General features: G+C 61.6%; 188 protein-coding genes, 1 tRNA gene, 15 pseudogenes and 2 riboswitches. Of the genes and pseudogenes, 98 read left to right on the top strand and 106 right to left on the bottom strand.

Going from position 1 to position 230,686, the window contains the following annotated elements; all coding sequences use genetic code 11:
• Positions 1 to 164: 164 nt before the first annotated feature.
• Complete coding sequence (locus X750_RS148550) at positions 165 to 1,541, top strand: pitrilysin family protein (protein ID WP_023671546.1); 1,377 nt, start codon at positions 165 to 167, stop codon at positions 1,539 to 1,541.
• Positions 1,538 to 2,398: a patatin-like phospholipase family protein gene (locus X750_RS148555; RefSeq protein WP_023671547.1), complete on the top strand. Its 861-nt coding sequence runs from the start codon at positions 1,538 to 1,540 to the stop codon at positions 2,396 to 2,398. The genes X750_RS148550 and X750_RS148555 overlap by 4 nt, the downstream gene beginning before the upstream one ends.
• Here the strand turns inward: X750_RS148555 and X750_RS148560 are convergent.
• The 4 genes and pseudogenes from X750_RS148560 to X750_RS01000000163065 all read right to left on the bottom strand — a co-directional run.
• Positions 2,319 to 3,122: a dihydrofolate reductase family protein gene (locus X750_RS148560; RefSeq protein WP_023747743.1), complete on the bottom strand. Its 804-nt coding sequence runs from the start codon at positions 3,120 to 3,122 to the stop codon at positions 2,319 to 2,321. The two genes, X750_RS148555 and X750_RS148560, sit on opposite strands and share 80 nt — an antisense overlap.
• Before the next feature lie 90 nt (positions 3,123 to 3,212).
• Entirely contained in the window at positions 3,213 to 3,881 is a 669-nt protein-coding gene (locus X750_RS148565) for a 4'-phosphopantetheinyl transferase superfamily protein (RefSeq protein ID WP_023747742.1), read from the bottom strand.
• Complete coding sequence (locus X750_RS148570; RefSeq protein ID WP_023682965.1) at positions 3,878 to 4,336, bottom strand: GNAT family N-acetyltransferase; 459 nt, start codon at positions 4,334 to 4,336, stop codon at positions 3,878 to 3,880. The genes X750_RS148565 and X750_RS148570 overlap by 4 nt, the downstream gene beginning before the upstream one ends.
• A pseudogene (locus X750_RS01000000163065) lies at positions 4,336 to 7,062 on the bottom strand (Pls/PosA family non-ribosomal peptide synthetase); the annotation flags it as partial. The gene X750_RS148570 and the pseudogene X750_RS01000000163065, both read right to left, overlap by 1 nt.
• A gap of 155 nt (positions 7,063 to 7,217) precedes the next feature.
• Here X750_RS01000000163065 and X750_RS148575 point away from each other — a divergent pair.
• The 5 genes from X750_RS148575 (at position 7,218) to X750_RS148595 (ending at position 13,484) form a co-directional block, all read left to right on the top strand.
• Positions 7,218 to 8,276 carry a LacI family DNA-binding transcriptional regulator gene (locus tag X750_RS148575; RefSeq protein ID WP_023747741.1) on the top strand — a complete coding sequence of 353 codons (1,059 nt, stop codon included), beginning with the start codon at positions 7,218 to 7,220 and terminating at the stop codon, positions 8,274 to 8,276.
• Between the two features lie 63 nt (positions 8,277 to 8,339).
• Positions 8,340 to 9,578, top strand: coding sequence for a sugar ABC transporter substrate-binding protein (locus tag X750_RS148580; RefSeq protein WP_023715223.1), 1,239 nt, complete (start codon positions 8,340 to 8,342; stop codon positions 9,576 to 9,578).
• A gap of 122 nt (positions 9,579 to 9,700) precedes the next feature.
• Complete coding sequence (locus tag X750_RS148585) at positions 9,701 to 10,621, top strand: sugar ABC transporter permease (protein WP_023747740.1); 921 nt, start codon at positions 9,701 to 9,703, stop codon at positions 10,619 to 10,621.
• Positions 10,621 to 11,478, top strand: coding sequence for a carbohydrate ABC transporter permease (locus tag X750_RS148590; protein WP_023734238.1), 858 nt, complete (start codon positions 10,621 to 10,623; stop codon positions 11,476 to 11,478). Before X750_RS148585 ends, X750_RS148590 begins: the two co-directional genes overlap by 1 nt.
• A gap of 38 nt (positions 11,479 to 11,516) precedes the next feature.
• Complete coding sequence (locus X750_RS148595; protein WP_023747739.1) at positions 11,517 to 13,484, top strand: glycoside hydrolase family 127 protein; 1,968 nt, start codon at positions 11,517 to 11,519, stop codon at positions 13,482 to 13,484.
• A gap of 1 nt (position 13,485) precedes the next feature.
• On the opposite strand, the gene X750_RS148600 is transcribed toward X750_RS148595, so the two are convergent.
• The 3 genes from X750_RS148600 to efp form a co-directional block, all read right to left on the bottom strand.
• On the bottom strand, positions 13,486 to 14,286 hold the full coding sequence (locus tag X750_RS148600) for an endonuclease/exonuclease/phosphatase family protein (RefSeq protein WP_023671569.1): 801 nt from the start codon (positions 14,284 to 14,286) through the stop codon (positions 13,486 to 13,488).
• An 81-nt stretch (positions 14,287 to 14,367) separates the two neighbouring features.
• Positions 14,368 to 15,828, bottom strand: a complete 1,461-nt coding sequence (locus tag X750_RS148605; RefSeq protein ID WP_023747738.1) for a phospholipase D-like domain-containing protein — start codon at positions 15,826 to 15,828, stop codon at positions 14,368 to 14,370.
• Positions 15,829 to 15,899: 71 nt separating this feature from the next.
• Positions 15,900 to 16,469, bottom strand: coding sequence for an elongation factor P (efp, locus tag X750_RS148610; RefSeq protein ID WP_023682947.1), 570 nt, complete (start codon positions 16,467 to 16,469; stop codon positions 15,900 to 15,902).
• 129 nt (positions 16,470 to 16,598) lie between these two features.
• Between efp and epmA the strand changes: the two genes are divergently transcribed.
• The 7 genes from epmA (at position 16,599) to lpxK (ending at position 23,431) form a co-directional block, all read left to right on the top strand.
• Positions 16,599 to 17,645, top strand: a complete 1,047-nt coding sequence (gene epmA, locus X750_RS148615) for an EF-P lysine aminoacylase EpmA (protein WP_023747737.1) — start codon at positions 16,599 to 16,601, stop codon at positions 17,643 to 17,645.
• Between the two features lie 199 nt (positions 17,646 to 17,844).
• A complete protein-coding gene (locus tag X750_RS148620; RefSeq protein WP_023747736.1) occupies positions 17,845 to 19,188 on the top strand; it encodes a TldD/PmbA family protein in 1,344 nt (447 codons plus the stop codon).
• Positions 19,175 to 19,981: a 3'(2'),5'-bisphosphate nucleotidase CysQ gene (locus X750_RS148625; RefSeq protein WP_023747735.1), complete on the top strand. Its 807-nt coding sequence runs from the start codon at positions 19,175 to 19,177 to the stop codon at positions 19,979 to 19,981. Before X750_RS148620 ends, X750_RS148625 begins: the two co-directional genes overlap by 14 nt.
• A 68-nt stretch (positions 19,982 to 20,049) precedes the next feature.
• The gene (locus X750_RS148630; protein ID WP_023682943.1) at positions 20,050 to 20,295 is read left to right on the top strand and encodes a DUF4170 domain-containing protein; all 246 of its coding nucleotides are present in this window, start codon (positions 20,050 to 20,052) and stop codon (positions 20,293 to 20,295) included.
• A gap of 5 nt (positions 20,296 to 20,300) precedes the next feature.
• The gene (locus tag X750_RS148635; protein WP_023682942.1) at positions 20,301 to 21,089 is read left to right on the top strand and encodes a lysophospholipid acyltransferase family protein; all 789 of its coding nucleotides are present in this window, start codon (positions 20,301 to 20,303) and stop codon (positions 21,087 to 21,089) included.
• Positions 21,086 to 22,402 carry a lipid IV(A) 3-deoxy-D-manno-octulosonic acid transferase gene (gene waaA / locus X750_RS148640; protein ID WP_023671577.1) on the top strand — a complete coding sequence of 439 codons (1,317 nt, stop codon included), beginning with the start codon at positions 21,086 to 21,088 and terminating at the stop codon, positions 22,400 to 22,402. Before X750_RS148635 ends, waaA begins: the two co-directional genes overlap by 4 nt.
• Entirely contained in the window at positions 22,403 to 23,431 is a 1,029-nt protein-coding gene (lpxK, locus tag X750_RS148645; RefSeq protein ID WP_023747734.1) for a tetraacyldisaccharide 4'-kinase, read from the top strand.
• Between the two features lie 229 nt (positions 23,432 to 23,660).
• Here the strand turns inward: lpxK and X750_RS148650 are convergent, their stop codons facing one another.
• Entirely contained in the window at positions 23,661 to 23,894 is a 234-nt protein-coding gene (locus X750_RS148650) for a DUF2093 domain-containing protein (protein ID WP_023694434.1), read from the bottom strand.
• 112 nt (positions 23,895 to 24,006) lie between these two features.
• Here X750_RS148650 and X750_RS148655 point away from each other — a divergent pair, with 112 nt between their 5' ends.
• The gene (locus X750_RS148655) at positions 24,007 to 24,606 is read left to right on the top strand and encodes a hypothetical protein (RefSeq protein ID WP_023747733.1); all 600 of its coding nucleotides are present in this window, start codon (positions 24,007 to 24,009) and stop codon (positions 24,604 to 24,606) included.
• Positions 24,607 to 24,623: 17 nt separating this feature from the next.
• Here X750_RS148655 and X750_RS148660 read toward each other — a convergent pair whose 3' ends face one another.
• Positions 24,624 to 25,550, bottom strand: a complete 927-nt coding sequence (locus X750_RS148660) for a LysR family transcriptional regulator (protein ID WP_023715224.1) — start codon at positions 25,548 to 25,550, stop codon at positions 24,624 to 24,626.
• A gap of 92 nt (positions 25,551 to 25,642) precedes the next feature.
• Between X750_RS148660 and X750_RS148665 the strand changes: the two genes are divergently transcribed.
• Both X750_RS148665 and X750_RS0132935 read left to right on the top strand, forming a co-directional pair.
• Positions 25,643 to 26,536, top strand: coding sequence for a DMT family transporter (locus X750_RS148665; RefSeq protein WP_023671583.1), 894 nt, complete (start codon positions 25,643 to 25,645; stop codon positions 26,534 to 26,536).
• 109 nt (positions 26,537 to 26,645) lie between these two features.
• A complete protein-coding gene (locus X750_RS0132935) occupies positions 26,646 to 27,395 on the top strand; it encodes a hypothetical protein (protein WP_156932408.1) in 750 nt (249 codons plus the stop codon).
• Positions 27,396 to 27,420: 25 nt separating this feature from the next.
• Here the strand turns inward: X750_RS0132935 and mutL are convergent, their stop codons facing one another.
• Both mutL and X750_RS148675 read right to left on the bottom strand, forming a co-directional pair.
• The gene (gene mutL, locus X750_RS148670; protein WP_023747732.1) at positions 27,421 to 29,274 is read right to left on the bottom strand and encodes a DNA mismatch repair endonuclease MutL; all 1,854 of its coding nucleotides are present in this window, start codon (positions 29,272 to 29,274) and stop codon (positions 27,421 to 27,423) included.
• A gap of 271 nt (positions 29,275 to 29,545) precedes the next feature.
• The gene (locus X750_RS148675; RefSeq protein WP_023682936.1) at positions 29,546 to 30,448 is read right to left on the bottom strand and encodes a LysR substrate-binding domain-containing protein; all 903 of its coding nucleotides are present in this window, start codon (positions 30,446 to 30,448) and stop codon (positions 29,546 to 29,548) included.
• An 89-nt stretch (positions 30,449 to 30,537) separates the two neighbouring features.
• On the opposite strand from X750_RS148675, the gene X750_RS148680 reads away from it, so the two are divergent.
• From X750_RS148680 to X750_RS148695, 4 genes are all read left to right on the top strand, one after another.
• Positions 30,538 to 32,088 carry a trimethylamine methyltransferase family protein gene (locus tag X750_RS148680; protein WP_023747731.1) on the top strand — a complete coding sequence of 517 codons (1,551 nt, stop codon included), beginning with the start codon at positions 30,538 to 30,540 and terminating at the stop codon, positions 32,086 to 32,088.
• A gap of 61 nt (positions 32,089 to 32,149) precedes the next feature.
• The gene (locus tag X750_RS148685) at positions 32,150 to 33,799 is read left to right on the top strand and encodes an ABC transporter substrate-binding protein (protein ID WP_023705762.1); all 1,650 of its coding nucleotides are present in this window, start codon (positions 32,150 to 32,152) and stop codon (positions 33,797 to 33,799) included.
• Between the two features lie 95 nt (positions 33,800 to 33,894).
• Positions 33,895 to 34,374, top strand: coding sequence for a DUF3828 domain-containing protein (locus X750_RS148690; protein ID WP_023705763.1), 480 nt, complete (start codon positions 33,895 to 33,897; stop codon positions 34,372 to 34,374).
• Positions 34,375 to 34,378: 4 nt separating this feature from the next.
• Positions 34,379 to 34,990 carry a hypothetical protein gene (locus X750_RS148695; protein WP_023682932.1) on the top strand — a complete coding sequence of 204 codons (612 nt, stop codon included), beginning with the start codon at positions 34,379 to 34,381 and terminating at the stop codon, positions 34,988 to 34,990.
• Positions 34,991 to 35,208: 218 nt separating this feature from the next.
• Here the strand turns inward: X750_RS148695 and queF are convergent, their stop codons facing one another.
• The gene (gene queF / locus X750_RS148700; RefSeq protein ID WP_023682931.1) at positions 35,209 to 35,670 is read right to left on the bottom strand and encodes a preQ(1) synthase; all 462 of its coding nucleotides are present in this window, start codon (positions 35,668 to 35,670) and stop codon (positions 35,209 to 35,211) included.
• A 140-nt stretch (positions 35,671 to 35,810) separates the two neighbouring features.
• On the opposite strand from queF, the gene X750_RS148705 reads away from it, so the two are divergent.
• A complete protein-coding gene (locus X750_RS148705) occupies positions 35,811 to 37,856 on the top strand; it encodes an NADH:flavin oxidoreductase (RefSeq protein ID WP_023747730.1) in 2,046 nt (681 codons plus the stop codon).
• 220 nt (positions 37,857 to 38,076) lie between these two features.
• On the opposite strand, the gene X750_RS148710 is transcribed toward X750_RS148705, so the two are convergent.
• Positions 38,077 to 38,484, bottom strand: a complete 408-nt coding sequence (locus X750_RS148710; RefSeq protein ID WP_023682929.1) for a hypothetical protein — start codon at positions 38,482 to 38,484, stop codon at positions 38,077 to 38,079.
• 162 nt (positions 38,485 to 38,646) lie between these two features.
• On the opposite strand from X750_RS148710, the gene X750_RS148715 reads away from it, so the two are divergent.
• Positions 38,647 to 39,081, top strand: coding sequence for a MarR family winged helix-turn-helix transcriptional regulator (locus X750_RS148715; RefSeq protein WP_023682928.1), 435 nt, complete (start codon positions 38,647 to 38,649; stop codon positions 39,079 to 39,081).
• 21 nt (positions 39,082 to 39,102) lie between these two features.
• Here the strand turns inward: X750_RS148715 and X750_RS148720 are convergent, their stop codons facing one another.
• On the bottom strand, positions 39,103 to 41,169 hold the full coding sequence (locus X750_RS148720) for an EAL domain-containing protein (protein WP_023672920.1): 2,067 nt from the start codon (positions 41,167 to 41,169) through the stop codon (positions 39,103 to 39,105).
• Between the two features lie 309 nt (positions 41,170 to 41,478).
• Here X750_RS148720 and X750_RS148725 point away from each other — a divergent pair, with 309 nt between their 5' ends.
• Both X750_RS148725 and tdh read left to right on the top strand, forming a co-directional pair.
• On the top strand, positions 41,479 to 42,666 hold the full coding sequence (locus X750_RS148725; RefSeq protein ID WP_023747729.1) for a glycine C-acetyltransferase: 1,188 nt from the start codon (positions 41,479 to 41,481) through the stop codon (positions 42,664 to 42,666).
• 107 nt (positions 42,667 to 42,773) lie between these two features.
• Positions 42,774 to 43,808 carry an L-threonine 3-dehydrogenase gene (tdh, locus tag X750_RS148730; RefSeq protein ID WP_023747728.1) on the top strand — a complete coding sequence of 345 codons (1,035 nt, stop codon included), beginning with the start codon at positions 42,774 to 42,776 and terminating at the stop codon, positions 43,806 to 43,808.
• A gap of 224 nt (positions 43,809 to 44,032) precedes the next feature.
• Here tdh and X750_RS148735 read toward each other — a convergent pair whose 3' ends face one another.
• The gene (locus X750_RS148735) at positions 44,033 to 44,467 is read right to left on the bottom strand and encodes a MarR family transcriptional regulator (RefSeq protein WP_031203942.1); all 435 of its coding nucleotides are present in this window, start codon (positions 44,465 to 44,467) and stop codon (positions 44,033 to 44,035) included.
• 118 nt (positions 44,468 to 44,585) lie between these two features.
• Here X750_RS148735 and hmgA point away from each other — a divergent pair, with 118 nt between their 5' ends.
• The 5 genes from hmgA to X750_RS148760 are packed head-to-tail and all read left to right on the top strand — an operon-like array spanning position 44,586 to position 48,651.
• Positions 44,586 to 45,899 carry a homogentisate 1,2-dioxygenase gene (gene hmgA, locus X750_RS148740; protein ID WP_023689622.1) on the top strand — a complete coding sequence of 438 codons (1,314 nt, stop codon included), beginning with the start codon at positions 44,586 to 44,588 and terminating at the stop codon, positions 45,897 to 45,899.
• Between the two features lie 10 nt (positions 45,900 to 45,909).
• Positions 45,910 to 46,797 (top strand): MBL fold metallo-hydrolase, encoded by an 888-nt coding sequence (locus X750_RS148745; RefSeq protein WP_023747726.1) that lies wholly within the window; start codon positions 45,910 to 45,912, stop codon positions 46,795 to 46,797.
• Complete coding sequence (locus X750_RS148750; RefSeq protein WP_023747725.1) at positions 46,794 to 47,807, top strand: fumarylacetoacetate hydrolase family protein; 1,014 nt, start codon at positions 46,794 to 46,796, stop codon at positions 47,805 to 47,807. The genes X750_RS148745 and X750_RS148750 overlap by 4 nt, the downstream gene beginning before the upstream one ends.
• 14 nt (positions 47,808 to 47,821) lie before the next feature.
• The gene (locus X750_RS148755; protein WP_023694415.1) at positions 47,822 to 48,118 is read left to right on the top strand and encodes a hypothetical protein; all 297 of its coding nucleotides are present in this window, start codon (positions 47,822 to 47,824) and stop codon (positions 48,116 to 48,118) included.
• The gene (locus X750_RS148760; protein WP_023747724.1) at positions 48,115 to 48,651 is read left to right on the top strand and encodes a DinB family protein; all 537 of its coding nucleotides are present in this window, start codon (positions 48,115 to 48,117) and stop codon (positions 48,649 to 48,651) included. The genes X750_RS148755 and X750_RS148760 overlap by 4 nt, the downstream gene beginning before the upstream one ends.
• A 3-nt stretch (positions 48,652 to 48,654) precedes the next feature.
• Here X750_RS148760 and X750_RS1000000164605 read toward each other — a convergent pair.
• Together X750_RS1000000164605 and hppD are read right to left on the bottom strand one after the other, a co-directional pair.
• A pseudogene (locus X750_RS1000000164605) lies at positions 48,655 to 48,811 on the bottom strand (type II toxin-antitoxin system prevent-host-death family antitoxin); the annotation flags it as partial.
• Positions 48,812 to 48,935: 124 nt separating this feature from the next.
• Positions 48,936 to 50,051: a 4-hydroxyphenylpyruvate dioxygenase gene (hppD, locus tag X750_RS148765; protein ID WP_023747723.1), complete on the bottom strand. Its 1,116-nt coding sequence runs from the start codon at positions 50,049 to 50,051 to the stop codon at positions 48,936 to 48,938.
• A 135-nt stretch (positions 50,052 to 50,186) separates the two neighbouring features.
• Here hppD and X750_RS148770 point away from each other — a divergent pair, with 135 nt between their 5' ends.
• Positions 50,187 to 50,654, top strand: a complete 468-nt coding sequence (locus X750_RS148770) for an Lrp/AsnC family transcriptional regulator (protein ID WP_023747722.1) — start codon at positions 50,187 to 50,189, stop codon at positions 50,652 to 50,654.
• 215 nt (positions 50,655 to 50,869) lie between these two features.
• Here X750_RS148770 and X750_RS148775 read toward each other — a convergent pair whose 3' ends face one another.
• Positions 50,870 to 51,208, bottom strand: coding sequence for a TIGR01244 family sulfur transferase (locus X750_RS148775; protein ID WP_023672907.1), 339 nt, complete (start codon positions 51,206 to 51,208; stop codon positions 50,870 to 50,872).
• Between the two features lie 207 nt (positions 51,209 to 51,415).
• Between X750_RS148775 and X750_RS148780 the strand changes: the two genes are divergently transcribed.
• Both X750_RS148780 and X750_RS148785 read left to right on the top strand, forming a co-directional pair.
• A complete protein-coding gene (locus X750_RS148780; RefSeq protein WP_023672906.1) occupies positions 51,416 to 51,760 on the top strand; it encodes a RidA family protein in 345 nt (114 codons plus the stop codon).
• 213 nt (positions 51,761 to 51,973) lie between these two features.
• Positions 51,974 to 53,056, top strand: coding sequence for a transposase (locus tag X750_RS148785; protein WP_023747721.1), 1,083 nt, complete (start codon positions 51,974 to 51,976; stop codon positions 53,054 to 53,056).
• Positions 53,057 to 53,259: 203 nt separating this feature from the next.
• Here X750_RS148785 and hutC read toward each other — a convergent pair whose 3' ends face one another.
• On the bottom strand, positions 53,260 to 54,000 hold the full coding sequence (gene hutC, locus X750_RS148790; protein ID WP_023747720.1) for a histidine utilization repressor: 741 nt from the start codon (positions 53,998 to 54,000) through the stop codon (positions 53,260 to 53,262).
• On the bottom strand, positions 53,997 to 55,349 hold the full coding sequence (locus X750_RS148795; RefSeq protein ID WP_023747719.1) for a formimidoylglutamate deiminase: 1,353 nt from the start codon (positions 55,347 to 55,349) through the stop codon (positions 53,997 to 53,999). Before X750_RS148795 ends, hutC begins: the two co-directional genes overlap by 4 nt.
• A 90-nt stretch (positions 55,350 to 55,439) precedes the next feature.
• Between X750_RS148795 and hutI the strand changes: the two genes are divergently transcribed.
• The 10 genes from hutI to X750_RS148845 all read left to right on the top strand — a co-directional run bounded on the left by hutI (position 55,440) and on the right by X750_RS148845 (position 75,779).
• Complete coding sequence (gene hutI, locus X750_RS148800; protein WP_023747718.1) at positions 55,440 to 56,675, top strand: imidazolonepropionase; 1,236 nt, start codon at positions 55,440 to 55,442, stop codon at positions 56,673 to 56,675.
• Complete coding sequence (gene hutH / locus X750_RS148805) at positions 56,672 to 58,210, top strand: histidine ammonia-lyase (RefSeq protein ID WP_023747717.1); 1,539 nt, start codon at positions 56,672 to 56,674, stop codon at positions 58,208 to 58,210. The genes hutI and hutH overlap by 4 nt, the downstream gene beginning before the upstream one ends.
• A 1-nt stretch (position 58,211) precedes the next feature.
• Complete coding sequence (hutG, locus tag X750_RS148810; protein ID WP_023747716.1) at positions 58,212 to 59,024, top strand: N-formylglutamate deformylase; 813 nt, start codon at positions 58,212 to 58,214, stop codon at positions 59,022 to 59,024.
• Positions 59,025 to 59,049: 25 nt separating this feature from the next.
• On the top strand, positions 59,050 to 60,723 hold the full coding sequence (gene hutU, locus X750_RS148815; protein ID WP_198020983.1) for a urocanate hydratase: 1,674 nt from the start codon (positions 59,050 to 59,052) through the stop codon (positions 60,721 to 60,723).
• A 12-nt stretch (positions 60,724 to 60,735) separates the two neighbouring features.
• The gene (locus X750_RS148820) at positions 60,736 to 61,335 is read left to right on the top strand and encodes a HutD family protein (protein WP_023747714.1); all 600 of its coding nucleotides are present in this window, start codon (positions 60,736 to 60,738) and stop codon (positions 61,333 to 61,335) included.
• Positions 61,336 to 61,624: 289 nt separating this feature from the next.
• A complete protein-coding gene (locus X750_RS148825) occupies positions 61,625 to 70,204 on the top strand; it encodes a glucoamylase family protein (RefSeq protein WP_023747713.1) in 8,580 nt (2,859 codons plus the stop codon).
• A 343-nt stretch (positions 70,205 to 70,547) separates the two neighbouring features.
• Positions 70,548 to 72,320, top strand: coding sequence for a glucan ABC transporter ATP-binding protein/ permease (locus tag X750_RS148830; RefSeq protein ID WP_023672897.1), 1,773 nt, complete (start codon positions 70,548 to 70,550; stop codon positions 72,318 to 72,320).
• Between the two features lie 173 nt (positions 72,321 to 72,493).
• A complete protein-coding gene (locus X750_RS148835; protein WP_023682911.1) occupies positions 72,494 to 73,246 on the top strand; it encodes a heme ABC transporter permease in 753 nt (250 codons plus the stop codon).
• Between the two features lie 194 nt (positions 73,247 to 73,440).
• A complete protein-coding gene (locus tag X750_RS148840; protein WP_023747712.1) occupies positions 73,441 to 74,112 on the top strand; it encodes an outer membrane beta-barrel protein in 672 nt (223 codons plus the stop codon).
• Between the two features lie 35 nt (positions 74,113 to 74,147).
• Positions 74,148 to 75,779, top strand: coding sequence for a sulfotransferase (locus X750_RS148845; RefSeq protein ID WP_031242960.1), 1,632 nt, complete (start codon positions 74,148 to 74,150; stop codon positions 75,777 to 75,779).
• Between the two features lie 47 nt (positions 75,780 to 75,826).
• On the opposite strand, the gene X750_RS148850 is transcribed toward X750_RS148845, so the two are convergent.
• From X750_RS148850 to X750_RS148855, 3 genes and pseudogenes are all read right to left on the bottom strand, one after another.
• Positions 75,827 to 76,123: an addiction module antidote protein gene (locus X750_RS148850; protein ID WP_023747710.1), complete on the bottom strand. Its 297-nt coding sequence runs from the start codon at positions 76,121 to 76,123 to the stop codon at positions 75,827 to 75,829.
• Positions 76,116 to 76,420 (bottom strand): annotated as a pseudogene (locus tag X750_RS1000000164595) (type II toxin-antitoxin system RelE/ParE family toxin). Before X750_RS1000000164595 ends, X750_RS148850 begins: the two are co-directional and overlap by 8 nt.
• 69 nt (positions 76,421 to 76,489) lie before the next feature.
• A complete protein-coding gene (locus X750_RS148855; protein ID WP_023747709.1) occupies positions 76,490 to 77,548 on the bottom strand; it encodes a D-TA family PLP-dependent enzyme in 1,059 nt (352 codons plus the stop codon).
• Positions 77,549 to 77,698: 150 nt separating this feature from the next.
• Between X750_RS148855 and X750_RS148860 the strand changes: the two genes are divergently transcribed.
• On the top strand, positions 77,699 to 78,385 hold the full coding sequence (locus X750_RS148860; RefSeq protein ID WP_023694398.1) for a D-lyxose/D-mannose family sugar isomerase: 687 nt from the start codon (positions 77,699 to 77,701) through the stop codon (positions 78,383 to 78,385).
• A gap of 7 nt (positions 78,386 to 78,392) precedes the next feature.
• On the opposite strand, the gene X750_RS1000000165835 is transcribed toward X750_RS148860, so the two are convergent.
• Genes X750_RS1000000165835 through X750_RS148890 form a run of 7 tightly spaced genes read right to left on the bottom strand, consistent with a single transcriptional unit; the run spans position 78,393 to position 84,716 of the window.
• Positions 78,393 to 78,746 carry a hypothetical protein gene (locus X750_RS1000000165835; RefSeq protein WP_156932407.1) on the bottom strand — a complete coding sequence of 118 codons (354 nt, stop codon included), beginning with the start codon at positions 78,744 to 78,746 and terminating at the stop codon, positions 78,393 to 78,395.
• A gap of 13 nt (positions 78,747 to 78,759) precedes the next feature.
• Positions 78,760 to 79,626, bottom strand: a complete 867-nt coding sequence (locus tag X750_RS148865; RefSeq protein ID WP_023747708.1) for an RDD family protein — start codon at positions 79,624 to 79,626, stop codon at positions 78,760 to 78,762.
• Entirely contained in the window at positions 79,613 to 80,632 is a 1,020-nt protein-coding gene (locus X750_RS148870; RefSeq protein WP_023747707.1) for a stage II sporulation protein M, read from the bottom strand. The genes X750_RS148865 and X750_RS148870 overlap by 14 nt, the downstream gene beginning before the upstream one ends.
• Entirely contained in the window at positions 80,629 to 81,939 is a 1,311-nt protein-coding gene (locus X750_RS148875; protein WP_023747706.1) for a DUF58 domain-containing protein, read from the bottom strand. Before X750_RS148875 ends, X750_RS148870 begins: the two co-directional genes overlap by 4 nt.
• Positions 81,936 to 82,892, bottom strand: a complete 957-nt coding sequence (locus X750_RS148880; protein ID WP_023747705.1) for a MoxR family ATPase — start codon at positions 82,890 to 82,892, stop codon at positions 81,936 to 81,938. The genes X750_RS148875 and X750_RS148880 overlap by 4 nt, the downstream gene beginning before the upstream one ends.
• A complete protein-coding gene (locus tag X750_RS148885) occupies positions 82,879 to 84,087 on the bottom strand; it encodes a hypothetical protein (RefSeq protein ID WP_023747704.1) in 1,209 nt (402 codons plus the stop codon). Before X750_RS148885 ends, X750_RS148880 begins: the two co-directional genes overlap by 14 nt.
• Entirely contained in the window at positions 84,084 to 84,716 is a 633-nt protein-coding gene (locus tag X750_RS148890) for a DUF4129 domain-containing protein (RefSeq protein WP_023747703.1), read from the bottom strand. The genes X750_RS148885 and X750_RS148890 overlap by 4 nt, the downstream gene beginning before the upstream one ends.
• 150 nt (positions 84,717 to 84,866) lie before the next feature.
• On the opposite strand from X750_RS148890, the gene X750_RS148895 reads away from it, so the two are divergent.
• From X750_RS148895 to X750_RS148905, 3 genes are all read left to right on the top strand, one after another.
• Positions 84,867 to 85,649, top strand: coding sequence for a hypothetical protein (locus X750_RS148895; RefSeq protein ID WP_023715254.1), 783 nt, complete (start codon positions 84,867 to 84,869; stop codon positions 85,647 to 85,649).
• A 63-nt stretch (positions 85,650 to 85,712) separates the two neighbouring features.
• Positions 85,713 to 86,591 carry a hypothetical protein gene (locus X750_RS148900; protein ID WP_023715255.1) on the top strand — a complete coding sequence of 293 codons (879 nt, stop codon included), beginning with the start codon at positions 85,713 to 85,715 and terminating at the stop codon, positions 86,589 to 86,591.
• 27 nt (positions 86,592 to 86,618) lie between these two features.
• Positions 86,619 to 87,374: a hypothetical protein gene (locus X750_RS148905; protein ID WP_023715256.1), complete on the top strand. Its 756-nt coding sequence runs from the start codon at positions 86,619 to 86,621 to the stop codon at positions 87,372 to 87,374.
• A 36-nt stretch (positions 87,375 to 87,410) separates the two neighbouring features.
• Here X750_RS148905 and X750_RS01000000163060 read toward each other — a convergent pair.
• Positions 87,411 to 89,097 (bottom strand): annotated as a pseudogene (locus X750_RS01000000163060) (hypothetical protein).
• A 209-nt stretch (positions 89,098 to 89,306) separates the two neighbouring features.
• Here X750_RS01000000163060 and X750_RS1000000163735 point away from each other — a divergent pair.
• Both X750_RS1000000163735 and X750_RS1000000164590 read left to right on the top strand, forming a co-directional pair.
• Positions 89,307 to 90,191 carry a macro domain-containing protein gene (locus X750_RS1000000163735; protein WP_023702282.1) on the top strand — a complete coding sequence of 295 codons (885 nt, stop codon included), beginning with the start codon at positions 89,307 to 89,309 and terminating at the stop codon, positions 90,189 to 90,191.
• A complete protein-coding gene (locus tag X750_RS1000000164590; protein ID WP_084567151.1) occupies positions 90,176 to 91,120 on the top strand; it encodes a DarT ssDNA thymidine ADP-ribosyltransferase family protein in 945 nt (314 codons plus the stop codon). The genes X750_RS1000000163735 and X750_RS1000000164590 overlap by 16 nt, the downstream gene beginning before the upstream one ends.
• A gap of 45 nt (positions 91,121 to 91,165) precedes the next feature.
• On the opposite strand, the gene X750_RS148910 is transcribed toward X750_RS1000000164590, so the two are convergent.
• The 5 genes from X750_RS148910 to X750_RS148930 all read right to left on the bottom strand — a co-directional run bounded on the left by X750_RS148910 (position 91,166) and on the right by X750_RS148930 (position 97,448).
• The gene (locus tag X750_RS148910; RefSeq protein ID WP_023715258.1) at positions 91,166 to 92,806 is read right to left on the bottom strand and encodes an ABC transporter substrate-binding protein; all 1,641 of its coding nucleotides are present in this window, start codon (positions 92,804 to 92,806) and stop codon (positions 91,166 to 91,168) included.
• Between the two features lie 58 nt (positions 92,807 to 92,864).
• Positions 92,865 to 93,977, bottom strand: coding sequence for an alpha/beta hydrolase (locus X750_RS148915; protein ID WP_084567150.1), 1,113 nt, complete (start codon positions 93,975 to 93,977; stop codon positions 92,865 to 92,867).
• A gap of 3 nt (positions 93,978 to 93,980) precedes the next feature.
• A complete protein-coding gene (locus tag X750_RS148920) occupies positions 93,981 to 94,658 on the bottom strand; it encodes an isochorismatase family protein (protein ID WP_023698043.1) in 678 nt (225 codons plus the stop codon).
• Between the two features lie 382 nt (positions 94,659 to 95,040).
• Positions 95,041 to 96,345 (bottom strand): Xaa-Pro peptidase family protein, encoded by a 1,305-nt coding sequence (locus X750_RS148925; RefSeq protein WP_023698044.1) that lies wholly within the window; start codon positions 96,343 to 96,345, stop codon positions 95,041 to 95,043.
• Positions 96,346 to 96,668: 323 nt separating this feature from the next.
• The gene (locus X750_RS148930; protein WP_084567164.1) at positions 96,669 to 97,448 is read right to left on the bottom strand and encodes a helix-turn-helix domain-containing protein; all 780 of its coding nucleotides are present in this window, start codon (positions 97,446 to 97,448) and stop codon (positions 96,669 to 96,671) included.
• 183 nt (positions 97,449 to 97,631) lie between these two features.
• On the opposite strand from X750_RS148930, the gene X750_RS148935 reads away from it, so the two are divergent.
• Positions 97,632 to 98,129, top strand: coding sequence for a GAF domain-containing protein (locus X750_RS148935; RefSeq protein ID WP_023698045.1), 498 nt, complete (start codon positions 97,632 to 97,634; stop codon positions 98,127 to 98,129).
• Here X750_RS148935 and X750_RS148940 read toward each other — a convergent pair.
• Positions 98,126 to 99,202, bottom strand: coding sequence for a YeiH family protein (locus X750_RS148940; protein WP_023747701.1), 1,077 nt, complete (start codon positions 99,200 to 99,202; stop codon positions 98,126 to 98,128). The genes X750_RS148935 and X750_RS148940 overlap by 4 nt on opposite strands.
• Before the next feature lie 352 nt (positions 99,203 to 99,554).
• Here X750_RS148940 and X750_RS148945 point away from each other — a divergent pair, with 352 nt between their 5' ends.
• The 3 genes from X750_RS148945 (at position 99,555) to X750_RS148955 (ending at position 101,972) form a co-directional block, all read left to right on the top strand.
• Positions 99,555 to 100,025, top strand: coding sequence for a GNAT family N-acetyltransferase (locus X750_RS148945; protein ID WP_023705797.1), 471 nt, complete (start codon positions 99,555 to 99,557; stop codon positions 100,023 to 100,025).
• A gap of 13 nt (positions 100,026 to 100,038) precedes the next feature.
• A complete protein-coding gene (locus X750_RS148950; RefSeq protein ID WP_023705798.1) occupies positions 100,039 to 100,422 on the top strand; it encodes an ACT domain-containing protein in 384 nt (127 codons plus the stop codon).
• Between the two features lie 116 nt (positions 100,423 to 100,538).
• Complete coding sequence (locus X750_RS148955; RefSeq protein ID WP_023747700.1) at positions 100,539 to 101,972, top strand: aldehyde dehydrogenase family protein; 1,434 nt, start codon at positions 100,539 to 100,541, stop codon at positions 101,970 to 101,972.
• Positions 101,973 to 102,035: 63 nt separating this feature from the next.
• On the opposite strand, the gene X750_RS148960 is transcribed toward X750_RS148955, so the two are convergent.
• From X750_RS148960 to X750_RS148990, 8 genes are all read right to left on the bottom strand, one after another.
• Positions 102,036 to 103,346, bottom strand: coding sequence for an HlyD family type I secretion periplasmic adaptor subunit (locus X750_RS148960; protein WP_023705800.1), 1,311 nt, complete (start codon positions 103,344 to 103,346; stop codon positions 102,036 to 102,038).
• Positions 103,343 to 105,079 carry a type I secretion system permease/ATPase gene (locus X750_RS148965; protein WP_023705801.1) on the bottom strand — a complete coding sequence of 579 codons (1,737 nt, stop codon included), beginning with the start codon at positions 105,077 to 105,079 and terminating at the stop codon, positions 103,343 to 103,345. Before X750_RS148965 ends, X750_RS148960 begins: the two co-directional genes overlap by 4 nt.
• Positions 105,080 to 105,113: 34 nt before the next feature.
• A complete protein-coding gene (locus tag X750_RS148970; protein ID WP_023705802.1) occupies positions 105,114 to 105,521 on the bottom strand; it encodes a hypothetical protein in 408 nt (135 codons plus the stop codon).
• Between the two features lie 72 nt (positions 105,522 to 105,593).
• Positions 105,594 to 108,935: a M10 family metallopeptidase C-terminal domain-containing protein gene (locus X750_RS148975; protein WP_023747699.1), complete on the bottom strand. Its 3,342-nt coding sequence runs from the start codon at positions 108,933 to 108,935 to the stop codon at positions 105,594 to 105,596.
• A gap of 288 nt (positions 108,936 to 109,223) precedes the next feature.
• Positions 109,224 to 109,727, bottom strand: a complete 504-nt coding sequence (locus X750_RS148980) for a hypothetical protein (protein WP_023705804.1) — start codon at positions 109,725 to 109,727, stop codon at positions 109,224 to 109,226.
• Positions 109,728 to 110,131: 404 nt separating this feature from the next.
• Positions 110,132 to 110,758: a hypothetical protein gene (locus X750_RS0132920; RefSeq protein ID WP_031196890.1), complete on the bottom strand. Its 627-nt coding sequence runs from the start codon at positions 110,756 to 110,758 to the stop codon at positions 110,132 to 110,134.
• Between the two features lie 9 nt (positions 110,759 to 110,767).
• Positions 110,768 to 110,841: transfer RNA gene (locus tag X750_RS148985), tRNA-Gln, on the bottom strand.
• A 147-nt stretch (positions 110,842 to 110,988) separates the two neighbouring features.
• Positions 110,989 to 111,936, bottom strand: a complete 948-nt coding sequence (locus X750_RS148990; RefSeq protein WP_023747698.1) for a lysylphosphatidylglycerol synthase domain-containing protein — start codon at positions 111,934 to 111,936, stop codon at positions 110,989 to 110,991.
• Between the two features lie 349 nt (positions 111,937 to 112,285).
• Here X750_RS148990 and X750_RS148995 point away from each other — a divergent pair, with 349 nt between their 5' ends.
• Together X750_RS148995 and X750_RS149000 are read left to right on the top strand one after the other, a co-directional pair.
• Positions 112,286 to 113,629, top strand: coding sequence for a Ppx/GppA phosphatase family protein (locus X750_RS148995; RefSeq protein ID WP_023747697.1), 1,344 nt, complete (start codon positions 112,286 to 112,288; stop codon positions 113,627 to 113,629).
• Entirely contained in the window at positions 113,626 to 114,348 is a 723-nt protein-coding gene (locus X750_RS149000; protein ID WP_023705807.1) for an RlmE family RNA methyltransferase, read from the top strand. Before X750_RS148995 ends, X750_RS149000 begins: the two co-directional genes overlap by 4 nt.
• A gap of 129 nt (positions 114,349 to 114,477) precedes the next feature.
• Here the strand turns inward: X750_RS149000 and X750_RS1000000167385 are convergent, their stop codons facing one another.
• From X750_RS1000000167385 to X750_RS01000000163045, 3 genes are all read right to left on the bottom strand, one after another.
• Entirely contained in the window at positions 114,478 to 115,008 is a 531-nt protein-coding gene (locus X750_RS1000000167385; protein ID WP_280805549.1) for a transposase, read from the bottom strand.
• On the bottom strand, positions 114,926 to 115,588 hold the full coding sequence (locus X750_RS1000000163730; protein WP_198020981.1) for a transposase: 663 nt from the start codon (positions 115,586 to 115,588) through the stop codon (positions 114,926 to 114,928). Before X750_RS1000000163730 ends, X750_RS1000000167385 begins: the two co-directional genes overlap by 83 nt.
• 535 nt (positions 115,589 to 116,123) lie before the next feature.
• Positions 116,124 to 116,888 carry a hypothetical protein gene (locus X750_RS01000000163045; RefSeq protein ID WP_050588776.1) on the bottom strand — a complete coding sequence of 255 codons (765 nt, stop codon included), beginning with the start codon at positions 116,886 to 116,888 and terminating at the stop codon, positions 116,124 to 116,126.
• Positions 116,889 to 117,198: 310 nt separating this feature from the next.
• Here X750_RS01000000163045 and X750_RS1000000167000 point away from each other — a divergent pair, with 310 nt between their 5' ends.
• The gene (locus X750_RS1000000167000) at positions 117,199 to 117,375 is read left to right on the top strand and encodes a hypothetical protein (protein ID WP_245271857.1); all 177 of its coding nucleotides are present in this window, start codon (positions 117,199 to 117,201) and stop codon (positions 117,373 to 117,375) included.
• A gap of 212 nt (positions 117,376 to 117,587) precedes the next feature.
• On the top strand, positions 117,588 to 117,776 hold the full coding sequence (locus X750_RS1000000166995; protein WP_031242953.1) for a hypothetical protein: 189 nt from the start codon (positions 117,588 to 117,590) through the stop codon (positions 117,774 to 117,776).
• 173 nt (positions 117,777 to 117,949) lie between these two features.
• Here the strand turns inward: X750_RS1000000166995 and X750_RS1000000166990 are convergent, their stop codons facing one another.
• The 5 genes and pseudogenes from X750_RS1000000166990 to X750_RS1000000164570 form a co-directional block, all read right to left on the bottom strand.
• Complete coding sequence (locus tag X750_RS1000000166990; protein ID WP_032904554.1) at positions 117,950 to 118,330, bottom strand: hypothetical protein; 381 nt, start codon at positions 118,328 to 118,330, stop codon at positions 117,950 to 117,952.
• Between the two features lie 135 nt (positions 118,331 to 118,465).
• Positions 118,466 to 119,191 (bottom strand): hypothetical protein, encoded by a 726-nt coding sequence (locus X750_RS1000000166985; protein ID WP_245271856.1) that lies wholly within the window; start codon positions 119,189 to 119,191, stop codon positions 118,466 to 118,468.
• A gap of 20 nt (positions 119,192 to 119,211) precedes the next feature.
• Positions 119,212 to 119,385 carry a transposase gene (locus X750_RS1000000166980; protein ID WP_245271855.1) on the bottom strand — a complete coding sequence of 58 codons (174 nt, stop codon included), beginning with the start codon at positions 119,383 to 119,385 and terminating at the stop codon, positions 119,212 to 119,214.
• A gap of 815 nt (positions 119,386 to 120,200) precedes the next feature.
• The gene (locus tag X750_RS1000000165830; RefSeq protein ID WP_156932406.1) at positions 120,201 to 120,386 is read right to left on the bottom strand and encodes a hypothetical protein; all 186 of its coding nucleotides are present in this window, start codon (positions 120,384 to 120,386) and stop codon (positions 120,201 to 120,203) included.
• Positions 120,387 to 121,126: 740 nt separating this feature from the next.
• Positions 121,127 to 122,000, bottom strand: a pseudogene (locus tag X750_RS1000000164570) (IS110 family transposase).
• Between the two features lie 158 nt (positions 122,001 to 122,158).
• Here X750_RS1000000164570 and X750_RS1000000164565 point away from each other — a divergent pair.
• Positions 122,159 to 122,427: pseudogene (locus X750_RS1000000164565) on the top strand (ISL3 family transposase); the annotation flags it as partial.
• A 459-nt stretch (positions 122,428 to 122,886) separates the two neighbouring features.
• Here the strand turns inward: X750_RS1000000164565 and X750_RS1000000165825 are convergent.
• Positions 122,887 to 123,207, bottom strand: a complete 321-nt coding sequence (locus X750_RS1000000165825; RefSeq protein ID WP_156932405.1) for a hypothetical protein — start codon at positions 123,205 to 123,207, stop codon at positions 122,887 to 122,889.
• A 46-nt stretch (positions 123,208 to 123,253) separates the two neighbouring features.
• Between X750_RS1000000165825 and X750_RS149005 the strand changes: the two genes are divergently transcribed.
• The 6 genes and pseudogenes from X750_RS149005 (at position 123,254) to X750_RS1000000166965 (ending at position 127,267) form a co-directional block, all read left to right on the top strand.
• The gene (locus X750_RS149005) at positions 123,254 to 124,381 is read left to right on the top strand and encodes a serine hydrolase (protein ID WP_023747689.1); all 1,128 of its coding nucleotides are present in this window, start codon (positions 123,254 to 123,256) and stop codon (positions 124,379 to 124,381) included.
• 595 nt (positions 124,382 to 124,976) lie between these two features.
• Positions 124,977 to 125,399: pseudogene (locus X750_RS1000000167580) on the top strand (autoinducer binding domain-containing protein); the annotation flags it as partial.
• Between the two features lie 22 nt (positions 125,400 to 125,421).
• Entirely contained in the window at positions 125,422 to 125,706 is a 285-nt protein-coding gene (locus X750_RS1000000167575) for a helix-turn-helix transcriptional regulator (RefSeq protein ID WP_198020980.1), read from the top strand.
• Positions 125,707 to 125,796: 90 nt separating this feature from the next.
• Positions 125,797 to 126,423, top strand: a complete 627-nt coding sequence (locus X750_RS149010) for an acyl-homoserine-lactone synthase (protein WP_023747688.1) — start codon at positions 125,797 to 125,799, stop codon at positions 126,421 to 126,423.
• Between the two features lie 33 nt (positions 126,424 to 126,456).
• Entirely contained in the window at positions 126,457 to 126,714 is a 258-nt protein-coding gene (locus tag X750_RS1000000166970) for a DUF6499 domain-containing protein (RefSeq protein WP_023747687.1), read from the top strand.
• Positions 126,715 to 126,835: 121 nt separating this feature from the next.
• Positions 126,836 to 127,267, top strand: coding sequence for a DUF2285 domain-containing protein (locus X750_RS1000000166965; protein WP_245271868.1), 432 nt, complete (start codon positions 126,836 to 126,838; stop codon positions 127,265 to 127,267).
• An 8-nt stretch (positions 127,268 to 127,275) separates the two neighbouring features.
• Here X750_RS1000000166965 and X750_RS149020 read toward each other — a convergent pair whose 3' ends face one another.
• Positions 127,276 to 127,569 carry a DUF2285 domain-containing protein gene (locus X750_RS149020; RefSeq protein ID WP_245271854.1) on the bottom strand — a complete coding sequence of 98 codons (294 nt, stop codon included), beginning with the start codon at positions 127,567 to 127,569 and terminating at the stop codon, positions 127,276 to 127,278.
• A 77-nt stretch (positions 127,570 to 127,646) separates the two neighbouring features.
• On the opposite strand from X750_RS149020, the gene X750_RS149025 reads away from it, so the two are divergent.
• The 3 genes from X750_RS149025 to X750_RS1000000165820 all read left to right on the top strand — a co-directional run bounded on the left by X750_RS149025 (position 127,647) and on the right by X750_RS1000000165820 (position 129,071).
• The gene (locus X750_RS149025) at positions 127,647 to 127,925 is read left to right on the top strand and encodes a helix-turn-helix transcriptional regulator (protein ID WP_348524474.1); all 279 of its coding nucleotides are present in this window, start codon (positions 127,647 to 127,649) and stop codon (positions 127,923 to 127,925) included.
• Positions 127,926 to 128,099: 174 nt separating this feature from the next.
• Positions 128,100 to 128,315 (top strand): helix-turn-helix transcriptional regulator, encoded by a 216-nt coding sequence (locus tag X750_RS149030; protein WP_023682784.1) that lies wholly within the window; start codon positions 128,100 to 128,102, stop codon positions 128,313 to 128,315.
• Between the two features lie 504 nt (positions 128,316 to 128,819).
• On the top strand, positions 128,820 to 129,071 hold the full coding sequence (locus X750_RS1000000165820) for an ArdC-like ssDNA-binding domain-containing protein (RefSeq protein WP_023747683.1): 252 nt from the start codon (positions 128,820 to 128,822) through the stop codon (positions 129,069 to 129,071).
• A 347-nt stretch (positions 129,072 to 129,418) separates the two neighbouring features.
• Here the strand turns inward: X750_RS1000000165820 and X750_RS149040 are convergent, their stop codons facing one another.
• A complete protein-coding gene (locus tag X750_RS149040) occupies positions 129,419 to 130,099 on the bottom strand; it encodes an OmpW family protein (protein WP_031242949.1) in 681 nt (226 codons plus the stop codon).
• A 98-nt stretch (positions 130,100 to 130,197) separates the two neighbouring features.
• Here X750_RS149040 and X750_RS149045 point away from each other — a divergent pair, with 98 nt between their 5' ends.
• The 4 genes from X750_RS149045 to X750_RS149070 all read left to right on the top strand — a co-directional run bounded on the left by X750_RS149045 (position 130,198) and on the right by X750_RS149070 (position 136,603).
• Positions 130,198 to 130,416, top strand: a complete 219-nt coding sequence (locus X750_RS149045; RefSeq protein ID WP_031242947.1) for a hypothetical protein — start codon at positions 130,198 to 130,200, stop codon at positions 130,414 to 130,416.
• A 1,276-nt stretch (positions 130,417 to 131,692) separates the two neighbouring features.
• A complete protein-coding gene (locus X750_RS149060) occupies positions 131,693 to 132,997 on the top strand; it encodes a SidA/IucD/PvdA family monooxygenase (RefSeq protein WP_023747678.1) in 1,305 nt (434 codons plus the stop codon).
• A 500-nt stretch (positions 132,998 to 133,497) separates the two neighbouring features.
• Complete coding sequence (locus X750_RS1000000167570; RefSeq protein ID WP_023707204.1) at positions 133,498 to 134,277, top strand: phytanoyl-CoA dioxygenase family protein; 780 nt, start codon at positions 133,498 to 133,500, stop codon at positions 134,275 to 134,277.
• Positions 134,278 to 134,599: 322 nt separating this feature from the next.
• Complete coding sequence (locus X750_RS149070) at positions 134,600 to 136,603, top strand: class I tRNA ligase family protein (protein ID WP_023747677.1); 2,004 nt, start codon at positions 134,600 to 134,602, stop codon at positions 136,601 to 136,603.
• A 774-nt stretch (positions 136,604 to 137,377) separates the two neighbouring features.
• On the opposite strand, the gene X750_RS149080 is transcribed toward X750_RS149070, so the two are convergent.
• The 4 genes from X750_RS149080 to X750_RS149085 all read right to left on the bottom strand — a co-directional run bounded on the left by X750_RS149080 (position 137,378) and on the right by X750_RS149085 (position 140,877).
• Positions 137,378 to 138,835 carry an NAD-dependent succinate-semialdehyde dehydrogenase gene (locus tag X750_RS149080; protein WP_198020979.1) on the bottom strand — a complete coding sequence of 486 codons (1,458 nt, stop codon included), beginning with the start codon at positions 138,833 to 138,835 and terminating at the stop codon, positions 137,378 to 137,380.
• 168 nt (positions 138,836 to 139,003) lie between these two features.
• Positions 139,004 to 139,297 (bottom strand): insulinase family protein, encoded by a 294-nt coding sequence (locus tag X750_RS1000000167565; protein WP_348524473.1) that lies wholly within the window; start codon positions 139,295 to 139,297, stop codon positions 139,004 to 139,006.
• A 293-nt stretch (positions 139,298 to 139,590) separates the two neighbouring features.
• On the bottom strand, positions 139,591 to 139,800 hold the full coding sequence (locus X750_RS1000000167560) for a hypothetical protein (protein ID WP_023747672.1): 210 nt from the start codon (positions 139,798 to 139,800) through the stop codon (positions 139,591 to 139,593).
• A gap of 843 nt (positions 139,801 to 140,643) precedes the next feature.
• Positions 140,644 to 140,877, bottom strand: coding sequence for a hypothetical protein (locus X750_RS149085; protein WP_245271852.1), 234 nt, complete (start codon positions 140,875 to 140,877; stop codon positions 140,644 to 140,646).
• 371 nt (positions 140,878 to 141,248) lie between these two features.
• On the opposite strand from X750_RS149085, the gene X750_RS149090 reads away from it, so the two are divergent.
• Positions 141,249 to 141,461 (top strand): cold-shock protein, encoded by a 213-nt coding sequence (locus X750_RS149090; protein ID WP_023671852.1) that lies wholly within the window; start codon positions 141,249 to 141,251, stop codon positions 141,459 to 141,461.
• A 229-nt stretch (positions 141,462 to 141,690) separates the two neighbouring features.
• On the opposite strand, the gene X750_RS149095 is transcribed toward X750_RS149090, so the two are convergent.
• Positions 141,691 to 142,164: a MucR family transcriptional regulator gene (locus tag X750_RS149095; protein ID WP_023747670.1), complete on the bottom strand. Its 474-nt coding sequence runs from the start codon at positions 142,162 to 142,164 to the stop codon at positions 141,691 to 141,693.
• Positions 142,165 to 143,325: 1,161 nt separating this feature from the next.
• Between X750_RS149095 and X750_RS1000000165810 the strand changes: the two genes are divergently transcribed.
• Positions 143,326 to 144,330, top strand: a complete 1,005-nt coding sequence (locus tag X750_RS1000000165810) for a glycosyltransferase family 10 (protein WP_156932404.1) — start codon at positions 143,326 to 143,328, stop codon at positions 144,328 to 144,330.
• A gap of 137 nt (positions 144,331 to 144,467) precedes the next feature.
• On the opposite strand, the gene X750_RS149100 is transcribed toward X750_RS1000000165810, so the two are convergent.
• Positions 144,468 to 144,821, bottom strand: coding sequence for a hypothetical protein (locus tag X750_RS149100; protein ID WP_023737108.1), 354 nt, complete (start codon positions 144,819 to 144,821; stop codon positions 144,468 to 144,470).
• A gap of 940 nt (positions 144,822 to 145,761) precedes the next feature.
• On the opposite strand from X750_RS149100, the gene X750_RS149105 reads away from it, so the two are divergent.
• Positions 145,762 to 146,817, top strand: a complete 1,056-nt coding sequence (locus tag X750_RS149105) for a cytochrome-c peroxidase (RefSeq protein ID WP_023747667.1) — start codon at positions 145,762 to 145,764, stop codon at positions 146,815 to 146,817.
• A 445-nt stretch (positions 146,818 to 147,262) separates the two neighbouring features.
• Here the strand turns inward: X750_RS149105 and metE are convergent, their stop codons facing one another.
• The 10 genes and pseudogenes from metE to X750_RS149150 all read right to left on the bottom strand — a co-directional run bounded on the left by metE (position 147,263) and on the right by X750_RS149150 (position 159,567).
• Positions 147,263 to 149,614, bottom strand: a complete 2,352-nt coding sequence (metE, locus tag X750_RS149110; RefSeq protein WP_023747666.1) for a 5-methyltetrahydropteroyltriglutamate--homocysteine S-methyltransferase — start codon at positions 149,612 to 149,614, stop codon at positions 147,263 to 147,265.
• A gap of 92 nt (positions 149,615 to 149,706) precedes the next feature.
• Positions 149,707 to 149,909: riboswitch (cobalamin riboswitch) on the bottom strand.
• Between the two features lie 280 nt (positions 149,910 to 150,189).
• Positions 150,190 to 151,208, bottom strand: a pseudogene (locus X750_RS01000000163010) (transposase).
• Positions 151,209 to 151,392: 184 nt separating this feature from the next.
• Positions 151,393 to 152,271, bottom strand: coding sequence for a DUF4231 domain-containing protein (locus X750_RS149115; protein ID WP_023747663.1), 879 nt, complete (start codon positions 152,269 to 152,271; stop codon positions 151,393 to 151,395).
• The gene (locus X750_RS149120; protein WP_023747662.1) at positions 152,268 to 152,678 is read right to left on the bottom strand and encodes a TIR domain-containing protein; all 411 of its coding nucleotides are present in this window, start codon (positions 152,676 to 152,678) and stop codon (positions 152,268 to 152,270) included. Before X750_RS149120 ends, X750_RS149115 begins: the two co-directional genes overlap by 4 nt.
• A gap of 450 nt (positions 152,679 to 153,128) precedes the next feature.
• Positions 153,129 to 153,983, bottom strand: a complete 855-nt coding sequence (locus tag X750_RS149125) for a pentapeptide repeat-containing protein (RefSeq protein ID WP_023747661.1) — start codon at positions 153,981 to 153,983, stop codon at positions 153,129 to 153,131.
• A gap of 953 nt (positions 153,984 to 154,936) precedes the next feature.
• Positions 154,937 to 155,929 carry an adenosine kinase gene (locus X750_RS149130; protein ID WP_023747659.1) on the bottom strand — a complete coding sequence of 331 codons (993 nt, stop codon included), beginning with the start codon at positions 155,927 to 155,929 and terminating at the stop codon, positions 154,937 to 154,939.
• Positions 155,930 to 156,035: 106 nt separating this feature from the next.
• Positions 156,036 to 157,211: a methionine adenosyltransferase gene (gene metK, locus X750_RS149135; RefSeq protein WP_023747658.1), complete on the bottom strand. Its 1,176-nt coding sequence runs from the start codon at positions 157,209 to 157,211 to the stop codon at positions 156,036 to 156,038.
• Between the two features lie 53 nt (positions 157,212 to 157,264).
• Positions 157,265 to 158,602 (bottom strand): serine hydroxymethyltransferase, encoded by a 1,338-nt coding sequence (gene glyA / locus X750_RS149140; RefSeq protein ID WP_023747657.1) that lies wholly within the window; start codon positions 158,600 to 158,602, stop codon positions 157,265 to 157,267.
• Positions 158,603 to 158,629: 27 nt separating this feature from the next.
• The gene (locus X750_RS149145; protein ID WP_245271867.1) at positions 158,630 to 158,959 is read right to left on the bottom strand and encodes a winged helix-turn-helix domain-containing protein; all 330 of its coding nucleotides are present in this window, start codon (positions 158,957 to 158,959) and stop codon (positions 158,630 to 158,632) included.
• Between the two features lie 263 nt (positions 158,960 to 159,222).
• Positions 159,223 to 159,567: a recombinase family protein gene (locus X750_RS149150; RefSeq protein WP_023747655.1), complete on the bottom strand. Its 345-nt coding sequence runs from the start codon at positions 159,565 to 159,567 to the stop codon at positions 159,223 to 159,225.
• Positions 159,568 to 159,964: 397 nt separating this feature from the next.
• On the opposite strand from X750_RS149150, the gene X750_RS149155 reads away from it, so the two are divergent.
• Both X750_RS149155 and X750_RS149160 read left to right on the top strand, forming a co-directional pair.
• The gene (locus X750_RS149155) at positions 159,965 to 160,267 is read left to right on the top strand and encodes a hypothetical protein (RefSeq protein ID WP_023747653.1); all 303 of its coding nucleotides are present in this window, start codon (positions 159,965 to 159,967) and stop codon (positions 160,265 to 160,267) included.
• Positions 160,264 to 160,740: a type II toxin-antitoxin system VapC family toxin gene (locus tag X750_RS149160; protein ID WP_023747652.1), complete on the top strand. Its 477-nt coding sequence runs from the start codon at positions 160,264 to 160,266 to the stop codon at positions 160,738 to 160,740. Before X750_RS149155 ends, X750_RS149160 begins: the two co-directional genes overlap by 4 nt.
• A gap of 795 nt (positions 160,741 to 161,535) precedes the next feature.
• Here the strand turns inward: X750_RS149160 and X750_RS149170 are convergent.
• The 5 genes and pseudogenes from X750_RS149170 to X750_RS149180 all read right to left on the bottom strand — a co-directional run bounded on the left by X750_RS149170 (position 161,536) and on the right by X750_RS149180 (position 164,928).
• Positions 161,536 to 162,030 (bottom strand): MaoC family dehydratase, encoded by a 495-nt coding sequence (locus X750_RS149170; RefSeq protein ID WP_031194149.1) that lies wholly within the window; start codon positions 162,028 to 162,030, stop codon positions 161,536 to 161,538.
• Positions 162,031 to 162,538: 508 nt separating this feature from the next.
• On the bottom strand, positions 162,539 to 162,922 hold the full coding sequence (locus tag X750_RS1000000165805; protein WP_156932403.1) for a bifunctional hydroxymethylpyrimidine kinase/phosphomethylpyrimidine kinase: 384 nt from the start codon (positions 162,920 to 162,922) through the stop codon (positions 162,539 to 162,541).
• Positions 162,913 to 163,492, bottom strand: a pseudogene (locus X750_RS01000000163005) (thiamine phosphate synthase); the annotation flags it as partial. The pseudogene X750_RS01000000163005 and the gene X750_RS1000000165805, both read right to left, overlap by 10 nt.
• Positions 163,489 to 163,752, bottom strand: a pseudogene (locus X750_RS149175) (thiazole synthase); the annotation flags it as partial. The pseudogenes X750_RS01000000163005 and X750_RS149175, both read right to left, overlap by 4 nt.
• Before the next feature lie 18 nt (positions 163,753 to 163,770).
• A complete protein-coding gene (locus X750_RS149180; RefSeq protein ID WP_023747649.1) occupies positions 163,771 to 164,928 on the bottom strand; it encodes a porin in 1,158 nt (385 codons plus the stop codon).
• A gap of 1,007 nt (positions 164,929 to 165,935) precedes the next feature.
• On the opposite strand from X750_RS149180, the pseudogene X750_RS01000000163000 reads away from it, so the two are divergent.
• Positions 165,936 to 166,935 (top strand): annotated as a pseudogene (locus X750_RS01000000163000) (radical SAM protein).
• Positions 166,936 to 167,110: 175 nt separating this feature from the next.
• On the opposite strand, the gene X750_RS1000000166955 reads toward X750_RS01000000163000, so the two are convergent.
• The 4 genes from X750_RS1000000166955 to X750_RS1000000164545 form a co-directional block, all read right to left on the bottom strand.
• Entirely contained in the window at positions 167,111 to 167,302 is a 192-nt protein-coding gene (locus X750_RS1000000166955; RefSeq protein ID WP_023727257.1) for a hypothetical protein, read from the bottom strand.
• Between the two features lie 499 nt (positions 167,303 to 167,801).
• On the bottom strand, positions 167,802 to 168,584 hold the full coding sequence (locus X750_RS149190) for a hypothetical protein (RefSeq protein WP_031242936.1): 783 nt from the start codon (positions 168,582 to 168,584) through the stop codon (positions 167,802 to 167,804).
• A 258-nt stretch (positions 168,585 to 168,842) separates the two neighbouring features.
• Positions 168,843 to 170,498: an MFS transporter gene (locus X750_RS149195; protein ID WP_031242934.1), complete on the bottom strand. Its 1,656-nt coding sequence runs from the start codon at positions 170,496 to 170,498 to the stop codon at positions 168,843 to 168,845.
• 193 nt (positions 170,499 to 170,691) lie between these two features.
• The gene (locus X750_RS1000000164545) at positions 170,692 to 171,111 is read right to left on the bottom strand and encodes a hypothetical protein (RefSeq protein ID WP_084567147.1); all 420 of its coding nucleotides are present in this window, start codon (positions 171,109 to 171,111) and stop codon (positions 170,692 to 170,694) included.
• A 997-nt stretch (positions 171,112 to 172,108) separates the two neighbouring features.
• On the opposite strand from X750_RS1000000164545, the gene X750_RS149205 reads away from it, so the two are divergent.
• Both X750_RS149205 and X750_RS149210 read left to right on the top strand, forming a co-directional pair.
• Complete coding sequence (locus X750_RS149205) at positions 172,109 to 172,801, top strand: hypothetical protein (RefSeq protein ID WP_023747646.1); 693 nt, start codon at positions 172,109 to 172,111, stop codon at positions 172,799 to 172,801.
• 486 nt (positions 172,802 to 173,287) lie between these two features.
• Entirely contained in the window at positions 173,288 to 173,578 is a 291-nt protein-coding gene (locus tag X750_RS149210; RefSeq protein WP_023747645.1) for a ParB N-terminal domain-containing protein, read from the top strand.
• 467 nt (positions 173,579 to 174,045) lie between these two features.
• Here the strand turns inward: X750_RS149210 and X750_RS01000000162990 are convergent, their stop codons facing one another.
• Complete coding sequence (locus X750_RS01000000162990) at positions 174,046 to 174,681, bottom strand: LysR family transcriptional regulator (RefSeq protein ID WP_156932402.1); 636 nt, start codon at positions 174,679 to 174,681, stop codon at positions 174,046 to 174,048.
• Positions 174,682 to 175,133: 452 nt separating this feature from the next.
• On the opposite strand from X750_RS01000000162990, the gene X750_RS149215 reads away from it, so the two are divergent.
• The gene (locus tag X750_RS149215; RefSeq protein ID WP_245271851.1) at positions 175,134 to 175,982 is read left to right on the top strand and encodes a hypothetical protein; all 849 of its coding nucleotides are present in this window, start codon (positions 175,134 to 175,136) and stop codon (positions 175,980 to 175,982) included.
• 95 nt (positions 175,983 to 176,077) lie between these two features.
• Here X750_RS149215 and X750_RS149220 read toward each other — a convergent pair whose 3' ends face one another.
• The 4 genes from X750_RS149220 to X750_RS149230 form a co-directional block, all read right to left on the bottom strand.
• On the bottom strand, positions 176,078 to 176,800 hold the full coding sequence (locus X750_RS149220) for a toll/interleukin-1 receptor domain-containing protein (protein WP_023747641.1): 723 nt from the start codon (positions 176,798 to 176,800) through the stop codon (positions 176,078 to 176,080).
• Between the two features lie 64 nt (positions 176,801 to 176,864).
• Entirely contained in the window at positions 176,865 to 177,083 is a 219-nt protein-coding gene (locus tag X750_RS1000000165800; RefSeq protein WP_156932401.1) for a hypothetical protein, read from the bottom strand.
• 22 nt (positions 177,084 to 177,105) lie between these two features.
• Positions 177,106 to 179,607 (bottom strand): S8 family peptidase, encoded by a 2,502-nt coding sequence (locus X750_RS149225; RefSeq protein WP_023747640.1) that lies wholly within the window; start codon positions 179,605 to 179,607, stop codon positions 177,106 to 177,108.
• Positions 179,600 to 180,805, bottom strand: a complete 1,206-nt coding sequence (locus X750_RS149230; protein ID WP_023747639.1) for an ATP-binding protein — start codon at positions 180,803 to 180,805, stop codon at positions 179,600 to 179,602. Before X750_RS149230 ends, X750_RS149225 begins: the two co-directional genes overlap by 8 nt.
• A gap of 671 nt (positions 180,806 to 181,476) precedes the next feature.
• Here X750_RS149230 and X750_RS149235 point away from each other — a divergent pair.
• The 5 genes from X750_RS149235 to X750_RS149255 all read left to right on the top strand — a co-directional run bounded on the left by X750_RS149235 (position 181,477) and on the right by X750_RS149255 (position 187,618).
• Positions 181,477 to 182,310: a hypothetical protein gene (locus tag X750_RS149235; RefSeq protein ID WP_023747638.1), complete on the top strand. Its 834-nt coding sequence runs from the start codon at positions 181,477 to 181,479 to the stop codon at positions 182,308 to 182,310.
• A complete protein-coding gene (locus tag X750_RS149240; RefSeq protein WP_023747637.1) occupies positions 182,307 to 183,479 on the top strand; it encodes a HEPN domain-containing protein in 1,173 nt (390 codons plus the stop codon). The genes X750_RS149235 and X750_RS149240 overlap by 4 nt, the downstream gene beginning before the upstream one ends.
• 76 nt (positions 183,480 to 183,555) lie before the next feature.
• On the top strand, positions 183,556 to 184,158 hold the full coding sequence (locus tag X750_RS149245; protein WP_023835299.1) for a hypothetical protein: 603 nt from the start codon (positions 183,556 to 183,558) through the stop codon (positions 184,156 to 184,158).
• A gap of 318 nt (positions 184,159 to 184,476) precedes the next feature.
• A complete protein-coding gene (locus tag X750_RS149250) occupies positions 184,477 to 186,201 on the top strand; it encodes an ATP-binding protein (protein WP_023747635.1) in 1,725 nt (574 codons plus the stop codon).
• A complete protein-coding gene (locus X750_RS149255; protein WP_023747634.1) occupies positions 186,191 to 187,618 on the top strand; it encodes a UvrD-helicase domain-containing protein in 1,428 nt (475 codons plus the stop codon). Before X750_RS149250 ends, X750_RS149255 begins: the two co-directional genes overlap by 11 nt.
• Positions 187,619 to 187,953: 335 nt before the next feature.
• Here X750_RS149255 and X750_RS1000000167555 read toward each other — a convergent pair whose 3' ends face one another.
• The 9 genes from X750_RS1000000167555 to hemA all read right to left on the bottom strand — a co-directional run bounded on the left by X750_RS1000000167555 (position 187,954) and on the right by hemA (position 196,689).
• Positions 187,954 to 188,322, bottom strand: a complete 369-nt coding sequence (locus X750_RS1000000167555) for a bifunctional hydroxymethylpyrimidine kinase/phosphomethylpyrimidine kinase (protein ID WP_348524477.1) — start codon at positions 188,320 to 188,322, stop codon at positions 187,954 to 187,956.
• The gene (locus tag X750_RS01000000162985) at positions 188,246 to 188,791 is read right to left on the bottom strand and encodes a bifunctional hydroxymethylpyrimidine kinase/phosphomethylpyrimidine kinase (protein ID WP_348524472.1); all 546 of its coding nucleotides are present in this window, start codon (positions 188,789 to 188,791) and stop codon (positions 188,246 to 188,248) included. The genes X750_RS1000000167555 and X750_RS01000000162985 overlap by 77 nt, the downstream gene beginning before the upstream one ends.
• Positions 188,782 to 189,387 (bottom strand): thiamine phosphate synthase, encoded by a 606-nt coding sequence (locus tag X750_RS149260; protein ID WP_023747633.1) that lies wholly within the window; start codon positions 189,385 to 189,387, stop codon positions 188,782 to 188,784. The genes X750_RS01000000162985 and X750_RS149260 overlap by 10 nt, the downstream gene beginning before the upstream one ends.
• The gene (locus X750_RS149265) at positions 189,384 to 190,157 is read right to left on the bottom strand and encodes a thiazole synthase (RefSeq protein ID WP_023740397.1); all 774 of its coding nucleotides are present in this window, start codon (positions 190,155 to 190,157) and stop codon (positions 189,384 to 189,386) included. The genes X750_RS149260 and X750_RS149265 overlap by 4 nt, the downstream gene beginning before the upstream one ends.
• A gap of 3 nt (positions 190,158 to 190,160) precedes the next feature.
• Positions 190,161 to 190,358: a sulfur carrier protein ThiS gene (gene thiS / locus X750_RS149270; protein ID WP_023685606.1), complete on the bottom strand. Its 198-nt coding sequence runs from the start codon at positions 190,356 to 190,358 to the stop codon at positions 190,161 to 190,163.
• A complete protein-coding gene (thiO, locus tag X750_RS149275; protein ID WP_023747632.1) occupies positions 190,327 to 191,328 on the bottom strand; it encodes a glycine oxidase ThiO in 1,002 nt (333 codons plus the stop codon). The genes thiS and thiO overlap by 32 nt, the downstream gene beginning before the upstream one ends.
• A complete protein-coding gene (thiC, locus tag X750_RS149280; RefSeq protein ID WP_023747631.1) occupies positions 191,325 to 193,160 on the bottom strand; it encodes a phosphomethylpyrimidine synthase ThiC in 1,836 nt (611 codons plus the stop codon). The genes thiO and thiC overlap by 4 nt, the downstream gene beginning before the upstream one ends.
• Before the next feature lie 103 nt (positions 193,161 to 193,263).
• A riboswitch (TPP riboswitch) is annotated at positions 193,264 to 193,380 on the bottom strand.
• Positions 193,381 to 193,603: 223 nt separating this feature from the next.
• Positions 193,604 to 194,908, bottom strand: a complete 1,305-nt coding sequence (locus X750_RS149285) for an acetyl-CoA carboxylase biotin carboxylase subunit family protein (protein WP_023747630.1) — start codon at positions 194,906 to 194,908, stop codon at positions 193,604 to 193,606.
• A gap of 569 nt (positions 194,909 to 195,477) precedes the next feature.
• A complete protein-coding gene (hemA, locus tag X750_RS149290) occupies positions 195,478 to 196,689 on the bottom strand; it encodes a 5-aminolevulinate synthase (RefSeq protein WP_023747629.1) in 1,212 nt (403 codons plus the stop codon).
• A gap of 849 nt (positions 196,690 to 197,538) precedes the next feature.
• On the opposite strand from hemA, the gene X750_RS149295 reads away from it, so the two are divergent.
• Positions 197,539 to 198,207 (top strand): FCD domain-containing protein, encoded by a 669-nt coding sequence (locus tag X750_RS149295; protein WP_032904552.1) that lies wholly within the window; start codon positions 197,539 to 197,541, stop codon positions 198,205 to 198,207.
• Positions 198,208 to 198,218: 11 nt separating this feature from the next.
• Here X750_RS149295 and X750_RS149300 read toward each other — a convergent pair whose 3' ends face one another.
• Entirely contained in the window at positions 198,219 to 198,971 is a 753-nt protein-coding gene (locus X750_RS149300) for an SDR family oxidoreductase (protein WP_023747627.1), read from the bottom strand.
• A 1,346-nt stretch (positions 198,972 to 200,317) separates the two neighbouring features.
• Here X750_RS149300 and torT point away from each other — a divergent pair.
• The 6 genes from torT to X750_RS149335 all read left to right on the top strand — a co-directional run bounded on the left by torT (position 200,318) and on the right by X750_RS149335 (position 208,819).
• Positions 200,318 to 201,388, top strand: a complete 1,071-nt coding sequence (gene torT, locus X750_RS149310; protein WP_245271850.1) for a TMAO reductase system periplasmic protein TorT — start codon at positions 200,318 to 200,320, stop codon at positions 201,386 to 201,388.
• 74 nt (positions 201,389 to 201,462) lie between these two features.
• The gene (locus X750_RS149315; RefSeq protein WP_031242925.1) at positions 201,463 to 202,965 is read left to right on the top strand and encodes a sugar ABC transporter ATP-binding protein; all 1,503 of its coding nucleotides are present in this window, start codon (positions 201,463 to 201,465) and stop codon (positions 202,963 to 202,965) included.
• Positions 202,962 to 203,936: an ABC transporter permease gene (locus X750_RS149320; protein ID WP_023685593.1), complete on the top strand. Its 975-nt coding sequence runs from the start codon at positions 202,962 to 202,964 to the stop codon at positions 203,934 to 203,936. Before X750_RS149315 ends, X750_RS149320 begins: the two co-directional genes overlap by 4 nt.
• On the top strand, positions 203,929 to 204,918 hold the full coding sequence (locus X750_RS149325; RefSeq protein ID WP_031204409.1) for an ABC transporter permease: 990 nt from the start codon (positions 203,929 to 203,931) through the stop codon (positions 204,916 to 204,918). The genes X750_RS149320 and X750_RS149325 overlap by 8 nt, the downstream gene beginning before the upstream one ends.
• Positions 204,919 to 204,934: 16 nt before the next feature.
• Positions 204,935 to 206,995 carry a hydantoinase/oxoprolinase family protein gene (locus X750_RS149330; RefSeq protein WP_023747623.1) on the top strand — a complete coding sequence of 687 codons (2,061 nt, stop codon included), beginning with the start codon at positions 204,935 to 204,937 and terminating at the stop codon, positions 206,993 to 206,995.
• 63 nt (positions 206,996 to 207,058) lie between these two features.
• Positions 207,059 to 208,819, top strand: a complete 1,761-nt coding sequence (locus X750_RS149335) for a hydantoinase B/oxoprolinase family protein (protein WP_023747622.1) — start codon at positions 207,059 to 207,061, stop codon at positions 208,817 to 208,819.
• Between the two features lie 44 nt (positions 208,820 to 208,863).
• On the opposite strand, the gene X750_RS149340 is transcribed toward X750_RS149335, so the two are convergent.
• From X750_RS149340 to X750_RS149355, 4 genes are all read right to left on the bottom strand, one after another.
• A complete protein-coding gene (locus tag X750_RS149340) occupies positions 208,864 to 209,538 on the bottom strand; it encodes a GntR family transcriptional regulator (protein WP_023707096.1) in 675 nt (224 codons plus the stop codon).
• A gap of 97 nt (positions 209,539 to 209,635) precedes the next feature.
• Positions 209,636 to 210,949, bottom strand: a complete 1,314-nt coding sequence (locus X750_RS149345; protein WP_023747621.1) for an aspartate aminotransferase family protein — start codon at positions 210,947 to 210,949, stop codon at positions 209,636 to 209,638.
• A gap of 33 nt (positions 210,950 to 210,982) precedes the next feature.
• Positions 210,983 to 211,963, bottom strand: coding sequence for a transketolase C-terminal domain-containing protein (locus tag X750_RS149350; RefSeq protein WP_023747620.1), 981 nt, complete (start codon positions 211,961 to 211,963; stop codon positions 210,983 to 210,985).
• On the bottom strand, positions 211,960 to 212,778 hold the full coding sequence (locus X750_RS149355; protein WP_245271849.1) for a transketolase: 819 nt from the start codon (positions 212,776 to 212,778) through the stop codon (positions 211,960 to 211,962). The genes X750_RS149350 and X750_RS149355 overlap by 4 nt, the downstream gene beginning before the upstream one ends.
• A 62-nt stretch (positions 212,779 to 212,840) precedes the next feature.
• Here X750_RS149355 and X750_RS149360 point away from each other — a divergent pair, with 62 nt between their 5' ends.
• A complete protein-coding gene (locus X750_RS149360) occupies positions 212,841 to 214,319 on the top strand; it encodes an aminotransferase (RefSeq protein WP_245271848.1) in 1,479 nt (492 codons plus the stop codon).
• A gap of 123 nt (positions 214,320 to 214,442) precedes the next feature.
• A complete protein-coding gene (locus tag X750_RS149365) occupies positions 214,443 to 215,936 on the top strand; it encodes an NAD-dependent succinate-semialdehyde dehydrogenase (protein WP_023747617.1) in 1,494 nt (497 codons plus the stop codon).
• Positions 215,937 to 216,013: 77 nt separating this feature from the next.
• Here X750_RS149365 and X750_RS1000000166945 read toward each other — a convergent pair whose 3' ends face one another.
• The 3 genes from X750_RS1000000166945 to X750_RS1000000166935 are packed head-to-tail and all read right to left on the bottom strand — an operon-like array spanning position 216,014 to position 217,154.
• Positions 216,014 to 216,433 carry a hypothetical protein gene (locus X750_RS1000000166945; RefSeq protein ID WP_023737287.1) on the bottom strand — a complete coding sequence of 140 codons (420 nt, stop codon included), beginning with the start codon at positions 216,431 to 216,433 and terminating at the stop codon, positions 216,014 to 216,016.
• Between the two features lie 23 nt (positions 216,434 to 216,456).
• Positions 216,457 to 216,909, bottom strand: a complete 453-nt coding sequence (locus tag X750_RS1000000166940; protein WP_245271847.1) for a Fic family protein — start codon at positions 216,907 to 216,909, stop codon at positions 216,457 to 216,459.
• Complete coding sequence (locus X750_RS1000000166935; protein ID WP_245271846.1) at positions 216,849 to 217,154, bottom strand: hypothetical protein; 306 nt, start codon at positions 217,152 to 217,154, stop codon at positions 216,849 to 216,851. The genes X750_RS1000000166940 and X750_RS1000000166935 overlap by 61 nt, the downstream gene beginning before the upstream one ends.
• A 1,041-nt stretch (positions 217,155 to 218,195) precedes the next feature.
• Between X750_RS1000000166935 and X750_RS01000000162975 the strand changes: the two are divergent.
• A pseudogene (locus X750_RS01000000162975) lies at positions 218,196 to 219,018 on the top strand (hypothetical protein); the annotation flags it as partial.
• An 814-nt stretch (positions 219,019 to 219,832) separates the two neighbouring features.
• Here the strand turns inward: X750_RS01000000162975 and X750_RS149370 are convergent.
• From X750_RS149370 to X750_RS1000000164530, 3 genes and pseudogenes are all read right to left on the bottom strand, one after another.
• Positions 219,833 to 222,367 (bottom strand): two-component system VirA-like sensor kinase, encoded by a 2,535-nt coding sequence (locus X750_RS149370; protein WP_031242918.1) that lies wholly within the window; start codon positions 222,365 to 222,367, stop codon positions 219,833 to 219,835.
• A gap of 634 nt (positions 222,368 to 223,001) precedes the next feature.
• Positions 223,002 to 223,449 (bottom strand): annotated as a pseudogene (locus tag X750_RS1000000164535) (type IV secretory system conjugative DNA transfer family protein); the annotation flags it as partial.
• 272 nt (positions 223,450 to 223,721) lie between these two features.
• Positions 223,722 to 224,110, bottom strand: a pseudogene (locus tag X750_RS1000000164530) (DDE-type integrase/transposase/recombinase); the annotation flags it as partial.
• 879 nt (positions 224,111 to 224,989) lie between these two features.
• Here X750_RS1000000164530 and X750_RS1000000166930 point away from each other — a divergent pair.
• The 3 genes and pseudogenes from X750_RS1000000166930 to X750_RS01000000162970 all read left to right on the top strand — a co-directional run.
• Positions 224,990 to 225,124 (top strand): aldehyde dehydrogenase family protein, encoded by a 135-nt coding sequence (locus X750_RS1000000166930; RefSeq protein WP_023671820.1) that lies wholly within the window; start codon positions 224,990 to 224,992, stop codon positions 225,122 to 225,124.
• 2,019 nt (positions 225,125 to 227,143) lie between these two features.
• Complete coding sequence (locus X750_RS1000000167550; protein ID WP_348524471.1) at positions 227,144 to 228,628, top strand: Ulp1 family isopeptidase; 1,485 nt, start codon at positions 227,144 to 227,146, stop codon at positions 228,626 to 228,628.
• A 1,286-nt stretch (positions 228,629 to 229,914) separates the two neighbouring features.
• Positions 229,915 to 230,686 (top strand): annotated as a pseudogene (locus X750_RS01000000162970) (hypothetical protein); the annotation flags it as partial.

Genomic DNA, 230,686 nt, shown 5'->3' with positions numbered 1-230,686 from the left:
CTGTCCCTCACCTGCCTGCCGGCATCCTCTCCCCCTATAGTGACGGGGAGAGGGGCGCTGTCATCGTCGATTTCGCCAACCATCAGCGTCGTAAGAAGAGCGCCAGCGTCGCGGCGAGACCCCTTCTCCCCGTCACTATACGGGGAGAAGTGCCCGGCAGCGGGATGAGGGGCGGAGCTGACCTTGGCGATCAATGGCCTGATGCGATTACTCATAGGCGCATCGCGGTTCTCCACGCCCTCGCCACACTGTTCCTCGGCATCTTCTTCCTCATCCTGCCGGCGCTTGCCGCGCACGCGATGGACATCCAACCGGTGACCTCGTCAAAGGGCGTCAATGCCTGGCTGGTCGAGGACCACTCCATTCCGATCATCGCCATCCGCTTCGTCTTCGATGGCGGCTCGACGCAGGATCCGGCGGGGCGGGAAGGGTTGGTCAATCTGATGACCGGCCTGTTCGACGAGGGCGCCGGCGACCTCGACAGCGAGGCCTTCCAGATCAAGCTTGACGATGCCGGCGCAGAGATGGGCTTCGAAGCGGCGCGCGACGGCACCTATGGCGCGATGCGGATGCTGGCCGAGCAGAAGGATGCGGCCTTCGACCTGCTCAGGCTGGCGGTCACCAGCCCGCGCTTCGACCAGGCGCCGATCGACCGCATCCGCGCCCAGATCCTGTCCGGCATCATCGCCAATGAGCGTGACCCCAACACCGTCGCGCAAACCAAATGGCTGCGCGCGATCTATGGCGAACATCCGTATTCCAGGCCCGACCAGGGCACCAAGGACAGCATCGCCACCATCACGGCAGCGGATCTGGCTGCCTTCCACAAGGCCAATTTCGCCCGCAGCGGCCTGCATGTTGCGGTGGTCGGCGACATAGATGCCGCGACGCTGAAACGGAAGCTCGATGAGGTCTTCGGCGATCTGCCGGAAAAGCAGGTGCTGCAACCGGTTGCCGATACGGAGCTGAAGCTCGGCCAGCAGCTCGAGGTCGACTACGACCTGCCGCAGACCTCGCTGCAGTTTGCCTACCCCGGTGTGAAGCGCGATGCGCCGGATTTCTTCCCCGCGGTGCTGATGAACCAGATTCTCGGCGGCGGCACCTTCACCTCGCGCCTCTATGACGAGGTGCGGGAAAAGCGCGGCTTGGCCTACTCCGTCGATTCCAACCTGGTCGACCACCAGCATTCCAATGCGCTGATCATCACCACGGCGACGCGTTCCGACCGCGCCGCCGAGACGCTCGCCATCGTCAAGGAGGTGGTCAAGAAGATGGCGCAGGAGGGGCCGACCGAGGCCGAGCTGGACGCGACCAAGAAATACATGGTCGGCTCCTATGCTATCAGCAATCTGGATTCTTCCAGCGCCATTGCCGCGACCCTGGTGGAATTGCAGCTCGACAATCTCGGCATCGACTACGTGCAGCGCCGCGCGGCGCTCATCAACGGCGTGACGCTCGATCAGGTCAAGGCAGCGGCGAAGAAGCTGCTGACGCCGGCGCCCGCGATCATGAGCATCGGGCCGAAGCTGGAGGCCAAATGACAGGTCCGACTTTCGGTATCGCCTTTGGCGGCGGCGGCGCGCGCGGCCTCGCCCATATCCACATCGTCGAGGCGCTGGACGAGCTCGGCATCAAGCCGGTGGCCATCGCCGGCTCCTCGATCGGCGCCATCATGGGCGCCGGCATGGCCTCGGGCATGAGCGGCAAGGACATCGAGGACTACGCCCGCTCGATCCTCGGCCGCCGCGCCGAGGTGGCGGCGCGCATGTGGCGCTCGCGTCCCGGCACCATCGCCGAGGCGATGCAGGGCGGCATCCGCGTGAGCCAGTTCAACATAGAGCGCATCTTGAAGGCGTTCCTGCCGGAAGCCATCCCGGAAACCTTCGCCGAGCTGATGATTCCGCTCAAGGTGACGGCGACGGACTATTTCGGTCACAAGCTGGCCGTCTTCGACGAGGGCGACCTGCATTCGGCGCTCGCCGCCTCGGCTGCCATTCCCGCGGTGTTCCGCCCGGTGACGCGCGACGACCGCGTGCTGATCGACGGCGGCATCTACAATCCGGTGCCGTTCGACCTCATCGAAAACGCCGCCGACATCATCATCGCCATCGACGTCGTCGGCGCGCCTAGCGAGGCCGAGCGCAAGCACCCGACCACGGTCGACCTGATGTATGGCGCCACGCAATTGATGATGCAGTCGATCATCGCCCACAAGCTGAACCAGCGCCCCCCCGACATACTGATCCGCCCGCCGGTGTCGAAATACCGCGTGCTCGATTTCATGAAGATCGACACGCTGCTGGCCGAGACGCAGGAGGTCAAGGACGAACTGAAGCGGGAGGTGGAAAGAGTGGTCGAGGCGCGTGCCAAGGGCAAGCGGGGGAAGAAAGCAGGGTGAGCTGCCGATCTCCCCCCTCGAGGGGGAGATGGCCGGCAGGCCAGACGGGGTCGTCTCGCGTGAAGCTAGACCTCCTACTGTCGATAGGAGGTTGCGTCAGGACGGACCGACCGCCTCTGTCGCCTTCGGCGACATCTCCCCTCAAGGGGAGATTACCCCACCAGCGTCTCACACCCTCCCAGCCGCATATTCCAGCGCCACCCACGCCATTGCTGAACTGTACGGTCGAGATCGGCTCCAACGCCACCGGCATATCGGGCGGGAACAGCTTCTTGCCCTCCCCGACGGAGCCAGGGTAGCTCAGCAGCCTGACGCGATCGACCAGACCATGGCGCAGCAATTCCCGCGCGACGCTCAGGCTGCCATGCACATAGATGTTGCCGCCGCTGCCTTGCTTCAGCGCCCGAACCGCTTCCGGCAACGCACCCTTCAGCAACTCGGCCGGTTTCCAGTCGAGTGCCTTCGGGCTTGTCGACGCGACATATTTCGGCAGCGCATTGAACCGGTCGGCGAAGTCTCCGGTTTCCTTGGGCCAAGAGCCGGCAAAAATCTCGTAGGTCGTGCGCCCCAGAAGCATGGCCCCGCTGTCGGCAAGCTCGTCCTCCTTGAACCTTTGCATCTCATCGTTCCAGGTCACGCTGGGCAGCTTCTCGACCTCGGCGATGCCATCGATGCTGACTCGGTGATAATAAGGTTTCTCATGGCGCTCTCCTTCTTCTGTCAAAGGACGAACCGTGTGAGCCTTTTGCGACCGCTCTGCGAAAAAAAGCGCTTTGTTGAGCAGGCGTTGCTGTCGGGCGCTGGCCCATCGCGCTTAAAGGGGGGCGCTTCGGACACCATCGACAAACGCCAGAACGACCACACACGGAGCAACGCAGTAAACCAGTCTCGCTCTGCGGCCCGTCTTCGTCACAGCGTCGCTTGCGTCGAGATCGACGGTGATGTCCTCATAGCCCAGCACTTCGCGATCAAGCGGGTAGGCGGCCTTGTAGACAGCTTCCTTGGCGGCAAAAAGGATGCGACCGGCAAGACACGAGTCGGTTGCGTCGATCCGGTCAGCGGGGACTGCAACCAGCGCGAAGATGTCGTCGGGCAGGGGCAAAGCGGGCTCGATATCGATGCCGAGCGAGGCGACGTGGGAGAGCGGCGCGACGGCCGCCACGGCTATCTCGTCGTCGTGAGCCAGCGACCCCGTTACTCCATGAGGCCATACCGGTGCGCCGGAGGAGCCGCGGAGGATAGCGACGTCGTTCAAGCCCATATCCGCCAGCAACTCGTGCGCGATCCACCGCGCCGCGCCACTCGCCCGCCGCATCAGCGGCAGGCGTGACGGGATGGAGCGTGCTTCCTGCGGCAGCAAATGGTTCTCATCGCCTTCGCGGATCGTGCGGCATCCGATCCGAACGCCGGCCGGCGTCATGGCGGCCATCGCCGCCAGCAGATGCGCCGACAGGCTGGCATCGGCATCGGGCGGGCGCGTCATGGCTGTTCGCCCCGCAGAGCGAGGTCGGCGATCATTTCCCCGTCCTCGTCGGGCCCTTCTTCGACGAAACCGGCAGCGCGATAGAGGCGGCGTGCCGCTTCATTCCCAGGTTCGTAGCAGATCGAAACGTGGCTGATGTGGCCGAGCCGCATGATTTCATCCAGCACTTCGCGCAAAGCGGCCTTGCCGTAGCCTTGGCCCTGATGGACGCGACCGATCATGAAGCGGTAGATCCGCGCCTCGTCGTCGTCCTGCGGCGCCTCGTACATCAGGAAACCGACGACGCGATCCCCTGTCATGACGACGCGCGGCCGAGCGTCCCCGTCGGTTTCGGCTTCGTCCAGCGACTCCGCATTGCTGGCGACGAAATCCATCTGATCCGGGGCCAGCTCCAGGGCCGCGACCACAGCCCGGTTGGCCGCAGTCACCGAAACGAGGCGGATGTCTGCGCTCATCAAGCCGTTGCCTTGACGCCATCCTCCGGCACCGGCTCGACGAAGCGATGCAGCTTGGCCGGGTTGCCCCGCCAGATCGAGTTGGGCTCCAGCTCTTCGCCCTTCATCACGAAGGAGTCCGCGTCGACCATCGAGCCTTTGCCCATCACCACGCCGTAGTGGACAAAGGCGGAAGGTCCGAGCGTGCAACCATCGCCGATGCGGATGAAATCGGACTTGAACGCGCCTTCTTCCAGCGAGTGGGCCTGAATGACGCAGCCCTCGTTGAGCGTGACGTCGTCGCCGATCTCGACCAGCGAGCGCTCGGTCAGGTTGCTGCCGCCATCATAGACCCGGCTGCCGACCTTGACGCCGAGCAGGCGCAGGATCATCGGCCGGAACGGCGTGCCGGCGAACAGGCGCACGATCGGCGAATCCGCCAGCTTCCAGTGGCGTTCGTGGCGCCAGAAGGCGACGTCGTAGATCGTCGTCATCTGCGGCTTTAACCGGCCAAAGCCAAGGCTTGCCCGCTCGACCAGAATGTAGAACGGAATGGTGATCGCCGAGGTCAAAAGCACGGCGGCGAACAGGGCGACCTCCGCCCATTCCGTATAGTAGTTTAGCGCCCGGTCCCAGATCGCCAGCGTGACGAACAGCATGACCCATTGCGTTGCCAGGAACAGAAGAATGGTCACCAGGTTGTGGCGGTTCTTGTGCGGGATGCGCCGGCGCCGGTCGGCCTCGTCGACGCCGGCGATAAGCTCCTTGTCGCGGTTCACCATGCGCGGGATTTCAAACGCAGGCGAACCGAGAAGGCCGACATTCTCGCGCACCGGCCCATCGATGGGGATCATCACCTTGGTGCCGAGCAGCACGTTGTCGCCGGTGCGGCCGTCCGGCGGATAATAGATGTTGTTGCCGAGATAGTTGCGTTCGCCGATGCGCGTCGGCTCGAGCCTGAAGGCCGAGGCGGATTTGTGCATGTTGATCATGAACAGCCCGTCCGAGACCATGGTCTCGGTGCCGATCTCGCACAGAAGCGGGTTTTCGTGCTGCTGGTTGGAGCCGAAATTGGAGCCGGTCTGCACCACTCTGTTGAGGTTCCAGCCGATGGCGCGCATGTAGTGCACGATTGCCGAGCTGTCGCCGGCCAGGAGCCCGAGCACGCGGGAATTGCTGGCGAATTCGGCGACGGTCTGCAGCCAGTAGCGGAAACCGTAAAGCGTGTAGGTGCGGCCCGGCTTCAATATCAGGCTCGTCAGGCGCGGCACCAGCGTCGCTGCCAGGAAAGCCGCCGCGATATAGCCGAAAAGCGTGACCGTGGTGCCGATCGCGACAAGGCCGATCGTCTCCTGATAGTCGTCGCCGACATATTCCCAGTAGCTGTGGAACAGGAGCGGCAGCGGGGTGACGAGGCCAAACAGGCCGACCAGCTGCAGCGCTTCATAGAGGAAGCGCCGGACCTGGTAAGGATTGACATTGCGCACCTTGCAATAGTCCGCCGTGGTCGGCACCGCCGGCGATCCATGCCAGTGCTCGCCGTCGGGAATGCTTTGCCCGCGATGCAGCGAGGACGAATGGCCGAGCTGGGCGCCGTTGCCGATCCTGGTGTCGATGTCGAGCGTGGAGCCGACGCCGACGAAAGCATCGCGGCCGATGGTCAGCGGCCCGGTGTGGATATAACCGGACTGGGCCCTGAAGCCGAGGATCATCGATTCCTTGCGCAGGATGGTGTTGGCGCCGATGGAAATAAGATCCGTGCAGACGGGCACGGACTTCGATTCGATGACGGCGTTTTTCCCGAGCTTGGTGCCGAGCAGCTGCAGATAGAGGCTGTAGAGCGGGCTGCCGCGGAACAGCACGACGGGCGCGGTTCGGATCAATGTCTTGACCACCCAGAAGCGGAAGTAGCGCACGCCCCAGACCGGAAACGCCTCGGCCTTCCACCGGCCGATGAGCACCCATTTCGCCAGGACGGCAAAGCCCGACATGCCGAAGAACACGGCGGCCGAGAGCGCCACGCACCGGATATAGAGCTGCAGCGGATCGTCGAGCGCGTCATACATCCAGTTGAGGCCGTCATTGATCGCCCAGAGCGCCACGTAGCTGTAGAGGCCGTAGAACGAAAGCTGCGCCGCGCCGCAGGTCCAGTAGGCGAAGTTCGAGGCCCGGCGGGTGAGGACCGGCTCGTTGGTTGCCGTCGTCATCTCCTCCGCTACCCCCAGATGCAGCGCCAGGCGCGCCACCGTGGGATAGAGGTAGATGTCGCGCATCGACGTCGTCGCCCATTCCTTCCTGGTGCGCACGCGCGCGCAGAAATGCGCCATCAGCAAGGAGTTGGCGCCGAGATCGTCGAAGAAGTGATCCTCGACCGACACCGCGTCGAATTTCAGCACCGTGGCCAGCGCTTCCGCCAGGAATCGCTCGTCCTCATTGCCGGGCGGCACCATCGTGCGATCGGCCGAAAGCCGGACGCTCGTCGGCTTCGGCAGTTGGCGCAGGTCTACCTTGTTGGAGACGGTCATCGGGATGGCAGGCAGTTCCTCCAGATAGCCGGGCACCATGTAGTCGGGCAGCCGCCGCTTCATCGTCTGGGCGAGATCCCCTCGGGAAATCGCCGCTACGCCGGTTTTAAGCGCGTAATAGGCAACCAGTTCGACGCGACCGGGTTCGATCTCCCAGGTGGTGACGGCGGCCTGGGCGATCTCGGGCTGGTCGAGCAGCACCGCCTCGATCTCGCCGAGCTCCCAGTTGTCCCCCTTGCCATCCCCCTATCCTTCCCCTAATCTAATTTGAGAAAACCTTTTCCCAGATCGCTCCGTACGCGCCGAGATCACCAGCTGGCGTCTGATAGGGCTATAAGAGAAAACCTTTTCTCAACCCGAGGACTTACACCCGACCAATGCCCTCCGACACCTCGCCGCCACCCGCCAAGACCCCCGTCACCCTGCGTGAAGTCGCGGCGATGGCTGGCGTCAGCGTGGCCACGGCCTCCAAGGCGCTGAACGGGCAGGGGCGGATGACTGCCGAGACGCGGCAGCGCATTCGCGAGACGGCGCAGCGGCTCGGCTTTCGCCCCAACAGCCTGGCGCAGAGCCTGCTTCGGCGGCGCTCCTTTACCGTCGGCTTGCTGACCAACGATACCTATGGCCGCTTTTCGCTGCCGGTCATGTCGGGCATTTCCGATGCGCTGGTCGATGCCGGCGTGTCGGTGTTCATGTGCAATGTCGAGGACGATCCGCGGCTGGCGCAGCTGCATGTCGAGGCGATGCTGGACAAGCGCATCGACGGCATCATCGCCAGCGGCAAGCGCATCGACCGCCACTTGCCGGTCGACCTCGCCAATCTCGGCGTGCCCGTCATCTACGCCTTCAGCCAGCCCGATCCCGATGCCGTCGCCTTCGTCTCCGACGATGCCGGCGGGGCGCGGCTGGCGGTCGAGCATTTTTGCCGCCTCGGGCGGCGGCGCATCGCCCATGTCAGCGGTCCCGCCAGTTTTGCCGTGGTGAATGAGCGGGCACAGGCTTTTCGCGATGTGCTGGCCGCGCACGGCCTGCCGGTGACCGAGCCCTTGCTCGGCTCGTGGTCGGAAGCCTGGGGGCATGAAGCCGTCGGAAAGCTGTTCGACGGCCCAACGCTCTTCAACAACAACGGGGAGAAACCCGACGCCGTGTTCTGCGGCAACGACCAGATCGCGCGCGGCGTGATCGATGCGCTGCGCGAGCGCGGCTTAGGCGTGCCTGGCGATGTCGGCGTCATCGGCTTCGACAATTGGGAGATCGTGGCCGAGGCGACCCGCCCGCCGCTGACCTCGGTCGACATGAACCTGGCAGCGCTCGGCCGCGAGGCCGGCCTCACACTGCTTTCGCTCGTCGGCGGCCAACCCGCCGCGCCGGGCATTCGAAAACTGCCGTGCCGGCTGGTGGTGCGTCAGTCATGCGGCCGTCCGCCGGACGGCTAGGAGAACGCGCGGCGCGATCTGCGCCGCAACAGGGAGGAGGAGAAAACCATGAGGAGGAAAACCATGAAGACCATGATTACCGGTTTCGCGCTCGCCGCGAGCATCATTGCCTTGCCTGCAATGGCCGCCGACACCGCCAACATCTGGGTTCGCGCCGACGGCTCGAACTTCATGCCGCGCATCGTCGATGCCTTCAACAAGGGCCATGAGAACCAGGTCAAGCTGGACATCATTCCCAATGCCGAGATCATCCCGAAATATGGCGCCGCCGCCGCCGGCGGCACGGCGCCCGACGCGCTGTCGCTCGACCTGATCTACACGCCGTCCTTTGCCGCCGCCGGCCAGCTCGAGGACATTACCGACTGGGCGAAATCGCTGCCCTATTTCGCCAGCCTGTCGCCGGCGCATGTCAAGACCGGCACCTACAAGGACCACATTTACGGGCTGCCGTTCTCGGCCGACGCCTCGGTGCTGATCTGGAACAAGAAGCTGTTCAAGCAGGCGGGGCTCGATCCCGACAAGGGGCCGGCCAACTGGGCCGAGATCGAGGCCGATGCCGAAAAGGTCAACGCGCTCGGCGGCGACATCAAGGGCTTTTATTTCTCCGGCAATTGCGGCGGCTGCAACATCTTCACCTTCACGCCGCTGATCTGGGCCTCTGGCGGCGACATTTTGAGCGAGGACGGCTCCAAGGCGACGCTGGACAGCCCGCAGCTGCGTGGCGCCATCGACCTCTACCGCTCGATGGTCAAGAAGGATCTGGTGCCGGCCGGCGCGCAGACCGACACCGGCGCCAATTTCTTTGCCGCCTTCGCCACCGGCAATATCGGCATTTCGCCGTCCGGCGCCTTCGCCATCGGCGCGCTCAACACGCAGTATCCGGACATCGACTATGGCGTCACCTTCCTGCCGGGCAAGGACAGCGGCTGGTCTTCGTTTGCCGGCGGCGACAATTTCGTCGTCACCAAGGGCACCAAGAAGCTCGCCGTGGTGAAGGAGTTTCTCGACTTCGCCTATTCGCTCGAAGGCCAGACCATCCTGGCCAAATACGGCAGCCTGCCGGTGCGCGGCGACATCGCCAAGGAAGCGCTGAAAGATCTCGATCCGCGCTACCAGATCGCCGCCGAAGCCATGGCCAAGGGCCGCACGCCCTATTCCGTGGTGTTCAACGACCTGATCAACTCGGCCAACGGTCCGTGGACGCAGATGATCAACGAGGTCGTCTTCGGCGACGACGTCGATGGCGCCATCGCCAATGCACAAGAGACCATGCAGTCGATCATCGACCAGGCGCAGAAATAAGGACTGGCCGGCGGCGAGGGCGCATGACGCCCCTGCCGTCGCAGGTCCTGATCCGGCCGCCCGATCCGTCTCCCTGGACGGGCGGCCGGCGCTCCTTACCCTCCCACTTGTGGGGAGGGTAAATGACCGCCACCACCACCACCCCGCCACGCGCCAGAAAACTGGTCGGCGCCGGCCGCCGGCAGTGGATCGGCCTGCTCTATGTCGCGCCGGCCGTGGCGCTGGTCGTCGTATTCTTCATCATCCCGCTCGGCATGACGGCCTGGATGTCGCTGCACAACTGGCCGCTGATGGGCGAGCATTTTTACATCGGTTTCGACAATTACCGGGCGATCCTGCGCGACAACCGTTTTTGGAACGCGCTGAGCTTCACCGCCTACTACACCGTGATCGTCACCATCGTGATCTTCGCCGTCGCCTTTCCGCTGGCGCTGTTCATCGAAAAGCCCAGGCGGCTGACCGGCTTTTACCGGACATCCTTCTTCATGCCGGCGGTCGTCGGCTTCGCCTCGGCCAGCCTGCTGTGGTCGTGGCTGCTCAATGTCGATTCCGGCCTGTTCAGCCCTGCCGCCTACGACCTCGGCCTGACGGCGAAAAAGTTCAACCTGCTGGCGACCTTCCAGCCGGCCTTCTGGTCGATCATCGCCATGGTCGTCTGGAAGGTGGCGGGCTTCACCATGATCATCCTGATGACCGGCCTGCAGTCGATCCCGACCGACCTGCAGGAAGCCGCGATGATCGACGGGGCAGGGCCGTTCGCGCGCTTTCGCGCCATCACCCTGCCGCTGATGCGCCGCACGCTGGCGCTGGCGCTGATCCTGTCGATCGCCGGTTCGATCCTCGCCTTCGACCAGTTCTACATCATCCTGCGCGGCGGCCCGCGCAACCAGACGCTGACCGCCGTCTACTGGATCTTCAACCAGTCTTTCGTCTCGTTCAAGCTCGGCTATGGCGCAGCTTTGTCGATGATCCTGCTGGCCATACTGGTGGCGCTCAGCCTGGTTCAGCTGTGGCTACTGCGCAAGCCGGAGGGCATCGACTGATGGCGCAGGCAAGAAGCCGCAGCAGCCGCCTCTGGCTCAGGATCGCCGAGCATTCGACCGGCATGATCGCGTCCGCGCTGTTCATCGCGCCGATCGTCTGGGCCGTGCTGTCGACCTTCAAGCCGGCGCAGGAGGCGCGCCAGCCGCCGCTGCCGCCATGGCCGACGACAGGGTTTTCGGTCGAGAACTACCGCACGCTCAACACCTTTGGCGACGGCCTCTGGCTGCCGGCGCAAAACAGCCTCTATGTCGCGTCGATGACGGTGATCCTGTCGGTCATCGTCAGCGTGCTCGCCGGCTACGGCTTTTCGCGCTTCCGCTTTCCCATGAAGGACACGCTGTTCATCGTCATCCTGTCGACGATCATGATCCCGTTCCAGTCGATCCTGACGCCGATCTTCCTGGTGCTGACCAAGGTCGGCCTGCACAACACGCTGACCGGGCTGGTCCTGGTCTACACCACGCTGCAGCTGCCGTTCTCGATCTTCATGATGCGCAACGCCTTCGACGCGGTGCCGCGCGAGATCGAGGAAGCCGCGCGCATGGACGGCGCCAACAACGTCACCATGCTGTTGAAGGTGATGTTGCCGCTGGTCTGGCCGGGCATCGTCACCATCGCGCTGTTCGCCTTCCTCGGCGCCTGGAACGAGTTCCTGGCAGCACTCGTGCTGATGACCGACCAGTCCAAATTCACGCTGCCGATCATGATGACCGCACTTCAGTCCGGTCGCTTCGGCGCCATCGACTGGGGCGCGGTGCAGGCCGGCGTCACCGTGATGATGGTGCCGTGCCTGGTGCTCTTCCTGTTGCTGCAGCGCTTCTACATCCGCGGCCTGATGGCCGGCGCGGTGAAATGACCCGCCGTGAAATGACCAATATCCAACGGAGTGACACGATGACCGTTCAACCATCCGCCAAGCCCGGCAAACTCGCCTTCCGCCCACTGCCGGTGCCGCAGGTCGATGTCCGCGGCTTCTGGGGCGACCGTGTCGATGCCGTGGCGTCGCGCACCGCCGACATCCTCTACGAGCGCTGCGTCGAGGCGCGCATGCTGGAGCAGATCGACCCGGACCGGCCCTCGCCGGGCGTCGTCATTCCGTTCCATTCGCCGTCGCCCGACGAGGCTGCCAGCCCCGGCTTCACCGGCTCGACGGTGACGACGCAGATGTTCTGGGACTCCGATTGGGGCAAGACCATCGAAACCGCGGCCTATTCGCTCTACCGGCGCAAGAACGCGGCACTCGAGACGAAGATCGATGCCGTCATCGACCTCTACGGCAGACTGCAGCAGGAAGACGGTTATCTCTCCAGCTGGTACCAGCGCATCCAGCCCGGCAAGCGCTGGACCAATCTGCGCGATTGCCACGAGCTCTATTGCGCCGGCCATCTGATCGAAGGCGCGGTCGCCTACTACCAGGCCACCGGCAAGCGCAAGCTGCTGGATATCATGTGCCGCTATGTCGACCATATCGCCGACACCTTCGGCCCGGAGCCGGGCAAGAAGAAGGGCTATTGCGGCCATGAGGAGATCGAGCTGGCGCTGGTCAAGCTGGCGCGGGCGACCGGCGAGCAGAAATACATGGACCTGGCCAGGTATTTCATCGACCAGCGCGGGCAACAGCCGCATTATTTCGACGAGGAGGCGCGTGCGCGCGGCGCCGACCCGAAGGCCTATCATTTCAAGACTTATGAGTACAACCAGTCGCACAAGCCGGTGCGCGAGCAGGACAAGGTCGTCGGCCATGCGGTCAGGGCGATGTACCTCTATTCCGGCATGGCCGACATCGCCACCGAATATGGCGACGACACGCTCAGGGTAGCGCTCGACCGTCTGTGGAACGATCTCACCACCAAAAACCTCTATATCACCGGCGGCCTCGGGCCATCGGCGCACAATGAGGGCTTTACCAGCGACTACGACCTGCCCAACGAAACCGCCTATGCCGAGACCTGTGCCTCGGTCGGCCTCGTGTTCTGGGCCAGCCGCATGCTCGGCATGGGTCCCAACGCCCGCTACGCCGACATGATGGAGCGGGCACTCTACAACGGCTCGATCTCCGGCCTGTCGCTCGACGGCTCGCTGTTCTTCTACGAGAACCCGTTGGAGAGCCGGGGCAGGCACAATCGCTGGAAATGGCATCGCTGCCCCTGTTGCCCGCCCAATATCGGCCGCATGGTCGCCTCCATCGGCAGCTATTTCTACTCCCTGTCGGATGATGCGCTGGCCGTTCATCTCTACGGCGACAGCACCGCGCGCTTCGACATATCGAACCGGGCGGTCAGTCTGATTCAGACCAGCAATTATCCTTGGGATGGCGCGGTCTCTATCCGGATCGAAGCCGACGCGCCGGTCGAGTTCACCTTGCACCTGCGCGTCCCCTCCTGGTGCGGCAAGGCGGCGCTCAAGGTCAACGGCGCCGCGGTCGATCTGGACGGCATCACCAGCGACGGCTATGCCGCGATCCGGCGCGAGTGGCGCCAGGGCGACCGGGTCGAACTCGATCTCGAAATGTCGATCGCCCGTCTGTTCGCCAATCCGGAGGTGCGTCAGGACATCGGCCGCGTCGCACTTGCGCGCGGTCCGCTGATCTATTGCGTCGAGGAGACCGACAATGCCGGCCAGTTGCATCGGATCGCTCTGCCGCGAACGGCAAAAATCGAGGCGCATGCCGAGCCGAACCTGCTCGGCGGCATCGTCACGCTTTCGGCACTTGCCAGCAAGGAAGTCCAGGAAAACTGGGAAACCGGGCTCTATCGCACCGATCCGCCGGCGGTGAGCGAAACGAAAATCACCGCTGTCCCGTACTTTGCCTGGGACAACCGCGAACCCGGAGAGATGCTGGTCTGGCTGCGGGACGGATGAGTTAGAGGCTGACAAACGCCGTCAGCGGCAAATGATCCGACGCAACCCGCGACAGCGGCGTATCATGGGCTTCCACCGACGAGACCATGCCGTGCCGGTTGGCCATGATCCGGTCGAGCGCCAGCACCGGCAGGCCTGAGGGAAAAGTCGGCACCGCCGCCGGCGTGAAACCAAAGGTGGCGTGCAGCGTCTTGAGCGCCGAGCGGTTGCCCAGCCGCCATTCGTTGAGGTCGCCGAGCAGCAGGGTCGGCCTTTCATCCTGGTTGCTCATGATGTCGAGCACGACGCGGGCCTGCTCCGAACGCGAGCGGCGCAACAGGCCGAGATGCGCGGCGATGACGCGCAGAGTGCGCGTTTCGTCGAGGTCGATCTCGGCAACCAGCGCGCCGCGGGGCTCCAGTCCCGGAAGCTTGATCTGATGGACGTCGCGCACGGTGCCGCGCTTGAACAAAAGCACATTGCCGCGCCAGCCATGGCCCTTGCCGCTTCCGGAAACCGGCACCGGCACAAGCCCGGTTTCGTGTTCGATCCGGGCAAGATCGAGCAGCCCGGCGCGATCGCCGAAGCGGTTGTCGGCCTCCTGCAGCGCGATGACGTCGGGGCCGATCTCGCGGATGACGCGGGCGGTGCGTTCGGGGTCGAACCTGCGGTCGGTGCCGATGCATTTGTGGACGTTGTAGGAGGCGACCACCATCTGGGCGCCTTCAATGTGCTTGCGCGGCGTCGCGTTCGCCTTGCGCGCTTTCCTGCCGCGGATCGACAGGAGCACGGTTTCAGGAAGGCTGCGTCCGTTTATGTCCATAGGCCTGCTATTCGATGTCCTGATTCTTTGTTCTATGCATATCGTTCTCTCACAACCGGGACCACTTCGAGGCGGTATGCATTAGAGATAGGGCGATCCCAGCCATAACAACCGGTCAAAAACCCGGATGAGAAATGGCCGCGCTTTCAAGGTTGCGAGTGTGACGGGTTTGGCGGAAGCGATTGCCGCTCCGATGCGCCCTTCGATCTCGGCGGCAAAGCCGGTATCCAGCACCTCCAGGTCGATTTCGAAATTCAGCCGCAGCGACCGGGCGTCGAGGTTGGAAGAGCCGACATAGGCCCAGACGCCATCGACCGACAACAGCTTCGAATGGTCGAATGACCCTTCATGACGCCAGACGCGGCAATAGTGCTTCAGCACCTGGTCGTACTGCGCCGTCATGGCGCGGCCGACCAGGAAGAGATTGTTGACCGCGGGCACGACGATGTCGATCTCGACGCCGCGCCGGGCAGCCGTGACCAGCGCGCTGACAAATTCCCGGTCCGGCAGGAAATAGGGCGACATGATGCGGATCGATTTGCGGGCGACGGAAAATGCCCCCGTCAGCAATTTGTGGTTGGTTTCGATGCTGGCGTCCGGCCCCGACGCCACCGCCCGCACCAGGATCGGCTGACCGGGAGGCGGCGAGGGCTTTTCCACGTGCCAGACCTCGTCCTTGAGGGCCTCGTTGCCGGCAAAACGCCAGTCTTCGGCGGCAACCGCGAACAGGTCGGCCACGACGGGCCCCGTGACCTGGAAATGCGTATCCGCCGAACTGGCGCTGCCGGCGAATTCGGCCGAGAATCCCTTGCGGATGTTCATGCCTCCCGTGAACGCCACCACACCGTCGACGATCAGGATTTTCCTGTGCGTCCTCAAATTCGCATAGGGAAGTCTCAGGCCCATGACGATGTTGCCGTTGAACAGATCGACGGTGACGCCGGCTTCCCGGAGTGTCCCAAGAATGCTGGGCACGGAATAGCGCACGCCCACCGCATCGATCAGCACGCGAACCGTCACACCGCGCCGGACCGCTCCGGCCAGCGATCCGACAAAACGTCGTCCGATCTCGTCATTGTCGAAGATGTAGGTCTCGAGCAGAATGCTGCGCTGTGCACTGTCTATCGCCCGGCACATTGCTGCGTAAGCTTCGTCGCCGGTCCTGAGGATCGTGATCGCGTTTGCCGACGTCAGTGCGCGCCGCGCCACCCTGTCGCCTAGCGTCTTCAGGCCGGCAAAGCGCTGGCCGAATTCGGCTGAAATGAGTGCTTCGAGCGCAATGTCGTGGTCGTGTTTGGCTGTCTCGGCTTCACCGGCGACGGGCCGCATGGCGCTGATGGTGGCGCGGCGGATGCGGTTGATGCCGGCAATGGCATAGATGATCGCGCCAAGGAACGGCGACAAGATCATCACGCCGACCCAGCCGGTGGCGGCGCGCACGTCTTCCTTGGTCATGATTGCGTGGACGATGCCGATGGCGGCCATCAGCATCGGAATGATCACAAGGATCAGAGGCCAGTAGGTCACAAAGGTCTGCCACATCGGCAGGACTATCGAGCCAGCGGCCGCAGAAGGCAATGCAACGGATCAACCAGGACGGAGGCGCTCGCGCCTCAGTCCTTCGCCCGCTCCACATAAGCGCCATCGGCCGTCATCACCACCACGCGGGTACCCGGCGCGATGTGCGGCGGCACCAGCGTGCGCACGCCGTTGGAAAGCACGGCCGGCTTGTATGACGACGACGCCGTCTGGCCTTTGGTCGTCGGCTCCGTCTCGACCACTTCGAAAGTAGCGCGCTGCGGCAGCACCAGGGCTATGGCGATGCCGTTGAACTGCGAAATCTGCACCGCCATGCCTTCGAGCAGGTAGGGCGCCATGTCGCCGACCACGCTTTCCGGCACCGCGACCTGGTCGTAGCTTTCCGGGTTCATGAAGTGATACCCCTCGGCGTCGGCGTAGAGGAAGGTGTGCTCGCGCTCCTCGACATAGGCGCGCTCGACCTGCTCGGTGGTGCGGTAGCGCTCCGAAACCTTCACCCCGTCGGAGATGCGGCGCATGTCGAGCTGGGTGACCGGCGTACCCTTGCCAGGGTGGATGTTTTCGGCAAAGAGGATCACGTAAAGCTTGCCGTCCTTGTCGACGACATTGCCTTTACGGAGCGAACTGGCGATGACCTTCACCACGGTTTTCAATCCTAGACTTCGTTGGCCTGAAACGATCGTTCGGCGCAAATCGGCTGCGAGAGCCGTCGCCGTAGCGCATCTTGGCCCGAACCGCCAGCCCTGTCAGCAATTCCGTTGCCCGGCAAACCCATGACTGGCGCTTCGCCCTGGTGGACGCCGGATGTTCACGCCGACCGCCGGCCGCGGCTGATGGCGCGTAACGCCATAGCTGCCGCAATGCGCAGCTGGTTTGGCGAGCGCGACTTCATCGAGGTCGAGACGGCGGCGCTGCAGATATCACCGGGCAATGAGGCGCATCTCTCCGCCTTTGCCACCGAGGCTATCGGCGCCGACGGTGCGCGCCGGCCGCTTTACCTCCACACCTCACCGGAATTCGCCTGCAAGAAGCTGCTTGCCGCCGGCGAACGGCGCATCTTCAGCCTGGGCGCCGTCTGGCGCAACCGCGAGCGCGGTCCTTTGCATCACCCGGAGTTCACCATGCTCGAATGGTACCGAGTCGGCGAAACCTATGAGAGCCTGATGGCTGATTGCGCCGAACTGCTGAAGCTCGCGGCTGAGCGGGCCGGCGCCAAAACCTTCCGCTTTCGCGGCCGCGAGGCCGATCCGTTCGCCGAACCGGAACGCGTGAGCGTGGCGGAAGCTTTTGCGCGTTACGCCGGCATCGATCTTCTTGCCACCGTTTCTGCCGATGGCGGCACAGACCGCGCCGCACTTCATGATGCTCTGGTCAAGGCCGGCCTGCGCACGGCCGACGATGACAACTGGGCCGATTTGTTCAGCCGGGTAATGGTCGAGAAGGTCGAACCGGTGCTGGGGCAGGGGCGGGTCACCATCTTGTACGGCTATCCGATCTCGGAAGCGGCGCTCGCCCGGCCGAGCGCGGAGGACCAGCGCGTGGCCGAGCGCTTCGAGCTCTATTGCTGCGGCGTCGAGCTCGCCAATGCTTTTGGCGAACTGACCGATCCGGCCGAGCAGCGCCGGCGCTTTGCCGCCGAGATGGACGAGAAGGAGCGCGTCTATGGCGAGCGCTATCCGCTGGATGAGGATTTTCTCGCCGCCCTCGCCATCATGCCGCAAGCCAGCGGCTCGGCGCTTGGCTTCGACCGGCTGGTGATGCTGGCAACGGGCGCGACGAGGATCGATGACGTGATCTGGACGCCAGTCGCCACTCCTTGACGGAAATCGGCATTGGTTAAACTCACAAACCGGTCAAGCCGCGCGTCTGTGGCGGCCGCCGCGGATGGGCTTTGCGGGCCGCTTGGGCGCTATGCCGCAGCGGGACAATTGCCCGTGCGCCATTGCACAAGCCGCATTGGGACAATAGATGGTGCAACAGCCGCTACCGCCCGGCGCGGCTTCAGCCAGGACCACGCGCATGACCGATACATCAGAGGCAGCGAAATTGACCGACCGCGTCGCGGCACTGGTCGAGGCTGCCAAGCGGGCCGGCGCCGACGCCGCCGATGCGGTTGCCGTGCGCGGCCGCTCGATCGGCGTGTCGGTGCGGCTGGGCAAGGTCGAGAACACTGAGGCGTCCGAGGGCGACGATGTCTCGCTGCGCGTCTTCGTCGGCGACCGGGTGGCGAGCGTCTCGGCGACGGCGGCATCGGACCCCAGGGCATTGGCCGAGCGCGCCGTGGCCATGGCCAAAGTCTCGCCCGAGGACCCCTATCAGGGTCTCGCCGATCCGGCTTTGCTGGTCGGCAAGGTGCGCGACCTCGATCTGTTCGACGCCACCGAGGTTTCGGCCGATCAGTTGAAGGAAGCGGCCCTGGCCGCCGAGGAAGCAGCCCTAGCCGTCAAGGGTGTCACCAATTCCGCCGGCAGCGGCGCCAGCGCCGGTCTCGGCGGGCTGGTGCTTGCCACGTCGAACGGCTTCGTCGGCCACTATGTCGCATCGCGCTTTTCGCGTTCGGCCAGCGTGATTGCGGGTGAAGGCACCGGCATGGAGCGCGACTACGAATACTCCTCGAACCAGCATTTTTCCGATCTCGATGCGCCGGAACTGATCGGCCGCAAGGCCGGCGAGCGCGCCGTGCGCCGCCTCGGCGCCCGCAAGGCGGCGACCGGTCCGGTCAACGTGGTGTTCGATCCGCGCGTCGCGCGCGGCATTGCCGGTCATCTCGCCGGCGCCATCAACGGCGCTTCGGTGGCGCGCAAGACCAGTTTTTTGCGCGAGATGATGGGCAAGCAGGTTGCGTCGGCTGCCATCACCGTCACCGACGAGCCGCTGCGGCGTCGCGGCCAGGCCTCGCGCCCGTTCGACGGCGAAGGCGTCGAGGGCGAAAAGCTGTTGATGGTCGAGAACGGCGTGCTGAAGCACTGGTTCCTGTCGACGTCCGCCGCGCGGGAATTGGGGCTGACCACCAACGGACGCGGCGCGCGCAGCGGCTCGTCGGTATCGCCGTCTTCGACCAATCTCGCCATCGAGCCGGGCGACAGGACGCCGGAAGACCTGATCAGGTCGCTAAAATCCGGCTTTTATGTCACCGAAGTGTTCGGCCAGGGCGTCGACATGGTGACCGGCGAATACAGCCGTGGCGCATCCGGCTTCTGGATCGACAATGGTGAGCTTGCTTATCCGGTGGCCGAGGTGACCATCGCCTCGAATTTGAAGACGATGTTCCTCAATATGTTTCCGGCGAGCGATCTTGACCGCGATTTCGGCACTGCCGCACCGACGCTGCTGATCGAAGGAATGACCCTTGCCGGAGCGTGACCCGGTCATATCGGCCGGGGCCTCGGAAGACCTCGATCTGCTGCGCGACGCCGCCCGCGAGGCGGGCGCGATCGCCATGCGCTATTTCGGCAAAAACCCGCAAGTGTGGATGAAGGGCGGCACCTCGCCGGTCAGCGAAGCCGACCACGCGGCGGACGCCTATCTGCGCGATACCCTGCTGGCGGCGCGGCCGGACTATGGCTGGCTGTCGGAGGAAACGACTGACGATCCGGCGCGGCTTCTGGCGCGGCGCACCTTTGTCGTCGACCCCATAGACGGCACCCGCGGCTTCCTCGAAGGTCTGCGCTCGTGGTGCGTCAGCGTCGCGGTGGTCGAGAATGGCCGCACGCTCACCGGTGTGCTCGAATGTCCGGCCAAGGGCGAAACCTATTGGGCGCTGCCTGGCCATGGAGCTTTCCGCAACGGCAAGCCGATTGCCGTGCGCGGCCTGGGTAAGACGGTCGAGATCGGCGGGCTGAAGCAGTTGATCGACCTGATGCCGGCGCAATGGCAAAGCCGGGTGCGGCGGGCGGCGCACATTCCCTCTCTCGCCTACCGGCTGGCGATGGTCGCCAACGGCACGCTCGACGCAACCTTCGTCAAGCCCAACGCGCATGACTGGGATATCGCCGCCGCCGATCTCATCTTGCGCGAGGCTGGCGGCGCCGTGCTCGACGGCCATGGCCGCGCGCCGCTCTATGCCGGGGAGATCATCCGTCACGGCGCGCTGGTCGCCGGCAGCGGGCAGTTGCTGACCGTGCTTGCCGGCGTCATTGCCGATACGGAAGCGTGATCGAAGGTTCCAAAGTCGGCAGCTTTGGGCTAGACCTGTCGCAAACTCACAATATGTGAAGGACCGAAATGGCCGCGGAAGACGGAAAGAAACAGCTTTTGCACCTGGTGTTCGGCGGCGAGCTGAAGAAGCTGGGAGGCACCGAGTTCCGCGATCTCGACGCGCTCGACATCGTTGGCGTTTATCCGGACTATCAAACCGCGCACACCGCGTGGAAGGCAAAGGCGCAAGCCAGCGTGGACAATGCCCATATGCGCTATTTCGTCGTCCATCTGCACCGGCTGCTCGACCCTGAAAGCAAGGCCGCCGGTTGACAGCGATGGAGCATGAAGCGGTGAAAGGGCAGCCCACCGGCGCCGCGGTCCGAAGAAGACGCGGCGGCAGTTCGAAGACATTCTGGCGCAAGATCCGCGAGCCGTTGGCGCAGTCGAGAATCGTCAAGAGCATGATCGTCAGCCTGCTCGCCCAGTTCGTCCGCCTGGTGCGCCTGACCAACCGCGTGGTCGAAGGCTCGGCTAAATTTTCAGGCGGCGACTACGCCGAATTCGAACCCGGCATCATCGCGCTCTGGCATGGCCAGCATCTGCTGACCCCAGCCTATTATCCCAAGGGACGGCCGCTGGTCGCCATGGTCTCGCGCAGCGCCGACGCCGAACTCAACGCGCTGATGATCGAAAAATTCGGCATCGAGGCGGTGCGCGGCTCCGGCGGGCGTGAAAGCACGAAGCATCTCGACAAGGGCGGCGCCAAGGCGCTCATCGCCCTGAAAAAGTCACTCGTGGCCGGCAAGAACGTCGCCATGATCGCCGACATTCCCCACGGCACGCCGCGCGACGCGGGGCTTGGTATCGTTCTGCTGGCACGCCTTTCCGGCCGGCCGATCATGCCTGCCGCCATCGCCACCAGCCGCCGCAAGGTGCTGGAAAGGAGCTGGGACAAGACCACCATCAACCTGCCGTTCGGCCGCTCCTCGATCGTCATCGGAACGCCGGTTTTCGTGCCGGCCAATGCCGACGAGGCCGAAATGGAGCGCAAGCGCCAGGAAGTCACGGCCGCGCTCAATGCCGCAACCGCCGAGGCCTATCGGCTCGTGGACGGCAGGCCATGAGCGTCGGCTGGGCGCGCGCCTTCCTGGCGGCCTACCGCCTTGCCGGTGCAGCCGCCTATCCGCTGATGGGTCCCTATGTCGCCTGGCGCACATCGCAGGGCAAGGAAGACCGCAGCCGCAGCCGTGAGCGCTACGGCGTTGCCGGGCGGCCGCGCCCCGAAGGGCCGGTGATCTGGATCCATGCGGCAAGCGTCGGCGAGACCCTTGCGGTCGTGCCGCTGGTGCAAAGCATCCTCGACTACGGTGTCAACATCGTGCTGACGACGGGAACAGTGACCTCGGCGCAGGTTGCCGACGAACGGCTGGGCGACCGCATCATCCACCAATATGTTCCGCTCGACCTCAAGCCGGCCGTCAGCCGCTTTCTCGATCACTGGCGGCCGGACCTGGCTATCATCGCCGAATCCGAGATATGGCCGATGACGATCCTCGAGCTCGGCGCCCGCCACGTGCCGCAGGTGCTGGTCAACGGCCGGCTCTCCGACCGTTCGTTCAAATCCTGGAAGAAGCGCGCCAACATCGCCGAGGCGCTGTTCGAGAACCTTGCACATGTCGTTGCCCAGTCGGATGTCGACGGCGAACGGTTTCGCGCGCTTGGCGCCCGGCCGGTCACCGTGTCCGGCAACCTCAAGGTCGACACCTTGCCGCCGCCCGTCGACGAACGGGCGCTGGCGACGCTGAAGCGCCAGATCGCCGGCCGCCCGACCTGGGCGGCAATTTCGACCCATGACGGCGAGGAGGTGGTCGCGGCGGAAGTCCACGCCACGCTCTACAAGCGCCACCATGGCCTGCTGACGATTATCGTCCCGCGCCATCCCGACCGCGCCGAAGCGCTGGCCGCACAGATTTCCGGCATGGGCCTGAAGCTGGCGCGGCGCAGCAAGGGCGACCGGATCACCGCCGACACCGATATACTCCTTGGCGATACGATCGGCGAGATGGGGCTTTATCTCCGGCTGACGGAAATCGCCTTTGTCGGCCGCTCGCTGACCTCGGAAGGCGGCCAGAATCCGCTGGAGCCGGCCATGCTCGACACCGCTGTGCTGGCCGGCCGCAACGTCCAGAATTTTCGCGAGGCCTATCAGCGCCTGCTCGACAGCGGCGGCGCCAAGCTGGTGCGCGACCGCGACATGCTGGCCGGCGCCGTCAATTTCCTGCTGAGCAATGAAGTTGCGCGCCATGAGATGATGGCGGCCGGTGCCGCCACAGTCGACCAGATGCGCGGTGCGCTGGCGCACACGCTGAAGTCGCTCGAGCCTTATATCCAGCCATTGATCGTCAAGTCGCGCCTGAAGGGCGCCGACGGGCGATAGGTGGCGTCGGAAGCACCACCTTTCTGGTGGGAAGCGCCGGACTGGCGGGTCTTTGCGCTGTCGCCGCTATCAGCCGTCTATGGCATCGTCGCCGGCCGCCGCATGCATCGGGCGGTACGTGAAAAGATCGACGCGCCAGTGCTTTGCGTCGGCAACTTCACCGTCGGCGGCAGCGGCAAGACGCCGGTCGCCATCGCGCTGGCAAAGCAGGCCAGGCGCATGCAACTCAATCCCGGATTCCTGTCGCGCGGCCATGGCGGCTCGTTCGCGCAGCCGCATGTCGTCGATGCCGGTCACGACGCTGCCAAGCATGTCGGCGACGAGCCGCTGCTTTTGGCCGAGCACGCGCCGGTTGCGGTGAGCCCCAACCGCGCTGCCGGCGCCAAGCTGCTCCTGGAAGCCCATGGTTGCGATTTCCTGATCATGGATGACGGTTTTCAGAGCGCGCGCATCCATATCGATTATGCGCTGGTCGTCGTCGACGCCCGTTACGGCATCGGCAACGGCCGGGTCATTCCGGGCGGTCCGCTGAGAGCCAACATCGTCGACCAACTGGTGTTCACCGACGGGCTGTTGAAGATGGGCGAGGGCGCTGCCGCCGACCAGGTCGTGCGCCAAGCGGCGCGCGCCGGCCGGCCGATCTTCGAGGCGCATGCCGAGCCCGCGGCCAAGGAGCGGTTCGCCGGCCGGCGGTTCCTCGCCTTTGCCGGCATCGGCCACCCCGAAAAATTCTTCGACACGCTGCGCGGCACTGGTGCGGAAGTGGCGCTGAGCCGATCGTTTCCGGACCATCACTTCTATGCCCCTGATGAACTCGCGGAACTGGCGGCAACCGCGCGCCGCGATGGACTGGGCCTCGTCACCACCGCCAAGGACGCCGCCCGGCTGCGCCACGGCGCTGCCCCGGCCGATTTCCTCGCTGAACTCGCCGTGCTGGAGATCGACGCCACGTTCGAACTCGACACTGTGCCGGAGCGCATCATCAACGAGACGCTTGATGCCTGGAGGCAGCGCAGGCTGCGGGGGTAGGGCGTGCAGCGTCACGCGGAGATGCTGGCGGGACAGCACCCCCCTCTGGCCTGCCGGCCATCTCCCCCGCAAGGAGGGAGATCAGCAGCTTTGCCAATGGCGCTCATTCTGCAACGCTGGTGATTTGGCGAAAGCAAAGATGACATCCAATCTCCCCCCTTGCGGGGGAGATGTCCGGCAGGACAGAGGGGGGTGTGAAGGAACGCGACCAACGGCTCTGTGCGCGCCTTTAACCCCGGCTGCGCAGGTCCGGATGCATCTCGATCTCGCGGCGCAGCGAGGCGGCTGCGCTGACATAAGGCTCCTGCCTGGCGACGCTCCAATATTTGAGCTCGTCCAGCGGAATGCTCTCGCCGGTCACCGCGCAGCGCACGAAGGCGCCGGGGCTGGTGACCTGGAAGTCGCCGTCGAGATAGCGGATACGGGCTTCCTTGCCGCCGGGGCCTTCGAAGCGGTTCATCATGGGGTGGTGCCAAGGTTCATGCTGATTTCATCGCCATAAATTGCCGGCAAGGTCAAGCTTGACGCAATGCTGAGGCGCTATTGTCGCTCCAAACCATTCTTATGGGACCGGCATGGACATTTCATCCGCCCGCCTGACCGCGCTGCTGCGTGAGGCCATGATGTTGGCAGCGTTGCCGTCGGCGAAGGCCGATCCGGCGAAAGCAGCACTTATGAAGGCGCTGGTGCAGCCGCCGGCGCCGTCCGGCGCGCCTTTGAAGTCGGCAGCGGCGCCGGCGCTGCAGGCGCTGTTGTCCGCAGCCACCGCAAAGGGGCAGCAGACGGGTTCTGCCGAGATCCTCCAGGCCTATCTGGCCCTTGCCGAACCTGGCGTCGAGGCGCCAGACGAGGTCGCGCCGACCAGGGTCGTTGCGGGCTCGCCGGCAAATGACGACACACAGCGCGGTCTGCTTGTGCCGCCGGCCAAGGCCGAAGATGGCGCTGCCGCAAAGCCCGCAGGACTGCCCTGGTTTGCGCTTCTCGCACCCGTGGTTTCGCCGCAGCGCCGCGCTGCCACCGCCGATATGCCAATGAAGCGGGAGCAGGCGACGTCTGGGCCGAATGATGCGGCCCAGCCGGAAGGCCGACAGCAGACGCGTGTCGGTCTGATGGCGCTGGCAACCGGGTTTCTGGCCGTCGCCATTGTCGGGCTAGCCTTGCTGGTGCTTCGCTGAGCACCGAATGATCGCCGCTATCGCTCGGCTTCGAGGAACGCTTCCATCTTTTCCATCGCCAGCCCCGCCTCGACGGCGATTCGGCGAGAAAGTTCGGCGGCAGCCGTGCGCGGCCTCCCCAGCGGCCGGTCGAGCCAGTACGACACCGGGTTCAGCGCCGTGCGCTCGTCGACGGCGACGATGCGGCCTGCCTCCAACTGGTGTCCGGTCAGCGGCGGCCGTGCCAGCGCGATGCCGAGCCCGTAAGCTGCAGCGTCGAGCACCAGATTGTAGTCCTCGAAGCGGCGATCCTGCGGGCGCGGGCGGTAGTCCATCCCTTGCGCGGCAAACCAGGCACGCCACCCCGAAGCGTCGGAATCGTTGATCAGCGGAAATTTGAGCAGCCGGGCCGGGTCGCCGCGACCGATCTCGTGGGCAAGGCCGGGCGCGGCGACGGGAAAGACATGTTCCTCGAACAGCTTCACCGAGATGCGGCCCGGAATGCCGCCGCGGCCGCAGCGGACCGACAGGTCGATGCCTTCATCGGCAAGGTCGGCCTGGCGGATGTCGACGTCGAGCACGATGCGCAGCTTGGTGGGATTGTTCTCCAGCGCCGCCATGCGTGGCATCAGCCACAGCCCGCTGACGGAGGGTATCGAGGTCAGCCGCACCACGGCGGTGCCGCGCGGCTCGACCCAGCGGTCGGAATGGCTGGAGATCAGCGCAAAGGCTTCCGCCGTGCGCAGATGCAGGCGGTTGCCCTCGATGGTCAGCGAGACGCCGCGCGCGCCGCGGTCGAACACTTTCAAGCCCAGCCAGTCCTCCAGCTTGGCGATCTGCCGGCTGACGGCGCCGTGGGTGATGTTGAGCTTCTCGGCCGCGGCCGAAAAGCTCCCCGTTCGCGCCGCCGCATCGAAGGCGCGCAGGGTCTCGAGCGGCACCATTGTGTCTGAGCTGTGATCCATAGTCACAGGTGATCCTCGATTTGATCGTTTGTCAACGGCGCCGAAAAGGCGCTTTCTGCCTTTCAACACTCTGAGAACCCGAGGACAGGCAGATGAGCGCAACGACCAGCACGTCGAATCCGACACAGCGGATGGACACCACGGCGGCCATCGCCGTGGCCTTGACGGTGGTTGGCTGGGCCTCGGCCTTTCCCGCGATCCGTGCCGGCCTCGCCGCTTTCGGGCCGCTGGAACTCGGTGCGCTGCGCTTTGCCATTGCCGCGGTGCCGGCGGCGATCTTTCTTGCCGTCAAGCGCCCGGCGCTGCCGAGGCTCGACGAAGTGTGGCGCCTGGTGTTTGGCGGCGCCATCTTCGTCGCGCTCTACACTGTCATGCTCAATTTCGGCGAATTGACGGTTTCGGCGGGTGCCGCCGGTTTCATCATCAATGTCAGCCCGATCTTCACCGCCATTATGGCAATGGCATTGCTCGGCGAGCGCTTCTCAAGCTGGGCCTGGTTCGGCACGGCGATTTCTTTCGCCGGCATCGGTATCATCGCTGTGGCTGACGGCAATGGCTTGAGTTTCGACACCGGCGCGCTGCTGGTTCTTGGCTCCGCGCTGTGCTCGGCCGTCAACACGATCGTCCAGAAGCCGCTCTTTGCCCGCCATCACCCGCTGACCATTTCGGCCTCGAACATGATCCTTGGCGCGCTTTGCCTGGCACCCTTTCTGCCGAGCGGCTTTGCGCAGGCCGCGGTCGCCAACACGGCCGGTATCGGCGCCGTGATCTTTCTTGGCATCGTGCCCAGCCTGATCGCCTATGCCGCCTGGGCAACCGCACTGTCGCGTCTTCCGGCAGCGCGCGCCTCGAACTTCCTCTATCTGGTCTCGCCCATGTCAGCCCTGATCGGCTTCTTCTGGCTGGGCGAAGTGCCGACGCTACTTGGTATCCTCGGCGGCGCACTGGCGCTGGGCGGCGTGATCGTGGTGAATTTAAAGCGTTAAAACAAATGATTTGAGCTGTTTTCGGACTCAAACCGAGAACCGCTTCCATCAGAATGCAGACACCCAGAGGAAGGACAGCTATGGTACGCTGCGTTCACTGGGGGACGGAATGGGAAGACTGTTCATATCGGCAATTTTTTGCGTTTTGCTGCTGACCGGGAAAGCCGCCGCGGGCTGGTATCAGGTCGAAAACTACGAAGGCTCCATCGGACCTAACCCCGTCCACCTATCGCTGCAGAGATATGACAGTTTCGGCAGGGGGATTACGGTCGAGGGGAGCTATTTCCATGACGCGAAGCAAAGCCCGATAGCGGTGTACGGCAAGATCAGTGGCACCAGCGTCTTCCTTTGCGAGATTGCGGACGACCGGGTGCTGGTCATGGGATCGAAAACGCCCGTTGGCACCACCGGATGTCCGTTTTCTCTCGACCTTGGCGAAAGCGGCGCAACAGAGACTTGGAGCAAGGGCTCGGACAAGTTCCCGATCACGCTGAAGAAGGTCGCAAGCCTCGACGATACCGGTGAGGCGAAGGTTGACGGCACCGTCGAGATTCCCTTCTGGGCGCAGACAGCAACCCACAGATTTGCCGGGGTCTACGAGAAAGCGGGCTTTCTCGTCTGCATGAATAAGCTGCGGGTCATCGATAAGAAGAAAAAGAAGGTCGTTCAGGAGATCGCTTTCGATGACGACGATTGCGATGCCGGCATGCTGATGACTCCCATCTACATGAATGTTCAAAAACAGGTTGGGAGAAGCTTCGAGACAATCTCCGTGAATTTTCGCGGCGGTAGCGCCGGTTACTCACGGGATTACGTTTTCTCTCATAGGTTCAAGGATTATCGCCTGTTGGTGAATTGAGCGTGTGGCCTGACCTGGCTTGTGCTCACCGCCGTCCGAACAGCCGCTCGATATCGGCAAGCTTCAGCTCGATATAGGTCGGGCGGCCGTGGTTGCAGGTGCCGGATCCCGGCGTCGCCTCCATCTGGCGCAGCAGCGCGTTCATCTCCTCGGCCTTGAGCAGACGGCCGGAACGCACCGAGCCGTGGCAGGCCATGGTGGCGGCAATCTTGTCCAGGCGCTCTTTCAGCGTCTCGACTGTATCATTGTCGGCGATCTCATCGGCAAGGTCGCGCACCAATTGCTGGACATTGGTTTCGCCCAGCATAGACGGCGTCTCGCGCACCGCCACCGCACCGGGGCCGAAGCGCTCGATGCCGAGACCGAACCGGGCAAGTGTCTCCGAATGCATGGCCAGCCGCTCGGCGTCTTCTTCCGGCAGGTCGACGATCTCCGGCAAAAGCAGCATCTGCGAGGGCACCGCGCGTAAGTGCAGCGCATTCTTCAGCGCCTCATAGACCAGCCGCTCATGCGCGGCATGCTGGTCGACGATGATCAGAGAATCCCGGGTTTGCGCGACGATATAGTTTTCGTGCACCTGCGCGCGGGCGGCCCCCAGTGTCGTGCCGAGCAGCGTCTCGGCCGGCTCGGCTGTGCCGGCGCGCGCATCGGCGCTGGCCAGCGGCCCGGAATCGAACGCCGCCTGATCGTTTTCGCGGAAGCCGCCGCTATCAAAGCCCATTTCCAGCGGCCGCTGCGGCGAGCGGTCGAAACCGGCAAAGCCCGACGCGCGGTGGGCCGCGTCGTAGCTGCGGTGGCCGTTGGCGGGGCCGGCATGGGCGTAGGAAGCAGCCCCCGGCCGGAACGCCGCCATCATACCGGCGGCCCCGCTGGTGGCGGCGCGGATGCCGGCATTGGCCAGCGCCTCGCGAATGGCGCCGACGATCAGCCCGCGCACCAGGCCGGGGTCGCGAAAGCGCACATCGGCCTTGGCTGGGTGGACGTTGACGTCGACGGTCGCCGGATCGAGCGTCAGGAACAGCACGGTCACCGCGTGCCGGTCGCGCGGCAGCACATCGGCGAAAGCGCCGCGAATGGCGCCGGCAATCAGCTTGTCGCGCACTGGCCGGCCGTTGACATAGGCATATTGCTGCAGCGCGTTGGCGCGGGTGAAGGACGGGATCGAGACGTGGCCGGTCAGGTGCACGCCGTCCCGGCTGGCGTCGATAGCGATGGAATTGTCGGGAAACTCGGCGCCCATCACCTGAGCGACGCGGCGCAGGCTGCCCTCGGTACTGTCATCGGTCGCCGGCAATTCCAGCGTCGAGCGGTCCGAGCCGGCCAGCGTGAAGCGCACGGCGGGGAAGGCGATGGCGATGCGCTTGAGCACGTCGCTGGTGGCGGAGCTTTCGGCGCGCTCGCCCTTCATGAACTTGAGCCGGGCCGGCGTGGCGAAGAAAAGGTCGCGCACCTCGACCGTGGTGCCGCGGTTGGCCGCCGCCGGTTTGACCGCCGAAACGCGGCCGCCTTCGATGGCGATCTCGGCTGCAGCGTCGCCTGCGGCCGTGCGCGAGCGAACCGACAGTCGCGACACCGAACCAATTGACGGCAATGCCTCGCCACGGAACCCGAGCGAGCGGATATCGTGAATGTTGTCGGCAAGTTTCGAGGTGCAGTGGCGCGCAATGGCCAGCGCCAGTTCCTGTTCGGGGATACCGGAGCCGTCATCGGTGACGCGGATCAGGTTCAGCCCGCCGCCGGCAGTGACGACCTCGACGCGGGAGGCGCCGGCGTCGAGCGCGTTTTCGACCAGTTCCTTCACCACGCTCGCCGGACGCTCGATGACTTCGCCGGCGGCGATCTGGTTGATCATCGTTTCGGAAAGCTGGCGAATGGGCATGGGGGTATTATAGGCGGATTCGAAGGGTGTGCGGAAGGCTTCAATGAATGCCGGACATTGGACGCCAGCGGGACAGCACCCCCCTCTGGCCTGCCGGCCATCTCCCCCGCAAGGAGGGAGATCAGATGTCACGACGGCTTTCGCCAATCTTCAATGCTTGAAGGGTGACGCGAATATGAACTGCCAATCTCCCCCCTTGCGGGGGAGATGTCCGGCAGGACAGAGGGGGGTGTGAAGGAACTCCGCGATAGTGACTACGCTGCAACCGATTTCAAGCCTGCGCCGCCAGCCAGTCCCTGACTTTCCGCGCATTCTCGCTCAGCTCACGGTTCTTAGGCCAAACCACGTAGAACGCCTTGCCGGTTCTCAGCACATGGTCGGTCACCGGCACCAGCAGCCCCGAAGCCAGGAGCCGTTCGGCCAGATGCCGCCAGCCGAGCGCGATGCCCTGGCCCTCCATGACGCCCTGGATCACGAGGCCGTAATCGTTGATGCGCAGGCCGCGCGCGGTGTTGTCGAGGCTGCCGCCCGCCGACTGGAACCATTCGTCCCAGCTAGCCGCCTCGCGGTAGGGCTCCTCGAGGTGGATCAGGCGATGCGTCGCCAGCTCCGCGACGCTCCTTGGCATGCCGAATTTCGCGAGATAGCTGGCGCCTACGACTGGAAAAATCTCCTCGTCGGCCAGCGGCAGCGAATGATAGTCGGCCCAGTCGCGCGGCTCGCCGCCGCGCACGGCGAGCGGGATGCCCTCGGCGATGATGTCGAGATCGCGGTCGGCGGTCTGGATGCGCAAGTCGATGCCCGGCAGTTCGTCGCGGAACTGCTGCAGCCGCGGCATCATCCAGAACGAGCCGAAGGCGGTCGACGCCGCCAGCGTGACATGACCGCCGGTCGCCTGCAGGCGCAGATCCTCCGCCGATTTGCGGATATGCGACAGGCCGAGTGAGACGTCGGCATGGAAGCGTTCGCCCGCTTCTGTCAGGACGACCTGGCGGTGGCGGCGCTGGAACAGCTGCGCGCCAAGCTGTTCCTCCAACCCGCGCACCGCATAAGAGACGGCGGCCTGCGTCATGCCGAGCTCGCGCCCGGCAGCGGTGAAGCTCGACAGCCGGCCCGCCGCCTCGAAGACGATCAGGCTGCCGGCCGAGGGCAGGAGGTGGCGCAGGCTTCGCATAAGCTGAGCTTATACAAGAGATCAGGATTTTCCAGCATCACATCCATATTTCCTCTCGCTAACTTGGTTGGACGGAATGAGGAGGCTCCATGAACGCACCGGCCGCTGAACTGACCGAGCAAACCCACCGCCGCGGCGGCGGTCGCCTCGGACGCAAGGCGCTGAGGAGCGCCCCCGTCACCTCGTTCCCGACGCTGGTCCGCGAGATCCCCACCTACCAGATGGTCCCGGACGAGGCGGTGGAACTGATCCACCAGGAGTCACTCGCCATCCTCGAAGAGGTCGGTTGCGAGTTCCGCGACGACGAGGCGATCGCCATGTGGAAGGCGGCGGGCGCCGACGTGTCCGAGACACGCGTCCGCATCGACCGCGGCCTGCTGATGGAACTGGTCGCGAAGGTTCCGTCCGAATTCACCCTCAATGCGCGCAATCCCGAGCGCACCGTGCGCGTCGGCGGCAAGAACTCCATCTTCGCGCCGATGTATGGCGCGCCTTACGTGCGCGACCTCGACAACAACCGGCGTTATGGCACGCTTGAAGACCTCAACAATTTCCACAAGCTCGCCTACATGGCCCCGGCGCTGCATTCGTCGAGTTCGATCATCTGCGAGCCGATGGAGATCGCGGTGCCGAAACGGCATCTCCACATCATCCATTCGGCGCTGAAGCATTCCGACAAGCCGTTCATGGGCATCGTTACTTCCAAAGACCGCGCCGAAGACACGATGGCGATGGCGGGCATCGTCTTCGGCGAAGATGTCGTTCGCGACAACCCGGTGCTGGTGTCGATTACCAACTGCAACTCGCCGCTGGTGTGGGACGCCACCATGCTGGACGCGATGAAGGTCTATGCGCGCAGCAATCAGCCGCTGATCCTGGCTCCCTTTGCGCTGTGCGGCGCATCGACTTCGGCCTCGGCCGTCGGCGCGGTGGCGCAGGTCAATGCCGAAGCACTGGCCGGCGTCGCTTTCACCCAGCTGCTGCGCCCGGGTTCGCCGCAAATCTACGGCCAGTTCATGGTGACGGTCGACATGAAGACCGGCGCGCCGATGGGCGGCACGCCGGAAGCCGCCCAGATGATGTATCTGATGGGCGCGCTGGCGCGGAAATACAAACTGCCCTGGCGAACCTCCGGCTTCCATGTCGGCTCCAAGCTCAACGACGCCCAGGCCGGCTATGAATCCAACATGCTGATGCATGCCGCCATCCTCGCCGGCGCCAATTACATCTGGCACTCCGCCGGCTGGTTGGAGGCCGGGCTGACATGCGGCTATTCGAAATTCGCCACCGACTGCGAGCAGCTTGTCGGCTGGTACAAATATGCCGGCGGCCTGCCGTTCGACGATTTCAAGGAGGCCATGGCGGCGATCCGCGAAGTCGGGCCGCAGGGCCATTTCCTCGGCACCCAGCACACGCTCGATCATTACGAGTCGGCATTCTTCATGCCCACCATCATGGATTTCAACTCCTACGAACAATGGAAGGCTGGAGGGGCGAAGGACCACGACACGCGCGGCCGCGAGAAAGCCCGCAACATGCTGGCCGACTATGAAGAGCCGAAACTCGATGAGGGCATTGCCGAGGGCCTCAGGGACTTTATCGCGCAGCGCGAAGAGAGGCTGCCCGACAGCGTTAGCTAAGAGAACGACGAATGAGTTGATAACGGGCGAAGACCCGATGGGAACCGCAAGGGAGAAAGACATGACAGTTTTCAAAAGCAATGGCGATCGCGTGCCAACGGCCATCGACGCGATGGCGCAAGAGACGCGTGCTGGCCGTATGGACCGGCGCGAGTTTCTTGCATTGGCAAGTGCGTTCGGCGCATCGACGGCGCTGGCCTACGGCATGATCGGCCTTGCCGCGCCGGGACAGGCTTTTGCCGAGGAGCCGAAGAAGGGCGGCACGCTGCACATATCGATGTCGGTCAAGGCCCAAAAAGATCCGCGCACCTATGATTGGGTGGAACTCGCCAACATCTCGCGCTGCTGGCTGGAGCCGCTGGTCCGCTACACCAGGGAATTCACCTTCGAGCCAGTGCTGCTCGAAAGCTGGGACATCAATGACGACGCCACGGAATACACGTTGCATGTGCGCAAGGGCATCACCTGGAACAATGGCGATGCTTTCAACGCCGATGACGTGGTCTTCAATGTTACCCGCTGGTGCGAGAAGAAGGTCGCCGGCAACTCCATGGCCGCTCGCGTCGGCGGGCTGATCGACGAAAAGTCGGGCAAGGCCAGGGAAGGCGCGATCGCCAAGGTCGACGACAATACGGTCAAGCTGACGCTCAGCGCGCCCGACATTTCGCTGATCCCGAACCTCACCGATTATCCCGCGCTCGTCGTCCACCGCAATTTCGACGCCGACGGCGCCGACCCGGTCAAGAAGCCGATCGGCACGGGCCCGTTCGAACTGGTCTCCTACGATGTCGGCCAGAAGGCGGTGGTCAAGCGTCGTGAAAACGGCAAGTGGTGGGGTGGTGAAGCGCCGCTCGACAGCGTCGAGTTCATCGACTACGGCACCGACTTCAACGCTTCGATCAACGCCTTCGAATCCGGCGAGATAGACCTCAATTTCGAGACGCCGGCCGACTTCATCGACATCCTGGATAAGATGGGGCTGGAGAAGTCCGAGGTTGCGACGGCAACCACGCTGGTTGCCCGCACGAACGTTACCCACCAGCCCTATGACGACCAGCGGGTGCGCAACGCGCTGCAGATGGCGGTCGACAACAATGCGGTGCTGGAACTCGGCTATGCCGGGCGAGGGGCGGTCGGTGAAAACCACCATGTCAGCCCTATCCATCCTGAATATTTCGCGCTGCCCAAGAAGACGCGCGACGCGGCCGGCGCCAAGAAACTGATGGCCGACGCTGGGCAGGCCGATTTCGAGCACGAGCTGATCACCGTCGAGGACGATTGGCAGAAGAACACCGGCGACGCGATTGCCGGCCAACTGCGCGACGCCGGCATCAAGGTCAAGCGCACGGTGCTGCCGGGCTCGACCTTCTGGAACGACTGGACGAAATATCCCTATTCGATGACCATCTGGTACATGCGCCCGCTTGGCGTCCAGGTGCTGGCGCTTGGTTATCGCACCGGCGAAGCCTGGAATGAATCGGCCTATTCCAACCCGGACTTCGACGCCAAGCTGAAGCAGGCGCTGTCGCTGATCGATGTGGAGAAGCGGCGTGAGGTGATGAAGGATGTCGAGCAGATCCTGCAGGATTCCGGCGTCATCATTCAACCCTTCTGGCAGAAGCTCTACAGCCACATGAACAAGAAGGTGAAGAACTACGGCGTCCACCAGACCTTCGAGATGGACCTGCAGAACGTCTGGCTGGATGGCTGAGAGGGTGCAAGCCGGGGCTTCATGAGCCGCAAAAAAGCCGATATGCAGGATGTCTGGTATTGCCGCCTTGCCGCCGAACCGTCCGGAGATCCTGCATGAAACCGATAGTGCTTGCCGCTGTCTTTTCGATTGCCTTGCCAGCGACAGTGCTGGCCGGGCCGGCTTCCAACGCGGTGAAGTTCTTTTATCTGCCCGAGGTGAAATTCGAGGGAGATGCAAAGTACCGCGACCGCTTCACCGAGCCGGTGACCAAGCTGTTCGATCTCAACGACCAGGCCACGAAGAACAAGCCCGACGAAGTCGCCTGCCTCGACTTCGATCCCGGCCTCGACGCGCAGGATTTCGACCAGACGTCGATTACCAAGACATTGAAGCTGGCCGAGACCGTCAATGGCGATACGGCCGAAGTCACCGCCACCTTCAGCCTTTTTGCGGAAGGCGATGATTCCAAACGCGAAATGCTGTGGTCGCTGAAGAAAATCGACGGCAAATGGAAGGTCGCCGACATCACCTCCAAGACCAGCAACTGGACGCTAAGCGCGCTGGAATGCATGCCCGACAAAGCGCCGGAGTGATCCCGTGCTCCGCCGTCTTGCCTTGGCGCTGTCGCCCATGTGCGTGCTGTCGGTGGGTATGAGCGCAGCCGCAGCACAAGGCCTGTTGGGCCCGCCGCCAGCCAATGCGCCGGCCGTGACGGCACCGGCCGGCGCAGCACCGCCCGCAAATCCACCCGGGACAGCGGTGGAACCGGCGACACCGCCGGTTGGGTGGCCGCCGGCCGACGCCCCACCGGCCGCACCCATTCTGCCGGGATCCCCGACGGCGGTGGTGCGGCCATTTTACGATCAGGTGGGACTGGAGATCGATCCGGCGCAGCGCAGCCACTTCATCGACCCGGCAAAAACCGTTCTCGACAAGAGCGACGCGTTGCGCACATCCGGGCAGGGAGAATGTCTCGACCCCAACATGGCGCTCGACAATGCCGACTATGACAAGACCGAGATCGATAAGAGCCTGAAGACACTCGAAGCGATCAATGGCGACCAGGCCAAGGTCATTGTCGCCTTCGTCGTCGCCGGCAACCCGCATCGCCTTGAATGGAAATTCAGGAAAGTCGACGGCGACTGGAAGATATCCGATCTGCTTTCGGTGACCGGTGAATGGGCGCTCAGCCAGTACCAGTGCGAATAATGTTGATTGAGGATCAGCGCCTGCGATCCTTCGCGCCCCCCTCTGTCCTGCCGGACATCTCCCCCACACGGGGGGAGATCAGCAGTTCCAGCGTCTCGCCCGCTCCGCATCATTTGAGATTAGCTAAAGCCTATGTGGCGGCCAATCTCCCCCCGTGTTGGGGAGATGTCCGGCAGGACAGAGGGGGCGCTGTCCCGCTAAAGTTCCGCAAAATAGCTTCAGCCCCTTCCGCGATAGGGGGCAACGCCGGTGTCGGGCAACCAGGCGCCTTCGGGCGGAGCGCCGGTCTGCCAGAAGACATCGATCGGAATGCCGCCGCGCGGATACCAATAGCCGCCTATGCGCAACCACAGCGGCTTCGTTGCCGCCACAATGCGGCGGCCGATCATCACCGTGCAGTCTTCATGGAAAGCGCCATGGTTGCGAAACGAGGTCATGAACAGTTTGAGCGACTTCGATTCCACGAGCGTGGCATCGGGTGCGTAGTCGATGACGATATGAGCGAAATCCGGCTGTCCGGTTACCGGGCAGAGCGAGGTGAATTCCGGGCAGGTGAAGCGCACGATCGCCGGCGGTCCGTCGCCGCGCTGGAACGGCACGGTCTCCAGGACCGCGGTCTCCGGGCTCTGTGGCGTCTCGACGTGGGCGCCGAGCTGGGTGAGGGTTTTGGTATCGATCATCGCGGTTTTCCTGGGGATTTTCCGCGCTCATTAGCACCGGACCGAAAAGTGTGCAGCGATTTTCGAATAAATTCGATGCTTAAGACAAGAACTGGAGCAGCACGCGCTGCTCCGACACAAATTGGAATGGCAGGAAGATGATGACCAGCAACGACCCGCTTCTCCAGCCTTACCAGCTCAAACACCTGACGCTGAAGAACAGGGTGATGTCGACCAGCCACGAGCCGGCCTATTCCGAGGACGGCATGCCGAAACAGCGCTACCGGCTCTACCACGCCGAAAAGGCCAAGGGCGGCATGGCGCTGACCATGACGGCGGGCTCGGCGATCGTCTCGCGCGACAGCCCGGCCGCCTTTGGCAATCTGCATGTCTATGACGACCGCATCGTGCCGTGGCTGGCCGAACTGGCGGACGCCTGCCACGAGCATGACTGCAAGGTGATGATCCAGATCACCCATCTTGGTCGCCGCACCGGCTGGAACAAGGCCGACTGGCTGCCGGTGCTGTCGGCTTCGCCGGTGCGTGAGCCGGCGCACCGCGCGTTCCCCAAAACCATCGAGGACTGGGACATCGAGCGCATCGTCGCCGACTATGCGTCGGCTGCGCAGCGCTGCCAGGCCGCCGGCCTCGACGGCATCGAGTTCGAATCCTACGGCCATCTGATGGACGGCTTCTGGTCGCCCGCCACAAACCATCGCGACGACGAGTTCGGCGGTTCGCTCGACAACCGGCTGCGCTTCACCGACATGGTGCTGGATGCCGTGCGGGCGGCGGTCGGCGAAAAATTCGTCGTCGGCATCCGCATGGTCGCCGATGAGGATTTTGACAAAGGCCTGTCGAAGGAGGAGGGCGTCGAGATCGCCAGACGGCTCGCCAATTCCGGCAAGGTCGATTTCCTGAACATCATCCGCGGCTCGATCGAAAGCGACGCGGCGCTCACCAAGGTTATCCCGGTGACCGGCATGCGCTCTTCGCCGCATCTCGATTTCGCCGGCGAGGTGAGGGCGGCAACGAAATTCCCGACCTTCCATGCGGCGCGGATTTCCGATGTCGCCACGGCGCGCCACGCCATCGCGACCGGCAAGCTCGATATGGTCGGCATGACCCGCGCCCATATCGCCGACCCGCACATCATCAAGAAGGTCATGGAAGGTCGCGAGCACGAGATCCGGCCTTGCGTCGGCGCCACCTATTGCCTCGATCGTATCTATGAAGGCGGCGAAGCGCTCTGTGTCCACAATGCCGCGACCGGCCGCGAGGCCGAGATTCCGCATATCATCGTCATGACCGAAGGGCCCAGGCGGAACGTCGTCGTCGTTGGCGCTGGCGCTGGCGGGCTCGAGGCAGCTCGCGTCATGGCCGAACGTGGCCATCATGTCACGGTGCTTGAAGCCTCCGGTCAGGCCGGCGGCCAGGTCCGGCTCGCGACGCAGAACCCGCGCCGCAAGGAACTGATCGGCATCATCGACTGGCGGCTGGCCGAACTCGACCGGCTCGGCGTCGGGATCCGCTACGATACATGGGCCGAGCAGGACGATGTGCTGGCGCTGTCGCCCGATGTGGTGGTGATCGCCACCGGCGGCCTGCCGCAGAACCCGCCGCTGACATCGGGCGACAATCTCGTCACGTCGAGCTGGGACATCATGGCCGGCAGCGTCAAGCCGGCGGAGAACGTGCTGCTCTTCGACGACAATGGCGGCCATCAGGGCATGGGCGCGGCGGAGCTGATCGCCAATGCCGGTTCGAAGCTGGACCTGGTTTCGCCGGAGCGCTTCTTCGCCCCCGAAATGGGCGGCATGAACCACGTGCCCTATATGCGCGCCTTCCAGGAGAAGGGCGTCACCATCACCATCAACACCAGGCTGCGCTCGGTACGGCGCGAGGGCAACCAGCTGGTCGCCGAACTCGCCTCCGACTTTGCCGACGGCTGGCGCGGCGAGAGGCGGGTCGACCAGGTGGTGGTCGAGCACGGCACGGCGCCGCTCGACGATCTCTATCTCCAGCTGAAACCGCTGTCGAAGAATGGTGGCGCGGTCGACTATGAGCGGCTGGTCGGCGGCGGCGATATTTTTCCTTCACGCAATCCCGAAGGCGGCTTCGTGCTGTTGCGCATCGGCGATGCAGTCGCCTCGCGCAACATCCATGCCGCCATCTATGACGGCATCAGGTTCGGCTTGCGGGTTTGAGCCTACAAGCCGGCCTACGGCTTGTTCCAAAGCTCGATCTCACCCTTCCGGCGGGCGCATCTCGATCGATCAAAGTGATGGGTGGCGCGCAGCCAAACCTCTGTGCGGAGAGCCACCTTGCACATCCGTCCGAACTGCGCGCCGCGTACGCCACCAGCCGAGAGCCAGGCGACGCACGATGCGGAATGGTCTTCAACCGGGAGGCGACGCGCGGCAGGGCTCAAATCATCCTGGCGGTCGCCATGCAAAGCACGGTGAGCACCAGCAGCCAGGCGGCGATGCGCTCGCCGCGGGCCATTTTGGTGCGCAGCGCCGCTTCCGTTGCGACGTCCGCGCCGGCAAGCTGCCGGCTGGTCTTGCGGACGACGACGCTGAGAACGCCGGCAGCGGCGAAGGCGGCCAGGATGCCTAGCGCCAGCACCATTTCCATCGAGCCGAAATAGGCGCCGTGGAAGAAATACCAGAGCAGGGCGCCGGTCACGAACACCATGCCGGCCGAGCCCATTTGCGGTCCGATAAAGCGCTCCGCCCTGATCTCGGGGTCGCGGGCAAGCGTGATGGTGGTGCCGGCCCAGAACACACCGGCCATGACGTGAAGGCCGATAACGACGATGTAGACATATTGCATGACCGCTTCCTCCTTGCCCGCCGCCCGTCCTCGGATCCCTGTCGAATGCAGGATGATACGAACTCGGTAGATCGACACCCATGATAGTTAGGTATCAAATGGTTCGATGTCAATGTATAATGCCGCGTTCCATCGCTCGGCGCCTTGTTCTACTGTCGGCGCATGACTCCCTTTGACCGTCCGCCAATCGGCATGAATCTCGCGCGCACCTCCAAGCTGGTGGCGCAGGCATTTGACGCCGCTTTGGTCGAGGCCGGGGGCACGCTGCCGGTGTGGCTGACCTTGCTTTCGGTCAAGTCGAGCGAGCTTGCCAACCAACGCGAACTTGCCGGCATGATCGGCATCCAGGGCGCCACGCTCACCCACCATCTCAACGCCATGGAGGCGCAAGGCTTGCTGACGCGCCGCCGCGATCCGGACAACCGCCGGGTTCATCTGGTCGAGCTGACGCAGGCGGGCGAAACGATGTTCCTGAAGCTGCGGGCGGCGGCTCTCATCTTCGACAAGCGGCTGCGCGCGGGATTGCCGGACGACAGGCTGGCGGAGTTCGCCGAGGTGCTGGCGGCATTGCGGGCGAATGTCGCGCCGGCCAAATGACCGGCACCGGTGGGCAATAGTCTAGGCTAAATTGCCCTGAAGCACCTTCAGCTTGGCTTTCTTCGGGCTGCGCGCCAGCAGCCATTCGCGCGCTTTGTCCTGCGGCATCGGGAAGGCGATGGAATAGCCCTGCACCTGATCGCAGCCGATTGCCATCAGCGAATCGAGCTCGGCTTCGGTTTCCGCGCCCTCGGCGACGATCGAAATGCCGAGACCGCGCGCCAGCTCGGTGATGGCGCGCACGATCTTGGTGTTGTCGCCATTCTCGTTGATGTTCTGGACGAAGCGGCGGTCGATCTTCAGCCGGTCGATCTCGTTGGGATTGACGTGGCTGAGCGAGGCATAGCCGGTGCCGAAATCGTCGAGCTCAAGATGGACGCCGGCAGCGCGGATGTGGCGCAGCTTCGCCGCGATGCCCGTCTTCTCGTCGTCGAGAATGACGGATTCGACGATTTCCAGCGACAGTTTCTGCGGAGCAAGGCCGGCCTTTTCCAGCGTCGCGAACAGGAAGCGGTCGAAGTCGGGTTCGCGCAGCTCGGTGCCGGACACGTTGACGGCAAGCCGGCCGAAAGCGATGCCGGCGCGATCCCATTCGGCTGCTTGCTCGATCGCCTTGGTAAAGACGATGCGGCCGATCTCGGGCATGAAGCCGCATTTTTCGGCGACCGGAATGAACTCGCCCGGCGCAATCATGCCGCGCTCGGCATGCTTCCAGCGCACCAGCGCCTCGATGCCGCTGATGGCGCCGTTGCTCAGCGACACCTGCGGCTGGAAATAGACTTGGAAGGCGTTCTCCGAAATCGCGACCTTGATGTCGTGCTCGAGCTGCTTGCGGTAGTCTAGCTCGCGCCTGAGTTCCTCGGAGAAGAACGAGAAGCTGCCGCCGCCGAGCTTTTTGGCGGAATAGAGCGCGAGGTCGGCGTGGACGAGCAGATCCTCGGCATTGTCGGCGTCGATGGGATAGACGGCAATGCCGGCGCTGGCCCCTGGAAGGATGGTCGTGCCCTGGAAGGTAATCGGCTCGTTGATCTCCTCCAGGATGCGCCGGGCCAGCATGTTGATGTCCTCGGGGCCGCCGGCGCCATTGAGGATCATCACGAATTCGTCGCCGCCAAGGCGCGCGCAGAGATCCGACGCACGGCAGGAATCGCGCATGCGCTGCGCGGTGACGACCAGCACATAGTCGCCGGCGGCGTGGCCGAGTGTGTCGTTGATCTGCTTGAACCGGTCGAGGTCGAGCTGGATGACCGCCAGCCTCTCGCGCCGGCGATGCGCGCCCTTGATCAGCGTTTCGAAGTGGTCGGTCAGGAAGGTGCGGTTGTGCAGGCCGGTCAGCCCGTCATGTACGGCGATGAAGGCCATCGAGTTGCGGGCATCGACAAGCTCGTGCGTCTTGCGCAGGATCGCCTTCGACATCGGCCGGAAGATGAAAAGCGCCACCAGGACGATGACGCCGATGGTGGCGTAGAACAAGGTGCGATGGAGATCGAGGAGCTTTTCCGACCGCTCGTCTGCGAATGCGGCGATGCGTTGGCCGAGCGCGGCATAACCCGACAGCGTCGCATTGGCGACGGAAGCATCGAGATTGACGCGCTCGCCGCCGCCCTTGTAGGCGGCATTGCCGGAGAGCTGGGATTCGAAGGACGAGATCAGCCTTTCGCCATTGGCGACCAGCCCGACCGAGAAATAGTCGAGGTGGAACGGCTTGCCGTAAAGGACGCTCTCGATCGACTTTGGATCGGACAATGCTGGCGACAGTGGGTCGGCTCCCGTCTGTTTGAGCAGCAGGTCGTAGTTCGTCTCGAACTCGGCGGTCGCCTGTTTCAGCGCGGCAACCAGGGCCGGCTGCTTGTCACGCGCGGCGGAGCCGGTTGCGCTGGTCAAAAAGACAATGCGCTGCGACAGCGCCTTCTGGGTGCTGACGATGTCGAGCAGAGTATGGTTGTGCTGTTGCGCCGCCATCATCTGCTGCAGCAGGATGAAGGAGGCCATCACCATGGCGGCGATGATCAGCAGCGCCAGCCAGTAGCCGCTCTTGATCAGCAGGATGAGTTTGCCCGAGACGGTTTGCGCCGGCTGCTGCGACATATTCTAGGTGACCCCTCGGTCGACGGATTTCTGCCACCGATTCGTGGCAAGAACACCATTGCCTTGAAAGGGTTAACAGGTTTGGAAGCCGGCGGAACTGCTGCTTCCGCAGTAAACGAAAGCTGCCGAGATGGTTATCATGTTCTTTCGCGGCATGGCCGTATTCGCGTGCCTGCTACTCTAGCATGCTGGCCATGCGATCGGATCGCGCCAGGGTTGAGGCAGCCGCGCCACCGAAGCGGTCGCTTTTGCGGTGGATTTTTAGTGCGCGTAGCGCGACAGTCGCGCCAATCTCAACAGGACCTGATCATGAGCGCGGCATTCCTCTCCCATATCGACAACGAACTGCAAGGGCTGAAATCCGCCGGGCTCTACAAATCCGAGCGGGTGATCACCTCGACCCAGTCGGCTGAGATCGAAGTCGGCGGCGACAAGGTGCTGAACTTCTGCGCCAACAACTATCTCGGCCTCGCCGACAGCTCAGAATTGCGCGATGCAGCCAAAGGCGCGCTGGACCGCTACGGCTACGGCATGGCTTCGGTGCGTTTCATCTGCGGCACGCAGGAAGAGCACAAGCAGCTTGAAGCAACGATTTCATCATTCCTCGGCATGGACGACACCATCCTTTACGGCTCCTGCTTCGACGCCAATGGCGGCCTGTTCGAGACACTGCTCGGCGAGGAGGATGCGATCATTTCCGATGCGCTGAACCATGCCTCGATCATCGACGGCGTGCGACTGTCGAAGGCCAAGCGTTTCCGCTACGCCAACAACGAGATGGCCGATCTCGAAGCCCGGCTGAAGGAGGCGAAAGACTGCCGCTTCCGGCTGATCGCCACCGACGGCGTGTTTTCTATGGACGGCATCATCGCCAATCTGAAAGGCGTCTGCGACCTCGCCGACAAATACGACGCCATGGTGATGGTCGACGACAGCCATGCCGTCGGCTTCGTCGGCAAAAACGGCCGCGGCTCGGCCGAGCATTGCGGCGTCGAGGGCAGGGTGGACATCATCACCGGCACGCTCGGCAAGGCGCTCGGCGGCGCCTCGGGCGGCTACACCTCGGGCAAAAGCCAGGTGGTCGACTGGCTGCGCCAGCGCTCGCGGCCCTATCTCTTCTCCAACACGCTGATGCCGGCGATCGCCGGCGCCTCGATCAAGGTGTTCGAGCTGATCCGAAATGGCGACGCCCTGCGCCAGCGCCTCTATGCCAATGCGGCGCGCTTCCGGTCCGAGATGGGCAAGCTCGGCTTCACGTTGGCCGGCGCCGATCACCCGATCATCCCGGTGATGCTGGGCGATGCCAGCCTGGCGCAGGAAATGGCGGCGCGTATGCTGAAGCGCGGCATCTATGTCATCGGTTTTTCGTTCCCGGTGGTGCCGAAAGGCCAGGCGCGCATCCGCACGCAGATGTCGGCGGCGCATTCCGCCGCCGACATCGACCGCGCCGTGGCGGCATTCGCCGCGGTCGGCAAGGAACTGGGCGTGATTGGCTGAGAGTTTTACCCTCCCCCTTTGTGGGGAGGGTCGACTTCCGACCGCTTGCGAAGCAAGCGGGCGGNCGGGCCACCCTCCCCACAAGGGGGAGGGTAAGGAGTTGTAGCATGTCGAACATGATGAAGGCGCTGGTGAAGGCCAAGGCCGAACCGGGCATCTGGATGGAAGAGGCACCGGTGCCGGAGATCGGCCCCAACGACGTGCTGATCAAGGTCAAGAAGACGGCGATCTGCGGCACCGACGTCCACATCTACAATTGGGACCAGTGGGCGCAGAAGACCGTGCCGGTGCCGATGGTGACCGGCCATGAATTCGTCGGCACGGTGGCCGATTTCGGCGCTGCGGTCACCGAATACAAGGTCGGCCAGCGTGTCTCCGGCGAAGGTCACATCGTCTGCGGCCATTGCCGCAATTGCCGCGCCGGCAGGGGGCATCTCTGCCGTAACACGCTCGGCGTCGGCGTCAACCGCCCCGGCGCCTTCGGCGAATATCTGGCGATCCCGCAGCACAATGTCGTGCCGATCCCCGACGATGTGCCCGACGAGATCGCCGCGATCTTCGATCCCCTGGGCAATGCCGTCCACACCGCTCTGTCCTTCGACCTGGTCGGTGAAGACGTTCTGGTCACCGGCGCCGGGCCGATCGGCATCATGGGCGCGCTCGTTGCCCAATGTGTGGGGGCGCGAAAAGTCGTCATCACCGACATCAACCCGGTGCGGCTGGCGCTGGCCAAAAAGCTCGGCGTCCAGCATGTCGTCGACGCCTCGAAGGAAAAGCTTAGGGATGTCATGCCGGCGCTCGGCATGACCGAAGGTTTTGACGTCGGCCTGGAAATGTCGGGCGCCGCGCCCGCCTTTCGCGACATGATCGACACCATGAACAATGGCGGCAAGATCGCCATTCTCGGCATCGCGCCGACCGGCTTCGAGATCGACTGGAACAAGGTCATCTTCAAGATGCTGCACTTGAAGGGCATCTACGGCCGCGAGATGTTCGAGACTTGGTACAAGATGATCGCCTTGGTGCAGGGGCCGCTGGATGTATCGGGTCTGATCACGCACCGCATCGGGATTGATGATTTTCAGGTGGGGTTCGATGCGATGAGGAGCGGCAGTTCGGGTAAGGTGGTGATGGATTGGTAGGCGCAGAGGCACGTTCTAGCTGGAGAAGCCGGCGGGACAGCACCCCCCTCTGTCCTGCCGGCCATCTCCCCCGCAAGGAGGGAGATTGGCAGCTTTGACGGCTCGCCAACCTCTGCAACATTGGAGATTGGCGAAAGCCTTCGCGACATCTGATCTCCCCCCTTGCGGGGGAGATGTCCGGCAGGACAGAGGGGGGTGTGAAGGATCACGGCGGAGCAGATTCTTTATTCACCCAACGCTCCCTCCAGCGCCGCCACGCCGCTCACAATCGCTGTCCGCTCCTCTGTGCTCAGCCTCTCCAGCAACTCCCGTTCAAACGCCTTCGCCAGCGGCACCATTTCGCCATAGGCCGCCAGCCCCGCCTTCGTCAGCGCCAGATGCTCTACACGTCGATCATTCTCGTCGGTTGTGCGTACCAGCCAGCGCCGCCGCTCAAGCTCGGCCACCGCGCGCGACACCTTGGTCTTGTGCATGGCCGACTGCTCGCCAAGCGCTGTCGCCGTCATCGTGCCGCGCTGGCCCAACCCCGAAAGAGTGCGCCATTCCGGCCGCGTCAGGCCGTGGCGGTCGCGGTAGATTTTTGAAAATTCGCGGCTGACGGCGTCGGCCAGCCGGTAGAGCCGATAGGGCAGGAAGCTTTCGAGTTCGAGGATTTCCATCTGCACCGTGGATGCGTTCGCGGTTGATAGTTACATTTTCGATGGTTACAAATGAAACCAGTTTGGTCAACATCGCCGGCAAGCAGCGCATCGCGGGGCCGGGGTCAGGGAGGATCGGATGACCTTTTCCTACATGCCGGGCTTCGGCAACGACTTCGAAACCGAGACGCTACCCGGCTCGCTGCCGCAGGGGCGGAACTCGCCGCAACGGCCGGCTTACGGGCTCTATGCCGAACAGCTATCGGGCTCGCCCTTCACCGCGCCGCGCGGCACCAATGAGCGTTCCTGGCTCTACCGCATCCGGCCGAGCGTAAAACACACCGGCCGCTTCAAGGCAGCGAGCTATCCCTTGTGGAAGACAGCACCCAATGTCGGCGACCACGAACTGGCGCTCGGGCAGTATCGCTGGAACCCGGTGCCGATGCCGAAGGAGCCGACCGATTTCATTCAAGGGATGCGCACCATCACCACCGCCGGCGACGTGCTGGGCCAAAGCGGCATGGCGGCGCATGTCTATGTCGCCAACCGCTCGATGGTCGACGACCATTTCTTCAACGCCGACGGCGAGTTGCTGATTGTCCCCCAGGTCGGCGCCTTGCGCTTTGTCACCGAGATGGGCGTCATCGAGCTTCGGCCCGGCGAGATCGCCGTGCTGCCGCGCGGTCTGGTGTTCAAGGTCGAGCTCGCCGACAAGGAAGTGCGCGGCTATGTCTGCGAGAATTACGGCGCCAAGCTGACGCTGCCCGACCGCGGCCCGATCGGCGCCAACTGCCTGGCCAACCCACGCGACTTCAAGACGCCCAGCGCCTGGTTCGAGGAGAAGGAGACGCCGTGCCGGCTGACGGTGAAATGGTGCGGCAATTTCAACGTCACCGAGATCGGCCATTCGCCGCTCGACGTCGTCGCCTGGCACGGCAACTATGCGCCCTACAAATATGATCTGGCGACGTTTTCGCCGGTCGGCGCCATCCTGTTCGACCATCCCGATCCGTCGATCTTCACCGTGCTGACGGCGCCGAGCGGCGAGGAGGGCACCGCCAATATCGACTTCGTCATCTTCCCGCCGCGCTGGCTGGTGGCGGAAGACACGTTCCGGCCGCCCTGGTACCACCGCAACATCATGAGCGAGTTCATGGGCCTGATCCATGGCCAGTACGACGCCAAGGAAGAAGGCTTCGTGCCCGGCGGCATCAGCCTGCACAATCTGATGCTGGCCCACGGCCCCGACGCACCTGGCTTCGAAAAGGCCTCGCGCTCCGAGCTGAAACCGGTCAAGCTCGACAACACGATGGCCTTCATGTTCGAGACCCGATTCCCGCAAATGCTGACCCGCTACGGCGCCGAGCTTGAAACAAGGCAGGACAATTACATTGACTGCTGGACCGACCTGAAGAAGCGCTTCAACGGCACGCCGGAGGGCGACTGGTCTTGAGATCAGCTCGATGAGCGACCGGCTGGTGCTTCTCGGCTCGAAAGGCGGCCCGGCATTGCGGTCGGGCGGGCCGTGGCCGAGTTCGTCGCTGCTGGAGCTTGGCGGGCGGACCATCGTCGTCGATTGCGGGCTGGGTGTCACGCGTGGCCTGGTCGATGCCGGCGTCAGCCTGAAGGCGCTCGACCTGATCTTCGTCACCCATCTGCATTCCGATCATGTGCTGGAACTGGGGGCGCTGCTCCACACCGCCTGGACCGCCGGTCTGGCCAGTCCGGTGACGTTGTTCGGACCGCCCGGCACCGGCCATTACTGGCGGCGCTTCTGCCAGGCGATGGAGTTCGACATCGAGATCCGAATCGTCGACGAAGGCAGGCCGGACATCCGCGAACTGGTTTCGATCGTTGAATTCGGCGAAGGCCAGGTTTTCGCACAACGCGGCCTGAAGGTCTCGGCACTGCGCGTCGACCATCCACCGGTAACCGACTGTTTCGCGCTGCGGTTCGAGCAAGGCGGTAAAAGCGTCGTCTTCTCATCCGACACCGCCTTCTTCCCGCCGCTCGCCGGCTTCGCCAAAAATGCCGACATCCTCGTCCATGAAGCCATGCTGGACGAGGGCATCGAGCGGCTGGTCGCCAGGACCGGCAATGGCGCGCGGCTGAAAGAACATCTGCTCGCCAGCCACTCCTTTGCCGAGGAAGCCGGGCGCATCGCCAGCGATGCCGGGGTGAAGAGGCTGGTGCTCAACCACCTCATTCCGGCCGACGATGCCGCGATCGGCGATGCCGACTGGGAGGCCGCCGTCAGGAAATCGTGGGCGGGTGACTTGACGATTGCCCGCGACGGCCTTGTTGTGAACTTAGACGGCGCCAAAGCCGCATCAGGAGAGGAAACCGCATGAAGCTTGCCACATTGAGGGACGGGACGCGCGACGGAAAGCTTGTCGTCGTCTCGCGCGACCTGACGCGCTTCACCGACGCCTCGTTCCTGGCGCGCACGCTGCAGGCCGCGCTCGACGACTGGCAGCGGATTTCGCCGCACCTGGCGACGATCGCCGAATCGCTGGAGAACAATGCGGTGCCGTCGGCACGCTTCCATGAGCATGACGCCCATTCGCCGCTGCCGCGCGCCTATCAATGGGCCGATGGTTCTGTCTATGTGAACCACGTCGAGCTGGTGCGCAAAGCCCGCGGCGCAGAGATGCCGGCAAGCTTCTGGACCGATCCGCTGATCTACCAGGGTGGCTCGGATTCCTTTATCGCGCCGCGCGAGCCGATCCGCGCGGCGGACGAAGCCTTCGGCATCGACATGGAGGCGGAGGTCGCCGTCATAGTCGACGACGTGCCGATGGGCGCCAGCCTCGACCAGGCGCGCGCCGCCATCCGGCTGGTCATGCTGGTCAATGATGTGACGCTGCGCGCGCTCACCGGACCCGAGCTCGCCAAGGGGTTTGGCTTCTTCCAGTCGAAGCCGTCCTCGGCTTTTTCGCCGGTGGCGGTGACGCCGGACGAACTCGGCGACGCCTGGGATGGCGGCAAGGTCAACCTGCCTCTGCTCGCCGACGTCAACGGCAAGCCGTTCGGCCGTGCCAATGCCGGCGTCGACATGACCTTCGACTTCCCGGCGCTGATTGCCCATGCCGCAAAGACACGGCCGCTGGTTGCCGGCACCATCATCGGCTCCGGCACCGTCTCCAACAAGCTGGATGGCGGGCCGGGCAAACCGGTGGCGGCCGGCGGCGCCGGCTATTCCTGCATCGCTGAACTGCGCATGATCGAGACCATTGAGTCTGGCGAGCCCAAGACGCCGTTCCTGCGCTTTGGCGATACGGTGCGTATCGAGATGAAGAATAAAAGCGGAAACTCGATCTTCGGCGCCATCGAGCAGAAGGTCGAGAAGTCCCAGGCATAAGAGGGGGCAATGCAATGACGGGCGAGGCGTTCTACCTGCTGGCCGGCGTCTGGGCGTTGGCCATTCTGGTGGTCTTCATCCAGGCGATCCGGCTGAGCTACCGCATCGAGGCGCGCTCGCCCGATCTGACCAACCGCAGCGGCTACCCGCGCAAGGCGATGATGTTCCACACCATCACCAACACCAATGTGGCACGGGACGAGGAGACGCAGGCGATGCGGCGGCGCATGAACCGGCTGCTGCTGATCGTTGTCGCCGGCTTCGCGGTGATGGCGGCTGGCATTGGCCTGATCAGACGAATGAACGCGTGACCCTGCTCGAGCATTTCAGCCGCATGGCCGGCAACAATCTCTGGTCGAACGACCGGCTCTACCGCGCTGTGCTTGCGCTGAAGCCCGGCGAATTCGAAGCCGAACGCACCGGCTTCTTCCCGTCGATCAAGGCAACGCTCAACCACATCCTTGCGGTCGATCATCTCTATCTCGATTTCCTTGAGGAGGGCGGCGTCGGCGCGGCCGCCCATGACGATTACGTGCCGTTCGATGACCCGCAGGCGCTGTTTGCCGCTCAGGTCGCGGCCGACCGGCGCCTGATCGCCTTTTGCGAGAAGCTGTCGGAGGCGGATCTCGACCGTCAGGTCATCACGGACCGGCGCGAGGACGGCATGATCCCCGAAAAGATCGGCGACATTCTCGCCCATGTCTTCCTGCACGACATCCACCATCGCGGCCAGGTTCACGCGATGCTCTCGGGCAGCTCGGTCGCACCGCCGCAGCTGGACGAGTTTTTGCTCGATTATGATTTGAAGGTGAGGAAAGAAGAGGTCGAGCGGTTGGGCCTCTGACCTTTATCTGGTGTACTCGTTCCATTCAGGGCCGAGTTTGTCGAAATCGTCTGAAATCCGAATCTTGCCCTTCAGGGCACCTATGCGCGACAACAAGTCTTCTCGAACTGGTGGCACGAGCCGCGCCGCGATCTTGCCGTGACGAGTGATGACTATCTCCTCGCCGGCTTCCGCGCGGCCGACGAGTTCCGATAGTTGGCCTTTGCTTCGGTTATGGAGACGTTCACGGCTTGACCCTTTTGATCGAAACTCAGATCAAGGCCGATCGAGCCGCAAACGGGGGTTCACGCCGCCTTGCCATCGACCTTGATTACGCCGCGCTTGATCTGGTCCTGCTCGATCGACTCGAACAGCGCGCGGAAATTGCCTTCGCCAAAACCTTCGTCGCCCTTCCTCTGGATAAATTCGAAGAAGATCGGGCCGATCACGGTTTTGGAGAATATCTGCAGCAGGATCTTGGTCATGCCGCCGTCGACCACGCCTTCGCCGTCGATCAGGATGCCGTGCTTCTTCATCCGCTCGATCGGCTCGTCATGCCCGTTCACCCTGTTGTACGACATGTCGTAGTAGGTCTCCGGCGGACCGGGCATGAACTTCAGCCCGTTGTCGGCAAGCTTGTCGGTGGCGGCGTAGATGTCGTCGGTCCCGACGGCGATATGCTGGATGCCTTCGCCATTGTACTTCTTCAGGTATTCGGCGATCTGGCTGGTGTCGTCCTTGGATTCATTTAGCGGAATGCGGATCTTGCCGCAGGGCGAGGTGATGGCGCGGCTGACGAGGCCGGTGATCTTGCCGTCGATGTCGAAGAAATGGATCTGCTTGAAGCCGAACAGTTCGCGATAAAAGTACCACCATTTGTCCATCTGGCCGCGATAGACATTGTGGGTGAGGTGGTCGAGGAAATAGAAGCCGACGCCTTGCGGCCGCGGATCGCGTTCGCCCAGCCAGTCGAATTCGGCATCATAGGCCGAGCCCTTCTTGCCATAGGCTTCGATGAAATAGAGCAGCGAACCGCCAATGCCGACAATGGCCGGCACGTCGAGCGCCTTGTCGTCGCCTTCATAGGGCGTGGCGCCTTTCGACACCGCATGGTCGAAAGCGTGCTTGGCATCGACAACCCGCCAGGCCATCGAGGCGGCGCACGGGCCGTGCATGTCGACGAACTTCATCGCATGCGAACCCGGCTCGGCATTGACGACATAATTGATGTCGCCCTGGCGCCAGACGGTGATGTCCTTCGTGCGGTGCTTGGCCACCGCGACATAGCCCATGCGGGTGAACAGTTCGGCGAGCTTCTGCGGCTCCGCATGCGCGAACTCGACGAACTCGAAACCGTCGGTGCCGGCGGGGTTTTCCTTGCTGATCTTTGCGGGCGGTGCGTCGTGCGGGAAGGGACCCATGGCATTGCTCCAAAACTGGCGGTGGCCGCAGCGGACCACGCGCAATCATAACGCGGAGCGGCTGCACGGTGCTTGCATTCAAACGCTTGAAATGATCAGATCGTGCGTGAATTGTGCACAAACGGGCCAAAGATCATGAATGAGACGCGCATCGATCAGTTCGACCGCAAGATAATGGCACTTCTGCAGGGCGATGCGCGGCTGACCAACAACGACCTGTCGGAGCGGGTGAACCTCTCCGCCTCCCAATGCTCGCGCCGCCGCCAGCGGTTGGAAGAGGACGGCTATATCAAGGGCTACCGGGCGGTGCTCGACCGCGACAAGCTCGGCTTCTCGCTGGTCAATGTCATCTCGGTGACATTGGCCACCCACAACCGCGACAATGCGCGGCGCTTCGGCGAATTGCTGGCGCGGCTGCCGGAAGTGCAGGACGCGCACGCGCTGACCGGTGAGATGGACTACATCTTGAAAGTGGTGACCCCCGATCTGAAATCGCTGTCGGAATTCGTCAACGGCGTGCTGTTGCCGCACGACTCCGTGCAGCATGTAAAGACCGCGATCGTGCTGGAGACGCTGAAGGAGACCGGGGCGCTGCCGATCTAGTTTGAGAGAGTTTCAGTTGATACGTCGGCGGGACAGCACCCCTCTCTGGCCTGCCGGCCATCTCCCCCGCAAGGAGGAGATCAGCAGCTTTGTCCAGCGCTCATCCTGCAACGTCGGCGATTGGCGAAGAGCGAAGGCGACATCCGATCTCCCCCCGGGGGAGATGTCCGGCAGGACAGAGGGGGGTGTGAGGGATCGCCAGCGCCTCAGGATGCTCACCCCTTGGACTGCTGAATCAGCCCGTAGAGATTGGTGCAGCGCGCGCCGGAGCGGCAATAAGCAAATACCGGGCCTTCGAGCGCGTCGAGCGCTTCGGCCTGATCTTCGACATTCTCGGCTGTGATCTGGCCGCTGATTACCGGGATGTAGCGGAAGGCCAGCCCCGCGGCTTCGACCGCCGCCTTGACGCTGTCGGCCGAAGGCTGGTCGGGCTGCTCGTCATCCGGCCGGTTGCAGATCACGCTCTTGAAACCGGCTTCCTTGATGGCGGCGGCATCTTCGGGCTGGATCTGGCCCGAGACCGAATAGTCCTCGCTGATTTCTCGATATTCCATGGCTCTCATCCTCTCAACCTGGTTTGGCGCGAAGTCTTGCCACTCTCACACGAGGTCGGCAATCCGCGCCGGAAAGAAATACCTCGGCGCAGATAGACATTTGCGGTCTAAGATCCAACCCAGGCTCAAGAGGTTTCGCGCTGTTGGCCTTGCCCGGAGGCGGCAGCGACTCTAAACAGGCGCACCGACAAACGAAGGAACCATCCCATGAGCATTCGTCGCATCGATGTTGGCCCGCGCATGAGCCAGATCGTCATCCACGGCAACACCGTCTATCTCGCCGGCCAGGTCGGAACGCCCGGCGCCAGCGTTGGCGAACAGACGAGGTCGATCCTCGCATCTATCGACGAACTGCTGGCCAAGGCCGGCACCGACAAGACCAAGATCCTGCAGGCGATCATCTGGCTGGCCGATATGGGCACCTTCGCCGAGATGAACAAGGAATGGGACAAGTGGGTCCCGCAAGGCAACACGCCCGCCCGCGCCACGGGTGAGGCCAAGCTTGCAGGGCCGGAATACACCGTCGAGATTATCGTTACGGCGGCGATTTAGAGCGCGGCGCCTTACCCTCCCCCTCGGGGAGGGTCGGCGAGTAGTCGAAGCGAAGCGGAGACTGCGAGACGGGGTGGGGTCGGCGAGGCTGCACCGACCCCACCCCGCGTCACCAGTGCCGCCTTGCGGCACTTGCTCCGCGACCCTCCCCTCGAGGGCATAGGCGCTAAGATAGGTATTGCCTTGCGGAATCGGGTGTGATTCTACGCTGCGATGACACACGAATCGCTTGTTGATGACGGCTGGGCCGAGACGATTGAGCTTCTGGGCGGCGAAGAGTTGATCGCAGCAAGTGCCCGCGAGACGAAGGCGTTCCTGCGCCCGCGGGGCGTCAGGTCGGCGAGCGACCTGTTGCGCCTGACACTGGCTTACTGCCTTGGCAAGGTTGGCATGCGGGGCGTCGTGGCCTGGGCGGCGGCGAGCGGGATTGCCGACATTTCGGACGTGGCGTTGCTTGGCCGGCTGCGCAATGCAGGACCATGGCTGCAGCAGTTGATTGGGCACCTTTTGAAGCGCGAGGATGCAGGTTTGGCCAAAGGCCGACTGGTTCGCATCCTCGATGCGACAGCGGTTGCCAAGGCCGGTGCGTATGAGAAGAAGAACAATGGTCTTTGGCGCATGCACTGCGCCTTCGAGCTTGAGCGCGAGCAGTTCGACTTCCTCGAGATCACCGACCAGAGCGAGGCCGAGTTGATCGACCGCGTGCCGGTGGTGCCAGGCGAGATCCGCATCGGTGACCGCGCCTATCTGCAGGCCGAGCGGATCGCCAAGGTGATGGCGCAAGGCGGCGATGTTGTTGTGCGCGCGTCGTGGAAAAACGCGCGATGGCTCGACGCCAACGGCAGGGCGTTCGATCTCATCGGCTTCCTGGAGAGCTGCCGGGAGGAAGTCTGCGAAACGCCTGCCCGGCTGGCACTCAAGAAGGGCGAGCCTGTGAAGATGCGCCTGATCGCCTTGCGCAAATCCGAGGCCGCGGCACAAGAAGCGCGGCGCAAAATCAACAAGGAAGCCAGGGCCAAGGGCAACAAGGTTCAACCGCAGACGCTGATTGCCGCCGGCTTCGTCCTGCTTGTGACCTCGCTTGACCGGGAGGAGTTTCCCGCCGATACGGTCCTCAAGCTCTACCGCATGCGCTGGCGCATCGAACTCGCCTTCAAGCGCCTGAAGAGCCTGATCGGGCTGCGCTCTCCTCCCGCCAAAGACCCAAGGATCGCAAGGTCTTGGATCCTTGCACACTTCCTCATCGCGCTTGTGACCGAACCCCTCTCGCAGGAGTTGGGTGTCTCTCCCCCTTGAGCGACGGGCGCCCGCTACTGTGGCGCGCCACCCGCCAGATCGTCGCCTCTCTGATCGCGACCATCTTTACTCAACCTTCCTTGGCGGCCCTGCGCCAAAATCTCCATGCCTTGCGATATCGCTGGCGCGAACCACCACGAAAGCGCAAATTTCAGTCCATGCCAAAGCTATCTTAGCGCCTATGCCCTCGAGGGGGAGGGTAATCACCCCTGCGAAGGCCTGAACCGCGCCACCAGCGTGTGGCTCTCCGCGGCGTAGGTGAACCTCACCTGCGTCACCGGGTGCTCGGCGCCCCAGGTCCGGCGCTCGACCACCAGGCAGGGCGCGCCGGCGGCGATGTCGAGCGCTTCGGCAATGTGCCTGTCGGCCGCGACCGCGCGGATACGGTGCTCTGCCTCGCTCCACGGCACGCGCCCGATCAGCCAAGGGCCGGGGGCAATGTCGAGAAACTCCTCCTCGGCGGCTTCCGCGACGGCGGCCAGATTGATCAGCCGCTGTTCGTGCGCGAATGGCCGCTTGCCGGCGAAATGCCGGCATTCAAGCGCCAGCACCTGTCCGGCTGCGTCCAGTTCCAGCAAGGCGCGATCCTCGGCGCTGCTGCGCCTTTTCTGCCGCGCCAAGCGCTCGTAACGATAAGCCAGGCCAAGCGACTCAACCTCGATCCTGATGTCGTGGATTTCCAGCACCGCGGCCTGCGACTGCGGCTGGCGGACAAAGCTGCCCGAACGGCGGCGGCGCTCTATCAGCCCAGCCTTGGCCAGCTGCGACAGCGCCTTGTTCACCGTCATGCGCGAGCAATTGTATTCGGCCGTCAACTCGTGCTCGAACGGGATGCGGTGACCCGGCGCCCAGGTGCCGGACATTATTTTCTCGCTGATGTCGGACAGGATGCGCTGGTGCAGCGAACCGCCGCCTTCCACCGCCGCTGTCTCTGATATGCTCATGCCGAAAGCGCCGTCATCACATGGCGAAAGCGCTCGGCGATCGTCTCACGCGCTGCATGCCGGCCGCCGCTGACTTGTTTTTTTCCGTGCACCCAGACGCAATCGACCTTGCCGCCATTGGCAAAGATCCAGGCGTCGAGGATCGCATCGCCACTTTTTCCGGCCAGCGAAGGATGGTTTTCGTCGAGGGAGACGAAATCAGCCGCGGCGCCGGCGGCGATCCGCGACGGGCCGGCGCCGAGTGCGGTGCTGCCGCCATCGAGGGCGGCGTCGAACAGAGCCCGCCCGGTCGAGCCGCCGGCCACCGCCAGCACATTGCGGGCGCGGTGTGCGAGGCGCTGCGAATATTCGAGCTGGCGCAATTCATCCGGCAGGCCGATCAGCACGTTGGAATCCGAGCCGACGCCGAAGCGGCCGCCATGTTCGATGAACAGAGGTGCTGAAAAGGTGCCGTCGCCGAGATTGGCCTCGGTGATCGGGCAAAGCCCGGCAATGGCGCCGCTTCTGGCCATGCCGGTTGTCTCAGCCTCGGTCATGTGGGTGGCGTGGATCAGGCACCAACGCTTGTCGATCCCGGCATTGGCGAGCAGCCATTCGACCGGTCGCGCACCCGACCACGCCAGGCAATCCTCGACCTCCTTCACCTGCTCGGCGACGTGGATGTGGATCGGTCCGTCCGGCGCAATGGCGGCAACAGCGCTGAGTTCCTCCGGCGTCGCGGCGCGCAGGCTGTGCGGGGCGACGCCGACGACAGCCTGATTCAACGCACGAACCGATTCGCGGCTTTTCTCAAGCAAGCGTTCGAACCGATTCACATCGTTGATGAATCGCCGCTGGCCTTCGTTGGGCGCAGCGCCGCCGAAGGAGGAATGGGCATAAAATACCGGCAGCAGCGTCAGGCTGATCCCTGTTTCGTTGGCAGCGGCGGCGATCCGCTCCGCCATCTCGGCCAGGTTGGAATAGGGTGTTCCGTCGCGATCGTGGTGGAGATAATGAAACTCGCCGACGCGCGAGAAGCCGGCCTCCAGCATCTCGACGTAAAGCTGTGCGGCGACCGCCTCGACCTGGTCCGGCGTCATCGACAGCGCGAAGCGGTACATCACCTCGCGCCAGCTCCAGAAGCTGTCGGCGGAGGGACCGCGCAGTTCGGCAAGCCCGGCCATGCCGCGCTGGAAGGCGTGGCTGTGCAGGTTCGGCATGCCCGGCACCAGAATGGCGTGGCGTTCGTCACCGCTCCGCGGCGACGTGTCGACTTCGACGGTTGCGATGCGACCGTCCGTGACGACGATCCGCACCTTGTCATGCCAGCCCTCGGCCAGCAGCGCCTGTTCCGCAAAGATCGCCGTCACGTTTTTTTCTCCGAATTCCATCAACAATGCACTTGCAGCGCGTTTCAATATGTATATACATAATCGCCATCCAAGCAACGGAAAAAGATGATGGCGGCACAAGACAAAAGCCGGGCAGGGGGCCTTCAGCTTTGGCGTGATGCCCGCCTGGCAACCATGGCCGAAGGCGTTGCCGGACTTGGCGTCGTCGAAAAGGGCGCGATCGTCTCCCGTGACGGCATCATCGTCTATGCCGGCCCGGAAGCCGACATGCCGTCAGCGTTGGCTCAGGGCGGCGAGACTACCGATTGCGAAGGCCGTTGGATCACGCCCGGTCTCATCGACTGCCACACCCATCTCATCCATGCCGGCAACCGTGCCAACGAGTTCGAGATGCGGCTGGCCGGCGCCAGCTATGAGGAAGTCGCCCGTGCCGGCGGCGGCATCGTCTCCTCGGTCAAATCCCTGCGTGCCGCGAGCGAAGACGAACTGGTTGAGCAGACTCTCCCGCGCCTTGACGCGCTGATGGCCGAGGGCGTCACCACGGTAGAGGTAAAGTCGGGTTACGGGCTCGATCTCGAAAATGAACAGAAGTCGCTTCGCGCCGCGCGGCAGCTGGACAAGCAACGCCCGGTCACGGTCCGCACCACCTTCCTCGGCGCGCATGCGCTGCCGCCGGAAGCAAAAGGCGACAAGGACGCTTTTGTCGATCTCGTCGCCAACACGATCCTGCCCGCAATCGCCGCCGGGGGCCTGGCTGACGCCGTAGACGGCTTTTGCGAAGGCATTGCCTTCTCGCCGGAGCAAATCGCCCGCGTGTTCGACAAGGCCAAGGCGCTTGGCCTGCCGGTAAAGCTCCATGCCGACCAGCTGTCGAACCTGCATGGCGCCGAACTCGCCGCCCGCTATGGCGCGCTGTCGGCCGACCATCTCGAATACACCGATGAAGCAGGTGCCGCAGCCATGGCCAAGGCCGGCACCGTGGCGACGATCCTACCCGGCGCCTACTATTTCATCCGCGAAACCAGGAAGCCGCCGATCGGCCTGTTTCGCCAGCACGGCGTCAAGATGGCGGTCGCCACCGACAACAATCCCGGGACGTCGCCGCTGACCTCGCTGCTTCTGACCATGAACATGGCCGCGACGCTTTTCGGCCTGACCGTCGAGGAGTGCCTGGCCGGCACCACTCGCGAGGCTGCCCGTGCGCTGGGATTGCTCGGCCAGACCGGCACGCTTGAAGCAGGGAAATCCGCCGACCTGGCGATCTGGGACATCGAGCGTCCGGCCGAACTCGTCTACCGCATGGGCTTCAACCCGCTCCATGCCCGCATCTGGAGAGGACAATGACCGAACTTAACCTGAAGCCCGGCAATGCATCGCTGGCCGACTGGCGCACCATCTATCGTGGCGCCGTGCCGAAGCTCGACGCTGCCTGCCGTCCGAAGATCAAGGCCGGCGCCGAGGCTGTCGCCCGTATTGTCGCCAAGGGTGAGCCGGTCTATGGCATCAACACCGGCTTCGGCAAACTGGCCAGCGTCCGCATTCCGGCCGCCGATTTGGAAACCCTGCAACGCAACATCGTTTTGTCGCATGCCGCCGGCGTCGGCGAGCCGATGCCGGTCGCTGTGGTTCGGTTGATGATGGCGCTGAAGCTGGCCAGCCTGGCGCAGGGCGCGTCGGGCGTGCGGCCGCAAACCATCGAATTGCTGGAAGCGATGCTGGCCAACGACGTCATCCCCGTCGTGCCGGCGCAAGGCTCGGTTGGCGCCTCCGGCGATCTCGCGCCGCTGTCGCACATGACGGCAGTGATGATCGGCGTTGGCGAATGCTTTACCCCGCATGGCCGCTTCCCGGCCAAGGTCGCTTTCGTCTCGCACGGCCTGGAGCCGGTGACGCTTGGCGCCAAGGAAGGCCTGGCGCTGCTCAACGGCACGCAGTTCTCCACCGCCTATGCGTTGGCCGCTCTCTTCGAGGCCGAAGTGCTTTACCAGTCGGCGCTGGTCGCCGGCGCGCTGTCGACCGACGCCGCCAAGGGTTCGGACGCGCCCTTCGATCCGCGCATCCATCTCCTCAGAAAACACCCGGGCCAGATCGAGACGGCGGAAGCGCTGCGCAACCTGATGGCCGGCAGCGCCATTCGTGAATCGCACCGCGTCGGCGACGAGCGCGTGCAGGATCCGTACTGCCTGCGCTGCCAGCCGCAGGTGATGGGCGCCGCGCTCAGTGTGCTGCGTCAGGCCGCCGACACGCTTGGCACCGAGGCCAATGGCGTCACTGACAATCCGCTGATTTTCGCCGAGGACGACACAGCGCTCTCCGGCGGCAATTTCCACGCCGAGCCGGTGGCTTTCGCTGCCGACATGATCGCGCTTGCCGTCTGCGAGATCGGCTCGCTGTCGGAGCGCCGCATCGCCATGCTGGTAGACCCCGCGCTGTCCGGCATGCCGGCCTTCCTGACGCCGAAGCCCGGCCTGAACTCCGGCTTCATGATCCCGCAGGTGACGGCGGCGGCGCTCGTCTCTGAGAACAAGCAGAAGGCCTATCCGGCAAGTGTCGATTCCATCCCGACCTCGGCCAACCAGGAAGACCATGTATCGATGGCCGCACACGGCGCTCGCCGGCTAATCGGCATGATCGAAAACGCCACGGCCGTCATCGGCATCGAACTCTTGGCCGCCGCGCAGGGCTGCGATTTCCATGCGCCGCTGGCGTCGAGTGCAGCTCTGGAAACTGTTCGCAAGCTGGTCCGCGCCGAGGTGCCGCATCTCGACAATGACCGGCATTTCCACCCTGACATGGAAAAAGCCATCGCCATGGTGCGCAGCGGCGCTGCCATCAAGGCTGCGAGCGCGGTGACATTGCCTTCGATCTCGGGAGTCTGACATGACCGACTGGCTGACAGTGACCGAAGGCACGGCACCCCTGTTGGTGTCGATCCCGCACACGGGTATCGATCTCGCCGGCATCGACAATCGGCTGGTCTCGCCCTGGCTCGGCCGCCGCGATTGCGACTGGTGGATCGACAATCTCTACGATTTCGCCGCCGGCCTTGGCGCAACGATTGTGCATACGTCGATCTCGCGCACCGTCATCGACGTCAACCGCGATCCTTCCGGCGCCTCGCTCTATCCCGGGCAGACGACAACGACGCTATGCCCGACCGAGACCTTCGACGGCGATCCGCTGTATCTGCCCGGCGCGGAACCGACGCCGTCGGAGATAGACCAGCGCCGCAAAGCGTATTTCGTGCCTTACCATGAAATGCTGGCGGCCCAGGCCGTCAGGCTGCGCGGCCTGCATGAGAAGGTCGTCATTTACGATTGCCACTCGATCCGGTCGGTGCTGCCGCGCCTGTTCTACGGCACGCTGCCGGTATTCAATCTCGGCACCAATGACGGCCAGACCGCGGATCCTACGCTGCAGGCGCTGGTTGGTCAGATCATGGCCGAGAGCGGTGAAAGCAATGTCATCAACGGTCGTTTCAAGGGCGGCTGGATCACCCGCTATTTCGGCAATCCGCAAGGCGGCTACCATGCGCTGCAGATGGAACTTGCCGATCGCGGCTATTTGCGCGAGCCCGAGGGCAAGGGCGAACCGGACAATTGGCCGGTGCCTTATGATGCCGAGTTCGCCGCGCCGATGCGCGCCACACTGACGAAAATCCTCCAATCCGCCATTGATTGGGCCGGGCGCTGAGACGCCGCCTTACTCCAAAGGGACAATGATGAACAATCCTCGCCACAACATCCGCGAAGTGCGCGCGCCCCGCGGCGACAAGCTCAACGCCAAATACTGGACGACCGAAGCGCCGCTGCGCATGCTGATGAACAACCTCGATCCCGATGTCGCCGAAAACCCCAATGAGCTCGTTGTCTATGGCGGCATCGGTCGGGCCGCGCGCACCTGGAACGATTTCGACAGCATCGTCGCCTCGTTGAAGACCCTCAATGAAGACGAGACGCTGCTGGTCCAGTCCGGCAAGCCGGTCGGCGTCTTCCGGACGCACACCGATGCGCCGCGCGTGCTGATCGCCAACTCCAACATCGTGCCGCATTGGGCGACCTGGGATAAATTCAACGAGCTCGATAAAAAAGGCCTGATGATGTACGGCCAGATGACGGCCGGCTCCTGGATCTATATCGGCACGCAAGGCATCGTGCAGGGCACCTACGAGACCTTCGTCGAGGCCGGCCGCCAGCACTACAATGGCAACCTTACGGGCAAATGGATCCTGACCGGCGGCCTCGGCGGCATGGGCGGCGCCCAGCCGCTTGCCGCCGTCATGGCCGGCGCCTGCTGCCTCGCCATCGAATGCAATCCGGACTCGATCGATTTCCGGCTGCGCACCCGCTATGTCGACGAGAAGGCCGAGACGCTCGACGAAGCGATGGAAATGATCGAGCGCTGGACCAAGGCCGGCGAGGCGAAGTCGGTCGGCCTGCTCGGCAATGCGGCCGACATCGTGCCGGAAATGTTCAAGCGGGGCATCCGCCCCGACATGGTCACCGACCAGACCTCGGCGCATGACCCGATTAACGGCTATCTGCCCAAGGGCTGGACGATGGCTGAGTGGCGCGAGAAGCGCGTCTCCGATCCCAAGGCTGTCGAGAAGGCCGCCCGCGCCTCAATGCGCGAGCATGTCGAGGCGATGGTCGCGTTCTGGAATGCCGGCGTGCCGACGCTCGACTATGGCAACAACATCCGCCAGGTCGCCAAGGACGAAGGCTTCGAGAACGCCTTTGCTTTCCCGGGTTTCGTGCCGGCCTATATAAGGCCGCTGTTCTGCCGCGGCATCGGCCCGTTCCGCTGGGCTGCTCTTTCGGGCGATCCCGAGGATATCTACAAGACGGACGCCAAGGTGCGCGAACTCACCCCCGGCAACACCCATCTGCACAACTGGCTGGACATGGCACGTGAGCGCATCGCCTTTCAGGGCCTGCCGGCGCGCATCTGCTGGGTCGGCCTCGGCGACCGCCACAGGCTGGGGCTCGCCTTCAACGAGATGGTGGCCAGGGGCGAACTCAAGGCGCCCGTCGTCATCGGCCGCGACCACCTCGATTCCGGCTCGGTGGCTTCGCCCAACCGCGAGACGGAAGCGATGAAGGACGCCTCCGACGCCGTCTCCGACTGGCCGCTGCTCAATGCGTTGCTCAACACCGCGTCGGGCGCAACCTGGGTGTCGCTGCATCATGGCGGTGGCGTCGGCATGGGCTTCTCGCAGCATGCCGGCATGGTCATCGTCGCCGACGGCACGCCGGACGCCGCAAGGCGCCTGCAGCGCGTGTTGTGGAACGATCCGGCGACAGGCGTCATGCGCCACGCCGATGCCGGCTACGACATCGCCATCGAGTGCGCGAAGGAGCACCAGCTCAATCTGCCCGGTATTCTAGGCTGATTGGCTTAAATGATGCGCATCCTATGGGCCGCCGACTACCGCGTCATGCCGTGGAAGAATGGCGGCGGCACGACCACCGAGATCGCCGTCTCGCCGGACGGCGTCGGGCTGGACGATTTCGACTGGCGCGTTTCGATGGCGCGAGTCGAGGGCAGCGGCCCGTTCTCGGGCTTTGCCGGCGTCGACCGCACGCTTGCCGTGCTGGAAGGCGAGGGTATCGTGCTTGATGTTGCCGGCCGTCCGCCGGCCGAAGTGACGGCGGCTTCCGCCCCGCTGTCCTTCCCGGCCGATGTGCCGACCACGGCCGCGCTGATCTCCGGTCCGATCACCGACCTCAACGTCATGACCCGCCGCGCGCGGGCCACGCACACGGTCCAGCGCCTGGTGTTCTCGGTTCCGACCGATATCCGGCCGACCAGCGCTATGACCCTGATCCTGCCGTTCGACGGCGAGGTCGGCCTCAGCGGCCCGACATCGTCTCGTCTTGGACCCCTCGACACGCTGTTGCTCGGTCCGCAGGCGAAACTACGGGTTGAACCGGTACGGCCGACGACCGTGTTCGTCATCCGGATAGCCAGGCTGGGCCAGCCGCACCGCCAGCACAACGATTAACGCCTGTTGCCAAACATGATCGCACGCCGGAGAAATCTGGCGTAAGCTGTTGTCTGGATCACGAAAAAGCCCGAATCCTTCCGTCGTTCCAAGGCGGACGGGAGGGCAGGGGTGCTCGTCCTTAAGTTGTCGAAAGCCCCACTTAAAATGTCGAAGGGATAACGCCTCTGGCGTGGTGCGAAGCAAAACTTTCGGCCAGTGTAATCATGCAACCAATTGCATTTGAATCGGTTTTAGGGACATTGCCGTGGCGGTGGCGCCGCATCGCGTCCCCCATGCGGAATTTTCAATGAATATCCAGACAAATCCTGCCCATATCGAAAAGTCCAGCGCCGGCTTCCCGGTCATCACCGAAGAGCCGATACGCTCCAATTTCCTGCCCGAAGAGCGGCTGCGCGCGCTGGGCGAAAGCCTTGCCAAGGGCAACATCAAGGACCTGTTCGGCCTGACGCCGTTCGATTTCCAGGCCCGCATCCGCGACAGCGCCAAGAAAATCCTCGAAGTCTACCGCTCGACCAATGCCGCCCAGGCCAAGGGCGAAACCATCACGCCTGCCGCGCAATGGCTGCTCGACAACAATTATCTCGTCGAGGAGACCATTTTTCAGGTCAAGCGCGACCTGCCGCGCCGTTTCTACCGGCAGTTGCCGACCCTGGAAGTGGCCGATCGCGCCGCGGTGCCGCGCGCGCTGGCCCTGGCCTGGAGCTATGTCGCCCATTCCGACAGTTCGGTTTCGGCGACCATGTTCAAATCCATCGTCGAGGGTTTTCAGTCGGTCGAGCCGCTCAAGATCGGCGAATTGTGGGCGCTGCCGTCGCTGCTGCGCTTCGTTTTGATCGAGAATCTGCGCCGCATCGCCGTGCGCGTCGACCGCACCAGGCAGATGCGCCATATCGCCAACGAGGTCGCCGACCGCGTGCTGGCGACCGACGACAATGCAGACCGCCGGAAGATACTGTCGGGCTACGGCGCGCATGCGCAGGACACCACCTTCGCCACCCAGTTGCTCTACCGCCTGCGCGATGGCTCGCAGAATGCCGGCAGGGCGCTGGAATGGCTGGAGGTCGAGCTCGAGAAAACCGGCTCCGACGCCGAGGAAATCATCATTTCCGAGCATCGCACGCTGTCCAGCGGCAATGTCACCACCGGCAACATCATCCGCGGCCTGCGCCTCATCAACGACGTCGACTGGACGGTGTGGTTCGAGGGCGTCAGCCGCATCGACACGCTGTTGCGCGAGCGCACCGATTTCGCCGCGCTCGATTTCTTTTCGCGCGACCAGTACCGCACGTCGATCGAGCAACTGGCGCGCCGCTCCGACCTGTCCGAATTCCGTGTCGCCGAAAAGGCCATCGAGCTGGCTAGCCATGTCCCCGGCGTCACCGATGCCTCCGGCGTGCCGGATGCATCAGCCGATCCGGCCATGCATACCGATGTCGGCTTCTTCCTGGTCGGCCCGCGCCGGCCGGATCTGGAAGAGGCGATCGGCTACCGGCCGCCCTTCCATGTGACCTTCAAGCGCGCCTTCACCGCCACGGGCTGGCTCGGCATCGTTGTGCCGGTCTTCCTGCTGACGGTGCTACTGCTGGTTGTCTCCGGCAATGCGCTTGCCCATCTCGGCCTGTCGGTGGAATCCATCACGCTGATGCTGGCGCTGTTTGCGGTGCCTGCCAGCGAAGGCGCGCTCGCCTTCTTCAACACCGTTGTTTCACTGTTCCTGAAGCCGACGCGGCTCGTCGGCTATGATTACAAGCACGGCATTCCAGCGGCATCACGCACCTTGGTCGTGGTGCCGTCGCTGATCGGCTCGCGCGATGATGTCGAGGAAAACATCCGCAACATCGAGGTGCATCACCTCGCCAACACGGCCGAAGAAATCCATTTCGCGCTGCTGTCCGACTGGCCGGATTCCAAGACCGAGATCGACGCCGCCGACATCGAGATCCTGCAATATGCGCGCGACGAGATCGCCAGGCTCAATGCCCGTTATCCCTCGGAAGGCGCGCCGCGTTTCTATATCCTGCATCGCCGCCGGCTCTACAACCAGGCGCAGGGCGCCTGGATGGGCTGGGAGCGCAAGCGCGGCAAGCTGCATGAGCTGAACCTTCTCTTGCGCGGCGACAGCGACACCACCTTCCTGCCGCTCGACGTGCCGCTGCCGGAAAAGGTCGTCTATGTCATGACGCTCGACGCCGACACGCGCACCACGCGCGACGCCGTGTCGTCACTGGTCGGCAAGCTCGCCCATCCGCTCAACCGCCCGCATTTCGACGCGACAAAGCGCGTCGTTACCGCCGGCTACACCATTCTGCAGCCGCGCATCACAGCCTCGCTCACCAGCGGCGACGACGCTTCTTTCTTCCAGCGCGTCTTCTCGTCCAACAGCGGTCTCGATCCTTACGTCTTTGCCGTCTCGGATCTCTACCAGGACGTCTTCAGCGACGGCTCCTTCACCGGCAAGGGCCTTTATCACGTCGACGCTTTCGAGGCGGCGCTGCAGGGCCGCATCGAGGAAAACACCGTCCTCAGCCACGATCTGCTCGAAGGTGCGTTGGCGCGCGCAGCACTTGTCACCGATGTCGAACTGGTCGAGGACTATCCTACCCGCTACTCGGTCGACGCCTCGCGCCACCACCGCTGGGCGCGCGGCGACTGGCAGCTGCTGCGCTTCATCGTCTCGCCGCGTTCCGGCGTGCCGGCGCTGTCGCGCTGGAAGATGGTCGACAATCTGCGCCGCTCGCTGACCCCGATCTTCTGGGTGATGGCGGCGATTGCCGGCTGGACGCTGCTGCCCTTCACGCAGGCCGCGCAGTGGCAGGCGCTGCTGATCCTGTCGCTGTTCATGGCGCCGACCTTCGATGTCGTCAACGCCATCCTGCCCAAGAGCGGCGACCAGACGCCGCGCGGCCATTTCTCCGCGCTGGCCCACGACACCGTCTTCGGCACGGCCCTTGTGGCGCTGAAAGTGCTGTTGATGGCGCACAATGCCTGGATGATGGGCGACGCCATCGTGCGCACGCTCTACCGCCTGTTCGTCAGCCGCCAGAACCTGCTGGAATGGCGCACCGCATCGCAGGCGCACAAGGGCGGCGACAACGATCTCGGCTCCTATTACAGCATGATGTATGGCGCCGTGATCATCGGCGTCGTCGGTCTCGCTATTCCCGTACTGGCCGATTCCACCGGTGCCTTCGTCGCCTTCTTCTTCGCTCTGTTCTGGATCGGTTCGCCGGCGGTTGCCTGCTGGATCAGCCGCTCGGCCGAGACCGAGGACCGCCTGCGCATATCGCAGGCCGACATCCACGCGCTACGCACCGTGGCGCGCCGCACCTGGCATTATTTCGAAACCTTCGTCACGGCCGAGCACCACAATCTGCCGCCCGACAATTTCCAGGAAAGCCCGGCGCCGGTTGTGGCGCCGCGGACGTCGCCGACCAATATCGGCGTCTACCTGCTGTCGGTGGTGTCGGCACGCGATTTCGGCTGGATTGCGCTCTCCGATGCCATCACCCGCATCGACGCCACGATGACGACCATCGAGAGCATGCCGCGCAACCGCGGCCACCTCTTCAACTGGTACGACACCACGACGCTCAAGCCGCTCTATCCGCTTTACATCTCGGCCGTCGACAGCGGCAATCTCGCCGGACATCTGGTCGCGGTGGCGGCGGCCTGTGCGGAGTGGGCGGAAGCCCCGTCCGTTCACCTGCAGGGCGATTTCGAAGGCGTCCTCGACACGGTGAGCATCCTCGACGAGAGCCTCGAGGAATTGCCTGACGACCGCCGGCAACTGCGGCCGTTGCGCCAGCGTCTGGCCGACCGCCTCGACGGCATGCGGCGCGCCGTCATGACCATCAAGGCGCAGCCGGAGATGGCCTCAATCCGCACGATTAACCTGGCCGTGCTTGCCGGCGAGATCCGCAAGCTCGCCACCGCCATCCACACCGAGGCCGGATCGCAGCGGAGCGACATTATCGCCGACTGGGCGGCACGGCTGGAAGCGACCTGCGAGGCGCATGTGCATGACTCGCACAGCGACGAAAACGCCGTCGAAGCCTTGCGCGCCAAGCTGCTGGCGCTGCGCGAACGCTGCCGCCGCTATGCCTTCGAGATGGATTTCTCTTTCCTGATGCGTCAGGAGCGCAAACTGCTGTCAATCGGCTACCGGGTCGAGGAGCATCAGCTCGATGAGAGCTGCTACGATCTGCTCGCCTCCGAGGCGCGGCTGACCAGCCTGTTCGCCATCGCCAAGGGTGACCTGCCCACGGAGCATTGGTTCCGGCTTGGAAGGCCGATCGTCGAGATCGGCTTCCAGGGTGCGCTGATGTCCTGGTCGGGCTCGATGTTCGAGTATCTGATGCCGCCTTTGGTGATGAAGGAGCCGCAGGGCTCGATCCTCAACCAGACCAGCAAGCTGATCATCAAGCGTCAGATCCAGTACGCGCGTTCGAAGAACGTGCCCTGGGGCATTTCGGAAGCGGCCTACAATGCCCGCGACCGCGAACTGACCTACCAGTATACCAATTTCGGCGTGCCCGGACTTGGTCTCAAGCGCGGCCTTGGCCAGAACACGGTGATCGCGCCTTACGCCACGATCCTCGCGGCGCAGTTCACACCGCGCGAATCCGTCCAGAATCTGGCCAGGCTGCGCTCCATCGGCGCTCTCGGCCGGCATGGCTTTTACGACGCCGTCGACTTCACGCCGCAGCGCGTGCCGGAAGGCACCGACCATGCCGTTGTCCTGAACTACATGGCGCATCACTCCGGCATGTCGATCGCCGCCGTTGCCGACGCCATCTTCGAGGGCCGGCTGCGCGACCGCTTCCACAGCGATCCGGTGATCGAGTCTGCCGAACTCCTGCTGCAGGAGAGGGCGCCGCGCGACATCCCGACCGCCACGGTCAGGACCGAAGCCGACGAGCGTTCGAAGGACGAGACCGAGGTCGAGAGCCCGGACTCGCGCATTATCCTCGACCCGCTGAGGGCGTTGCGCGCCACCAGCGTCATGTCCAATGGCCGCTACTCCGTCATGGTCTCGGCCACCGGTTCCGGTTACAGCCGCTGGGGCGAACTCGCCGTCACCCGTTGGCAGCCCGACCCGACCGAAGACCGGCTCGGCTCCTACATCTTCCTGCGCGACGCCGGCAGCGGCGACTGGTGGTCGGCCACCGCAGAGCCGAAGCAGGCGACCGGCGAGAGAGTGCAAACGCTGTTTTCCGACGACAAGGCGAGCTTCGTCAAAACAGTGGGCTCGCTGCGTTCGGAGGTCGAATGCATCGTCATCTCGGAAGGCAATGGCGAGGGACGGCGCGTCACGCTCTATAATGACGGCGCCACTGACCGGCATATCGAGGTGACCTCCTTTGCCGAGCTGGTGCTGGGCAACGAAGCCTCCGACAATGCCCATCCTGCGTTCTCGAAAATGTTTATAGAGACCGAGATCGCTGCCAACAACGGTGCCATCTTTGCCACCAGGCGCAAGCGCGACAAGAACGAGCCTGACGTCACCATGGTGCATTTCGTCACCGATCCGTCCGGGTCGGCGCGCGATGCCGAGGCCGAAACCGACCGCCGTGCCTTCATCGGCCGTGGCCGTACCATCGCGGAAGCGGCGGCCTTCGATCCCGGCGCCAAGCTTGGCGGTCACCACGGCTTCACCCTCGATCCGGTAGCGGCCCTGCGCCGCCAGGTGCGGGTGCCGGCCAACAAGAAGATATCGCTGACCTTCTGGACCGCCGTCGGCGCCAACCGCGCCGAACTGGACGAGGCCATCGCCAGGCTCGACCATCCCGAAAGTTTTGCTCGCCAGGCGATGCTTGCCTGGACGCGTTCGCAGGTGCAGACCCGCCATCTTGGTCTGAGCCTGACCGACGCCGCCAACGTGCAGAAGCTGGCGCGCTTCCTGATCTATCCCGATCCGTTCCTGCGCCTGCCCGGCGAATCCATCGCTTCGGGGCTGGGCAAGCAGTCCAGCCTGTGGCCGACCAGCATTTCGGGCGATTTCCCGATCTTCCTGGTCCGCATCGGCGACGTGGCCGACCTCGAAATTGTCGCCCAGGCGCTGCGCTTCCAGGAGTATATGCGCGCCCGCGGCATGATGATCGACTTCGTGGTCGTCAACGAGCAGGCATCGTCCTATGTCCAGGACCTGCAGCGCGCGGTCGAAACGCTGTGCGAAAACAGCCGCCTGCGCGGCAAGGAACTCGGGCCGCGCCAGCACATCTTCGCCGTGCGCCGCGACCTGATGGACGAGGCGACGTACAAGACGCTGCTGGCGGTTGCCCGCGTGGTTCTGCACACACGCAACGGCACCATCTTCGACCAGATCGAACGCGCCGAGGCGGCAGCCTTGCAAGCACGCGATGCCCTGCAGCCGGCGGCCCCCGCGTCACTGCGCGAGCCGTCTCTGCCGGTGCCGGCGGCGCCTGCATACCATGCCGCGTCCGACAGCAGCGCCGACGGCAGCGGCCTCAGCCAGTGGAACGGCTTCGGCGGTTTCGAAGGCGATGGCCGTCACTATGTCACGCGTCTCACCGGCCGGCGCACGACTCCGCAGCCCTGGATCAACGTCGTCTCGAACGCCTCGTTCGGCTTCCATGTCTCGGCCGAAGGCGCTGCCTTCACCTGGAGCCGCAACAGCCGCGATTACCAGCTGACGCCATGGTCGAACGATCCGGTCACCAACCGGCCGGGCGAGGGCATCTACATCTACGATCAGGCCAGCGGCAAGGCATTCTCGCCGCTGGCTGCCGTGGTCCGCGATCCCTCGATGACCTATGAGACATGGCACGGCCAGGGCTTCTCGACCTTCCGGTCCAAACGCGGCCCGCTGTCGATGGATCTGACGCACGTCGTCGATCCCGTCGATCCAGTGAAGATCACGCGGCTGCGCATCCAGAACTCGGGCTCGGCGCCGGCGCGGCTGCGCGTCTATGCCTATGCCGAATGGGTTCTCGGCAGCCATCGCTCGAGCACGGCTGCGACCATCATCCCGTCCAGGGATCCAGCCACCGGCGCGCTTCTGGCGCAAAACCCCTACGGTCTCGATTTCGGCGACCGGGTGGCCTTCCTGGCCGCCACTGGTCCGGTGCATTCGGTGACAGCCGATCGCGGCGAGTTCATCGGCAGGCATGGCACCAGCGCCTTCCCGCACGCCGTCGTCAGCGGAGCCGGCCTGTCGGGCCGCGTCGAGGCCGGCGACGATCCGTGCGCAGCTGTCGCCAGCGATGTCGACATCCCCGCCGGCGGCGACGTCACGCTGGTCTGGCTGCTTGGCGACGCCGCCACATCAGCCGAGGCGAGCGCGTTGGTGCAGACCCATTCGGGCAAGGATTTCGACCAGCGGCTGGCCGACAATGAACGCGTCTGGCGCGGCTTCCTCGACACCATCCAGGTCGAGACGCCCGACAAGGCGCTCGACGCCATGGTCAATCACTGGCTGCCCTATCAGAGCCTGGCCTGCCGCATCCGCGCCCGCTCGGCCTTTTATCAGGCAAGCGGCGCCTTCGGCTTCCGCGACCAGCTGCAGGACACGCTGGCCCTGCTTGCGCATGATCCGAAACTGGCGCGCGACCAGATCCTCAATGCGGCGCGCCGGCAGTTCCCCGAAGGCGATGTCCAGCATTGGTGGTTGCCGCGCACCGACGCAGGCGTGCGCACCATGATCTCCGACGATGTGGTCTGGCTGGCGCATGCCACCAATCGCTACATCGAGGTGACCGGCGATACAGGGATCCTGAAGGAGCAGCTGCCTTTCATCGACGGGCAGGTGCTGGGCGAGGGCGAGCACGACGCCTTCTTCACGCCGGAAATCTCCAAGACGAACGCGTCGCTCTACGACCATTGCGCGCGTGCGCTCGACCTTGCGGTCAAGCGCAGCAGCCCGGCCGGGCTGCCGCTGATCCTCGGCGGCGACTGGAACGACGGCATGAACCGCGTCGGCGAAGCCGGCAAGGGGGAGAGTGTCTGGCTCGGCTGGTTCCTTTTGAAGACGCTGGGCGACTTTACCACCGTGGCCAAGGGGCAGGGCGACACCAAGCGGGCGCAGGCCTGGACAAAACACGCCGATGTGCTGAAGCGGGCGCTGGAAAGCACCGCCTGGGACGGCCAGTGGTATCGCCGCGGCAGCTACGACGACGGCACGCCGCTTGGCTCGCATAATTCGGACGAGTGCAAGATCGACTCCATCGCGCAGTCGTGGAGCGTGCTCTCCGGCGAGGGCGACCCCGCGCGCTCGACCACGGCGATGCAGCAGGCGACGAACCTGCTGGTCGACGACAAGCTCAAGATCGTCAAACTGTTTACCCCGGCCTTCCAGAACACGAGAAAGGACCCTGGTTACATCAAGAGTTATCCGCCGGGCGTGCGCGAGAACGGCGGCCAGTACACCCATGCGGCGACCTGGTTTGTCATCGCGCTCGCTGAAATGGGCCGCACCGACGATGCCTATCGCTGCTTCTCGATGCTGAACCCGGTCAACCATGCGCTCGACGATGCATCGGCCGAGCATTACCGCGTCGAGCCGTACGTCGTCGCCGCCGACATCTATTCCGGTGAGGGCAAGGGCGGTCGCGGCGGCTGGACCTGGTATACGGGCTCAGCGGGATGGCTCTACCGTGCTGCGGTCGAAGGAATTCTGGGCATTGAGCGGCGGGGCAAGCAGATCACGTTCCGGCCGAAACTGCCCAGCCATTGGGACGGCTATTCTGCCACGCTGAAGATGCTGGGGTCGGAGATCAAGGTTCGCGTCATCCGCGACAAAAAGGCCAAATCCATCTCGCTCGAAGTCAATGGAACCAAGACAAAGTCTTCCGGTTTTCAGCCGAAAGCCGGCGACAAGACCGAGGTGGTCGTCAAGATACCCGCGTAAAATCAAAGGCTTCAGGTTATTGACGCGCGCCTTTCGAGGCGCGCGTTTTCTACTTCGGCATGCTCCTGGCGCAGAACGGCGTGCCTTCCCGATAACGGCGGTCCAAGCGTGCAGTGACTAAAAATGTGGCAGAGCCAGCTGCTGCCATGATTTTGCCGCAAGACTGACATTTCACCTTTTATCTCAAACCGTTAGGTGATCACGGCAGATTTCGCAACGTCGTCATCTTTTGTTCGCAGAATGGGAACGGAAGAGGTAGACGGGCATTGTTTTGCGACCCGTTAACCGGTACGTGTCAAGAAATGGTGCGGTGCACAATAATGTTTTGGGCGGAGTAGCTGAAGTGTCACTTCTGCAAATCTACTGGAGAGCGCTGGGTTATCTCGCAGCCGACAGGAAGCGCGTTGCGTTTATCTGCGGTGCGAATGTCGCGCTCGCCATTATCGCCATCCTCGAGCCGATCATGTTCGGCCGGGTGATCGACGCCATCTCCGATAAGGGTTCGGTGTTTTCGACGCTCGCGCTGTGGGCCGGTCTCGGCGCCTTTAACATCGTCGCCTTCGTGCTGGTGGCGCGCGGCGCCGACCGTTTTGCCCACAAGCGTCGCAGCGAGGTGCTGTGCCAGTCGTTCGAGCGCGTGATCACCATGCCGCTCGCCTGGCACCACCAGCGCGGCACCTCCAACGCGCTGCACACGCTGCTGCGCGCCGTCGAGACGCTGTTCAGCCTGTGGCTTGAATTCATGCGCCAGCATCTGTCGACGGCGGTTGCGCTGGCTCTGCTGATCCCGACCGCGATAAGCATGGATCTGCGCATGTCGCTGGTACTGATGGCGCTGGGCGTTCTCTATGTCGGCATCGGCCGGCTTGTGATGAAGCGCACCAAGGCGGGCCAGGCCGCCGTGGAGCGCCACTACCATCAGGTGTTCGCGCATGTGACCGACTCGGTCAGCAATGTGGCCGTGCTGCAGAGCTACAACCGTCTCGGCCACGAGGCCGATACGCTGCGCCGCTATGTCAAGAACCTGCTCGACGCGCAGAACCCGGTGCTCGACTGGTGGGCGATGGCCAATGCGTTGCACCGCCTGTCGTCGACCATTTCGATGATGGTTGTGCTTTTGATCGGCGCCTATCTGGTCACCCATGGCCAGCTCAAGATCGGCGACGTCATCGCCTTCACCGGCTTTGCCACGCTGCTGATTGCCCGCCTCGACCAGATGTCGGCTTTCGCCAACCAGATTTCCGAAGCCCGCGCCAAGCTCGAGGACTTCTATCACCTCGAGGATTCGGCCGCCGACTCCGCCGAGCCGGACGGCTTGCGCGACCTCACCAACGTCACCGGCCACGTCCGCTTCGAGAATGTCGGCTTCGAGTTTGCCAATTCGAGGCAGGGCGTCGACGACGTCTCCTTCGAGGTCCAGGCCGGGCAGACGGTTGCCATCGTCGGCCCGACCGGCGCCGGCAAGACGACGCTGATCAACCTCTTGCAGCGCGTCTTCTCGCCGTCTCATGGCCGTATCCTGATCGACGGCATCGACACCCGCACGGTGACCCGCAAGTCGCTGCGTCATTCGATCGCCACCGTCTTCCAGGATGCCGGCCTGCTCAACCGCTCGATCGAGGACAACATCCGCGTCGGTCGTGCCGAGGCGACTTATGACGAGGTTCACGCCGCCGCCAATGCGGCTGCCGCGCAGGATTTTATCCTTGCCAAGAGCGCCGGCTATGACACCGTCGTTGGCGAGCGCGGCGGCCAGCTTTCGGGCGGCGAGCGTCAGCGCATCGCCATTGCCCGCGCCGTGCTCAAGGACGCACCGATTCTGGTGCTCGACGAGGCGACCAGCGCGCTCGATGTCGAGACCGAGGACCGCGTCAAGGAAGCCATCGACGAACTGAGGCGCAACCGCACCACCTTCATCATCGCCCACCGCCTGACCACCGTCCGCGACGCCGACCTGGTCGTGTTCATGGACAAGGGCAAGGTGGTCGAGATGGGCGGCTTCGCCGAACTGTCGCTGCGCAATGGCCGTTTCGCCAGCCTGCTGCGCGCCGGCGGCCTGCTCAACGACGAGGAAGTCCGCCGTCTCAGCCGCACGGTGAATATCGAAGCGGCGTAGCTTTTTTACCTCCCCCTTGTGGGGAGGTCGGACCCGTAGGGTCCGGGTGGGGGTAGTGCCCCACCACCCCCACCCCGCTGCTTCGCAGCGACCCTCCCCACGAGGGGGAGGGTAAATAAGACTGCGACACTCCCTCGATTGCCCCGAACGCGCCGCCGGTCTATCTAGACCTTATGAGCGATACCTCCTCACGCCTCGCCGGCTGGACCGACCTCGCCAACCCCACGCGCTTTGTCGGGCTGGCCGATAGGCTGGTGCCGTGGCTGGCGTCGATCGCCGCGATCCTGCTCGCCATCGGTCTCTATATGAGCTTTGCCGCGCCTGAGGATTTCCAGCAGGGCATCACGGTGCGCATCATGTATATCCACGTGCCTTTCGCCTGGCTCGCCATGATGTGCTACACGGTGATGGCCGTCGCCGCGCTCGGCACGCTGGTCTGGCGCCATCCCTTGGCCGATGTCGCGCTGAAGTCGGCAGCCCCGATCGGCGCCACCTTCACCGCGCTTGCGCTGGTCACCGGCTCGATCTGGGGCAAGCCGATGTGGGGCACCTGGTGGGTCTGGGACGCCCGCCTGACCTCGGTCTTCATCCTGTTCCTGATGTATCTCGGCATCATCGCGCTGACGCGTGCGCTCGATGACGCCAGCCGCGCCGCCTGGGCCGCCGCCATCATCACGCTCGTCGGCTTCATCAACATCCCGATCATCAAATTCTCGGTCGACTGGTGGAACACGCTGCACCAGCCGGCCTCGGTGTTCCGGCTCGGCGGACCGACGATCGATCCCAGCCTGCTATGGCCACTGCTGGTGATGGCGCTCGGCTTCACCGTGCTGTTCTTCGCGCTGCATTTGACGGCGATGCGCACCGAAATCCGCCGCCGGCGGGTGATCGCCATGCGCAGGGTGGCGGCACGGCAGGCCGACTAGCGCGATTTTCAAAATCGAAGCCATACGCCTGCCGCCAAACATTAGCATGTGCTGCTATGTTGCGGTGCAGCAACAAGAATTCTCAAAAGATTGTTCCCGACTTCGCTTGGCTCCTTGATCTCGTTTGCTTTCTTGACAGCTCGGCCGCGAAGCAAGAGTGATACCAGTCACTAGTTGTAGCGAGGGAATCGGCGATGAAACTGCGCTTGTTGGCTGGCGTCTCGACATTTGCATTGACGCTTGGTTGGAGTTCGGCCTACGCCGCCGACGCGATTGTCGACGTTCCGAGGGCGGAGGATCTCTGGTACGTCACGCTCTTCGGCGGCGCCAGTTTCCCGAACCATGTGAAAACGGACTACAATGGTACTGGCTATTCAGTCGATCTTGATACCGGGTTCGTAATCGGCGGCGCTGTCGGTCGGCGCATCAACGATGTGTTTCGTGTCGAAGGCGAACTGTCCTACGCGCGCTACAAGGCAAGCGAATACAGCTACACGGGCGTCGGCAACTATCCGGCTTCCGGCAATCTGTCGGCCACCTATCTTCTCGCCAACGTCTGGGCCGATGTTGCGCATTTTGGTGATGCCAAACTCTATGTCGGCGGCGGTCTCGGCGCGGCCTATGTTACCGCCGATACTCACTTTGATGGCCACGCCTTTGGATACGGGCCTGGCGGCTGGGGTTTCGCCGGCCAAGTGGGCGCCGGTGTTACCTACGCGGTAACGCAGAATGTCGACCTCGATTTCGGTTACCGCTTTAAGGCCGTGACAAGCGTGGATCTAGACGACAATGATGGCGGCGGCACATACGAGAACGCCAAATTGTACTCCCACAATCTCCAGCTTGGCGTAACCCTGAAGTTCTGATTGGTTCGTCGCAGGCCGCGACCGGGATTTGACGGATGCCGCTCTTGCCACGCCGGCAACCCCTGGGCCTGCCGGCAATGATCCCAGCCTCGCTGCCGACCGCCGGTGAGCCGGCGGAAAAGACATTGCAGCGCGGCATCGACCTGCAACGGCGCAAGCGTTTTCGCGAGGCCGAGTTCTGCTACCAGACGGTGCTTCGCACGCAGCCCAAAAATGCCATGGCGCTGAACCTGATGGGCACGCTCGCCATCGAGGCCGAGCATCATGACGCCGCCATTGCCTATATGGAAAGGGCGGTCAAGCTCGAACCGGACAACGCCATCTTCCGCAACAATCTCGGCAATGCCTACAATGTCACCGGCAACGTCGACAAGGCGCGCAGACATCTGAGAAAGGCGATCGAGCTCGACGGAGGGCTCATCGAAGCGCTGTGCAATCTCGGCCGCTCCTACCGCAGCCAGCTCGAGGGCGACATTGCCGAAGGGTTCTATCGCCAGGCGCTGGCTATCGACGGCCAGTCGGTGATGGCACTTGCCGGTATGGGCGATTTGCTCACCGACATTGGCCGGCCGGCCGAGGCGGTCGAATGCTTCAGCAAGGCCCTTGCCATCGACCCGGGCCATGTCGAGGCGCTGGCTGGAATGGCGCTTGCGCGCCGGGCGGTCAAGGATGATCCGACGCTGCCTCTAATACGGGCTCGTCTGGAATTGCCGACGACCACCGATCGCGAGCGGGTGGTGCTGCACCATGCCGCCGGCAAGATGCTCAACGATCAGCGCGAGTATCGCTCGGCAATCCGCCATTTCGCGAGGGCCAAGGCGATTTCCGGCAATGATTTCGACATCGACCGGCACACCCAGCTTTACGACAGCTTCATCGACACTTTCGACGCTGGCTTCTTCGAGGCGCGAGCCAATTTGGGAAATCCATCCAGACGCCCGGTCTTCATCGTCGGCATGCCACGGTCGGGAACGACGCTGACCGAGCAGATATGCGCCAGTCATCGCGATATCCATGGCGCCGGGGAGTTGTCGACCATTCGTTCACTTGCCGGCGAACTTGGGTTCGACAAGCTCGACCCAGCCATTTTCACCAAGGCCATGGCGGCGCTCACTGCGGCCAAGGCCAAGGAGCTTGGATCGAAATATCTCGACGATCTCAAAAAGCGCAACAACACGGTGCGGCTTGTCGTCGACAAGATGCCGCATAATTTCGAGCTGCTGGCCTTCATCAGCCTGATCTTGCCGAATGCCCGCATCATCCATTGCCGGCGTGACCCGATGGACAATTGCGCGTCCTGTTTCATGCATAATTTTTCCGAGGCGCACGGCTATAATGCCGATCTGACCAAGCTTGGGCAGTATTACCGGCAGTATGACCGCCTGATGCGCCATTGGGCCAAGGTCATCCCGCTGGATATCCACGACATGCCCTACGAAGAAACGGTCGCCGATTTCGAAAATCGCGCCCGCGGATTGATCGGATTCCTCGGCATCGAGTGGGACGATGCCTGCTTGCGTTTCAACGAAACCGAGCGCACGGTCCGGACGCCGAGCCGCTGGCAGGTGCGCCAGCCGATCTATTCATCCTCGGTCGAGCGCTGGAAGCTGTATGGCGACGCGCTGGATCCGCTGAAGGCGGCGCTGGGTCCGGTTTATCCGTCCTGATTTCAGTTGGCCCGAACAACCTCGCGCTCGACGCGCGCTGGCGTAGATTAGACCTGAGTTGCACCGTGCTTTGGGGCCAAATGAAAGCCGAATGCTTTCATGACCGCCAGTGTGGTTTCCAGCGTAGGATTACCGTTTTCGCTGAGCGAGGTATAAAGATGCTCGCGAGCCAAGCCGGTCTTTCTGGCAATGTGGCTCATCCCCTTGGCGCGGGCAACGACACCGAGGGCGGACGCGACGAATTTGGCGTCTCCGGTTTCCATTGCCTCTGCCAGAAACGCCTCGATTGCCGTATCGGAATCGAGCATTTCGGCGGGATCGAAATCATAGATTTTTTCAACCATTGTCGTCACTCCATTCTACGGCCAGGCGCTTTGCTGTCCGTATGTCGGTTTCTTGTGAACTTTTATCCCCGCCGCACAGGAGCAGGATGACCGTTTCACCGCGCTTGTGAAATAAACGCGATAGCCGGGCCCATAGTGAATGCGCAATTCACTGATGCCTTCACCCACTGGGGCCACGTCGCCGGGATTTCCTACAATCAAACGTTGCAGCCGAACGGCAATTGCCGCCTTGGCTCTTCCGTCTTTCAGCTTTTGGTGCCACCTCCGAAAGGTGGCTGTCTGCTTCAGGATTGCCATGGGGACTAGTAAGTTATAAATTACAATTCGTCAATGTCGAAATAGGGCGAGCCTCCAAAACGAAAAGCCTCACCCCATCCGCCCACGCGCTTCCACCTTCAGCGTTTCCAGCACCTTGTCACCGTCGATCAGATGCACCTGGTCGAACAGGTTGGTCACGACGCAGCAATGATCAGGCACCACGCGAACGCGTTCGCCGATGCGCAGGCTCGCGCCATTCGCAAGCGTGACCGTGCCATGTTCCTCGCTCAAGCTGGTGACGCGGGCGCCGGGCATGCCGAGCAGCTCGCCAAAATCGGCGAGCCCCAGCGTGTCGCTGGACAGCGCCTTGCTGCCGCTGTCGAGGATGGCGCGGGCCGGCGTCGGATGGCTGACCACGGTGGCGAGCACCGTCAGCGCACAATCGTCGAGCGTGCCGACGCCTTTGGCGACCTGGTAGCGGTCGAGGTAGATGTAGGTGCCGGGGCGGTATTCGGTCACCACGCTGTCCTCGCCCGAGCGCCACATGTCAGGCGTGCCGCCGCTGGAGATGCGTTCACAGGCGAGGCCCGAGGCCGCGAGCGTTTGTTTGGCGCCGGCCAGCCACGATTCAGCCTCGGCGGCGCGGCCGGCCGCGGGGTAGGTCATCAGCCCGCCGAAGGTGAGCCCCTTGGCTTGGTCGATCAACTTCGCCAGTGCCAGCGCCTCGGCGGCGCTTTGCACACCACAACGGCCCATGCCGGTGTCGCATTCGACCAGGACGGGCAGGGGGTGCCCTGCATCGGTGAAGGTGGCGGCGAGCCCCTCCAGCGTTTCGAGGCTGTCGGCCGTCACTGACAGTGTCACACGGCCATGCAGGGCCTTGAGCCGCTCCAGCTTGGCGCGCCCAAGGATGTTGTAGGGCAGGAAAATATCGGTCAGCCCGGCATCGGCCATCACCTCGGCTTCGCCGATCTTCTGGCAGGTGATGCCGACCGCGCCGGCCGCCACCTGCTTCTTCGCCCAATAAGGCAGCTTGTGCGTCTTGATGTGCGGCCTGAGTTTCAGCCCGTGGCGGTCGGCATGCGCCTGCGCTCGTGTGATGTTGGCTTCGGCGCGGGCCGCGTCGATGAGGATCGCCGGCGTGTCGAGGTCGTCTATGCCTTGCATGAATATCACCCTGGGAAATCTGGCTGGACTTATGACCCCGATCCGCATGGATGTCATGGGGCCAGCATGCAGTTTGCGTCGACACCGCAGCGCTGTTCGGCTATGCGCTTCAGATAACTCCAGGGAACGCGACGCGAAGGGATCACGATCATGAAACGCTCCACCGTCAACGACATCATCCGCGATGCAGACGCCTTCATCCGCTCGTTCGGCTACATCATGCCGCCCTTCGCCTACTGGAGCCCGGAAGAGATGAAGGCGCGCAAGGCCGACTCCGCCGCCATTTTCACCTCGCGGCTCGGTTGGGACATCACCGATTACGGCCAGGAAAAATTCGACGAACTCGGCCTGTTCCTGTTCACCGTTCGCAACGGCGTCTACGCCGACATGAAGAAGGGCATGGGCATGCTCTATGCCGAGAAGATCATGATCTCGCGCAAGGATCAGCTGTCGCCGATGCACCGCCACAACATCAAGGCCGAGGACATCATCAACCGCGGCGGCGGCAAGCTGGTGCTGGAACTGTTCATGCATGATCGCGACGGCGGCATCGATCCGAAGGCCGAAGTGACGGTGCCGGTCGACGGCACCATCCACAGGCTGCCGGCAGGCGGGCTCCTGAAGCTCGACCCGGGCCAGAGCGTCACGCTGCTGCCCGGCGTCTGGCACGCCTTCTGGGCCGAGGGCAAGGATGTGCTGATCGGCGAAGTATCGACCGTCAATGACGATCTCACCGACAACGTCTTCCGCGAACCGATCGGCCGCTTCTCCAACATCGACGAGGATGTCGCGCCGGTGCACCTGCTGGTGTCCGACTATGAGAAGTGGGTGGGGTAGGCGAGGCCTAATCGCCCCAATTCACCTGCTGAAAGAACGTCCAGATGCTGATCGTGCTGTCATCCCGATCGCTCGTGCTGTGCAGCGTCAGGACAATATCCACGGTGGGCGGCGCCTTGATCAAGACTGTGATCAGGCGCGCGCTGCCGTCAGGCACGATACCTATGCCTGAGGTCATTTCCCAATTTCCGTCGGCTTGCTGAAGTCGGGAAGAAGTATCTCCGAATTGCTCCCTCACCGATGCATCGTTTGGAAACGGTTCGTCGGTGAGTTCTGCAAATTCCTTCCAGGATCCGGAGACTGCCGCCTGAATGGCGCGTTCTATTCTGGCTTTTTCCGCTTCGCTAACTTGAGCCGGCATCCCGAACTCCGATCTACCGCTGGTACTTATCCGCCTTGCGTGTTCCCAGCAGAAGCTTGCGCTCAAGCTGTGCCCGCAGCTCGCCATAATAGGCGGTGAGGAAGGCCCTGGAATCGACCGGCTCGATCGTCATGCCGATCTTGCGCCCGATCGTCTCGGCCACGGCTTTCAGGGCGAAATAGTCGTCGCGGCGCAGCACTTCCTCCAGCTTGTGCAGTTCGGCGATGCCATAGGCATCGAGCTGCGCCTGGGTGAAGCGGAAGGCGCGGGTGGTGGTGTCCTGGCGTTGCGACAGGTCTTCGACCAGCGCCAGTTTCGGCGCCTCGACAACCCACGTTCCGGCCAAAAGGTCGCCGATGCGCATGCGGTCGCGGTTGAACAGCGGGAAGAGCGCAAACAGCAGCGTCCACACCAGTCCGAAGATCGTCGTCAGCGTGTCGGCGAGCCCCATCTCGCCGCGGCCGAGGATGATCGACAGCGGCAGGAATATCTCGATCTCGCGCATCAGATTGCGGGCAATGACCTGATCGATCGACAGGCCGGCGCCGCTGCGCGACGCCACCCGGATGCCGAGCATCCGTTTGCCGGGCGTGGCGGCGCGGCGGCCGGCTTCGAAGACGATGAAATAGGCGTTGCGCAGGAAAAAGATCAGGATAATCCAGACGATGAACAGCGGCTGCGCGCCTTCGCCTTTGAGGCCGGCCAGCCCGAACAGTGCAACGATCGAGATCACGATCGCCGTGACGATGATGATGACAAAGTCGAGCAGGAAGGCGGCGGCGCGGGTGCCGGCATCGGCGAGCTTGATCCGGAGATCGACGCCTTCCGGCGTGATCAGCGGCCGTATCGTCGAGACGGCAGCACGCCTAGCGGTCGCCATGCCGCACCACCCTGAACACATAGAAATAGCAAAGCCACAGCGTCAGCATGCCGCCGCCAATGGCGTAGCGTGTAGCGTCGCTGGTGATCACCTGCCGACCGATGCCTTCGAGCAGGCCGGCAAACAAAAGCATGATCGTCACGCCGACCATGGTGGTGGCGGCCACGCGCCCGGCATAGGCAGCAGCCGTCATCCGCGTCAGTTCGCCGGGGAAGGCGATGCGCGTACCGATGCGCATGCCGGCGGCGCCCGCCAAGGCGATCGCGAACATCTCGGTGGTGCCATGGATGGACAGCCATCCGCCCAACTCCAGGCCGAGCTCCTTGGCGACGTAGATCTGGAACATCGCGCCAAGCAGGCAGCCATTCATCAGGATCAAGAGCACGCTCGGCACCGCGAAGGCAAAGCCCAGCGCGAAGGCCAGGATCGCCACCTGGACATTGTGCGTGAAAAGATAGGCAGCGAAGCCCGACAGGAAATTGCTGTCGGCACCATCATAAAGCACCTGCCGCAGCACGTCGGCCGAGGCATCCGGGTTGCGCCCGCCGGCCAGGCTCGGCGGAATGATGGCGTCGAACCAGCCCTTGTCTTTCGCCACCAGCCAGTAGCCGGCGCCGGCGCCGACAAAGGTCAGGACGACCGACAGCAAGGTCTCGCGCCACAAATCGCGAATGGCGTATGGCCAGTCATGCAGGAAGAAATCGCCGATGCGCTGCCGCAAGCTGCGGCGCGCGCCATAGAGGTAGAAATAGCCACGCAAGCACAGTGCTTCGAGATAGCCGACCAGCGCATTGTCGAGCGACGTCGCCCGCGCCACCGAGAGCGAGGACAGCGCCGAGCGGTAGAGCAGCGGCAGCGACAGCAGTTCGTCTTCCGACAGCGTACGCGGAGCGCGTTTCTCGACCCGGGCGAGCAGCGCCTCGAACGCCTTCCAGTCGGCCTCGCGCTCCGAACGGAAGCTCGCCAGCGACTGGCGCACGGCATCCTTGCCGACCAGCGCGTTCACAACAGATCCTCCCGCTTGAGCTCGAGATAGCGCTCGACCAGTGCTGGTCCGAGCCTTTGATGATCGGCTTCGATGACGTGCGCGCCGAGCAGCCTGAGCCTGCCGATGACGACCTGCCTTTCGCGCAGCAGCCCGCCGGCGACGACCGAGCGCGCCACATTCTCTGGAGCGTCCGGCGGCATGTCGGCCAGTGTCTCCAGCTCGACATCCTTCATCATGATGAACAGCACCAGATGCCGTTCGGTGAGCCGGCCGACGGTGCGCAGCATCAGTTCGGCGCTGATCGGATCGACGAAGTCGGTGAAGATGATCACCAGTGAGCGCCGGTCGAGCCGCGCGGCCAGCGTCGTCAGCGCCAGGGTGAAATTGGTCTCTTCTGTGGAATAGTCGATTTCCGCCGCCCGCTTCTGGATCATGGCGAAGCTGGCGGAGCCGCGCACGGCGCCGCTGGAAACGCGCGGCCGCGCGTCGAAGCCGAACAGGCTTACCATGTCGCCGCCCTTCAGCGCAATGAACGCCGACAGCAAGGCGGCGGTGACGGCGCGGTCGACCTTCGGCACGCCGTCGACGGGCTCGCACATCAGCCGGCCGCTATCGATGGCCAGCACGATGTTGTTGTTCTCCTCGATGCGGAATTCGCGCGCCAGAAGCCTGCCGTGGCGGGCGCTGCGCTTCCAGTCGATCATGCGCCGGCCCATGCCGGGCTGGTAGTCCTTGAGCGCCTCGAATTCGCGGCCCTGGCCGGCGCGGCGCTGTGCATGGCCGTCGGGCAGCGCCTGGCGCTGCAGAAGCGTGATCGCCTCGTCGCGGGCGCTGCTGACGTTGGGCAGCACCGCCACCTTGCCGTCCATCGGCAGCACCACCTGGTTCCAGACCAGCCCGAACGGCCCGCGCCAGCGCACCCACAGGCGATCGAACCTGGCAATGCCGCGCCGCAGCGCCTGAAATCTGAGATCGAGCGATGCGCTGCCGGCCTCGGCGGTCGATGCGCCGCCGGTGCCGCCCAGCGGTTGCAGCCGCTCGTCATGGCCAAGACGCGCCTGCACGGCGCGCGGCCGTCCGCCGAGCCTGGCGGTGACATTGACGGTGAGCTGGCCGCCGACGCTGACCTGCGGCGGGGCGTGGATGCTGGCGTTCAGAGAAGCCCGTCCGCGCCCGGCGGCCGCGTCCACGGCCAGGAAAGCAAGCAGCGCGCAGATCCACAACAGGCCGAGATACCACATCGACGGCAGCGCGAGCGCGATCAGGAAGGCCGGTATTGCACCGGCCGCACCTGCCCAGACTGCCCGGCCGCTCGGATAAATCAACGTGGCGCTTCCGTCTGGTCTACAAGGTCGGTCACGATCTGTTCGACCAGGCGGCCGTCGATCTGCGCCGCCGGCGACAGGATAACGCGATGGCGCAGCGCCGGCACGGCAAGCGCCTTGACGTCGTCGGGGATGACATAGGCACGCCCGTCGAGCGCTGCCCGAGCCCGTGCAGCTCTCGCCAACATGGCGCCCGCACGCGGGCTGGCACCGACTTCCAGATCGGGGCTGGCGCGCGTGGCCCGCACCAGCCTTGCGATATAGTCCACGACGTCGTCGACCAGCGTAACCTCGCCGACGGTCGCCAACGCCTTCTCCAGCGTCTTGCGGTCGGCCTGGGCCTTGATGCCGTACTGCTTGATGTCGTGCGAGGCGGTGCCGCCGCCATGGTGGATGATGATCGCCTTTTCCTCTTCCGGGCCGGGGTAGCTCACCCGGTGCTTGAACAGGAAACGGTCGAGCTGGGCTTCGGGCAGGGGATAGACGCCCTGGTGCTCGATTGGGTTCTGCGTCGCGACCACCATGAAGTTCGGGCCGAGCGCATGGGTGGTGCCGTCGAAGGTGACGGCATGCTCCTGCATCGCCTCCAGCAGGGCTGCCTGGGTCTTCGGCGGCGTTCGGTTGATTTCGTCGGCGAGCAGCAGATCGCAGAAGATCGGGCCGCGCGTCAGCGTGAACTGCCCGGTCTGGAAATTGTAGATGTTGGAACCGACGATATCGCCGGGCATCAGGTCGGGCGTGAACTGGATCCGGCCATAGGCGACGCCCAGCGCGTGGGCAAAGCAGCGCGCCGTCATCGTCTTGGCCGTGCCCGGCGGTCCTTCGAGCAATATATGCCCGCCGGCGAACAATGCCGTGAGCATCAGATCGACCGTATCGTGTTGCCCGGTGATGGCCTTGGCCACCTCTTCCCTGATCTGTGTCGCCAGGGCCTTCACATCATCGACGTTCACCGAGCCTCCTTGCCGTCCAGTCGTGCAGCTTTTCGGCTGCATCATGCATTTGTGTCAGGGTCTTTGCCGCGTTCGCAGCTTGCAGGCGGGTCGTGAACCCGCCGGCTTCGTCCTTATCGCGGGAATCGAGCCAGCGGTCGAGCGCTTCGCCCTGCAAACCGTGCGGCGCGCCGAGCAGCGCGCCGGCGCGCACCCGCGCCAGGGTTCCATAGCGGTCGCCCAGTTCCTCCAGCCGGCCGGCGCGGCGCAACAGCATCGCCGTGGTGTCGACCAGCGCGCGTTTGCCGAAGGCGATGGCGCGCTGATCGGCCCGCGGCGGCCCGAACCGGCCAAGGCCATGCAGGAAGGCAAGTGCCGCCGCCGCCAGGATGGTCAGCGTCAGCGCCAGGAAGGGCGGCTCGACCAGAAGCTTGGCGAGATCGTATTTTCGCCCGACGCCATGCAGCGTCAGGTCGAACATGACAGCACCCTCTTCGGGCTGCAGGAGCTCGATCAGCTTGAGCGCCGCCGCCGCCTTGTCGGGATCTTTCAAGCCGGCGTTATTGATGAGATCGGGGTCCGTCAGAATGTAGAACCGCTCGTCTTCGACCTCGGTCAGCACGGCCTTACCGTTGCCGGCGGCAATCAGCGGGTGTTCGTCGGCCACCCATTGCAGCTGGTCGGGAACGCTGACCATTTGCCCTGAGACGTCGAGTTGCTTGACCGTGGTCTCACCTTCGCCGAGCTTGGCCTTGGCGATCCGGGCGAGCCAGTCGTTGACCACGACGTCCGGCAGCCGCTGGATCTTCATCTCCCACCCCTCGTGCTCGAACAGCGGCAAGGTCGCCCATTTGGGCAGCACGAACAGCGTATCCAGGCCCTTGCGAAGCTTGACGATGTTGGCAAGCGCATCCGGGTCGCTGTCGGGCGAAATCGTGACGATCAGGAGGTTTGTGTCGATCTGGAGATCGCTGTCGGACCGCGCCATATCGGGCGCTTCGCCGGTCAGCTCCAGCCATTCCGCCAAGCCGGCATAGCCGATGCCGCTCTTCGACAGCGGCGTTGCGCCACCGACGCTCGGCTGGCGAAAATCGGGGGCATAGGTCGACAAAAGGAAGAAGCCCGCCGCCGCGAGCAGGCTGGCGAAAATGCCCCAGAACACCGTCCTGCGGCTGAACGGTTCCTGCTGGGCGATGTCGGCTGTCGTGTCACTCACATCCAGGCATCCCTGAAGACGAATCGCTCATAGGCGCTGCGCGCCTCCTGCCAGCCCTCGGGCCCGACCGGCCGGCGCGCGAACAGAGCGGCCTCGACGATGCGCGCGATCTGGGTAAAGGCGCCACGCGCCCGCGTTGGCAGCGACGCCGCTCCCGCGATATCGCGCGCGGTCAGCGACGGGCGCAGGAAGTCGGGCAGGCGGCCGGCAATGTCGGCAACGCTGCGGCGCAGCAGGAGATGCACCGCCTCGTCATACTCGCCCCGGGCGGCGAGCGCATCGGCTTCCGACAACAGGATCTGCGCGGCGCCAACGTCGGGGTGCCATATCGCTTCCGCCTCGGTCACGCTCTTTTTGCGCCACCAGGGCAGGCGCCAGGCGACGCCTTTCACCTCAAGCAAAATCAGCAGCAGAATGATTGCGGCACCTGTGATCACCGCGCCCCAGAACAGGTAGATCATGTACGGGCCGAGCCATTTCAGGAACTCGCCCAGCGGTTTCAGCCATTCGGGTGTCTCGGGTGGTCTGTAGGCCGGCAGGTCGAACTGGATCGAATCGTCCGACAGCAACTGCTTGTGCAGTTTGGCCAGCCATTCGGCTTGCGCAGCGTCCGGCTGTGCAGCAGTCACCTTCTCGCCCCCCTGCAACCTGCGGTTCGCGAGCCGACACTGGCAATGCAGCGTAACTTTTGCAAGTGGGCTAGACGCCAGTCGTTAATCTTGGCAAATTTACTACTGCGGCTGCCGGACAATATTCGGCGGTGGAACAGGGGGCGCATCATGACTTCGGCAACATTTGCACGGCCTGAGAAATTTCAGATCGGCAGGGTCTTCAACAACAGCTTCTCCGTCATCGGCCGCAACGTCATACTTTTCGTGGGGCTTTCGGTGCTGTTTGCGGGGGTGCCGGCAGTTATTCTTCGGCTATGGACCGAATCGCGCATGCAGGCGCTCCTGACGGCCAATCCCGGCGCTGCGGCCGACCCCGCCCTGGTGTTTAGCAACATTTGGGTGACGCTCCCGGCCAGTTTCATTGCCTCCCTTTTCGTACTGGTGCTGCAGTCGGCGCTCGTGCGAGCCACAATCGAGGATTTGAACGGCAAGCGGCCGACCTTGGGCGATTGCCTGCAGATAGCCATCCGATATTTTCTGCCGACATTGGCGATCGGCCTGCTCGTCGGCCTGGGCGCAGGCCTAGCCGCGCTTGCGTTGCTGGTGCCCGGCATCATCTTGTGGCTGGGCTGGTCGGTTGCGATACCGGTTCAGATCCAGGAGCGGCTCGGCGTGTTCGGCTCGATGTCGCGCAGCCGCGCCCTGACCAAGGGCAGCCGCTGGTCGCTCTTCGGCTTGTTCCTTGTCCTGATCATCATCGGCATGGTCATCCAGGGCGCGGTGGGCGTGTTTGTCTACCTGTTTCACGACATTGTCGCTACTGTCGTGGCGGCACTGGTGCAGAGCGTGATGTCGATGTTGCTGTCGGTCGCCGCCGCGGTCAGCTATGTCGAGCTGCGCCAGGTCAAGGAAGGCACCAGCGTCGACGAACTGGCCGAGATCTTCTCGTAAGCCGACGGGTTTGCACCGCCTTGACCCGGTCAGGTCAAGGCGGGTGCCAGGGCAGGAGGCATCGTGACGTCACTTGCGCAGGACCGACCGGAAAAATTCCGCATCGGCAGGGTTTTCAGCAACAGCTTCGCGGTCATCGGCCGCAATCTGGGTTTCCTTGCTGTGGTCGTCGGACTTTTCTCAACCCTGCCCGCACTGCTGTACAACCTCTGGAACCTGTCCCGGGTCGCTACATTGGTGAACGTCGACAGCGCCGGGAACGCCGCCGCTTTCGAAACGTCGGCCATGGGAGACTACTCGGGCTTATCGATAGTCGCTTCCTTGATCATTTTCGTTCTGGCCTTGCTGGTGCAAGCGGCGCTTGTCAGGGCGGCAATCGAGGATTTGAACGGCAAGCGGCCGGTCATCGGCGACTGCATCCAGATAGCATTGCGCAGCTTCTTGCCCACGCTGGGCATAGGCATTCTGATCATTGTCACTCTGGTGGTGGCTGTTTTTGTGATGGTTTTCATCGCCTGGGTCATTCCCCCTATCGGGTGGCTGATCGGGCTTGCCCTGGCGTTTATTCCCGCTTTCATGTGGCTGATTTCCGTATCGGTTTCCGTGCCCATTGCGGTTCAGGAGCGGCTTGGCGTGTTCGGCTCGATATCGCGCAGCCGTGCCCTGACCAAAGGCAGCCGCTGGTCGATATTCTGGCTGCTGCTGATCATTGGCGTGGCGGCGATGCTCATCCAGGCGGTGTTCTCGTTGTTTTTCGGACTGGCGCTCGCCACCGCCGGCGGCGTCACCGGTGTCGGTGTCCTGGTCGGAGCGATTGGCAGCACTCTGGTGTCGACGATCTTTTCGACGATGCTGTCGGTGACCATTGCCGTCACCTATGTCGAACTGCGCCAGGTCAAGGAAGGCACCAGCGTCGACGAACTGGCGCAGATTTTTTCGTAACGGCACATCGACCGGGGTAGGGCAATCGTGACGTCGATGACGCCGGAGCAGCCAGGCAAATTTCGCATCGGCAGGGTTCTCCGCGATACGTTCGCGATTATCCGGCGCAATCCGGTGCTGTGCTTGGGAGTGGCGTTGTTCGTATACGCCTTGCCGGAGTTTGGATTTTCCTACTGGTTCTGGGTATCCGTCGGGTCGGTAGAGCCCGAATACTCGATGCGACGGTTGACGATCACGGCAATCTTCATGTTGGGCTTTTTTGTGCTGGGGGCTTTCATGCAGGCGGCATTGACGCGAGCGGCCCTGATGGATCTGCGCGGCGAACGGCCGTCGGCACGCGATTGCATCAGAACAGCCTGTGCGCTTCTGCTACCGGCAAGCGCCGCCTCGATCCTGATCACATTCGCCTTCTGGCTGGGCCTGGTACTCATCATCGTTCCCGGACTGTTGCTGCTGGCGCGCTGGTCGGTCACGACGCCGGTAATTGTCGGTGAAGGGCGTGGCGTGTTCGCCAGCATGCAACGCAGCCGCGACCTGACCAAAGGCAGCCGCTGGCCGTTGCTGTGCATCTGGCTTGTCGTGCTCGTGCCTTCAATCACCGTGGATATTTGGGCGAACGCCTTCTTTTTCTCATTTGGTCTGACACTGGGCTTTTTGCTCAACGCCCTGGTCGATACAGCCCAAGGCTTGGTGGTATCGATCGCCATCGTCGTCATGTATGTGGAGTTGCGACAGCTCAAGGAAGGCACCAGCATCGACGATCTGGCTGAGATTTTCTCGTGAGCGAACGTCGCCGATTTCGGTCGGTTGGCTGCCCTCTCAACGACAGCAGCTACGGTCCGCCTGCGGTCTCGTCCGGCACAGGCATGACGACGTGATCGCCACATCAGCCTTGGCCAGTGCTACGTCGAGCTTCTCCTGCACCCCCGGCAGTTCCACGCTCTCGCCGCGCCGCTTCAGACATTCCACCAACCCGTGCAGCGACCAGACATTGTCGGGGTGCTGGGCGCAGCGCTGGACCTTGCCGCTCAGGCCGAGGTCGTCGCGATAGACCTGCTCGGCCTCGTCAGTGTGGCCCTGGTCGAGGACCAGTGCCGCCAGCGCATGGCGCGGCGGTGCATCCAGGCCCAGGGCTCGGTGTAGGACAGATTGTCGTCGAGTTCGACGGATTGGCGCAGATGGGCGTAAGAGTCGTCATGCTGCCCCTGGTGGTAGGCCAACTCGCCATCGAGCAAGGCGGCGCCGACGGCTAGCGAGGCCCGTGCCGGGTTGCTGAGGAAGCGCCGCTCGGGCGCAATGCTCTCGACATGCCTGCGGAAATTTTCGCGCTCACGCTCGGCTGCCGCGAATTGCTTGAGCGTCGCATGGGCGACGCCCTTGGCGTAGTGCTGCATGGCGGCGGCCAGCACATAAAGTGCCGGCTCGTCCACCATCGGCTCATCGATGATCTCCTGCCAGCGGCCGAAGCGCACCTGCACATGCGATTTTATCGCATGATAGCCCTCCACTGTTTGCGTCAGCTTTGGCCGGTCCTGGATGGCGACCACGTCGCGCGTGACCAGGCTGCGCACCTTGTCAGCCGCCCACAGTGCCGGCTGGTACTGGCCAAGGAACATGCAGGTGAACATCATCAGATGCAAATCGTGGCAGCAGCCGAGCAGATAGTAGGTCGTCTCACCGGCATAGGCGAGGTAGAGGTCGTTGGCGCGCACCGCCTTTTCGCTGGCCAGCTTTGCCTTCTCGTACTCGCCGCACAGCACATGGATATGGCCCGGCATATGGTTCATGTGGCCGGCATCGGGGCACATGGTGCCGAGCCGGTCCGCCGAGCGCATGCCGCGTTCCGGCTGCGTCGACATCTCGAGCAGATGGATATGCAGGTGCAGGATCGCCGGATGCGGCGCAGTGCCGGCTTCGTCCGACAGCCGGATCGATCGCTCGCAGACCTCCAGCGCCTCCAGCACATCTAGTTCGGCGCCGGCTTGCCGGTTTTCAAATCCCACAGCCGCCGCACGGTGCGCATCATCAGCGCCTCGACGGTGAGAGCCATCACGTCATGGTCGTCGGGAAAGTCACAATAGACCTACCGCATCGCGGCGGCAGCGTAAGCATTGTCCCATTGTTCGAATTCCGCCGGCGTCACGCCATGCGGCTGCTGGAAGCGTGCGGCCAGCGCCTCGATCAGCCGCTGCTCGACGGGGCTTGCGCCCGCAGAACCAGCCCGCGCAAGCTGGACATGATCAAAGCAGCGTCGCGCGGCGCGGTTAGCCTCGTCCTTGCCGTGCTCCTTCCAGGTGAGGTTGTAAAAAGGCTCGGCGGCATAGGCGATGCCCCAATACACGAAGGCGCAATCAGGATCGGTCTCCAGCGCCTTTTCGAAGCACTTTATGCCTTCCTCATGGTTGAAGCCGTAGCACCAGTTCAGCCCGATATCGAACCAGCGCTGTGTTTCAGCCGAAGAGGTGGAGATGGGGCGGCGGTAGGTGCCGAGGTCGAAATGATCCATGCGTACATTTCTCACACATTGAAGTGCCATGGGACTAGCTGATGCTGGATATCACCGACGAGTCGCCGATAGGTGCAACACGTCGAAGTGTGTATAACCTCAGGCGGAATGCCGAGCCGCCAACGACAGCGCTGCAGAATCGTGCTAGAAACCTTGCTTAATGTTCTCTATATGTTCTCATTCGTTCTGACCTTGGGGCATCTAAGCGAATGATCACTTTTCTTGAAAGCAGCGTATTTGAATCTCCCGCGCAGACGCTGGTGAACACCGTCAACACGGTGGGTGTCATGGGTAAGGGAATCGCCAGGGAGTTCAAAAGCAGGTACCCGCGAATGTTTCGGGAGTATCGCGATCTTTGCGAGGCGCGCGCCCTTCGGATTGGCAATCTCCATCTGTGGCGATCCGACACGCGGTGGGTGTTGAATTTTCCAACTAAAACCACTTGGAAACTGCCATCGAAGATAGAGTACATCGAGCACGGTCTGCAGAAGTTCGTCGCGGCTTATAAGGACTTAGGGATCACCTCGGTTTCTTTTCCGCCTCTGGGATGCGGCAACGGCAACTTGAATTGGGAAGACGTTCGTCCTTTGATGGAACGCTATCTGGCTCGAGTAAGTATCCCCGTTTACATCCACGACATACAGGTTCCTTCGGATTTTGTAGCAGAGCACAAAGAGCGAGTAAGAATCCCGGAAGATTTTGCGGAGTTCTCTGAGGATCTAAGGAAGCTTGCCAAAGGTCACGTGTTCGCAACTTCCAAAGAGTCTCAATTCACGGTGCAGATGCAAACAGACAACTCTCTTGTTGTGGAGCATCAGTCGGGGAAGAAAGAGCGAATTGATGGGGAGTTGCTCCAAGCCTCATGGGTCAGGCTGCGAGAGAGGATACTCTCAATAGATAGTTTCTCAGACGCAAAATCACAGCGCCTAAAGAGTTACCTTTTTCCGATCCTGTCCGAGCTTCCTTATATCTGTTCGGTGAAGTCTCGAACAGGTGCTTCAACCGCATCTCGGGCAGAAGCGCTTTTCTTAGATCGCGATCAATACACTCCCTACACTGTGGCGAAACCGACGCAAGGATGGCTATTTCAATAGCGAGGGCCGATCAGCATATCGCGACCTTGGGACCTCGCCTTGATCGTTTTGCATCAAGGACGGGTTGGGGTCGGTCTCTCTATCACGCATGCCAAATCGAAGTTGCCGCAGAAATCTTGCGGGGTGGCGAGATTATATGCCGCAATGGAGTGCCCGCTTTGCTATGTGACGTCGCCAATCAGGGTGCTTTGAACAACAATCCAGCCGCTCATAACTATGTACGGTTATATTTCAGGCCCAAGAACAGATTCCATTTAAAGACCGAAGGTATAAAGGCTCGGAGTGACCCCAATAGGGCGGATCCTCATATGTGCATTCCTGTGATGTTAGTGTTTGACCTAAAATCGGTGCTCACCCTAGCGTCTAGCCGTTTTGTTGCCGGAAACTTTGCTAATTCTAATCAGATACCGAGAGACGGAGACAATCAATTTGACCAACTCAAATTTGAACATATATATCATGACTCAGCAGTCTCTCAGGACGAAATGCAACACATTCACAATATGAGAATGTCTGAGGTTGTCGTCCCCCAAAGACTGAGTCTCGCAACCCTGAATTACGTTGTGTGCAGGACGATCCATGAAGAGCGCTATCTGAAGCGGCTGCTTGGACCGGGAGCATGGAATTACAATTTCGCGGTAGAGAAAGGCGGATCAGTCTTTTTTCGTCGTGGTATGTTTATCAGTGAATTGTATACCGAAAACGGGGAATTGCATTTCGAGTTCAGATCACCTGTTTCTGCATCGAAACCCCAGTATGAGGTCAAGGTGACCTGCGGCGATCAGCATTTCCGATATGAGATAGCTCCAAGCAGATGGCGCATTCCGGCCATCGTAAATCCGAACCCCAATGCCATCTGGAAGATCGAGATAGAAGGGTGCACAGCATACGAAGGAGTAGTTCCAGCTGCTGGGCCAGTCGTCGCCTAGCTCTAATTCTGTCTTATCTACCCCGACCGGGCGACACCAATTGAATCAGCCCTCCAGCCACACCTTCTCGAAGTGCTGCTCCAGCGACTGGTGCTGTTCGCAGCCTTGCACGCCCTTGCGATAGGTGCGGTAGACCGAGCGCCAGTAGGGCTGGATGATGATGCCGGCATCGCGCAGATTCTGTTCGATCTTGGCCATGATCTCCTTGCGCTGGGCGGCGTCCGGCGTTGCCAGCGCCTTGTCGAGAAGCGTGTCGAATTCCTTGTCGGCATAGGCGCTTTCGTTCCAGGCGGCGCCCGATTTGTACGCGAGCGCCAGCACCTGGACGCCGAGCGGGCGGCCCAGCCATTCGGTTGTGGAGAAGGGGTATTTGCTCCAGTCGTTCCAGAAGGTCGCCGCCGGCAACACGGTGCGTTTGATCTTCAGGCCAGCCTCGCGCATCTGCGCGGCGATCGCGTCGCCGGTGCTCTTTTGCCATTCGATGTCGACCGAGATCAGCTCGAATTCGTGGTCGGCCTTGCCGGCTTCAGTGAGCAGTTTCTTGGCCTGATCCATGTCGCGCTTGGCCGGGCCGATATCGGCAAATTCCGGATGCATCGGGCCGACATGGTGGTTGTCGGCCGGCTTGCCGCGCCCGCCGAGGCCGAGCGCTAGAACGGCGGAATTGTCGACGGCAAGCTGGGCGGCGCGGCGCACCTTGACGTCGTCATAGGGTGCGTTGCCGACATTGAAGCGGGCAACGATGGTCGAGCCGGTGGCGATCTCGGAATTTTGCAGGCCCATCTGCTCGGTCTGCGACACGGCGTCGGAGGCGGTCTCGTGGTCGGTGTCGATCTCGCCGGATTCAAACGCCGACAGCATGGCGTTGGGGTCGGAGCCGTAATCGACCCATTTGATGCCGTCGAGGTAGAAGTCGCCCTTCCACCAGGGCTTGTCCTTGCGCTTGACCTCAGCACTTGTCTCGGCATTCCAGCTGACCAGCTCGCAGGGTCCGGTGGTGATCGCCAGTGCCTTCATCGGATCGTCGCCGCCTTCATAGGAGCGGTGCATGATCAGCGCGGGGTAGTCGGCCATGCCGGCGATCAGCGAAATGTCGGGCTTCGGCAGATTGAGCTTTACGGTGAAGTCGTCGACCTTCTCGATGCCGCCGTCGACCGGCTTCTTGGTGTCGGCATTGACCAGCGCGCCCATGCGCGCGGCGACCGAATTGCCGGCAATGGAAGCATCGCACCAGCGGTTGAGATTGTGGATGACATCGTCGGCGTTGAAGGCGTCGCCATTCGACCAGGCGATGCCCTTGCGCACATGCAGCGTCAGCGTCCTGGCGTCGTCGCTGGTTTCCCAGCTTTCGAGCAGCCACGGCTCGAAGGTGAAGTCGCGGTTCCAGCGCACCAGATATTCGTTGCAGTGGCGCGCCACATTGGACATCTCGACACCGTCGAAGGTGCGCGGATCCTTGAAACCCTTGACGTTCATGGCGACGCGCAAGGTGCCGCCGCGCTTCGGCTCCTCTGCCCGGGCGGGCGACGCGCTGAGGCCGCCCAATGCCAGTGCTCCGGCCGCGCTGACGCCGAAGCCGGCCATGATGGCGAGATATTCGCGCCGGTTGACGCCGCCCTTTGTGAAATCTTGGGCGACGGGTTTGGCCTGCGGGTGCAAATTGCGGTCGGTCAGCATGAATTTCATCGTCGTTCCCTCTTTTGTTGGGCGCCCCGACGGTCCGCCTCCGCTGGGGCGGATGCGATCATCGGGCGCCGTTGCCTGAGCAGGTGATGATAAAGCGGGCCGACCCCGGGAAATGTTCTCTTTTCCGCAATTCTTGTGCGCCACTCCGCAGAGGTAGACGGCCAATCTCCCCCCTTGTGGGGGAGATCAGCGCTTCATCGTTCTTGCCGAGCACTGCGACGGCGGCGATGGCTGCAAGCGTGCACACGAACGCCTCGCCGGCGCGCGGAACATTTTTGCGGGCACGCAGAAAACTGTGCACGAGGCGGGGCTCCTCATACCACCAGGCGCGGCCGCCTGCGGCAACGATGCGGTCGCGATAGGTCTCGCCGTCCGATGACAGCGGATCGCATTGAGCGGTGATGATGACAGTCGGCGGCAAGCCGGAGAAGTCATTGTCGCTCAGCGGCGAAAAAGTCGGGTCGTCGGGCGACTGTGCCGGTGCGGAGCGAATGGTGCGGTAGAACGCGATGTCGCGCAGCGTCAGCAGCGGTGCCTCGGCATGTTCGACATAGGAGCCGGCGCTCTCGTCGCCGCCGAGGCCGGGATAGATCAGCACCTGGCCAACCGCGCGGCGCGGGTGGCGGCGCGACGCATGGGCGACCGCGGCGGCAAGGTTGCCGCCGGCGCTTTCGCCGACGAGCACGATCGGCAGGTCCGTTGTCACCGCCGCCCATTCGAACACGGTCAGCGCGTCGTCGAAGGCGGCCGGGTGGGGATGTTCCGGCGCCAACCGGTAGCCAACCGAGACAACGTCGAAGCCGGTGCCGGCGCAGATTTCGGCGCAGATGTCGTCATGGCTGTCGAGCCCGCCAAGCACAAAGCCGCCGCCATGATAGTAAAGGATGACGGCGCGCACGGGCTTGCCCGCCATCCGATAGTAGCGGATCGGGATGGCGTGCCCTGCATCGGCGGCGATGATGCCGTCGCTGGCCGAAACCCCCTTGGGATAACCCTGATGGAAGGCGCGGCACATCGCATCATAGACCGACCTTTGCTCGGCGATCGGCAGTTCGGCGATTTCGGGTGGGAACCAGTCATTGACCAGGTCGATATAACCCCACAGTGCCGGATCGAGCAGGGTGGCGTATTTCCCCCGCCTGGCCATCTTGAGCTTGTGGACTGTGCCCATCTCTCAGAGCTCGCCGTAGAGCCGTTCGGCGTTTTCAAAGGTGAAGCGCAGCGGCACCGAGCCCTCGACCCGCCATGCATCGACGGTGTCGCCCGCCATCAGCCGGCACGCGTCTATCGTGTTGGTGACGGCGCCGCCATAGAGCCGGTTGGCAAGGTTGAGGATGGCGGTCTGGTGCATGGCGGCACTGCCGCTGCCGCATGCATCCTTGACCAGAAGCACACGAAAGCCGGATGCCACCGCGTCCTTCACGGTGGCGTCGATGCAGGCCTCGGTCCAGACGCCGGCGACGATCAGCCATTCGATGCCGCGCGCCTTGAGTTCGGTTGCGGCAGGCCCGGCGCCGAAGGCGCTGGCCTGCGTCTTGACCAGCATCGTCTCGCCGGCCGCGGGCGCCACTTCCGGGCAGATTTCCGTCAGAGGATCGCTCTTGTCAGAAAAGGCGGACTTGCCGTCGGCGTCGAGCGGATGGAACCGACGCGCCTTGGCGGTATCGACGACATAGGCCCAGTGATAGAGCGGCACGAAGTTGCGCCGCGCCGCCGCCTGCAGGCGCTGGACATTGGCAAGCACCTCGCCAAAACCTTCGACCAGATAGCGCTTGTCCTGCCGATGCTCTTCCTGGAGGTCGATGAACGCCGCGGCGACCGTGCCGCGTTTGATCGAGATGCGGCTTTTCATGCGGATAGGCCTTGGTTCGCGACCAACGCCGCCGCTCTTCTCGCAAGGGCAGCGCAAGCGATGGAGATTGGTCGTCGTCCTCCGAACTTCGTCATCCCAGGGCGAAGCAGCCGCGCAGCGGCGTCGCGGAGACCCTGGGATCCATTCCGTGACGTCGACCGTGCAGTGCAACTGTGCAGGATCTGCACCGTTGCGGCGCTCTGGAGTCCATGCCGTGACATTGGCCAAGGAATGCAGCGGAGCAGAACTTGCACCGTTGCGGCGCGGATGAGTCCCGGCATGGATCCTAGGGTCTGCGCCGCGTCGCTGCGCTCCTTGCTTCGCCCTAGGATGACGACGGGATTGGCGTTCGCGCTGGTTGCCAAGGGATGCGAAACGACCATCAAACCTGCTTCTCCAGAAACTCATCCTCGTAGGGAAAGCGCGACAGAAGTTCGGTGCCGGTGTCGGTGATCAGGATCTCGTCCTCCAGCTTGACGCCCTCGCGGCCGCCTTTCTCGCCGATATAGCTTTCCACGCTCACCACCATGCCGGGCACGACAACACCGTCGCGGCCGTAGGTTTCATAGTCCATGGCGTGCGCTATGAACGGCGTCTCGCCATGCATGCCGACGCCGTGCATCACCGAGGTATAGCGCTGGTCGACGAAACGGTCCGGGATTTTCCACGCCTTTTCGGCGATTTCGCGAAACGCCATGCCCGGCCTGACGATCGAAATGTTGTGCTGAACCTGGTCGTGCGCCATGCGGTAAAGCGATTTCTGATAGTCGGTCGGCTTGCCCGGCCCGCAGCGGAAGGTGCGCGAAAAATCGGAATAATAGCCATAGCAGCCGATCGTGTCGGTATCGAGCGCCAGAAGCTCGCCCGGCCGGATTTTGCGGCCGCTGGCCTCGTTGAACCACGGATTGGTGCGCTGGCCCGAGGTGAGCAACCGCGTCTCGATGAACTCGCCGCCCTGGCGGATCACCTCGCCATACATGATGGCGAACAGCTCGTTTTCGGAGACGCCGGGCTTGATCGCCTCGCGCACGGCATAAACAGCGGCTTCCGCGCCAGCCATCGATACCTGCAGGCATTTGACTTCCTCGGGTGTTTTCACCGCGCGCACCGCCAGGATTTCGCCCTGACAATCCCTGACGTCGCAGCCGCGCTTTTCCAGCGCCAGCGCCTGCAAATGGCTGCAGCGGTCGAGCCCGAGCTTCATCGAGCCGCCGCCATGTTTCTTCAAAAGCTCGGCGATCTCGTCGGCGAAGGGGCCGGCGGTTTCGTCGTCGCGGCCCGACACCGAAGACCATACCAGCTTGGACGGGCGCGCCTCGTCGATCGTGTCGAGCACCATCGAGACATGGTAGCTCTGCGGGTATTCGAACAGCACGATCGGCCCGTCGGTCGGGATGAAGAAATACCGCGTCGAGTTGCGCAGGAAATAGCCGAACATGTTGCGCGAGCCGGTGGCATAGCGCTGGTTGTAGGGGTCGAACAAAACGACGCCCCCATAGCCCGCCTCGCGCATCCAGCCGCGCAGTTTCGCCAGCCGACCCTTGCGCAGCGCGTCGGCATCGATGAAGGACGGCTCGGTGTCCGACAGCCACATGCCACCGGCCGAGTCAGCCGCGACCGGGTGGCGCATGCGGTCCTTGAAATCCACATCCTCGGTGCTGTCCGGGTCGAAAACGACGATGCTCATGGGTGCGCCTCCTGAAGGGCTAGACCATAGCCATGCGCCGAAAAATGTCTGTGCGAGAATCCGCAGATGTCGTGCGAAATGCCGCAAGAAGGGCATGGATACAAAGGGCAATGTTGCGATCCTTCGCGCCCCCTCTGTCCTGCCGGACATCTCCCCCACAAGGAGGGAGATTAGCAGCTTTCGCGTCCCGCTCGCCCTGCAACGTTGGTGATTGGCGAAAGCCGAGGCGACATCTGATCTCCCCCCGTGTGGGGGAGATGTCCGGCAGGACAGAGGGGGGCGCTGTCCCGCCAGCATCTCACCGCGTTAGCGCGCAGCGCCCTCTAATGCCGCCGCATCGCCTTCGGCGCGTGCCCATGCTCCTCGCGAAACGCTCGGGCAAAACTTGACATGGACGCGAAGCCGCAGGCCAGCGCCACGTCTCGCACCATCAGCGTCGAATGGGCCAACAGGTCGGCGGCGCGCCGTAGCCTGAGGCGCCGGTAATAGCCGTTGGGCGAAATGCTGAGCTCGGTGCGGAAATTGCGCTCCAGCTTGTCGGAGGAGACACCGAGCCTTGCCGCCAGCTCCGTCATGCCAAGCNGATCGACGCCGAAGGTGTTTCCGGCCGCGAGCTCGCCGCCATAATCGTTGGTGATGATCTCCAGCATCATGTCGAGGCTGCCGACGCCACCGGCCGAGGTGAAGCGTTTGCGGTCGATGACATAGAGATCGCGCCGAAGCTCGATATCCGGGAAGGCCTCCGTGAAGGCCGCCTGGCTGGTCCAGTGCAAGGTGCAAGCATGGCCGTCGAGCAAGCCGGCCCTGGCGAGGAAGAAGGCGGCGTCGGCCACCGCGCCGATATGGGCGCCGGCGCGCAGGCTCCTGCGGATCCAGGCAACCGCATCGTCCGCGACAAGCAAGTCCGCATTGCCGCCGGAGCAGACGACGATGCGGTCGACCTTCGGTGCGCTCGAGGCTGAGAATCCCGGTTGTATGACAACCCCATTGGACGCCTCGACCGTGCCCTGGTCGGCGCCGACGATCACCCAGCGGTAACAATCGCGCTTGGCCAGCACATTGGCGGCGCGCAGCGGCTCGATCACCGAACTGAACGCCATCATCGGAAAGCCGGGAAAGACCAGCACAGCGAAGGTGAGGGGACCTTCGCTCGCTGCGGGTTGCGCCCGGTCGTGTGTTTGGCTGGCACGGTCGGTATTCACAATTGTGTATTTCCTGGGAGCGTCATTGGTGGCAGACAGGAAATGTAACGGGCTTTTTGGCCCGCCGGCAATGGAGACGACGCCATGTTTGCGGCCCAGACCATCGACAGCACCGACAAGCCGGCCTTCTACCGCGAACTGGCCACCCAGTTGAAGGCGCTGCTGGAAGGCGAGAGCGACTCCGTCGCCAACGCCGCCAACACATCGGCGCTGATCTTCCAGATGGTGCCCGATCTCAACTGGGCCGGCTTCTATTTCCTGGCCTCCGACGAGGAGCTGGTGCTCGGACCGTTCCAGGGCAAGCCGGCCTGCGTGCGCATCGCCGTCGGCAAGGGCGTATGCGGCACCGCCATCGATCTCGAAATGTCGATGCTGGTCAAGGATGTGCATGAATTTGCCGGCCACATCGCTTGCGACGCCGACTCGCGCTCGGAACTCGTCGTGCTGCTGAGGGACAATGACGGCGTCTTCGGCCTGATCGACCTCGACAGCCCGGCGCCCGGCCGCTTCGACAAGGACGACCAGGCGGGCATCGAGGCGCTTGCCGCGATCTATGTCGCGGCGAGTTCGTTCGAGGATTAAGCGAACTTCACCAGCATCAGGCTGAAGCAGCCGATGAACAGGAAGGCGCAGGAGGCGAGCGCCAGCGGGCGAAGGCCGCGCGAGCGCAGCTGCGAAATGTTGGCCTGCAGACCCATGGCGGCGAGCCCCATGGTCAGCATGATGGTGGTGGCGAACGCCATGGCCGACTTCACTTCGGCCGGCACGGCAACCAGGCTGTTCAGCGCCACGACGGCGATGAAAGCGGCGACGAACCACGGCATCGGCGGCCGCGCACCGGATTGGTCGCTTGGGCGATCGCCATTGCTCTTGCGGCGCGCCATCAGGCCGAGCGCGATGACCATCGGCGCCAGCAGGGCGACGCGGGTCAGCTTGGCGACGGTGGCGATCTCGCCGGACTGGGCGCCGTTCTGGAAGCCGGCGCCGATGACCTGTGCCACCTCGTGGATCGAGGCGCCGGCCCACAGGCCGAATGCGTGCTGGTCGAGGCCGAGCACCGGCGCCAGCAGCGGAAAGCCGAGCATGGCGACGGTGCCGAACAGCGTGATCGAGGCGACGGCATAAGTGACGTCCTCGTCGCGCGCATCGGTGACGATGTTGGTGGCAACGATCGCCGAAGCGCCGCAGATCGAGGTGCCGGCGGCAATCAGCTGCGCCAGCTTGGCGTCGACGCCGATCAGCCGGCCAAGCGTAATGGTGAAGACGAAGGTCGCTCCAAGGGTCAGCGCCACGATGCCGACGCCGCCGGCGCCGATGGAGACAACCTGGCCGAGCGTCAGCTGAAAGCCGAGCAGCACGATGGCAAAGCGCAGCAGGCGCTTCTGCGAGAATGCAATGCCGGCCTTGGCGTGGGCGGGCGTGCCGAGCACGTTGGAATAGATCATGCCGGCGACGACGGCGAGGATCATCGGGCTGAACAGCGCGAAGCCGGAGACATTATGGGCCGAGAAGGCCACCCCCGTGATCATCGCCACCAGCACGATCTCGGGGATGACGCCATTCCACACGGAACCGAGCCGCTTCCGGCCCACGGCCAGATCGGCGGAAATCATGCTGATCGGAATATCGTTCGCTAGCTGGGCGGCGGAAGACAATGCAATTCTCCACGCAAGTACCTCAGGAGAATGTCATTCCAGAATCGATCTTTCCAACGAATTGTTTTTGTTGAAATGATCGATTTTTGTGAACGGTCGGCAATGCCTTCAATCTTGCCTGTGCCATGCAAACATGATGACTGGCTCGGTTATGCAGCTTGACGCTCTGCGTCTTGCACTCCAGCGTGGCGTCATGTCCATTTTCTCGCTCGCCATCGCCCAGCGACGTCGCCTCTGCACAGTGCGGAGCGGCAAGGCGCGACGACAAAGACCGGCACACTAAGTCGGTTCGTTCGTTCCAGCCCCGCCCGCGACGTCTGCCGGCGGGGTTTTCATGTCTGGAGCCTTTGCCATGTCCAATTCTTCCATCCTGTTTCGGCCGGCCCAACCGGCGGACGCTGCCGCCATCAGGGACATTGTGCGTGCCGCCTATGCCAAATGGGTGCCTCTGATCGGCCGCGAGCCGCTGCCGATGCGCGCCGACTATGACAAGGCGGTCGCCGAACATCCGTTCGATCTCGCCATCGAAAATGGCCGCATCGTCGGCATGATCGAGACCATCCTGGCCGACGATCATCTCTGGATCGAGAATGTCTGCGTCGCGCCACAGGCGCAGGGCAGGGGCATCGGCCGGCTGTTGCTGGAACGGGCGGAGCAGAAGGCGCTGGAGGCCAGCTGCTTCGAGCTGCGCCTGCTGACCAACGGCGCCTTCATGGCCAATGTGTTGTTGTACAAACGGCATGGCTATACGATCGACCGGGAGGAGCCGTTCATGAACGGCATGACGGTCTATATGAGCAAGAAACTGGGTGATGGCCGATAACAGGGAGGATCGGATGGCAGTCAGGGTCCGGTTGAAGCCGCTCACGGGGCGGTATGCGGTTTCGCGCCTCGAAGCAAAAGACAGCATTCCCGGCTGGGCGGACGGGCCGGGCTTCGTCAGCATCACCAGGACAGAGGACGAGCTTTCGGTCGTCTGCCTGCAGGATCGGGTGCCGGACGGGGTGAAGCATGACAGGGACTGGGTCGCCCTGAAACTCCAAGGTCCCTTTGCCTTCGACGAAACCGGCATCGTCCTGTCGGTGATAAAGCCATTGTCGGAAAGCGAACTCGGCATTTTTCTGGTATCCACCTTCGATGGTGACCATCTGCTCGTCAAAGCCAAGGATGAAGCCGCGGCAAGGGGGCTTCTGGTCGCGGCGGGGCACACGCTTCTGTAGCCGTAGGCTCAATCGCCCGCCCTTGCGTTTGACATCGCTCTTGCCCCATCGTTATCCCCGATACGACGATCTGGCGATCGCCCCCATCAATTCAGAAATCCCCCGAGGAGAAGCCCGTGTCACACAATCTGCAGTTCTATATCGACGGCGTGTGGGTCGATCCTGTCGTGCCCAGCACACTCGACGTCATCGACCCGTCAAACGAAGATGCTTTCGCGCAGATTTCGCTCGGCTCAAAGGCCGATGTCGACAAGGCGGTTGCGGCCGCCAAGCGCGCCTTCGAGACATTCGGCTTCACTTCGGTCGAGGAGCGCCTCGATATCCTCAACCGCATAATCGAGGTCTACAAGAAGCGCAGCGCCGATCTGGCGCTGGCCGTATCGCGCGAGATGGGCGCGCCGCGCCAGATGGCACTCGACAGCCAGGTCGGCATTGGCCTGGCACATCTGCGGAAGATGGCCGAGGTGCTGAAGTCGTTCGAATTCCGCCACGTCAAGGGCTCGTCGCTGATCGTCAAGGAGCCGATCGGGGTCGTCGGCCTGATCACGCCGTGGAACTGGCCGCTGAACCAGATCACCTGCAAGGTCGGCCCCGCCCTTGCCGCCGGCTGCACCATGGTTCTGAAGCCCTCGGAAATCGCCCCGCTCGACGCCATCATCTTTGCCGAAATCATCGACGAGGCAGGCGTTCCCAAGGGCGTCTTCAACCTCGTCAACGGCGACGGCCCGGGCGTCGACCAGGCGCTGTCCAGCCATCCCGATGTCGACATGATGTCGTTCACCGGGTCGACCCGCGCCGGCATCCTGGTCGCCAAGGCGGCCGCCGACACGGTCAAGCGCGTGCATCAGGAACTCGGCGGCAAGTCGGCCAACATCCTGTTTCCCGATGTCGATCTCGAAAAGGCCGTCAGCAAGGGCGTCGCCGGCTGCTTCAGCAACTCGGGCCAGTCCTGCAACGCGCCGACCCGCATGTTCGTGCCGCGCGACCGCCATGACGAGGCGACCGGCTACGCCAAGACGGCGGCCGAAAAATTGACCGTCGGCCCGGCCGATGCGGCCGGCACCAAGCTCGGCCCGGTGGTCAGCCAGATCCAGTTCGACAAGATCCAGGACCTGATCCAGGCCGGCATAGATGAAGGCGCCACGCTGGTCGCGGGTGGACCGGGGCGTCCGGCCGAGCTCAACCGCGGCTACTATGTCCGCCCCACCGTGTTCGCCGACGTCACATCAGACATGCGCATCGCGCGCGAGGAAATCTTCGGGCCGGTGCTGGCGATCATGCCTTACGACACAGTGGAAGAGGCGATCGGCACCGCCAACGACACTGTCTATGGGCTGGCGTCCTACATCCAGGCCAAGGATATCGAGAAGGCCCGCGAAGTCGCCGCCCGCATGCGCACCGGCACTGTCTACATCAACTATCCGCAATGGGACGCCGGCCTGCCATTCGGCGGCTACAAGCAATCCGGCAACGGCCGCGAATACGCCGAATACGGGCTGGAGGATTTCCTCGAGATCAAGGGCATCGCGGGGTATAAGGCAGCGGAGTAGGGGCTACCCCTTGGGGACCGGCAACCAGCCGGTCCCGAGGCTTCAGCTCTCAAAGGTGCGGCTTCACTCTTCCCGGAAAGCTTTCTGGATCTGATCCGACAGCGGCTTCACCAGATAGGAAAGCATCGTCCGGTCGCCCGTCGGGAAGAACACTTCGGCCGGCATGCCTGGCGCCAGCGCCAGCCCGCGCAGCTTGGCGACCTCGGTTTTGGGCAGCGTCACCCGCGCCACATAGAAGGCTGCTCCGGTGCGCTCTTCGATGGTGAGATCCGCCGAGATCCGCGACAGCGTCCCGGTCAGCTCCGGCGTGGTTTGCCGATTGAAGGCCGACAGGCGCAAAATCGCATTCTGGCCCATCGTCACCTGGTCGATATCCTGCGGTGCGATATGCGCTTCAACGGTCAGGTCGTCCGTCACCGGTACGATCTGCATCACCTGTTCGCCGGGGGTGATCACCCCGCCGATCGTATGCACGGCCAACTGCAGCACCACGCCATCCTGCGGGCTGCGCAGATCGATGCGCTTCAACTGGTCCTCGGCCGCCACCTTGCGTTCGACGAACTCGGAGATCTTCCCTTGGGTTTCGCGTAAGTCGGTTGCGACCTCGCTGCGAAGGTCCTGGTCGATCTGGATAATCTGCAGTTCGATCTCGGACGCCTTGCCTTTCACCTGGGCAATTCCGGCGGTCAACTGGCCATGCTCGCCTTCGAGCCGCACCGCGTCCCGTTCCAGCGCCGTCATCCGCTCGATCCCTATCAGCTTGCGACGCCAGAGCGACCGCACCCCTTCCAGCTCGATCCCTATCAGCTCGATCTCGCGGCGTTTCGCCTGCCGCTGCTCGGTCAGGCCGGCGGTCTCCTGCGTCAACTGGGCGATCCGTTCGCGCAATTGAGATCGCTGGCCGGATCGCGCCTGGTGCCGGAAATCGAACAGCGATTGTTCTCCGGCCATCGATGCGGCGACACCGGCTTCGTCGCGCCGCGATGTTAAAACGTCCGGAAAGCTGATCGTGTCCTTGCCGTCACGCTCCGCCTCCAGGCGCGCCAACCGTGCATAAAACTCATCCAGACCTTTTGAGACGATCGCCAGATTGGCGCGCGTTGTCGTCTCGTCCAGCCGCACCAGAATATCGCCCGCCTTGACCCGGTCGCCTTCACGCACCCTGATCTCGCCGACCACGCCGCCCGTCGGATGCTGAACCTTCTTTACATTGGAATCGACCACCAGCCGGCCAGCTGCGATCACCGCACCCGACATCTTGGTCACTGCCGCCAGGCCGCCAACACCTCCGACAAGCAGCAGACAGGTAGCAACGCCAGCCACGAGATAGCGGCGGACCTGCCGGTGATGCAAAGCGCTTCTGTCCTCGCTCATGCCGGAACGCCTCGCTCCGTGGCGGCAACGACCTTGAGCGGCGCTGCCGATCGGAAGACCTTGTTCAGCACCTCGTCCTTCGGACCGAAGGCCTGCACATGGCCATTGGCCATCACCAGCACCGTATCGACATTGGCCAGCACACTGGACCGGTGCGCGACGACGATAACGATGCCGCCGCGGTCCCTGATGCCCTGGATCGCTGCGGACAAGGCCACTTCACCCTCCGAGTCGAGATTGGAATTCGGCTCGTCCAGGATGACCATGAACGGATCGCCATAGAGAGAGCGGGCAAGGGCGACACGCTGCCGTTGCCCCGCCGACAGCGAGGCGCCGGCTTCGCCAACCTTCGTGTCGTAACCGTCGGCCAGATGCACGACGAGATCATGCACGCCGGCGGCCTTGGCTGCCGCAAGCACCATGTCGGATGACGCATCCGGGTCGAAGCGGGCGATGTTCTGCGCAATCGTGCCGTCGAACAACTGCACATCCTGCGGCAGGTAGCCGATATGTTTGCCCAACTCGTCGGCCGGCCACTGGTCAAGCGTCGCTCCGTCCAGCCGCACGGCGCCGCGCGCCGGCAGCCAGACACCTGCAAGCGTACGCACCAGCGATGATTTGCCGGAAGCACTCGGGCCGATGACCCCCAGGCCTGCTCCCTTGGCCAGTGAAAAACTTGCATCCCACACCACCGGCGTGCGTTCGCCCGGCGGCGCGACACTGACATTCTCGACCGCCAGCGCGCTGACAGGCGCGGGCAGGGTCACGCCGGTTGCGCCTTCCGGCAGCGCGGACAGAAGCTGCTTCAGGCGTGCCCAGCTTTGCCGCGCCGAAATGAAACCCTTCCAATGCGCTATCGCCAGTTCGATCGGAGCCAGCGCCCTGCCCATCATGATCGAGCTTGCGATCATGATGCCGCCGGTCGCCTCTTGCTTGATGACCAGATAAGCGCCGATCGCCAGCATTGCCGATTGCAGCATCAACCGCAGGATCTTGGAAATCGTGCCAAGCGTTCCCGCGACATCGCTGGCCGCCGCATGGGCGTTCAGGTACTCGGCATTGACGGCAGACCACCGCTCGGCGATACGCCCGCCAAAACCCATGGCCTGCATGGCTTCGGCATTGCGCCTTGTCGCCTCGGCCAACGTGCTGCGAACGGCCGCGTGCTGTCCGGCGATCCTTGTCGGGCCGCGGGTCCGGAATTCGGCCAGAAGCGTCAGTGCAAACAGGACAACGGCGCCGGCAAGCGCGGTAACGCCGATCCAGAAATGAAAAATGAAACAGATGCCGATGTAGAGCGGCATCCATGGCAGGTCGAACAAAGCGGTCGGTCCGGCACTGCCGATAAAGGAGCGGACCTGATCGAGATCCCGTAGGGGTTGCAGCCCGTCGCCGGAAGGCTTGGCGCGCAGCGGCAGGCGCATCAGCGCCGAATAGACCGACGGGCTCAGCTTTGCGTCCAGCCCCTGTCCCAGCCGAACCATGAGGCGAGAGCGGATCAACTCCAGCACGCCCTGAAACACGAACAATGTTCCCGCAAGCACCGCCAGGCCGACCAGCGTCGGCACGCTGCGACCCGGAACGACGCGGTCATAGACTTGCAGCATGAAGAACGAGCCGGTCAGGGTCAGCACGTTGACGACCCCGCTCATCAGGACGATGCCCGAAAACGCACGTCGAAAGGACGCCAGGATTCCGACCAGCGTAAGCGGCGTCGATGGCGTCAGCTGCATGCAGGCTCGCAATCAGGATATGGCATCTCGCCCTTCAATAGATAACTGCCTTGAGTGTGACATGGACGGGCAGGCCGGCCTGGAACTGCGCGCTGCCCCGCGCCACCAGCCAGCCGTCCGCACGCTCCAGGCGCGCAATGACCTGCAGCGTTGGTGAAGCGGTCGAGCTTGCGGGCAGGGGCAAGGAAAATTCTATCGTCTTTGAGCCGCCCTCGCTCTTGAGGCTGGTTTTGGCGGCGCGGCGTCGCCCACTGTCGTGGATGGCGGGATCATCGAGATAGATCTCGAGATGACCTTCCGGGATAGACTTGCCGCCCACAAAGGTGACGGCGCCGCGAATATCGGTTGCGCGAATATCTGGCGATTGCGCTGCCGCCGCCCCGGTGGCCGCGGCGACTGCCGCAACTCCGGCGGCCATTAACACTGTGCGGCGGTCGGTCATCGCGTCCTCTCCCTTTTCACTGCGCTGGGGTATGCGGGAGGAGAGCCTGACGGCACCCCTCCCGGCAACGCGTTAGATGACAATGAAGTCTGCAGCCGAAAGATCCAGATTTGTGTTCAGGTGTGCAAACTGAACGGCCGCTCCCTGTCCGGAACCATCGGCGTCGTAAGACAATATTCCACTGTCGGTGTCGTAGATGATGCGGTCGTCGGCATCATGAGCAGCGCCGGCTGCGCTCTTGTAGAATGAGCCCAGGGCGAGGGCGCCGTCGCCGCCAACGCTGTCAAAGATGAGGTTGTCCAGCAGGATCGTATCGTCGGCGACCTTGAAGTCCTTGATCCAGTCGATATTGCCGTTCCCGAGTTCTGTCGAGAAGCGGAAATAGTCGTCGCCGGCGCCGCCGGTCAGCGTATCGGCAGCCAGCCCGCCATCCAAAAGGTCGCTGCCGCCGCCGCCGTTGAGCGTATCGGCGCCCGTAACGCCCGGCTGAGCTGGTGCCGGCGGGAATTCGACCGACACGTTCAGCTTGTAAGTCGAGCCCTCCGGCACGGATTCGACCCAGCCATCGCCAGGAGCCGAGTCCGACCATTCGCCCTCCACAATATAGTAGGTTCCGGTTTCCTGAACGATGAAGCTGGTGCTCGAATCGCGGCCGTTGTTGGAGCCGGGGTCGTTGCCGCCATCGTCGTTCTGGGCGACGATATTGCCATCGCTGTCCAGCACCCTGACGATGCTGTCATGGACATTGGGGTCGGCAATGCCATCGATGTCGATGGTGATGATCGTGCCGGCCGCCAGGTTGATGCTGTAATATCCGCCCAAGCCGTTTCCGGTGGCATTGACGGTGGTGTGAAGGGTGGTCGTCGAATCGAAGATGTCGGGGTCGGCGGTCAGCGAGAAGTTGTTCGAGATGTCGAAGGCGGTCGAGACCGAATTGTTGGTCGCGTCCGGTCCGAGCGTGGCGTAGCCGGTGCCCATGCCCGGGCGTGGCGGAGCATCGCCCTGATAGGCGAAATCGCCGAGCAGGGTGTCATCGCCGCCGCCGCCGTCGATCTTGTCGGCGCCGCCCTGGCCGGTCAGCACATTGGCCGCGCCATCGCCGGTCAGGTGATCGTTGAAGCCCGAGCCAGCCAGATTTTCGATCGAGATATAGGTGTCGCCGCCGGATTTGCCGCCACCCAGTTTGAGGTTTTGCCCGCTGGCCGCGTCGGCGTAGTCCGCCGTGTCGCTGCCGGCGCCGCCATTCAATATATCGGCGCCGCCACCGCCGGTCAGCGTGTCGTTGCCGGCGCCGCCGGAAAGTTTGTTGGCCTGGGCGTTGCCGATGAGATGGTCGTCGAAGAACGACCCGACGGCGTTTTCGAAGCCGACCAGGATGTCGTGCCGGATAACGGTGCCGCGCCCGACGATCTGCACCGGGCCATCGCCGTCGCCGCCATTGGCCGTGCCATTGGCGAGGTCGATCGTCACGCCGGCGGAACTGCCTTCGTAGACGACCGTATCAATGCCGGCGCCGCCATCCAGATAGTCCTGGCCGGCGCCGCCGATGATCGTGTCGTTGCCGGCTTCACCGTACAGGATGTCGCCGTCATTGCCGCCATCCAGTATGTCGTTGCCGCCGCCGCCGTTGAAATAGTCGCCGCCGCCCCGGCCCCAGAAATGATTTGCCGCCGACGTACCGATGAAACGGTCGATGCGGTCATCGGAGCCGATCAGGTTTTCGATGCTGTAGAAGGTGTCGCCGGTGGCGGTGCCGCCATTGGCAACGTTCGTCTCGAGGTTGACGAGCAGTTGGAAGGGGCTCTCCTTGCTGAAGTCTACCGTGTCGACGCCGGCGCCGCCCCTGAATATATCGACGCCATCTTGGCCGCTCAGCGTATCGTCGCCGTCGCCGCCGTCGAGGATGTCGTTGCCCTGGCCGCCGAGGATCGTATCGTTGCCGCGGCCGCCATAGAGCGTGTCATTGCCGTCGTCGCTCTCGGTCTGGTCTGGAAGGTCGGCGACATCGATGGTGTTGTTGATGTCGCGGCTGGCGAGCGAGTCGCGGCCGCCGATGATGAGATCATCGCCGCCCTGACCGAAGATCGTGTCGTCGCCGGCGCCGCCGTCGAGCGTATTGTTGCCATTGTCGCCGAAGATGACGCTGGTCATCGTGTTGTCGCCGATGGTCGGTGCGGTTTCGGTGCCGCCGTCTCCAGGCTGGAGTGTCGACTCGTCGGCGTAGATGATGTGTTCGACGTTGGCGATTTTCCGGATATTCAAGTTCCGGTTCAGCAGAACGACCGTGTCATTCCCGCCATTCGCTTCCTCGCGCACGATGTCGTCGAGAGAATCGACGAAGTAGGTGTCGTCGCCGCCATTGCCGGCCATGCGGTCGCCGCCGCCGCGGCCATCCAGCACGTTGGCTCCGTCATTGCCGATCAGGACGTCGTCATAGCTGCTGCCGATGCCGTTCTCGATGTAATAGTCCGTGCCGTCGGCGTTGTGCCCGGCAAAGATCGACACATTGTTGCTATGGCCGTTGACGCTGGAGAACTGCCCGGCGCGCAGATCGAGGATCGTGCCGGCCGTCGAGCCGGAGAAGTCGATCGTGTCGGTTCCTCCGGTGTCATGGATGACAAAACCGATATCGTGCTGCATGCCCGAGGAGGTCAGCCGGTAGCCGTCCACGGCACTGCCGAAGCCGTAGACGTTGTCGCCCGTGTTGAGATCGATATGCTGATAGGTGCGCACGCCGTTCTCGTCGACGGTGGAGAAAAAGCGGCGGATGACAGCCTCGATGTCGGCCATCATCGGCGTTGACGCCGACCAGCGGCTGGTTTCACCGACATCGATCCCGTCGAAATAGGACATGACGCTGTATTGCTGACGGTCGTAGGTCCAGGTCGCATTGTTCAGGTAATTGATCTGTACGCCGCCTGGGCCGCTGTAATTGTAGAGCCCGGGGTGGTTCAGCCCGAACTCATGACCGAATTCATGGATGAAGGAATCGAAGACATAGCCGCCAATATCCGTCTTGTTGACCTCGGTGTCGTGGAAACGCTGGCCGATGCTGACATAGCGGTCGTTGGAATAGGCGCTGCCGTCGTCCTCTTCGCCCAGTTCGGGGCTGACAACCTGCATCCAGTCCGTTGCGCTGTTGTATGGTGCATTGTCGACGATTTCGAACTTCAACGGGGTGACACTGGCCCACATCTGCAAGGCGCCGATCGCGGCGGCCTTGTATTCGGGATGGTCATTGAGCTCGGAGACATTGATCCTCAGCGTTCCCGCCGCGATCGCCGGCGTTATCGACCGGTCCAGCGCTCCAAGATAGGTGAGGAAGGCTCCGTAATCTTCGCTTTTGCCGTACGGGTTGTCCGGCGTCTGGTCGTTGACCCACCATTGATCGCTGGTTTGGCTTGGGTTCGGCATCCTTGGGCTCCTTGGTCTCGCAGCCGTGGCAATTACGGCTGTACGGTTTAGCAGTTGCCAACCACCGACAAGCATCCTCTGCGCTTGCCGGTCGAGCCCCGTCCCAGTGCCAACAATGCTATTGGAATTTTCACTTGTCTAGCGTCAGTTCGCGCTCAGTACATATGAAGGTTCTTGGGCGCGCTTGTACCGGCGATTTGAGATCCTGGTTTGGTGTTAATTGAGCTATCGCTAATCTATGGTCGTACCTCGCCCGTAGGCACGAGGGGCTGAATGCACAGGCGTGCTTCAGGATCCCGTTCGGCGCGCGAAATGCTCATATGTCACGCGCCAGGGGTCGCTCTCCGCTCGTCTCTCCTCGCCGATCCAGTGAAAGCTGGCGGCGGTGATCTCGGTGAACCGCCACCGCGCCTGCAGGCCGCGCGAGTCGGCGCCCATCTGGACGATGTCCTTGCCTTCGGCCCGCCCGATCTGGCGCGAGTAATCCTGGTTGGGCGGATCGCTCCAGATGATATGCCAGCCACCGATCCCGGGATCGAAGACGCGCAAGGTCGTGCCATACATGGTGGACGGGGCAGGGCGCCTGGGCCTGATCCAGATGTCCTGAATGGCGCGGCCTTCGAGCACCCAACCAAAGTGACACTCGCCATCCCATTTCTGAATTGTGCCGTCGTTGCGGTGGTGGAGCGTCTCCATGTCCCAACTGCCAATCAACCATCCATACAGGTCCATGTCTTTCGCCCGGTCGGCTGGGGGACCTTCGGATGCGAGAGCGGCGAGAAACGTCGTCATGATTGTCTCCAGGGCAAGCCACGCCGAAACGCTGGGCGTTCCAACCATCGCAGCGTTGCGGGTTGGGGGTCTTGGGAAAAATTGCGGAATGCTGCTGTGAAGGCAGCCGCCCTTCCGCGTTCGCGCCATACCAAATCTATGCGTTAATGCTAATGTAGCGTCGGCGGGTACCCCAATGCCCGCCTGGCCGGCGCCTCCTCAGGCAATCTCTTGATGAGCGGCGCCGGCCGCTGACTTCGGCGGCGACCAAGTTCCTGCCGGGGAAATATCAGGCCTGGCGGGAGGGTTACCGCTGGGCGGTTTTGGCCGGCATTTGGATATCGGTATGTATCCCCAGAACGTCCGCTGCCCAATCGCGCAGTTCCGGAGAAGCATCGCCCGATTTCATGATCATTGGAACCCAATCAATTCTCGGGCGGCGCTTCATCTTCCCAGCCGGCCAGCTCCGGCAGGTCGTCAAGCCAACTCTTCTCCGTCGCCGAAGCTTCGCCGGCCTGCGGTACCGCCTCTGTGGCGTTTTGCATGAGCGAGTCCATCCACTTGCGATAGGCAGGCGGGGCCAATTCCGGCGGCAGCACCTTAGCCTTGGCCAGCATGCGTTTGCGGAAACTGAGTTGCCGGCGCAGTTTCGTCGTCGTGAATTTTATCGCCTTGCCCTGATATTGCACCGTCCAGCGCCCATCGCCGTGGCTGGTCAGCCTGTCGATGGCAAAACCGGCATCGACCGGCCTGTCGCGCCAGGGAAGCTCGATGGCATTCCGCCTGAGATCGAGTGCCCATCGCCGGTAATCGGCCCCGGCACGCTGCGGCGGCAGAACGCCGGCCTGTTCGAGGATTTTCCTGCGAAAGGTAGGCTGCTTCTTGATCTGGCCGGTTGTCAGCTCGATGCGATGCCCACGGAACTCGACATGCCAGCGGATTCTCCCGTTGCCGACATATTTTGCCAGCCTGTCGATGGCGAACTCGTCATCGGACAACTCCACGCATCCCTGGCGGATGCGTTCGAGGATGTACTGGCTGTCAGTGGGCATGACGTGCCTTGGCTGGGGAACCTGGATTCGAACCAGGACTAACGGAGTCAGAGTCCGTGGGTCTACCGTTAACCTATTCCCCAGCAGGCGCTGTCGCGCTGGTGGGCCGCCGAAGCAGCCGCGCGTGCCTTGTAGCCGGCGCCGGAAAATAGTCAAGCCTAAGCTGCGTTTCAATCACAGCGTTTCATAGGGGCAATTACGCCCGGGTGGCGCGCCGCACCCAATGATCCTCAGCTCTCCGTCCGGCTGTATTGCGAATGCTCGAAGAACAGCACCACGCCGAGCGCGATCAGCAGCGGGATGATCAGGTAGAACAGCCGGAACACCAGAAGTGCCGCCAGCACGCCGACCGGGTCCATATCAGACAGTCCGGCGAGGAACACGACCTCGAACACGCCGAGCCCGCCCGGCGCGTGCGAGATCTGCGCAACCGAGAATGACACCAGGAACACGCCGAGGATGACGAAATAGCCGGGATTGCCGGCAACGGGCAGGGCAAAGAAGATGATCGCCGCCGCCGCCAGAAGCTCGATCGGGCCGATCAGCAATTGCCGCGCCACGATCGGCAGCGCCGGGTAGTGCAACTGGAAGCCGGCGATTTTCAGCGGCTTCAGATGCAGCCAGCTGCCGAAGATGTAGGCGCCGACCAGGATCAGCAAAGCGATGCCGGCGGCGATCGCCAGGCCGTGGTGCGGGGCGCCGGAAAAGCGGTCGATGATTGCAGGCTCGAAAACCAGCACCAGGCCGCCGACCAGAATGCTGGAGAGCACGAAGGTGATCCAGCAGATCGCCACCAGAATGCCGACATCCTGGCCGGTCAGCCCCCTGGTGCCGTAGGCGCGGTAGCGGATCACGGCGCCCGAAAACACCGAGCCGCCGATATTGTGCGACAGCGCGTAGGTGGTGAAGGAGCAGAAGGTGACGAACAGCCACGACACTCGTCTGCCGATATGCAAGAGCGCGATGTGGTCATAGCCGGCGAGCGAGGCATAGGCGACCACCGAGCTCAGTGCCGCAAGCATCCAGCCGCGCGTCGGGATGGCGGATATGCCGTCCCAGACATCGTCGATCGAGATGCCGCGCAGTTCATGCCACAGCAACAACAGCGACCCGATGACCGCCGCGACACCGATGACCGGCCACAGATAGCGCTTCCAATTCGTGGCCCCCCAATTCATGGAGTTGTCGTCATGTGTTGCTGCCCATCGCCCAGGCGGGCGTTAAAACGTCCGCGATTCACCAATTCCCCCTCATTTCAGAAATGCCTCATTGAAGCCGGCTATTCAACCGGCAAGGGTGAGCAGCCGGTTCGCCAACGGCGAATTCGTCGTGCCAGTGGCAAGATGAAAGGCTAGCGAACGCCGGGACGCTGCAAAGCAGCGGGGATCTGGCAGGACGCAGCCGGCAAAATTTGAGTCCTTGCTCTTGGTGATCCGGCCCGGCGCTGCTACTCTGGCGGCAACTTAAAAGATTGAAGCGCCTGCTGCGTCCGGTTTTCCGGTTCGCGCGGCGCCGGAAGGAACTGAAGTGGAAGACCACGACACCGGCGCTGGCGCGCCGGAAGTGGGCGTGTCCAGGGCTTCGCCGCCGTCAGGCGGGCCAAGCCCATCCGCCGGGCGGCCCCGCCAGGCGGGGCCTCAGTCCGGTAACGGACAGGCCGGCGAAGCCCAGCATCAGCGAGGCAAGGCGAGAAAGCGGCGCAAGCGCCGGCGTGGGCGCAAGGTTTTTGCGCGCGACGACAGCCCTCTCGCAACGGCCGCAGCGGTCGGTGCGCCGGCCTCCGTCGGCCCGGCCGCTCCAGCGCCGGTGCCTTTGCCCTCGGCGCCACAATCCCGACCGGAACAGCCAATGCATCGTCCGCCGATGCAGGAACTGCCGGTGTTTGCCGCGCTCGATCTCGGCACCAACAATTGCCGGCTGCTGGTCGCGGTGCCGCAGCGCCCTGGCCAGTTCCGCGTCATCGACGCCTTCTCGCGCATCGTCAGGCTGGGCGAGGGGCTGACGGCGAATGGGCACCTGAGCCAGGCGGCGATGGACCGCGCCGTCGAGGCGCTGAAAATCTGCGGTGACAAATTGCGCAACCGCAAGATCCGCAAGGCACGGCTGATCGCCACCGAAGCCTGCCGCACCGCCGACAATGGCGTCGAATTCCTGCAGCGCGTCGAGCGCGAGGCAGGGCTGAAGCTCGAGATCATCGACCGCCAGACCGAAGCGCGGCTTGCTGTATCCGGCTGCGGCTCGCTGGTCGAGCGCGATACGCAAGGCGTGGTGCTGTTCGACATTGGCGGCGGCTCGTCCGAAATCGCGCTGATCGACCTCACCGGCCAGCGCTCGCCGCGGCTGGCCAACCACATCGTGTCGTGGACGTCGCTGCCGGTCGGCGTTGTCTCGCTGGCCGAGCGCTTTGGCGGCCGCACGGTGACGCGCGAGATCTTTGCCGCCATGGTCGATGATGTCGCGGTGCGGCTAAAGTCCTTCGACGGCCGCGACCGGCTGAGCCATGTGCTGGCCAGTCCGAAATTCCATCTGCTGGGCACATCCGGCACGGTGACGACGCTGGCCGGCGTCCATCTCGATCTCGAACGCTACGACCGGCGCCGCGTCGACGGGCTGTGGATGGACCGCGACAGCGTCGACCGGATGGTCGAAAAGCTGGTCGGCTGGGACTTCCAGCAGCGCTGCGCCAACCCTTGCATCGGCGCCGACCGTGCCGACCTGGTGCTGGCCGGCTGTGCTATCCTGGAAGCCATCCGTGCGGTGTGGCCGTCGGAGCGGCTGCGCGTCGCCGACCGGGGCTTACGCGAAGGCATTTTGAGCGAGCTGATGGCCGATGACGGCGTCTGGCGCAACAGTGGGCGAGGCCGACAGTGACCAAGAAGCCGGAAAAGCCGGGCTCCGCCAGCATTCGTGTCCTCAAGACGCGGATCAAGAAGAAGAGCGGCCTGAAGGAATCGTCGCGCCGCTGGCTGCAGCGCCACATCAATGATCCCTATGTCCAGCGCTCCAAGGCCGACGGCTATCGCTCGCGCGCGGCCTACAAGCTGATCGAGATCGATGACAAGCATCATCTGCTGAAACCCGGCATGAAGGTCATCGATCTCGGTGCGGCCCCCGGCGGCTGGTGCCAGGTGGCGGCCGCGAGGACGAAATCGACGGCTGATAATCCACATGTCATCGGCATCGACTATCTCGAAATGGATGCGGTGCCGGGTGCGCCGGTGCTGCTGATGGATTTCCTCGACCCGGAAGCGCCGCAAAAGCTCGCCGAGGCGCTGGGCGGCGACCCCGATATCGTGTTGTCCGACATGGCCGCGCCGACCACCGGCCACAAGCGAACCGACCACATCCGCACCATGCATCTGTGCGAGGTGGCCGCCGATTTCGCGCTGTCGGTGCTGAAGCCGGGCGGGCACTTTTTGGCCAAGACGTTTCAAGGCGGCGCCGAAAACGAGCTGCTGTCGATGCTCAAGAAGAACTTCCGCTCGGTGCACCACGTGAAGCCGCCGGCGTCGCGGGATGAGTCGGTGGAACTGTATTTGCTGGCGAAGGATTTTAAGGGCAGAGAGCCACCAGTGGCATCGTCATCCTAGGGCGAAGCAAGGAGCGAAGCGACGCAGCGCAGACCCTAGGATCCATGCCGTGACGTTAACGCGTTGAAAACGCTGCAGAATTCTGTGCCGCTGCATCCTTCGATCAAGATCACGGAATGGCAACTGTGTTCATGCGAATGCTTTTTTATCGCGAATGATGGCGTTGAGGACGACGAGAAGCTTTCTTGCGACGGCGATGATGGCGAGTTTCTTGGAACCTGAGCGGGCTGCGATGGCGGTGTAGAAAGTTCTGAAGCGCTCACAAGCCCGGATGGCGCCGAGCGCTGCCATGTAGAGTGCGCGACGTACGCGTGATCGACCACCCTGGATCTGGCTCCTGCGATTGAGCTTGCCGCTCTTGTTGTCGAAGGGAGCAAGGCCGGCGAGTGCCGCGATCGACTTGGGTGAGCGTTGGCCGAGCTCGGGCAGGTGCGCCAGCNCAGCGAGAACGAAGTGATCTTGGAGACGCCGGGTACGGAGATCATCAGCGCGTTGTCGCGGGCCATGTCCTCGGCTTGGGTAATGGCTTGGGCGATCTGCCCCTCGATACCCTTGATGCGGACATTGAAGGTAGCGATCAGCTCTTCGATTTCGGCGATGAACAATCGCGCCGAAGGCTTCGCTGCGCTGTTTCTTCAACGTTGCCCTGATCTCGACCATTGGTCGCGAAGGCGGGCAAGCGATTGAAGGTGTTCGCCTTCTTCGCGCGGTGCCGGCTCGGCTTCCGGGTGATNTGGGCGATCTGCCCCTCGATACCCTTGATGCGGACATTGAAGGTAGCGATCAGCTCTTCGATTTCGGCGATGACAATCGCGCCGAAGGCTTCGCTGCGCTGTTTCTTCAACGTTGCCCTGATCTCGACCATTTGGTCGCGAAGGCGGGCAAGCGATTGAAGGTGTTCGCCTTCTTCGCGCGGTGCCGGCTCGGCTTCCGGGTGATAGCGGCGGCCATAGTCGCTCAGCATCCTGGCATCGAGACGGTCGGTCTTGGCGCGCCGTCTCGTCGACTTCGCATAGTGGTGGGTGTGCGCCGGATTGTGCCGCGAGAACGGCACGCCGGCCTTGGCCAGCGCATGACGCAGCAGGCGGTCATGAACGCCTGTCGCCTCCATGATCACGAAGTCTCGACTGGGATGCAGGCCTGCCACATAGGCAGCGATCGCATCGGCCTGATTGTCGATGCGATGGTATNACGAAGTCTCGACTGGGATGCAGGCCTGCCACATAGGCAGCGATCGCATCGGCCTGATTGTCGATGCGATGGTATTGACCGCTTGCCTCATCAAAAAAGTCCAACCACTGCTTTGAGATGTCGCAGCCGACATAGTTCTACATTATCATGTCCACGCCTCTTCCTGTGGTGCGGGGTCTGCTTGGAACAGCCCCGTGCAACTGTTCAGGTTGATGGTTCACCGGTGGGAAGGGACCGAGCCATGCCACGGCCTGTCCTCAAAAAGGACGACCAGGATCCTGTCGGTCTCCTTCCCACCCCAAACATAGCATGGGAACAACACACAGGATCTGCCGCTCATATGGACCCAGCACCGCGCCTGCTCGCCGATTGCGAACTGGCCCGCCCCATCACTGAGGATGACGGTGCCGTCGAGGGCCTTTGCCGGTCAGACCGCCCCACAACGCGCCCTTCACTGGCGATGCGGAACGGGTCCAGAGGGCCATCCTTGGGCTCTAGGCCATGGGCGAGTAGATGGGCGTCCCATGAGACCGCGTCCTCGAACCCAGACGGCTCGCGCCCGGCATGCAGAAGATCCGTCGTGATCACCGGCAGCCCGCTCCAGCATGTAGGCGCGTGAGGCGGCGTTCAGGCCCTACCGGGCCGACCCTGTGCAGGAGCCGCAGGAAGTTGAGCCGGCTCTTCGACTTGGCGGTCGTGAACACGGCGAACCGGTCATTGCCGATTTGCGTACACACGCCATTGACCGCGCCATGGCGGGCCCGGGTGTCGTCGACGCTGACCCAACCGGCCGAAGCGAGCCCGGCTGTCAGAACCTGCTTCGCTTCGGCGACGAAGGCGTCTATCTTGCTGGTCAGGATCCGCACGACCTGGCGCTTGGAAATCGACACACCGAAGTCGCGCAGCAACGCGACGATCCGCTCCACGGTCGATTGACCCTGGTGGTAAAGCGACAGCACCGCCGAAGCTCCAAACCGAAGTGCCCGTCGACCCCGTCCGGCAGCGGAAGCGACGACGATCCGGCCATCCGGCAAACGCCAGCGGTCCCGACCATAGCGGACCACCCGCACCCCGATCGTCAGATCCTGCACCGCGAAGCTTGTCCGCCCCAGAAACCGCGAGCCCGGTGGCGGCTCATAACAAAGACGTCGCTCGGTGACGATCGCCCGGCTCGAGCCACGCCGCTTCGGACCCGTTGCCGCAGGCGAGCTCCGCTTGGACGACTGCTCCATCCCGCTCGGCTTCAGCGTCGAGCGCGGCGGTAGACCCTTCAGACGCCGGATCTCATCCTTCTGAGCCGCATTCTCGGCCCGAAGCCCGACAACCTCCGCCCGCAACTGCAGGATCATGTCGAGCAGGTCCGCAGGGTCAGTGTTCGAGAATCTGGTGGCTCCGCCATGGCCTGATGGAATCACGCGCCCGCCAAACCGCCACCCACCCCAACCCGATACACCCGAGCCATAACGCCGCGTCCGCCGCCGGTTTCGTCCCGCATCCGCAGCCTCTCCAACACGCTGTCATGCATAAGGCGGGCTAGTTCTCCAAGAGCCGCTGGGCGCCAATCCCAAAGGTCTGATCCAAGCGCTCGCCGATCTCTTGCTGGGAAGCGGCGGGCGTCGAAACCGTTCAGATGTCAGGAGGTGATCATGATTGGTGATCATGATTGTCAAGATCACGCCTGACCAGCTCGGCCGCACCCCGCTCGTCTATGTTCGTCAATCAACAATATCGCAAGTCATGGGGAATGTCGAAAGCCAGCGGCGGCAATATGACTCGGCACAGGCTGCGGAAACCGCTGGATTTGTCAACGATCTGGCCGCTCGGGTTCCGGGATGATGCAGCGGCCTGGATTTGAGCGACTTGTGGCGATGGTGTGTTCGGGTGACGTCGGTGCCGTGGTTGCATCGAGGCATCGCGGCTGGCACGCAATGGACGCGACTGGCATCACTTGATCGACCTTTGCGCCCTGGCCGGCGCGTTAGTCATCGATCCGGCGCCTATGATCCGCGGCTGGTCAACGACCGCCTGCCGCTCGGATTGATGGGACGATGTCGGAGTATGAGCTGAGCCTGCTTCGCCAACGTGGAATCGTCGCTCGCGATTCCAAGGCCCAGCGCGGCGAGTACCGCTTCATGCTTCCAACCGGCTTTTGTTGGAATGAACTCGGCAAGATCGAAATCGATCCCGACGAACATGTGGCTGGAGTTGTTCGACACGTGTTCACCTTAGTTCCGTGAGCTCGGTAGTGCCCGGCAGGTCTTTCTTTGGCTGCGCGCCGCCGACATCAAAATGCCTGTGGTCCTGAGAAACATTGAAATCTACAAGCTCAGCTGGAAGGCGCCGGGCTTCACCGGCCTTCACCGGCTTTCACCGGCCTTCACCGGCTTCACCGGTCTTCACCGGCTTTCGATTACCCATATCGTCGGCTTGATCCAATGGAGATGCCGAAGGCGATGTCGTGCAAGCGGGTCATGCCGCGCCAGACGACCATGTTACCGGGCGGCGGATCATGTTTGCGGGCGAGATAGCCGCCAAGCATGGCGATTTGCAGCAGGTAGGCGGCGAGCGTGGGCCGTTGGAGGCGCGGTCGCGTTCGAGACGCGTCGATCTGGTCGAGGGCAGTGATCTCGGCGAAGGCGAGAACGCTGTCGGGCGCGGCGTCTGGCTTGGCGCGCGCCGACATAGTGACGAAGAATATTCGCCAGCTGAACACCGCGATGAGAGCGAGGAACTTCGCCAGCCTCTCTGCGGCCTCGAGCCTCGCCTCCTCGGCACGGCAGGCGGACTTCATGACCTTGTGGACACCTCCGCTTTCCAGCGTAGGGCGTACCAGCCGAGCTTCTCGACCGCCACGGAGAGATCTTCGACCGGCAGGTTGGTCACCAGCTTCCAGTCGATCGGCTCGCGACCGGGCGGCGGATTCTCCTCAAGGGCGTGGATGTAAGTCAGAGCCTGCAGACTGTAGCGCTTCTGCTTGCCCACCGGCGGCAATGTGTTGATGGCGGCGAACTTCACCTGCAGCCAGGTCGTCTCGTCCTGATCGACCGTAATGCGATGACGTCCCGCCCGGGCGCCGCCGCAAGTTGGGCAAAGACGCGATGAGCAGGATCGTGTGGGTGGCATCGGCAGGCCGCTCGGCCAGCCTGTTCGTCTGCACCAGCACGAGGAAGCTGGTACCAAGGTCCTGCGCGGTGCAATAGAGCTCGTCGATGTCGCTCTCCCGGTCACCCACATGCACACAGCGCTCGGGCGCGCCCACGAGCGCGATGGACTGACGCAAGTTCTCCAGCCAGCGGTAGCTCTCCTTCGTCTCGATCGGCACGCGTGTGGGATTGACGTGCCGCTTGAGCGCGAGCGTTCCCTTGAATTTCGTTCGGGTCCAGAACTTCACTGCCGTCAGACCGAGGGGTGTGCCGGTGAGGGTGACGGCCAAGCTCGAATGCGTCAGTACCCCGCACAAGGTCAGCACGTGCGGCTGCCCAGCCTTGTAGCGCCCGGCGTTGATGGTCTTGGTGAAGCCGATTTTGCCCGGCTGCGCGCGGCTGTAGATAAATTCGGTCGTGACCTGCGGGATAAGGATCGGACCTTCGCTCGCCGCAACGCGCGCCGCAGTCGCGGCGAAATGGCCGGCGAGAACGCTGTGTTCGGTCAACCGCGGGTTGTCAAGAAGCGCTAGGCCGCCTTCGCCCCTGCCCAGTTACCACAGGCCGCCGGGATCGGCTTGCCTGGCGCTGCTGACAGCTGATCCAGCAACCGCTGCAACCGGCGAACCAGGCGCTTGTCCGGAAGGGCCGCCGCGCAAAGCTTCCTGCAAGCGGCTTCGCTGCTGCTGGTCTTGTCTCGCATCCGTGAAGCCTCCGTGGTTCGGCGTTACAGGTAGAATCACGGCAGATTCATACGGGGCAATAGGCCCGCCAACGATGTGGACGCGTTACCGGGCGCTTACGAAAAAAGGGCCATCGATAGAGGCGATTAGAGAACTCGCTGGGAAAAGATCATTGCAATCAACTCCTAATGAGAAATGAGGCTTTGAAGGGTGACCTCGGGGACCAGGGCCTGCAAAGATCAAGCGAAATGGCCGATCTTTGAATTCACTCTGGACCGGCCGCAGGCAAATGCCGATCAACCCAGCCAGTTCGCGCTTGATGGGGATCGCCGGCGCGGTATTTCTCGGCATAGTTGCCAAGCCGTGGCACTGGTCTTCACCCGACAATCGCTCCCGTCCGCCTCCACCGGAGTCTGGCGGCAAGTCGCAGCAGGCAATTCCCGAGTGACCGTATTTCGGCAGTCTCGGCCCGGTGAGCACGGATCCGCATTTGTCGTGTTGCCCGCTGGCTCCCTGCCTGTGACCAACCGCTGTCGAGGAGATCGATGCGCCGAACCTCAAGCCGCTGCCGGGTCGAAGGATGGGTCCTTGCTGAGTGGAAGCGAACGCTGTGATTGTTGCGTTCGAATGTCCATTGCAACTCCTTCGCTCAGGGTCGCGACGGCCGCTTTAATCCGCCCGCTATGCGGCGGAGTCCTGTCGACAAGTCCTGGAAGGCGGCGATCCGGTTGGATCGATGAGTGTCGCATGAGACATAATCGTCTCATTCTCGATATGTCGTGTGTCGGGTTTGTCCGATTTCGCCAGAGACGCGTATTTAGCTAACCTGTCTTCGTCAGGTTAAATATCTGAAAAGCAATTGCAAGGCTTCTTCCTCAGCTTTATCAGCCAGATTGGCATGATTTTTGATCTTTCTCTGGGCGACGGTGACAACTGCCGATAGGCGACTAGAAAGCGACTGAGCTCTGCCGTTCACTATTTTTGAAAAAGGAACAAAATGCCATGCCAACTCCGCACGCAAGGCCGCCCTCTTGATTGACTCCTTCCGCCACTGGACAGATAAGAGTGAAGCGGCATTCGACGCCGATGTCGATGCTTTGATCGGGCTGATCGGCCAAGCTGACCGAGCTGAATGTCAGACGGCCCTTTAATTGCAGGTAGTTGTCAATCCGGATCTCGCACGACCGGGGTCATGGTCCTTTTGAGTGCCTCATGTTGATGTTCGGGTCGGGCGCCTCAACCTTTCCGACGATGCAACGGTGATCTGGGTCGACGAAACTGGCGCCGGCGGGCTTCGTCGTCGGGCATGGGTCGATCGACCAGGTTGGTATTTCTTGACGTGCGCGCTACCGCGCTTTTGGCAAGGGGCCCGTGCTGCGGGACCCGTTCAATCGGGACCCAGAGCCGATATCTGCGGCAAGTCGCCGATTTGCCAATCGCCGGTCGGCTGATTGTGCGGGTGACGGTTCGCAAACCGGCCGAGGCTCTAATCGCCACTGGATGACAGTTCAGTGGCATGTATGGACGGCCTCCGCGTGGCAAGGGCTTTCTGACATTGATGACAGGTCAATCGGGTGCAGGCATGTATTCGGCCTTTGAGTGCGGCCTGTTCATGCCGCTGGCCCTGATGAAGTCCGCGGATCGGATCCCAGACAGGTCAACGCGCTTTTTGAGCGGCACCCACTGAGCGGGTTTCGGTTCGACCGTCCACCATCACACCATCAGCACCTCACCAATCTCTGCGTATCCCTTGCGACTAAGTCACGCTGCCGGCGAAGTTGCGAAGCGCTTGCCCGTAGTCATCAGCGCCCAGACGATCCGCGCCATCTTGTTCGCAAGAGGAACGGCGACGACATTATAGGGCTTTTTCGTCAGAAGCTCGGCAGCCCAGCGGGTAGGCGCTGCTTTGCTCTTGCGGCTGAATCTGAGGACCGCATGTGCGCCAACGACAAGCAGTCGACGGATATAGAGATCGCCCTGCTAGCTGATCCGGCACGAGCCTATCCTTTCCTCCGGACGAGTTCTGTCGCGGCACGAGGCCGAGCCAAGCCGCGAGTTGCCGGCCGGATTTGAACAGGGAGGTGTCTGTCACGGTTGCAACGATCGCGCTGGCTGTGATCGGACCGATTCCGGGGATCGTCTCCAGACGCAGGCTCTGTTCATTCGAGCGGTGCCAGGCATGAATCTGACGATCCAGTTCACGGACCTTCTCATGCACCAACCGTAACTGCTCAACCAGGGGACAAGCGCAGCCCGGGCAAGCGGCGGGATAAGCTCGTTGTTCTCGTCTTCGGCGAGCCGGATCAGCATCCCGACGCCGGCAATGCCCTGGCGCGTCACAATCCCGAACTCGGCCAGTTGGCCGCGCAGCGCGTCACCCGTTCGACTTATGGCTTCACATAGGAGGCTCGCATCAGCCGGATCTTATGACCCAGCCCCATGAACGCGAGCCCAGTGATGGCTCGTTGCGCAGGCTTCAATGCCGATCAGGCATGCCGGCAAAGACGCAAAGAATGCGACGACATCGTCACGACGCAACTTCCGGCGCACAACCACCCGCGCCCTCCGCGTCCACGCCGTGCACCTGAAAGACGTGCTTGGCGACATCCTGACCGATTGTGCTAACCTTCTCCATGGACGGTTCTCCCTCATGTGACGTTCGACAACCACACTGGCACATTGCGATGCCGGGAGCGGAGGCCGTCCACCACATCAGGTCAGCCGTTCCGATGCCGTTCTTTGCCGCCGCCGCATTTTTGCCGAACGGTTTGGCGCCGATATTTGGCTCCGTTATCGCGAAGGACCGGACGTCTTGAGACGATCATTCATCACTTGGGGCTCGCGCTTGGCGACAGGCCGGTTGCGGCCTTTCCGATCGCCTCATGATGCCGTTGAGAAACGATACACTGTTGCGTGTCGTGCGCCGCGGGACTGAACAGCCGCGTGATGAGCTCACCATCATCGGCATTGACGACTTTGCATTCCGGCGTGGTCAGCGATACGGAACGATTTTATGCGATCTCGAACGCCGCAGGCCAGTGACTTTGCTGCCTGATCGCGAGTAGCGACATCACAGGCATGGGTCATCGGACCGTGAATATTGCCCGGGGGCAGTTCTTCGTTTTGCCCAAGGGGTCAAATCCTCACTTCGCTTGACAGCTTCCCTTCACCCTATGCGCGGGCTTTCCCGCGCCCGACTACCGCCCTTGGTGTCGTCCACATTGTCAGTACCAGCCTACCTAGCACGCGACGCCCTGGATAAGCTTGGGCGTGCCGCTGCAAGAAGTGCCGCCGCATTTGTCCCTCGCCTTGAATGCTGCAAGCAGTGCAGTGGTCCTCCCCGCGCTGCCGGAAACGTTGCCTAGCAGCAAGGGGCGCGACCGGAATGCTTCAGTGTGTTCGGCATCTTGTCGACCGGAATGCGGTAGCTCATGGGACCTCATTCGTGCTGGGCCGGCGTTGGCTCATCTGCTTAGCTACTAGCTAGCTAGACTTGCTTGTGGCATGACGACCTGCACGCATTACGGATAGAATAAACCGCCGCCGTTAACGGCAACTGAACCGCCGCCGCGGCCTTTTGTTGGCAATGGCTGAGAGGCCATACCAGCGAGCGGCCATCTGGCATCCAGATGGCGACAATAGAAAAATTGCATTTGACCAAGACGGCAGCATGCCGGACAGCTATTCAACAGAAACGCACGAGCCATGTCATATTCGCGCCACAGTAGCCGATGCAGCATCAACGTAACCTGAGGTAGGATGTTCTGCCACATTTGATAGGCTGAACCGACGATGATGGGAAAGCGCAGAATTGAAGAAGATAGCCGGTGAACGCTTGGCATCAGACCGACCTTCGTTCCCTATTCATGCTGCCTGAAGAGAGTAACAATGAGCCAGACGAACCCTGACCTGACAGTCAATCCCTTGGGGCAAAGCCGCTGGAACTACCCGGACTATCGCCGACACGGCTTTCACAATCTGCATCGTATCGCGCGTTACGGATTGAGCTTTCGCGCTGCCCGGGTGATGGAGCTGCAAAAGCGCATGGATATTCGCATCGCGGAAATGGACTCGGTGCACCGTCTTACCTCGCTACCGTGGTTCTCCGCAATGGCGGTGGTCCGTGGTACCGAGCTGCTGTTCGAGCGCTACGCGTCTGATTTCGGTCCGGATCGCCCGCACAGTATCATGTCAGTCAGTAAGACTTTGATGAATCTTGTTATAGGCCGCCTACTGGAAGACCGTAAAATTGAACTGGACCAGAAGGTTGCTCACTATCTGCCATGGATCGGAAGCGGCTATGCCAGCGCAACGGTCCAACAAGTATTAAACATGGACGTTGCCAACGATTATAGCGAAGATCTGAGCGATTTGCGATCCACCACCTACGCCCATGAGGAGGCCGGAGGATTGCGTCTGCCCGCCACTCCAGAGAACGAGCATACAATGCGCAGCTTTTTAGCGACTATCAGCTCGTCTGATACAGTCAACCGAACGGGTTTTGCGGATTACAAGACTTCCAATACCGACGTACTGTCAATGATCGCTGAGGCCGCCAGTGGCCGATCAATGCGTTCTTATCTAGCAGACATAGCCGACGCCACAGGGATTGAGGGTTGCCTTCACATTACTGCGGACCGGGAGGGGTTCCCTAATATAGGTTGCGGCGTCTGTGTCACAGCACGCGACTTGGCACGATACGGCTCGCTTTTCGTAAGACGTGGCAAAGGGATGGAAGATCGTCAGGTCGGGAGCGCCAGTTTCATCGAGCGCTCGCTGGTAGGTGGCATACCTATGTCAGCACCACGGGACTGGCTGCGCTACAGCAATCAAACCAACACTGACGGCCGTTGGCTGGGCCACGGCGGCTTTGGCGGCCAGTATATGATCGCTGACTTAGTAAGCGGCGTCGTGGGGGTTTTCTTCAGCGTTGTGGAGAATAGGGAAGGCAACGATTCGAATTACCACGTCCGCGTTATAGAGATGCTGCAAGACATTGGCCGGCTGGATTTTTAGGGGCAACCAGGTCGGCCACGTGCGGTGTCGGTCTATTTAGAGACGATCACGACCTAGTTTTTCGTCCCATAAACGCGTGCGCCAAGCCATAGGGCGATTGAGGCATGGTGTTACGGCTTCGATGCCGGCGGGGAAGTTGCCTAGCTTGCCATGCCGCTATTGGAGCTCCGGATGGACGTTCTGATGACAGCCAAATTTTGCCGCTCTATCGCCCGACGCCAACTCTCGAAAAACACAGTACCGCCTTCGCGTCCGAGACGGGGGCGTAGGCTGTTGCAAGAATTGTAGAGGAGACGCTCTCACAGACGCCAGACCGAAATCTACCGTGAGACTGAGCTCCTCCGTGGAGTAATGAAGTGCAGACCCAAGAGACAACTACAGTCTCAACAGCCCGCAAACAGTCACCTGCTAGGAGATGACGCTGGAAAGATCTCGGTGTCGACAAGAGCGCCGTCGAAGCACATATCGCCCTCCCAAGGCGCACCGGCCCGGCACGGAGCTCAGTCTCCGGCCGGGCCTTCACCCAGAATGGCTGCGCTTTGGCCGGCCCGTCTTGGCTCCTATGTGAGGGGCCAGAACTCACTGCAGTTTAGCTATGCAAGACGCCTTTCATAGATTTGTAGGGCAGATCGCAGACAGCGCTGACGCGACTGACCTGCGCAACGCTCTGGGCGAGATTGCCTCTTCGCTCGATTTGCCGTCTTTCGCCTATTTTTCCCCTTCTTCTGGCAAGGGCCGCAACGTGCGCCTGATTTCCACCTACCCTCAATCCTGGACATCTCACTACCTTCACAGTCGGTATGAAAAGATTGACCCGGTAATTCATCAAGCGCGTCGTGGTCAGGAACCATTCAACTGGGATGCGCACGGTGCTGATCTCGAACTATCGACGCAGCAGCGACAACTGATGGATGAGGCGACGCAATTTGGCATTCACTGCGGCTTCACGATCCCGATCCATGACAGAACCGGTAAATTTGCAGCACTGACCTTCGCCTCCGATGAAAGGCGACCACCGTTCTTTCGCCTGATTAATCGATATGACCGCGCGCTCGAACTCATCGCGATCTTCTTCCATATTCATGCCTGTCGCAAGCTGGACGACGGCAGGACCGTGGATGGCGTTACCCCTATCTCGAAGGGAAATGGAGTGTCTGAAGTGGGCGGCTCGGGGCAAGACGGCGTGGGAAATCGGCCGCATCTTGGGAATCAGTCGGAGCACCGCAGCCTATCATCGGGATAACGCCAGGAAGAAGCTTGGCGTGAAAACGGCTATTCAGGCAGCTGTTCGGCTTGCACTGTCGCGGCCATCTCTCTTCACCTGACCTCCCGGAACCTGGGCACATACACAGGTTGTTTCAACTCCGGCCTTTGCCTTCAATCGCAGGTGCTATCCATGCGAGGAGAAGGCCATCATGTTGCAGTTGATCACGCCGGGTTGTTACGCTGAGTTCAGCGACGAGCTCGAGCAGATGCATCGCTTGCGGTATCGCGTTTTCAGGGATCGACTTGGTTGGGACGTTTCGTTCAGCGGCGGCTTTGAGGTCGATCCGTTCGATGCGCTTCGTCCCCATTACATATTGCTGCGTGCGCCCGCCGGACGCATCGACGGCTGCGTGCGCCTGTTGCCGACTACAGGACCGACGATGCTGCGTGATAGCTTCTTCGCTCTTCTTGCCGACCGTCCAGCGCCGGAAGATCCACGTGTTTGGGAAAGCAGCCGTTTTGCGCTTGATCTGCCGCCTTCCGCCCCCAAACAGGCGGGCATCGCAATTGGCACCTACGAGCTGTTTGCCGGAATGGTCGAGTTTGGTTTGTCACGCGGTCTGCGCAGCATCGTCACCGTAACCGATCTGCGCATGGAGCGGATTTTGCGTCGCGCCGGCTGGCCACTCGAACGGTTGTCCGATCCGCAAACAATTGGCAACACACGCGCCGTTGCCGGATATCTCGACGTCTCGAGAGAGAGCTTGGAAGCCCTCCGCCGCAATGGCGGGCTCAAGGGCCCGGTCCTGTGGACCCCGGTCATTAAGATCGCCTGAGCCTGCAATCCAACCCTTTTTGGACATGATGCAATGGACGAAACAAGACCTGGCCCTGCTTGGCCGGACAGGCAAGATGATCGTGCCTATGGCTATGTCGACCAGCTCACAAGCCGAGGCTGGGCCTGGGAATTCCTCAGGCGCAATCCGGACTTCCAAAAAGATCTGGCGAACGCGCTACGCGGTGCCGAACGCACGAACGCCCGGTCCATGGACATTATCAGCCTGGCTTCGAATACTGTTGATCTCTCGCGGTGGGGCCTTCTGTTTTGCAAGCTCAAAAGGAACTGATGCGAGCGTCTTTTGGTGCCCCTGCCAATGTCCGCATGTGTTGCCCATTGTGGCCGAAACGGCGGCGCGGCCGCGCGGGGTCGACTTGCTGGATCTCGCCCGGCACTCCTGCCGCATCTCCATGCTCGTCACGCGGGACGGGCATCAGCACCTCCTGGTCGAGGACAGTGGCAGGAGCTTGCAGCTGGCTGCTTCCGGCGTCAGCATCCTCGAACCTGTGCGATTGACATCCTCCGTCCTCTGGTCGCCAGAGGAACTGAAGCAGCGCCTGAACGCGTTGGAATGTCTGAACAGCCTCTGTTGGACCGGCAGGCTGCAATCAGGATTCTTTCCGACCGAGCCCCGTAGCCCGCGGTTGCGCCGAGTCTTGCATGCCCTCGACGGCTTCATCGCTGGCGTATCACACCGCGAAATCGGCCTTGCTCTCTTCGGCAGAGCCCGTGTCGAGCAGGACTGGGCCGACCCCGGTGACCATCTTCGAGACAGCGTCCGCCGTGCAGTCAGACGCGGGCGCTCGCTAATGAACGGTGGTTATAAGCGTCTTCTTCTATAACGCCACCATCAGGCCTTTTGGCGGCCAGAGAACAGCTCCTTGTACCCCGCCACCACCAGCCAGTGGGCGCGCGCGAGATGGCTGCGAACCGCCCTTTGGGCGCGCGCTGGCTCTTGCACCGGATCGATTCCCAATGTCGCCTGGGCCATCTCTTCTTCGCTGGCATTGCCGGCGCATGCATCTAAGAGCTTCAAATATGTCGTGAAGTGCTCATCGTCGTAAGCGGTCAGGCTCTCCGCCCATGGGACCTCGTCGGCAACAGCAGGTTTGAGCAATCTGTCTACCATTTCATCTCTCGCCATAAGACCTATCCCGCGCCGCGCAAATCTTTGACCGCACAATATCCTAAAATGGGATAATCCGAAACTGGGATTAGTCCATGAGCCGGTTCCTTCTTGGCCCGGTTCGTCTGATGCCGAAATCACTTCGATCAGCTCGCCAGCGCCGGCTGCTACAACGACTGATTGCGGCGCGCAAAACCAAAGGGGCCACCCAGACCCAGGTTGCTGATATGTTGGGCCGGCCACAATCCTTCGTGGCCAAGTACGAGGGTGGTGAACGTCGGCTGGACGTCATCGAGTTTCTCGACGTCGCCGAGGCTCTCGGTATCGATCCTTGCGAGCTTCTGGCACAATTGCGTCGCGCGCGTGACCTGTAGATGGCGTGCGCTTTGTTTGGCTGACAAACTTCACGATTCCCGTCCTTGAGTTCACGGCTCAGGGGATTTGCCCTCGCGAAATGTTGTCGTGCAGCCGCTCGCCCTTTGTTGTCTCTGATCTTTGTAGAGAATACACCGTGGTGAAATCCTCGACAAGAGGGTGGCTTCTCGTGCATGGAAATCCGAGAGGTCTTTGCCCGCAATCTGCGTAGGCATCGTCAAAAAAAGAAATTGTCCCAGGAAGCACTGGCGCATGAGGCTGGCGTTGACCGAACATATGTCAGCGCACTTGAGCGCTCGGTCTATGCCGCCAGCATTGATACGGTGGCGAAACTCGCCAGAGTGCTCGGAATCGATCCGGCCGATCTACTCAACCCTCATTCTGAATAAATCTGGAAGCGGGGACGGAAACGCGGTTGATGAGACTCGGCCAGAAGGTTTTCAGGCATTCATGCTGCTGACAGGAACGCCCGCGCGCCTTCGCAGCCGGTGCTCGTGAACCGAGCCCGCTTTCTTCGGCAAGCTCAGGCGGTCTCGGCCATTCGGCTTCGCCCCTTGGCGTGGGCAGCCCTTCGGGCTGTGACNTTTCTTCGGCAAGCTCAGGCGGTCTCGGCCATTCGGCTTCGCCCCTTGGCGTGGGCAGCCCTTCGGGCTGTGACGGCCACCGCCTTTGCGGCGGCGCGGTTTGTCTGTTGGCCTTTCCCCGGAAGCGGGGTGGGCGGCACTCGCTTCTAGGCCCGCCGCGGCAGCCCGCAACCCTTCGCGTGCCGCTCAGGGTCCTCCTCTTCGTTCCGGTCCTTCGGGTGCGGTCCGCCTACTACGGCGGGCCCTTCCGGTCGCGACTCGCCGCCCACCCCGCTCCCGGGGAAAGCCGCGGCGATTGGTGAGCGGAGGATGAAACGGCGCATGCAAACAGTAAGCGTTGTGCCTGCACAGAGGCTCGCGCAGGCAAGGGCAGGCGCCCCGGCGCCAGCCTTTTATCAGGAGATCACCGACCGCATCATTGCCGAGCTGGAGCCCGGCACCGTGCCATGGGTCAAGCCATGGGGCAGCGCAAAAGCAGGCCTCGTCCTGCCGAGGAATGCAGCCAATGCGCCAGTGGCCGCTCCTGCAGCAAAAGAACAGCAGCTGCCGCAGCGTGGCTGACAAGGCATCTTGTCGGCGTCGACGAGTTCCGTGATTGCTTAACACAGGCGCATAGCTCAAACATGACGTCCGGGAGAATGATGCCGCGCATAGACCCTAACTTTGGTTTCCATCAACAATACCCAATAGCCATCCTGGTCCGAAGCGCATCTAAGCACCTCCATTTCAGGCGTTAGTCGAGCCCGCATTGACCACGAGGTTACCCTTCTTGGTCCGCTGGAGGAGGGCGGCCGCCCCTCGACAACGGCTTCTTCAGGTGTCACCCGTGCAGGGACGACCGTAAAAAAGGGCGCACGAGGCGCCCTTATTTCCGATCGGCGATCAGCAGCCGTCTTCACCTTTCGTAGTTAGAAGCGGTAGGTGACACCTGCGCCTATCAACCAGGGATCGAGCTCCGCCTTTCCCGTCAGCTTCGCGCCGTCGACCGTGACGTCGAAGTCTGGCTTGAGGAAAAGCTTCTTCACGTCGAAGTTGACGCCCCAGTGCTGATCCACCATGTAGTCGAATCCGACCTGCAGCGCGGTGCCGAACGTGTTCTTGACCTTGAGAGCATCGGCACTGCCGGCACCCTGGTTATAGAAGATCGTGTAGTTCACGCCGGCGCCTACATAGGGCTTGAACGCGCCTAAATCGGTAAAATGATACTGCAAGGTGAGCGTGGGCGGCAGCAGCCAAACCTTGCCGATATTGCCCAGCCCGCCGATCGTACCTTGGCCCCCGATGTTAGCATAGGTGGTGCCGAGTATGAGCTCGGCGGCGATGTTGTCCGTGAAGAAGTAGGAGATATCGAGTTCCGGCGTCACGGTGTTCGAATACGAAAGATCGGAGCCGGGCACTGCATTGACGTAGCCCGAATCCTCAGTGACGACCCCCAACGCAAGCAGGCGGAGCTGCCAAGGGCTTGGCGCTTCCGTCACCGAGGCTCCCGCCTGCGGGACGCTCGCCGCTTGCGCAAGGTCCGCCGCGACGGCCTGCTGTCCCATCACAATGAGGACAACGGCCGCTGTTACTCGCCGCGCCGCGCGCATTTGGTTTCTCGCCATGATATTCTCTCCTTGCTCTTCAGAAATGTGGACTGAATTACGAAAAATCCTGCTCGAATTGCTTGATAGTGGCGGAGCGCTCATTGCCCAGTCTGCTTCGCGGCTGCGACCGCATGTTCGGCGCGCTTGATCATGGCATGATTTCTCCTCAGTCCGTGCCGCAGCGCGTTTTGCGGACTGCTTTGCAGGTGTCGTGCCAAATGAGAAAACCATTTCAGAACAATGCGATTACCCTGATTGCGCTGTGTCTGATGTCCGACATCGTCGAAGATCCGACAACGAATGCAGCCGTGACCGCCTGATGAGAACCTCCTGTGCGAGCTCGGTGGGCACTGCGGAATAAGCAGTGAAGCTCACTGCGAAACTGGCCGAGCTTCGGATCGACATCGGCGACGGGGCGATCGACGGCCACTACGTCGCCGGTGTCGGGCGCGGCACAGTCTGCGGACTCTGCGGCGGCGATCATCGAATAACTGCGTTTACGACGGCTCCATCCTGGCCGACCGGTGGGCGCGCAAAAGACTGCTGTGCGGCCTCATCCCCCCGCCTGGATTGAGTCGCAGGGACCGAATGGCGTCGTGCTTTTGGAACCGGCAGACTGGTCAGAACGCAATTCTCCTTCCCGCTATCTTTACAGAGATTCGACAATCCAGTTGGTGAAGGCCCCAGATCGCGCAATCATTGATGCGCTCAGGTCTGGGCATGCGCCCATCCGCAACCATGTCATCAAGAGCATCGATCCGACACCAACACAGAGAATTGGTTCCTCATGAGAGAGGCGTCGCGGCGGACATGAGATTGCGTCACTCTTCATGATCGCCGCCTCCGAGGATGTCGGGATCGAGCCAGTGCAACGGCACGATAGGGCGAAGGATCTGGCAGCTCTTGCAACTGCCGACCTCAATGGGAGAGGCACATCGCGATTTGTCCGGCAGAGACACAAGGTTCTGCACTGTCCGTTCATGATGCTGGTCTCCATGAGAAGTATTCTGGTGCAGAAGGTGCCCGATTAGCTATTCGGAAAAGGCGACATCGACGTGCAAATCGGGCGCCGCCCTGAAGCGTCCCCCTCAATGTCGGATTTCGGACAGGACGTAAATCCGCCAACCCGTTGTTTAATAAAGTTTCCTTCTCTGGCACGGCCTATGCATGGGACTCTGCGAACGCATCAGCGAGACGCCGTCCATGATCATGCGCACCGAAAATGCCGTCGCCGTAGTGAACACCGCGCTCTCGCCTGCCATCAAGTCGCCGAAAGGACGGCGCGTCATGGTCGGGCCGGCGATTGGGCCGGCTTCAAACACCTTAATGGGCCTGCAAAGCGTCTCGCGTGACGGCCACGCGGGCATCCAGACGAACGGAAAGGCATACGTCGTTGCCCACGTCGCCGGCCTGACCCCTCGATTTACCGCGCCGGAATGCTCCGGTCCACATTCGACGACGCGAACGCGCTGGACAAATTCTCGCAAACCCGGTCGGGACCGGTGCTCCGAACGTCCGCGAGGGGGGGGCCAGTGGCTGCGGCCGATATTCGCCGCGAACAAGCAGCCTAGTGGGAAGACTCTATAGGAGGAAGCAGTGGAGTTATCTTGCGTTGGGATCGGTGCTGGCCCGTCCAATTTGAGCCTTGCGTGTCAGCTACACGAGCAAGTCGGGAAAGGGGCGGTGTTCCTGGATCGGCAGGTCGACTTCCGCTGGCATCCAGGCAGTGCATTCGATTCCTCGGAGCTCCAGGTCAGCCACTTCAAGGACCTGATCACTCTAGTGAATCCGCGATCAGCCTACACTTTCGTAAACTTCCTGCACGAAAAGGGGCGTCTGTATCACTTCCTGAACGCACAGTTCGAAGCCGTGCTCAGAGTGGAGTTCGAACAATACCTGAACTGGGTCTTCCACAGGAACCCACTTGTGCTTGGCGGCGAGACAGTGCGCGAAATCCGCTTTGACGGCGAGTTTCGGGTGCGGACGGATAAGGCGGTTCTCGGCGCCAGAGACGTCGTGGTCGGCATTGGCAAGCAGGCGCAAATTCCGCCTCAGTTCCAGGGCTGGACTGGACGCAACCTGTTCCACTCATCTGTTTTACTGCACATCCACCCTGAGGTGCGGAGAAAGCATGTCTGCGTGGTCGGCGGAGGACAATCGGGAGCCGAGGTGATGTTGCATCTTATCGGCCTGCCGAAAGAACGGCGGCCTGCCTCGATCACTTGGGTCTCGCAGCGCGAAAACTACCTGCCTCTGGACAACAGCCCGTTCACAAACGAGTTGTTCATGCCCTGCTTTTCGGATCGTTTCGCGGCGATGAGCGAGTCGCAGCGTAAGCTGCTCCTGCGGCGTTTCGTGCTTGCCTCGGACGGCATTTCAGAAAGCACGTTGCGCGCGATCTATCAGGCGCTCTACCGCCACTCATTTTTCGAGCCAAACCGATCCGACATCACACTGCGGCCGGGCTGCACCGTCTCGCACTGCATGAACGCCGGCGCGGGTCACAGGCTGACCCTGCAGCACGGCATGGTCGAGGTCGAAGAAATCACGGCTGACATCGTCATCCTGGCCACCGGTTACGAGAACGCGATGCCAGACTTCTTGGAACCTATCGCGCACCGGCTGGAGCATATCGACAATGAATTAGCTATTCGCGACGATTTTTCGGTGAGCTGGGACGGACCGCGTGACAGACGCATCTTCGTACAAAACGCGAGCCTCGGGCAGCGCGGCCTGGCCGATCCGAACCTAAGTCTGCTGGCCTGGCGCGCGCGCCGCATCCTCGATAGCCTTCTTGGGCGCGCGCCATGCGCGAACCCCGAGCATCCTGGCTTCATTAGCCATACCTCGATCGAGAGCTGGCCCGCCCCCGTAGCCGAAGAAATGGGCAGCGGGATATGACTCGTAAACTTCTGATCATCGGCGGTGGTATCCTGGGAACGTTGTCCGCCTCCGCTGCGGCGAAGGCCGGAGGCTTCTCCGAAATCATCGTGACGGAGCAAGTTCTTGGACCAAGCGGCGCATCGCATTATTCTGCGGGCGTGCATTTCCCCTACGGTTGTCAAGACCGTACCAGGTCGCTCACACGAAAGAGCGCCGTGGTCTTGACGGCCATGGCTGGGTCGGCGGTCAGCGGATGGTGCAGGCCTTTAGCGATGCTTGTAGCGGCTAGACCGGGTGAACCGATTGATCCGGCCCAGTTTACCGAAGCCCTGGACCCGGTTGAGCATGACATAGGCAGTCTCGCGCCGGCTTCTGCGGAAAAAATCCGTCGGAGCGGAACGCACTTAGCATCGCCGTCCCACATGCATGGGACCGTTTCCGTGGACCGCAACTTGCCAGCGCCCGACTGCCCTAATTGGGGTCCGACCAACCAGTCTTTCCAACAGGAGGCTTTTCGCATGCTGACTGATACACAAAGAGACAAGTGGCAGAAAGACGGATACGTCAGGCTCGAAAGCTTCTTTGCGCCAGCGGCTCAGGAAGATATCTCTAATTTTGTCGAAGATGTGTCACGCTGGGATGTCAGCGATGATAAATGGCTCATGTGGTTCGAGAAGACGACGGACAATCGAAAGATCATATCCAAGATCGAGAATTTTCTCGACTTCCATGATCCATTGCGTCGTTTGCTATTAGAAGATCAGCGCATAAAGTCAGCGGTCGAAGATTTGCTTGGCGAAGATTCGCGCAGGCTCAAGGAGTTGCTTATTTTCCACTACCCCGACAGCGGCGGCTATCTCCCGCATCAGGACATTTATCACATTCCACACAAACTCCCCGACCGGATGGTCCATGCCGTGGTTGCCATAGGCATCGACGACTCCGACCCGGAAAACGGCGGGCTTTTCTTCAGCCCCGGCAACCACAAAAAGGGGGTCTTTCCCATGGATGCCGGTGGGGTGATCTATCCTCAAGTCGCCGATAAGTTCTCCTGGGAACCGGTAGTATGGAAGGCTGGCGACATCTTCATCTTCGACGATTACGCGCCGCACTACTCACGACCGAACAAAAGCAATCGTTCTCGGCGGACACTCTACTTGGTGTTCCAGCGTGCCTCAACCGGTGGGCCGACCCGCGCTGAATATAACGTGCTTAAGCGCGCCCTTAACCCGCCCGAGGGCAAAGTGGCCGATCTCGACAATCTCAAGCCCCCAAATGCCATCTTCTATCGCGATTGAGCTCACGCAGCCAGGCGGAGGCATGCACACGAAACTGATCGACCGCTCAAAAATGCGCGGACGGTATGGCGGTCTGATTTGCGGGCTCGCGGAGCATCGGACGCTTTGGCACGTGGCTTGTGGAGGTGGTCGCAAGCGGTCTTCTGTGTGCCTACAGCCCGACTAGCGCCCCCTTGGTCGCCCGCCTGCCGGCCCAGAGCTGCACTATCCTGGCCGGGCCGCCAACGGGTCGGACTGCCGTTTCTCTCCGTGAAGTGCACTTGAGGCTGTTCGTTGGCAGCCGAAGGTCCGTCCCACTCTTCAACACCTTAGGTTCGTTGTCATGCGCAAATACACGTTTTCTCGAACGGAGCTGTCGCAAGCGTTCGGTATCGACACGGCCACGCTTGGAACGGGCAGCGCTCGCACGGGGTTTTCGTTCGGAAAGGTTGGACCCGGGGTCACATCCGAGCCCCATCGGCACGACGAAATCGAGGCCTTCGTGGTCCTGTCTGGTGCGGGCAAGGTCACCACTGACCTTGGGGAAATCTCGGTCGAGGCCGGCGACGTCGTTCTGTTCCATCCTTTTGAAGCGCATGTGCTGCGCAACGAAGGGAACAAAGACCTGGATTTCGTCGATGTCTACTGGCGAGACGGCGAGGCCGCCCTTGATGCCGCTGCAAAGACCACGGCTCCACGCGGGCCGACCTTCGTCTTCTCCGCGCCGCCAACGCCAAATGGCGATCTGCATCTGGGGCATCTTTCTGGCCCCTATTTCGGCGCGGACGTCTATACCCGTTTCCTGCGCATGAAAGGGGTCGAGGCGTATCACCTGACCGGAAGCGACGATTACCAGAGCTACGTCGCGACACGCGCCGCTACCGATCAATGGACGCCTGCAAACGTGGCGCGCTACTACTCGGACGAGATTCGCGCCACGCTTGCACTTCTCGATTGTGACGTCCACAGCTTCCAAGCCACAATGGGCGATGACGGTTACCGCGAATTTCAAGCCGCGTGTTTCCGAACTCTTCTGAGCAGCACGGCGGTAGATCTGCGCCAGAGCCCTGCGCTTTTCGATGCTGTGACAGGCGACTATCTTTATGAGCCGGATGTTAGAGGCCTCTGCCCCGATTGCGGCGGCTCCGCCGCTGGCAACATCTGCGAGGAATGCGGCACCCCAAACCTTTGCCATGACCTGGGTGCAGCGCGGTCACGGCAGTCTGCCGAAGCGCCGCTGGTCGGCTCCCTCCGCCGTCCGGAACTTGCCCTGGACCGCTGCTACGACAACATCGACCGGCATCTAAGGGCATCAGGCGTCCCGCTACGCATCTTGGATCTCTTCGCGCGCCTCCGCCAACGCGGCGAATTTTCATTACCCATTACCCACCCCTCGGACTGGGGCCTGCCGGCCGAGGGGTTCCCGGGGCAAGTGATCTGGGTGTGGCCGGAGATGGCATTCGGTTTTCTGTACAACATCCAGGCGCTCGGCCGCTCGATCGGTCGCGACTGGAAGGCGGAGATGCCCGGCAACGACTGGCAGATTGTCCATTTCTTCGGCTTCGACAATTCGTTCTACCACGCGCTACTCTACCCCGCTCTTTACGCCGAGGTCTTCTCCCACTGGACGCCACGCATTCGCTATCACGTCAACGAGTTCTACCTGCTCAACGGCAAGAAGTTCTCAACCAGCTGCCGCCATGCGGTCTGGGGCAAGGAGGTTCTGAGCCCAAAGACAGTCGACGTCGTGCGCCTTCATTTGGGCCTGACACGCCCGGAAGGGGAGCGGACGGATTTCACGCTGGACGCGCTGCGCCGCACCGAGAACGAGGTGTTCCAAAGCATCTGGCTGAACTGGCTTGGGGCGTTGAACCAGGAAATCAAGCACGATTTTGCCGGCCGTGTACCCGATGCAGGCGACTGGAGCCCGGTCGACCGCGCCTTCTTTGCTCGCATAGAGATCTATCGCGATGCGATGGAGCGCGCCTATTCGGACGAAGGCTTCTCGGTCCGGCGCGCGGCCACTCAGGTCTGCGAATTCGTGCGCGATTGCGTGATCTACCGCGGGGCGCGAGACTTTGCGGCGGCGCGACGTTTCTATCCCGCCCGCAATCGGACTTCGCTAGCCCTTCAGACGACGGCCGCTGCGATCCTGGCACCGACACTCGCTCCGTTAATGCCCCGGTTCGCCAGAACGCTGGCGCGAGGCATCCATGGCGTCTCAACCGAAACATGGCCCCGGTCCGTCCAGCGCCTTGCACCAGGGACGCGCTTTGATCTCAGACCTGTGTTGGTGTTCTACGCCAAGTCCGGCAATCCTCATCTCGATGAGGAGGAAGCACTATGAGCCCAAAGGTGCACCGGTGAGCTGTCCCAATCTCGACCAGATTTGCGCGGCAACCAAAGCCGACCATGCCAAATATGCTGTCACTGGGGCGACCGAAGCCGCTATCAAAAGGTAGAGACCAGATTAGCGGACCTGAACCAGCGCGTCGTCGACAACCCTGGCCCGCGCCTTCGAGGACCGCTCGGCCGATCGCTTCCCAGCCCTTGCTGTTCGGGCCGCAATGGCGCTGACCAGCCTCTGCGGCATCGGGATTCCGTCCTCCAGCGGGTCAAGGCTGTCATGCGATTCGTCCCGCTTGGTCAACCTGGCGCCTGGAACGTGCGCCGATCACCAATGTGAATGCGAATGGCTGCGTGATGCTATCTTCTATTCTGTCCGAGACTGTACCGGCGCGGCATTCAGCCGAAGAACAACTGAGGTACTGACAATCGGAATGTAGCAGGTTCAAATTCGGGTCCGAAACAGGATATTGCTCACAACCAGCGTTCAGCATCCGGCACGGTGCACAAGCTTCCAATCAGACCCGCGCAACGCACAGCCCTGAACTTATCCGGCGAGGGCCGCCAAATCGCAAGCGTATCCTCCTTAACATTCACGAGGTCTTCGCCGAAAATGCAGACGCTTGTCGCGGGAGAGATAGATCCCTAAATTATTAGGGTGCTCCTCAGGATTGCGTGTTTGCTCGGGTATGGACCGCCCTAATCGAGGAGCGATTCTACAATTCACATGTTTGGAGATCGCTCGCTAGGTACCCCGCCTGTGCAAGCCGATGCTTCAGATGCCGCCCATGCAGAGATATTTCATTTCGAGGTAATCCTCGAGCCCATGGCGGGATCCCTCCCGCCCGATGCCGGACTGTTTTATCCCACCGAACGGCGCCGCTTCGGAAGACATCCGGCCGGTATTTACCCCCACCATTCCGTATTCCAAGGCCTCGGCGACACGCCAGACACGCTTCAGGTTGGAGGCATAAAAATAGGCCGCGAGGCCGTAGATCGTTTCATTGGCATCACGCACGACCTGATCCGCATCTTTGAAGCGAATAATCGGTGCGAGCGGCCCGAATGTCTCTTCGCGCGCGACGGTCATCTCGCTGGTGACACCGGTCAGGACCGTTGGTTGGAAAAACGTGCCATTCGTGCCGATGCGTTTGCCCCCGCATCGAATTGCGCCGCCTTTAGCTACGGCATCGGCAATATGGGATTCAATCTTGGCCAAAGCCTTCTTGTCGATGAGGGGTCCTATGTCCACTCCGAGCGCGAAACCGTCACCAACTTGAAGTTGGCGAGCCCGATCAACGAATTTCTCGACGAACTCGTCGTGAACGCCCGACTGGAGGTAAAGGCGGTTCGCTGAAACGCAGGTCTGGCCGGCATTGCGGTACTTCGCCTGGATGGCACCGTCAACCGCGGCATCGATATCGGCATCATCGAAGACGATGAAAGGTGCATTGCCGCCGAGCTCTAGGCTGACTTTTTTGATCTGGGCCGAGCACTGGCGCATGAGTAAGCGCCCGATCTCAGTAGACCCGGTGAAGCTGATCTTGCGGACCTTGGGATTTGTGCAAAGTTCGCGGCCGACCGCGTCACCTTCGGATGCGTAGATCAGGTTGACGACGCCTTCGGGAAAGCCTGCCTGATGGGCGAGGGCGAACATTGCTCCAGCCACGAGCGGCGTCTGTTCAGCGGGCTTGAGGACGATCGTGCAGCCCGCCGCCAAGGCTGGCGAGATTTTGCGCGCCACCATCGAGGCCGGGAAATTCCATGGCGTTATCGTGCCAACGACCCCGATGGGCTGCTTGATCACCAGCATTCGGCGGTCCGCCGATGGTGCGGAGATCGTCTCGCCATAGACCCGATTTGCCTCCTCGGCATACCATTGCAGATACGCCGCAGCATGCGATATCTCCGATTTGGCTTCCGCAAGCGGCTTGCCCATCTCCGCAGTAAGAATTGCAGCGAGATCGTCGGCGTGGTCGATGATCAACTGATGCCATCGCCATAGAACGTCGCTGCGCTCACGTGCGGTAAACCCTGCCCATCCAGGCTGCGCGACATAGGCCTTGTCGATCGCAGCGCATGTCTCCTCGACACCCATATCGGGTAGTTCTGCCAGCACTTCGCCGGTCGACGGGTTGAGAACCTCAAATGTCCGCTCGCCCATCCGCGTGCCAAGTGCCGGCAGGCGATCGATGGGTCCAAACAGGTCAGGGGATCGCAGGTGACGGATCATCGGCGGGCACAGGGGCAATACCGGATTCCTCCTCAACGCAGCAGGTGTATATAGCAGGTGGGGTGTGTATTCCGGACGTAAAGGTTCCTTATAGGGCCTCGGCCATACAGCTAGCAGACCACCGTACCCAAGTGGGAGGGAGACGCTACAAGACGCCTGGCGGTTCTACTAGTCGGGCTCGACCGGTCGGTTGCGCGGTGGCAGATCCGGCCCGCGCGCAACCTTGCCATAGGTCTTCGCGGCCAGCGCCTTCACCGTCTCAGGCTCTTCGTCGCCGGCCACCACCAGCACGGCGTTGTTCGGTCGGCGGTATTCGTTGCACATCGTGAACCGATCGGTGCCGTTCAGCTTCTTCATCTCCTGCGTCCAGCCGTTCACCGGAATGCGGTAGGGCTGATTCGGCCGCAACGTCGCGTTGACCTCCTCGTCCACCAGACCTGAGGGTCCGTCTCTCTGCGCCAACGGCGCTCCTCCAGGATCACGTTTCGCTCGGTCTCGATATCATCGTCGTTGAGAATGAGGTTGAACATGCCATCGGCCTCGAAGCCCATCATCTCGCCCAAAGCGATTTATAGGCAATGAGGGCGGTATTGTAGCCGCTGTCTGAGACGGCTCCGTCGAACTCGCTGTCGGCGCGGTTGGGCGTCGCCCTAAAGATCAGACGCTCGAGGGAAGGGGCAAGTTCGGGTTTGCCCGGTGGCTCGTCGGCGCTGCGGACCTTGTGCCAGATCATATGAGTGACGATTTGCGCGGAGTCATGTCGACTGTTCCATGCCATCATCGAGCAGGAAATCCGTAATCTTGCCGCCGTCGGTGGCGGCCAGAGCCGGAGCGGTCGTCGCCAGGGCCAGGGCGGTGGCAGTGAATGCCTTGCGCAGCCAGGGGCGATCGATGGCTCCGGTTGGAAAGGCAAGTTTCGAGGCAGTGATTTGTTCCTCATTTTCCTGAACGGGCTGCGTCTTCAATCTCGGCAGGCAGGCCGAGCCAGATGAATCATGCGGCCAAGGCTCACTCGAGCCTCATCTTGGGATGAGCCCAGGAGACCGGCGGCGGTGTTCTTGGGGGGATGGTCATTGGAGGGATTTTCCTTGATCCGCGACGCCTTGCGGACGACCACGCATGCACCGTGCCAGATCAGAAAACATTCGAGGCATGTGGACAAGTCAGTCTGACATGTTGTGCATCCGACATTGTGGGCCATCGAACAGGGCTGAAGGCGACGCGAGCACGGCTGAGAATATCTTCTTCATTGGAAGACGATTGGGCGCGCTGCTGGGGAAGGGGGACGGGATGCGCTTCGAAGGCCGCTGCACCGACGGTCAGAATTGAAATGTGTCGCTCCAGCGGACCGATGTCCTCGACAGTCAGACCGGGCGGTGCTGAAGGGTAGAGGCGTGAGCAGCGTAGCTAAGTGGGCGCGGACCCAGCTCGCGCGCGAAGACGGACCTAAAAAAAACGGCGGGTGGCGACATTCGCGAGGCGCTGGAAAACGAGGTCGTAGGACTGGGCGGGAAAAACGATGCCGTTGCTCTCTTCTGGCGTGATGGCCTGCCGCGAGGCCGTTGAACGTGATGAGTTGCTGCGGGAAGGGGAGTGTTTTCGCGGGACCTTGGTCAACGTAAGAAACAAACGTCGAGCTCGCCTTGGATGGGGGCATGCAGCACATTTGCCGCTGCAGGAAAGCAGCACGGAAGCTGTCCGCGCTTGCCGTCGTCCCTGGGAACCAAACAGCAGAATTTAGCGGTCGCGATTGATTTCATGCCCGCCTGGTGCGCTCGGCTGCAAATGCAAGCCTGGCGAGTGGTCGCTTAGGTCAAGAGCATCGCGTGAGTAAACAGCCTTACCTTGCTCAATCTGATGCGCGCTAACCGCCTCGCCGGATTGTGGAACTGCTCGCGGGTGGCTTCTACCACAAACAGCAAGGTCATGAAATCAAGCAGGAAGTCGTCAATCGCTTGGGCGATTGTTTCTGACTTGCCCTTGAACTGGTCCAGCAAAACGCGCGCGCTATCGATCGCTTCCACGCTGGTCGCATCGATCAACCCCTCAACCCTCTTGAAACAATCCAACTCGAAACTCCTTAAGGCGCTCCCAAGGTGTTATGCACGAAGGCAGCTCCGTGAACTACCCGGCCTTTTGACCTGGCGGCTCGAGCAGCGGTCGGCCTTACGTCCCGCGCCTCCAAACACGAGCCATCGACGTGGCGCTGAGGAGCGTTGGAAGAAATTGGGCGCTTCCGGCCACGCTCGAGCGGTAGTGTAGGACAGTGCTTGCTGGCGGCTACGCCCACAATGGAGTGCGCCAGCTGATCGGGGCTTAACAATTTTTCGCTTTTTGCTGCGCCCAACTCTCGGCTATGACTCGGACAGGCCTAATGGCCGCCCACGTGCATTGTAGAAGAAGGAACAAGTATATGACGACTGGAACGGTAAAGTGGTTCAACAGCACCAAGGGGTTTGGATTTATCCAGCCCGACAATGGCGGTCCGGATGTTTTCGTCCACATTTCCGCTGTCGAACGCGCGGGCCTCTCGACCCTCGCTGACGGCCAGAAGATCAACTATGAGATCGAGCAGGACCGCCGCACTGGCAAGTCCTCAGCTGGCAGCCTGAGCAAAGCTGGTTGAAATTTTCTCCTGCGAAGTCGCAAGAGCGGGCGTGTAGATCCGAAGGATGCTCACTGCCGCTCGATAGGAACGAGCAAAAACTGAGGGCAGCAGATTGCTGCATGGGTCGCGAATTCCTCATGAAGCAAAGTTGTTGGAAAAGGAAGGCGGGGTTGGCCCCGCCTTTTATGTGACGCCCAGATTCAAGCCGACGGCTGCAACGCTGCAGAAGGAATTTCAATTGCCGCAATCAAGCCGCGACCTTCTTGCGAGTTCGCTTCGTTGGCACCGGCGCTTCCGGCTCTTTCGGCGCTTTCGGTTTGCGGCCGAGCCCCATCGTTTTGGCCAATGACGAACGCTTCGCGGCGTAGTTCGGCGCCACCATGGGATAATCCGCAGGCAGGCCCCATTTGGCCCGATATTCACCCGGCGTCAGCCCATAGTGGGTCGACAGATGGCGCTTTAAAGATTTGAATTTCTTCCCGTCCTCAAGGGAGATGATGTAGTCCGGTGTCACCGACTTCCTGATCGGGACTGCAGGCGTAAGGGCAACCGGCTCTTGTGCAGAGATACCTCCGGCCGTCGCTTTCAGAGCCGCATGCACTTGGCCGATGAGGGCAGGGAGATCCCCCACCGGGATCGGGTTGTTGGAGACGTAGGCCGACACGACATCGGCGGCAAGCTCAATGAGGGTGTCGACGTTTTTTCCGGCTTCTTCTGTCATGAAACTCTCCAGGCGGTGAAACATAGTCAGCGAAGCGTCGCTTCATAGGGCCGGTTGCCGCTGAAAGCAACAATGTCTCTGACTGCGTTATTGCCAATGCTCGTCCAGAAGCGACATCGATGCGCCATATTTCGCGGCGTGACCGCTGAGCCACTCGTTGTTGGCGACCCTGCCGAGGTGCGTGGGCCGTGCCGCTCTAACTTAGCGCCGAAGTCGCTAGTAGCCTCGAGGCTAAGCGCGCTGTTTTTGTCTCGCTTTGCTTCTTTGGACTGTGAAATCGAGCGATAGTGGTCGCTTGATGGTGGGCGTCAGGGACGATGGAACAAACGTTCATTGGTAATGGCCAAAGTGATGTAAGTTCATCGCCGGTGAGCCGCTCTTGCAAAGGGGCTGGGAACCGCCGCTGATAAACCTAGGACATCAATGTGTTTCGAGGCGTTTCTTAGCCGGTCCTGGAGAGGCGGCAATGGCTGCGGATGACACCTGTTCCACGATATCAAACAGCGCGGCGACCGGCAGCTTCTCGAATCTGGAGCGGCTTCTCGCAAGTTGGCGCCGCGCCGAGAGGCCGGGCAAGGACAGTGAGCCGCCTGCATCAACCATAAGCATCGACCAGCCAGCGACGCGTCCTCATACAGAATGCCGCGACCGGCCGTGTGATCTCGCCGGTAGTCGCCGAGGCCCTCTGCATGAAGCCTCCGGATGTGCTGACGATCAACCAGGCCAGAAAGGTCGACGTCCTGAAGCAGGGATGACATGAGTTTGCCACTATGCGCAGCCTTGCCATGCCCTTCCGCGGCATTTTGCGGGGCCTGTGAGTTGGGCAAGCTCGGCACTTCGATCGACTTGGCGTCACCCGGCTCATCGCCATCACGCGTTTCGGTCTGGTCCTACGCCGTGACGCTGACTCCGTTCGCGATGCCATTGAACTGCCGTGGAGAACGGCCGAGGCGGAAGGGCTGATCAACCGCCTGAAGACGATCAAACGTACCATTAGGCAGCGCCGGCTGCGAACTCCTTAGGCACGCATGCTGCCACTCAGCCGGCCTGATCACCACACGAAGCGAGGAAGAACCTGGTCAAGTGCAAAGCGACAATTGCCTCGACAGCAGGTCCCGGAAGGTTTATGCTGCCCGATGTTACCGCAATCCTGAATGGCGATTGAGTACCTTCACGAGTGAAGGGAGTGGAACTGCTTTGTCGGCCAAATTGTTGACGGAACGCCCGGCGCCCATTGTTGCTACATGTCTAGATTCTTGGGGCGTTTTGGATGATGCAATCCACCACCTCACTCCAAAGGGCAGTGGAATCTGGAACAATGTCGCTTTTGTACGCACGACATCCTTCGTGCCCGATTGGCATATTGTCTTTAACTCTGCTTCTCTTTTTGGGCTCCCTGTCGATATCGAGGCGAGCCCCAACAGGACAATTTTTGCAATCGGCGAACCGCCGACGAAAGCTCATCGTGCATTTCATGAAGGGCAGGGGAAAAATACTATCGTCCTGACGTCTGACGCAGAGCTGGTTGCTCGGCAGAATGCAGCTCGCCGATTCGTTTTGTCTCCACCGATCACTCGGTCTTGGTCTGTAAACAAGACATATGACCAACTTCTGGTCAGCGAAGTCATGGATAAGCCACTTCGGCTCTCATGGATTACCAGTAACATCGCCCTGCTTAAAGGACATCGGTATCGGCTGGCGTTTCTGGAACGGCTAAGAAAGGAGCTCGATTTTGACCTGTTCGGCCGAGGTTTTCGGCTGATTGGAGATAAATGGAACGCGCTCGCACCTTATCGTTACAGTATAGCGTTCGAGAATACTCGTGCTGATTACTATTTTACAGAGAAGCTTATGGACTGCTTCGTCGCTGAAACAATGCCGATCTATTACGGCAGCCCGGCAATCACGAGGTTCTTCCCTTCGGACTCTATGGTTCTGATTGACCCAGAGGACAAGAACGTAATCCCAAAAATTCAAGAAATCATCAACTCGGACCTCTGGAAGGAACGTCGCGGCGCAATAAGAGAGGCGAAGCGGTTGGTCCTCGAGAAATACAATACGTTTGCTTATCTCGCGAGCTTCATCGAAAGCGTTCAGGATAAACCCTTACCGCCGGAAATTATACACATCGATTCGCCTGAGGTCGATTTTGGAATCGACGAATGAAGTACTCCAACGCTCGCTTCGCGTGCCCGGCGGTCGGTGGTCTGGCGAGATCGGTGCGGAACGCTCGGCGGAGAATGCCTGCTGCGCAGACGGGCCGGCACGGGCGCACGAGGTCATGCGCCCCCGGCTGCCGCTGATCAGACGAACTGGGGAAGGCCAGGAACGGAATTGAGGACCTCGTCCACGAGTTCGTCGCCGGCATGTTCCTTGGCGCAGGCGATCGTCTCGTTGGCGAGGCCGGCGATCTTTGCCATGCTGAGACCCTCACTCATCAATTGCTGGCCGAGCCCCATAAGGCCGCCACCCTCAGGGTCGTCGCCATGATACTTCGCTACTAATTCCGAAGCTCCCGGAATGGCCTCGATCATGCGCGCAACGGGACCGTCGGCCGCGTGGCTTTGCAGGAAACCCAGCATTAACCCAACGCCCTTCTCTGCGAGAGCCGGGCCGATGCCGGCACCAGTGGCGATGCGCGGTAAGAATTCTTCCATGCAGGGTCTCTCTCTCTTTGATGAGGTTTACACGGGGCCGGTCCGGCGCCCAGCTCCCTTGGCCGAACCACAATTGAACTCCACAAAAATAGGCCGGCGGAAGTGCTATTGCGCGTAAAACCGCCTCTGTCAACGCAAGCTGCGTCGGACGTGCGTGTTTCGCAAACCGAAGATCATTCCAATTCACATCATTACGCATTGGCAACCGCACAGTTTGCGTTGGCTCGCTTATGGGCCAATGCCCCCCGCCCGTCAAATGATGACGACAAACTGGTCAGCGCCTAGGATCTGTGGATCAAGGTGAGGCAGTTACAGCGGGTGGACCTGCTCGATCGCGGCGCCGTCGACACAAAGGGCTAGATTGGCGATACTGCGCGTGTTGGCCATGTCTTTCCTCGCGTGATGGGATGTTCGTGGAAGCGGAGCTATATGCCGGTGTGACGGTCCACAAAGGCGGAACGCCTATTCCGATACGACATCCATACTGTCACATAGACCGTCGCTGCTTAGGTATTGAAACCGCCATCGCTGGTGACATCACAATGTGCAGTCGGCGGGTGTCGATAAGGCCGATTCACGCAACGAATGAACCCTGACGGTTCAGAAGCTCACTTTTCGCAAGGCGTGCAGCGCACCTCGTGCAAGAGATTGCCAGTCTTGCGCATGCTGTGACTTTCTCAACCTTGGCTGAAAGATCGCAGTGACCGAATCTACGAAGCCGCCCTCAGGGCGTGCTTTGATGCATAAAACCGGTTGCCGAGCAGGGATACTCCTCCTCCCTGAAGTCCAATCGAGAAGAGCGATCGCTTCCAAGAGGGTCCCAGCTCAGCTGCGAAAACAGGTGTGAGACCCCGTCCTCTCCCTCAAGCTGATCTAGCTCAGGGCGTTCATGAGCCGCAGATCGCATAATGGCTGCGTGGACGACGCAGGAAGACCAATTATGAAAATCCTATTCAGTACGATGGCTGTCACCTTGCTGGCACCCACCGCCTTTGCTGCGGATTCGATCCCCACCGACCTCAGAGATACGGCATTGGCCACCTTCACGGCTTTGCCATCCACCACGCCGACAGTCGCCAACAACCCGATCACCCCGGAAAAGATCGCTCTCGGCAAGGCACTGTTCTTCGATCCACGCGTCTCGGCGTCAGGCGTCTTGTCGTGCAATTCATGCCACAACCTGGCCACCGGCGGCGACGACAATCACGAAACCTCGATTGGCCATGGTTGGCAGAAGGGACAGCGCAACGCGCCGACTGTACTGAACGCTGTCTTCAACATCGCCCAGTTCTGGGATGGTCGTGCCGAAGACCTGAAGGCTCAGGCGAAGGGACCGGTCCAAGCCGGGATCGAAATGGCCAATACACCGGGCCAACTCATCGCCACTCTCAAGTCCATGCCGCAATATGTCGAGTGGTTCGATGCAGCTTTTCCGGCTGAAGCCGATCGGGTCACCTTCGACAACTTCGCCAAGGCGATCGAAGCCTTCGAGGCGACATTGGTCACACCGGCCCCGTTCGACAGCTTCCTGAATGGTGATGAGCTTGCCATGACTTCCGAACAGAAACAGGGCCTGGCGCTTTTCATGGACAAAGGCTGCTCGTCCTGCCATGCCGGCATCAACGTTGGTGGGCAAGCCTATTTCCCCTTTGGCCTCGTGGAACAGCCCAGCGCCGAGGTCCTGCCGGACAAAGACAAGGGCCGATTCGCGGTCACCAATGCAGCCGATGACTACTATGTTTTCCGCGTGGCGCCGCTGCGCAACGTTGCACTCACCGCGCCATACTTTCATTCGGGCAAGGTTTGGGATCTGAAACAGGCCGTCGCTATTATGGGGACCACCCAGCTTGGCGTAGTACTGGCGGACGAAGAAGTTGATCTGCTTGTTGCCTTCCTCAACTCGCTGACCGGAGAGGCAGCCGAGGTCACCTATCCCATCTTACCCTCCGAAACGGCGACAACGCCCCGGCCTGTAACGCAGATCTTAGGAAAATAAGGGCCAACTGGCTGCGGACGTCGCAATCGAAAATGATTGCGGCTTTTACTTGGGCCACACGAATTGCCACGTCCATCTCCGAATTGGCGGGACACGCTAGCAATACCCGAAACCTGCAACCTCGCCCGTAGTCTGCGCAAATCAACTGGGGAAGCGGACAGACGCGCAGCATCATATATTGTCGCCGCCTGAGCGAACATGCCAAGCAGTCTACTTTGAGAAACGACGTGTGTACGATTTGTTCGAGGCGCGGGGCCTGTATGTTCCCAAGGACCAATACTATAGCGTGGTGTCACATTTATATTTCTGCGGGATGAGGACACGTGCCGAAGGAAAATTGCACATTTTCGCCGTGTGGCTTATTTTCAAGAGTGTGATCGGGTTGGCATATTCCCGGCCGACATCCGCCGGCCGGCAACTCCCCACACGGTGAGGGAGAGAAGCCTCACGCCTGCACTTTCTGCCGGAGCGCGCGCGCTGCAGCGACCATGTTCATGAGGGCAGGGCGGACCTCCTCCCATTTGCGTGTTTTGAGGCCACAGTCCGGGTTTATCCACAGTTGTCCGTCGGACAGTCGCTCGCGGGCAAGCATGACTAAGTCCGAAATCTCGCCGACTTCCGGGACGCGTGGTGAGTGAATATCATAAACGCCGGGACCGATTTCGTTCGGATATTTGGAGCTCGTGAAGGCGTCCAACAGCTCCATCTTCGAGCGCGACGTCTCAATCGAAATGACATCCGCATCCATTTCAGCGATCGCGTGAATGATCTCGTTGAACTCCGAATAGCACATGTGGGTATGAATTTGAGTCGCGTCCTTTACACCCGTTGAAGCGATCCGGAAGCATTCGACAGCCCAGTCGAGATAGACTTTCCAGTCAGATTGGCGCAGTGGCAATCCTTCGCGAAACGCGGCCTCATCGATCTGGACCATCCTTGCGCCGGACCTTTCGAGATCCGTCACTTCGTCGCGGATGGCGAGCGCGATCTGGCGGCAGGCTTCGGAGCGGGGTACGTCGTCGCGAACAAAAGACCAGTTGAGAATGGTGACTGGGCCTGTGAGCATTCCCTTCACGGGCTTTTCCGTAAGCGACTGGGCGAATTGCCACCAGCGCACTGTCATCGGATTGCGCCTCGATACGTCGCCGAAAATGATGGGGGGACGCACGTAGCGCGACCCATAGCTTTGTACCCAGGCATGCTGGGTGAGCGCGAAGCCGGACAACTGCTCGCCGAAATGCTGTACCATGTCGTTTCGCTCGAACTCACCGTGCACCAGCACGTCCAGCCCGATCTCTTCCTGCCAGCGAATTGCAGCCTCGATCTCCTTCTTCAGGAACGTCTCATAGTCGACATAGCTCAGCTGGCCCTTCGCATGAGCGGCCCGCGCCTTGCGTACCTGCGGCGTCTGCGGGAAGGACCCGATGGTCGTCGTCGGGAACGGCGGCAGCCCGAGTGAGCCGGCTTGGACTCTGGAGCGCTCGGCAAAAGCGCTCTCTCGTCGCTTCGCGCTGTCGTCAATGCTAGCGATCCGCCCCTGAACAAGCGGGTCATGGATCCTCGTGGATGTTACGCGCGTGGCGGTAGCCTCGGCAGACGCTTTCAACGCGCCAGCCACCGCATCTCTGCCTTGGGACAGGGCCCGGGCCAGCAACACCAATTCGTCGGTCTTCTGGGCCGCGAAGGCGAGCCACGAGCTGATGTCTGCGTCGAGTTCCGTCTCCATGCGCAGGTCGATCGGCACATGCAGCATCGAGCAAGAAGGCGCGATCTCGACACGGTCCAAGGGCCAGCCGGCGACGATCGGTTTGATGCGGTTGAGAATGGCGGGCAGGTTCGCACGCCAGACGTTGCGGCCGTCGATCAAGCCAAGCGAGAGCACCAGATCCTTCGGAGCGAGCCGACCCACCGTTTCCAGCTGCTCGGGAGCGCGCACGAGATCAATATGCAGCCCGGCCAGGGGCAGAGAAACCGCGGTTTCGAGATTGTCTCCCAGATGCCCGAAATACGTAGCCAGCATGATCTTCAGCTCGGGCGCGGCTTTCGACAGCTGGCCATAGGCGAACTCGAACGCAGCTCGTTCGTTGGAGTTCAGATCGAGGACAAGCGCTGGCTCATCGATCTGCACCCAGTCGGCTCCCGACAGCTTCAGCCTCTGCAGGAGTTGCTCGTAAACAGGCAGCAGCCGCGGTAGGAGTGCGATAGGATCGAACCCTTCGGCAGGCGATTTCGCCAGCTTGAGGAAGGTGATGGGTCCAAGGATGACTGGGCGTGTGTGAATGCCGAGAGCTTTGGCCTCGAGGAAGTAATCCACGGGTCTCGTCGACGAGAGGGCGAACGTCTGATCATCATCCAGTTCCGGCACAATGTAGTGGTAGTTTGTGTCAAACCACTTGGTCATTTCCATCGCGGTTACACCGGGCCCATGAGCCGCCTCCTGGTGACCAGCGTGTGCACAATCCTCCGTCTGACCCTGGTTGCCGCGCGCCATCGCGAGGTAGATGTCAAGTGGGACCTCGCCGCTATTCCAGCCGTAACGGGAGGGAATGGCGCCGACCATGGCTGCGGTGTCGAGCACATGGTCGTAAAGCGAGAAGTCGTTTGACGGTATTTTCGACACGCCGCGATCGCGCTGCTCTTCCCAGCTAGCGGCACGGAGCGCCTTCGACGTCGTGAGAAGGTCGCGAGCGGACGATGTTCCGGACCAGTAGCTTTCAAGCGCGAATTTCAGTTCTCGCCGACGACCGAAGCGCGGCACGCCGAGCGTTGCTACAGGAATTTGCTGAGAGACAGTCATGTCATACCCCGATGGTTGGGGGCGTCGGTGACAAGGAAGGCGCTAGCAGGCCCGGCACGCCGGATTGCAGCGGCCACCGAGACACCCCGCCCGTGGACGTGATTCGTCGTGGCAGGTCTCCTGGCTCGCGGGGTCATAGCCTCTACCCGTCTTCCCGAGGGTATTCGCCTCAGTGACATGAGTGGGGTTGGCTCGCCGCTAACAGTTGCGGGGGCAGCGCCGGCATCGCACCGGCTTCCCTCTTAGCTCCGCTGCGGCAGCGCCGCACGCGAGAACCACGACACGCCAGACAATCACAGCAATCCCTTCTCTTGTCAATGGCGCATAACGAAATGTTTATGTGGTTATGTCCTGGCGCTTTTACGCTTATCTAACATTGTGAAACATGGAGTCGTCCATTTGCCGGCGCTGCACCGCTGCCCCATTGTCCAACTAATGGAGGCCGTGCGGAGCACAACAGGACTTTAACCTCAACCTGAAAAGCGCTACCGCTCAAAGGACGCTGGTGATCCGCGAGCGCCGAGCCAACGGTTGTGTGCGTCAAGTTCTGCAAAATGGGGCGGCCATGATGCTGGTTATGCGGCTTGGCGCAGAGCGAGCTTCTTGTGCTCGCGCAGGTCGTCCATATTGATGTATCGGTTGGCCTCCATCCAGTTTTCATTGGTCTCGACGGCCAACGCCCTGACCAGGCGCAGGCAGCTTTCGGTATTGGGGAAGATGCGCACGACATAGGTGCGCCGGCGGATTTCCTCGTTGAGCCGCTCCAGCATGTTGGTGGATTTGAGATGCTTGTGGTGCCGNGACATAGGTGCGCCGGCGGATTTCCTCGTTGAGCCGCTCCAGCATGTTGGTGGATTTGAGATGCTTGTGGTGCCGTCTCGGCAGTCTGAAGAAGGTCAGGGTTTGTTCGATGGCATCCTCGGCCCAGCCTGTCAGGCGCGGATAGCGTGCCGACGATTTGGCAAGCCATGCGGCTTCGGGGATCACTCGCCGATCACTGCCACCAGGCCGGCGTGATCGTCGGACACTGCCAACTCGACGCCCTTGAGGCCGCGCGCCTTGAGGCCGACGAGGAAGTCCCTCCAGGCCGAGCGGCTCTCGCGATTGGCCATCTCCAAGATCGGAAGAGCGTCGTGNACACCGGCTTCACGCACCTTCTCGTAGCACGCATCGAGGATGAGGTAAGGAAACGGCTCTTGAAGGGGGCGCCTGGCAAAGGCAGCGAGGCTCTCGTCCAGCCCCTTGTTGATGGCCGAGATCGACGAGGCCGAGAAGGCATGGCCGCACAGTTCTTCCGTGATCGCCTTGACCTTGCGGGTCGACACGCCCTGGACATACATCTCCGCCAGCGTCGCACCAAGGCCCGCTCGGAACGCTGGTAGCGCTCGAACAGCGCGGTGGAGAAGCGCCCGGCACGGTCCTGCGGAACCCGCAGCTCGAGCTTGCCGACCCGCGTCACAAGGGTGCGGCCGTAATAGCCCGAGCGATAGCCAAGCCGTTCGGGCGTGCGCTCGCTCTTCGAGGCACCCAGCGCCTCGTCCATCTCGGCNGTGACGTGAACAATCACCAGCCTGCCATGACCGCCCCCTCTCAGCGAATTTGCAGAACTCTCAGCACACTACCGAGCCAACACCGAGGCTGCGGAAGGTGTGCGGGATGAGCCCAACCGATTTCGCGGTGCGGTAGGCGTCACGAGTCATTGGCGTCTCTTGCCTAAGCCGGTTCGTTGGATTCTGCCCTCTCGACGAATCCACAATTCGAAGGCAGCAGGCAAGGAATCACTGTGTCTGTTGACGGGCTACCCAATGCGTATGTTCTCTCGAAAAGGCTTGTTCGGCTTCGTTCACAAAGTCCGAGAAAGCAGCCTCTGATGCGACTTCCATAACGCGTCCCTGTATGATCCCAATCTCGTGGGCCGTTAAAGTGTATGAAGACGAAAGCTCGTTGAATTTTTTTACTTGGGTCCAACCCACCATACTCGAAGCTAAGACGATTAACGGCTCTATAGGCCAAATCGCCAGGACAGGGTTGGCTATCCGTAGCAAAACAAGTCCGATGGCAATGACGTATGCAGTTATACCAGCGAACATCCAAGCTCGACTCGCTTTTTTGTTTTTGCTCGCCTTAACTGCATACCAAGAGCGTTGCTCACGAATCCGATGGGTATCGTAGTACGATTTTCGATCATCCAGCGACAGAGCACGCGTCGCCTCCATCGAGACCGTAATCTGGTCGTTGGCGGCTTCGTCTGGCGGGATTCGACTTCCAATATGGTGGTTGGCATCAAGGATCGCGAGCAAATAATTTCGGAACTCCGCCCTTCGAACCGCAACTTTGTCGGCATCGCCGAACGGTTCCGCCCGCATGCAGTAGCGCCAGCATGAGGTCTTAATGGACTCTGCAAGTGCTCGGCCTTTGTACCAGTCTTGCTCAGGCTTCTTTAAACTGCGAGTGATTAAAACTCCCAGCGAAATCAAGAAAACAAAGGCGTATCCAGCAAAGTAAAGGGGCGTTTGACTCAAGTCGAGAGAAAGGATTGCCGCGACCAGGAGCAACATGTACTCAGCTCGAATGAGCCATAGGAACTCACTTTGCGAGCCAGCGGAGAGCTGGCTCGCAGCACGATATAGCGCAGGGTAATCGAACTTTATTGTCAAGGTACAAGACGACGAATTGCTGCGACAATGGAGGCCGAATTCCAAGCGACCATCTCATCAGCATAGTCAATTACGGACTGCGGCGTTCTCTGCTCCCCCCACCGTTTGATTCCTAAAATCGGCTTGCCGAGGGACCTTGCAAACTCCATCTCGAACTGAATCCAGTCACTGTGGTTAACATACATCCCGGAGACAATCACCACGCACTGCACGGGTCGGATTTGGCGCCTCATCGCTTCGGCGAGTTCGGCTTTGCTCATACGTGGGAACGCGTCGTCCACGGGAACGGAGTAATTTGTCCACTCGAAGTTCGACGCATCGTTCAAAAACCTTACCGCACGTTCGTACCGCTCACTGTAGCTCCACGCGTGGCTGATAAAGAGCCGATGGTTGTGTAGATATGGCACGACAGCATCCTTTGAAAAGCGCAAGAAATATTAGGTATCGGTCAAATAGCCGCATAAGTCCCGTTTAGCACGTGCCGCGCAGCGGTCAATGCTCCTGGCCTTTTCTTGCCCCCTGAAGTATCTTTTGCGGTGGAAATCGATCCCTAGCAGCCGCACCTGACGCCGAGGCGGTTTTGAAAATGGTTCGAGCGCTCCTAAAGACGTTCTACGAAAAAACCGGAACCATGAAGGACGTGGTCAACACTGGGGACTTTTTGTTGACAGCCTACGGTGCCGCATCTCTGTTATTACGGCGCGGGAATTGCCGGGCTGTTGACGTATGCCGGAATCACTCGATAGCGATCAGGGGTATCATTGCGCGTGCGGAGTGACGGTGTCGCCCTTAACTGCGGTTTACAAAATCAACTTAGTTCCCGCCACTCGACCCTCTGCAGCGACTTGAAGAACGGGTTAGCCCTTGGATTCTTTCGGGACGGCCGTAACAACTACCGGCGGGGTACTATCAACCACGACATGCACTAGCGTGTTCAGTTTCTCACGCACACCTTCATCGAAAAAACAGGTCTCAAGCCCTTTGGTCCCGCTAAAATTCACAAATTCGAGACCCTTGGCATATCTGAAATCGGCATTTAGTAAATTGGCGTTGCGGAAGCTTGCACCTGCTAGCTCGGCATCTTCGAATGGCGGAGCGTACACCTGGGCCCGGTTCTGCGGATCGTCATCTATCACCTCAAACCAATCATCCTCATTCGGCTTGAAGTCCGTCCATTCAAGCGTAGCGCCGTCGAAAGTCGCGTTAACGAGATTTGTTTGAAGAAATCGCAAGTTGGTACCCTTTATCCCGAATAAGGTGCCACCCAGCATGCCTTTTGAGAAAACCACTCCAACGCAATCAGTTGCAGAGAAGTCTACATTGTCGAGTACGGTTCCGAAGTTTGCTAGTCCGCTGATCGAATTCGTATTGAACACCGTGCCGCGCAACTTCGTGATTCTGTTCTGGAAAAACGAGAAGTCACGAAGGGTTATCCCGCGCAGATCAAAGGCGGTCACTCCCAGCTTGGAGAGCCGCCGCAGATTTCCAGCAATTCGCACACGTGACTCTTCAGTGTCCCAGCGTTTGTAGTCGTCTATCTCCTCGCTGTAGCGCTCTATGTGCTGCTTTCGTTCGCGCCGAAGCTCAAACCAGCCGATCAGCAGGACGACAAAGATGATGTCGAATAGCGTTCCCCAAGCTTCGACGTAGACCCCTTGTTCGATGTCACCGACGGAGCCCCCGATAGGACGCAGGTACAGAAGCAGTGCCACCCATGCGACCGCGATACCGATAGGAGGCGCATATGGCCCAATTGCATTTCGGAACGAAATCCATCTGCGCCTCCACTTGTTGCGGCGCAGTCGCCAACGGAACTTCTGTCGGTCCCACCAACTCACAGCTTAACCCCGTCGTCGTGCCCCAGACACCATATCGATCAACAATACGCCAGGATAGTCACAGGGTCGGTATCTTGGCACCCATATAATCGGGGGACACTAAAAGGAACCTTGACGGGCCGCACTCCACCGGGTCTCCGCCATCGGCGACAACCATCTGGTCGAGTTATAATCCGCAGATGATGCCGTTGCTTCATTTCGTACCTTTTGGTACCTTCGACAACAAGACCGGCGCAATAACATCAATAGCTTAGAACACGGCGGTGCGTTTCCGAGAGGGCGGGGTAGTCCCTTTCCGCCCGTCAGGGATCGTTTTTGTCGCAATCCCTTCCTCGTTGCCCTCGACGATCCCAAAATCGTGGAAGCCAGACCGCGATGCGGATGTGTGAAATACCAGCTAGGCGAGCACTTCCTAATATCCGCGGAATGCCGGGCTTCACATCCGGCGCCTCGTCGAGATTGACGAAGATGAAGCCTTGCTGCCAATTCCGCTGGTCCCATACCAATGGCTAACCAGTCTGCCCGCATTCGACATCGTGGGACGTGATCGCAAGTCAAGTGCTCCGACGGACGCCGCGAGTTCTCCGTTACCTCAGGAACCTTACTGGCCTTCCCCAAGCTGAGCTTCTGGAAAATGCCGGTGGCAATCTCGAAGACGGTGAATGCCGTCAAGGCAAGCCCGCCTTGCACCGCCTTCCAGCGAGCTTCACGGCAGCAGCATCGGTCAGTTCTCCGAAGCGAATGGCTGTCGCTATCAGCGAGCTTTGACACAGTTCCGCCACTGCGATGATCGCGTCGGTAGGGCAGCTGGTTAGTTGCCCGCGCATCTACAGCAACCCAGCCCGTTCCGCCTCGCGGCGCAAATTCTGCCGCGGCCTGGGGCCGATCTGCTGGATCACCAATCCGGCCGCCAGTGAGCCAAGGTCGCCGCAGGTCTGCAGGTCGCGGCCTTGCGTGTAGCCATGCAGGAAGCCTGCGGCATAGAGATCGCCGGCGCCCGTCGTGTCGACCAGTTCCTTGATCGCGGTCGCCTTGATGACCACGGTCTCGTCGCCGCGCACGATCACTGAGCCCTTTTCCGAACGCGTCACAGCGGCGATCCGGCAATCCTTGCGGATCTGTGCCAGCGCCTCGTCGAACGACGATGTCTGGTAGAGCGACTTGATCTCGTGGCTGTTGGCAAAGACGATGTCGACCGTGCCAGAGCGCATCAGGTCGAGGAACTCGTCGCGATAGCGGTCGACGCAGAACGAATCCGACAGTGTCATCGACACTTCGCGGCCCGCCGCATGCGCCAGCTTGGCCGTCTGCCGGATTGCTTCCTTGGCCCGCGGCGGGTCCCACAGATAGCCTTCGAAATAGGTGACCTTGGCGCCAGACGCCTTGTCGGCCTCGACATCCTCAGGGCCAAGCTCGACGCAGGCGCCGAGATAGGTGTTCATCGAGCGTTCGCCGTCGGGGGTGACGAAGATCATCGAGCGCGCCGTCGGCGGCTCGCCCATGAGCGGCCTGGTGTCGAAGGCGACGCCCTGCGCATGGATGTCGTGAGCGTAGATTTCGCCCAGCGCGTCATTGGAGACCTTGCCGAAGAAGGCGGCGCGGCCACCGAAGCTGGCGACGCCGGCCGCTGTGTTGCCGGCACTGCCGCCGGACGCCTCGATCGCCGGACCCATGCGGCTGTAGAGCAATTCGGCGCGCTTTGTGTCGATGAGATTCATCGCGCCCTTGATAATGCCGTTGGTCTCGAGGAATTCCTCGTCGCACTGGGCAATGATGTCGACAATGGCATTGCCGATGCAAAGCACGTCATAATCCGGCATCAATGTCTCCGCTTGGGAACCCGCCAGCTCTGTTGCCACGCGGGCCGGGCGCGGGTCTGCCGGTGGAAATGGGCTTTCCGCTTGCCAATCCGATCGCCGGCGGCTCTCACGGGGCGGCGAGTCCTGCCTCGCGACGCAATTCGTCCGCCCTGTCTGTCTTCTCCCAGGTGAAATCAGGCTCTTCACGGCCGAAATGGCCATAGGTCGCTGTATTGCGGTATATAGGGCGTAAGAGATCAAGCATCTTGATAATGCCTTTCGGTCTGAGATCGAACAACTCAAGAATGAGGCGCTCGATCCTGCTTTCCTCAACCCTGGCTGTCCCGAACGTGTTGATCATGACGGAAACCGGACTGGCCACGCCGATTGCGTAAGCAAGCTGCACCTCGCACACGTCCGCAAGTCCGCTGGCGACGATGTTCTTTGCGACATAGCGGGCCGCATAGGCAGCTGAGCGGTCAACCTTGGACGGGTCCTTGCCCGAGAAGGCGCCGCCGCCATGACGACCCATCCCGCCATAGGAATCGACGATGATCTTGCGTCCAGTGAGACCGCAGTCGCCGCGCGGCCCGCCGACTACGAACCGCCCCGTCGGGTTGACCAGAATTCTGATGCCTTCCGTCTCCAGGTGGGTCGGCAGGACAGGCTTTATGATTTCCTCAATGACGCCCTCGCGGACAGTCTCTTGCGAGACCTGCTCGTCATGTTGCGTCGACACGACGATGGTATCCAGGGCGACCGGGCGCAACCCCTCATAGCGCACTGAGACTTGGGATTTCATGTCAGGACGCAACCAGCCAAGCTGTTGTGCCTTCCGGACATACGCCTGCCGTTTCGTCAAGCGATGAGCGAGCTGGATCGGCAAAGGCATCAGGGTATCGGTTTCGCGGCATGCGTAGCCGAACATGAGGCCCTGATCTCCCGCTCCCTGCTGGAGGTCTTGCCCTCTTCCCTCGTCAACGCCTTGGCTGATGTCGGGCGACTGCTCTGTGAGGGCATGAACGACGGAGCAACGCCGGCCGTCAAAGCCGACGGCCTCGTCGTCGTACCCAATGTCGAGAATCGTATCGCGCGCAACTTGGCTGTAATCCACCTGCGCATCGCTGGTAATCTCGCCAGCCAGGACGACTATCCCTGATTTTACCAACGCTTCACAGGCGACGCGCGCCTTGGGATCTGTGCGAAGGATGGCATCGAGGATGGCATCCGAGATGTTGTCGGCCAACTTATCCGGGTGCCCCGCGCCAACCGATTCGGAAGAGAACACGAACTGCCTAGCCATGAATACCTCGCTTCGGGTGTTGGATGTAGTATGGGCATTTTGCTTGGCCCACCTTACTTGTCGGAGATGCCCGGGACCTCGAACGCAGCGCACAAGTCGGCAACGTCTCTTCGCACGTGCGCATGGAGGTCTTCGTCATCGGGCCGGCGGAGGACGGAGTCAATGAAGCCAGCAATTTGCACCATTTCCACATCGCGCATGCCCATTGACGTCACTGCTGGCGCCCCCAGGCGAATTCCGCTTGTGACCGCCGGATGCCGCGGGTCGCCTGGCACCATATTAAAGTTTGTGATGATTCCTGCCTTTGCTAGTCGCTCGGCATAGGCCTTGCCCGATAGGGGCCGATCGCGAAGATCAAGGATCAGCATGTGATTGTCCGTCCCCCCGGTCACCAAGTCATAACCTCGCTCAAGCAGTGCATGTGCCAGAGCCTTGGCATTCTTGACCGTCTGTTGGCCGTAGCTTCGGAAGGACGGGTTCGCGGCTTCGTGCAAGGCAACCGCTAGCGCAGCGATGGCATTCATGTGGGGCCCGCCTTGCAGGTGAGGGAAGACCGCCCGGTCTATTCGTCTGGCGAGATTGTATTTGCTCTTTGTATGATACAGGGCCTGATAGCGATCTTCGTTCCTTGACAAAATGAAGCCACCGCGGGGACCGCGGAGCGACTTGTGAGACGTGCTGCTGACCACGTCGCAATGGCCCACGGGATTCGGGTGCGCTCCCGCGGCAATCAGGCCGCTGATGTGCGCAATGTCGGCTACGAGATAGGAGTTCGCTTCCAGGGCGATTTCTGCCATTGCCGCGTAGTCAAAGACACGCGGGTAGGCAGTTCCGCCGACCCAAATGAGCCGCGGCCGTTCCCGCTTGGCTGTCTCGCGCAAGCGGTCATAGTCAATCTGCTGTGTCTTTTCATCTAGACCATAGGGCACGCGTTGATAGTCAGTTCCGGAAAAGTTGATGGCCCAACCATGAGTCAGATGGCCCCCTTCCGGAAGGGGCAAGCCCATGACTTTGTCACCGGGACTCAAAAGCGCACGATAGACAGCCTGGTTGGCCGGCGAGCCGGAATAAGGCTGGACGTTGGCATGCTCGCTGCCAAATAATGTTTTCAGGCGCTCAATGGCCAGATTCTCAAGCTCATCAACGATCTCGTTTCCAGCGTAGTAGCGCGCACCGGGGTACCCCTCGGCGTACTTGTTCGTGAAAATCGAGCCGTTCGCTTCCAGCACGGCCGAGGACGCAAAGTTCTCTGAGGCGATGAGCTTAAGCGTCGTTCGCTCCTGCCGCTCCTGTCTCAGAAGCAGCTCGTGAACGCGCCAATCAACTGCGGCCAAGGAAGACCGCCCGTAGGTGTCGGGCTGATCGATCGTGCCGTCGGCGGAGTTGTCCATGGTAGCTTCGCGCTCCAATTGAATTGACTATTTCACGATCAAGCACGCGGTCCCCTTCGGCCGCGTGTCTCGTACCGCTTCGAGCCGCTGCAGGTCCTGTTTATGATAGCCGTCGCGATGGGGCAGGAGATCAACCAATAATTGAACCAGCCCGCCGTCGTTGGATCCTGCGTTGAGATGGTACGAGCGCCACGGAGGCTGTTCGTTGCAGCAAAGAAAGTCGGCTCTGGCGAGCAGCCGGACGTGTCGCGCAACCCGCTCTCGACACACGCCCAGAATCTCCGCTAGGTCGCAGACAGTTAGGTCCGCATGCGCACAAAGGCCCAGGATTCGAAGACGGTCAGGATGCGCTGCCATGCGTAGGCGACTAATCAGTGTCATCATGGCTCAGGACCACGTCCTACCGAATTTCTCATTTCGCGTTCTCCACAGAAGTTGCAGATTTCGAAGGTTGTCCAACGACCGGACAAATCTCGGTGGCCGTGACGACCGTCGATATCTGTGTCGAACAAACAAATGGGCGCTCTTCTTGCCGTTAGCCGAAATTGCAAGCAGTTCGGCCGGTCGAAGACAAGCGGGGCCAGGGTTTGGAACCACTGACCTCAGACGTTGCAATAAGCCTACCATTCACAGCGAGCCGGAGTTGCTAAGAGTCTATGAATTTCCTTGAAGGATCTGTTGCAACGTTTGCCCAGCCTGGCCTGCTCCCGGTTTGCAGCGGTCATCGTCAGGCGATCCATCGCCTCTGCGAGCACTATCAGGAATTTGCCCTGCATCGCATCGCTGATCAGCTCCTGAAGGCCGGGACGCAACAGCGACGCGCCGCAGATCGCGCGGTGGGTATTGCTGTCGACGACTGTCCAGCCTTGCTTTTCAGCACCCAAGCAGCAGAGCCGCAACTGATCCTCGATCGAGGCGTCTCGGTGATTGTCAGTTGAGTAGCGAGCGCCAAGCGCGACCTTCATGAGGCGGCCCCTTACTCCGGGACGCGGTCTCGCGTCTGGCTATCCGTTTCGGCTTGAACGAAATCCCGTGCGGCCTGTCGCGCCAGCAGCCGGACCAGATTGACGAAGCGTCGATCGGGCTTCGGCGACGCAGGCACAGCCGATTCGCGGGCCGCGCCGGCGACCACACGAAGCTTTTCGGCTGTTGCCGTTTCGGCGCGCTATGATCGCCTTCCTGTCCTGACGCGAAATACTCCGTTTCGCGACAATGATGCCAAGTCACAGTGCTTCGACAAGCTGGAAATTCTTTGTGATCAATAACGCGCGTCGCGCAGGAGCCAGTGCTGGCCGATGACGGGCGACCTTGTGCTCCGAAGAAGCCATGGCTATATATCCGGATAGAGAAGGGAGGCACGCGATGGGCAACACTGCACAGAAGAGAGCCATCGAGAATTATCGGTCTCGCCTGGCTGAGCGCGGCATCGCGCGGTTCGAGATCCTGGCGTTCGACGCAGACCGCGATCTACTGCGAACTCTTGCCCGAAAATTAACGGAGAGCGGGCCGGATGCCCGACAGCTTCGTCGGACCATACAGCAAGCCGTGGCGGGTGAGCCACCGAAAGCGGGCAGCATTCTCGCCGCGTTGCGTCGCTCGCCTCTGGTTGGCTCCAATCTCGACCTCAGCCGGCCGCGCGAAGAGGGGCGCAAGATCGAGCTGTGACGCGCTACCTTCTTCATACCAATATCATCAGCAACGTCATAAAGCCGGCGCCTTCGGGCTCGTTGCTGGCCTGGATGGGCGCGCAGAAGGACGAAGACCTCTTCATTGCTTCGCTTACTGTCGCCGAAATTCGCCGAGGCATCCTAAAGAAGCCGAAGGGGAAAAAGCGCAGCAGCCTTGAAACTTGGTTCGAGGGCTCCGAAGGCCCGCAAGCGCTGTTCGCTGGCCGCGTGCTATCGTTCGACGAGAAAGCTGGCCTCGTGTGGGCGCGGCTGATGGCCAACGGCAAAGCCAGAGGCTGTTCGCGGAGCGCCCTAGACACAATCATTGCCGCTGTAGCCGAAGCCAACGAGTGTGTCGTAGTGACCGACAATGAAAAGGACTTCGAGGACGTTCAGATAATCAACCCGCTCCGTAGCTCTGGAAGCCTAGCGGGTGATGATAGCTCCAACGGTCCGGCCGATTCAACTTGAGGATTTCAGCGGCACGGCGTCCGAACGTCTCGTGTTCGCCTACCTTTTAGCGATGGCTGGATTGATCTTGCTTAGTTCGGCCAGGGCGTCTCTTCCAGTTCCGCTTTAATGCCATCCCGGTTCATCTAGTCAGCTCGATCTACCAACAGTTCGCACGCACGAGCGCCGCGGACAAGGCGCCATCGCAGGGACTGCGCGATATGCGTGTCGAGCTCGTCCATCTTACACTCGATCTCGTCTTCGAAGGCCTCTCGCCAAACGTAGTCGATGCCGCGCGCGGCTCGGGGCCTTCTCATCGAGGCTTTCTCGCGACTGGTCTGGCGCGCTACCAATGGCAAATTCGCCCGCCGGGAACTCGTCGGTCTGTACTCCCAGCTCTGGGCGTCCACATCAACTGCGGAGCTCTTGGCATCGCCGTGTTCTGCCTTTAGCTGGCAGCTCTCGAGCTGGACGAGCAGCCGATCAGCGACACCCGCGACCTCAAGTTCGACCCGGTTAACTCGATAACACCCTATTGGCAGATTCAGTCGGGGAGGATCTGCCCACTCCGATCACAAGCCGATCTTTCGACCCCGTGGTCGGGAATTCTCCATGGACTTCGTGAAGAAGGAATGCAGCGCCGAAAGCCGAAGCGCTTCCGATACATCGACGCCCCTTCCGAGACGGAGCCCCGATTAGGCATTCCTGCCACTCTATCTAGCCGACCCCCGTGGCCGCGTTGCCGATCGGTGCGCACTGGTCGCCTACATCGCCCCGGCACGTGAAGATCGTCTCTGCTGACGCTCGTTGAGCAATTCAGGCCGCCTCCGGCTGGCGTTTGATCAGCGTCAGCGTCAACCAGCGCGCGGTCAGCGCCGGCTTTTTCGAGCCCTCGATCTCAATCGTCACGCCCAGCGCCGTCTGCACCCAGCCCGACGGCCTGACCTTGACGTCGGCCAGTACGAAACGGGTGCGGATGCGCGATCCGGTTTTCACCGGCGCCAGGAAGCGCAGCGATTCGAAGCCATAGTTGACACCCATCTTGCAGTTTTCGAGCGGCCGCATGGTCTCGAAAGTCATCGCCGACAAAAGCGAAAGCGACAGGAAGCCATGTGCGATGGTGCCGCCGAACGGCGTCTCGCGCTTGGCGCGCTCCGGATCGCAGTGGATGAACTGGTGGTCATCGGTGGACTCGGCGAACTGGTCGATCATCCGCTGCGAGACCACCCGCCACGGCGATACGCCGACTTCCTTGCCGACGCTGGCCAGAAGCTCGTCGAGACTGATCGGTTCCAAGCTAATGTCCTCCATTTCAACCGTCCGAAGCGCGAGCGGCTTCATTCCGTGAACAGTGTCAGCCCATGCTGCACCGACTGCCGGCCATCCATCGGCAGGATGGCTCCGGTGAGATGACTGCCGTCACAGCTGCACGAATAGAGCGTTCCGCCGGCAATCTCATTCGGCGCCCCGATGCGGCCGATCCGAACATGGCTGCAGACGAGCCGGCTTGTACTCGGTCGCGGTGCGCGTCGTGCAGGCCGCCGAAAGCAGCTCGTCTTGCTACGGATGATCATTCCGCCGGCGCCGCTATGCGGTATTGTCGCAGATTGATAAAATCAATTGTCTGGATAGGAACCATCCGTGTCTCGAATGGTGGAGGAGTAGTCCAGCAGACGGGGTGGCTTGTGGTCCTTCTTGAAGCGCGCCGACCTCATTGGCCGCTAGCTGTGAGCCGGCAAACAGCGCCAGTTCAATGACATTGGGTGTCGACACGGCAAGCGGCATCAGATGCTACTTTATGATGCGGGTGGCGCTTGCTTCAAGAAGCGCTCGCCTGACGTGGAAGCAGCACCGGATCTGGATTGTCGGTATGCGCGGATATTCGCGCAGCACAGCGGCAACCGCAGCGACGATCGATCTCAGCCGTTGCGAGCATGCCGATGTTGGTGGCGGCCACTCTGTTAGGCTGAAGCGCAGCGCGCATTTGGTCCGTCACCAGACCGGGTTGCGTAACTTGGATTTCCAAGGCGTCTTCCTGGGTTTGCACCGTCAGCGCGCTGACAGCAAAGGCAGGTGCGCACGTCAAGGCAAGCGATCGTCTCGATCTCGCGGGCAATTCCAGCCCCACCGCGGGAATCTGACCCGACAACAACGAGCAGATGCGGTTCTCGCCCCAGCGCCATTGTTCTGTCTTTCGATCCATTCTCGCGTGCGCGCTTCTGGGGCGTCGTTCAGCGCAAAGTCGGTGACCACGGCTGCGCTTTCCGCGCCAGCCTCGAAAAGCGCCTTCGAGCCGGTCAGGTTGAGGCCGCCGATGGAGACCAATGGGATCGGCGCGACCTGGTGCTTCCACTCGCTGATCCGCTCGAGCCCTTTCGACGCCCATTCATCTGCTTCAGGCTAGTTGGATAGATGGGCCGAGCGCCACATACTCCGGCTCAGCCACTGGCGCCGTTTCCAGTTCGGTGTGATCGTGGATCGAAAGGCCGAGCTTCAATCCGGCGTATTTAATCGTCAGCATCGGCGGCAGCCAAATCCTTTTGACCAAGATGGACGAAGTCGCAGCCTTCCTCGATTGCCGTGCGCCAATTGTCGTTGACGCTCACTTGGCAACCATGGACCGCGCAGGCGTCGTTCGCGCGGCGGATTTCCGTCTGCAGTCCTTTCTCGTCCATATCCTTTATCCGGAGCTGCAGCAGACTCACGCCGAGCGGCGCCAGCCGGTCAACCCAGCCGGCACGTCGAAATTCAGATAGAAGGGATCGAGCTTCATGAGAAGACAGCCCTGCCGACCGTCGGTGAGTAGCGCGGTTCGAGCATTCCCGAGTTGAAAGCTTCACGACCGGCATCGACCGCTTTGCCGAATGCACGCGCCATGCCGACCGGATCGGCCGCCCTCGGGACCGCCGTGTTCAGGAGCACGGCGTCAAACCTGAGCTCCATGACGGTCGCCGCGTACGACGGCCGTCCGAGCCGTGCATCCACAATCAACGGAATGTAGGGGAAATGTCCGCGCATCAACTGGACCTCGGAGCTCAACGCTTCATCGCATTAGAATGAGCGTTCGAAACGCAGGATACCGCCGACACTGCCCTTCTTGTTGGCATTGGCCCAGTTCACTTCGGAAGCTTTCACCTTTCCGACGGCGGAGCCTCCGTAGCGGTCGTAGTCGAGTTCAGCCGTAACTGTGAAATCTGGAAGAAGCGCATAGGCGACGTTCGCAGCGACACCATAGTTCTTGAGCTGATCACCCGAGAGCTGAAGGTTGAACGAAGTTGTCTCGTTGACCTCGTAAGCGGCGCCAGCCCAGAAAGCCCAGTTCCCGCCCCAAATCTTATAGAAGCCGCGACCATGAGCGTCGATCGCGTTCATGGAGTCGTCGTTGAGCTTGCCATTGGAACCGTAGCCGAACATTCCGAACAGCAACAGTTCGTTGGTGACATTGATGTCGACACGGACCTTCGCGGCTACCGATTCGTAGTTGCTATCATAACCAGCAACGCCGGTGATCGCTCCCCAGCCATGTGTGTATTTCAAGCCGCCGACTATGTGCGGAGCGTAGTTGTCGATTGTGCCCACCACGCCTGAGCCTTCTTCGAGCGAAACCACGGCGGAAAAGCCGTTCGCGGCGTCGAAGTAGTACTGGACCACATTGGTATCCAAAGCGCCGTACGGAACCGGCGTCTGGTTGAGTACGTCACCCGCGCCGCCAATAAACATGTCGAAGGCCGACCAGTCCTTACCAACTCGGAGGCCACCAAGCTGAATCCAGGCGAAAGTCAAGATGCTGTCTCCGTTGAAGGCATAGGACCGAGAACTGTCCGAAACCGAAGTGTGGCGGTTACCGAAATTCACGCGGGTTTCGGTGTAGGTCTTCAACGTGCCGAGTTCGGTCTCCTGGCCGGTCCAAGCTTTCAGTGTGAAGCGCGTGTTGTTTTGCCATGTACCCTGATCCTCACCAGTCCTCACATCTGAGGTTCTTGCGTGGTCAAACAATCCGACATCGCCCAAGCCCACGTAGTAGCTAAGATAGCCGCCGATGCGCAGGCAGGTCTCGGTGCCTGAAATGTAGACGTAGCTGGAGCCGTAGACGTCGCAGATCTTGACGTACTCAGTCGGATCAGGCTCGGGGACGATGATCACGGCGCGAGCGTCGGAAACGGCGGCCAGTGCCGCAGTTGAGCCGAGGAGGAGGCTCCCAATGGTCATTGTTGATCTCCGTCTAAATAGTAAAAGGAATCGAGACCGATAAATGATTTTTGCCAAGCAAACGATTGATAGCGCATCAAGCTGAATTCTAGGAGTGTTGCTGCACCTGTCGTGCTAATGCTCAGGAGAATTTAGAATGTGATTGAGACTTGTTGTCACATATATTAAGTAGTTATCACTCCCAGACGGTCATACAACATTTTTGTACAATCACCCTTTTCACCTCCGCGGCGGGCCTCACAAAGGGTACTACTGCAAATGACGTGCCACCCTGACGACCCAGCTGCGGCTTGAAGCTCAAATGTGCGGGCGGACCTTGGTTCGCGCTTCCGTTCTTTTTGCCTTGCGGATCCACCCAAGCACGAACGGCAAACGTTTCGGCTACGGTTCGTCTGTTCGCTTCGCGACAGTTTGGCTTAATGGCGACGGCATTGTTTCCTGTGAGCCCCGCCGTTGAGGCATCATGCGGCGGCCACCGCTCGGTACGACGCCGTCACTTTGGCGAGCTGATGGTCGATAACCACGCGCCGCAGCCTTGCGCCACTGAGTCGGTAGGCGCCAGCCTTGGCATTGCGGCGGACCTGACGGTCGCGTCGAGCAGGTTTTCGTGTTGAAAGCGGCGCGGCACAGCTAATGCTTCTTGCCAGCAATTCACACAACGAGCTCATCGAGACGGCAGAGATCATTATGGGCGGCGCTAGCTGGCGTGCAAAGTCTGGACCCAACACCGTATTGTCTCATCGGATGCGGCATCTGCGTTCAGAAGAGTCTCCCACGCGCAGATGAAGGGAAGGGACGTCGAACAAAACGGTGCGCGTGAGGGTTTCGGCGGGAACACCATCGTCAGTCGCTGACCGAGTGCGCTCAGACCATCGCTGTCCAGCCAAGACTGAACGGCGCCCATTGCTAAAAAATTTCGAGCCCAAAGCGGAACGGACTGACATAGCGCAAAGACGCAGGCGAGCGCAGCGGTAAGGTTGGATGTTATCAGCATGGGACGGTGACCGTTGCAGACCACGAAATTTCGAGAGGCCCGGCTGCCTTGGTACACTATCTATCCGGCTGTGTCGGAGTTCTCTGGGGCGGTCGGCGCCGAGGCTTATGAGGAATGGCTCAGGAACCTGCCGGCTGATGATCCGGTGTCACTCTACCTGCACGTTCCGTTCTGCCGATCAGCCTGCTGGTATTGCGGCTTCCCAACCACCATCACCCGCCGTGATGCGCCCATCCTCAACTATCTGGCGGCGCTGCGTGACGAGATCCGTCTGGTTTCGGAGCGAGTGCCGAAGACGTTGCCCGTGAGCGACATACATTTCGGCGGCGGAACGCCGTCTCTCATCGGACCAGCCGAGTTCCTCGCTCTGATGGAGTTCCTGCGATGCCGCTTCGCCATCTCGACAACAGCTACGGTCGCCATCGAGATCGATCCACGCACGCTCGCGCCCGAGATGGCGGAAGGCTTGGGAGCGGCCGGCGTGAACCGCGCGAGCCTGGGCGTACAGAGCTTCGATCCCATTGTTCAAAAAGCGATCAACCGAATCCAGAGCGAGGCCCAGACGTCGGCTGCCGTGGAAGTGCTGCGCCGGCATAGAGTAAGCCGCATCAACTTCGACCTCATCTACGGCCTGCCGCGTCAAACGGTGGAGTCGTGCGTCGAGACGGCGAGGGCAGCGGTCGCCATGCGCCCCGACCGGCTTGCCTTGTTCGGCTACTCGCATATCCCATCCCAAATAAAGAACCAGCGCCTCANGATTAATGTGCGATTTCGAGGCTGACGTGCCGGCAATCTGTGTCGCCCACGGATCTGATCCGATCCGTCTTCGCGATTCGGCTGAGCGCTTGGCCATGCTGGCCAAGGACGGGATAGTGGACTTCGAAAACGGCTTTGTCCGCGTACGGCGGGAGCATCGCTTTGGGATTCGCGCTGTCGCTGCCGCATTCGATGTTTTTAGGGATGGCGTTACGTATATCCCGCAGCAGCTTAATGCGATGCAAAGCACGACATAGTCCGGCATCAATGTCTCCGCTTGGAACCGCCGGCCTACTTGCCACGCCGGCCGGGCGCTGGTCTGGCAAGTGGGCTTTCCGATTGCCAATGCGTTCGTTCCCGGCCCTCCGGGGCGGCGAGTCCCTGCCGTGAGCGCCTCACCCGCGAGGCTACATGGCGGCCGTGGAGATGACCTCAGCAGCGGCGCCCGATCGGAAACCTTAGCACCTCAGCGCTTTGGCGTGGCTGCTTGAACTCTTCGACGGCAACCGCCTCAATTAGCAGGTCCAAGGCTTCGCGGCCCCTTTGACTCATCGGGTCATCCCCACAAAGGTAGTCATACGCTCGATCTAAATGCACTCGGGCGGCGGAAAAATCGCTTGTCATATCATAGAACCCTCTCTACCCGCCCGCATTGCCGTCTACGAGGTGAAGGTAGTGCAATCGTCAATATATACAGACAAATTTGAATTAAATCGGAGATGATCATGGAGGCCGAGTTCCCTGACCTGATGCCGCCATCGAGCCCGCCGACGACCACTCGCTGGCGCTCGGTCGGTTCATAAATGCCGAGCACCCCGTCCCGAGACCACCTCTGACCTCCCTCCTTCGATGCTAGACGCGTGGAAGATATGGCTGCGCCGCCGCTGCGAGAAAGGCGTGTCCCATCGCGCGGCGGCTGCATAGTGGGCAGCCAGCGCCGGGAGCTAATCGGCAAAGCCGCGTGTGGCGATTTTGCATAGCGGGCGCAGGCGAATCGCCACGCCCGTCCAGCATGTCCGATGCCGCGTAGGCCGCCAGGATCCCTGAGCGGAGTGCATGCACGATCCCGCGTGATGACAGTGGATCGGCACAGAACAGGCAGTCGCCCGCCGCGACCCAGCGGTCACCGGCGGCGGGATCGATTGTTGCGGTTCCCGCCGCCTTGATCATGCTGGCGGTCTCGATTGCGTTGGGCGGCACGAGCGGCGCGATGGACTGCGTTGCGGCTAAAGCGCGGTACCAATGTCCGGCTTTGCGCAGTTCGCTGCCCAGATCCGGATCGGTGAGGCACGCGCAAGTCGGCGCTGTACCACCAGCCTTCGGGACGCGCCTCGACGACCATGCTGCAATCGCCCGGTGCGCGGTCGAAAAAGCGTGTGTAGGCGGCAAGATGTCCGTGCATGGTGAGCTTGGCGCCGAAACATCGCGCCAGCCTCCAACTGCGACCGGTCGCCCAAACCACGGCGCGGGCAACGATAGCTTCATCGGCCAGCTTGAGCAGCCAGCCTTGATCGTCGCGCACTGCCGAACCCACGGCCGAGCCAAACCGCGTGTCCACACCTGCCGCCTTGGCCGCCTGCACCATCAGCCGGTCGAATCGCGTCCGGTCGAGCTGCCAGCCGGCACCTTGAGCGGAAAACATGCCGTGCCGCTCGCTGGGAACTTCATTGGCCCACACCGAAACAAGCGCACGATTTTCAACGAAGCCGGCCTCGGCGAACGGCGTCCAGACACCAAGCTGACGCAGCAGCCCATTCGCTACTGCCGGCAGCACCTCTCCCGGCTTTGGCCGATCATGCCTTCCTGCTTCCAGCAACAGCACGCTCCGCGCGGGTGCATCGTTGCCAACGCCAGTCCGGATGTGGTCGCCGCCGAACGTGATCGTCTCAGCGAGCTGGCGGGACAAAATGCCAACCTCAAGATAGCGTTGGCCCGGATCAGCGAGGCGGACTGAGGAAGACTTTAAATTCAAAAGGTGACAGGCGGGAATAGTCGCGTGCCGCTGTAGCCCCAGGCTCCGCTTCACCGTGGGGACCGATCGGTCGCACTCTCCAAGCCTGGGGTTCTTCTCTGCCACCCATCATCGAATTTTGGTGGATTGTCCGTCTCCCGCACCGGTTTGAGCGCGATAGACAAGAATCGCGTTTTCTGTGCCGGCCGGGCTTCAATGACGGGGATGGCGAAAAGCTGAGTGCTCGGGCTTGCGGGCCGAGCTTGTCGGTCGCTCGATGGAAAGTGTCATCTGAGGCGCTTCCTCTCCCGCGTGCAACTGGAAGACACGCTCGTCCAGTTCCTTGTCCACTTCCGTCAGACGATGATTGAGGCGAAGGTAGTCCGTCCAGGTCGGCGTGCGGAACGTTTCCGTCCAATGCATAGGCTTCTGCAAGTTCCGCTGGAGCGTCCAATTCCGAGCACCGACCCGGCTGTGTACATGACGCCGCTGCCGCATGAGGTCGAGGAAAGCCTCGAGATTTCTCTCGGCTATCAGATATTCGACCTTGACCACGATCGGGCCGCTTCTCGGCTTCAGATTGAGAGCGACAGCCGGGGCATCGAATTCCTCCAGAGGATCGGGCTCTGAGTCGCGGCGCTCGCGAAGAGGAAACAGAACGCCGGCTGCAGCGACGAACATCAGGGAGGCAGCGGAACCCTGCAGCGCCAGGGCCAGCGAATGGTTTTCGGCCACCGTGCCCCACACCCAGCTGCCGAGCGCGATGCCACCATCTATCAAAGCATAGTAGATCGAGATGGTGCGCCCCACGACCCAGCGCGGGCTTGCCAGCTGCACGCTCACACCGACCCCTGACCAGGCGGTGACCCAGCCCGCGCCGCCCAAAGCGAGTGCAATTGCCGCCACCCCGATCGAAGTTGTCAGTGCCAGGGAAAGTGAGCACGCCGCGCAGGCGACGCAGGAGAGCCTCATCAGCCGCTCCTGCGACAAGCTCCGTCTGAACAGGCTGTTGGACAGGCCAGCGAAAACGGCTCCGGTCCCGAAGCCGGCCATGAGCGCGCCATAGGCGAGCGGGCCTCCTCCCAGCTGATCGCGGACAACCACCGGCAGCAGCGCGAGTATGGCGATGCTCGCCAAGCCAAAGAGGGTTCCGCGCGCGATCGCGGCCTTGATTTCCGATGACATCGCCGTGAAGCGCAGCCCGTCATAGATCGCCGTCCTCATCGACTCGCGTGGAAGAGGGGAAGAACGAACCTTCCACTTGCAGCGCCAAATAGTGGCCAAGGGTACGAAATAGGTGAGCGTGGTCACCGCGAATGCCGCCATAAGGCCAAACGAGGCAACTACAATGCCGCCGAGCGCCGGGCCCACAGTCCGGACGGTATTGAATCCAACAGAAAGCAGGGTGACGGCAGCGGGAACATCTCGTCGATCCACAATATCGCCAACCGACGCTTGCCAGGCCGGATCATTGAGAGCACCGCCGCTTGCGATCAAGAAGCTGAAGCCGAGGATCATCCACGGACTGACAAAGCCCAGCGCCACCGATGCGGTCAGCATCGCGGAGGCAGTCACCATAAGGCACCGACCGGCGAACATGACCCGGCGCCGGCTGAAATTGTCAGCGAGAGCCCCGGCGAAGACAGACAAGACGAAGGCGGGCAGGTTCGATGAAGCCTGAACCAACGCAACCATCAGATCGGAAGTCGAGATCGTTGCCATCAGCCAGCTGATGGCGACAGTCTGCATCAACCAGCCGAGGCTTGAAACCTGCGTGGCGAGCCAGATCGAGCGAAAAGTGGGCTGCAGAAGTGGCCCAAAGGTCGTTGGTGCAGCCAAATCTTCGTTTGATCCAGCCACCCTACTCATTTTGCGATCCTTTGCTTTCCGTTATTGTCGCTTCCCATGTAATCTAGGCTGAACCGTGGCGGCTGGAAGAATAGATGGACCCATTTGTCTCCGACGAATGTGGCCACAGTTCCTCCTGACCAGTGGTCTGGCGGCCGAGACGCAGACATGGGCCGGCTCACTCGCCTTCGACGACATGTTGGTGAGCCGGAATTCACATGTCATTTGAGGCATCATGCTCGTTCGACGCGCTGCCGAGCGATTTTTCGCGAAACGTTACCCTGTTCCGATGCTGAGTGTGGCTTCCGAAAAGTGAGGACGCTTGCAGATCTTTGACAGGATCAGTTCCCTGATAGATGCAGACGATTGCCAGGCCGCGATCGAAGACGCGCGCGCCCTGCTCCTTCAGTTCGGACAAAAGTCTGATGCGCTCACACATGCGATCGACGAGTTTCTGCTTGACCTGATGACATTGGCTTTCATCGTCGAATGTTACGGACGCGGCTTTGAACTTTTGGCGCGAATGCTTGCCCGTAGAAGGCTGGCGAAGGTCAGACTGTTGTCGGGAGGGGTCGGCCGGGCAGAACGGGTTCCAAAGCCTGATGGCTGAACCGGCGATCGAGCCGCGTTCCAATTAACGACGTGGCGACCGCCAAAAAAAGGGCCATCGGAAAACCGAGGTATGTAAAGTCAAAACCTTCAGAGGGGAACAGCTGATACGATGGAATGGGAGGAAACCATCGCGTGCATCAGCTGTAAGCTTAATGGCTAAAAGTTGTGCAATGCGCAAACACACTTTGTGCAATGCAGCTATGCAGTAACGCAAAGCCTCAAGTTGCAAGATCGAGTTTGGAAATGTTTGCTGCTCGTACGGTGATGGGCGAGATCCTTAAGCGTATGTACGGCGGCATGATGGACGCTTGCAAGCATCTAGACAAGATTATCGCGAAGCTAAAATAAGAGGTTCGATCCAATCGGCGATGCGTTAGCCGCGCCATTCTGGTTCAGCCGGGCGTTACATGGCCTCGCCAAGTTGAGGATGTATTGGTCGCTATTCTGAATTGGAACGGGGGCCTGGTTCATCGCCAAAGCGAGACATGGATGAAAAGCAGATCGCGCCCAACGCCTGATCCAACCATTCAACGGAAGTCCCCTGGTCGGAAAGCCTAACCGCATATGATGACAAGCATTTCGAGCTCTATTTGAAGCTCATGGACGCTTGCGCCGACAGTGCCAGCGAAGAGGAGATGGCGCTGGATGTACTGGGTATCGATCCGGTCAAAGAGCCAATCCGCGCCCGTAAGGCCCTTCGCAGTCATCTCAAACGGGTGCTCTGGTTTATGCATGAGGGCCATAAGGAACTGCTTCCAAGCCGGCCGCCTCAATAACTGCGGCGCCGAACAAGGTTGCCCGAGAGATCAGGTGGCGCCCTCGGGGGATGCGAGGACACTTGAAAGCCGCAATCGGGTTATCATCTCCATACTGCGTGTGTTCGGCTCCGCACGGCAAGTGCCCTTGAGTCGAGGAGGAATGCACATGAAGAAGAAAGTTCATCTGGAAGCCTGCTGACCGATCCCTTGGGGCCCATAATCGGGTCCCAAGTTGTTCCCGACGAGCGTTGCGAGGGGCGGATGCAGGACCAGCCGGAAATCGAGCCAGGGCGTGAAACGAAGTCAACAGGTGCGAGGTTCGGCCTGCTGGGTGTGGCTGTGTTGGCCGTAGGCGCCTTCATCTGGACCGGCTTCGGCGAAGGCATCCAGCAGGGCACGTCCAACGTCGTTCGGACTGTCATCGACAAGAGCATGCAGCGCCTTGGGCTCGGGCAAGCCCCCAACGCTCTTACAGAGGGCGAGTGGTATCTCTCGGTGTACTACGGTCCCGACTTTACGGATGTCACCCCCGTCGGCCTGGGGCACCCCTTCAAGGTGACATTCACGTCGGCCCCGGATTTGTCTGGCACCTACGAGAACGTTGCAGGGAGCGGCTCGGTAAGCGGCTTTGAACGACCCGGTCAACTCGTAATGACCTACTCCGGAGCAGATGGGATGTCCCATGGAGTTGCCATTCTCCAAGACATTCAGACCCACCTTTCTTCCAACAACGTCGAGCATGATTACGTGGGAGCCGTTTTGGTCCACGCTTGCTATAAGGCGGACACCCAGCAGTGCGATGCCGCCAAATCGCAATATAAATTCTGCAGGGCGATTTTGTCGAAAAACAGGGAACCCGACAAGGATCCTTCCCTCAAGGGTTACCTCGACGAACCATGTTCGGCTTTTCAGAACGATCTTAAGCTGAAGCTTAGCCCGACGGCACAGCTTTAGGCACGAAGGCGCTCACCAGGGTCGCAGCTCAAAGAGAACGGCGCCCTTCGCCGGGGGCCGTCCGTTCCGCATCCCGCCTGACGGCGGCGCGTTGCTGATGCTCCTACGGCCGCCCTGTTGAGCCGGTCTCAGGGCCACGGTCTTTCTCCTGCACCGATCTGACTTGGTCCCGCTGGCGGGCATTTCGGTGCTTCCGTTTTGTACGCTCTTCTCTCTTGGGCCGCTTCGCGGCACGGCTGCGCCGACATGGATGTGCCTAGCGGCACCTTTCCTATGTAGCGGGAAGAGAGGCGCGCGGCCCTCTCTCCCCAGCAAGCCGCCGCGGGCGGGTTCCCCCATCTTCCTCCGCTTCGCTAGGTGCAGACCGGGGAGACCCCTCCGCCCCCGGGACTTGCCCCCCTCGCTCCCCGCTACTCGCCGCGAGGCAGGGGTTCAGGGGACCTGAACCCTTCAGGTCAATCCCTGAAATCAACAACGAGCAAGTCGATGAATACCGCTGAAATCACTATCCCGCTCGCAGGTAGGGCCGAACTGGCCGCCACCATCGAGGCCCATGGCCTCATCCATAACCTTGTGACCCGCAAGGCGCCGAAGGGAGCCAAGTTCGAAGTCGTCGCCGGAGGGCGGCGACTGGGGGCGTTGCGGTTGCTGCTGGACGAGGGCCGCACCGTACAGGGCGTGGCTGTGACCAAGGATTATTCGGTCAGGCGCCATGCAGTCCATTGCGTGGCCGCCCAGGTCATCACGAGAACGATGGTCAGAACGACGGTGATCTGACCCCAGAGGATTCGGCCTCCACGCATACAGGCTCCAATCGGCAAAAATGTCGGAGCCGATCAGAGAATGGGGGATTTCGGGAAGTGCAATTACGAAGATGAGGCTGGCGTGTCGCCGGATAGTATCGGCGGCGAATAGGACGGGTTGGCCCGGTTCTGCCCGGGGTCGCGCGCTATCGCCTCATCGCCTCTGCGAGGTCGAGTAGGTTTCGGAGGGCGGTGCTTCGGTTGAAGGGCGACCACACGGCTGAGAACACTACAGGTTCGGGCTCGTCGGCGATCGGCAGAAAGCGGACACCCGCGACAGGTGACAGGCTCGATGCGGCCCCGAGCAACGTGACGCCGAAACCTTGCCCGACCATCGACAGCAACGACGCACGTTCGACAGCGACACGCAGAATAGACGGTGCCGGCCACCGGCCCGACAGCCGCAGGAGGATATGGTCATGAACTTGTGGTCCGGGGCCGTTAGGGCGGACGAGGAAGGGTCTCCCCGGCAAGATCGGCCCAAGTGACGTGCTCCTGTTCAGCGATCAGGTGGCTGTCCGGCAGTGCTACAACAAGCGGCTCGGTCCACATTCGTCGCGAACGGCAATCAGGCGTGTCTGGCGTTCCGACCACGAATGCGATGTCGAGTTGATCGGCACGCAGTTGCATGAGCGCTTCTCGCGCCGTGCTTTCGGCGACTTCAAGCTCGACACCCGGATAGGTGGTTCGATATCGGCCGATCAGCTTGGCGAGGAAGCTATGCGGGATCAGACCGTGGACGCCCATGCGTAGCCTGCCGCATTCCCCCAGGGCCGCCATGCCGGCCGACTTTACGGCATATTCGAGGTGCTCGACACCGGCTGATACCCGTTCGACAAAGAGTCGTCCGGCCTCGGTGAGCCGGACGCCGCGTGTGTTGCGCTCGAACAGGAGGATGCCGAGATCTTCCTCCAGCGCTTTGATGCGCGCGCTGACGCTGGACTGGCTGACGCCGAGCGCGTTCGCCGCATGGCGGAAGTTCAGATACTCGGCGACGGCGAGCGTCTGGATGAGTGACGTGAGGGGAATACGCGACCCTAGCGACGACGTCGGCACTCTGCTTCGTCTTTCGGTCATCAGTGCTGAATGCTGTCGTCGTCTCATGTCTCTCTTTTCGCGCCGCTAATCGTTGTGACTCGTGTCCCCTACCGGAGAACAGAATCGGATGAATTGCTCCATTGTCCCGACGGGCAGTGAGTAAGGATGTCCCGTTGGAGGCGACTACTAGGCCAACCAGGCTTCGCAATGTCGCGAGTTTCAGAAATTCGGCGACGGCTGTCTGCTGGCGCAGCGTGCCCTCAGCGAAGATGAGTCGTGTGCAGCTTCGCGATCTCGCGGTCGAGCTTGGTTGAAAGGTCATTCCGCTTGTGGGCGATCGACTTTCCGCCCGAGTGTGGCCCCGCCGTAGGCCGCCAGAACGGCCCCTGCGAAATAGATCATCAGCCCCGTCATCGTGGCCGGTGCGTAAGCGGCTAGTCGCGACGGGCGGCCGGGATTGGTCGCTTGCGATTCTGGTGCCGACGAAGCGTATGACCCGGCTGGTCTCCGACAATCTGCGCGAGCCCTTCGGCAACGTGCCTCCGATCGCGCACACGGCCGCCGTCGACATGGAAGGCCCGATCCTGGCGGCGGAGGTGATTGCCTTCCTTCTCCAGCAGCGAAGTCACGCCGGCTGCTTTGACGAATTCGTCGATGTGCTTTGCAGCTATTTCAGCGGCCGAGGGGGCCAGGCGCCGACGAAGGGCGATCTGACGGAAGCGGCGCGGTTCCGCTCCGCGCTAGGCAAGTGGAATGACTGCCTCGCGAAGGGAAAGGCCGTTCCGGCGAACAGCGTCTTGCAAGCCACGTTCGCGGTCCACGAGGCTGCAGCGGCTGTTGCGCTGACTGGACAGCCCGACGGCGACTGGACCGCCATTCGATCGGTGCTTGAGGATGGGGCCTGCACCCGGCTCGCCGAGGTTGCGAAGGAGGCGCGCAACGTCCGGCTTCTCGAACGCGGAACGCAGCTCCGGCAAAGCCTGTCGCAGGACTGGCGCGATACCGGCGGATACAAGAACGCGCTGGCTGTCACCCGCCAAGCGTTCGTGCAGGAGCATTTCGCGACCGCTCACAAGCCGGAGTCGGGTGTCGTCGTGATGAACATGCACAAGGCGAAGGGGAAGCAGTTCGATGAGGTCATCATCTTCGAAGGATGGCCGAAGCGCTACAAGGGCGAGATCGTCGGCAACCCGGATCGTATCGTGGGCGGCAATGTCCGCGCGGGGGCGATGACGCAAGCCCGCCAGAATTTCCGCGTGAGCGTGACACGCGCAAAAACCCGGACGACGATCATGTCACCTAACGACGACGTGTGCGTGCTTCTGCTCTCTGATGAGTGAGGATGGATGAAACTTGGCATTTACAGCGATTGAAAAGACACGATGCTGCCGATAGGAGGGATTTAGTCAGCCACCCCAGTTTGACTCCGGCGTGACTAAATAGCGACCAATTCGGCGATTTTGGCCGCGACTTCCGCCATTGACTCCTCGGCAGTGCTCAACCCGGCTCGGGAGGCTAGCAGGAGGCTGACCTGCTCAAGCTCTTCATAGGTCGTTCCGTGAACAACCGGGACGAGCCGCTCACGTCTGAGGAGCGCTGAAAGCTCTTTGTCTGCGATGCCTTCTGCCGGGAGGCGCCGCAACATAGCCGGGGTCACCAACACGATACCGACGCGCGAATTCACCAAGCCCTTGTCGATCGCCCGCATCATCGGCACCCCGAGGCCAAGGTCCTTCTCACTGAACCACACGCGGACACCGCGCGCTTCGAGCAGATCATGCAGTTCTTTGGCGGAGCCCTGCCTGTCATCCCATGCGTGACAGAGAAACACATCTCGAAGATCAGGCTGTGAGGCCGCTAGGTTCTCCACGTTTTCTCGAACCGGCGTGAGCGCCTGCACTTGTTCAGGCGTGTACAACACAGCCGAACCTACTCCCGACCAGCGCGGCTTTGCGGTGCGGCGCCCCGACCCGCCGCTACTCCGACCGCCGCTACCAGAGGAGGAGTATGAAGGGGACGAGTATGATCCGCGGCTGCCGTAGTCGCCGCCATACCCGCCGTAACCACCGAAACGGCTATAGCGACTCCCGCATGCAGGGCAGTCGGCCGCGGCGGCCGATGAGCGATGCCCCCTTACTGGTGCAGTACATCTAGCCATGCCTTTTCATCTCCTTCATCATTCCGCCAGCTCGCGAATCTTATTGATGCGCTTTGTGGCCCATTCAAATTGACTGATAAATTGCATCGCGTACGTCGAAGACGAGCAATGCCTCACGCCTTACGCCTTCAATATCTCGGACGGAGGGATGGCAGAGATGATCTTTGAAACCACATCCAATCCTGTAATCGCGACCAATCTTGGAAACACTGACCACAGCCTCCGTTCCATCGGGCATTTTTCCTCGCAGATAACCAATTCGCTTCTCTTTCGACCGAGCCAAGTAACTTCTCCTATACGGGCCGCTAGACACGCGGCGTAATACGCGCTGCCGTTCGAATGTCAGCGATTTGCGTACCAATCGCCTGAAGGCTTTGACGCATGTCATTAAAGACCGGCTTTTCCGCCTCTGGATCGCTGATAGTCAGAATCGCCGTGAAGGGTACGCCACCCTCGGGCATCACCTCACCAGCGCGGGTGAGATACTCAACAAAAAGTCGCCAGTTCGAGGAAGGCCCGACTCCCTGCGGGAAGGTCTTGGCGTGGACCTTTACTGGACTCCATTTCAGGTCATGTTCGATTAGCTCCGCCTCGACCGCTGGCGATTCTCGCGAAGACGGGAGGTACAGCGGATCAAGGCGGCCCTTCCATTTGCCTTCATCCTGCTCCTGTTGCAGGACGGCATTCACGTTGACCCGGACGAACTCGGAACCAAACCGGGCATCCAGCGGCGGCGTGGATACGAGCGTGAGCTTTGCCCGCCCTCGACATTTGCCGCCAGGCCCGACCAGGGATGCCGGCCACGGGAACCGGAAATTGATCTGCTGGCCATGCTGGATACGTGAGGCGAAGACGAGGGTGATTGAATGATCGCCCGTCTCCAGAATACGTTCAGCAGATGGCGGCATCCCAAAGCCGACAAGGTGCCGTGCCACCGGTGCCAACATTTTCGGGCGCAAGGGCTCTGGAATCTCGGCGTGGTGGACCAGCAACCCGATGAGGGTTTCACGAGAGACCTCGCCCTCGATGGCGTGGTCGAGGACCGCCGCCGTCTTGGCGACCAAAGGCGAGGCGTAGCTGGTGCCGCAACCGTCGATTACCGTTCCATCCGGAAGGATGGAGAAAAGGCCATGCCCCAGCGTCGCGTGCTGCGTTCCCGCGCCTCCGATGTGAGCGAGGTCGGGTTTCCCGCCGGACCGAAGCCCAGGCCCCCGACGGCTGAAACGGGCTGGAGCGAACGGCAAACAGCCGCTGTGTCCTGATGGATTCAATGCCGCGACTGCAACATTTCTTGCGCTCTCTGCGGGCGTCAGGAGCCCGTCGTTTCGGGCAAGCGCGAGATTAGAAAGGGCTGTTGCCGCATCGGCCGGCCACTCCGGTCGAAGGTCTTGCGGCTGAATGTTACCGGCGGAAATGAACACGACGGCATTGTTTTCTTCGGCAATCTGATCAAGCCGGACCGCATGGGGGCTGTATCGATCGGGTGCGGCAGGCTGAAGGATGTTCAGACTCATATTGAAGACACGCACGCCATGCCGTGCGCGCGCATCTGCGACGGCCGCATCCATTTCATCGAAAAACTGAGGGAGGCCGCCCGAATAGTAAGATGCGAAGGCACCGGCCTTCTGCTCATTTGGGAATACAGCTACGTCAACCAGCTCCGCTCCGTCGGGTTCGGGGCAAGTCCCCGCACCATTCATACCGGCTCCAGCGACGGCAAGGCCGCCAATGAACGTGCCATGGGAAAGATCCATGTCTTCGTCAGCAAGCACGTCCCATCGATCGATGACCCAATCGGACAAAGCCGAGCTTATGCCGCCATCGATGATACCCAGCCGCGGATGGGTCCTGCGGCTATCGCGAACTGGCATAATCGCGTGATCTGGTCGAGCGCGGCTCGGCGTTGCCGGGCGAGCAGAACGCACCACGATCCCGGGCAACTCGATCCGCCGGACTAAGGGATGCGTGTCTAAGAAGGCCAGCAAACGGCTGTGATGCTGAACATTCGGGTCGAACGGCGCAAGCTCACGGCGCTCCTTTGATGATACGCTCGTCAGCCGTAGGACGGCGCCGTCTCCGGCTCGGTCCAGACGCACGGAAAGCATCGGGAGCCGCTGTCGCCAGTTAGGCAGACGCTCCACTGATAGACTTTGTTCAAGGGCGTTGAAGCCAGCAACGAAGGACTCGACCAGGCGTCTGTGCGCGGGGTCGAGCCGATCCCATTCGGCACGCGGTGGCAATACGTCGAATAATTCGACCTGATACCCGCTTCCCGTCATCGGATTGGCCAGCCATGCAACAGCTTCTTCGACCGAAAAGCTGCGCTTGTCGGACGCGCCATAGAGTTCGATCCGGTCGATCGCTCCGGCCTCGCTCTTTTGCGCTGAGGGGTTGGGTACCTCTTTCCCCTTTTTCTCGTCATAGCGCATCCTGGTCTGCGTTTCGGCTTTGGCAATTTCAGCTTTCACCTGCGCCAATGCCGACGGGCGGCCTTCGACAAGCATCACACCGAGATCTCCACCCCCGACTAGAGGCGCCCGGTCGCTGCGGAAAAGCGCCCCAACCGGCCGATGGCTCTTTGCCCAGGCATCTCGTTTAAGGATGACCTTGACGTAGCCGATTGGTCCCTGCGCCTGCGCCGAAAGAATCCCGGAAATAGCGTCGATTTGCTCGATCAGAGCTGCCTTATGGGCGCCAAATTCCCGATCGCGGTGAGCAAAGAAGTCCTTGCGTCCGCCTCCGCCGCCTGCCTCTCGGGCTTCCTCATAATTGTCCGGATTGAGGACGATCTGGATCGGGCTAGCCATGATTTACACCCCCATCGGCTTTACTGGCTTGTCGCCCGAGTTGACGGCTTACGGTCGATTTATCCCGCCCTGCGATTTCGCCGATGTCGGCCATTGAAAATGCGAGAATGGGGTCGTCACGCATGGCCCGGAACAAAGTGGCGGGATCATCAAACAACAGCGTTCGACGCTCACTCTGAATGCGAGCCGCGTTGAGAGTCGCAAATTGACGGAGCGTATCCAGTAATCCTCGGCGATCGTCCTCGCGAACCGTGGTGGCCTTTTTGTATGTCCGCACCAGCGCCTCGATCTCCGCTCCGGTTGAACCTTCAGTGAACCACGCAATAAGACGTAGATGGATGTCGGGAGCCGATACAGGCGGCATAAACATGGCGGCGATCGCCTTCCGCACCTCAAAATCGGGCTTAGGGATTTCAAGCTGGACCTCAAAACGGCGCCAGACCGCCGGATCAAGCAGCTTCGAGTGATTGGTAATGCCGATCGTCAATCCTATGTTTTGTCTAACATCCAGATTTTGGAGAAGGGCATTCACAACACGCTTGATCTCGCCGACCTCTTGGGGGTCGTCGCGGACTTTTGCAATCGCGTCGAATTCATCAAGTAGAAGCACGCAGCGATAGCGATTGGCGAATGCGAAGAGATTTCCAATATTGCGCGCCGTCGTTCCGAGAAATGACGAAACAAGGCCATCCAGTTTTACGAGAACAACGGGCAAGTCCAGCTTGCGAGCAATCCAGAGGGCCAGTCGAGTTTTCCCTGTGCCAGGCGCTCCGTAGATCAAACATGTCTTTGACGGCACGATATCGACGGTCGCGAGCGCCTCGAAGTCGGCCCATTCATCGACGATCGTCTCAACTGCCTGCGTCACAGTCGAATTGAAAAGCGGGGCCGCCTCCTCGACTTCCGACGGAAAGATGATCTCCGCCAAGGCGGCAGCCGTTTCACGATCGACAGGAACCGGCGTGTTGCGACCGAGTGTCTCGCCGGAAAGGTTCGCTCGCGAGCGCTCGATTCGGCTCGGGGCCACCTCTGTTAGGCGATCCGCCGTGGCAAGAATCCCCGCGAGCGACGCTGCTTGCTTTTCCTCACCATCTTTGACGAGAGCATCCCTTAGCCGCTCGATCTGCTTGCGCAGCGCCGGCGTTGGTGCGCCCATCGCCGTTCGGCAGAGCGCCTGAATGATTGAAAAGTGCTCCATGCGCTAAACCTACGATCTGATGCGAGATTGATGACCTATGATGCATGTAGACGACATTTTGTTGCGCGTCAACGGAAAATGTTGCGCCCTCGGTTTGATTTCGATGCGCTTCTGGTTGCGAGGGTGCGGGATGAGTGCTGTTTGTTGCAGCGAAGCCCCATGCCGGTTCGGACGCGGAGTCTGGAGAAGCAGCCCAGACTGGTCAGGCATCGAGCAAGGACGGAATATCCATTGAGGCTAAGATCAAAACCCGTGCTCGTTAGGCCGCTCCAGCAGTCGGCAGCACGAAATAACCGCCAGAGGGATTATTGTCGCTGGACAGCATTTCAGCGATAAGGTGGCAGCTCGGGCTAAGCTTTATGTCGCCGTGACGGCCGGCGTTACGCCTGCAACATAGAAGAGGGCCTCCAACCGGCATTCTGGCTAAAGGATGGGGCCAGAGGGCTATGGAGGAGATACAGTTGTCATCATCGCTCGGCGCGGCGTGTTTACGCCGCATCGCTCAAACTCGACGCAGTTTCGCTGGAAACGGTCATCGAAGGCGCTCGGGAGTTGGCTGGCCCGCCATGCGCGAGGATCGTGGCAAGAAACGGGGATGAGGCATGATACGCCAGTCCCCCGATGAAAGACTACTTCCGCGCGTACGCGGGTGTTCAGGATAGGGAAGCGGTTTGATCGAGAGTGTTGCCATCATTGATGTCTGGGACGTCGAAACCTTCGACAGCGAGTTGCGCGGCGACCTCGACGCCCACGCCGATGTCATCCGCAATTATATGCTCACCTCGCGCCGCCAATGGCTGGAGCGTGAGGCCTCCGATCACACCATGCCGTATCCCGAAAATCCTTACGCGGGCGAGTTCATGTGGGTGAAGGAGCATATCATGCGGCTGATGGAAGTCCGCACGATCCGCGCCTGGCACTATACTCGCCTGACCGACGCAGAAGTCGGCATTCTCCGGCAAGGCGGCATTTATCCATCTAGCCTCGACACCATTCAATCACGCTTCGCGGCGCAAGTCGCTGCTGGCGCATTCAGCCAAGAGGTCGCCGATCGCTTGTTCGCTGACAGCCCGTACCAAAGCGATCAGCTCGACTCCCGCTCCAACAAATTCTGGATGGTCTCGCATCCCGTCGACGTCGAAGACGGCGGCGTTGAATTGCTCCTCGAGATTTGGGGCGGCGAGTCAGCCTATTTTTGGCAGCGAGATGCGGCGCTTCAGGACATGCTGAAGCAGATCGGTCGGCCGCGTGTCCTGGAGATCGCCATGCCGCTCGTCCATTCCCGTCATGGCTATTCGGCGGCTGAAGCAGTGGTTGCCACTTATGGCCGGATGCTCGGCTGCCGGCCCGACAAACATGTGTTCGACCTCTACACACATCAGCCACTCGGTCCTGAGCATGTCCTCGTCGTTCATAGCGAAGGCGAATCCAATTTCGGCGTCGTGGCTCGGGGCTACCCGGCCGGCTTCGTCGACGTGAACCTCGGCCGGTGGGACGAGGAATGAGCGGAGTGGACACTGCCCCCGACGCGGTAGTCTTCCTGCGCGAGATTGCTGGAGAACTCGCCGATATCCACAGCGGCAGCGACTATTCACTCTGGCGCGGCGAGGCAAAGCACCGCGTCGATCAATATCTCTTGCGCGCGGAGCCGTTCTCCGATTTCGCGACGTGTTGGGCGTTCAGTGGTGACGGCGGCGGCTCTGTCGTCGGGGGCCGCTTCGGTGAATGGGCGATTGACCGGCTCGTCGAGAAAATAGCGCCGGAAGATATCGTTGCACTCTTCACGGACGAAGTGGCGCGGAATACCGCAGTCTACGAGGACGTTTCTCCGGTGCTTGGCATCGAAATCAACGAGCCTTGTGAACTGGGTGATGGTGTTCGCCTTGTGCCGCCAGGGGCCGACATCTTCAGCGGATTCGACTATCCTTGGCGATATTCGTGGCCGAGCATGCCCACCGGAACCGGCTTCCTCATCCAGTCCTACAAGGTAACGCCAGCCTTCGAGCAACACCCGGCTGAAGCAAATGGGCCAGCCGGGACCAGCATAACACAGCCCGCCTCATCGGCGCGTGATGCAATCCGCCGCCGTCTCCGGCTCGCCTGTTTGCTTGGCTCCAACGGCGGGGTCGAGTTGCCGATGTCGGTAATTCTGTCGGATCGCCGCGCATTGCTGTCGGCCGGTGGCACTATGTCAGGCCGTCCGTTTGCGGCTCACCCGCTCGTGGCGTTCCCAGCGGACATGGCGATGATCAAGACCGTCTTTGGGCAGTTCGCGGCATTCGCCGAGGGAGATAGTCTTACCCGTGCAATCGACCGCCTCGGGCGCTCGCGGTTGGCGATCCATCCTGTCGACCGCGCTCTCGATTTGGGCATGGCGGCGGAAATCGTGCTGATGCACGATCTCGGAACGTCGAATACCGAAATCACCTACAAGATTGGCAGTCGCGCCGCATGGCTCCTGGGCGAGAGTGCCGCCGAGCGCACCAAGATCTTCGATGAGATGAAGCATCTATATAAGGCCCGGTCGGACGCGGTCCACTCGGGTGTGCTTCCGCCGAAGTCCAAGGTCGATCTCGATCTCGCCGATCAACTTGTTGTCCGTGTCGTGCAAGCCATCCTTCAACGCGGCAGTTTTCCGGATTGGACGAGCCTGACGCTGGGGGGCGAAGGCTGACGCAATCTTGTTCGATCGACAGCAATAAGACATCGGCTGCTCTAGCGGCCTACGAATGACTCTATAGGAATCGGCTATGCGCTCTCTTACGGATTTCCTTGCTGGCCTGCCTGACATCATGCCCATTAAGACGAGAAAGCTCGTCCTTGAAGGAGGTGTTCTGTCGAAAGCTGAGCGCGCCGACATCTACATGCGCGAAAGGAATTGGCTCGATCTCGTTCTTGAGGTTGGTCCTGATGCGGCCGCGGCGATCCTGTCAGCCTACAAGGACGGACGCCTTCCGATGAAGAGAGGCTGCACGCCAACGGATGCGCCGGAAGCAGAAGCTTATCTTGCCGAAGGAGACAAACTTAGGGAGCAGCTCGCGGAGAGAAGGAGGAGGGAGCAAGCGGTTAAAAACCCATCGCTCATTCTGGAACGCGATCTCATGGATCACCCTCTGATCGACAGCGTGTTTATTGCCAATATTGGCACCGGATCAGGTTCGATGGTGATAGCGGGCATCACGGTGCATAAGCAAGTCATCGGCTACAAGAGCAATAGCGGCAAGAGCACTGGTTGGCGCGTTCGGTTTGACTGGACAGGATCGGATGGTCAGCCCCGGCACTCCGAGACGGTCCCGCCGGAGGCCGACAATCGACGCAACGACCCCGATCGAAACTGGGGCTTGCATGAATGATGGCGCGACCAAGTGGCGATCGAGCAGGCCAGTGACAGAGACCTTGGCTCGCCCTCACGACGAAGGATAACCAAAGGAGGGCATTAGAGGGGCAATGGCGGAGATGTAGTTGTCATCATCGCTCGGCGCGGCGCGCCAGATGTTTCAATTAGTTAACAACATCCAGACTTGTGAATATTTCGATGTAACCTTCATGTAACGGATATCCGACCACTGGAAACACTGGGTATCAAACGGGTTGCTCGTAGGATGCACGGCGAGGCAATACTTCCGACCGATGGTCGCTGCGGTACATATTTCTGATTTGGGGGAGGCATCATGGCACGTATACGGTTGATAGAGATTGTAAATTTCCGGGGGATCAAGGAGCTTACATGGGCTCCATCCGCTGGAATCAATTGCCTGATCGGCCCCGGGGATAGCTGCAAAAGCTCAATTCTCGACGCGATTGACCTTTGCCTCGGTGCGCGCCGCAATCTCCAGATAACCGACGCTGACTTCTTCAACCTGGACGTGACGCAGCCGATTTCGATCTCGTGCACCATCGGGGCATTAACCGACCGATTGAAGAACATCGAGGCTTACGGACTATATGTCCGCAATTTCATCGTGGAAACGGCGCAGCTGGAGGATGAGCCGGAGGCGGCGGGCGAAACCGTGCTTGCCGTCAATCTCAGTGTCGATAGTGATCTCGAGCCGGTCTGGACGCTCATCTCGAAGCGCGCGGCCGATGCAGGCCTGGTCCGGAACCTGGTGTGGGCTGACCGGCAGGCGATCGCGCCCACACGCATCGGTGCGTTTGCGGACGGTAACCTCGCCTGGCGCAGAGGGTCCGTGCTGAACAAGCTCTCAGAAGAGAAAGCCGACATCTCGGCAGAATTGGTAAAAGCCGCGCGCGAGGCACGTGTCGGCTTCGGCGACCGTGCCGGTGCCCAACTGGGCGCGACACTGGCAGTCGTGAAAGACACGGCCGATGAACTCGGTATCCAGGTGGGCGACAATGTAAAAGCCATGCTTGACGCCCACTCGGTGTCCTTCAGCGGCGGCAGCATTTCTCTGCACAGCGACACTGGGATTCCCCTTCGTGCTCTCGGCGTGGGCTCGACGCGCCTTCTGACAGCAGGCCTGCAACGCAAGGCCGCGGCAGAGGCGACTATGGTGCTTGTCGATGAACTCGAACATGGCCTAGAGCCGCATCGCATCCATCGGCTGCTGGGATCTCTCGGAAGCAAGGACACCAATCTGCCTTTGCAGGTATTCGCGACGACACATTCACCGGTGGCTTTGCAGGAGCTTAGCGGCACACAATTGATGATCGTCAGGCGCAATAGCGGTCAGGTGTCGGTACAAACCGTCGGCGCCGAAGATGACGTCCAGAGCACCATCCGTCGTGATCCGGAAGCATTCCTTGCTCCGTCCGTCATCATCTGTGAAGGGGCGAGCGAGGTGGGGCTGCTGCGAGGGCTCGATCAGTTTCGCGTTGCGCAGGGCGAGCAGTCACTGACGGCACTTGGCGTCGCGCTGCTCGATGCCGGCGGGGTTGGCAATATCTATAAACGGGCCAATGCGCTGCTAAAACTTGGCTATCGTTGTCACGTGCTTCGAGATGACGATGTTGAGCCGGATGCCGCCGACGAAGCGGCGTTCCTGGCAGGAAGCGGCGCGGTCACGAAATGGCCCGCCAAGCGCAAACTCGAACAGGAGCTGTTCTTAAGCCTCGGAGAGAATGCCGCAGGTAATCTCGTCGTTTATGCCGTCGAGTTGCACGGCGAAGACCTTATTGATGAGCATATCAAGTCGAAGTCCGGCGGGTTGACGACCTACAACGACGTGGACACCGCGCTCCTACTTGGCGATTTCGACCAAGCCACCCGTGAATTGCTCGGCGTGGCTTCCAGCACACGTAGCAATGGCTGGTTCAAGCAGGTCACATTGATGGAAAACGCCGCGCGTCTTATTATCGCACCGGGGCTTGAACACGCGGACGCGTCTTTTGTCGCGATCATTGACGCGCTTTTCGCATGGATGCGCAATGGCCGCTGAAATTAATCTCTTTGCGGTCATGCGAGGGTCAGTTACCGCACCAGCTGGCTGTGGCAAGACCCACCTCATCGCGGTCAACTTGCTGGAACATGATTATGCAAAGCCGGCACTCATACTCACACACACAGTTGCCGGTGTGGTTGCCTTACGGGGCCGGCTCCAGCAACTCGGCGTGCCCTCGGCGGCCTACCGGCTTATGACGCTGGATGGCTGGGCCATTAGGCTGGCAACCATGTTCCCGGCTCGCTGTGGTGTTCCACCCGAGGTGTTGCGCATTACGAATGCCCGCACCGATTACAAGACGATCCAGAAGGCCGCCGCCGAACTCGCGAAAGCCGGTCACGTCGATGATATCCTCGCCGCCAGCTTTTCGCGCCAGATTGTTGATGAGTATCAGGATTGTTCCCAGTCACAGCACGCCTTGGTCTATTATTCATCCCGCCGCTTGCCGACATGCGTCCTCGGTGACCCCATGCAGGCCGTATTCGGCTTCAGCGGGCCGCTGCCTGACTGGGATACCAACGTTCTCAAATATTTCCCGAGCGCGGGCGAGTTGACAACACCATGGCGCTGGATAAACGCAGGCACGGAGGCGTTCGGCCGATGGCTACTTGACGTCCGGAAAGCCCTGAAAGACAGGCAAATGGTTGATCTGACGGGCGCACCGCCCGAGGTTCGGTGGGTACACCTTGATGGCACGGAGGATCACCAGCGGCGCCTGCGGGCGGGGCTGTCCAAGGTGGAGGGCGGCCAGGGGACTGTGCTCATCATGGGTGACAGCAAGAACCCGCCGGGCCAGCGATTGTTCGCCAGCCAGACGCCAGGCGCGGTTACAGTCGAAAGCGTTGACCTGAAGGACTTCATCCAATTCGTGCTGAAGTTCAGGCTCGATGCACCTGACGCGCTAAGCCAGCTTCTCGGCTTTGCCGAGAGCGTCATGACGAATGTAGGAGCGGCCGACCTTCAGCAGCGCGTCACGACCTTGCTGGCCGGGCGCCAGCGGAAAGAGGCGACGGAGACGGAACAAGCCGCCATTGCTTTTGAGCAAGAGCGCACATTCAAGAGTGCGGTCGAGCTGCTGGTTGAGGCGAACAGACGCCCGGGCACACGTCAGCACCGGCCCACCGTGATGAGCGCATGCATCCGGGCGCTTAATTCAGCAATTCAAGACGATCCGTCGTCATTGCATGAAGCAGCAATCCGTGCACGCGAGGAAAACCGTTTCCGCGGGAGGCCGCTTCCGGCGCGTGGCGTCGGGAGCACGTTGACACTCAAGGGCTTGGAAGCCGACGTTGCGGTCATCCTCGATGTGACAGAGATGGATGCCAAACACCTCTATGTTGCGATGACGCGAGGATCGAAAATGCTTGTCGTCTGTTCGGCATCGCCTCAGCTACGGCCGGTGGCTGCTTCATGAGTGAGAGATCGATACCAAGTCTTGAAATGAAACCGTTGACCAAACCGCTCAGCAAGACCCCGAAGAGAGTGCCTCGCGCCGGAGGCGGCGGTCCTGCTGCCATGGGCGGCCTAAACTTCCAGGCAGCTGCTACAGCAATTGCACTGGTGGCCTGCGCTACCGGGCGGTCCCTGGATTGGTGGGCGGCACAGTCCACAATACCCATTGATGTCTGGTCCGAAACCGGAGGAGCGGGCGGCGACATACGCCTCCCGTCACGCGCTGTGAAAAAAGGGCAGGAGGGCTACGGCTTCCATTTCAGCGTCAGCCGCTGAACGCTTGAGCCGGCTCTACGGCTATTCGGCTGGGGTTTTCCGAAGCTTTTCTAACACAAAGAGCTTGCCCTGGCGCACGGCGTACTCGATTGATTGCGCCTTCGGCAGATGTGCCGCAATCGAGCTGGCCAGCATGCAGCCCGTCCCGCGCATCGATGCGGCAAGACGCGGCGTGTCAAAGCGGACTGGTTCGTGATCGGGGCGCAACAGAATATCGATCGATCGGGGTCCCGCCGCGTGGCCGCCCTTGATCAGCAGGGCCTGCATCCCGGCCACCAGCAATTCCTGGCCTTGCCACACCGCGCCGTCTTCATCAACCGCTGGCTCTAAGCCAACAAGAAGCGCCAGCTCGATGAGATTGGGTNCCTTGCCACACCGCGCCGTCTTCATCAACCGCTGGCTCTAAGCCAACAAGAAGCGCCAGCTCGATGAGATTGGGTGTGACGAGGCGGCAAAGGGGCATCAGGTCGCGTTTCATTGCGGCGATGGCCCTTGCGTCCAGAAGCGCCCGGCCTGACGTCGAGGCCAGCACCGGGTCGAGTACTGCCGGCACCTGTGGATTTTCGCGGAGCACAGCCGCGACGGCTACGACGATCTCGGCCGTTGCAAGCATGCCGATCTTGATTGCCGCCACCTTGTTGGCCCGCAGCGCGGCGCGCATTTGATTGGCCACAAGATCGGGCTGCGAAGGATGGATTTTCATCACGGCTTCGTGCGTCTGCACCGTCAGCGCTGTGACAGCCAGGCAGGTGCGGACGCCAATGGAAGAGATCGTCTCAATATCGCGTGCAATTCCAGCCCCACCGCTGGAGTCAGATCCGCCGACCACGAGCACATGCGGTTCTCGCCTCAGCGCCATGGCTTTGTCTTTTCGATCCATTCTCGCGTGCGCGCTTCGGGATCGGCATTCAACGTGATGTCGGTGACCACCGCCGCAGTGTCCGCACCAGCCGCGAAAACACCGTCGAGCCGATCGGGGTTGAGGCCGCCAATGGCGACCAATGGGATCGGCGCCACCCGATGCTTCCACTCGCTGATCCGCTCGAGCCCTTGCGGCGCCCATTTCATCTGCTTCAGGACGGTGGGATAGATGGGGCCGAGCGCGACATAGTCGGGCTCGGCAGCGATGGCCATTTCCAGTTCTAGATGATCGTGCGTGGAAAGCCCGAGCTTCAATCCGGCGTACTTAATCGCCAGCAGGTCGGCCGCAGCCAAATCCTCTTGGCCGAGATGGACGAAGTCGCAGCCTTCCTCGATTGCCGTGCGCCAATAGTCGTTGACGATCAGTTGGCAACCATGGACCGCGCAGACGTCGTTCGCGCGGCGGATTTCCGACCGCAGCGTGGTCTCGTCCCTATCCTTGATGCGCAACTGAACCAGCTTGACGCCGAGCGGGACCAGCCGCTCGACCCAGTCAGCGCTGTCGACGATCAGGTAGAAGGGATCGAGCTTCATGAAAAAACGGCCCTGCCGATGGTCGGCGTCGATGGCACGGCGACGTCGCGCGGTTCAAGCATACCCGAGCTGAAAGCTTCACGACCGGCCTCGACCGCCTTGCCGAACGCACGCGCCATGCCGACCGGATCGGTCGCCTTGGCGACCGCGGTGTTCAGGAGTACGGCGTCAAAGCCGAGCTCCATGACGGTTGCCGCGTGCGATGGCCGTCCGAGCCCCGCATCCACGATCAGCGGAACATCAGGGAAATGTCCGCGCATCGAGCGCAGCGCCGTGATGTTGATCGGTCCGAGAGCGGAACCGATCGGCGCGCACCACGGCATCAACACCTTGCAGCCCGCCGCAAGCAGCCGCTCGGCAACGACAAGGTCGTCGGTGGTATAGGGGAAGACCGCAAACCCGTCCTCGCACAGGATGCGGGCGGCTTCGACCAGACCGAACACATCCGGCTGCAGCGTGTCGTGGTTGCCGATCACTTCGAGCTTGACCCAGTTCGTACCGAAGACTTCGCGCGCCATTTGTGCGGTCGTGACCGCTTCCTTGACGGAGTGGCAGCCAGCAGTGTTGGGCAGGATTCTGACACCAAGCGAGCGGATCAACGACCAGAATTCTTCGCCAGCCCTGCCGCCTGCCATTTCACGGCGCAACGAGACGGTCACCACCGCCGTGCCCGATGCCCTGACTGCATAGGCAAGGATGGCCGGCGAAGGATATTGAGCCGTGCCAAGAAGCAGGCGGGAGGGAAGCTCGGCTCCATAAAGCTCGATCATGGCCTAGCCGCCCTGCATGGGCGAGAGGATTTCGATCCGGTCGCCGTCGTTCAATTGGAATTCCGCCCGGTTGGCTTTGTGCACGAGGTCGTTGTTGACGGCGGTCGCGAGCCAATCGCCCTCATAGTCAAGTGCGGCAAGCAGCTCGGCCAGCGTGGTGGCGGCAACCTCATGCGCTTCGCCGTTGACCATCAGTTTCATGAGCAAGCTCCTTGGTTCTGTCTTGACTGAAAACCAGGTCGGCAGCCTGGCGCGCCATGGCGGGAGCCAGGAGAAAACCGTGACGATAGAGCCCGTTGATCGCGATGATTTCACCCTTGGTTTCGACGCGCGGCAAATTGTCGGGAAAGGCTGGGCGGACGCCGACACCGGTTTCAACGATCTCGGCCTCGCCAAGGGCCGGGTGGAGGGCATAGGCGGTACCCAGCAGTTCCATCATCGAACGCGCCGTAACCGGTCCGACGGACTGGCTTTCAATCATCGTCGCACCAACCATGAAACGGTGGTCGGTGCGCGGCACTGCATAGAGTGGAAAGCGCGGATGCAGCAGCCTGACGGGGCGCGACAGCGAGATATCAGGGGTGCGCAGGGTGAGCATTTCGCCGCGAACGCCGCGCAGCCAGTCATTTTGCGCCGCCATTCCCGTACAGTCGATCTGACGATCGAAACCAAAAACATGCCGGGCGTCGGCGCCGAAGTGGAATTCAACACCCATGGCCGCGAGCTTGTCATGAAGTGCTGCCATCGCCTGGCGCGGATCAAGATGGCCCTCAGCGGGGAAGAGCAATCCGCGGCGGAAGCGGCCGGCTAGGTCGGGCTCCAGCAAGGCAATTTCATCTTCCTCGACGCGCCGATAGCCCGTCGTGCGGCTGGCGAACCGGTCGAGCTCGCCCGCATCGCGCGGCGCGGCCAAGACCAGAGTTCCCCGTCGTGCTACCAAGCCGGGCGTTGCGGCGTCCCACCAGTCGGCGGCGTCGCGTCCGAGATCCAGCACCGGCTGCTCGGCGCTTTCACGCTCGCACCATGGCGCCAACATGCCACCGGCGAACCACGACGCATTGCCGCCAAGGGCAGGCCTTGTCTCGGCAACGGTAACCACCGCGCCGCGTGCGGCGAACTCGAAGGCGGCGGTGAGGCCGGCAACGCCGGCCCCTTTGACCAAGACCTTCATGATGGCTCACGTGGCTGAGGTATGAGCGGTGCGCCGGTCTCGTCCGCCGGCAGGTAGAGATCGCCGCCCTCGCGGTACTTCGCCGCCATCGCCGCCATGCCCTCTTTCTGTGCCTCGGCGCGGATGTCGTGAGAGATACGCATGGAGCAGAATTTCGGCCCGCACATCGAGCAGAAATGCGCCACCTTGTGCGCCTCCTTGGGCAAGGTCTGGTCGTGGAAGGACCGCGCGGTTTCCGGGTCGAGCGACAGGTTGAACTGGTCCTCCCAGCGGAACTCGAAGCGCGCGCGCGAAAGCGCATCATCCCTGACTTTCGCTGCCGGATGGCCCTTCGCCAGGTCGGCGGCGTGGGCGGCTATCTTGTAGGTGATCACGCCGATCTTGACGTCGCTGCGATCGGGAAGGCCGAGATGCTCCTTGGGCGTGACGTAGCAGAGCATGGCGGTGCCGAACCAGCCGATCATCGCGGCGCCGATGCCTGAGGTGATGTGGTCGTAGCCCGGCGCGATGTCGGTCGTCAGCGGTCCGAGCGTATAGAACGGCGCCTCGTCGCAGACGGCGAGTTGCTTGTCCATGTTCGCCTTGATTTTGTGCATCGGCACGTGGCCAGGCCCCTCGATCATCACTTGGCAATCCTTCGCCCAGGCGATCTGCGTCAGCTCGCCGAGCGTTTCCAGCTCGGCGAACTGCGCCGCGTCGTTGGCATCGGCGATCGAGCCTGGACGAAGGCCGTCGCCGAGCGAGAAGGAGACGTCGTAGGCTCTGGCGATCTCGCAGATCTCGGCGAAGTGCTCGTAGAGGAAGCTTTCCCGGTGATGGTGCAGGCACCATTTGGCCATGATTGAGCCGCCGCGCGAGACGATACCCGTCACCCGGTCGACGGTCAGCGGGATGTAATGCAGCCGCACGCCGGCGTGGATGGTGAAATAGTCGACGCCTTGCTCGGCCTGTTCGATCAGCGTGTCGCGGTAGACCTCCCAGGTCAGATCCTCGGCAATGCCGCCGACCTTTTCGAGCGCCTGGTAGAGCGGCACCGTGCCGATCGGCACCGGCGCGTTGCGCACGATCCAGTCGCGGATGTTGTGGATGTTGCGGCCGGTCGACAGGTCCATCACCGTATCGGCGCCCCAGCGGATCGCCCACACCATCTTTTCGACCTCTTCCGCCATCGACGATGTGACGGCGGAGTTGCCGATATTGGCGTTGATCTTGACCAGGAAATTGCGGCCGATGATCATTGGCTCGCTCTCGGGATGGTTGATGTTGGCGGGAATGATCGCCCGTCCGCGCGCCACCTCGTCACGCACGAATTCGGGCGTGACGAAATCGGGCAGCGTCGCGCCGAAAGCCTCGCCGTCGCGCTCAAGCTTGCCGCGCAGGATCTCGCGACCAAGGTTCTCGCGAATGGCAACGAACTCCATTTCGGGTGTGATGATGCCGGCGCGCGCATAGGCAAGCTGCGTCACCGCCTTGCCTGCTTTGGCCCTGAGCGGTCGGTGGCGGATGGGAAATTCCGGCGTCAGGCGTTCGCCCGTCGCGAATCCGTTGTCCTCCGGCCGGACATGGCGGCCGTCACAGTCCTCGACATCGCCGCGCGCCAAGATCCATTCGTGGCGAAGCCGGGCGAGGCCCTTTTCGATGCTGGTTTCGACAGCCGGATCGGTATAGGGGCCCGACGGATCGTAGACGGTAACGGGCGGCTCGCCGGCTGTCGGATGGACGGAGATTTCGCGCATCGGCACCCTGATCTGTGGGTGGAGAGCGCCCGGCTTGTGGATCTTACGCGAGGCGGGCAGCGGTCCCGTCGAGACGGCGGGGGTGAGGGCATTCATCTTGAGGCTCCTTTGCTCTTGCATTGGAGACCCAGTTCTGTGCCGGAAGGATGAAAAGACGCTTCTGTCGACCTGCCGAAACAGGACCTCGGGCGTAAACTCCCGCAAAGCGCTTGCACCGTCCCTACGCCAGTATGAACTGGATCAGGTTCAACGGGTCACTGCGCCGCGAAAGCCAGCAGTATCTCAGCCCCTTGCCGGGACTCCCCTGGTGAATGCCTCAGGTTGAACGGGCCGGGGTTGTCTTGTCAAGCGCATGTTCGTCCTGCGGCGGCGGTGGGCGGCAATCAAATTGGGCCCAAATTGGGCCGACGGCCTCGCCACGGGTCGCGGAGAAGTTCCGCGGGAGATAGGGCAGGTGTGGCCAAAGCTGCATTTGCCTCGTCAAACTTGATGTGACATTGACGTAGACGGAACTGCTGCGTTTCAAGGATCTTAAGCCGTCAATGCCTGATCGGAACAGAACTGGTGGGCCGCCCGAACGCCCCACAAACATCGTGCTCTCGATCACCTCCTATTGTCGCCGGAAAAGGGGTGATCGACCAATCGATCAAGTCGACCGCTCGCTGAAGGGCGCCCTCGGTTTCAGCACGGCTGGGCGAAGTGGCAATGACATGTCCAATCCAGTCTCGGAAATCCCCCTTCCTGACGATCGGTGTCTTGGGTTCAACATTCAATTTGACCTCGGCCACACCTGATATAGCAGCTGCCTGAGTGTCGCCACCAATCCAGTCCAGGGTGCCATCTTGATCAGGAAGCAGGAATCGCGCGGCCGCAGTATGTGAATGCTTTTTGCGCAGATCCCATTCCTCGCCAATGACAAGCTTGATGTGCTCGGTGACGAGGTCGACACCGTAAGCTAACTGGACCAGTTGAGGGTCGGGCGCGCCACTAAGACGCGGATTGACTTCAATGACAACTGGACCGCGTTTCGTGCACCGGAGTTCAATGTTAGTTGGCCCCCAGCCAAGGCCGAGAGCCCGCAAACAGCTCAGCGAAACATCGGCGATGCGCTCACGCTCCTGATCGGTTAGCAGGGCCGGATATGTCACCTCACGTATGACGAAATGGGGGAGGGGACCAAAGTCATTGGCGCAAATCGCAACGACCTCATTCCCCATAACATTAATGCTATAGAACGGGCCCTGTGCGAATTCTTCGACGAGTATTTTCGGTGTAGACCGCCATATGTGCTTTCCGCCCAATAGATAGGTCGTATGTTCGGCTACGTCTTCGAGGCTGCGGCACAATCGGACACCGATGCTGCCGCTGCCTACTGCCGGCTTAAGAATCACGGGCAGGCCGATCTCTGCAGCCGAGCTTTCTACCTCCGCCGCATTCGTTGCCAACCGATAAGCCGGTATTGGAACGCCGGCCTGCGCGAGGAGTTGGCGTTGCTTGAATTTGTCGCAGCTTCGTTCAATCGATTCAGGGTTCGGTCCCGGTAGATCGAAATGCCGGCAAAGCTTGCCAACTGTCGCATAGATCGATTCATGGTCCCCGGCAAAGCCAGTAATGCCAGCAATGTCGTGGGTAGCACGCAGCCGCGAAGATTCGCGGACCAACGCTTCGAGATTGCCAGTGTCGACACGGATTGCCTCAACGTTTTCCGCCGAAAGATAGTCGTACCGAGGTGGATCAGCCGTCAGAGTAATTGGATGAAGACCAAGACACTGAGCCGCTTGGACGTATAGCTGACCAGTACCCCTATGGCCTTCGACCAATATGAGCGCTCTTCTTCTTACCATTGCTGTTAATCCCGATGTTGCGTGCTGGCGGCGGTCCGAGGGTACCGGCGTCACTTTTATGGCCGTGCCGGACCTCAGACTCGCGGTGCCGTACCATTGTCAACGACTGACGGTTGTAAAAATCTTGTAAATTGATTTGAAGGATCTGTTGCAGCGTTGTTGATTAGGGCGGCGTCGGAGGCTTGCTCCGTTCAAACCAGGTTAGCTGGGGTTGGTGTGTGATCCCGTGGGCCTGGGCGTGACCTACCCCTCGGGTAGGCACGCCAAGCCACATCAAACTCGCAGCACAAGAACATGCGCTCTGGTCATACCGGCTCATGGTGAGCCCTGAATCTGGAACCGGCCCGATGTGTAAGCAGCGAGTCGTCAAACGGCCCCATTCAATCATGGAGTCACATCATTTAAGATCGCGAAAGCTGTCATTGCGGGTTACGGAACTGCTTTCCGTTGACATTCGAAGATGCGATCGGGCGTCAGAACCGGATCGCGGACCGCCGCTTCCACCTCGGCGAGCCCGGCTGATATAATCAGGTCTGAGGCTGCGCGCCCTGTCGTTCCCAGCATTTACATTAGGCAGCCTTGCCAAGATTGTCCCGCTGCAGAACCTGCCTGAGCGCATCGACGAACGTCCGAATATCTGTCGTACTATGGGCAGGCGTAACCGTCACCCTGAACCGCTCGGTTCCCACCGGAACACTCGGCGCCAGAATTGGCTGAACGTATATTCCATGCTGATCTAGAAGCTGGCGGGACGCTTCCTTGCAACGGAATGGATCACCAATAAGCACAGGAATGATGTGGCTTCGGGTCGGCATGACGGGGATGCCCGCCTCTTTCAGCAGTCCGACTAAAAGTTTCGTTTTCCGGTGCAGATCAATTCGTTCTGAATCTGAATCGCGAAGATGGCGCAGCGCTGCCAGCGCACCAGCCGCTAGGGCTGGCGCAAGCGCCGTGGTGAAAATGAAACCGATCGAGAAGCTTCGTATGCTATCAACAATGGAGGCAGGTCCGGTCACATAACCCCCCATCGAGCCGAACGCCTTACCTAGCGTTCCTTCGATGATGGTTGGACGATCCATGATGCCAAGTTCCGCGGCAATGCCGGCGCCTTTCGGACCGTACATTCCCGATGCATGAACTTCATCCAGAAACGTCATTGCGCCAAATTCGTCCGCCATGTCACAGATATCTTTGATCGGTGAAATGTCACCGTCCATTGAATATACCGATTCAAAAACAATGATCTTGGGTCTTGCAGGATTTACACTGCGCAGAAGCTCCCGCAAATGCGCAACGTCGTTATGCCGGAAGACGCGCTTTTCGGCCCGGCTGTTGCGGCATCCACTAATAATTGAAGCGTGGTTGTGCTCGTCAGAAAAAATAATTGTGTCCGGCATCAAAGATGCCAATGTACTCAATGATGAATCGTTTGAGCTGAAGCCGGAAACAAAAATCAATCCTGCTTCCTTATTGTGGAAACCTGCAAGCTCCCGCTCGAGCAACACGTGATAATGGTTGGTGCCACCAATGTTGCGGGATCCTCCCGATCCTGCGCCGTTGGCATCGATGGCGCGCTTCATTGCCGATAGCACTTTGGGGTGCTGCCCCATACCGAGATAATCATTAGTGCACCAAATGGTTATCTCTTTTCGGCCGTCGGGCCTATTGAGCCAGGCCTTTGGGAAGTTGCCAGACTGACGCTCCAGATCGGCAAATTCACGATACCCGCCACGGCCTTTGAGTTGCTCGATTCTTCCGGCGAAATACTGCACATAATCCAAATCAATCTCCTGTTGGGAAGCCGTTTTTCGGCGCGCTCAGTGCTGCTTCACAGCGCACCTGCGCCGGCCCATCGCGTCGCATCCCTCGACAAGCACCAGCAAGATTGGATTTCGACTACGCGCTTGATCTTGCGGGGGTTTCGGCCGCTCCAGCTAATTCGGGTAACGCGCCCCAAAGTGCAAGTGAAGAGAATGTTAAATCTATTTGTTACTGAAATGTTTGAAATTGCATAGTGTCGCAAGGGATTTCATAATTCTGGCCAGTCGTCGTTCGATTCCTGTCGCGGCCTTGTCAGAGCTGCGCTCGGCGGGCTTTCGGCCCGAGAGCCGCAATGCGCGAGGGCCGCGTCTTGTCGCGCAACAGCCCTTGAAGCCCTTCGGCGGCGAAACGCTCTGCAAACGCCATACGCAGCTTTTGGACTTGCTGGCCTGCCGGATCATCTTGACGGTGCCGACGTCATCGTCGGTCCAGCCGGTTCGGAGTCGCCTCAGAATCGGAAATTTCTGCCCATCAGACTGGAAATTGACATGTAAGCTTCCCGGCTCCTTCAGATGTCATCATCTCTCGCACACCAACTCATGCCACGCAGATGAGATCGCGCCTTTTTCTGTCGTCACATTCCATTGTCAGAATCGGAAAAGAAGGGTCTCCTTGTTTTTATATGAAACAAAATTTCACAAATAATTATGAAAACCGACATGTTTGCTGCAGACAATTAACGTGCACGTACTTGTCTGCCGCTGAGTAACAAAATATAGGCAGCGATTATAACTTATAAACGTAGTGAAACGCGTCAATCGACATTTCCGTACATCTGCAGCAGAGACGAGGGGAGTCCCATGGGCCCTATGAAGATGCAGCCCGAGGAGATGGGCAGCCTGTCCGCGCGGATTTACAGCAAGGTGCGGGATGGCTTGATCATCGGCAATTTCGCGCCGGGCGATCGTCTCCTTATGCAGGATCTTGCCGAGCAGCTCGGAACCAGCATTACGCCGGTGCGCGAAGCCTGTCTGCGGCTCGTCAGCGAGCAGGCGCTCGAGTTGCGCTCCGGCAGGTTCGCCGCGGTGCCAGACCTCAGCCGCGCCCGCTACATTCAGATCAAGCTGATCCGCGTGGCACTTGAAGGGCTTGCGGCAGAACACGCTGCCGACCATTTTGCCCCCGCCGATCTCGAACAGCTTGAGACCTTCCGCGCCTCATTTGTAGAGAGCCATAAGGCCGGTAATATCAAGGAAGCGCGATCCTCCAATCGCGCTTTCCACTTCGGCGTCTACCGCCTGTCGCGTATGCCGATGCTGATCGGACAGATCGAAAGCATGTGGGCCTCGATGGGTCCAATCCTTAACGTTTACGATCGGGAAATTCCGCGCGGGTACACCGGCGCGGAAGAACATGACCATCTCATCGAGGCCTTGAGGGCTGGCGACAGGAAGAGGGCCCGCGAAGCGATCGAGAACGACATCCAGCGAGGCTCACATGGTTTTCTGCGCTATTTCGACGAGCGCGGCTCCGGCTGAGCTGAATTGCCCTAAGCACCATCGATCTGCGCGACGCGCGGTGTGCGCAGGCCGGCTGTTTCCCCGCCGTCTACAGTCACGACCGTGCCGTTGACATAGCTCGATTGATTCGAAAGTAACCAAGCGACCACATCAGCGATCTCTTCAGGGGCACCGAAGCGGTTGGCAGGGATCCGCAGTTCGAGCTGCTTCTTGCGCAGTGCATCGCTTATGATGTTGCCCATCATGCGTGTTTCGATCTGGCCGGGGCAGACAGCGTTGAAGCGGATCTCCTCGCCGAACTCCAGCGCGAGTGCCTGCGTCAGCCCGATGACCGCGGCCTTTGAGGCGCAGTAGGCAGCGAGCCCTTCTTCGCCCGTCTTTCCGGCGATGCTGGCCATGTTGACGACTGAACCCCTCCCGAGCCGCAAGCCGTCCAGCGCATGACGGATGAAGAAAAAGACGCTGCGTGCATTAACCGCAAGGATCTCATCCCAATCGTCCTGGGTGGCGGTGGCGAAGGCAATGCGCTTCGACATGCCGGCATTGTTCACGAGCCCCGCGAGCCGGCCGTTGCCAAGTTCAAGCGCACGGTCGACGACACGGCGGCAATCGTCTTCACGGATGATGTCACCGGCAACGAACGTGACACCGTGATTGGCGCGTTCGAGCGCCGCGCCCGCTTCTGCATCTCGGCCGGTCGCCACCACTCTGGAACCGGCAGACGCAAGTTTCTCCACGCAGGCCCGCCCAATCCCGTGCGTGGCGCCTGTTACGATGATCATTCCAATTCACTCCATTGCGTATTTGGCAACCGCACAGTTTGGGGGGCTCGCTTTTGGGCCAATCCCCGCCCCATCAAATCATGACGAACAACGTTGTCGTCACCTAGGATCAGTGGATCAAGTTGTGACGCAGGTTAAAGCCGGTGGACTGGCCCAAGCGCCGGGCCGTCGGCCCAACGGCTAGATTGGCGATACTGCGCATGTGGCCATGTCTTTCCTCGCGTGATGGGGTGTTCCCTAGAAGCGGAGCAATATGCGGGTGTGACGACCGATAAGGCGGACCGGCTATTCCGATAGGGACATCCATACTGTCGCATGACCGACTCGTCACCCCCGCAAGGCCAGTAATGCCAGAAGTGCTGCACAATACGCCAAGAACGCACACCGACCAATCAGTGTTTCGACTGTTCGCCGCACACGGGATCGGCCTCTCAGCTGGCAAAACCATGTCGCAATGGCTGGACGTGCATCGCGATTTACGAGCCTGGTGACGCGGGACTTGCGCCGGCACGCCATCAAGGGAACCGGCCGCGACGGCTTGCCGGCGGGGGCTGTGCTGCCCTGCCCCTGCTCAGCAGCACCACCCACTAAGCATCGGGAACCCGCGTTCCATTTAGAAGCCTCCACGTTGCGGGCCTTTGCCCGGCTGCCGGGAGAATGAAGTCGCAAGACAACACCCGCAATCCGGGCGCCGACCTCTAGGAACAACTCAGGCTGGCAAGCGCCAGACGAGAGAAGTTGGAAAGCGGCACGGTCGTGCGCGGGAACCGTCATTTCAACAATCATCCGACCGCAGCGTGTTATGGCACGCTGCGGTGCGGTTCAGCGCGGCTGTTGCAGCACGCGAATGCACTGGGCACATCTCCTCCCTAAAGACCCTATGACGATTTGGTCGATAGCGAAGTGCGGCTGCTGACCAATGGCTCTGTATTCGAAGGCCACGCTGACCGCTTTGACTTATTCGCCGGCGCTTGATGTCAGGCAACTCGATCGACAAGCCGCATACCGGTCGGTCGCGAGGAAGCCCACATCGCCGAGGCCAGTTGCATGGCTGCTGTCTCCGACCTCGCCTTTCGTCAAATGGATTGTGATCCCGGTCGAGGCAGCGAAACCGCGATTGAAGACACCTTCCCGGCTGAGCACCGGCTAATGAAAACCCTATTGACTTATAACTTATAAGTAGTACGGTAGCACTGTGAAAATGAACAACGGCGCGGATGGCCCTGAAGGCGAACTCGCCTAGACGGTACTACGATCCGCCAGCAAGCCTCTGCTCCCAAGGCAGACCGCGGAGCCGGCGAAATCGCCGGCTCCGGACCCGGGAACACACGAAAATGGGGAATCACATGACCAAGAATCACGCTTTCCGATCCATGCTCGCGGCGGCTTTCGTCACCGGCGTGGCCGTCCTGCCCAACGCCGCCCAGGCCAAGGATTGGTGGCCCTTCAAGATCAACTCGGCCAAGGGCGGCGATCTGAAAAAAGTCGAGGCACTCGACTATGTGCCGCTGGAAAAGGCCGAGAAGCCTTGGAACCTGTGCGTCTTGTTTCCGCACCTCAAGGACAGCTATTGGGTCTCGGTCGACTACGGTATCGTTGAGGAAGCAAAGCGCCTGGGTGTCAAAGTGACGGTCCTGCAGGCTGGCGGCTATGACGCGCTGCCCAAGCAGCTGTCGCAATATGACGATTGCGTCGCATCCGGTGCCCAGGGCATCCTCGTCGCCGCCATCTCGGAAGCCGGCCTGGCGGCCAAGCTGAAGGAGGGCGACGCCAAGGGTCTTGTCCAGATCGCCGTCGCCAATCCCATCCTGGAAACTCCGATCACCGCGCGCATCACGCCCGATACCTACCAGAAGGGTTTTCAGGAGGGTGAGTACCTCAAGAAGTATCTCGGCGACAAAAAGACGACCGCAATCGGCCTGCCGGGTCCGCAGGGATCGGGTTGGGCGGAGAGCTATATGGCGGGCTTTCGCGACAGCATCAAAACCGGCAACATCAAGCTCGCGGCCGAGCTCTATGGTGAGCCCGGCGTTCCGCAAAGCCTGCGCCTCGTCGAGGACGCCCTGCAGACCTATCCCGATCTCAATGTCATCTGGGGCGGGGCTGCTGCGGCGGAAGCGGCCGTCAGCGCCGTCGCCGACGCTGGCCGCGACGATGTCGTGATCATGTCGTCTTACGAGAACCAGACGATGCTGAAGCTGGTCAAGGAAGGCAAGGTGCTTGGCTTTGCCGCCGAGTATCCGGTGATGATGGGCCGCATCAGCGTCGACCTCGCGGTGCGCGCCTTGGAAAAGAAGGACTATGAGAAGGTTCTGCTGGTCGCGCCGGGTATCGTGACCAAGGACAACGTCGACAAAATCGACCCGACGCAGATTTTCGCGCCCGATGGGTGGAAGCCTGAATTTTCGGTACAATAGTCGCATCTTCGATGGGCGGTAGACCTCGGCCTTGGCCTGCCGCCCGTTTTGCTTCGAGTTCGGTGGTGTCAGCGATGCTTGAACTTACGGGTATGACGAAGCGTTTCGGGGGGGTGGTGGCGCTTGACGGCGTCGATTTCACGCTGCTGAGCGGTGAGGTCCATGCCCTTCTCGGCGAAAACGGCGCCGGAAAGTCGACGCTCATCAATCTGATAGCGGGAACCTACGGCTGGACCGAAGGCTCTTGCCGTATCGACGGCCAAACCGTTTCCGCGCTGACCCCACAGAAATCCCGCGATGCCGGGGTGGCGGCTGTGTTCCAGGAATTCAGTCTTGTCCCCGACCTCACGGTCGAGGAGAACCTGTTTCTTGGACGCGAGATCAAGGGAAGGCTTTTCCTAAATCGGCGCGCGATGCGTGCCCGCGCGGAAGAACGCTTCCGCGACGTTGGCTTTCACGTCGAGCTGGACAGCAAGATCGAAACGCTGACCCGGGCGCAAAAGCAGATGGTCGAGATTGCCAAGGGCATGCTTTCGGATGCCAAGATACTCATCCTCGACGAACCGACCGCGTCGCTTACCGACGGTGAAGCGGAAAAACTGTTCGCCGCAATCGCGGGCCTCAAGGCGCGGGGCGTCGGCATCATCTATGTGTCGCATCGCATGGCCGAGATCCGTCGGCTCGCGGACCGTGTCACGGTCTTGCGAGGAGGGCGCAAGATCGACACAGTGGCCATCGCCGCGGCATCGGACGCGACCCTGATCGAGATGATGGTCGGCCAGCCGGTCGAACGACTTTATCCATCAATTAGCCAGCGCCCCGCCGAAATCGTGCTGGCGACCAGGGGGGTCAGTGTCTCCGGCACCCTATCCGATGCCTCCATCGTGGTCAGAGCTGGCGAAATCGTCGGCCTGGCGGGCCTGGTTGGCTGCGGTCGTAGCGAACTTTGCCGAGCCGTATTCGGCCTGGAGCGTGTGACGTCCGGTGAGATCGAACTCCATGGCGAGGTGGTCAGAGCGCCAGTGCCGCACAGCATGTTGCGTGCTGGACTTTGTTACTACCCGGCCGATCGCGGCGCCGAGGGACTGGCGCTTGGCCGGCCAGGCCGCGAGAATGTGACCATGGCCGCGCTCGACGACCCGAGACTGTCCCAGGCCGGACTGCTCAAGTTCTGGCGCGAGCGCCGGGCAATAGCCGCGCCGTTGAAGACACTGGGTCTACGACCGATGGCGCCGGAACGCGCGGCGTCGTCGTTTTCGGGAGGAAACCAGCAGAAACTCGTGCTGGCGCGCGGTCTGATGCGTCCTGTCTCGGTCCATATTTTCGATGAACCGACGGTCGGCATCGACGTCGGCGCTAAAAGCGAGGTCTACAGGCTTATGAAAAGCCTGGTCGAGAATGGCGCGGCTATTCTGCTGTCATCGTCCGAACTGCCAGAGCTCGTTCACCTGGCCAACCGCGTCTATGTCATGCGCGAAGGGCGCATAGTCGCCGAACTCAAAGCCGACGGCATCACCGAGGCCACTGTGCTGCGTCACTATTTCGACGCCGAAACCGGCGCCACGGAGGCAGCATGAGCCCTGACACGCTGCGGCGCCGTTTTCTGGAAACCGGCGGGATCGTCATCCTGCTTCTGGTCGCGGTTGCGGCCGCGGCCGCGATCATCGAACCGCGTTTTCTGAACCGCCTGAACATCCTCAACGTCCTGCGCAATTTCTCCTTCCTGGCGGTTCCGGCGATCGGCCAGATGATCGTCATGACCACGGGCGGTTTTGATCTGTCGGTCGGTGCCACCATGGCGTTGGCCTCAGTGGTCACAGCCGCGGCGATGGCCGCGATGCCCGACGCGCATGGGCTCCAGCTGCTGATGCCGGTAGCGCTGGCCTTGGCCTGCGGCGCCTGTGTTGGCCTGGTAAACGGCACGCTGGTGGCGCGCCTTTCCCTATCACCTTTCATGGTGACATTGGCATCGTTGTCGATCGTCGCGGGACTTACGCTCTATTACACGCAGGGTATCCCGATCTATGGCGTTTCCGACGCCTTCGTCTATGCCATCGGGCGAGGGCAGGTGCTTGGCCTGCCGCCGGCCTTGCTGCTGGCGATCGTGGTGATCGCCATCGCCATCATTCTGCAGCGTCGGACCGCGCTCGGGCGCCACTTCTACGCCGTCGGCGGCAACGTCGGCGCCGCCCGACTGTCGGGAGTGCGCACACACCGTGTGTTGATTACCGCGTATGTGCTCTCCGGTCTCCTGGCCGCACTCACCGGCGTGCTGATCACCGCCCGTATCGGTTCCGGCCAGTCGACGATCGGCGGGACGCTCGGACTGGAGACGATCGCAGCGGCGGTGATCGGCGGCGTTTCATTGCGCGGCGGCTCAGGCCGCGCCGAGAACGTCGCCATGGCGGCGCTGTGCCTGGCGATCATCGCCAATGCGATGAACCTCACGCAGATCGACAGCAAATTCCAGACGCTGGTGCTGGGTTCGGTGCTCATCGGCGCACTGGCTTTCGACCGAATTGTTCAGGGGAGGCGGGCCAATGTCTGATCGTCCAGACATGGCGGCTCCGGTTGTTCTTGACCGCGCTCGCCCGGACATCCGCCAGTTCGCGTCGCAGGCCAAGCTGCCGGGGCTCGTATTCCTGGCCCTGCTGGGTCTCGGTCTGCTCGACCCGCGCATTGTTTCAAGCGGCAATCTCTGGAACATCGCGATCCAGACGAGTTATCTCGCACTGTTTGCCATGGCGCAGACCATGGTGCTGCTGACGCGCGGCTTCGACCTGTCGCTTGGCTTTACCGTCTCGCTCGTCAGCGTCATATCGGCGATGGTGATGACCGGAAGCGGCGATATGCCCATCCTGTGGGGGATCGCCGCTGGCCTTGGCGTCGGGCTGCTGATCGGCGGGCTGAACGGCGTCCTCATCGCCGGTATCGGCATCAATCCACTGGTGACGACGCTTGGCATGGCCAACATTGTCATGGCACTGGCGTCAACCGTCAGCGGCGGCTTTCCCGTGCCGGGCGTTCCCGAAGCCTTCACGGACGCCTTGGCGGAGGGACGGCTGATCGGCATTCCGGTGCCCATCCTGTTCGCCGCGCTGTGTTTCGCACTGCTGTTCCTGGTCCTGCGCTTCACCGTGTTCGGGCGCGGCCTGTATCTCATCGGCGCCAACCCTCGCGCGGCGAAGGCGGCGGGCGTTCGCACCGGACGCGTCGTTGCGATCGACTACGTGGTCTGCTCGCTGCTGGCCGCGATTGGCGCCATGCTGCTCACCGCGCGGACCGGATCGGGCGAGCCCAATCTCGGCGGCAACCTGACCCTGGAATCGATAGCGGCGGCGGTGGTCGGTGGCGTGCGCCTCACCGGCGGAGAGGGAGGCGTCACCGCGGCTCTGCTCGGTGCCCTGTTCATCACGGTCATTTCCAACGCCATGAACCTCATGCAGGTCGACGGCTATCTGCAGCAGGTTCTTTTGGGCCTCATCATTCTGGCCAGCCTGATACTGGGCCGCGATTACAAGAAACGCTAACAGCTTCGGACCTTAAATGGCTTATCAAGTCTGCATCGACATCGGCGGAACCTTCACCGATTGCCTGATTTCCGAGCCCGGTGGGAAAATCTCGATCTTCAAATCGCCCACCACGCCCGGCGAATTCGAGAAGGGATTCATCAACGTGCTGCACGTGGCGGCGGCCGGATACGGGCTCGATCCCGCGACGTTCATGACCAAGATCGACTTGATCGTACACGGCTCGACCGTCTCGACCAACGCGCTGGTCGAGCGCAAGACCGTCAAGGTCGGATTGATCCTCAACGAAGGACATCAGGACATCCTCGTCCTGCGCGAGGGGCCGCGCAAGGGCGCCTTCCAGTGGCGGCTCGACTATCCCGAGCCCTATGTCCCGCGCCACCTGACGAAGACGGCGCGGGGCCGCGTCGATGCGCGCGGGCGGGAGCTCACGCCTCTGTCGAGATCCGATGTCGAGGCGGCGATAGCCGACTTCCGGCGCTATGGGGTCGAAGCGATAGCGGTCGGTCTGCTTTGGTCGGTCGTCAATCCCATCCATGAAACAACGGTGCGCGATATCATCGCGCAGGCATGGCCGGAGATCCCAGTCACGCTTAGCCATGAAGTCAATCCGATGTCGCGCGAGTACAAGCGCATCATCGCGGCCGCTATCGACGCGTCGATCAATCCGATCGTGCGCACCTACATCGAGGACTTGCGGCAAGCACTTTCGCAGGCGGGTTTCCAGGGCGAGCTGCTGCTCGCCAACTGCGTCGGTGGAATGATGCCTCCCGCCGAGATGCTGCGGCGGCCAATCTACAGCGTCATGTCGGGGCCGACGCTGGCGCCGATGGCCGCGCTGGCGCTGAGCGACGAAGCCAACGTCATCGTCGGTGACATGGGCGGCACCACCTTCGACGTCTCGGCTTTGCGTGACCACCAGATCATCGTCACCCCGGACAGCATGATCCACGACGACTCGCTGGGGATCGCGAAAGTCGATGTGAGATCGGTTGGCGCCGGCGGCGGGTCGATTGCCTGGGTCGACGATGGCGGCCTGCTTCGTGTCGGGCCGCAAAGCGCTGGCGCGCGGCCGGGGCCAGCATGCTACGGAGCGGGCGGCACCGCGCCGACGGTCACCGACGCCAATGTCGTGCTCGGCATCATTGACCCGGATTATTTTCTCGGCGGCCGGATCAAGATCAGCCGCGATCTGGCCGAGAAAGCGGTCGCGAGCATCGCGACGCGGCTCGGCATCCCGCTGCTCGACGCGGCTTACGCCATCCAGACCACCAGCAACCACAACATGGTCGGGGCCATCGAGGAAATCACCATTCGCGAGGGCATAAACCCACGCGACAGTTTCTTTGTCTGCGGCGGCGGCGCGACCGCCATCCACATCGCCGAGATGGCCGACATATTGGGCTTGAAACGCTACATGATCCCGCGCTTCATGGCTGGGTTGAGCGCGTTCGGCGGGTTGATCTCTGATATCACGCGCGAGGAAAGCGCGGTTTTCCTAACCTCGACCCGGCGCTTCGACGCCGCCGGCGTCTCCGACATCCTGGCGCGGTTGAAGGTGTCGGGCGAAGCATTCCTCGAACAGGCCGGTGTTGAGCCCGAGCTGCGGCGTTTCGAGTTCTCCTTTCTTGGTCGCTACGAATACCAGTCCTGGGAGATCGAGGTCCATTTCGAGGCCGATGAGGCACGTCTCGACGCGGAAAAACTCCCAATTCTCGTCGAAGCGTTCCATCAGATGCACGAACGCATTTATTCAATCAGATCCGACCGCGACGTCGTCGAATTCACCAACTGGAAGCTGCGCGCGGTGGGCAAGCGGGCCAATCAGGATGCCTGGAAAGACTTCAGGCTGGCCGACCAGGCGACAGCGCCGGTCGCCAAGACCCATCGGCCAGCTTATTTGCACGAAACCCGGCGGACGAGCTCTCTGCCCGTCTACGACATGGACCAGCTGGGCGCGGGGGCGGCGCTTGACGGCCCCTGCCTGGTTGAGGCGACGACGTTCACCGCCTTCCTCAAGGACAAGCATCGCGGGCGCGTCGACCCGCAGGGCAACATTGTCGTGACTGTCGATTGACACCAACCTTCCCGAGCAAGGCACCGTAAAATGAATTCACCTGTCATTCGCCTGGAGACACCAATGCGCCGCGTCGATCCGTTCCTGATGTCGGTTCTCAAAAGCCGGTTCGAGGCGGTCGTGCGGGAAATGACGCTGGTCGTGATGCGGGCCAGCCGCTCAGCGGTGATCAAGAACGCCCGCGACCTGAGCTGTGCGATCCTGACCTATGATCACCGCCTCGTTTCCACCGAGGACGCGCTGCCGATCCACGTCATGTCGATGGATCTGGCGACCCGTCCGATAACGGAGTTGTTCGACGATATCGCCGACGGCGACATCTTCCTCAACAACTGCCCATACACTGGCGGCACCCATCATGCCGACCTGATCATGGCGATGCCGATCTTTTTCGATGGCAAGCCGCTGTTCTGGGCCGTGGCGCTTTCCCATCACGCCGATACTGGCGCGCCGACGCCTTCGACCTATCTGCCATTCGCCAAGAACGTTTATGAGGAAGGCATCCACTTTCCCTGCGTGCGCGTGGTCGAACAGCACAGGGAGAAGCAGGACATCCTGCGCATCGGCATGATGCGCAACCGTGTTCCAGACATCTGGCTGGGCGACGTGCGCGCCCAGATCGGCGCCTGCAGGACCGGTCGACGCCGTCTATTGGAACTGCTTGAAAAATACGGCCGCGACACGCTGCTGGATTTCGTCGAGGACTGGTTCGACTACGGTGCACGTCGCGCCATGGCCGAAATCGCCAAATTGCCGAAGGGCAAGTTCTCCTACGAGGTCCGCCATGACCCGGTCCCCAGCGTGGCGGAGGAGGGCATCCCGGTCCGGATCACCATCGATGTCGACCCTGAAGCCGGCGAGATCACGGTCGATGTGCGTGACAACATGGATAACGTCCCTGGTGGTCTCAACCTTTCGGAAAACACCTGCACGGGCTCTTGCCGGATTGGCGTCTTCAACAATCTCGACGACGGCATCCCGCACAACGAGGGCGCCAAGAGCCGGATCAAGGTGTTGATGCGGGAGGGAAGCGTGGTCGGCAAACCCCGCTACCCCGTAGGCACCTCCGTGGCGACCACCAATGTCAACGACCGCTTGATCATTGCAGGCAATTGCGTGTTCTCGACCATGGGAGAACCCTATGGCCAGGCCGAGAGCGGCTCGCACCTGCCGGCGGGGATCGGCGTGATTTCAGGCAAGGATCCGTTCAAGGACGGGCAGCCCTACGTCAACCAGGTCTTCATTGGCTACGCCGGCGGCGGGGCGCGTCACGGCTATGACGGCTGGTTGACATATTGCGGGCCGGCGAATGGCGGCCTGATCGCGCTGGATTCCGTGGAGGTGGACGAATCCATGTATCCCATCATCATTGAATCGCGCGGCGTGGTGGCGGATACCCAAGGCATTGGCGAGTTCGAGGGTGCTCCCGCGGTGGGCGGTGTCTTCTATCCCGTCGACCACGAGATGACACTGGTCTACTCGGCCGATGGCACAACCTTTCCGCCGCGCGGCGTGCTCGGCGGCGGTGACGCCAAGGCCAGTCATAGTGCCAAGCGCGGCACGGACGGCAAGCTGGTGGAATTGCCCGCGTTCCATGAGGAGGCGTGTCGCGCCGGCGAGCGCATCGAGTTCGTTGCCTGTGGCGGCGGTGGCTACGGCGACCCGACCAAGCGCGATGTCCGCCGTGTCGCGGCCAGCGTTGACCGCGGCTGGCTGACGAGCGAAGCGGCTCGCCAATCCTACAAGGTGGCCCTGGTGCTGGACGCCGAGCAGGGCGTCTGGGTCGTCGACCAGGATGCCACCGCGCGCCTTCGGGCGGCCTGAGCCAGCGCGAAGAGAGGTCGCCAGCAAATGACCGGCGGCTTCGATCACGCCCGCTTGGCGGCCGCGTCCTGCTCGTCGAAATACCGCAACAGGTTCATGCCACCGCGCACGATGTCGCGTTCGATCGCCTTACGCGCCACCTTCTTGTTGCGGGTCCGGAACGCTTCGATCAGCGTCTCGTGCTCCTCCGCGCCGATGTAATCGTTCTCGGCCTGCAGATAATACACGTTAAGGATAGGGCCCATCGAGACCCACAGGCTTTCGATCTGGGCGATCAGCATATCCATCTTGGACAGGCGGTAGACGCCGAAGTGGAATTCACGATTGGCGCGACGGGCGCGGTCAGCATCGCCGGACGTTTCGCCGGCCACGAAATCGCGATGGATCTCGACCAGTTTTGCAATGTCCTTCTCCGAAACATGCTCAACGGCGAGTTCGGCCGCTAGTCCCTCGAGCGCGATGCGAATGAGCCGGACCTGCCAGTAACGCGACCGGGTCAGCTCTGGAACGGTGATGAACCGCCCTGACCGCAGTTCCAGCGCCTGCTCGCTGACGAGCCTGAAACAGGCCTCGCGCACAGGCGTGACGCTGGTGCCCAGCCGTTGCGCCAGATCCTGCATCAACAGTCTTTCGCCGGGCCGGAAATTGCCGGCGATCAGGGCTTCGCGCAGCGAGATATAAGTTCTCGCCGACAGACTGCCTTGCTCGATTGGCTGCATCGTGCTCATGGTCCACCGCTGCAATCTTGGCCGCACCGAATCGACAACGGATAGTGCGAGACGCTCTTATATCCTATAAGTCCGTTGCGAAACATGGCTAGGAGCTGGCGGGTTTCCCAGCGGAGAGCTTGCGCAGGATTGTCTCGATGATATCCAGCGATTTCTCGACTGTCGCCCGGTCATGGCTCCCTGACAGGTAGAGACGCTTGAGCGGAAGCGGCTGGCCGATCAGCCGGTTCGCCACCATCTCTCTGCGGAATGCAAGATCGAAAACATCGTCGTTGCCCAGCAAGTCCCGGTAGTCGCGGTAAGGACCGCTGAGGAAATAGATCAGCCAGACCGAGCCAAACCCGGCGCTCTGCGCGGGCAGGCCGAGGCGATCGATAATGCCATCCAACTGCGTGCGCATGAAAGCGCCGAGGGCAAACAGGCGGTCGTAGAAGCCTGGTTTCGACAGCTCCTCGATCGTCGCCTGCATGGCGGCGAGCGTCGACGGCGTGCCGTTGAAAGTACCGCCCATGAACACGGATCCTTCCCCGGTCCGGCCGACGAGCGCCATGAGATCGCGACGACCGGCCACCACGCCAACGGGATAGCCTGAGGAGGCCGCCTTGCCGAAGGTCGCGAGATCAGGCGTGACGTCGGCGATCGACTGATAGCCGCCGAGCGCGTGGCGAAAGCCGGTGATGACCTCGTCGAAGATCAGCACGACACCATGATCGCTGGTCAGGCGACGCAGCTCGCGCAGGAAAACATCCGTCGCGATCACCGACCCCATATTGTGAGCGATTGGCTCGATGATGATCGCCGCGACATCGCCTGGATTGGCCTTGAGATAATCCTCGACGGCGCCGGCATCGTTGTAAGGCAGCACGATGGTGTGACGGGCGGCATCCTCGAGGATGCCAGCACTGATGGGATCGTACTTGCCGATCGCCTGCGCGTGCGACTGTACGTTCATGGCGACATAGTCGTGCCAGCCATGATAGCCGCCTTGGAACTTGATGATGCGCTTGCGACCGGTGGCGGCACGGGCAAGGCGCAGGGCGTGATAGGTCGCCTCCGATCCGGAATTGCAGAAGGCGACGAGATCCGCGCAAGGGATGCAGTCGACCAGCGCCTCCGCCACCTCGATCTCTAGCCGCATCGTTCCCGCGCCGACAAGATCGATGTCCTGGGAGACCGCAGCGATGCGTTCACGCACCGCCGGATGACAGTGGCCAAGCACATTGGCGCCGAAGCCGCAGTGGAAGTCGGTGTACTGGTGTCCATCGACGTCGTAGAGAAACGCACCCTGCGCCCGGGCAAATACATGCGGCGCGCCGAGCCTGCGGCTCGGGCTGAGCAATCCGCCCGGCATCACCGCACCGGCGCGCTCAATGAGTCGGGCGGTGTTATTCTGATCGGTCATCGCAATGTCCGTGCATGGCTATGGTCCGCCGGCTCAGCCGAGGGCTTCAAGAACGGTGGCCTCGATTCCCGCCGCGTCCAGCCGGTAGTGCTTGTAGAGATGCGTTGGCGGCGCAATCAGGCTGTATTCGTCGCGGATGCCATGGCGTATCAACCGTGCCGGGCTGCCCGCCTCCGCCAGGATTTCCGCCACGGCGCCGCCCAGACCGCCCAGGATATTGTGTTCCTCGATGGTTAGAATGAAGCGGGAGTGAGCCGCGGCCGAGAGCACTGCCTTCGTATCCATTGGCTTCACCGTATGCATGTCGATCAGTCCGACGGATTTGCCCGCCGCGCGCAGCGCGCGGTAAGCCTCCCTTGAGGGATGGACCATCGAGCCACAGGCGATGATGGTCAGGTCCGATCCTTCGCCGTGAACGATCGCCTTGCCGAACTGGAAGTCGACGCCGTCGTCTTCATAGACCAGCGGTTCCTGGCCGCGGCCAATGCGGAAGTAGATTGGCTGGGCATGATTGACAGACGCCTTGACGGCGGCCGCCAGTTGCGGGCCGTCAGCCGGCGCGACGACCGTGAGGTCGGCGATGCTTCGCATGATGGCAAGATCTTCCGTCGCATGGTGGGAGGTGCCGTAGAAGCCGAGTGAAATACCGGCATGATGACCGATCAGCCGCACCGGCAGCGCCGAATAGGCGACGTCGGTTCTGATCTGTTCGCAGCACAGCAGCGCCAGGAAAGAAGCGAATGTAGCGACGAACGGCATGGCGCCGGTGCTGGCCATGCCGGCAGCAGCCGAAACCATGTTCTGCTCGGAAATGCCAAATTGCGTGAAGCGTTCGGGAAAGCGTTGCGCGAACCGCACCAGCCCGTTGGAATATTGAAGGTCGGCCGTACCGGCCACGACCGGATAACCGTCTTCGACCAGATCAATGAGCGCGTTGGCCAGATAACTCAGGCCAGGCGCACGCGCGTTGATCTGGCGGTACTGCCAGGAGTTGGTATCGATCGGGCCGTTCATTGTGTTTTGCCTCCACGCTTGATCTCTTCGGCGGCCAAGGCCTCGTCCGATGGCGCGAGATAGCCCAGATGCCAGCCGGGTTCGGTTTCCATGTAACCAACGCCCTTGCCTTTGGAGGTCTTGGCAATGATGCAGACGGGCCGGGTGCGGTCTGCCTCGGCCTTCAACTGTCGCAGCAGCGTCGCGAGAGCGACGACGTCGTGCCCATCGACCTCGTGCACCTGCCAGCCGAACGCCGCCCATTTGTCGGCCAACGGTTCGATGCCGATGATGTCGTCGACCTGCCCGTCGAGCTGGTATCCGTTGCGGTCGACGATGGCGATCAGATTGCCGGCCTTATGGTGGGCGGCGGAGAGCGCCGCTTCCCAGACCTGGCCCTCCTGCATCTCGCCGTCACCGAGCAGGACATAGACATCGAAGCGCCGGTTGGCCGCACGGCCGCCAAGCACCATGCCGAGGCCGCCGGACAGGGCATGGCCGATCGAGCCGGAGCTGAAATCGACGCCGGGCACCTTGCGCATGTCGGGATGATCGCCAAGCGGATTGCCGAGCCGGGTATAGCCGTCGAGAACGCCCTTGGAGAAGAAGCCCCAGTCGACCAGCAGCGGGTAAAGGCCGACCGCGGCATGTCCCTTGCCCATCAGGAAGCGGTCGCGATCCGGCCATTGCGGCTCGCCGCGCCTCAGCCGCATCGCATCGTAGTAGAGCGTGGCGAATATTTCCGCGCAGGAGAACACCGACGAATAGTGGCCCACCTTGGCGATCTGGATAAGGCGCAGCGTCTCGAGCCGGACGAACTCTGCCCTGTCGCGCAACAGGGCGGTCCGCTCCGCGTCGGGGGGCAGGGCGTTGTTTGAAGGAGTGGGCGGGTTGGCCATTGGGCTTCACTCTCGGGATCATTTTTTCTCGACAACTTATAAGTTATAAGATATTCCTCGCCGAAGCAACCGCCTATCTGGTCGCAAGGAGAATTTTGATGAACAACGAATCGCGCGTGCTGGACATGGCCAGGCACTTTCATTCCCAAACCGATCCACGCCTGCATGAGGATCATGGTCCGTTGACGATCGTGGCCGGCGAAGGCGCGACCGTCACGGATGACGCGGGCAACCGCTATATCGAGGGCATGGGCGGACTCTGGTGTGCCTCGCTCGGCTTCAGCGACAGCCGGCTGGCCGCCGCGGCTGACCGCCAGATGCGCAAGCTCGCCGTCTATCACACCTTCAATCACCGCTCGAATGAGCCCACCGTCGAACTCGTCGAACAGCTTACCGCGTTGGCGCCGTTCGACCACGCGCGCGTTTTTCTGGTCGGCTCCGGTTCGGAAGCCAATGACACGATGGTCAAGCTCGCCTGGTATTACCAGGCCGCGCGGGGACGTCCGGAGAAACGCAAGATCATCAGCAGGTTTGGCGCCTTCCACGGCAGTACGATCATGGGCGCGGCGCTGAGTGGGCTGCCGCACATGCACAAGTCCTTCAACCTGCCGCCGCTTCCCGTCATATTCGCCGCGCGGCCGTTCCACTATCTCGACGGTCTGCCGGGCGAGGCGGAGCATGACTACGCCACGCGCCTGGCCCAGGAACTCGAGGCCCTGATCCTGGCGGAGGGGCCAGAGACGATTGCCGCGATGATCGCAGAGCCAGTCATGGGCGCCGGCGGCGTGCTGGTACCGCCGGAGAATTATTTTCCAAAGGTTCAGGCGGTGCTGCGCAAATACGACATCCTGATGCTGTCCGACGAGGTGGTCTGCGGTTTCGGACGCACCGGAAATTGGTTCGGCAGCCAGACTTTTGGCATGGAACCGGACATGCTGTCGGTCGCCAAGGGGCTTTCATCCGGTCATCTGCCCATTGGCGGCGTCATTATCTCCGACAAGGTCTACCAGTGCGTCGCCGACGAGGCCCACAAGGTCGGCGTGTTCGGCCACGGTTTCACCTATTCCGGCCATCCGGTGACAGCCGCCGTCGCCGCCGAGGCGATCAGGATCTACCGCGAGATCGATCTCGTGAGCCAGGCGCGCCGTCTCGGCGATTATCTGCATGCAGCGCTCGCGGACGCGCTCAACGACCATACACTGGTCGGCGAGGTCCGCGGCCGCGGTTTTATAGCGGGGATCCAGATCGTCGAGGATCGCGCCACCCGTCGCGCCTTTGCGCCGGAGCTGCGAATTGGCACCGATGTCGAGCGGCGGTGCCGCGAGCACGGAGTCATGATCCGCAACATGGGCGACGTGCTGGCAATCTGCCCGCCCTACGTCATCGCCCCTAAAGAGATCGATTACATGGTTGATGGCATTCGCGCGGCTCTTGATGAGACCGCGGCGGCCCATGCGCGGACTGACCAGTCGGCATGAACCCGCCCGGCGAGGCGGCGAGACGTCGCTGGAGGGGCCGGCCGCGCGAAAGGCGCTTGGGCAAGCGCGAGCCGCAGCCAGCATACAGGATCCTGATTGTCTTATCCGAACGGAGGCCAGACCATGCTTCAGAAAACCAGCCATTTCATGCGCCAGGCCAATCTCATCAACGGCGAGTGGGTGCAGGCCGACAGCGGACTGACGGTCGACGTCAACAATCCGGCCACCGGTCTCAAGATCGGCACCGTGCCGAAGTCGGGCAGGGCCGAGACCCGCCGCGCCATTGAAGCCGCCGCGGAAGCTTTCAAGACCTGGCGCAAGACGACCGCGCTCGAGCGCTCGAAGCTGCTGCGCAAGCTGCATGACGCGATGATGGACAATCAGGACGTGTTGGCCGAACTGCTGACCATCGAACAGGGCAAGTCGCTGTTCGAATCGAAGGGCGAGATTGGCTCTGCCGCGGCCTACATATTGTGGTTCGCCGAGGAAGGTCGCCGCACCTATGGCGATGTCGTGCCTTCGCCATGGGCGGACCGCCGCATCCTGGTGACCAAGGAGCCGGTCGGCGTCATCGCCGCCATCACGCCGTGGAATTTCCCGTCCTCGATGCTGGCCCGCAAGCTCGGCCCGGCGCTCGCCGCCGGCTGCACCGCAGTGGTCAAGCCGGCCTCGCAGACGCCATATTCGGGCCTCGCCTGGGGTGCGCTCGCAGAGGAGGTCGGCTTCCCCAAGGGCGTCGTCAACATCCTGACCGGTTCGGCAAGCGAGATCGGCGACGAGATCTGCGCCAATCCGCTGGTGTCGAAGATCACCTTCACCGGATCGACCGAAGTCGGCAAGCTTCTCATCCAGAAGTCGTCGGTCACCGTCAAGAAAGTGTCGATGGAGCTCGGTGGCAACGCGCCGTTTATTGTCTTCGATGACGCCGACCTCGAGCGTGCGGTCGCTGGTGCGATCACCGCCAAGTATCGCAATTCCGGCCAGACCTGCGTCTGCACCAACCGCTTCCTTGTCCAGGCTGGTGTCTATGACAAGTTCGTCGAGAAGCTCGCTGCCGCCAGCAATGGGCTGAAGGTCGGCTCCGGCCTCGAGGACGGCGTGCAGCAGGGGCCGCTGATCGACGAGAAGGCGGTCGAGAAGGTCGAAGAACTGATCGCCGACGCCACATCCAAGGGCGGCAAGATCGTTGCCGGCGGCAAGCGCCATGCGCTCGGCGGCTCGTTCTTCCAGCCGACGGTCATCGCCAATGCGACGCCCAAGATGCGCTTCATGAAGGAAGAGATCTTTGGCCCGGTCGCACCGGTGTTCAAGTTCGAGACCGAAGAGGAGGCGATAGCACTCGCCAACGACACCGAATTCGGCCTCGCCTGCTATTTCTACACCGGCGATCTCGGCCGCGCCTTCCGCGTCATGGAAGGGCTGAAATACGGCATGGTCGGCGTCAACGAAGGCCTCATCACCACGCCGGAGGCGCCGTTCGGCGGCGTCAAGGAATCCGGCCTCGGCAAGGAAGGCGGACATCAGGGCATCGAGGATTACCTCGACACCAAATATGTCTGCATCGGCGGCCTCGGCTCTAGTGCGCCGGCTTTTCCCGTGTCTCAGAACGCGGAATGACGAACCCGCGGGTGATCCGGTGAAAATCTTTCCGGTTCCGAGGAGAAGTGACCTAAGATCGTGAGCGCCCTATGCTCTTACGTTTCCGGAAAAAGCTTCGGAAACAGCGCGTCCAGAGCGTCCGCCGGAAAGCGTAGGGACACTGGGCCCTTTGGCGTTTCCGACGCCAATAGTCCGAGCGCGATTACGTCATTGAACACTCGACGCGCCGTACGTTCGGGTAGTCCGCTAATACGGGATGCCTCGCCGCGGTCAAACTCACCGCGCGTGAGCGCTTCCTCCACGAGGCGGCCGGCTTCGGGCTTCAGACCACTGCGCTCCACATGCCGATACAGCCGCTTGGCCAACGTGTCGAGATCGAACAGTCCGGTCATGAAGCTCACCTGATCGATACACGCCTGCAGGAACCATAAGGTAAAATCGCCGAGTGCGCGTTCGGAGAGGTTGCCACGTCCGTCGAGATCACCCTGGCGGGGCATATCGGCATGATCCATCATGCTCTTGTAATCCGTTCGGCTTTTCACGCCACGTGCCAAGCCTCGTGAGATCGACCACAGCCCGTGCGCGGCGACCCCGGCCTGAGGGCCATGGCGTGGCTCATCAATCGGCTGACGCGTCCGTTGCCGTCCGGAAACGGGTGAATGTAGTTGAAGCGGTGATGCGCGGCAGGAATGGTCAGGATGCGTCCGGCCTTGCCCAGCTTATCGAAGCGATAACGCATGGCAAAGTATTGCATGAAATCGTTGACGCGATCGCTCGAAGGCGGTTCATGCCGGCCGATGGCGACGTCATGCTCTGGCTTCGATCGCCACTCACCTGGCGCCATGACGAACTCACGGCCGGCACCCTTGATGGTCAGCATGGGCGCTTCGGCATCGGGATAGAATTCCGCGTGCAGCCATCGAAGAAAACCTACCGATGCCGGTTCCGGCAACTGCCCATCGGCAGCCAGGCGGTCGATCTCGGCTTGCACGCGAACGTGCGCGGCCGCCTCGAGCTGCAGATTGCGGCGGTTCTCGTCTCGATCGAAATTCCGACCAGCGCCCGTTCGATGTCGCGCGGGCGCGTATCGTGGCCTTCGATCAGGTTGCTGTAGTAGGTGTTCATGATGCGCACGAGATGGGCGAGGTTGGCTGCGGTACGCGAGTGCAGGCTTTTGCCCAAAACAGCCGACGTCGCCAGGCTTGGACACAAATCGATGCTGCCGATGATGATCATGGCCGATGTTCGGCAGGCCTATCGTACTGGCAACTATGCACAAACCGTAATTGGGGGAGCCATCTGGCCGATGCTTTGGCCGATCTATGATGATCGGCCGGACTCAGACAGGTTCGAGGTGGAAAACAGGCAGCTTTAAACATGGTTCTGCCTCGGCCAGCGCAAGATTCGCCTGGAGCTTCGCTTATGCTGTGTGAGCTTGTTCTCTCGCGCCCGAATTCCCCATGGATGGCCCAAAAGCAGGCGATCCATTTGTCATTTTTAAGTGCGTCGGACTGCCAGTTGATCGAGTTCTGACCCGACTGGGAGTTCAAGTTTGACCTGAAACTGACCGGGTGCTGGATGGCAGGCTTCATCCCCACCGGTCTGATATGAAACAACGTCCGGCCCCGAGGCTAGGCTGCAATCTCGTATGGCTTGTATGCGCCGTTTTCTTAGAGCGTGTTGCGGGCTTGGTCTGCTCAACCTCGGAGCTCTACGCTTCACGGCGTTAGGATGAGCGTTCGAGGCGCAGGATTACTGCCGACACTGCTCTTCTTGTTCGCATTGGGCAGTTCCCGTTGGAAGCTTCCATCTTGCCGACTGCTGAGTTTGGAGTCGCCGTAGCTGTGAAATCGAAAAGAAGCCCATAGGCAACGTTTGCCGCGACGCTACTGAGAGCTGGTCACCGGGAGAGCCGAAGGTAGAACGAAGTTGTCTCGTTGAGCTTGTATGTGGCGCCAACATAGAAGGCCCAGTTCCCACCCCAAGGCTTATACAAACCGCCACCGTTAGCGCCGATCGCGTTCATGGCCTCGTCCTTTTGGCAGAGATCACCACGGTCGCTAGCTGGCGAGCAAAGTCCGTCCCAGCGCTGCATTATCTCGTCGGATCCGGCAAGCTGGCAGAATTTCCCAGGCGGAGCTGACGGGGAGGGATGGTGGGAATAAAACGGTGCGCGTGAGGTCTCGGCGGGAACAGCCAAGACATCTAAGCGGAACGGACTGGCATAACGCAAAGACACAGGCGAGCTCAGCGGCAAGGTGGTTTGTTATCACCATGGGACGCCTGCCGCGTCAAACGGTGGAGTCGTGCGTCGAGACGGCGAGGGCAGCGGTCGCCATGCGCCCCGACCGGCTTGCCTTGTTCGGCTACTCGCACATCCCATCCCAAGTAAAGAATCAGCGCCTCATCGAGGCGGAATTTCTTCCCGACAGCGCTGCCCGCGCTGAACAGTATGCGGCTGTCGCCGTGACGCTGATTGCCGCCGGCTACCGACAGATCGGGCTCGACCATTTCGCCTTGCCGGACGACGAGCTCGCGCTGGCACAGGAAACAGGTCGCCTGCGACGTAACTCATTGGGCTACTCGGCCGATACCTGCAGAACCCTGATCGGTTTCGGCGCGTCGGCTATCGGCCGCATCGGCCAGGGATACGTTCAAAACGAAGTTACACGGGATTCCTACATCCAGCACATCGCAGCTGGCCGACTGGCGACATCGAAGGGCCATCGCCTCACAGACGACGACCGCGTGCGAGCCGCAATTATCGAGCGATTAATGTGCGATTTCGAGGCTGACGTGCCGGCAATCTGTGTCGCCCACGGATCTGATCCGATCCGTCTTCGCGGNATTAATGTGCGATTTCGAGGCTGACGTGCCGGCAATCTGTGTCGCCCACGGATCTGATCCGATCCGTCTTCGCGGTTCAGATGAGCGTTTGGCGATGCTGGCCAAGGACGGAATAGTGGACTTCGAAAACGGTTTTGTCCGCGTACGGCGGGAGCATCGCTTTGGGATTCGCGCTGTCGCTGCCGCATTCGATGCTTTTAGAGATGGCCTTACGTATCCCGCAGGTGAGGGCAAGCAGACACACGGAAGCTAACACAGGGGGTATCTTTTGCCGGAGAGAACGAGCTGCCATCGTGCGGTGCCCGGTTAGTAGTGAAGCGCCGTAAAATGTCGACATAGGCGTTGGTGAACTGGACCGAACGACGAGAACAGCCTATCCAGTGTGTTGTCGGCAGTTAGTTCGAAAGTCCTGCTACACCCGATCCGATGCCTCTCAACGCCGAGGCCGCACCTCCGTGCCGAAGCCGGCCTTCCCAATGGTGGGTCGAGCCGTCGCTTACCCCGTGCTTGCCTCACAGATCCGCGACCGAGAACCCAGCCTCATGCTCCCGCCCTGCCGGGGCCTAGGTCAATCTAGCATGAAAGGAACACGTCGGAACCTTGGATATCGCTTGCCCGGCCGGGCGGCGATAGCCTTGTCGGGGCAGCGAGGAGCCGTAGCCGATGATGAACGCACAGGAGAAGTCTGGCGTGAATGGGGCGATGATTGTCAAGCTTTGCTCTCGAGTCATTTCGTCAACCATCTTGCGTGACCGATTGGCGACCATCTCCTCGTCCCGACCTTATATTACCCGTTGCCTGTCGCCGCCAGCGCGCAGTGACTTGTCAAGGATGGAGGCCCGCAGACCCCATCGCGCGGCGACTTGTCCTTGACGGTCACGAGCACGGCGGCAGGTTTGCCGTGGTCGGGGAGCCCTTCCTTGGGCGGAGCCGACGACAGTGTTCGAGGGGAACTCGCCATGAGCCGGGTGCGCAGAGATCGTCCGACGCTCTTGTATTTGCTGGATCCCAGCCGGCTCCGCCTCCGACTGCCTCGGTAGCTCGGTATCCTGAGCGCGTCGGCGGCATCATGCCATTATCATCCTACGAATTGCATGCTCCATCGTCCTGGACGAGACCGGTTTGGCTAGCCAAAGGACGAAGGTCTGATTACCAGATGTGATCGGCATGGGGTCGCTTCCACCAACGACGATGATGGGCACCGTCATCAGGGTGGTACGTACGGCTTCGGGCTGTCCTGGCCCGAGGAAAGTCGCTTTATCGAAAATTAGGAGGTCGGCTGCCTTCCCGCTCTCGATCCAGTCGCAAAGACTCTCGAAGGTCGCGAAGCCGACCGGCTTATAACCCAGCGCGGCGATCTTATCCTTGTAGATCTCCAACGCTGCTGGATCGGCGTCAACGACTGCAATGATTTCTCCGTTGCCAAGTGATCCATCGCATGGGCCGAAAGCGCTATCAGCTCTGACCTGCTCCTCAGCGCAGGCCGGTAAGTAGAGATCGAAGCGTGTACCTCGGCCAACAGCCGAGGTGACGTCAAGGCATCCTGCGAGCGCGCTCACATGGCGGTCCACTGCAGCAAGACCCAGTCCGGTCCCGCCGACGCGAGAGCGCGTGGTAAAAAAGGGCTCAAAGATATGCGGAAGCACCGAACTTGCGATTCCTTGGCCATCGTCGCTGATGGAGAGGAGAACGTAATCTCCCGGTTTCAAGGTGCCCTTAGCCACGGGCTTCGTTTGACAGACGCGAGCGCGAGAAACGCTAATCTCGACACGGCCCTCATTCAAGAGAGCCTCCGACGCGTTCTTGCATAGATTCATAAGGATCTGCTGTATCTCGGTCGGGCTGCCCTCGATCACCGTTTGCGACTCGTTGATCTTGAAGTTCAACTGAACATCCGCACGAAGTGTAACCCGCAGCAATGGCGCGAGATCCATTACACTCTCCGAGACGTCGAAAGGCATCGTCACGCGCTTCCGATTTCGGCTTAGTGACAAAATTTGATCAATAATCAGTTTGGCTCGGTTGCTGGCCAAGATAATTTGGCCGATGTGGCCCCGAATTCTCGAGGGGCGACGCACAAGACCTTTAGCCATCTCTGCGTAGCCGACTATTGCTCCTAGAACATTATTGAATTCATGTGTAACGCCGCTTGCGATTGTGCCGACAGCCGTCAGCCTTTCCGCATGCTCCCATCGACTCTCAAAAAGGTTACGTTCCGTGTGTACACGTTGCATTTCAAGATGGTTGCCTAAACGCACAGTAGCGCTCGCCAGAACCAGGAGGTCGTCTGTGGAGGGTGGTGAGCGATCTCCTTCAAAAACAAGGATACAAACCGCAGCCTGCTGATCGGAGGCCCGGCAACCAACAATTTGACAAACACCGGTAGTGCCTACGGCAGTCCGAACCACTTCCGACGCCGGAACGACGCGAAACACTGGCTGTTCCGGGTGTACAAGTGAGACGACTTCATGGATTAGCGTGGCGTTCCAGACGCGCATGCGCTTGTTCGCGACAAAGTACTCGGTATTCCTGCTGATACTCGGATCCACCAGAGCAAGCGCGCATTGATCCGCATCGAAAACGCATTGAATGAGTCTAAGCGCCGCTTCGGTGGAGAAGCGCCGCGAAGCCTTCGTTGCTTGACTGTCGATGAAACAAGCTTCGATCTCACTCATCGCCGCTTCAAGCTCTAACCGCCTTTCCAACCGGTTCGTCCGCACATGCAGCGTGGAGGCTCGAATGGTCGCAAACAAGCAGAGGCATATGGACACCAAGCCAAAGAAAAGCCGTGTACGCTGCGCTTGCGCGCTGGCGAAGCTGTAGGCTTTCAGATGTTCTCGCTCCAATTCGGCAGCCTTGGCGAACGTGTCGAAGGATGGGATCCGATTGACAGCGCGGTCCAACCTCAACATTGAGGACAGGATAGCGCGGCCCTCGCGGGCAACATCCTCCGTGACTTGGTCCTGGCTAGGAGGAAGTCGGCGGAGAGACTGATCGATTTGTAATGCGAGGCTGAATCCCGGTCTGGCCGAAAATTGAAGGATCAGATTGGAAAATTCAGGCCTGTTCGACACTCCCCCCCAAAGGCGATTAGCCGAGCGAGCAAAGCGTACGAGAGAGCTTTGCAGAAGCTCATTTTGCGCGGCCGAGTTCGAGATGGCAGCTTCTGTGTTTTCGAGGGACTTTTTGAGCTGTGCAACCAACCTGGAGTGCACCCCGGAGCTCTCATTGGGCGAAATCTCAACAAGGCGTTGGTAGTTTTGAAGGTTCCTTTTTAATGCTTGCCCGGTAGAAGCAACGGAACGGAAGTCCAATACCATGTCGGCGCGGGCGACGTCTCGCTGGAGCAATGCGTAGTTGATCTGAATCGTCCGCAGTTCGCTTAGGACCGCCTCGTTGATCTGGGGGTCTTGCCACTGTATCGCGACCAAGAGCGCAACCGAGGCCACTAGGGCCATTACAGAAGCTTTGTCGGTACTGAGCCATTTTTCCCAAACGAACGGCGTTTGAGCCGCGGTGCGTGCCTTGCGAAGGTCCGAGTTGAATTCTAGCTCCCCATCGCGTCGGTGTGCGGCCGGATGCTGCTGGAACAGGAAAGCCAAGTGTACCTCTCCCCTCAAACAGGCGGTGTAGACACCGTTGCACTCTGCCCCCATGGCCCGCTGACCTTCCATTGATTCGCGGGCGTTTCGACCTCGACGGCGAGGCGGCAGCACAAGGCGGGCAACTGATCGCAGTTTTCGGAACTGGTCTTCCGAGAGATCATCGAAGGGGCATACAAGCGCACGCCTGCAGCAGCCGAGGATGATACCGGCCGGTCAAACGCAACTGGCGAGGGCCGGATCTGCTGTTGGCTGGCAGCTAACACTGGCGGGGCGGCGGCCTCAACTACGGCGTGCCTAGAGCCGGCTGCTGCGAAAGCGTCCGACACGCTTCCCTTGGGGTCATCCCGTCCAGCGGGCATTCTTGGATCGCTGAAAAAAGACGAGGCGGCTTGATGATCCTGCCCTCGCTGAAGCACCTCGCGAAACCCCTTTTCCAGTCGCAGAAGCTCCTCTGGACCGGTAGGCGGCTCGTCAGCTCGACCATCGAACAGCGGCCGGAGCGCCTCGGACACGTGCTGCTCAAAGCCCACTCGCCGGNCGCTTGCCCGTCTTCCAAGCCGGCGTCCTGCACCTGCGACAAAGCTGTTACACGGGATGGATTACTATTTCGCGGGTTCATACTAGCCTCACATCAAACTGTATCGTCAAAGTCCTGCGCCAATTCACACAGCGGGTCATCGAGTTGAGATTCTGCGGAGAGCGCCCCCTCTGCTCCCGTCAAGGGCGCCGGCTCCGGGAGGGCGCCTGTCTGGCTTTCAAAGATGCGTTTCAGAATGCGATCCGAGAAATAACGCACCTTCCTCAATTTTAATGGTGGCAGACCTTTGATNTTCAAAGATGCGTTTCAGAATGCGATCCGAGAAATAACGCACCTTCCTCAATTTTAATGGTGGCAGACCTTTGATGAGAACAATCTCGTAGTCGTCATCGAGCAGCCGCACCTGTTCGGGACGCAACAGCGGTGCACCTTGATGTGAATTCTGAACGTTCCAATCGAACGTTCGCGCCTGGCTGTAGGAAATCGATTGGGCTTGAAATGTGAATCCACCGATAGCTTTGGAAATGTAGTTCGGAGTCTGTCATCTACCTCGATGTTCCTAGAAGCGCGCCGGCAGCCCGGGCGGGGGGCTTGGGGTTAGACTGCCAGCGCACGCCACTCATAAAGAGCGGCCTCTTTTCGCGGTTCGGACACCCATAGTCAACCCGGCAACGTCTGGATGCCCGCTGTGCTTTTTGCAGAGCGGCGATGCCGGGCATATCGGCCGATCCTGTCTAGGATGGTGTGGCCACTCTCGTCGGCCGAGTTGATGCTCCAGCCAGTATCGCCTTGCCGACCAGCATGAGTTCGCCGTTAGCAATCCATCGTTGCGGGCGTTCCAGTCACGGCCTTCCATTCGGCGATGGCTTGCAAGCGATGAACATGTATGGCGAGAGCAGAACGTTTGGGGCGGGGGACGAAGAGGTTGCGGAGGGCTGACAAGGTCGAGACGAAGCGTTGCAGGCCTCCCGGCGATCGGACCCCTGCATCATCCGCTCCCGTTTTCGCGGCGGCACATGGGAATTCTCCGCTCTGTTGTTCAACCCCTTGTGCGACCGGTGCTCGACGTCCGGCATCATCTGTCGCTTTGCCGCTCCATACGAGCGAAGCTAGTCGGTGATCATGCGCTTCGGCGCGAGCCCCTGCTTCTTCCACAGCCGCGTCAGCAAGCGCAACCTCTCGCAGGGTGCGCTCTCAGAGTTCGTTCCTGCGCAGCGGCCTTGTTATCTCGATACTGGATAAGCGTCTACGAACCTACGCGCCGCATAACGAGCTTTGTTGCGCTGGTCGGTTGCGAAGGGTGGCTCTATGCATCGCAGTGGCGGACGCGAAATCCTCACCGTCCTTCTGCATCGCGCTATTTGGCTTGCCGAACACCCAATTTCGCCGGCACGCTGCCGCTGAATACGATGATCATCTCGCATTCTTGCTATGGAGACTGTCGTCCTTCCTGGGCACGCGGCTGACGGCGACGAAAGCGGGTTTATTCATGCAACACCCCTTTTTGGCAGGCAAGCTGGTGGACTTCGGGATGTCGGGGGCGAATATAGCGAAGACTCCCGCCGCTCGCTGATGCATTCTGGACGCAACCGCATCGAGCCGATGTGTTCGAGACGCTTCGCGGCTGCAGTCGCCGAACGATGGCGTGGTTATGCGACCTGTTCGGCATGGCTACCCCCGTCCAGTCAGGCGTTCACGAAGGTGTTTGTCGAGAGTTCGTGGAGAAAGTCCGCCACTTATCGTTGGCGAGGGCTTTGCTCCGGAGTGGCGATCGGTGCGCTGATCGACAGGCAGGCTCTGGCCAAAATCGAATCCCATGCCGTCGCAAAAGGCCGCAGAATTCGATGCGGGGGGCAAACGCATCGCGCGAATGGCACGTCGAACTATCGGTCCTGTCTCCAGCGAGATGACCATCGCGCAAGAAAGAGACATTCGGGCGGCTGGCGCCTGTGATTGCTTCGACGATGCGGATAAGTCGTGCATGAGGCCAACGACACGATCTACGGCCTTCCCCCACATTTGTGCCTCAAACGGAAGCGTGTTTGGCGTGTCGCCGAGGCCTTGGAATATGGCATAGTGGTATGAACACGGGACGCATGTCGTCGGAAGCCGCGCCTTTCGGCCGAGTGAAGCAGTCCGGCATCGGGCGGGAGGGTTCCCGCCATTGCCTCGAGGACTACCTCGAAATGAAATACCTCTGCACGGGCGGCATCTGAAGCATGGGCTTGCAGGGCTCGCAGACCGGTAAACCAGCGAGCCATCTCCAAATATGTGAATTGTGGATTGCTCCTCGACGGGAGCTGAGGGGCGGCTCCGCAAGCCTTACGACGCTCTTTGCGAGCCGTAGCTGCCGAGCTGGCAAAAGGCCGGGCTACGTCGCGCCAGCGCAATCGGCGCGCAGAAAATTAGGCCTACCCGCTCCGGGACCGCGGACCTCGTCAGCTTCTCGTAAGTATGCCCGAGTAGGTTGCTCAGCTGATCTGTGGACGTGAGGCTAACGTGAACCGGCACAAATTTGACCTATCCAATGTAACAGGTTGGCGGCAGGTGCAGCCCCCGGCATCTCAAGAGCAAGCGGCACAGGCCGGGCAAGAGGGCTTTGAGCAGCGCTCGGGCGAGGCGCGCCAAGCCGCTGCCCAAATTCCCGCCCCCGGCGTTCCGGCTCTGCCAGACCCGTTCCATCCTCATCCGTCTCACGGAGACCTGAGCCTCATCGAAGGCGCGGCCCCATGGGAAGCGCAGCCCATGATGCAAGGGAGCGGACAAGAACACGCCGCGGCGCCGTACGCCGGAGGCAGTGGGTCGATGCTAGGTGCCTCGGTGCTGCAGCCGGGTCACTCAACGGCGCGCCATCATCATGCGCCGGATTCGTCAGTGGGTGATCTGAATCCTTCCGCACCGTTCGAGTTGCGTGACCATGCTCGTTCCCCCGTGCCGGCGGCGGTGCAGCCAGATCCTCCAGTAGTGGTCTCCGACGGTCGCGGCTGCAAGCGTCCTCTTTATTCCAACGATGCGACCGTTGTCGAAGGGCTGAGGTCACTCTACGCGGGTAAGGCCAAGGAGGAAACGGTCAAGCGCCATGTAAATTCTCTTTACGGCTTTGGTCGTTGGCTCTTTAAAAATAACAAGCCGGGATTTGCTGCTCGGCTTCACGAGGAGTCGCTGGATGAAGATCTCAAGGAGTACGAGAGCAGTGGTGGCTCCTCGACTGTGGCTGTGGCACTGCGTCGTCTCAGAGAGTCGGCGGGCGGAGTGCCAATGGTGGGCCGCGCTGTCCTGAATCCCGACCCTGCCGACGCCGTGCTCATCAAAGAGTACAAAGCGGCTCTCATCAAAGAGTACAAGGGAGCGCCTGCGACCGGGCCGAATCGCCAAACCNCTCATCAAAGAGTACAAAGCGGCTCTCATCAAAGAGTACAAGGGAGCGCCTGCGACCGGGCCGAATCGCCAAACCATTCACGACTATGGAGCTACTCTTAGACGTTTCAGTGAATACCTGGTTGAAAACAACAAGCCGGGGATTGCGGCTCGGCTTCACGAGGAGTCGCTGGATGAAGATGCCAAGCGCTATAAGGCCTCCAGTGGTGACCGGAGGATCATTGCACTAGCTCAACTCCGGAAGTTCCTGCCGTCCGCCGCACTCGGGCGCGAAATTGCCCTTGCTGCTCGTCCGGAAGACGCACTCGGCATGGAGGCTCGTGCCATTGGGGACGCCGCTGCGCAGCACAGCGGGCCGCAGAAGGCATTGGGTCGGCCAGAGAAGCCCCCTGGGAAAGCTAAGCAGCTGAGCGAGATCGGCAATTCAGGCGCTCGCGTGCTGATGCAGGCCCCCACCCATCAAGTGGGTGCATTGNGAAATTGCCCTTGCTGCTCGTCCGGAAGACGCAGTCGGCATGGAGGCTCGTGCCATTGGGGACGCCGCTGCGCAGCACAGCGGGCCGCAGAAGGCATTGGGTCGGCCAGAGAAGCTCCCTGGGGAAGCTAATGAAGACGCCGCTGTTCTGCCATCGTCTTTCGTACCAACTGGGCACCATCACCAAGCCTCGGATCCCGCAGAGTCCTTTCGTCCCCTGATCTGGCGCGACGGCGACCAGCGCGCGCCGGACGAGCGGATCGCTGCACAGGACAGGAGCAACCTGCTACCAAGCGAGGAGGTGCCACTGAGGCCACCGGAATTCGCTCCTCCCAGCTTGCGGGCGGGGAATTCCGCCTCGCCAGAGCTCTTTCCTGAGGGGATGTCCCCCGCGGTCGAAGGGTTTTTTGGTGTTTTCGGCGACCCCAGCGGGCGGGTGCTCGGCGCATTGCAATTGCTAGGCGACGAACATATCCACAGGGATTACCAGCTCCTGGAGCAGGAGTTGCAGGGGAACAATCCAGAACTCGCCGCCCGGACGCGGTTCGTGGATCCCCTCGTAGCCAATTATCATCTGCGCTTGGGCTCCGAGAGCGACAAGCTAAGCGCATTCCAGCGCATCGTCCATAATCAGAACGGTAACGACACAGCCGACTTCCTGTTCGTGCCAGTGAGCGATGGCGGTAAGACTCTTGCGGAGCGCGGCAAACATTGGTCGCTGCTGTTCGTTGATCGCAGCGACCGGGAACGGCCGGTTGCCTATCATTATGACTCCGTCAGCGGATGGCATGACAAGCTTGCAAAACACCTCGCAGAAAGGCTGGGCGCCAGCCTGGAGACCCGCGTGGACTTACCCCGCATCGCCCAGCAGAGCAACGAGTGGGATTGCGGAGTCTACGTGGTGGACGGCACGCGGGCGCTGGTTGGGCGATTGCAAAGATGGCAGCCAGACCTGCCAGACCTGAACCTCAACAACCTCGTCGTCAATCGGCAGGCACTACAAACCCGACTCATGGGTGACGATACATCTGGAACGGCAAATTATCTCACGAACTTTGAACTCATGGACCGACAGGCGCGAGACGCGGTTAAGGAAAGCCCCGTTGGGACGTTTCACCAGCGGATCAAGCGGCTCGGCCAGTCAGCGCGAGCGTTGCACGACAGAGCCCTGGCTCCAGTCGCGCCGGACCAAGGCAACCCAGACTCGGTGTTCGTACGGGACGTTGTTCCCGGGGAAACACGCCATCATCATGCGCCGGATTCGTCAGTGGTTGATCTGAATCCCCCCGCACCGTTCGAGTTGCGTGACCATGCTCGTTCTATGCCGGCGGCGGTGCAGCCAGATCCTCCAGTAGTGGTCTCCGGTCGCGACAAGCGTCCTCTTTATTCCAACGATGCGACCGTTGTCGAAGGGCTGCGGTCAGCACTCTATGCCGGTAAGGTCGGGGAGCGCACGGTCACGGACCATGTAAATTCTCTTCTCGGCTTTGGTCGTTGGCTCTTTGATAATAACAAGCCGGGATTTGCTACTCGGCTTGACGATCCGTTGCTGGATCAGGATCTCAAGGAGTACCAGCGCGAGAGTGGCTCCTCGAACGTGGCTAGAGCACTGGGTCGTCTCAAAGAGTCGGCGGGCGGAGCGCCAATGGTGGGCCGCGCTGCCCTGAATCCCGACCCTGCCGACGCCGTGCTCATCAAAGAGTACAAAGCGGCTCTCATCAAAGAGTACAAGGGAGCNCCTGAATCCCGACCCTGCCGACGCCGTGCTCATCAAAGAGTACAAAGCGGCTCTCATCAAAGAGTACAAGGGAGCGCCTGCGACCGGGCCGAATCCCAAAACCACTCAGGACTATGCGGCTACTCTTAGACGTTTCAGTCAATACCTGCATGAAAACAACAGGCCGGGGATTGCGGCTCGGCTTTACGAGGGGTCGCTGGATGAAGATGCCAGGCGTTATTTGGACTCCAGTGGTAACCGGTGGATCAGTGCACTAGCTCATCTCCGGAAGTTCCCGCCGTACGCCGCACTCGGGCGCGAAATTGCCCTTGCTGCTCGTCCGGAAGACGCAGTCGGCATGGAGGCTCGTGCCATTGGGGACGCCGCTGCGCAGCGCAGCNCGCCATGGGAGGCGCAACTCATGGTGCAAGGGAGCGGACAAGAACACGCCGCGGCGCCCTACGCCGGAGGCAGTGGGTCGATGCTGGGGGCCTCGGTGCTGCAGCCGGATCACTCAACGGCGCGCCATCATCATGCGCCGGATTCGTCAGTGGTTGATCTGAATCCCCCCTCACCGTCCGAGTTGCGTGACCCTGCTCGTTCTGTGCCGCCGGCGCCTGCCGGGCCAGCGTTCGCCAGGGCTGAGGAGACGTCCTCCGCGGTTGGCGAGGCCGCGGTGGCCGAAAGGTGGGCTCGGTTGCAAAAGCAGAAGGTCGACGCTGATTTGTCGGGATATTTCGACTCGATTCCGCACGCGGACCTTCTACGATCGCCATGGGAGGCGCAACTCATGACGCAAGGGAGCGGACAAGAACACGCCGCGGCGCCCTACGCCGGAGGCAGTGGGTCGATGCTGGGTGCCTCGGTGCTGCAGCCGGGTCACTCAACGGCGCGCGATTCGTCAGTGGTTGATCTGAATCCCCCCGCACCGTTCGAGTTGCGTGACCATGCTCGTTCTGTGCCGGCGGCGCCTGCCGGGCCAGCGTTCGCCAGGGCTGAGGAGACGCCCTCCGCGGTTGGCGAGGCCGCGGNTTGCGTGACCATGCTCGTTCTGTGCCGGCGGCGCCTGCCGGGCCAGCGTTCGCCAGGGCTGAGGAGACGCCCTCCGCGGTTGGCGAGGCCGCGGTGGCCGAAAGGTGGGCTCGGTTGCAAAAGCAAATGGACGAACCAGTGCATGATCCCGGCCCTCAAGTGGATACATCGCCATGGGAGGCGCAACTCATGGTGCAAGGGAGCGGACAAGAACACGCCGCGGCGCCCTACGCCGGAGACAGTGGGTCGATGCTGGGTGCCTCGGTGCTGCAGCCGGGTCACTCAACGGCGCGCCATCATGATGCGCCGGATTCGTCAGTGGTTGATCTGAATCCCCCCGCACCGTCCGAGTTGCGTGACCATGCTCGTTCTGTGCCGGCGGCGGTNATGCGCCGGATTCGTCAGTGGTTGATCTGAATCCCCCCGCACCGTCCGAGTTGCGTGACCATGCTCGTTCTGTGCCGCCGGCGGTGCAGCCAGATCCTCCAATAGGGGTCTCCGGTCGCGACAAGGGTCCTCTCTATTCCAACGATGCGACCATTGTCGAAGGGCTGAGGTCAGCATTGGAGAGCACGGTCAAGCGCCATGTAAATTCTCTTCTCGGCTTTGGTCGTTGGCTCTTTGATAATAACAGGCCGGGATTTGCTGCTCGGCTTCACGAGGAGTCGCTGGATCCGGATCTCAAGGAGTACGAGAGCAAGAGTGGCTCCTCGGACGTGGCTAGAGCAGTGGGTCATCTCAAGACGTGGGCGGGCGGAGCGCCAGTGCTGGACCGCGCCGCTGTCCTGAATAATCCCGACCCTGCCGACGCCGCGCTCATCAGAGATTACACAGCGGCTCCCATCAAAGAGTACAAGGCAGCGCCGACCGGGCCGAATCCCGCTACCATTCAGACCTATGGATCTGCTCCTACACGTTTCAGTGAATACCTGGTTGAAAACAAAAAGCCGGGGATTGCGGCTCGGCTTCACGAGGAGTCGCTGGATGAAGATGCCAAGCGCTATAACAACTCCGGTGGGATCAGTGCACTAGCTCATCTCCGGAAGTCCGAACTCGGGCGCGAGCTCCCTGGGAAAGCTAATGAAGACGACGCTGTTCTGGCATCGTCTTTCGTGCCAACTGGGCCCCATCACCAAGCCTCGGATCCCGCAGAGTCCTTTCGTCCCCTGATCTGGC

Origin of the sequence: Mesorhizobium sp. LNJC391B00 (assembly GCF_000502535.1) — a bacterium.
Lineage (GTDB): Bacteria > Pseudomonadota > Alphaproteobacteria > Rhizobiales > Rhizobiaceae > Mesorhizobium.
This window is presented reverse-complemented; position numbering and strand designations above follow the sequence as displayed.

Excerpts from the sequence above, each read along its gene's own strand:
- X750_RS148550 (WP_023671546.1), top strand. The coding sequence starts at position 165 with ATGAGGGGCGGAGCTGACCTTGGCGATCAATGGCCTGATGCGATTACT.
- X750_RS148555 (WP_023671547.1), top strand. The coding sequence starts at position 1,538 with ATGACAGGTCCGACTTTCGGTATCGCCTTTGGCGGCGGCGGCGCGCGC.
- X750_RS148565 (WP_023747742.1), bottom strand. The coding sequence starts at position 3,881 with ATGACGCGCCCGCCCGATGCCGATGCCAGCCTGTCGGCGCATCTGCTG.
- X750_RS148570 (WP_023682965.1), bottom strand. The coding sequence starts at position 4,336 with ATGAGCGCAGACATCCGCCTCGTTTCGGTGACTGCGGCCAACCGGGCT.
- X750_RS148575 (WP_023747741.1), top strand. The coding sequence starts at position 7,218 with ATGCCCTCCGACACCTCGCCGCCACCCGCCAAGACCCCCGTCACCCTG.
- X750_RS148580 (WP_023715223.1), top strand. The coding sequence starts at position 8,340 with ATGAAGACCATGATTACCGGTTTCGCGCTCGCCGCGAGCATCATTGCC.
- X750_RS148585 (WP_023747740.1), top strand. The coding sequence starts at position 9,701 with ATGACCGCCACCACCACCACCCCGCCACGCGCCAGAAAACTGGTCGGC.
- X750_RS148590 (WP_023734238.1), top strand. The coding sequence starts at position 10,621 with ATGGCGCAGGCAAGAAGCCGCAGCAGCCGCCTCTGGCTCAGGATCGCC.
- X750_RS148595 (WP_023747739.1), top strand. The coding sequence starts at position 11,517 with ATGACCGTTCAACCATCCGCCAAGCCCGGCAAACTCGCCTTCCGCCCA.
- X750_RS148600 (WP_023671569.1), bottom strand. The coding sequence starts at position 14,286 with ATGGACATAAACGGACGCAGCCTTCCTGAAACCGTGCTCCTGTCGATC.
- X750_RS148605 (WP_023747738.1), bottom strand. The coding sequence starts at position 15,828 with ATGTGGCAGACCTTTGTGACCTACTGGCCTCTGATCCTTGTGATCATT.
- epmA (WP_023747737.1), top strand. The coding sequence starts at position 16,599 with ATGACTGGCGCTTCGCCCTGGTGGACGCCGGATGTTCACGCCGACCGC.
- X750_RS148620 (WP_023747736.1), top strand. The coding sequence starts at position 17,845 with ATGACCGATACATCAGAGGCAGCGAAATTGACCGACCGCGTCGCGGCA.
- X750_RS148630 (WP_023682943.1), top strand. The coding sequence starts at position 20,050 with ATGGCCGCGGAAGACGGAAAGAAACAGCTTTTGCACCTGGTGTTCGGC.
- X750_RS148635 (WP_023682942.1), top strand. The coding sequence starts at position 20,301 with ATGGAGCATGAAGCGGTGAAAGGGCAGCCCACCGGCGCCGCGGTCCGA.
- waaA (WP_023671577.1), top strand. The coding sequence starts at position 21,086 with ATGAGCGTCGGCTGGGCGCGCGCCTTCCTGGCGGCCTACCGCCTTGCC.
- X750_RS148650 (WP_023694434.1), bottom strand. The coding sequence starts at position 23,894 with ATGATGAACCGCTTCGAAGGCCCCGGCGGCAAGGAAGCCCGTATCCGC.
- X750_RS148655 (WP_023747733.1), top strand. The coding sequence starts at position 24,007 with ATGGACATTTCATCCGCCCGCCTGACCGCGCTGCTGCGTGAGGCCATG.
- X750_RS148660 (WP_023715224.1), bottom strand. The coding sequence starts at position 25,550 with ATGGATCACAGCTCAGACACAATGGTGCCGCTCGAGACCCTGCGCGCC.
- X750_RS148665 (WP_023671583.1), top strand. The coding sequence starts at position 25,643 with ATGAGCGCAACGACCAGCACGTCGAATCCGACACAGCGGATGGACACC.
- X750_RS0132935 (WP_156932408.1), top strand. The coding sequence starts at position 26,646 with ATGGGAAGACTGTTCATATCGGCAATTTTTTGCGTTTTGCTGCTGACC.
- mutL (WP_023747732.1), bottom strand. The coding sequence starts at position 29,274 with ATGCCCATTCGCCAGCTTTCCGAAACGATGATCAACCAGATCGCCGCC.
- X750_RS148675 (WP_023682936.1), bottom strand. The coding sequence starts at position 30,448 with ATGCGAAGCCTGCGCCACCTCCTGCCCTCGGCCGGCAGCCTGATCGTC.
- X750_RS148680 (WP_023747731.1), top strand. The coding sequence starts at position 30,538 with ATGAACGCACCGGCCGCTGAACTGACCGAGCAAACCCACCGCCGCGGC.
- X750_RS148685 (WP_023705762.1), top strand. The coding sequence starts at position 32,150 with ATGACAGTTTTCAAAAGCAATGGCGATCGCGTGCCAACGGCCATCGAC.
- X750_RS148690 (WP_023705763.1), top strand. The coding sequence starts at position 33,895 with ATGAAACCGATAGTGCTTGCCGCTGTCTTTTCGATTGCCTTGCCAGCG.
- queF (WP_023682931.1), bottom strand. The coding sequence starts at position 35,670 with ATGATCGATACCAAAACCCTCACCCAGCTCGGCGCCCACGTCGAGACG.
- X750_RS148705 (WP_023747730.1), top strand. The coding sequence starts at position 35,811 with ATGACCAGCAACGACCCGCTTCTCCAGCCTTACCAGCTCAAACACCTG.
- X750_RS148710 (WP_023682929.1), bottom strand. The coding sequence starts at position 38,484 with ATGCAATATGTCTACATCGTCGTTATCGGCCTTCACGTCATGGCCGGT.
- X750_RS148715 (WP_023682928.1), top strand. The coding sequence starts at position 38,647 with ATGACTCCCTTTGACCGTCCGCCAATCGGCATGAATCTCGCGCGCACC.
- X750_RS148720 (WP_023672920.1), bottom strand. The coding sequence starts at position 41,169 with ATGTCGCAGCAGCCGGCGCAAACCGTCTCGGGCAAACTCATCCTGCTG.
- X750_RS148725 (WP_023747729.1), top strand. The coding sequence starts at position 41,479 with ATGAGCGCGGCATTCCTCTCCCATATCGACAACGAACTGCAAGGGCTG.
- tdh (WP_023747728.1), top strand. The coding sequence starts at position 42,774 with ATGTCGAACATGATGAAGGCGCTGGTGAAGGCCAAGGCCGAACCGGGC.
- X750_RS148735 (WP_031203942.1), bottom strand. The coding sequence starts at position 44,467 with ATGGAAATCCTCGAACTCGAAAGCTTCCTGCCCTATCGGCTCTACCGG.
- hmgA (WP_023689622.1), top strand. The coding sequence starts at position 44,586 with ATGACCTTTTCCTACATGCCGGGCTTCGGCAACGACTTCGAAACCGAG.
- X750_RS148745 (WP_023747726.1), top strand. The coding sequence starts at position 45,910 with ATGAGCGACCGGCTGGTGCTTCTCGGCTCGAAAGGCGGCCCGGCATTG.
- X750_RS148750 (WP_023747725.1), top strand. The coding sequence starts at position 46,794 with ATGAAGCTTGCCACATTGAGGGACGGGACGCGCGACGGAAAGCTTGTC.
- X750_RS148755 (WP_023694415.1), top strand. The coding sequence starts at position 47,822 with ATGACGGGCGAGGCGTTCTACCTGCTGGCCGGCGTCTGGGCGTTGGCC.
- hppD (WP_023747723.1), bottom strand. The coding sequence starts at position 50,051 with ATGGGTCCCTTCCCGCACGACGCACCGCCCGCAAAGATCAGCAAGGAA.
- X750_RS148770 (WP_023747722.1), top strand. The coding sequence starts at position 50,187 with ATGAATGAGACGCGCATCGATCAGTTCGACCGCAAGATAATGGCACTT.
- X750_RS148775 (WP_023672907.1), bottom strand. The coding sequence starts at position 51,208 with ATGGAATATCGAGAAATCAGCGAGGACTATTCGGTCTCGGGCCAGATC.
- X750_RS148780 (WP_023672906.1), top strand. The coding sequence starts at position 51,416 with ATGAGCATTCGTCGCATCGATGTTGGCCCGCGCATGAGCCAGATCGTC.
- X750_RS148785 (WP_023747721.1), top strand. The coding sequence starts at position 51,974 with ATGACACACGAATCGCTTGTTGATGACGGCTGGGCCGAGACGATTGAG.
- hutC (WP_023747720.1), bottom strand. The coding sequence starts at position 54,000 with ATGAGCATATCAGAGACAGCGGCGGTGGAAGGCGGCGGTTCGCTGCAC.
- hutI (WP_023747718.1), top strand. The coding sequence starts at position 55,440 with ATGGCGGCACAAGACAAAAGCCGGGCAGGGGGCCTTCAGCTTTGGCGT.
- hutH (WP_023747717.1), top strand. The coding sequence starts at position 56,672 with ATGACCGAACTTAACCTGAAGCCCGGCAATGCATCGCTGGCCGACTGG.
- hutG (WP_023747716.1), top strand. The coding sequence starts at position 58,212 with ATGACCGACTGGCTGACAGTGACCGAAGGCACGGCACCCCTGTTGGTG.
- hutU (WP_198020983.1), top strand. The coding sequence starts at position 59,050 with ATGATGAACAATCCTCGCCACAACATCCGCGAAGTGCGCGCGCCCCGC.
- X750_RS148820 (WP_023747714.1), top strand. The coding sequence starts at position 60,736 with ATGCGCATCCTATGGGCCGCCGACTACCGCGTCATGCCGTGGAAGAAT.
- X750_RS148825 (WP_023747713.1), top strand. The coding sequence starts at position 61,625 with ATGAATATCCAGACAAATCCTGCCCATATCGAAAAGTCCAGCGCCGGC.
- X750_RS148835 (WP_023682911.1), top strand. The coding sequence starts at position 72,494 with ATGAGCGATACCTCCTCACGCCTCGCCGGCTGGACCGACCTCGCCAAC.
- X750_RS148840 (WP_023747712.1), top strand. The coding sequence starts at position 73,441 with ATGAAACTGCGCTTGTTGGCTGGCGTCTCGACATTTGCATTGACGCTT.
- X750_RS148845 (WP_031242960.1), top strand. The coding sequence starts at position 74,148 with ATGCCGCTCTTGCCACGCCGGCAACCCCTGGGCCTGCCGGCAATGATC.
- X750_RS148850 (WP_023747710.1), bottom strand. The coding sequence starts at position 76,123 with ATGGTTGAAAAAATCTATGATTTCGATCCCGCCGAAATGCTCGATTCC.
- X750_RS148855 (WP_023747709.1), bottom strand. The coding sequence starts at position 77,548 with ATGCAAGGCATAGACGACCTCGACACGCCGGCGATCCTCATCGACGCG.
- X750_RS148860 (WP_023694398.1), top strand. The coding sequence starts at position 77,699 with ATGAAACGCTCCACCGTCAACGACATCATCCGCGATGCAGACGCCTTC.
- X750_RS1000000165835 (WP_156932407.1), bottom strand. The coding sequence starts at position 78,746 with ATGCCGGCTCAAGTTAGCGAAGCGGAAAAAGCCAGAATAGAACGCGCC.
- X750_RS148865 (WP_023747708.1), bottom strand. The coding sequence starts at position 79,626 with ATGGCGACCGCTAGGCGTGCTGCCGTCTCGACGATACGGCCGCTGATC.
- X750_RS148895 (WP_023715254.1), top strand. The coding sequence starts at position 84,867 with ATGACTTCGGCAACATTTGCACGGCCTGAGAAATTTCAGATCGGCAGG.
- X750_RS1000000163735 (WP_023702282.1), top strand. The coding sequence starts at position 89,307 with ATGATCACTTTTCTTGAAAGCAGCGTATTTGAATCTCCCGCGCAGACG.
- X750_RS1000000164590 (WP_084567151.1), top strand. The coding sequence starts at position 90,176 with ATGGCTATTTCAATAGCGAGGGCCGATCAGCATATCGCGACCTTGGGA.
- X750_RS148910 (WP_023715258.1), bottom strand. The coding sequence starts at position 92,806 with ATGAAATTCATGCTGACCGACCGCAATTTGCACCCGCAGGCCAAACCC.
- X750_RS148915 (WP_084567150.1), bottom strand. The coding sequence starts at position 93,977 with ATGGGCACAGTCCACAAGCTCAAGATGGCCAGGCGGGGGAAATACGCC.
- X750_RS148920 (WP_023698043.1), bottom strand. The coding sequence starts at position 94,658 with ATGAAAAGCCGCATCTCGATCAAACGCGGCACGGTCGCCGCGGCGTTC.
- X750_RS148925 (WP_023698044.1), bottom strand. The coding sequence starts at position 96,345 with ATGAGCATCGTCGTTTTCGACCCGGACAGCACCGAGGATGTGGATTTC.
- X750_RS148935 (WP_023698045.1), top strand. The coding sequence starts at position 97,632 with ATGTTTGCGGCCCAGACCATCGACAGCACCGACAAGCCGGCCTTCTAC.
- X750_RS148945 (WP_023705797.1), top strand. The coding sequence starts at position 99,555 with ATGTCCAATTCTTCCATCCTGTTTCGGCCGGCCCAACCGGCGGACGCT.
- X750_RS148950 (WP_023705798.1), top strand. The coding sequence starts at position 100,039 with ATGGCAGTCAGGGTCCGGTTGAAGCCGCTCACGGGGCGGTATGCGGTT.
- X750_RS148960 (WP_023705800.1), bottom strand. The coding sequence starts at position 103,346 with ATGAGCGAGGACAGAAGCGCTTTGCATCACCGGCAGGTCCGCCGCTAT.
- X750_RS148965 (WP_023705801.1), bottom strand. The coding sequence starts at position 105,079 with ATGCAGCTGACGCCATCGACGCCGCTTACGCTGGTCGGAATCCTGGCG.
- X750_RS148970 (WP_023705802.1), bottom strand. The coding sequence starts at position 105,521 with ATGACCGACCGCCGCACAGTGTTAATGGCCGCCGGAGTTGCGGCAGTC.
- X750_RS148975 (WP_023747699.1), bottom strand. The coding sequence starts at position 108,935 with ATGCCGAACCCAAGCCAAACCAGCGATCAATGGTGGGTCAACGACCAG.
- X750_RS148980 (WP_023705804.1), bottom strand. The coding sequence starts at position 109,727 with ATGACGACGTTTCTCGCCGCTCTCGCATCCGAAGGTCCCCCAGCCGAC.
- X750_RS0132920 (WP_031196890.1), bottom strand. The coding sequence starts at position 110,758 with ATGCCCACTGACAGCCAGTACATCCTCGAACGCATCCGCCAGGGATGC.
- X750_RS148990 (WP_023747698.1), bottom strand. The coding sequence starts at position 111,936 with ATGAATTGGGGGGCCACGAATTGGAAGCGCTATCTGTGGCCGGTCATC.
- X750_RS01000000163045 (WP_050588776.1), bottom strand. The coding sequence starts at position 116,888 with ATGATCCTGCAGTTGCGGGCGGAGGTTGTCGGGCTTCGGGCCGAGAAT.
- X750_RS1000000167000 (WP_245271857.1), top strand. The coding sequence starts at position 117,199 with ATGATTGTCAAGATCACGCCTGACCAGCTCGGCCGCACCCCGCTCGTC.
- X750_RS1000000166995 (WP_031242953.1), top strand. The coding sequence starts at position 117,588 with ATGTCGGAGTATGAGCTGAGCCTGCTTCGCCAACGTGGAATCGTCGCT.
- X750_RS1000000166990 (WP_032904554.1), bottom strand. The coding sequence starts at position 118,330 with ATGAAGTCCGCCTGCCGTGCCGAGGAGGCGAGGCTCGAGGCCGCAGAG.
- X750_RS1000000166980 (WP_245271855.1), bottom strand. The coding sequence starts at position 119,385 with ATGCGAGACAAGACCAGCAGCAGCGAAGCCGCTTGCAGGAAGCTTTGC.
- X750_RS1000000165825 (WP_156932405.1), bottom strand. The coding sequence starts at position 123,207 with ATGCCAAGCGTTCACCGGCTATCTTCTTCAATTCTGCGCTTTCCCATC.
- X750_RS149005 (WP_023747689.1), top strand. The coding sequence starts at position 123,254 with ATGAGCCAGACGAACCCTGACCTGACAGTCAATCCCTTGGGGCAAAGC.
- X750_RS1000000167575 (WP_198020980.1), top strand. The coding sequence starts at position 125,422 with ATGACCGCGCGCTCGAACTCATCGCGATCTTCTTCCATATTCATGCCT.
- X750_RS149010 (WP_023747688.1), top strand. The coding sequence starts at position 125,797 with ATGTTGCAGTTGATCACGCCGGGTTGTTACGCTGAGTTCAGCGACGAG.
- X750_RS1000000166970 (WP_023747687.1), top strand. The coding sequence starts at position 126,457 with ATGGACGAAACAAGACCTGGCCCTGCTTGGCCGGACAGGCAAGATGAT.
- X750_RS1000000166965 (WP_245271868.1), top strand. The coding sequence starts at position 126,836 with ATGCTCGTCACGCGGGACGGGCATCAGCACCTCCTGGTCGAGGACAGT.
- X750_RS149020 (WP_245271854.1), bottom strand. The coding sequence starts at position 127,569 with ATGGCGAGAGATGAAATGGTAGACAGATTGCTCAAACCTGCTGTTGCC.
- X750_RS149025 (WP_348524474.1), top strand. The coding sequence starts at position 127,647 with ATGAGCCGGTTCCTTCTTGGCCCGGTTCGTCTGATGCCGAAATCACTT.
- X750_RS149030 (WP_023682784.1), top strand. The coding sequence starts at position 128,100 with ATGGAAATCCGAGAGGTCTTTGCCCGCAATCTGCGTAGGCATCGTCAA.
- X750_RS1000000165820 (WP_023747683.1), top strand. The coding sequence starts at position 128,820 with ATGAAACGGCGCATGCAAACAGTAAGCGTTGTGCCTGCACAGAGGCTC.
- X750_RS149040 (WP_031242949.1), bottom strand. The coding sequence starts at position 130,099 with ATGCGCGCGGCGCGGCGAGTAACAGCGGCCGTTGTCCTCATTGTGATG.
- X750_RS1000000167570 (WP_023707204.1), top strand. The coding sequence starts at position 133,498 with ATGCTGACTGATACACAAAGAGACAAGTGGCAGAAAGACGGATACGTC.
- X750_RS149070 (WP_023747677.1), top strand. The coding sequence starts at position 134,600 with ATGCGCAAATACACGTTTTCTCGAACGGAGCTGTCGCAAGCGTTCGGT.
- X750_RS149080 (WP_198020979.1), bottom strand. The coding sequence starts at position 138,835 with ATGATCCGTCACCTGCGATCCCCTGACCTGTTTGGACCCATCGATCGC.
- X750_RS149090 (WP_023671852.1), top strand. The coding sequence starts at position 141,249 with ATGACGACTGGAACGGTAAAGTGGTTCAACAGCACCAAGGGGTTTGGA.
- X750_RS149095 (WP_023747670.1), bottom strand. The coding sequence starts at position 142,164 with ATGACAGAAGAAGCCGGAAAAAACGTCGACACCCTCATTGAGCTTGCC.
- X750_RS149100 (WP_023737108.1), bottom strand. The coding sequence starts at position 144,821 with ATGGAAGAATTCTTACCGCGCATCGCCACTGGTGCCGGCATCGGCCCG.
- X750_RS149105 (WP_023747667.1), top strand. The coding sequence starts at position 145,762 with ATGAAAATCCTATTCAGTACGATGGCTGTCACCTTGCTGGCACCCACC.
- metE (WP_023747666.1), bottom strand. The coding sequence starts at position 149,614 with ATGACTGTCTCTCAGCAAATTCCTGTAGCAACGCTCGGCGTGCCGCGC.
- X750_RS149130 (WP_023747659.1), bottom strand. The coding sequence starts at position 155,929 with ATGCCGGATTATGACGTGCTTTGCATCGGCAATGCCATTGTCGACATC.
- metK (WP_023747658.1), bottom strand. The coding sequence starts at position 157,211 with ATGGCTAGGCAGTTCGTGTTCTCTTCCGAATCGGTTGGCGCGGGGCAC.
- glyA (WP_023747657.1), bottom strand. The coding sequence starts at position 158,602 with ATGGACAACTCCGCCGACGGCACGATCGATCAGCCCGACACCTACGGG.
- X750_RS149145 (WP_245271867.1), bottom strand. The coding sequence starts at position 158,959 with ATGGCAGCGCATCCTGACCGTCTTCGAATCCTGGGCCTTTGTGCGCAT.
- X750_RS149150 (WP_023747655.1), bottom strand. The coding sequence starts at position 159,567 with ATGAAGGTCGCGCTTGGCGCTCGCTACTCAACTGACAATCACCGAGAC.
- X750_RS149155 (WP_023747653.1), top strand. The coding sequence starts at position 159,965 with ATGGGCAACACTGCACAGAAGAGAGCCATCGAGAATTATCGGTCTCGC.
- X750_RS149170 (WP_031194149.1), bottom strand. The coding sequence starts at position 162,030 with ATGGAGGACATTAGCTTGGAACCGATCAGTCTCGACGAGCTTCTGGCC.
- X750_RS1000000165805 (WP_156932403.1), bottom strand. The coding sequence starts at position 162,922 with ATGGATCGAAAGACAGAACAATGGCGCTGGGGCGAGAACCGCATCTGC.
- X750_RS149180 (WP_023747649.1), bottom strand. The coding sequence starts at position 164,928 with ATGACCATTGGGAGCCTCCTCCTCGGCTCAACTGCGGCACTGGCCGCC.
- X750_RS1000000166955 (WP_023727257.1), bottom strand. The coding sequence starts at position 167,302 with ATGACAAGCGATTTTTCCGCCGCCCGAGTGCATTTAGATCGAGCGTAT.
- X750_RS149195 (WP_031242934.1), bottom strand. The coding sequence starts at position 170,498 with ATGAGTAGGGTGGCTGGATCAAACGAAGATTTGGCTGCACCAACGACC.
- X750_RS149205 (WP_023747646.1), top strand. The coding sequence starts at position 172,109 with ATGCAGGACCAGCCGGAAATCGAGCCAGGGCGTGAAACGAAGTCAACA.
- X750_RS149210 (WP_023747645.1), top strand. The coding sequence starts at position 173,288 with ATGAATACCGCTGAAATCACTATCCCGCTCGCAGGTAGGGCCGAACTG.
- X750_RS01000000162990 (WP_156932402.1), bottom strand. The coding sequence starts at position 174,681 with ATGACCGAAAGACGAAGCAGAGTGCCGACGTCGTCGCTAGGGTCGCGT.
- X750_RS149215 (WP_245271851.1), top strand. The coding sequence starts at position 175,134 with ATGACCCGGCTGGTCTCCGACAATCTGCGCGAGCCCTTCGGCAACGTG.
- X750_RS149220 (WP_023747641.1), bottom strand. The coding sequence starts at position 176,800 with ATGGCTAGATGTACTGCACCAGTAAGGGGGCATCGCTCATCGGCCGCC.
- X750_RS149225 (WP_023747640.1), bottom strand. The coding sequence starts at position 179,607 with ATGGCTAGCCCGATCCAGATCGTCCTCAATCCGGACAATTATGAGGAA.
- X750_RS149230 (WP_023747639.1), bottom strand. The coding sequence starts at position 180,805 with ATGGAGCACTTTTCAATCATTCAGGCGCTCTGCCGAACGGCGATGGGC.
- X750_RS149240 (WP_023747637.1), top strand. The coding sequence starts at position 182,307 with ATGAGCGGAGTGGACACTGCCCCCGACGCGGTAGTCTTCCTGCGCGAG.
- X750_RS149245 (WP_023835299.1), top strand. The coding sequence starts at position 183,556 with ATGCGCTCTCTTACGGATTTCCTTGCTGGCCTGCCTGACATCATGCCC.
- X750_RS149250 (WP_023747635.1), top strand. The coding sequence starts at position 184,477 with ATGGCACGTATACGGTTGATAGAGATTGTAAATTTCCGGGGGATCAAG.
- X750_RS149255 (WP_023747634.1), top strand. The coding sequence starts at position 186,191 with ATGGCCGCTGAAATTAATCTCTTTGCGGTCATGCGAGGGTCAGTTACC.
- X750_RS149260 (WP_023747633.1), bottom strand. The coding sequence starts at position 189,387 with ATGAAGCTCGATCCCTTCTACCTGATCGTCGACAGCGCTGACTGGGTC.
- X750_RS149265 (WP_023740397.1), bottom strand. The coding sequence starts at position 190,157 with ATGATCGAGCTTTATGGAGCCGAGCTTCCCTCCCGCCTGCTTCTTGGC.
- thiS (WP_023685606.1), bottom strand. The coding sequence starts at position 190,358 with ATGAAACTGATGGTCAACGGCGAAGCGCATGAGGTTGCCGCCACCACG.
- thiO (WP_023747632.1), bottom strand. The coding sequence starts at position 191,328 with ATGAAGGTCTTGGTCAAAGGGGCCGGCGTTGCCGGCCTCACCGCCGCC.
- thiC (WP_023747631.1), bottom strand. The coding sequence starts at position 193,160 with ATGAATGCCCTCACCCCCGCCGTCTCGACGGGACCGCTGCCCGCCTCG.
- X750_RS149285 (WP_023747630.1), bottom strand. The coding sequence starts at position 194,908 with ATGGTAAGAAGAAGAGCGCTCATATTGGTCGAAGGCCATAGGGGTACT.
- X750_RS149295 (WP_032904552.1), top strand. The coding sequence starts at position 197,539 with ATGAAGATGCAGCCCGAGGAGATGGGCAGCCTGTCCGCGCGGATTTAC.
- X750_RS149300 (WP_023747627.1), bottom strand. The coding sequence starts at position 198,971 with ATGATCATCGTAACAGGCGCCACGCACGGGATTGGGCGGGCCTGCGTG.
- torT (WP_245271850.1), top strand. The coding sequence starts at position 200,318 with ATGACCAAGAATCACGCTTTCCGATCCATGCTCGCGGCGGCTTTCGTC.
- X750_RS149315 (WP_031242925.1), top strand. The coding sequence starts at position 201,463 with ATGCTTGAACTTACGGGTATGACGAAGCGTTTCGGGGGGGTGGTGGCG.
- X750_RS149320 (WP_023685593.1), top strand. The coding sequence starts at position 202,962 with ATGAGCCCTGACACGCTGCGGCGCCGTTTTCTGGAAACCGGCGGGATC.
- X750_RS149325 (WP_031204409.1), top strand. The coding sequence starts at position 203,929 with ATGTCTGATCGTCCAGACATGGCGGCTCCGGTTGTTCTTGACCGCGCT.
- X750_RS149330 (WP_023747623.1), top strand. The coding sequence starts at position 204,935 with ATGGCTTATCAAGTCTGCATCGACATCGGCGGAACCTTCACCGATTGC.
- X750_RS149335 (WP_023747622.1), top strand. The coding sequence starts at position 207,059 with ATGCGCCGCGTCGATCCGTTCCTGATGTCGGTTCTCAAAAGCCGGTTC.
- X750_RS149340 (WP_023707096.1), bottom strand. The coding sequence starts at position 209,538 with ATGCAGCCAATCGAGCAAGGCAGTCTGTCGGCGAGAACTTATATCTCG.
- X750_RS149345 (WP_023747621.1), bottom strand. The coding sequence starts at position 210,949 with ATGACCGATCAGAATAACACCGCCCGACTCATTGAGCGCGCCGGTGCG.
- X750_RS149350 (WP_023747620.1), bottom strand. The coding sequence starts at position 211,963 with ATGAACGGCCCGATCGATACCAACTCCTGGCAGTACCGCCAGATCAAC.
- X750_RS149365 (WP_023747617.1), top strand. The coding sequence starts at position 214,443 with ATGCTTCAGAAAACCAGCCATTTCATGCGCCAGGCCAATCTCATCAAC.
- X750_RS1000000166945 (WP_023737287.1), bottom strand. The coding sequence starts at position 216,433 with ATGATGGATCATGCCGATATGCCCCGCCAGGGTGATCTCGACGGACGT.
- X750_RS1000000166935 (WP_245271846.1), bottom strand. The coding sequence starts at position 217,154 with ATGATCATCATCGGCAGCATCGATTTGTGTCCAAGCCTGGCGACGTCG.
- X750_RS1000000166930 (WP_023671820.1), top strand. The coding sequence starts at position 224,990 with ATGAACACGGGACGCATGTCGTCGGAAGCCGCGCCTTTCGGCCGAGTG.